General features: G+C 68.4%; 221 protein-coding genes, 2 pseudogenes and 1 riboswitch. Of the genes and pseudogenes, 97 read left to right on the forward strand and 126 right to left on the reverse strand.

Annotated elements, in window-relative coordinates; genetic code table 11:
* From PVT71_RS14260 to PVT71_RS14285, 6 genes are all read left to right on the forward strand, one after another.
* Positions 1-978, forward strand: coding sequence for a TRAP transporter substrate-binding protein (locus PVT71_RS14260; RefSeq protein WP_353474729.1), 978 nt, complete (start codon positions 1-3; stop codon positions 976-978).
* An 82-nt stretch (positions 979-1,060) separates the two neighbouring features.
* Positions 1,061-1,573 (forward strand): TRAP transporter small permease, encoded by a 513-nt coding sequence (locus tag PVT71_RS14265; protein ID WP_353474730.1) that lies wholly within the window; start codon positions 1,061-1,063, stop codon positions 1,571-1,573.
* Positions 1,574-2,860: a TRAP transporter large permease gene (locus tag PVT71_RS14270; protein WP_353474731.1), complete on the forward strand. Its 1,287-nt coding sequence runs from the start codon at positions 1,574-1,576 to the stop codon at positions 2,858-2,860.
* Positions 2,861-2,882: 22 nt separating this feature from the next.
* Positions 2,883-3,296 carry a DUF3830 family protein gene (locus tag PVT71_RS14275; RefSeq protein WP_353474732.1) on the forward strand — a complete coding sequence of 138 codons (414 nt, stop codon included), beginning with the start codon at positions 2,883-2,885 and terminating at the stop codon, positions 3,294-3,296.
* A gap of 25 nt (positions 3,297-3,321) precedes the next feature.
* Entirely contained in the window at positions 3,322-4,812 is a 1,491-nt protein-coding gene (locus PVT71_RS14280) for an AMP-binding protein (RefSeq protein ID WP_353474733.1), read from the forward strand.
* 122 nt (positions 4,813-4,934) lie between these two features.
* Entirely contained in the window at positions 4,935-5,837 is a 903-nt protein-coding gene (locus PVT71_RS14285; RefSeq protein ID WP_353474734.1) for a nucleoside hydrolase, read from the forward strand.
* A 58-nt stretch (positions 5,838-5,895) separates the two neighbouring features.
* Here PVT71_RS14285 and PVT71_RS14290 read toward each other — a convergent pair whose 3' ends face one another.
* From PVT71_RS14290 to PVT71_RS14315, 6 genes and pseudogenes are all read right to left on the reverse strand, one after another.
* Positions 5,896-6,591, reverse strand: a complete 696-nt coding sequence (locus PVT71_RS14290; protein ID WP_353474735.1) for an aspartate/glutamate racemase family protein — start codon at positions 6,589-6,591, stop codon at positions 5,896-5,898.
* A gap of 50 nt (positions 6,592-6,641) precedes the next feature.
* Positions 6,642-7,967, reverse strand: coding sequence for a TRAP transporter large permease subunit (locus PVT71_RS14295; protein WP_353475572.1), 1,326 nt, complete (start codon positions 7,965-7,967; stop codon positions 6,642-6,644).
* Between the two features lie 138 nt (positions 7,968-8,105).
* Positions 8,106-8,600: pseudogene (locus PVT71_RS14300) on the reverse strand (TRAP transporter small permease); the annotation flags it as partial.
* Between the two features lie 96 nt (positions 8,601-8,696).
* Complete coding sequence (locus PVT71_RS14305; protein WP_353474736.1) at positions 8,697-9,665, reverse strand: TRAP transporter substrate-binding protein; 969 nt, start codon at positions 9,663-9,665, stop codon at positions 8,697-8,699.
* Positions 9,666-9,891: 226 nt separating this feature from the next.
* Positions 9,892-10,995: an LLM class flavin-dependent oxidoreductase gene (locus PVT71_RS14310; protein WP_353474737.1), complete on the reverse strand. Its 1,104-nt coding sequence runs from the start codon at positions 10,993-10,995 to the stop codon at positions 9,892-9,894.
* Positions 10,996-11,061: 66 nt separating this feature from the next.
* Positions 11,062-12,597, reverse strand: coding sequence for an MFS transporter (locus PVT71_RS14315; protein WP_353474738.1), 1,536 nt, complete (start codon positions 12,595-12,597; stop codon positions 11,062-11,064).
* A gap of 184 nt (positions 12,598-12,781) precedes the next feature.
* Between PVT71_RS14315 and PVT71_RS14320 the strand changes: the two genes are divergently transcribed.
* The 3 genes from PVT71_RS14320 (at position 12,782) to PVT71_RS14330 (ending at position 15,602) form a co-directional block, all read left to right on the forward strand.
* The gene (locus PVT71_RS14320; protein WP_353474739.1) at positions 12,782-13,471 is read left to right on the forward strand and encodes an isochorismatase family protein; all 690 of its coding nucleotides are present in this window, start codon (positions 12,782-12,784) and stop codon (positions 13,469-13,471) included.
* Between the two features lie 8 nt (positions 13,472-13,479).
* The gene (locus PVT71_RS14325) at positions 13,480-14,379 is read left to right on the forward strand and encodes a nitrilase-related carbon-nitrogen hydrolase (protein ID WP_353474740.1); all 900 of its coding nucleotides are present in this window, start codon (positions 13,480-13,482) and stop codon (positions 14,377-14,379) included.
* A gap of 299 nt (positions 14,380-14,678) precedes the next feature.
* The gene (locus PVT71_RS14330) at positions 14,679-15,602 is read left to right on the forward strand and encodes a LysR substrate-binding domain-containing protein (RefSeq protein WP_353474741.1); all 924 of its coding nucleotides are present in this window, start codon (positions 14,679-14,681) and stop codon (positions 15,600-15,602) included.
* 45 nt (positions 15,603-15,647) lie between these two features.
* Here the strand turns inward: PVT71_RS14330 and PVT71_RS14335 are convergent, their stop codons facing one another.
* From PVT71_RS14335 to PVT71_RS14350, 4 genes are all read right to left on the reverse strand, one after another.
* Positions 15,648-16,703 carry an ABC transporter ATP-binding protein gene (locus tag PVT71_RS14335; protein ID WP_353474742.1) on the reverse strand — a complete coding sequence of 352 codons (1,056 nt, stop codon included), beginning with the start codon at positions 16,701-16,703 and terminating at the stop codon, positions 15,648-15,650.
* On the reverse strand, positions 16,700-17,548 hold the full coding sequence (locus tag PVT71_RS14340; RefSeq protein ID WP_353474743.1) for an ABC transporter permease: 849 nt from the start codon (positions 17,546-17,548) through the stop codon (positions 16,700-16,702). Before PVT71_RS14340 ends, PVT71_RS14335 begins: the two co-directional genes overlap by 4 nt.
* Before the next feature lie 5 nt (positions 17,549-17,553).
* Positions 17,554-18,444: an ABC transporter permease gene (locus tag PVT71_RS14345; RefSeq protein ID WP_353474744.1), complete on the reverse strand. Its 891-nt coding sequence runs from the start codon at positions 18,442-18,444 to the stop codon at positions 17,554-17,556.
* 80 nt (positions 18,445-18,524) lie between these two features.
* A complete protein-coding gene (locus tag PVT71_RS14350) occupies positions 18,525-19,835 on the reverse strand; it encodes an extracellular solute-binding protein (RefSeq protein ID WP_353474745.1) in 1,311 nt (436 codons plus the stop codon).
* A gap of 237 nt (positions 19,836-20,072) precedes the next feature.
* Between PVT71_RS14350 and PVT71_RS14355 the strand changes: the two genes are divergently transcribed.
* Positions 20,073-21,365: an amidase gene (locus PVT71_RS14355; protein ID WP_353474746.1), complete on the forward strand. Its 1,293-nt coding sequence runs from the start codon at positions 20,073-20,075 to the stop codon at positions 21,363-21,365.
* Positions 21,366-21,578: 213 nt separating this feature from the next.
* A complete protein-coding gene (locus PVT71_RS14360; protein ID WP_353474747.1) occupies positions 21,579-23,831 on the forward strand; it encodes a FepA family TonB-dependent siderophore receptor in 2,253 nt (750 codons plus the stop codon).
* A 148-nt stretch (positions 23,832-23,979) separates the two neighbouring features.
* On the opposite strand, the gene nrdF is transcribed toward PVT71_RS14360, so the two are convergent.
* The 4 genes from nrdF to nrdH form a co-directional block, all read right to left on the reverse strand.
* A complete protein-coding gene (nrdF, locus tag PVT71_RS14365; RefSeq protein WP_353474748.1) occupies positions 23,980-24,954 on the reverse strand; it encodes a class 1b ribonucleoside-diphosphate reductase subunit beta in 975 nt (324 codons plus the stop codon).
* 120 nt (positions 24,955-25,074) lie between these two features.
* A complete protein-coding gene (gene nrdE / locus PVT71_RS14370) occupies positions 25,075-27,198 on the reverse strand; it encodes a class 1b ribonucleoside-diphosphate reductase subunit alpha (RefSeq protein ID WP_353474749.1) in 2,124 nt (707 codons plus the stop codon).
* The gene (nrdI, locus tag PVT71_RS14375; RefSeq protein WP_353474750.1) at positions 27,183-27,596 is read right to left on the reverse strand and encodes a class Ib ribonucleoside-diphosphate reductase assembly flavoprotein NrdI; all 414 of its coding nucleotides are present in this window, start codon (positions 27,594-27,596) and stop codon (positions 27,183-27,185) included. The genes nrdE and nrdI overlap by 16 nt, the downstream gene beginning before the upstream one ends.
* Positions 27,597-27,613: 17 nt before the next feature.
* Positions 27,614-27,835 carry a glutaredoxin-like protein NrdH gene (nrdH, locus tag PVT71_RS14380; RefSeq protein ID WP_353474751.1) on the reverse strand — a complete coding sequence of 74 codons (222 nt, stop codon included), beginning with the start codon at positions 27,833-27,835 and terminating at the stop codon, positions 27,614-27,616.
* Positions 27,836-27,927: 92 nt separating this feature from the next.
* Positions 27,928-28,129: riboswitch (cobalamin riboswitch) on the reverse strand.
* A 471-nt stretch (positions 28,130-28,600) separates the two neighbouring features.
* On the opposite strand from nrdH, the gene PVT71_RS14385 reads away from it, so the two are divergent.
* From PVT71_RS14385 to katG (PVT71_RS14395), 3 genes are all read left to right on the forward strand, one after another.
* Positions 28,601-29,593: an asparaginase gene (locus PVT71_RS14385; protein WP_353474752.1), complete on the forward strand. Its 993-nt coding sequence runs from the start codon at positions 28,601-28,603 to the stop codon at positions 29,591-29,593.
* A gap of 91 nt (positions 29,594-29,684) precedes the next feature.
* Entirely contained in the window at positions 29,685-31,091 is a 1,407-nt protein-coding gene (locus tag PVT71_RS14390; RefSeq protein ID WP_353474753.1) for an alkaline phosphatase D family protein, read from the forward strand.
* 225 nt (positions 31,092-31,316) lie between these two features.
* A complete protein-coding gene (katG, locus tag PVT71_RS14395) occupies positions 31,317-33,491 on the forward strand; it encodes a catalase/peroxidase HPI (protein WP_353474754.1) in 2,175 nt (724 codons plus the stop codon).
* Between the two features lie 142 nt (positions 33,492-33,633).
* Here katG (PVT71_RS14395) and PVT71_RS14400 read toward each other — a convergent pair whose 3' ends face one another.
* The 3 genes from PVT71_RS14400 to PVT71_RS14410 form a co-directional block, all read right to left on the reverse strand.
* Positions 33,634-34,416, reverse strand: coding sequence for a FadR/GntR family transcriptional regulator (locus tag PVT71_RS14400; RefSeq protein WP_353474755.1), 783 nt, complete (start codon positions 34,414-34,416; stop codon positions 33,634-33,636).
* Between the two features lie 8 nt (positions 34,417-34,424).
* Positions 34,425-35,402: a D-erythronate dehydrogenase gene (gene denD, locus PVT71_RS14405; RefSeq protein ID WP_353474756.1), complete on the reverse strand. Its 978-nt coding sequence runs from the start codon at positions 35,400-35,402 to the stop codon at positions 34,425-34,427.
* Positions 35,403-35,501: 99 nt separating this feature from the next.
* The gene (locus PVT71_RS14410) at positions 35,502-36,515 is read right to left on the reverse strand and encodes a TRAP transporter substrate-binding protein (protein WP_353474757.1); all 1,014 of its coding nucleotides are present in this window, start codon (positions 36,513-36,515) and stop codon (positions 35,502-35,504) included.
* A gap of 289 nt (positions 36,516-36,804) precedes the next feature.
* Here PVT71_RS14410 and PVT71_RS14415 point away from each other — a divergent pair, with 289 nt between their 5' ends.
* The gene (locus tag PVT71_RS14415; RefSeq protein WP_353474758.1) at positions 36,805-38,184 is read left to right on the forward strand and encodes a YncE family protein; all 1,380 of its coding nucleotides are present in this window, start codon (positions 36,805-36,807) and stop codon (positions 38,182-38,184) included.
* Between the two features lie 111 nt (positions 38,185-38,295).
* Here the strand turns inward: PVT71_RS14415 and PVT71_RS14420 are convergent, their stop codons facing one another.
* Positions 38,296-38,766 carry a hypothetical protein gene (locus tag PVT71_RS14420; RefSeq protein WP_353474759.1) on the reverse strand — a complete coding sequence of 157 codons (471 nt, stop codon included), beginning with the start codon at positions 38,764-38,766 and terminating at the stop codon, positions 38,296-38,298.
* A 311-nt stretch (positions 38,767-39,077) separates the two neighbouring features.
* Here PVT71_RS14420 and PVT71_RS14425 point away from each other — a divergent pair, with 311 nt between their 5' ends.
* The 10 genes from PVT71_RS14425 (at position 39,078) to PVT71_RS14470 (ending at position 49,701) form a co-directional block, all read left to right on the forward strand.
* Complete coding sequence (locus PVT71_RS14425) at positions 39,078-39,857, forward strand: META domain-containing protein (protein WP_353474760.1); 780 nt, start codon at positions 39,078-39,080, stop codon at positions 39,855-39,857.
* Positions 39,858-40,017: 160 nt separating this feature from the next.
* The gene (locus PVT71_RS14430; RefSeq protein WP_353474761.1) at positions 40,018-41,232 is read left to right on the forward strand and encodes a glutathionylspermidine synthase family protein; all 1,215 of its coding nucleotides are present in this window, start codon (positions 40,018-40,020) and stop codon (positions 41,230-41,232) included.
* A 23-nt stretch (positions 41,233-41,255) separates the two neighbouring features.
* A complete protein-coding gene (locus PVT71_RS14435; protein ID WP_353474762.1) occupies positions 41,256-41,837 on the forward strand; it encodes a DUF1190 domain-containing protein in 582 nt (193 codons plus the stop codon).
* A 241-nt stretch (positions 41,838-42,078) separates the two neighbouring features.
* Positions 42,079-42,369 carry a hypothetical protein gene (locus PVT71_RS14440; protein ID WP_353474763.1) on the forward strand — a complete coding sequence of 97 codons (291 nt, stop codon included), beginning with the start codon at positions 42,079-42,081 and terminating at the stop codon, positions 42,367-42,369.
* A gap of 742 nt (positions 42,370-43,111) precedes the next feature.
* On the forward strand, positions 43,112-43,534 hold the full coding sequence (locus tag PVT71_RS14445; RefSeq protein ID WP_353474764.1) for a YbaN family protein: 423 nt from the start codon (positions 43,112-43,114) through the stop codon (positions 43,532-43,534).
* Between the two features lie 202 nt (positions 43,535-43,736).
* Entirely contained in the window at positions 43,737-44,498 is a 762-nt protein-coding gene (locus PVT71_RS14450; protein ID WP_353474765.1) for a TetR family transcriptional regulator, read from the forward strand.
* Complete coding sequence (locus PVT71_RS14455; RefSeq protein ID WP_353474766.1) at positions 44,491-45,723, forward strand: FAD-dependent oxidoreductase; 1,233 nt, start codon at positions 44,491-44,493, stop codon at positions 45,721-45,723. Before PVT71_RS14450 ends, PVT71_RS14455 begins: the two co-directional genes overlap by 8 nt.
* Before the next feature lie 63 nt (positions 45,724-45,786).
* Positions 45,787-46,410, forward strand: coding sequence for a YitT family protein (locus PVT71_RS14460; RefSeq protein ID WP_353474767.1), 624 nt, complete (start codon positions 45,787-45,789; stop codon positions 46,408-46,410).
* A gap of 221 nt (positions 46,411-46,631) precedes the next feature.
* On the forward strand, positions 46,632-48,806 hold the full coding sequence (katG, locus tag PVT71_RS14465) for a catalase/peroxidase HPI (RefSeq protein WP_353474768.1): 2,175 nt from the start codon (positions 46,632-46,634) through the stop codon (positions 48,804-48,806).
* A gap of 373 nt (positions 48,807-49,179) precedes the next feature.
* Positions 49,180-49,701, forward strand: a complete 522-nt coding sequence (locus PVT71_RS14470) for a sulfatase-like hydrolase/transferase (protein ID WP_353474769.1) — start codon at positions 49,180-49,182, stop codon at positions 49,699-49,701.
* 677 nt (positions 49,702-50,378) lie between these two features.
* On the opposite strand, the gene PVT71_RS14475 is transcribed toward PVT71_RS14470, so the two are convergent.
* A complete protein-coding gene (locus PVT71_RS14475) occupies positions 50,379-51,320 on the reverse strand; it encodes a hypothetical protein (RefSeq protein ID WP_353474770.1) in 942 nt (313 codons plus the stop codon).
* 337 nt (positions 51,321-51,657) lie between these two features.
* Between PVT71_RS14475 and PVT71_RS14480 the strand changes: the two genes are divergently transcribed.
* Positions 51,658-52,029, forward strand: coding sequence for a hypothetical protein (locus tag PVT71_RS14480; protein WP_353474771.1), 372 nt, complete (start codon positions 51,658-51,660; stop codon positions 52,027-52,029).
* A gap of 56 nt (positions 52,030-52,085) precedes the next feature.
* Here PVT71_RS14480 and PVT71_RS14485 read toward each other — a convergent pair whose 3' ends face one another.
* The 33 genes from PVT71_RS14485 to PVT71_RS14645 all read right to left on the reverse strand — a co-directional run bounded on the left by PVT71_RS14485 (position 52,086) and on the right by PVT71_RS14645 (position 78,111).
* Positions 52,086-52,283, reverse strand: a complete 198-nt coding sequence (locus PVT71_RS14485; protein WP_353474772.1) for a hypothetical protein — start codon at positions 52,281-52,283, stop codon at positions 52,086-52,088.
* 133 nt (positions 52,284-52,416) lie between these two features.
* A complete protein-coding gene (locus PVT71_RS14490; RefSeq protein ID WP_353474773.1) occupies positions 52,417-52,647 on the reverse strand; it encodes a hypothetical protein in 231 nt (76 codons plus the stop codon).
* 23 nt (positions 52,648-52,670) lie between these two features.
* Positions 52,671-53,036, reverse strand: a complete 366-nt coding sequence (locus PVT71_RS14495; protein WP_353474774.1) for a DUF6527 family protein — start codon at positions 53,034-53,036, stop codon at positions 52,671-52,673.
* Positions 53,033-53,710, reverse strand: a complete 678-nt coding sequence (locus PVT71_RS14500; RefSeq protein WP_353474775.1) for a glycoside hydrolase family 108 protein — start codon at positions 53,708-53,710, stop codon at positions 53,033-53,035. Before PVT71_RS14500 ends, PVT71_RS14495 begins: the two co-directional genes overlap by 4 nt.
* Before the next feature lie 814 nt (positions 53,711-54,524).
* The gene (locus PVT71_RS14505; protein ID WP_353474776.1) at positions 54,525-54,809 is read right to left on the reverse strand and encodes a hypothetical protein; all 285 of its coding nucleotides are present in this window, start codon (positions 54,807-54,809) and stop codon (positions 54,525-54,527) included.
* A 61-nt stretch (positions 54,810-54,870) separates the two neighbouring features.
* On the reverse strand, positions 54,871-55,224 hold the full coding sequence (locus PVT71_RS14510) for a DUF1353 domain-containing protein (RefSeq protein WP_353474777.1): 354 nt from the start codon (positions 55,222-55,224) through the stop codon (positions 54,871-54,873).
* Positions 55,221-55,634: a DUF4376 domain-containing protein gene (locus PVT71_RS14515; protein ID WP_353474778.1), complete on the reverse strand. Its 414-nt coding sequence runs from the start codon at positions 55,632-55,634 to the stop codon at positions 55,221-55,223. Before PVT71_RS14515 ends, PVT71_RS14510 begins: the two co-directional genes overlap by 4 nt.
* Positions 55,634-55,942: a hypothetical protein gene (locus PVT71_RS14520; RefSeq protein WP_353474779.1), complete on the reverse strand. Its 309-nt coding sequence runs from the start codon at positions 55,940-55,942 to the stop codon at positions 55,634-55,636. The genes PVT71_RS14515 and PVT71_RS14520 overlap by 1 nt, the downstream gene beginning before the upstream one ends.
* Positions 55,943-55,954: 12 nt before the next feature.
* On the reverse strand, positions 55,955-56,473 hold the full coding sequence (locus PVT71_RS14525) for a hypothetical protein (RefSeq protein ID WP_353474780.1): 519 nt from the start codon (positions 56,471-56,473) through the stop codon (positions 55,955-55,957).
* A complete protein-coding gene (locus PVT71_RS14530; RefSeq protein ID WP_353474781.1) occupies positions 56,473-57,381 on the reverse strand; it encodes a hypothetical protein in 909 nt (302 codons plus the stop codon). Before PVT71_RS14530 ends, PVT71_RS14525 begins: the two co-directional genes overlap by 1 nt.
* The gene (locus PVT71_RS14535; RefSeq protein WP_353474782.1) at positions 57,378-63,101 is read right to left on the reverse strand and encodes a hypothetical protein; all 5,724 of its coding nucleotides are present in this window, start codon (positions 63,099-63,101) and stop codon (positions 57,378-57,380) included. Before PVT71_RS14535 ends, PVT71_RS14530 begins: the two co-directional genes overlap by 4 nt.
* Positions 63,102-63,155: 54 nt before the next feature.
* Positions 63,156-63,329: a hypothetical protein gene (locus PVT71_RS14540; protein WP_353474783.1), complete on the reverse strand. Its 174-nt coding sequence runs from the start codon at positions 63,327-63,329 to the stop codon at positions 63,156-63,158.
* A 158-nt stretch (positions 63,330-63,487) separates the two neighbouring features.
* Positions 63,488-63,880 carry a hypothetical protein gene (locus PVT71_RS14545; RefSeq protein ID WP_353474784.1) on the reverse strand — a complete coding sequence of 131 codons (393 nt, stop codon included), beginning with the start codon at positions 63,878-63,880 and terminating at the stop codon, positions 63,488-63,490.
* A gap of 81 nt (positions 63,881-63,961) precedes the next feature.
* Positions 63,962-64,405 (reverse strand): phage tail tube protein, encoded by a 444-nt coding sequence (locus tag PVT71_RS14550; protein WP_353474785.1) that lies wholly within the window; start codon positions 64,403-64,405, stop codon positions 63,962-63,964.
* Positions 64,406-64,416: 11 nt separating this feature from the next.
* On the reverse strand, positions 64,417-64,806 hold the full coding sequence (locus PVT71_RS14555; RefSeq protein WP_353474786.1) for a DUF3168 domain-containing protein: 390 nt from the start codon (positions 64,804-64,806) through the stop codon (positions 64,417-64,419).
* The gene (locus PVT71_RS14560; RefSeq protein ID WP_353474787.1) at positions 64,806-65,342 is read right to left on the reverse strand and encodes an HK97 gp10 family phage protein; all 537 of its coding nucleotides are present in this window, start codon (positions 65,340-65,342) and stop codon (positions 64,806-64,808) included. The genes PVT71_RS14555 and PVT71_RS14560 overlap by 1 nt, the downstream gene beginning before the upstream one ends.
* Entirely contained in the window at positions 65,339-65,659 is a 321-nt protein-coding gene (locus tag PVT71_RS14565) for a head-tail adaptor protein (protein ID WP_353474788.1), read from the reverse strand. Before PVT71_RS14565 ends, PVT71_RS14560 begins: the two co-directional genes overlap by 4 nt.
* Positions 65,660-65,670: 11 nt before the next feature.
* Complete coding sequence (locus PVT71_RS14570; protein WP_353474789.1) at positions 65,671-66,225, reverse strand: class I SAM-dependent methyltransferase; 555 nt, start codon at positions 66,223-66,225, stop codon at positions 65,671-65,673.
* On the reverse strand, positions 66,219-66,812 hold the full coding sequence (locus PVT71_RS14575) for a hypothetical protein (protein WP_353474790.1): 594 nt from the start codon (positions 66,810-66,812) through the stop codon (positions 66,219-66,221). The genes PVT71_RS14570 and PVT71_RS14575 overlap by 7 nt, the downstream gene beginning before the upstream one ends.
* Complete coding sequence (locus tag PVT71_RS14580) at positions 66,809-67,378, reverse strand: phage head-tail connector protein (protein ID WP_353474791.1); 570 nt, start codon at positions 67,376-67,378, stop codon at positions 66,809-66,811. The genes PVT71_RS14575 and PVT71_RS14580 overlap by 4 nt, the downstream gene beginning before the upstream one ends.
* Entirely contained in the window at positions 67,372-67,728 is a 357-nt protein-coding gene (locus PVT71_RS14585) for a hypothetical protein (protein WP_353474792.1), read from the reverse strand. The genes PVT71_RS14580 and PVT71_RS14585 overlap by 7 nt, the downstream gene beginning before the upstream one ends.
* 512 nt (positions 67,729-68,240) lie before the next feature.
* Positions 68,241-69,563, reverse strand: coding sequence for a phage major capsid protein (locus PVT71_RS14590; RefSeq protein ID WP_353474793.1), 1,323 nt, complete (start codon positions 69,561-69,563; stop codon positions 68,241-68,243).
* A gap of 11 nt (positions 69,564-69,574) precedes the next feature.
* On the reverse strand, positions 69,575-70,414 hold the full coding sequence (locus PVT71_RS14595) for a head maturation protease, ClpP-related (RefSeq protein WP_353474794.1): 840 nt from the start codon (positions 70,412-70,414) through the stop codon (positions 69,575-69,577).
* Complete coding sequence (locus tag PVT71_RS14600; RefSeq protein WP_353474795.1) at positions 70,401-71,723, reverse strand: phage portal protein; 1,323 nt, start codon at positions 71,721-71,723, stop codon at positions 70,401-70,403. Before PVT71_RS14600 ends, PVT71_RS14595 begins: the two co-directional genes overlap by 14 nt.
* A 1-nt stretch (position 71,724) precedes the next feature.
* Positions 71,725-73,422 (reverse strand): terminase large subunit, encoded by a 1,698-nt coding sequence (locus PVT71_RS14605; protein ID WP_353474796.1) that lies wholly within the window; start codon positions 73,420-73,422, stop codon positions 71,725-71,727.
* Between the two features lie 2 nt (positions 73,423-73,424).
* The gene (locus tag PVT71_RS14610) at positions 73,425-73,907 is read right to left on the reverse strand and encodes a hypothetical protein (RefSeq protein WP_353474797.1); all 483 of its coding nucleotides are present in this window, start codon (positions 73,905-73,907) and stop codon (positions 73,425-73,427) included.
* Positions 73,908-74,009: 102 nt separating this feature from the next.
* Positions 74,010-74,390 carry an HNH endonuclease gene (locus tag PVT71_RS14615; RefSeq protein ID WP_353474798.1) on the reverse strand — a complete coding sequence of 127 codons (381 nt, stop codon included), beginning with the start codon at positions 74,388-74,390 and terminating at the stop codon, positions 74,010-74,012.
* 236 nt (positions 74,391-74,626) lie between these two features.
* Positions 74,627-75,292 carry a transcription termination/antitermination NusG family protein gene (locus PVT71_RS14620; protein WP_353474799.1) on the reverse strand — a complete coding sequence of 222 codons (666 nt, stop codon included), beginning with the start codon at positions 75,290-75,292 and terminating at the stop codon, positions 74,627-74,629.
* Entirely contained in the window at positions 75,289-75,882 is a 594-nt protein-coding gene (locus tag PVT71_RS14625) for a hypothetical protein (protein WP_353474800.1), read from the reverse strand. Before PVT71_RS14625 ends, PVT71_RS14620 begins: the two co-directional genes overlap by 4 nt.
* A gap of 252 nt (positions 75,883-76,134) precedes the next feature.
* Positions 76,135-76,752, reverse strand: coding sequence for a hypothetical protein (locus PVT71_RS14630; RefSeq protein ID WP_353474801.1), 618 nt, complete (start codon positions 76,750-76,752; stop codon positions 76,135-76,137).
* Complete coding sequence (locus tag PVT71_RS14635; RefSeq protein ID WP_353474802.1) at positions 76,749-77,048, reverse strand: hypothetical protein; 300 nt, start codon at positions 77,046-77,048, stop codon at positions 76,749-76,751. Before PVT71_RS14635 ends, PVT71_RS14630 begins: the two co-directional genes overlap by 4 nt.
* Positions 77,045-77,302 (reverse strand): hypothetical protein, encoded by a 258-nt coding sequence (locus PVT71_RS14640; protein ID WP_353474803.1) that lies wholly within the window; start codon positions 77,300-77,302, stop codon positions 77,045-77,047. The genes PVT71_RS14635 and PVT71_RS14640 overlap by 4 nt, the downstream gene beginning before the upstream one ends.
* Complete coding sequence (locus tag PVT71_RS14645) at positions 77,299-78,111, reverse strand: hypothetical protein (RefSeq protein WP_353474804.1); 813 nt, start codon at positions 78,109-78,111, stop codon at positions 77,299-77,301. The genes PVT71_RS14640 and PVT71_RS14645 overlap by 4 nt, the downstream gene beginning before the upstream one ends.
* 238 nt (positions 78,112-78,349) lie before the next feature.
* Here PVT71_RS14645 and PVT71_RS14650 point away from each other — a divergent pair, with 238 nt between their 5' ends.
* Complete coding sequence (locus PVT71_RS14650) at positions 78,350-79,192, forward strand: hypothetical protein (protein ID WP_353474805.1); 843 nt, start codon at positions 78,350-78,352, stop codon at positions 79,190-79,192.
* Positions 79,193-79,230: 38 nt separating this feature from the next.
* On the opposite strand, the gene PVT71_RS14655 is transcribed toward PVT71_RS14650, so the two are convergent.
* The 3 genes from PVT71_RS14655 to PVT71_RS14665 form a co-directional block, all read right to left on the reverse strand.
* Positions 79,231-79,692 (reverse strand): hypothetical protein, encoded by a 462-nt coding sequence (locus tag PVT71_RS14655; protein WP_353474806.1) that lies wholly within the window; start codon positions 79,690-79,692, stop codon positions 79,231-79,233.
* 78 nt (positions 79,693-79,770) lie between these two features.
* A complete protein-coding gene (locus PVT71_RS14660; protein WP_353474807.1) occupies positions 79,771-80,001 on the reverse strand; it encodes a hypothetical protein in 231 nt (76 codons plus the stop codon).
* The gene (locus PVT71_RS14665; RefSeq protein WP_353474808.1) at positions 79,998-80,207 is read right to left on the reverse strand and encodes a hypothetical protein; all 210 of its coding nucleotides are present in this window, start codon (positions 80,205-80,207) and stop codon (positions 79,998-80,000) included. Before PVT71_RS14665 ends, PVT71_RS14660 begins: the two co-directional genes overlap by 4 nt.
* On the opposite strand from PVT71_RS14665, the gene PVT71_RS14670 reads away from it, so the two are divergent.
* From PVT71_RS14670 to PVT71_RS14730, 13 genes are all read left to right on the forward strand, one after another.
* Positions 80,196-80,609: a helix-turn-helix transcriptional regulator gene (locus tag PVT71_RS14670; protein WP_353474809.1), complete on the forward strand. Its 414-nt coding sequence runs from the start codon at positions 80,196-80,198 to the stop codon at positions 80,607-80,609. The genes PVT71_RS14665 and PVT71_RS14670 overlap by 12 nt on opposite strands.
* Before the next feature lie 282 nt (positions 80,610-80,891).
* Entirely contained in the window at positions 80,892-81,080 is a 189-nt protein-coding gene (locus tag PVT71_RS14675; protein ID WP_353474810.1) for a hypothetical protein, read from the forward strand.
* 324 nt (positions 81,081-81,404) lie between these two features.
* On the forward strand, positions 81,405-81,752 hold the full coding sequence (locus PVT71_RS14680; RefSeq protein WP_353474811.1) for a hypothetical protein: 348 nt from the start codon (positions 81,405-81,407) through the stop codon (positions 81,750-81,752).
* Positions 81,753-82,022: 270 nt separating this feature from the next.
* Positions 82,023-83,225 carry a hypothetical protein gene (locus PVT71_RS14685; protein ID WP_353474812.1) on the forward strand — a complete coding sequence of 401 codons (1,203 nt, stop codon included), beginning with the start codon at positions 82,023-82,025 and terminating at the stop codon, positions 83,223-83,225.
* A gap of 38 nt (positions 83,226-83,263) precedes the next feature.
* Entirely contained in the window at positions 83,264-83,539 is a 276-nt protein-coding gene (locus PVT71_RS14690) for a DUF2312 domain-containing protein (RefSeq protein WP_353475544.1), read from the forward strand.
* Positions 83,539-83,784 carry a hypothetical protein gene (locus tag PVT71_RS14695; RefSeq protein ID WP_353474813.1) on the forward strand — a complete coding sequence of 82 codons (246 nt, stop codon included), beginning with the start codon at positions 83,539-83,541 and terminating at the stop codon, positions 83,782-83,784. Before PVT71_RS14690 ends, PVT71_RS14695 begins: the two co-directional genes overlap by 1 nt.
* On the forward strand, positions 83,784-85,766 hold the full coding sequence (locus PVT71_RS14700; RefSeq protein WP_353474814.1) for a DNA cytosine methyltransferase: 1,983 nt from the start codon (positions 83,784-83,786) through the stop codon (positions 85,764-85,766). Before PVT71_RS14695 ends, PVT71_RS14700 begins: the two co-directional genes overlap by 1 nt.
* Positions 85,763-86,092: a hypothetical protein gene (locus PVT71_RS14705; RefSeq protein WP_353474815.1), complete on the forward strand. Its 330-nt coding sequence runs from the start codon at positions 85,763-85,765 to the stop codon at positions 86,090-86,092. The genes PVT71_RS14700 and PVT71_RS14705 overlap by 4 nt, the downstream gene beginning before the upstream one ends.
* Positions 86,089-86,304, forward strand: coding sequence for a hypothetical protein (locus PVT71_RS14710; protein ID WP_353474816.1), 216 nt, complete (start codon positions 86,089-86,091; stop codon positions 86,302-86,304). Before PVT71_RS14705 ends, PVT71_RS14710 begins: the two co-directional genes overlap by 4 nt.
* 279 nt (positions 86,305-86,583) lie before the next feature.
* Positions 86,584-86,766: a hypothetical protein gene (locus PVT71_RS14715; RefSeq protein ID WP_353474817.1), complete on the forward strand. Its 183-nt coding sequence runs from the start codon at positions 86,584-86,586 to the stop codon at positions 86,764-86,766.
* Between the two features lie 13 nt (positions 86,767-86,779).
* Complete coding sequence (locus PVT71_RS14720; RefSeq protein ID WP_353474818.1) at positions 86,780-87,127, forward strand: hypothetical protein; 348 nt, start codon at positions 86,780-86,782, stop codon at positions 87,125-87,127.
* 192 nt (positions 87,128-87,319) lie between these two features.
* On the forward strand, positions 87,320-88,414 hold the full coding sequence (locus PVT71_RS14725; protein WP_353474819.1) for a tyrosine-type recombinase/integrase: 1,095 nt from the start codon (positions 87,320-87,322) through the stop codon (positions 88,412-88,414).
* 9 nt (positions 88,415-88,423) lie between these two features.
* Complete coding sequence (locus tag PVT71_RS14730) at positions 88,424-90,349, forward strand: sulfatase-like hydrolase/transferase (protein ID WP_353474820.1); 1,926 nt, start codon at positions 88,424-88,426, stop codon at positions 90,347-90,349.
* Between the two features lie 70 nt (positions 90,350-90,419).
* Here PVT71_RS14730 and PVT71_RS14735 read toward each other — a convergent pair whose 3' ends face one another.
* From PVT71_RS14735 to PVT71_RS14770, 8 genes are all read right to left on the reverse strand, one after another.
* Positions 90,420-91,814: a tannase/feruloyl esterase family alpha/beta hydrolase gene (locus tag PVT71_RS14735; RefSeq protein ID WP_353474821.1), complete on the reverse strand. Its 1,395-nt coding sequence runs from the start codon at positions 91,812-91,814 to the stop codon at positions 90,420-90,422.
* A 106-nt stretch (positions 91,815-91,920) separates the two neighbouring features.
* Entirely contained in the window at positions 91,921-93,699 is a 1,779-nt protein-coding gene (locus PVT71_RS14740) for an adenine deaminase C-terminal domain-containing protein (RefSeq protein WP_353474822.1), read from the reverse strand.
* Positions 93,683-94,585, reverse strand: a complete 903-nt coding sequence (locus tag PVT71_RS14745; protein ID WP_353474823.1) for a nucleoside hydrolase — start codon at positions 94,583-94,585, stop codon at positions 93,683-93,685. The genes PVT71_RS14740 and PVT71_RS14745 overlap by 17 nt, the downstream gene beginning before the upstream one ends.
* A complete protein-coding gene (locus PVT71_RS14750) occupies positions 94,582-95,595 on the reverse strand; it encodes an ABC transporter ATP-binding protein (protein ID WP_353474824.1) in 1,014 nt (337 codons plus the stop codon). The genes PVT71_RS14745 and PVT71_RS14750 overlap by 4 nt, the downstream gene beginning before the upstream one ends.
* The gene (locus PVT71_RS14755; RefSeq protein WP_353474825.1) at positions 95,588-96,364 is read right to left on the reverse strand and encodes an ABC transporter permease; all 777 of its coding nucleotides are present in this window, start codon (positions 96,362-96,364) and stop codon (positions 95,588-95,590) included. The genes PVT71_RS14750 and PVT71_RS14755 overlap by 8 nt, the downstream gene beginning before the upstream one ends.
* Positions 96,365-96,368: 4 nt before the next feature.
* Positions 96,369-97,190 carry an ABC transporter permease gene (locus PVT71_RS14760; protein WP_353474826.1) on the reverse strand — a complete coding sequence of 274 codons (822 nt, stop codon included), beginning with the start codon at positions 97,188-97,190 and terminating at the stop codon, positions 96,369-96,371.
* 116 nt (positions 97,191-97,306) lie between these two features.
* Positions 97,307-98,323, reverse strand: a complete 1,017-nt coding sequence (locus tag PVT71_RS14765; RefSeq protein WP_353474827.1) for an ABC transporter substrate-binding protein — start codon at positions 98,321-98,323, stop codon at positions 97,307-97,309.
* Positions 98,320-99,315, reverse strand: a complete 996-nt coding sequence (locus PVT71_RS14770) for a LacI family DNA-binding transcriptional regulator (protein WP_353474828.1) — start codon at positions 99,313-99,315, stop codon at positions 98,320-98,322. The genes PVT71_RS14765 and PVT71_RS14770 overlap by 4 nt, the downstream gene beginning before the upstream one ends.
* Before the next feature lie 294 nt (positions 99,316-99,609).
* Here PVT71_RS14770 and PVT71_RS14775 point away from each other — a divergent pair, with 294 nt between their 5' ends.
* From PVT71_RS14775 to PVT71_RS14795, 5 genes are all read left to right on the forward strand, one after another.
* Positions 99,610-100,731: an MlaE family lipid ABC transporter permease subunit gene (locus PVT71_RS14775; RefSeq protein WP_353474829.1), complete on the forward strand. Its 1,122-nt coding sequence runs from the start codon at positions 99,610-99,612 to the stop codon at positions 100,729-100,731.
* On the forward strand, positions 100,728-101,528 hold the full coding sequence (locus tag PVT71_RS14780) for an ABC transporter ATP-binding protein (RefSeq protein ID WP_353474830.1): 801 nt from the start codon (positions 100,728-100,730) through the stop codon (positions 101,526-101,528). The genes PVT71_RS14775 and PVT71_RS14780 overlap by 4 nt, the downstream gene beginning before the upstream one ends.
* A gap of 2 nt (positions 101,529-101,530) precedes the next feature.
* The gene (locus tag PVT71_RS14785) at positions 101,531-103,246 is read left to right on the forward strand and encodes an MlaD family protein (RefSeq protein WP_353474831.1); all 1,716 of its coding nucleotides are present in this window, start codon (positions 101,531-101,533) and stop codon (positions 103,244-103,246) included.
* Between the two features lie 4 nt (positions 103,247-103,250).
* A complete protein-coding gene (locus PVT71_RS14790; protein WP_353474832.1) occupies positions 103,251-103,865 on the forward strand; it encodes an ABC-type transport auxiliary lipoprotein family protein in 615 nt (204 codons plus the stop codon).
* A gap of 138 nt (positions 103,866-104,003) precedes the next feature.
* Positions 104,004-104,264: a hypothetical protein gene (locus PVT71_RS14795; RefSeq protein WP_353474833.1), complete on the forward strand. Its 261-nt coding sequence runs from the start codon at positions 104,004-104,006 to the stop codon at positions 104,262-104,264.
* Between the two features lie 43 nt (positions 104,265-104,307).
* Here the strand turns inward: PVT71_RS14795 and choV are convergent, their stop codons facing one another.
* From choV to PVT71_RS14810, 3 genes are all read right to left on the reverse strand, one after another.
* Positions 104,308-105,327 carry a choline ABC transporter ATP-binding protein gene (choV, locus tag PVT71_RS14800; RefSeq protein WP_353474834.1) on the reverse strand — a complete coding sequence of 340 codons (1,020 nt, stop codon included), beginning with the start codon at positions 105,325-105,327 and terminating at the stop codon, positions 104,308-104,310.
* Positions 105,324-106,163 carry a choline ABC transporter permease subunit gene (choW, locus tag PVT71_RS14805; RefSeq protein ID WP_353474835.1) on the reverse strand — a complete coding sequence of 280 codons (840 nt, stop codon included), beginning with the start codon at positions 106,161-106,163 and terminating at the stop codon, positions 105,324-105,326. The genes choV and choW overlap by 4 nt, the downstream gene beginning before the upstream one ends.
* An 86-nt stretch (positions 106,164-106,249) precedes the next feature.
* Positions 106,250-107,170, reverse strand: coding sequence for a choline ABC transporter substrate-binding protein (locus tag PVT71_RS14810; RefSeq protein ID WP_353474836.1), 921 nt, complete (start codon positions 107,168-107,170; stop codon positions 106,250-106,252).
* Positions 107,171-107,278: 108 nt separating this feature from the next.
* Here PVT71_RS14810 and betI point away from each other — a divergent pair, with 108 nt between their 5' ends.
* The 7 genes from betI to PVT71_RS14845 all read left to right on the forward strand — a co-directional run bounded on the left by betI (position 107,279) and on the right by PVT71_RS14845 (position 114,884).
* Positions 107,279-107,956: a transcriptional regulator BetI gene (betI, locus tag PVT71_RS14815; RefSeq protein ID WP_353474837.1), complete on the forward strand. Its 678-nt coding sequence runs from the start codon at positions 107,279-107,281 to the stop codon at positions 107,954-107,956.
* 2 nt (positions 107,957-107,958) lie between these two features.
* A complete protein-coding gene (gene betB / locus PVT71_RS14820) occupies positions 107,959-109,419 on the forward strand; it encodes a betaine-aldehyde dehydrogenase (protein WP_353474838.1) in 1,461 nt (486 codons plus the stop codon).
* A gap of 11 nt (positions 109,420-109,430) precedes the next feature.
* Positions 109,431-111,089 carry a choline dehydrogenase gene (gene betA / locus PVT71_RS14825; RefSeq protein WP_353474839.1) on the forward strand — a complete coding sequence of 553 codons (1,659 nt, stop codon included), beginning with the start codon at positions 109,431-109,433 and terminating at the stop codon, positions 111,087-111,089.
* Positions 111,090-111,219: 130 nt separating this feature from the next.
* On the forward strand, positions 111,220-112,071 hold the full coding sequence (locus PVT71_RS14830; RefSeq protein WP_353474840.1) for a GH25 family lysozyme: 852 nt from the start codon (positions 111,220-111,222) through the stop codon (positions 112,069-112,071).
* Between the two features lie 274 nt (positions 112,072-112,345).
* Complete coding sequence (locus PVT71_RS14835; protein WP_353474841.1) at positions 112,346-113,407, forward strand: ATP-binding cassette domain-containing protein; 1,062 nt, start codon at positions 112,346-112,348, stop codon at positions 113,405-113,407.
* Positions 113,397-114,071: a methionine ABC transporter permease gene (locus PVT71_RS14840; RefSeq protein WP_353474842.1), complete on the forward strand. Its 675-nt coding sequence runs from the start codon at positions 113,397-113,399 to the stop codon at positions 114,069-114,071. Before PVT71_RS14835 ends, PVT71_RS14840 begins: the two co-directional genes overlap by 11 nt.
* Before the next feature lie 36 nt (positions 114,072-114,107).
* Complete coding sequence (locus PVT71_RS14845; protein ID WP_353474843.1) at positions 114,108-114,884, forward strand: MetQ/NlpA family ABC transporter substrate-binding protein; 777 nt, start codon at positions 114,108-114,110, stop codon at positions 114,882-114,884.
* A 97-nt stretch (positions 114,885-114,981) separates the two neighbouring features.
* Here PVT71_RS14845 and purU read toward each other — a convergent pair whose 3' ends face one another.
* From purU to PVT71_RS14870, 5 genes are read right to left on the reverse strand one after another with little or no spacing between them, the layout of a single operon-like run.
* On the reverse strand, positions 114,982-115,926 hold the full coding sequence (gene purU, locus PVT71_RS14850; protein WP_353474844.1) for a formyltetrahydrofolate deformylase: 945 nt from the start codon (positions 115,924-115,926) through the stop codon (positions 114,982-114,984).
* Positions 115,927-115,929: 3 nt separating this feature from the next.
* Positions 115,930-116,475: a sarcosine oxidase subunit gamma gene (locus PVT71_RS14855; RefSeq protein WP_353474845.1), complete on the reverse strand. Its 546-nt coding sequence runs from the start codon at positions 116,473-116,475 to the stop codon at positions 115,930-115,932.
* A 10-nt stretch (positions 116,476-116,485) separates the two neighbouring features.
* Positions 116,486-119,476, reverse strand: coding sequence for a sarcosine oxidase subunit alpha (locus tag PVT71_RS14860; RefSeq protein WP_353474846.1), 2,991 nt, complete (start codon positions 119,474-119,476; stop codon positions 116,486-116,488).
* Positions 119,473-119,775, reverse strand: a complete 303-nt coding sequence (locus tag PVT71_RS14865) for a sarcosine oxidase subunit delta (RefSeq protein WP_353474847.1) — start codon at positions 119,773-119,775, stop codon at positions 119,473-119,475. The genes PVT71_RS14860 and PVT71_RS14865 overlap by 4 nt, the downstream gene beginning before the upstream one ends.
* Positions 119,776-119,814: 39 nt before the next feature.
* Complete coding sequence (locus PVT71_RS14870) at positions 119,815-121,068, reverse strand: sarcosine oxidase subunit beta family protein (RefSeq protein WP_353474848.1); 1,254 nt, start codon at positions 121,066-121,068, stop codon at positions 119,815-119,817.
* 174 nt (positions 121,069-121,242) lie between these two features.
* Between PVT71_RS14870 and PVT71_RS14875 the strand changes: the two genes are divergently transcribed.
* Positions 121,243-122,283, forward strand: a complete 1,041-nt coding sequence (locus PVT71_RS14875; protein WP_353474849.1) for a GlxA family transcriptional regulator — start codon at positions 121,243-121,245, stop codon at positions 122,281-122,283.
* A gap of 105 nt (positions 122,284-122,388) precedes the next feature.
* Here PVT71_RS14875 and prpE read toward each other — a convergent pair whose 3' ends face one another.
* Positions 122,389-124,287 carry a propionate-CoA ligase PrpE gene (gene prpE, locus PVT71_RS14880; protein ID WP_353474850.1) on the reverse strand — a complete coding sequence of 633 codons (1,899 nt, stop codon included), beginning with the start codon at positions 124,285-124,287 and terminating at the stop codon, positions 122,389-122,391.
* A 485-nt stretch (positions 124,288-124,772) separates the two neighbouring features.
* Here prpE and PVT71_RS14885 point away from each other — a divergent pair, with 485 nt between their 5' ends.
* Entirely contained in the window at positions 124,773-125,741 is a 969-nt protein-coding gene (locus PVT71_RS14885; RefSeq protein WP_353474851.1) for a Hint domain-containing protein, read from the forward strand.
* A 44-nt stretch (positions 125,742-125,785) separates the two neighbouring features.
* Here the strand turns inward: PVT71_RS14885 and PVT71_RS14890 are convergent, their stop codons facing one another.
* Both PVT71_RS14890 and PVT71_RS14895 read right to left on the reverse strand, forming a co-directional pair.
* Positions 125,786-128,065, reverse strand: a complete 2,280-nt coding sequence (locus PVT71_RS14890) for an NADP-dependent malic enzyme (RefSeq protein WP_353474852.1) — start codon at positions 128,063-128,065, stop codon at positions 125,786-125,788.
* 167 nt (positions 128,066-128,232) lie between these two features.
* The gene (locus PVT71_RS14895; protein WP_353474853.1) at positions 128,233-128,439 is read right to left on the reverse strand and encodes a DUF3072 domain-containing protein; all 207 of its coding nucleotides are present in this window, start codon (positions 128,437-128,439) and stop codon (positions 128,233-128,235) included.
* Between the two features lie 200 nt (positions 128,440-128,639).
* Here PVT71_RS14895 and PVT71_RS14900 point away from each other — a divergent pair, with 200 nt between their 5' ends.
* The 5 genes from PVT71_RS14900 to PVT71_RS14920 all read left to right on the forward strand — a co-directional run bounded on the left by PVT71_RS14900 (position 128,640) and on the right by PVT71_RS14920 (position 132,661).
* Positions 128,640-129,560, forward strand: a complete 921-nt coding sequence (locus tag PVT71_RS14900; protein WP_353474854.1) for a manganese-dependent inorganic pyrophosphatase — start codon at positions 128,640-128,642, stop codon at positions 129,558-129,560.
* Between the two features lie 89 nt (positions 129,561-129,649).
* Positions 129,650-130,516 (forward strand): aldose 1-epimerase family protein, encoded by an 867-nt coding sequence (locus tag PVT71_RS14905; protein ID WP_353474855.1) that lies wholly within the window; start codon positions 129,650-129,652, stop codon positions 130,514-130,516.
* 81 nt (positions 130,517-130,597) lie between these two features.
* Positions 130,598-131,470 (forward strand): TIGR01459 family HAD-type hydrolase, encoded by an 873-nt coding sequence (locus PVT71_RS14910; protein ID WP_353474856.1) that lies wholly within the window; start codon positions 130,598-130,600, stop codon positions 131,468-131,470.
* A gap of 110 nt (positions 131,471-131,580) precedes the next feature.
* Positions 131,581-132,024 (forward strand): MaoC family dehydratase, encoded by a 444-nt coding sequence (locus tag PVT71_RS14915; RefSeq protein ID WP_353475545.1) that lies wholly within the window; start codon positions 131,581-131,583, stop codon positions 132,022-132,024.
* Between the two features lie 94 nt (positions 132,025-132,118).
* Entirely contained in the window at positions 132,119-132,661 is a 543-nt protein-coding gene (locus PVT71_RS14920) for an NADPH-dependent FMN reductase (RefSeq protein WP_353474857.1), read from the forward strand.
* Positions 132,662-132,664: 3 nt separating this feature from the next.
* Here the strand turns inward: PVT71_RS14920 and PVT71_RS14925 are convergent, their stop codons facing one another.
* Positions 132,665-133,243, reverse strand: a complete 579-nt coding sequence (locus PVT71_RS14925) for a GNAT family N-acetyltransferase (protein ID WP_353474858.1) — start codon at positions 133,241-133,243, stop codon at positions 132,665-132,667.
* Between the two features lie 134 nt (positions 133,244-133,377).
* Between PVT71_RS14925 and PVT71_RS14930 the strand changes: the two genes are divergently transcribed.
* Together PVT71_RS14930 and PVT71_RS14935 are read left to right on the forward strand one after the other, a co-directional pair.
* On the forward strand, positions 133,378-133,977 hold the full coding sequence (locus PVT71_RS14930; protein ID WP_353474859.1) for a TetR/AcrR family transcriptional regulator: 600 nt from the start codon (positions 133,378-133,380) through the stop codon (positions 133,975-133,977).
* Positions 133,978-133,994: 17 nt separating this feature from the next.
* Entirely contained in the window at positions 133,995-134,975 is a 981-nt protein-coding gene (locus PVT71_RS14935) for a zinc-binding dehydrogenase (RefSeq protein ID WP_353474860.1), read from the forward strand.
* Between the two features lie 93 nt (positions 134,976-135,068).
* Here the strand turns inward: PVT71_RS14935 and PVT71_RS14940 are convergent, their stop codons facing one another.
* The 8 genes from PVT71_RS14940 to PVT71_RS14975 form a co-directional block, all read right to left on the reverse strand.
* Complete coding sequence (locus tag PVT71_RS14940) at positions 135,069-135,548, reverse strand: hypothetical protein (RefSeq protein ID WP_353474861.1); 480 nt, start codon at positions 135,546-135,548, stop codon at positions 135,069-135,071.
* Positions 135,549-135,551: 3 nt separating this feature from the next.
* Positions 135,552-136,367 carry a DUF3100 domain-containing protein gene (locus PVT71_RS14945; protein WP_353474862.1) on the reverse strand — a complete coding sequence of 272 codons (816 nt, stop codon included), beginning with the start codon at positions 136,365-136,367 and terminating at the stop codon, positions 135,552-135,554.
* 104 nt (positions 136,368-136,471) lie between these two features.
* On the reverse strand, positions 136,472-138,007 hold the full coding sequence (locus tag PVT71_RS14950) for an aldehyde dehydrogenase family protein (RefSeq protein ID WP_353474863.1): 1,536 nt from the start codon (positions 138,005-138,007) through the stop codon (positions 136,472-136,474).
* Positions 138,007-138,918, reverse strand: a complete 912-nt coding sequence (locus PVT71_RS14955; protein ID WP_353474864.1) for an NAD(P)-dependent oxidoreductase — start codon at positions 138,916-138,918, stop codon at positions 138,007-138,009. Before PVT71_RS14955 ends, PVT71_RS14950 begins: the two co-directional genes overlap by 1 nt.
* Positions 138,919-139,045: 127 nt before the next feature.
* Positions 139,046-139,954, reverse strand: a complete 909-nt coding sequence (locus PVT71_RS14960) for a LysR family transcriptional regulator (protein WP_353474865.1) — start codon at positions 139,952-139,954, stop codon at positions 139,046-139,048.
* On the reverse strand, positions 139,954-141,093 hold the full coding sequence (locus PVT71_RS14965) for a M20 aminoacylase family protein (RefSeq protein WP_353474866.1): 1,140 nt from the start codon (positions 141,091-141,093) through the stop codon (positions 139,954-139,956). The genes PVT71_RS14960 and PVT71_RS14965 overlap by 1 nt, the downstream gene beginning before the upstream one ends.
* 31 nt (positions 141,094-141,124) lie before the next feature.
* The gene (locus tag PVT71_RS14970; protein WP_353474867.1) at positions 141,125-142,021 is read right to left on the reverse strand and encodes a VOC family protein; all 897 of its coding nucleotides are present in this window, start codon (positions 142,019-142,021) and stop codon (positions 141,125-141,127) included.
* Positions 142,018-142,797 carry a serine O-acetyltransferase gene (locus PVT71_RS14975; protein WP_353474868.1) on the reverse strand — a complete coding sequence of 260 codons (780 nt, stop codon included), beginning with the start codon at positions 142,795-142,797 and terminating at the stop codon, positions 142,018-142,020. Before PVT71_RS14975 ends, PVT71_RS14970 begins: the two co-directional genes overlap by 4 nt.
* 355 nt (positions 142,798-143,152) lie before the next feature.
* Between PVT71_RS14975 and PVT71_RS14980 the strand changes: the two genes are divergently transcribed.
* Positions 143,153-143,965 (forward strand): sulfite exporter TauE/SafE family protein, encoded by an 813-nt coding sequence (locus tag PVT71_RS14980; RefSeq protein WP_353474869.1) that lies wholly within the window; start codon positions 143,153-143,155, stop codon positions 143,963-143,965.
* Between the two features lie 31 nt (positions 143,966-143,996).
* Here the strand turns inward: PVT71_RS14980 and PVT71_RS14985 are convergent, their stop codons facing one another.
* Positions 143,997-144,842 carry a LysR family transcriptional regulator gene (locus tag PVT71_RS14985; RefSeq protein ID WP_353474870.1) on the reverse strand — a complete coding sequence of 282 codons (846 nt, stop codon included), beginning with the start codon at positions 144,840-144,842 and terminating at the stop codon, positions 143,997-143,999.
* Between the two features lie 104 nt (positions 144,843-144,946).
* Here PVT71_RS14985 and PVT71_RS14990 point away from each other — a divergent pair, with 104 nt between their 5' ends.
* Genes PVT71_RS14990 through PVT71_RS15005 form a run of 4 tightly spaced genes read left to right on the forward strand, consistent with a single transcriptional unit; the run spans position 144,947 to position 148,847 of the window.
* Positions 144,947-145,546 (forward strand): amino acid synthesis family protein, encoded by a 600-nt coding sequence (locus PVT71_RS14990; RefSeq protein ID WP_353474871.1) that lies wholly within the window; start codon positions 144,947-144,949, stop codon positions 145,544-145,546.
* Complete coding sequence (locus PVT71_RS14995; RefSeq protein ID WP_353474872.1) at positions 145,518-146,321, forward strand: alpha/beta hydrolase; 804 nt, start codon at positions 145,518-145,520, stop codon at positions 146,319-146,321. Before PVT71_RS14990 ends, PVT71_RS14995 begins: the two co-directional genes overlap by 29 nt.
* A gap of 3 nt (positions 146,322-146,324) precedes the next feature.
* Positions 146,325-147,359: an LLM class flavin-dependent oxidoreductase gene (locus PVT71_RS15000; protein WP_353474873.1), complete on the forward strand. Its 1,035-nt coding sequence runs from the start codon at positions 146,325-146,327 to the stop codon at positions 147,357-147,359.
* A 9-nt stretch (positions 147,360-147,368) separates the two neighbouring features.
* Positions 147,369-148,847, forward strand: coding sequence for an aldehyde dehydrogenase (locus PVT71_RS15005; RefSeq protein ID WP_353474874.1), 1,479 nt, complete (start codon positions 147,369-147,371; stop codon positions 148,845-148,847).
* A 33-nt stretch (positions 148,848-148,880) separates the two neighbouring features.
* Here PVT71_RS15005 and map read toward each other — a convergent pair whose 3' ends face one another.
* Positions 148,881-149,708 (reverse strand): type I methionyl aminopeptidase, encoded by an 828-nt coding sequence (gene map / locus PVT71_RS15010; protein WP_353474875.1) that lies wholly within the window; start codon positions 149,706-149,708, stop codon positions 148,881-148,883.
* 278 nt (positions 149,709-149,986) lie between these two features.
* Between map and PVT71_RS15015 the strand changes: the two genes are divergently transcribed.
* Positions 149,987-150,886, forward strand: coding sequence for a mechanosensitive ion channel family protein (locus tag PVT71_RS15015; RefSeq protein ID WP_353474876.1), 900 nt, complete (start codon positions 149,987-149,989; stop codon positions 150,884-150,886).
* Between the two features lie 87 nt (positions 150,887-150,973).
* Here PVT71_RS15015 and sfsA read toward each other — a convergent pair whose 3' ends face one another.
* Positions 150,974-151,681 (reverse strand): DNA/RNA nuclease SfsA, encoded by a 708-nt coding sequence (gene sfsA / locus PVT71_RS15020; protein ID WP_353474877.1) that lies wholly within the window; start codon positions 151,679-151,681, stop codon positions 150,974-150,976.
* Between the two features lie 37 nt (positions 151,682-151,718).
* Entirely contained in the window at positions 151,719-152,486 is a 768-nt protein-coding gene (locus PVT71_RS15025) for a DeoR/GlpR family DNA-binding transcription regulator (RefSeq protein WP_353474878.1), read from the reverse strand.
* 235 nt (positions 152,487-152,721) lie between these two features.
* On the opposite strand from PVT71_RS15025, the gene glpD reads away from it, so the two are divergent.
* From glpD to glpK, 8 genes are all read left to right on the forward strand, one after another.
* Entirely contained in the window at positions 152,722-154,314 is a 1,593-nt protein-coding gene (gene glpD, locus PVT71_RS15030; RefSeq protein ID WP_353474879.1) for a glycerol-3-phosphate dehydrogenase, read from the forward strand.
* Between the two features lie 36 nt (positions 154,315-154,350).
* Entirely contained in the window at positions 154,351-155,439 is a 1,089-nt protein-coding gene (locus PVT71_RS15035) for an ABC transporter ATP-binding protein (RefSeq protein ID WP_353474880.1), read from the forward strand.
* A gap of 12 nt (positions 155,440-155,451) precedes the next feature.
* Positions 155,452-156,534 (forward strand): ABC transporter ATP-binding protein, encoded by a 1,083-nt coding sequence (locus PVT71_RS15040; RefSeq protein WP_353474881.1) that lies wholly within the window; start codon positions 155,452-155,454, stop codon positions 156,532-156,534.
* The gene (locus PVT71_RS15045; protein WP_353474882.1) at positions 156,534-157,403 is read left to right on the forward strand and encodes a sugar ABC transporter permease; all 870 of its coding nucleotides are present in this window, start codon (positions 156,534-156,536) and stop codon (positions 157,401-157,403) included. The genes PVT71_RS15040 and PVT71_RS15045 overlap by 1 nt, the downstream gene beginning before the upstream one ends.
* 1 nt (position 157,404) lies before the next feature.
* Complete coding sequence (locus PVT71_RS15050; protein ID WP_353474883.1) at positions 157,405-158,262, forward strand: carbohydrate ABC transporter permease; 858 nt, start codon at positions 157,405-157,407, stop codon at positions 158,260-158,262.
* A 13-nt stretch (positions 158,263-158,275) separates the two neighbouring features.
* On the forward strand, positions 158,276-158,548 hold the full coding sequence (locus tag PVT71_RS15055) for a DUF2160 domain-containing protein (RefSeq protein ID WP_353474884.1): 273 nt from the start codon (positions 158,276-158,278) through the stop codon (positions 158,546-158,548).
* 78 nt (positions 158,549-158,626) lie between these two features.
* Complete coding sequence (locus PVT71_RS15060) at positions 158,627-160,330, forward strand: ABC transporter substrate-binding protein (RefSeq protein WP_353474885.1); 1,704 nt, start codon at positions 158,627-158,629, stop codon at positions 160,328-160,330.
* 192 nt (positions 160,331-160,522) lie between these two features.
* Positions 160,523-162,034, forward strand: coding sequence for a glycerol kinase GlpK (glpK, locus tag PVT71_RS15065; RefSeq protein WP_353474886.1), 1,512 nt, complete (start codon positions 160,523-160,525; stop codon positions 162,032-162,034).
* A gap of 16 nt (positions 162,035-162,050) precedes the next feature.
* On the opposite strand, the gene PVT71_RS15070 is transcribed toward glpK, so the two are convergent.
* The 5 genes from PVT71_RS15070 to PVT71_RS15090 are packed head-to-tail and all read right to left on the reverse strand — an operon-like array spanning position 162,051 to position 166,874.
* Positions 162,051-162,806, reverse strand: a complete 756-nt coding sequence (locus tag PVT71_RS15070) for an SDR family NAD(P)-dependent oxidoreductase (RefSeq protein ID WP_353474887.1) — start codon at positions 162,804-162,806, stop codon at positions 162,051-162,053.
* A gap of 35 nt (positions 162,807-162,841) precedes the next feature.
* Positions 162,842-163,648 carry an ABC transporter permease gene (locus PVT71_RS15075; RefSeq protein ID WP_353474888.1) on the reverse strand — a complete coding sequence of 269 codons (807 nt, stop codon included), beginning with the start codon at positions 163,646-163,648 and terminating at the stop codon, positions 162,842-162,844.
* 16 nt (positions 163,649-163,664) lie between these two features.
* A complete protein-coding gene (locus tag PVT71_RS15080; RefSeq protein WP_353475546.1) occupies positions 163,665-164,516 on the reverse strand; it encodes an ABC transporter permease in 852 nt (283 codons plus the stop codon).
* Positions 164,517-164,543: 27 nt separating this feature from the next.
* Positions 164,544-165,698 carry a spermidine/putrescine ABC transporter substrate-binding protein gene (locus PVT71_RS15085; RefSeq protein WP_353474889.1) on the reverse strand — a complete coding sequence of 385 codons (1,155 nt, stop codon included), beginning with the start codon at positions 165,696-165,698 and terminating at the stop codon, positions 164,544-164,546.
* A 42-nt stretch (positions 165,699-165,740) separates the two neighbouring features.
* Positions 165,741-166,874 carry an ABC transporter ATP-binding protein gene (locus tag PVT71_RS15090; protein WP_353474890.1) on the reverse strand — a complete coding sequence of 378 codons (1,134 nt, stop codon included), beginning with the start codon at positions 166,872-166,874 and terminating at the stop codon, positions 165,741-165,743.
* A gap of 149 nt (positions 166,875-167,023) precedes the next feature.
* Between PVT71_RS15090 and PVT71_RS15095 the strand changes: the two genes are divergently transcribed.
* Positions 167,024-167,824, forward strand: a complete 801-nt coding sequence (locus tag PVT71_RS15095; protein WP_353474891.1) for a LuxR C-terminal-related transcriptional regulator — start codon at positions 167,024-167,026, stop codon at positions 167,822-167,824.
* Between the two features lie 7 nt (positions 167,825-167,831).
* On the opposite strand, the gene PVT71_RS15100 is transcribed toward PVT71_RS15095, so the two are convergent.
* Genes PVT71_RS15100 through PVT71_RS15110 form a run of 3 tightly spaced genes read right to left on the reverse strand, consistent with a single transcriptional unit; the run spans position 167,832 to position 172,109 of the window.
* Positions 167,832-170,495, reverse strand: a complete 2,664-nt coding sequence (locus PVT71_RS15100; RefSeq protein ID WP_353474892.1) for a family 78 glycoside hydrolase catalytic domain — start codon at positions 170,493-170,495, stop codon at positions 167,832-167,834.
* Between the two features lies 1 nt (position 170,496).
* Positions 170,497-171,177, reverse strand: a complete 681-nt coding sequence (locus PVT71_RS15105) for a GntR family transcriptional regulator (RefSeq protein ID WP_353474893.1) — start codon at positions 171,175-171,177, stop codon at positions 170,497-170,499.
* 35 nt (positions 171,178-171,212) lie between these two features.
* On the reverse strand, positions 171,213-172,109 hold the full coding sequence (locus PVT71_RS15110) for a dihydrodipicolinate synthase family protein (RefSeq protein WP_353474894.1): 897 nt from the start codon (positions 172,107-172,109) through the stop codon (positions 171,213-171,215).
* A gap of 189 nt (positions 172,110-172,298) precedes the next feature.
* Between PVT71_RS15110 and PVT71_RS15115 the strand changes: the two genes are divergently transcribed.
* The 3 genes from PVT71_RS15115 to PVT71_RS15125 are packed head-to-tail and all read left to right on the forward strand — an operon-like array spanning position 172,299 to position 175,156.
* Positions 172,299-173,288 carry a sialic acid TRAP transporter substrate-binding protein SiaP gene (locus tag PVT71_RS15115; protein ID WP_353474895.1) on the forward strand — a complete coding sequence of 330 codons (990 nt, stop codon included), beginning with the start codon at positions 172,299-172,301 and terminating at the stop codon, positions 173,286-173,288.
* Between the two features lie 48 nt (positions 173,289-173,336).
* Entirely contained in the window at positions 173,337-173,834 is a 498-nt protein-coding gene (locus PVT71_RS15120; protein WP_353474896.1) for a TRAP transporter small permease, read from the forward strand.
* 14 nt (positions 173,835-173,848) lie between these two features.
* Positions 173,849-175,156 carry a TRAP transporter large permease gene (locus tag PVT71_RS15125; RefSeq protein ID WP_353474897.1) on the forward strand — a complete coding sequence of 436 codons (1,308 nt, stop codon included), beginning with the start codon at positions 173,849-173,851 and terminating at the stop codon, positions 175,154-175,156.
* Positions 175,157-175,166: 10 nt separating this feature from the next.
* Here PVT71_RS15125 and PVT71_RS15130 read toward each other — a convergent pair whose 3' ends face one another.
* The 6 genes from PVT71_RS15130 to PVT71_RS15155 all read right to left on the reverse strand — a co-directional run bounded on the left by PVT71_RS15130 (position 175,167) and on the right by PVT71_RS15155 (position 180,676).
* Positions 175,167-175,886, reverse strand: a complete 720-nt coding sequence (locus PVT71_RS15130; RefSeq protein ID WP_353474898.1) for a hypothetical protein — start codon at positions 175,884-175,886, stop codon at positions 175,167-175,169.
* Positions 175,877-176,929: an alcohol dehydrogenase catalytic domain-containing protein gene (locus PVT71_RS15135; protein WP_353474899.1), complete on the reverse strand. Its 1,053-nt coding sequence runs from the start codon at positions 176,927-176,929 to the stop codon at positions 175,877-175,879. Before PVT71_RS15135 ends, PVT71_RS15130 begins: the two co-directional genes overlap by 10 nt.
* A 5-nt stretch (positions 176,930-176,934) precedes the next feature.
* The gene (locus PVT71_RS15140; RefSeq protein WP_353474900.1) at positions 176,935-177,780 is read right to left on the reverse strand and encodes an ABC transporter permease; all 846 of its coding nucleotides are present in this window, start codon (positions 177,778-177,780) and stop codon (positions 176,935-176,937) included.
* Positions 177,773-178,540: an ABC transporter ATP-binding protein gene (locus PVT71_RS15145; protein ID WP_353474901.1), complete on the reverse strand. Its 768-nt coding sequence runs from the start codon at positions 178,538-178,540 to the stop codon at positions 177,773-177,775. The genes PVT71_RS15140 and PVT71_RS15145 overlap by 8 nt, the downstream gene beginning before the upstream one ends.
* A 58-nt stretch (positions 178,541-178,598) precedes the next feature.
* On the reverse strand, positions 178,599-179,624 hold the full coding sequence (locus PVT71_RS15150; RefSeq protein WP_353474902.1) for an ABC transporter substrate-binding protein: 1,026 nt from the start codon (positions 179,622-179,624) through the stop codon (positions 178,599-178,601).
* 65 nt (positions 179,625-179,689) lie between these two features.
* Positions 179,690-180,676 carry a LysR family transcriptional regulator gene (locus PVT71_RS15155; protein ID WP_353474903.1) on the reverse strand — a complete coding sequence of 329 codons (987 nt, stop codon included), beginning with the start codon at positions 180,674-180,676 and terminating at the stop codon, positions 179,690-179,692.
* A 215-nt stretch (positions 180,677-180,891) separates the two neighbouring features.
* On the opposite strand from PVT71_RS15155, the gene PVT71_RS15160 reads away from it, so the two are divergent.
* Complete coding sequence (locus PVT71_RS15160; RefSeq protein ID WP_353474904.1) at positions 180,892-181,224, forward strand: hypothetical protein; 333 nt, start codon at positions 180,892-180,894, stop codon at positions 181,222-181,224.
* A gap of 70 nt (positions 181,225-181,294) precedes the next feature.
* Here the strand turns inward: PVT71_RS15160 and PVT71_RS15165 are convergent, their stop codons facing one another.
* The 9 genes and pseudogenes from PVT71_RS15165 to PVT71_RS15205 all read right to left on the reverse strand — a co-directional run bounded on the left by PVT71_RS15165 (position 181,295) and on the right by PVT71_RS15205 (position 188,769).
* Entirely contained in the window at positions 181,295-182,539 is a 1,245-nt protein-coding gene (locus tag PVT71_RS15165; RefSeq protein ID WP_353474905.1) for an MFS transporter, read from the reverse strand.
* 12 nt (positions 182,540-182,551) lie between these two features.
* Complete coding sequence (locus PVT71_RS15170) at positions 182,552-182,908, reverse strand: glutaredoxin domain-containing protein (RefSeq protein WP_353475547.1); 357 nt, start codon at positions 182,906-182,908, stop codon at positions 182,552-182,554.
* A 111-nt stretch (positions 182,909-183,019) separates the two neighbouring features.
* Positions 183,020-184,057 (reverse strand): annotated as a pseudogene (gene cysK / locus PVT71_RS15175) (cysteine synthase A); the annotation flags it as partial.
* A gap of 25 nt (positions 184,058-184,082) precedes the next feature.
* A complete protein-coding gene (locus tag PVT71_RS15180) occupies positions 184,083-184,214 on the reverse strand; it encodes a hypothetical protein (RefSeq protein WP_353474906.1) in 132 nt (43 codons plus the stop codon).
* 10 nt (positions 184,215-184,224) lie between these two features.
* Positions 184,225-184,662 carry a globin domain-containing protein gene (locus PVT71_RS15185; protein WP_353474907.1) on the reverse strand — a complete coding sequence of 146 codons (438 nt, stop codon included), beginning with the start codon at positions 184,660-184,662 and terminating at the stop codon, positions 184,225-184,227.
* A gap of 92 nt (positions 184,663-184,754) precedes the next feature.
* On the reverse strand, positions 184,755-185,453 hold the full coding sequence (locus PVT71_RS15190; protein ID WP_353474908.1) for a response regulator transcription factor: 699 nt from the start codon (positions 185,451-185,453) through the stop codon (positions 184,755-184,757).
* Positions 185,450-187,357: an ATP-binding protein gene (locus PVT71_RS15195; RefSeq protein WP_353474909.1), complete on the reverse strand. Its 1,908-nt coding sequence runs from the start codon at positions 187,355-187,357 to the stop codon at positions 185,450-185,452. The genes PVT71_RS15190 and PVT71_RS15195 overlap by 4 nt, the downstream gene beginning before the upstream one ends.
* Position 187,358: 1 nt before the next feature.
* Entirely contained in the window at positions 187,359-188,408 is a 1,050-nt protein-coding gene (locus PVT71_RS15200; protein ID WP_353474910.1) for an adenylate/guanylate cyclase domain-containing protein, read from the reverse strand.
* A gap of 4 nt (positions 188,409-188,412) precedes the next feature.
* Positions 188,413-188,769: a group 1 truncated hemoglobin gene (locus tag PVT71_RS15205; RefSeq protein WP_353474911.1), complete on the reverse strand. Its 357-nt coding sequence runs from the start codon at positions 188,767-188,769 to the stop codon at positions 188,413-188,415.
* A gap of 296 nt (positions 188,770-189,065) precedes the next feature.
* Here PVT71_RS15205 and PVT71_RS15210 point away from each other — a divergent pair, with 296 nt between their 5' ends.
* On the forward strand, positions 189,066-189,215 hold the full coding sequence (locus tag PVT71_RS15210; protein ID WP_353474912.1) for a hypothetical protein: 150 nt from the start codon (positions 189,066-189,068) through the stop codon (positions 189,213-189,215).
* A gap of 109 nt (positions 189,216-189,324) precedes the next feature.
* Here the strand turns inward: PVT71_RS15210 and PVT71_RS15215 are convergent, their stop codons facing one another.
* From PVT71_RS15215 to PVT71_RS15230, 4 genes are all read right to left on the reverse strand, one after another.
* A complete protein-coding gene (locus PVT71_RS15215) occupies positions 189,325-190,458 on the reverse strand; it encodes an NAD(P)/FAD-dependent oxidoreductase (protein ID WP_353474913.1) in 1,134 nt (377 codons plus the stop codon).
* Positions 190,459-190,474: 16 nt separating this feature from the next.
* On the reverse strand, positions 190,475-191,722 hold the full coding sequence (locus PVT71_RS15220) for an NAD(P)/FAD-dependent oxidoreductase (RefSeq protein WP_353474914.1): 1,248 nt from the start codon (positions 191,720-191,722) through the stop codon (positions 190,475-190,477).
* Between the two features lie 186 nt (positions 191,723-191,908).
* Complete coding sequence (locus PVT71_RS15225) at positions 191,909-192,079, reverse strand: hypothetical protein (RefSeq protein ID WP_353474915.1); 171 nt, start codon at positions 192,077-192,079, stop codon at positions 191,909-191,911.
* Between the two features lie 88 nt (positions 192,080-192,167).
* Complete coding sequence (locus PVT71_RS15230) at positions 192,168-192,746, reverse strand: OsmC family protein (RefSeq protein ID WP_353474916.1); 579 nt, start codon at positions 192,744-192,746, stop codon at positions 192,168-192,170.
* 227 nt (positions 192,747-192,973) lie between these two features.
* Here PVT71_RS15230 and PVT71_RS15235 point away from each other — a divergent pair, with 227 nt between their 5' ends.
* The 3 genes from PVT71_RS15235 to PVT71_RS15245 all read left to right on the forward strand — a co-directional run bounded on the left by PVT71_RS15235 (position 192,974) and on the right by PVT71_RS15245 (position 195,704).
* The gene (locus PVT71_RS15235) at positions 192,974-193,267 is read left to right on the forward strand and encodes a DUF1330 domain-containing protein (RefSeq protein WP_353474917.1); all 294 of its coding nucleotides are present in this window, start codon (positions 192,974-192,976) and stop codon (positions 193,265-193,267) included.
* A 143-nt stretch (positions 193,268-193,410) separates the two neighbouring features.
* A complete protein-coding gene (locus PVT71_RS15240; protein WP_353474918.1) occupies positions 193,411-194,604 on the forward strand; it encodes a CaiB/BaiF CoA-transferase family protein in 1,194 nt (397 codons plus the stop codon).
* Positions 194,601-195,704 carry an extracellular solute-binding protein gene (locus PVT71_RS15245; protein WP_353474919.1) on the forward strand — a complete coding sequence of 368 codons (1,104 nt, stop codon included), beginning with the start codon at positions 194,601-194,603 and terminating at the stop codon, positions 195,702-195,704. The genes PVT71_RS15240 and PVT71_RS15245 overlap by 4 nt, the downstream gene beginning before the upstream one ends.
* Before the next feature lie 24 nt (positions 195,705-195,728).
* Here PVT71_RS15245 and PVT71_RS15250 read toward each other — a convergent pair whose 3' ends face one another.
* Positions 195,729-196,574 carry an amidohydrolase gene (locus tag PVT71_RS15250; protein ID WP_353474920.1) on the reverse strand — a complete coding sequence of 282 codons (846 nt, stop codon included), beginning with the start codon at positions 196,572-196,574 and terminating at the stop codon, positions 195,729-195,731.
* A 38-nt stretch (positions 196,575-196,612) separates the two neighbouring features.
* A complete protein-coding gene (locus PVT71_RS15255; protein ID WP_353474921.1) occupies positions 196,613-197,410 on the reverse strand; it encodes an IclR family transcriptional regulator in 798 nt (265 codons plus the stop codon).
* Between the two features lie 151 nt (positions 197,411-197,561).
* On the opposite strand from PVT71_RS15255, the gene PVT71_RS15260 reads away from it, so the two are divergent.
* The 7 genes from PVT71_RS15260 to PVT71_RS15290 are packed head-to-tail and all read left to right on the forward strand — an operon-like array spanning position 197,562 to position 204,558.
* Positions 197,562-198,866 carry a sugar ABC transporter substrate-binding protein gene (locus PVT71_RS15260; protein WP_353474922.1) on the forward strand — a complete coding sequence of 435 codons (1,305 nt, stop codon included), beginning with the start codon at positions 197,562-197,564 and terminating at the stop codon, positions 198,864-198,866.
* 58 nt (positions 198,867-198,924) lie between these two features.
* A complete protein-coding gene (locus tag PVT71_RS15265; RefSeq protein WP_353474923.1) occupies positions 198,925-199,821 on the forward strand; it encodes a sugar ABC transporter permease in 897 nt (298 codons plus the stop codon).
* Positions 199,821-200,687, forward strand: a complete 867-nt coding sequence (locus PVT71_RS15270) for a carbohydrate ABC transporter permease (RefSeq protein ID WP_353474924.1) — start codon at positions 199,821-199,823, stop codon at positions 200,685-200,687. Before PVT71_RS15265 ends, PVT71_RS15270 begins: the two co-directional genes overlap by 1 nt.
* Positions 200,688-200,690: 3 nt before the next feature.
* A complete protein-coding gene (gene ugpC / locus PVT71_RS15275) occupies positions 200,691-201,782 on the forward strand; it encodes a sn-glycerol-3-phosphate ABC transporter ATP-binding protein UgpC (RefSeq protein ID WP_353474925.1) in 1,092 nt (363 codons plus the stop codon).
* Positions 201,783-201,791: 9 nt separating this feature from the next.
* On the forward strand, positions 201,792-202,835 hold the full coding sequence (locus PVT71_RS15280) for a Gfo/Idh/MocA family oxidoreductase (protein WP_353474926.1): 1,044 nt from the start codon (positions 201,792-201,794) through the stop codon (positions 202,833-202,835).
* Positions 202,835-203,290 (forward strand): MaoC/PaaZ C-terminal domain-containing protein, encoded by a 456-nt coding sequence (locus PVT71_RS15285; protein WP_353474927.1) that lies wholly within the window; start codon positions 202,835-202,837, stop codon positions 203,288-203,290. The genes PVT71_RS15280 and PVT71_RS15285 overlap by 1 nt, the downstream gene beginning before the upstream one ends.
* On the forward strand, positions 203,287-204,558 hold the full coding sequence (locus tag PVT71_RS15290; RefSeq protein WP_353474928.1) for an L-fuconate dehydratase: 1,272 nt from the start codon (positions 203,287-203,289) through the stop codon (positions 204,556-204,558). The genes PVT71_RS15285 and PVT71_RS15290 overlap by 4 nt, the downstream gene beginning before the upstream one ends.
* A 7-nt stretch (positions 204,559-204,565) precedes the next feature.
* Here PVT71_RS15290 and PVT71_RS15295 read toward each other — a convergent pair whose 3' ends face one another.
* Positions 204,566-205,711 carry a ShlB/FhaC/HecB family hemolysin secretion/activation protein gene (locus tag PVT71_RS15295; protein ID WP_353474929.1) on the reverse strand — a complete coding sequence of 382 codons (1,146 nt, stop codon included), beginning with the start codon at positions 205,709-205,711 and terminating at the stop codon, positions 204,566-204,568.
* 306 nt (positions 205,712-206,017) lie between these two features.
* Between PVT71_RS15295 and PVT71_RS15300 the strand changes: the two genes are divergently transcribed.
* Complete coding sequence (locus PVT71_RS15300) at positions 206,018-207,622, forward strand: winged helix-turn-helix domain-containing protein (protein WP_353474930.1); 1,605 nt, start codon at positions 206,018-206,020, stop codon at positions 207,620-207,622.
* 226 nt (positions 207,623-207,848) lie between these two features.
* Here PVT71_RS15300 and PVT71_RS15305 read toward each other — a convergent pair whose 3' ends face one another.
* Entirely contained in the window at positions 207,849-208,646 is a 798-nt protein-coding gene (locus tag PVT71_RS15305) for an N-acyl homoserine lactonase family protein (protein ID WP_353474931.1), read from the reverse strand.
* A gap of 276 nt (positions 208,647-208,922) precedes the next feature.
* On the opposite strand from PVT71_RS15305, the gene PVT71_RS15310 reads away from it, so the two are divergent.
* The 3 genes from PVT71_RS15310 to PVT71_RS15320 are packed head-to-tail and all read left to right on the forward strand — an operon-like array spanning position 208,923 to position 211,698.
* Positions 208,923-210,011, forward strand: coding sequence for an isocitrate/isopropylmalate family dehydrogenase (locus tag PVT71_RS15310; RefSeq protein WP_353474932.1), 1,089 nt, complete (start codon positions 208,923-208,925; stop codon positions 210,009-210,011).
* Entirely contained in the window at positions 210,008-211,024 is a 1,017-nt protein-coding gene (locus PVT71_RS15315; protein ID WP_353474933.1) for a Gfo/Idh/MocA family oxidoreductase, read from the forward strand. The genes PVT71_RS15310 and PVT71_RS15315 overlap by 4 nt, the downstream gene beginning before the upstream one ends.
* Positions 211,021-211,698, forward strand: a complete 678-nt coding sequence (locus PVT71_RS15320; protein ID WP_353474934.1) for a GntR family transcriptional regulator — start codon at positions 211,021-211,023, stop codon at positions 211,696-211,698. The genes PVT71_RS15315 and PVT71_RS15320 overlap by 4 nt, the downstream gene beginning before the upstream one ends.
* 48 nt (positions 211,699-211,746) lie before the next feature.
* Here PVT71_RS15320 and PVT71_RS15325 read toward each other — a convergent pair whose 3' ends face one another.
* The 3 genes from PVT71_RS15325 to PVT71_RS15335 form a co-directional block, all read right to left on the reverse strand.
* On the reverse strand, positions 211,747-212,871 hold the full coding sequence (locus PVT71_RS15325; RefSeq protein WP_353474935.1) for an aminotransferase class V-fold PLP-dependent enzyme: 1,125 nt from the start codon (positions 212,869-212,871) through the stop codon (positions 211,747-211,749).
* 75 nt (positions 212,872-212,946) lie between these two features.
* Positions 212,947-213,402: an Lrp/AsnC family transcriptional regulator gene (locus PVT71_RS15330; RefSeq protein WP_353474936.1), complete on the reverse strand. Its 456-nt coding sequence runs from the start codon at positions 213,400-213,402 to the stop codon at positions 212,947-212,949.
* Positions 213,399-213,854 carry an Lrp/AsnC family transcriptional regulator gene (locus tag PVT71_RS15335; RefSeq protein WP_353474937.1) on the reverse strand — a complete coding sequence of 152 codons (456 nt, stop codon included), beginning with the start codon at positions 213,852-213,854 and terminating at the stop codon, positions 213,399-213,401. The genes PVT71_RS15330 and PVT71_RS15335 overlap by 4 nt, the downstream gene beginning before the upstream one ends.
* Positions 213,855-214,031: 177 nt before the next feature.
* Here PVT71_RS15335 and ilvC point away from each other — a divergent pair, with 177 nt between their 5' ends.
* Positions 214,032-215,054, forward strand: coding sequence for a ketol-acid reductoisomerase (gene ilvC, locus PVT71_RS15340; RefSeq protein ID WP_353474938.1), 1,023 nt, complete (start codon positions 214,032-214,034; stop codon positions 215,052-215,054).
* 98 nt (positions 215,055-215,152) lie between these two features.
* Here ilvC and PVT71_RS15345 read toward each other — a convergent pair whose 3' ends face one another.
* From PVT71_RS15345 to PVT71_RS15360, 4 genes are all read right to left on the reverse strand, one after another.
* On the reverse strand, positions 215,153-215,320 hold the full coding sequence (locus tag PVT71_RS15345) for a hypothetical protein (protein WP_353474939.1): 168 nt from the start codon (positions 215,318-215,320) through the stop codon (positions 215,153-215,155).
* Positions 215,321-215,406: 86 nt separating this feature from the next.
* Positions 215,407-215,781: an OsmC family protein gene (locus PVT71_RS15350; RefSeq protein ID WP_353474940.1), complete on the reverse strand. Its 375-nt coding sequence runs from the start codon at positions 215,779-215,781 to the stop codon at positions 215,407-215,409.
* A gap of 16 nt (positions 215,782-215,797) precedes the next feature.
* Positions 215,798-216,250, reverse strand: coding sequence for a TRAP transporter large permease subunit (locus tag PVT71_RS15355; protein WP_353474941.1), 453 nt, complete (start codon positions 216,248-216,250; stop codon positions 215,798-215,800).
* Complete coding sequence (locus PVT71_RS15360) at positions 216,244-216,543, reverse strand: hypothetical protein (protein WP_353474942.1); 300 nt, start codon at positions 216,541-216,543, stop codon at positions 216,244-216,246. The genes PVT71_RS15355 and PVT71_RS15360 overlap by 7 nt, the downstream gene beginning before the upstream one ends.
* 144 nt (positions 216,544-216,687) lie before the next feature.
* On the opposite strand from PVT71_RS15360, the gene PVT71_RS15365 reads away from it, so the two are divergent.
* The gene (locus PVT71_RS15365; protein ID WP_353474943.1) at positions 216,688-217,977 is read left to right on the forward strand and encodes a sorbosone dehydrogenase family protein; all 1,290 of its coding nucleotides are present in this window, start codon (positions 216,688-216,690) and stop codon (positions 217,975-217,977) included.
* Between the two features lie 105 nt (positions 217,978-218,082).
* On the opposite strand, the gene PVT71_RS15370 is transcribed toward PVT71_RS15365, so the two are convergent.
* A complete protein-coding gene (locus PVT71_RS15370; protein ID WP_353474944.1) occupies positions 218,083-220,011 on the reverse strand; it encodes a trypsin-like peptidase domain-containing protein in 1,929 nt (642 codons plus the stop codon).
* Positions 220,012-220,202 lie beyond the last annotated feature (191 nt).

Here is a 220,202-nt window from a genome sequence, read left to right on the forward strand (position 1 = left end):
ATGAAACTCACCAACCTCGCCCTCTGCGCCGCGCTCGGCGCGACCCTCGTCTCGGCGCCCGCCTTCGCGCAGGAGATCACCTTCAAGGCCAGCCACAACGCCAATGCCGACGAGCCCTACGGCGTCGGCATGCGCAAGATGGCCGAGATCCTCGCCGAGAAGTCCGGCGGCAAGGCCACCATCGAGGTCTATGACAACGCCACGCTCGGCGACGAGATGGAAAGCATCCAGGGCACCCAGATCGGCACCGTCGACATCGCCGTGACCGCCAACTCGACGCTGGCCAACTTCGTGCCGGACCTCTCGGTCTTCTCGCTGCCCTTCCTCTTCGACAACGCCGAGCAGATGGACCGCGCGCTGAGCGATCCGGCCGTCCTCGCCGAGATCGACGCCGCGCTCGACGCGCAGGGCTTCCACCTGCTGTCGGTCTTCTCGGCCGGCACCCGCCACATCATGACAAAGAAGCCGATCGAGAAGCTCGAGGACATGGCGGGGCTGAAGATCCGCACCATGCAGAACCCCGCCCACGTCGACACGTTCAACGCCTTCGGCGCCAATGCCACCCCGATCGCCTACACCGAGCTCTACGGCGCGATCGAGACCGGCGTGGTGGACGGGGCAGAGGCCGCCAACACCAACTTCTACTCGCAGAAGTTCTACGAGGTCGCGCCGGACTGGGCCGTGGTCGGCTGGCTGGAACTGGTTGCCCCGGTGATCATGGGCAAGGCCGCCTACGAGGCGCTGCCCGAGGACGTGCAGGCGGCGCTTGACGAGGCGGGCCTCGAGGCCGGCAAGGCCGAGCGCGCCAACTACCTCGCCTCGGACAACGCCCGCTTCGCCGATCTCGAGGCGGCCGGCGTGAACATCACCCACCCCGACGTCGAGGCCTTCCGCACCGCCGCCGCGCCGGTGCAGCAGAAATACCTCGAGACCGACGCGCAGAAGAAGCTCTTCGAGATGCTGAAATCGGTCGAGTAAACCCCGTTACCCGACCCAACTGCCCGGCCGCGCCCACTCCGCGGCCGGGCCTCTGACCTGACTGCCGCAAGAAGGCCCGTTCATGTTCGCACTTCTCGAACGCCTCTGCCTTGCCCTGCGCCGCGTCGTCTCGGGCGTGGTGATCCTGCTCTTCACCGCGATGATGATCTCGGTGCTGGTGCAGGTCGGCGGGCGCTACGTCTTCAACTACTCGATCGCGCAGGCCACCGAGATCGCCACCTTCAGCCAGATCTGGCTGGTGCTGATGGGCGCGGGCGTCGCCGTCGCCAAGGGCCAGCACGTCGCCATCGACATGCTGCCGGCGCAGCTTCCGCTGGCCTATGCCCGCGTCGCGCTGATCGCCATCGCGCTGGTCATCGTGGCCTTCCTCGCGGTGCTCGCCTGGGGCAGCCTGCCGCTGCTGAAGATGGGCACGTTCCAGAGCTCGCCGGCGCTGCGCATGCCGATGAAATACGTCTACCTCTGCCTGCCGGTGGGCGCTGGCTACATGGCGCTGGAGCTGCTGCTCTCGGTGCTCCAGCGCTGGGACAACCCGTTCCCGCCGCCCGAACCCGACGCCGAGGAGGCGCTCTGAATGCTGGTCATCGCCTCTGCCTTCCTCTTCCTGCTGGCGCTCGGCGTGCCGGTGGTCTTCGTGCTGGGCGCCTCGGCGGTGCTGGCGCTGGTCACCACCACCGACGTGCCCGTCGCCATCGTCAGCCAGCGCGTCTTCGCGGGGCTCAACTCCTTCACCCTGATGGCCATTCCGTTCTTCGTCTTCGCCGGGGTCATCATGGACGCGGGCGGCATCTCGCGCCGCATCGTCGATTTCGCCTCGGCGCTGATCGGCTGGGTGGTCGGCAGCCTCTACCAGGTGAGCTGCGTGGCCGCTGCCGGGCTTGCGGCGATCTCGGGCTCGGGCTCGGCCGACACCGCCGCGATCTCGGCGATCATGCAGCCGCAGCTGCGCCGGCGCGGCTATGACGTCGACTTCGGCGCGGCGCTGATCGCCTGCGCCGGGTCCATCGCGCAGGTCATCCCGCCGAGCTTGACGATGGTGATCCTCGCCGTGGTCTCCAACGTCTCGATTGGCGCGCTCTTCGTGTCGGGCGTGCTGCCGGGGCTCATGTGCATCGTGATCCTGATGGTCATCGCCTATTTCCAGGCGAAGAAGGGCGGCGAGGTCTACCGCGACGCCGAGCCCTTCACCATGGCGCGGCTCGGCCGCACCGGCTGGGCGGCGCTGCCCGCCGCGGGCATGCCGGTGCTGATCCTCGGCGGCATCCTCGGCGGCATCTTCACCCCGACCGAGGCGGCGGCGGTCTCGGGCTTCTACGGGCTGCTGGTCGGCGCCTTCGTCTACCGCGACCTGAAGCTCTCGGCGCTGCCGGGGCTGATCCTGCGCACCGCCTCGCTCTCGGCCGCGGTCATGCTGATCATCGGCACCGCCAGCGTCTTTTCCTGGCTCATCGCCAATGCCAACGTGCCGAAGCTGCTGGGCGAATGGATCGCCGGGGTCTCGTCGAGCCAGGTGATGTTCCTGATCATCGCCAACCTGCTCTTCCTCTTCGTCGGCATGTTCCTCGAGACCATCGCGGCGATCCTGATCATCGTGCCGGTGCTGGCGCCGATCGCGGCGCAGATGGGGGTGGACCCGATCCACTTCTCGCTGCTCGTCATCCTCAACTGCGCCATCGGCACCGTGACGCCGCCCTACGGCGTGTCGCTGTTCGTGTCGTCGAGTGTCGCGGGCCGCACCGTGCTGCAGGTGTCGCGCCGCCTCGGCTGGCCGCTCGCCGGGCTCTTCGCCATGCTGATCGCGGTGACCTTCATTCCCGACCTGTCGCTGTTCCTGCCGCGGCTCTTCGGGCTCATCAACTGACCTCACCTTAGGACCAAGACCAATGACCAAGCTCAAAGTCACCATCGCGGGCATCGAGTTCGACGCGCGCTTCGAGGAGGCCGCCGCGCCCAAGACCGTCGCCGCCTTCCGCGCGCAGATGCCCTACAAGAGCCAGGTAGTGCACGTGCGCTGGTCCGGCGAGGGCGTGTGGATCCCGCTCGGAGAGACCGATTTCGGCGTCGATTACGAGAACCACACCAGCTTCCCCGCGCCGGGCCAGTTCATCCTTTATCCGGGCGGCATCTCCGAGACCGAGATCCTGCTGGCCTATGGCGGGGTGCATTTCGCCTCGAAGATGGGGCAGCTTGCCGGCAACCACTTCATCACGCTGACCTCGAACCTCGACAAGCTGGCCGAGATCGGCCCCAAGGTGCTGTGGGAAGGCGCGCAGGAGATCCTCTTCGAGGAAGTCTGAGACCGAAACGACCAAGGACACGGCCATGACGACGACCCCGATCAGCTACGGCGCGCGCCTGCGCCAGCTTGCCGCCGCGCGCGGCGATGCCGAGGCGGTGCGCTTCCTGCCCGCCGAGGGCGAGGAGCAGAGCCTGAGCTGGGCGGGGCTCGACGCCATGGCCGACCGTTACGCCCACGCGCTTCTGGCGCGCGGCGTGGCGCAGGGCGACGTGGTCGCCTTCGCGCTCGGCAACATCCCCGCGCATCTGGCGCTCGCGCTCGCGGTCTGGCGCATCGGCGCGACGACCCTTGTGCTCGACCCGGGCATCAAGCCCGAGACCGCCGCCGCGATGAAGGCGCGCAGCGGCGCGGCGCTGCTCGTGGGGCAGGGCGCAGGGCTGGGGGACATCTCCCTGACGGAGTTCGAGGCGCTGGCGGCAAGCCTGCCCGCGACCCCGGTCGAGGACCGCGTCCCGGCCCCCGGCAAGATCGTGCTCTCGGGCGGCTCCACCGGCCTGCCCAAGATGATGTGCGACGACCGCCCCTTCATCCGCGTGCCCGGCGCAAGCTGGGGCCGCGTGGCGCCGCGGCTCGGCTTCCAGTGCGACCAGACCCAGCTCGTCTGCGGGGCCATGTCGCACAACGCGCCCTTCACCTGGGCGCAGAACGGGCTCTTCGAGGGCAACCGGCTGGTGCTGATGGAACGCTTCGACGCGCTGCGCGCGCTGCGGGCCATCGACCGGCACGGGGTGGGCTTCGCCATGCTGGTGCCGACGATGATGGTGCGGATGATCGACCGGCTGGCCGAAAGCGGCGCGACACTCGAAAGCCTGCACGCGCTCTACCACACCGGCGCGCCCTGCGCCGCCTGGCTCAAGCAGAGCTGGATCGACGTGCTTGGCGCCGCGCGGGTGACCGAGATGTACGGCTCGGGCGAGAACACCGGCCAGACCACGATCACCGGCGCCGAATGGCTGGACCACCAGGGCTCGGTCGGGCGCGGCTTCGAGACCGAGATCCGCATCTATGGCCCGGGCGGCAGGCTCCAGCCCACTGGCGCGCCGGGCGAGATCTTCATGCGGCCCGACGACCTCTCGGGGCGCAGCCATTACACCGGCCCGGACGCGCCGGCGCCCGAGCGCGACGCCGACGGGTTCCAGAGCATCGGCGATGTCGGCTGGCTGGATGCCGAGGGCTATCTCTACCTTGGCGGACGGCGCGACGACGTGATCAACACCGGCGGCGTGAAGATCCACCCCGAGACCGTCGAGGCGGTGCTGCTGCGCGCGCCGGGCGTCGGCGACGCGGTGGTCTTCGGCGCCGAGGACCGCGAATGGGGCCAGAAGGTCATCGCCTGCCTCGTGCCGAAAGAGGGGGCCGCGCTCGACGAGGCGGCGCTGCGCGCCTTCTGCCTCGAAAGGCTAGGGCCGCAGGAGGTGCCGAAGTCCTTCCGCATCTGCGAGACCCTGCCGCGTGACGGCTTCGGCAAGATCCGCCGCAAGGCGCTGCGCGCCGAATTCGCCGAGGCGGGCTAGGCGGGCTGGCGCGGGCGCCGGAACCCTGCGTCATCCTCGTGGTTTCCTTGTCTGCCGGAGAAGGGTAAAGCGGGCCGGTATTCCGCCGGGCCGCAGCCCCGGCCCCCATGACGGACGCAGACATGAAACTCATCATCGATACCGACCCCGGGGTCGACGACGCGCTGGCCATCCTCTACGCCGCCGCGCATCCGCAGATCGACCTTCTCGGGCTCACCACCGTCTTCGGCAATGTCACCGTCGCGCAGGCGACGCGCAACGCGCTCTACCTCGTCGAGCGCGCCGGGCTCGACATCCCGGTGGCCGAGGGCGCGGCCAAGCCGCTGCACCTGCCGCCCTTCACCCCGAGCCACCACGTGCACGGGCCCGAGGGCTTCGGCGACCTGCCCGAGATGACCCCCAAGGGCGCAAAGATCGCCGAGAGCGCCGCGGAGTTCCTCGTGCGCATGGCGCGCGAGCACAAGGGCGAGCTGGTGCTCTGCCCGATCGGCCCGATCACCAACGTCGCCGACGCCATCGCGCTCGACCCCGATTTCGCGGGCAACCTGCGCGAGATCGTCTTCATGGGCGGGGCGCTCGACGCGCGCGGCAACATCACGCCCTATGCCGAGGCCAACACCTACCATGACCCGCACGCGCTCGACATCGTGCTGCGGAGCGGCGCGAAGATCCGCATGATCGGCCTCGACGTGACGATGGAGGTGCTGCTCACCGCCGAGGACTTCGAGGAGCTCGAGCGGCGCGACCCCGCGCACGGCGCCTTCCTGCGCGAGATGAGCCACTTCTACCTCGAGTTCTACCGCACCGTCGGCGCCGAGGGCTGCGGCCTGCACGACCCGCTGGCGGTCATGGCCTGCGTCATGCCCGAGCTCGTCGGCGTCGAGTACACGCCGGTCGACGTGGTGCTGGAGGGCCCCGAGATCGGCCGCACCCGCCGCGCCACCGGACGGCCCGAGATCGAGGTCGCGCTGACCTGCAGCGGCGCGGACATCAAGCGCCTGTTCCTCGAGAGCTTCGGCGGCTGACACGCGCCGGGGCGCCGGTTGCGCGCCCCGGCCACGGTCCTGGCCAATGGATGCGCCCTCAGCGCGGGGCGGGAACGCCGCTCACCAGCCGGGCGGCGTCGAGGATCGAGAAGACCGGCCGTCCGGTGACACGTCGGATCGCCTCGGCATAGGGCGGCAGGTTGCCGCATTCGAGCACCAGCGCGGCGATCTCGGGGCTGCGCGCCACCAGCGCCTCGGCGGCGGCGCAGACCTCGCGCTGCATCTCCCCGGGATCGAAAGCGGCGCGCTGCTCGGTCTTTGCGGCAAGGAAGGTCTCAACGAAGAGCGCGCTCTGCTGCATGCCGCCGATCCGCACGTCCCCGGAGGCGACACCGGCGGCGCGTATCGCGTCCGGCCCCAGCGCCGAGGCCGAGGCGGTCAGCACGCCGATCGGCCGCTCTCCCATCATCGGGCGCAGCATCGGCAGCAGGCAGAGCCCGGACAGCAGCACAGGCACCGGCAGGCCGCTCGCGATGTCGCGCTGCACCGAGATCAGGAAGCCGCAGGTCGAGGTGATGAGGCAGGCGCCCTCCGCCACGAGTTCGGCCGCGGCAGCGCGGAAGGCGGCCACCAGCTCGGGCGCGGGCCGGCCGTCGCGCACGATGTCGGGGCTGCCGGCGCCGGGCACCACGCGGACCCGCGCGGGCAGGTGGTAGCTCTCGGGATTGCCGGCGTCACCGGGGATGCGCGGGAAGCGCGTGTCGAGGCTGAGGATGCCGATGAAAGGCGTCATGGCTCACCGCTGTCTGCGGCGGGGAAGCGCCGGGACGCTCCCCCGCGGGATCACTGCTTGGCCTGCACGAGATCCGGCAGCCATGTGGCAAGGCCGGGGAAGAGCACCAGCACGCCAACCATCAGCACCATGATCAGGAACATCGGCAGCGCGGTGCGGGCGATGTAGCTCATGTCGTGCCGGGTCATTCCCTGCAGCACGAAGAGGTTGAAGCCCACCGGCGGGGTGATCTGCGCCATCTCGACGACGACCACGATGAAGATGCCGAACCAGATGAGGTCGATGCCCGCCGCGCGGATCATCGGCTCGATGATCGCCATGGTCAGCACCACCGCCGAGATCCCGTCGAGGAACATGCCGATGATGATGTAGAACACCGTCAGCGCCGCGATCAGCGCCACCGGCGAGAGATCCCACGCGGCGATCACCCCGGCCAGCGCGCGCGGCACGCCGGTGAAGCCCATGGCCAGCGTCAGGAAGCTTGCCCCCATGAGGATCAGCGCGATCATCGCAGAGGTGCGGGTGGCGCCCATCAGGCTGTCGCGGAAGGCGGGCCAGTCGAGCGAGCCCTGCAGCCCCGCCAGCACAAGGGCGCCGATGACGCCGAAGGCCGCCGCCTCGGTCGCCGTGGCGATGCCGAGATACATCGAGCCGATCACCACGAGGATGAGCGCGATCACCGGGATCAGCAGGGTCGAGGCGCGCAGCTTCTCGGCAAGGCTCATCGCCGGCTCGGGCTCGGGGGTCTGGTCGCGGCGCACCACCGACCAGATCGCGATATAGGCCATGAACATCGCCGCGAGCACGATGCCGGGGATCACGCCCGCCATGAAGAGGCTCGTGATGCTCTGCTGCACCGTCACGCCGTAGACGATGAGCGTCAGCGAGGGCGGGATCATCAGGCCGAGCGTCGCCGCCCCGGCGAGCGTGCCGATGATCATGAACTCGGGATAGCCGCGCTTCCGCAGCTCGGGGATTGACATCTTGCCGACCGTGGTCAGCGTCGCCGCCGACGAGCCCGAGACCGCCGCGAAGACCGTGCAGCCCACCACGTTGGAATGCAGAAGGCCGCCGGGGAAGCGCGAGAGCCAGGGCGCGAGCCCCTTGAACATGTCCTCGGAAAGCCGTGTCCGGTAGAGGATTTCCCCCATCCAGATGAAGAGCGGCAGCGAGGTCAGCGTCCAGCTCGAGGACGAGGTCCAGACGGTGATGCTCATCGAGCTGCCGGGGTTGCGCGGGGTGAAGCCGATCATCCCCATGTAGGCGACGCCCATCAGCGCGAGCCCGACCCAGAGCCCGGAGCCGAGCAGGAAGAAGAGCACGAAGAGGAAGACGCCGATCTTCAGCCCCACCGCATCGCGGTCGAAACCGGTCATCAGGTGGACGGCGGCGTAGAGCACCAGCGCGCTGCCGAGGCACATCGCCAGCCGCAGCTTGCGCGATGCGAGCGCGTCGCGCAGCATCGGCTTGCGCGGCGTGTCGACGCCCATCTCCTCGGTGAAGAGCAGGCCGAGCAGGCTGTCGACCACGGCGATCGCCAGCAGCACCGCGCCCACCGCCATCGACAGCTGCGGGATCCAGAGCGGCGTTCCGTCCTGGCCTTGGCTGATGTCGTTGATCTTGTGGCTGAGGAAGGGGGTCTTCACCGCGTACCAGGCGAAGAACAGCGCCACCGCGGCGCCCGCCGTGTAGCACCAGATCTCGATGCCCCGCCGCCAGGCGCCGCCGCGCTCGACCAGCATGCCGACGCGGATGTGCTCGTTGCGGCGGAACGTGTCGGCGAGCGCGAGAAACGACGCGGTTGCCATGGCATAGCCGGCATAGTTCGCGCCTCCGGGGAACAGGATGCCGAGCCAGCGCGTGACCATCTGGGCGACCACGAGGCAGAGGATCGACACCAGCGCCAGCGCCGCGCCGTATCCGGAGAGTGCGTAGAGCCCGTCGGCAAGGCGGCGAAGGGGGGTGGCTGCTGTCATCGCGGCGCGGCCTTCCATGTCAGTATCTGTCATCGCGTTCACGGCAAGCGGCGGTCGCGGCCTTCCGTCACGGAAGACAGGTCGGCGCCCCGGTCCTGCCGGGGCGCCGCGCGTCCGCGATGCCGGCCCTTAGTTGGCGTTGTAGGCGTCGACGATGGCCTTGCCGTTCTCGCCCGCGGTCTCGAGCCACTCGGCGGTCATGGTCTTGCCGATCTCGTGCAGCTTGGCGGTGATCGCCTCGTTCGGCGGGTTCACGTCCATGCCGTTGTCGGCGAGGGTCTTGAGGAACCCGCCGGCCAGCTCGGCAGCCTTCTCGGCGCCGCGGGTCTGGGCCGCTGCGGCCTCGTCGAGCACGCAGGTGCGGGCGGCGTCGGAGAGCCCGTCAAGCGCGTCCTTGTTGACGAAGACGGTGTTGCGCGGCAGCCAGGCCTTCACGTCGTAGAAGTTGGTCATGTCTTCCCAGACGCTCTCGTCGACGCCGGTGGCGCCCGAGGAGATCATCGCCGAGACGACGCCGGTCGCCAGCGCCTGCTTCAGGTCCGCGGCCTCGACCTGCGTCGGCACCATGCCGGCCAGCTCGGCGACGCGCGCGGTGATCGAGTTGTAGGCGCGGAACTTGGTGCCGGCCATCGCCTCGGGGGTCTCGACGGGCTTGGAGAAATAGAGGCCCTGCGGCGGCCACGGCACCGAGTAGAGCGGCACGATGTTCTGCTCGGCCAGCACCTTGGCCAGCACCGGCTCGGCTGCGGCGCGCAGCTTCTCGGAGGCCTCGAAGGAGGTGGCCAGGAAGGGGATCGAATCGTAGGCGAAGACCGCGTTCTCGTTGGCATGGGCCGAGAGCAGCCGCTCGCCGATCTGTGCCTCGCCGAGCTGCACGGCGCGCTTGATCTCGTCGCCCTTGAACAGCGAGCCGCCGGCGTGGATGACGATCTCGAGCTCGCCGCCGGTGCATTCCTTGACCGCGTCGGCGAAGGCCTGGGCATTCTCGGTGTGGTAGTTGGACGCGGGATAGGCCATCGGCATGTCCCAGGTCTCGGCCGAGGCGGCGCCGGCCAGCGCGGTGGTCAGCGTCAGGAACGCGGCTGCGGTGAGTTTCATGGTGTACCTCTCTGTGGTTGCTCGGGTTTTGTTTTTCTGTCCCGTCCGCCATGTGTGTGACCCTACGGCGGGTTTTGCAATCACGTTTGCAGAAGTTGCGCGGCAAGGGAACGGCTTATTGCGTGGCGGTGACGCCGGGCAGGCATCGGGAAGAGGCAGGCGGCAACGAAAATCCCCGGACAGGCGGGCTGTCCGGGGCGCTGTCGCGGGGGCGGAAGATCTGGCCTCAGGCGGCGAAGGAGGTCTTGCGGCCCGCGCCGTTGCGGCTCTTCATCAGCGGCTGGATGTACTGGCCGAACTGCTCCATGCCGATGATGAAATCGTCGAATGTCAGCATGATGCCCTTGAGCCCCGGCACCCCGGCGATCTCGTCGAGCATGGCGGCGACCTGCTCGTAGCTGCCGATCAGCTTGAGCATCCCCGTCGGCTGCGGGTTCTGGATGCCGCGCACCAGCGCCGCGGCGGTCGAGCCTTCCTTGGCGACCTTGTCCTGCCCGGCCTGCGCGGCCTGCCATTCCAGCGCCTCGATGTCGGTGCCCTGCTTGTAGAGCTCCCACTTCTGGAAGGCGAGCTCCTCGGTGCGGTCGGCGATGACCATGAGCAGCAGGAAGGCGCCGGTGTCGCGGCCGTGCTTCTGCGCGGCGGCATTCACCCGGGCCACGGTCTCGCGCGAGGCGGTGGTGTTGTTCAGATCGCCCCCCGAGCCGACGAAGTTGTAATCGCCGTACTTGGCGACGAACTCCATGCCCTTCTCGGACTGGCCCGCGCCGACGATCGGGATGCGCCCATTGGTGGGTCGCGGCTCGAGCACGCAGTCGTCCATCTGGAAGAAGTCGCCCTTGAAGTTCGAGCGGCCCTCGGCCCAGAGTTCCTTCATGATGGTGGCGTATTCGGCGGCGTAGTCGTAGCGGCGGGCGAAGTGCTCGGGCGTGAGCTCGATGCCCATCTGCTGGTATTCCTTGGGCTGCCAGCCGGTCACCATGTTCACGCCGACGCGGCCCGGCGCGATCGAGTCGAGCGTCACCGCCATGCGCGCGGTCAGCGCCGGCGGCAGGGTCAGCATGGCGCAGGAGGCAAAAAGCTTGATCCGGCTGGTCACCGCCGCGAGCCCCGACATCATGGTGAAGCTCTCGAGGTTCTGCACCCAGTATTCCGACGGGCCGTTGTAGCCGCGCAGCTTGATCATCGAGAGCGCGAAATCGAGCCCGAAATGCTCGGCCCGCTGCACCACCGCCTTGTTCAGATCGAAGCTCGGGTAGGTGTCGGGCGCGGTGGTCGAGATCAGCCAGCCGCGGCGGCCGATGGGAAGGAAGACGCCGATCTGGGTCATGGGAGGTCCTTTCTCTCTCTGTTGGGGCGGTCCGATCTGGGTCGGGTCCGGGGATGCGGGCCGGGGTCAGGCGGGCGTGTCGCCGCGCCGCCCGGCAAGCTTGGGGTCAGTGTCGGCAAGGGCGCGCGCGCCGCCAATCGACTTGTTCTCGGCAGGCGGCGTAGTTTTTCTCAGGGGTGCGGAGGCGCGTGCGGGCCCGGGCACGAGCCGCGCCAGCGACGGCAGCGCGAAGAGCGGGACCAGCGCCATCAGCAGGTAGGCGGCGTGGAAATGCTCCGGCTCGAGCGCGGCGGCCTCGCCCTGCAGGAGGTGCAGCAGCATCGCGGCGACCGAGATGCCGAGCCCCATGGTCAGCTGCTGGAACACCCCCGCCGTGGCCACCGCGCGCGACAGCTGCCGCGGCTGAAGGTGGTCGTAGGTCAGCGTGTTCACGGCGTTGAAGAACAGCGTGCGGATCGCCCCCGAGACCACCACCAGCGCGACGATCACCCAGACCGGCCAGCCCGGCGTGACCGGGGCGAAGGCCGCGAGGGTCAGGCTGCCAGTGAGGGTCAGCGCGATCAGCACCGGGCGGTAGCCATGGCGGGTGATCAGCCGTTTCAGCAGCGGCTTCGAGACCAGCGAGCCAAGCGCGCCGATCGCCGAGAGCAGCCCAGCGTGCAGCGGCCGGAACCCCATGGCGAGTTGCAGGAAGAGCGGCAGCAGGAAGACCGTCGAGTTGAGCCCGACCCGGCCGATGCCCCCGGCGATCACCCCCACGCGGAAGCTCTGCCCCGAGAAGAGCGACAGCACCAGCGCCGGGTGCGCCACCCGCTGCGCGTGCCGGCGGTAGAGCGCGAAGACCAGCACCGAGAGCGGCAGCAGCGCCAGCCCCACCGCGCCCCAGAGGCTGATCGCCTCGAGCCCGAGCTGGAAGAGCACCAGCGCCAGCCCCGCCAGCGCAAAGCCCGCGAGGTCGAAGCGCTCGACCTCGGCCTTCGGCAGGGCGGGCAGCGGCGGCACCAGCCAGAGCGTGCCCGCCACCGCGCCGAGGCAGATCGGCAGGTTGACGAAGAAGAGCAGCCGCCAGTGGTAGAACTCGATGAGGGCCGCGCCCACCAGCGGGCCGATCAGCGGACCGATCAGCACCGGCACGGTCAGCCACGTCATCCCGTCGAGCGTGCGGTCCGGCCCGAAGGCGCGCAGCACGATCATCCGTCCCACCGGCGTCATCAGCGCGCCGCCGAAGCCCTGCAGCACGCGGCAGGGCACCATCGCCTCGGGGGTCGGCATGAAGGCGGCCAGCACCGAGCCCAGCGTGAAGAGCCCCACTGCGCCGCAGAACACCCGCCGCGCCCCGAAGCGGTCGGCGAACCAGCCCGAGACCGGCATGAACACCGCCAGCGACAGCAGGTAGGCGGTGACCAGCAGGTGCAGCGACAAGGGCGAGCGTTGCAGGTCCCCGGCGATGCGCGGAATGGCGATGGTCAGCAGCGTGGTGTCCACCCCCTGCATCAGGAAGGCCAGCGCCACGGTGAAGGCGATGGCGATGCGGTGCGCCTCCGAGCGGGTCGGCACGGCATGCGGGTCGTCGAGGGGGGCGTGGGTCAGCGTGTCTTTCATGCCTCCTGCATCCGCCGCCGCCCGCGCCCCGGTCAAAGGAGATTTCCTCCGAGCCCGGCGCAGGAAATCTCAGGGGGGCGCGGGCTGAAAAAGCCTCAGCCCCTTGGCCAGTTTTCCGCAGTAGCCCGGCGCCGCGCCCGCGCCCTAGGCTGCCGCGACCGCCACAGAAGAACCGGAGAGCATCATGGCCCACGCCTGGGAAGACTTCCTGACCGAGAACGACCGCAAGCTTCTCGCCGCGCGCAAAAACCTGCGCGAGCCGCACGGGCCGGGCCGGGTGAACGCGCTGCTGGTCATCGACATGCAGGTGACCGCGGTGGGCGAGGACCGTCCGATCCACGAGCAGGTCGACCGCTTCCCCGGCGCCTGCGGCCCGCATGCCTGGAAGGCGATCCCGCCGCAGCAGCGCCTGCTCGCCGCCGCCCGCGCAGCGGCGATGCCGGTGATCTACTCCAAGCATGTCTTCCACGGCTACACCGGGCTTGCCCGTGCCTCGGGCGGGGTCTTTGCCGCCACCGATCCGCGCTCGGAGATCCCCGCAGAGGTGGCCATGGCCGAGGGCGAGATCCTCGTCGAGAAGCAGACCCCCTCCTGTTTCGCCTATACGAACCTTCACCTCATCGCGAAGGAGAAGGGCATCGACGGCTTCCTCGTCGTCGGCAACTCCACCTCGGGCTGCGTGCGCGCCACCTGCGTCGACGGTGAGGCGCTCGGCTACAGGATGCAGGTGGTCGAGGAGGGCGTCTTCGACCGGATCGAGATGAGCCACGCCGCCGCGCTCTTCGACATGCAGTTCAAGATCTGCGACGTCATCGACGAGGCCCGCGCGATGGAGATCATCGGTGCGCCGGGCGCGCTGAAGAAATCCGCCTGAGGCCCGCGATGACCAAGTTCCTCGCCGCCGCCCTGCAGCTCGGCCCCGCCTCGGAGACCATGGCCGAAACCACGGACCGGATCCTCGAGTTGATGGCGCAGGCGGCCGGGCAGGGCGCGCGGCTCGCCGTGCTGCCCGAGCTGGCGCTGCAGCCCTATTTCGCCGCCCACGTCCACGCGGACCTCTCGCGCTGGACCGACCCCGGCGAGACCGAGACCGCGCTCGGGCGCATCGCCGCCGCGTGCGAAAGGCTCGGCCTCGGGCTCTCGGTTTCGCATGCCGAGCCGCGGGAGGCGGGGCTCTACAACTCGATGACCTTCATCGGGCCCGACGGGCGCACCTGCGGCATGTTCCGCAAGGTGCACATCCCCGGCACGCTCGAGCCCGATCCTGCGCGCGAGGTGAACATCCTCGAGAAGCGCTACTTCGCGCCCGGCAATCTCGGCTTTCCGGTCTACGAGATGGCGGGGGTCACCGGCGGCGGGCTGAACACAGGCGGGCTCATCTGCTACGACCGCCGCTTCCCCGAGAGCTGGCGCAGCCTGATGCTGAACGGGGCCGAGCTTTTCTGCGTGTGCTACAACACGCCGGTAATGAACGGCGCCACGCTGGAACAGGCCCGCCACGCCTCGGAGCTGGCGATCTGCGGCGGCGCCTATTCCAACGCGACATGGACCATCGCCGCAGGCAAGGGCGGGGTCGAGAACGGCATCAGCTTCATCGGCGGCAGCTTCATCTGCGGGCCGGACGGGGTGATCGTCGCGCGCGCCGGGACCATGGGCGACGAGGTGGTGCTTGCCGAGCTCGACATGGCGCGGCAGCAGGCACTGAGGGCGCGGTGGAACTTCGGCCAGACCCGGGCGGAACACGCCTATGCGGGCTCACTGCCGCGCGCGGCCGCCGAGTAGGCGCGGCGCGGGGCATACATCATTCATTGAAAGTGCGGACAAAGGGTGCGGCAGACATGCCGTGCCCTTCTTCATGTCCGGGTATGATTGCGTTTAGGCGCGACATCATCCGCTGCCGGAACCATAGAAGCGCTTTCATCTCCGCCGAAAGTACGGACAAATGCTGAGTCTTCTGGCCGGTTTTTCAGCGCCGCCCCGCAGCCGCATCCATTTCGCTCCGCGCCGCCCGCTTCGCCCTTGATCGGAATCGCGGGCGCGCGCTCCGATCGTGACAGGGAGGTGACAGAGAGGTGAACCACATGAGAAAACGCGTCCCGCTGAACGCCATCCGCGCCTTCGAGGCCACGGCCCGCAACCAGTCGGTCGCCAAGGCGGCGGACGAGCTCTGCGTCACGCCGACGGCGGTGAGCCACCAGATCCGCCAGCTCGAGGAATTTCTCCAGGTCCGCCTCTTCATCCGCAAGAACTCGCGGATCGAGCTGACCCCCGAGGCGCGCAACAATGTCCATCAGATCGGCCGCGCGCTCGACCTCATCAACGAGGCGATGGCCGCGCTCGAGGGCTCGGACTACGACGAGCGGCGGCGGCTGAACGTCGCGGCCTCCACCTCGGTCGCCTCGTTCTTCCTGATGCCGCGGCTCTACGATTTCACCCTGCGCGCGCCAGACATCGACCTCAACATCCGCACCTTCCTGTCGCGCCGCGAGGCGGAGGAGCAGGAGATGGATATCCGCATCCTCAACTGGCAGAGCCAGATGGAGTGCCAGGTCGAGCCGTTAGTCGAGGAGGAGGTGGTGCCGGTCTGTGCGCCCTCGGTGGCGGCGCGCTTCGGCCATGACCCGCGCGAGATCCTGAAACACGCGCCGCTGCTGCACGTCGACCGTGCCAACGACGGGCTCGACAGCACCTATCCCGACTGGGCGCGCTACCTCAGCGAGTACGGCATCGGCCGGGGTGACCTCAGCCACGGCGCGCGGTTCAACCAGGCCGGCACCTCAATCGAGGCGGCCTGCGCGGGGGTCGGGGTGATCCTCGGCCGGTCGCTGCTGATCGAGGACGCGCTGCAGAAGGGGCGGCTGGTGCGGGTGAGCGAGCCCTATCCGATCCGCTCGCCCTATTTCCTGCAATCGCCGTGGAAATCGGCCAACAAGGAAAGCATCCAGCGCTTCAAGGACTGGATCCTCGAGAAGGTGCGCCCGAACGGGCTGGTGCACGCGATCTGACAGCGCAGGCCCGGGCGGCTCGCCGCCCGGACCGCGCACGGCGGTCTAGCCCAGCGGATGCTCGTCCGAGGGGTTCCACGACAGTTTCACCGTCTGCCCGAGCTCCAGCTCATCGCTGAAGAAGGCGGCGGTGGGCATCAGCGAGGTCAACTCTTCCTTGTCCTCGCCGGTGACGCTCACCCGCACGGCGGTGCCCTGGTACTCGATCATCGACACGGTGCCCGAAAGGCTGCGCAGCCCGGGGGCGGAGCCGATCACGCACTGGTCGGCGCGCACCGAGGCCTCGCCGCCTCCCGCCCGCTGCACCACGTTGTGCCCGCCGAGGAAACGCGCCACGAAGGCGTTGCTCGGGGTCTCGTAGACCTCGCGGGCGGGGCCCGCCTGCATGATCACCGCGTTGTTCATCACCACCACCAGATCGGCCAGCGCCAGCGCCTCGTCCTGGCTGTGGGTGACGTGGATGAAGGAAATCCCCAGCTCCTTCTGGATGCGCTTCAGCTCGGCCCGCATGCGGATGCGCAGGAACGGGTCGAGCGCCGAGAGCGGCTCGTCGAGCAGCAGCACCTTGGGCCGGGTGATGAGCGAGCGCGCCAGCGCCACGCGCTGCTGCTGCCCGCCGGACATCTGGCTCGGCAGGCGTTCGGCGAGGTGGTCCATCTGCACGAGCTCGAGGTATTCCTTCGCCCGCACCCGCCGCTCGCCGCGCCCCATGCCCTGCACCTTGAGGGAAAAGGCGACGTTGTCGAGCGCGCTCAGGTGCGGAAAGAGCGCGTAGTCCTGGAACATCATCGAGGTGCCGCGCGCGACGGGCGCGGCATGGGTGATCTCCTGGTCGTGGATGAGGATCGCGCCCTCGCTGACCTCCTCGTGCCCCGCGAGCATCCGCAGGGTGGTGGACTTGCCGCAGCCCGAGGGCCCGAGCAGGCAGCAGTAGGAGGCGCGCGGGATACGCAGCGAGATCGTGTCGACCGCCGGGGCGCCGGGGCCGTAGCGCTTGGTCACCGCGACCAGCTCGGCGTCGAAGCGGTGGCTCTGGGTGACCTGGCGGGGCCGTGCGGGCGCGGCGGGGGGCGGCGTGTCGGACTTGAGGGCGAGGGTCATGCATTGGTCCTCATGCTGCGGCGCCTGGCGAGATGGGTCATGACGACAAGCGACAGGATGATCAGGGAAAAGGAGATGAGCGTGGTCAGCGTGCCGATCGCGAAGAGCACCGGCGTCGAGGCGGCGTTGAGCAGGCCCATCACCTCCATCGGCATGGTGTTGCCCGTGCCGACGTTGAGCGAGGTGCGCGCGGTTTCCTCGTAGGACGAGGTGAGCCCCGCCATGGCGATGCCGATGACGCCCGGCAGGATGATCGGCAGGATCACCCAGCGGAAGCGCTGGCTGGCCGAGGCGCCGAGGTCGATGGCGGCCTCCTCGTAGGAGCTGCGGAAGCGGCCGAGCACGATGAACATGATCAGGAGGCCGAAGGGCAGCGTCCATGTGAGCTGCGCGCCGATGCCGGAGGTGAACCAGCTGACCTGCCAGCCGAGCAGGTTGAACATGAGCGCGATGCCGAAGCCGACGAAGATGCCGGGCAGCACCATCGAGGCGATCGCGGCGTAGAACACCAGCCCCGAGCCGGGGAACCTGCGGCGGTAGGCAAGCCCCGCGGTGACCGAGATCACCAGCGTCAGCACCGCGGTGCAGGCGGCGAGCCGGATCGAGCGCTGGAAGGCGTTCGGCACGTCGCCGAGCCCCTGTCCCTCGCCCGAGAAGAGCGTCCGGAACCAGTGGGTGGACCAGCCGACCATCGGGAAGGACATGCCGCCCTCGGGTCCCTGGAAGCTGAGGATGTAGAGGCAGACCATCGGCGCGTAGACGTAGACGAGGAAGAGCGCCGTCAGCCCGCCGAGAAGGTAGAACGAGAGGGGGCGCTTGCGGGAGGTCCTGGTGTAGGAAGACATGGGGCTCAGCTCCTCAGTTCCTTGCGGATGTCGGCAAAGCGCAGCAGCGAGATGACGATGCTGAGGACGACGACCAGCAGCAGGATCGATTTCGCCGCGGCGGGCGGGTACATGAAGGCGTTGAGGTCGGTGATGATCGACATGCCCACGGTGTTGACCTGGCTGCCGCCCATGAACTTCACCATGACCACGTCGCCCATGATCGCCGTGGTCACGATGATCGTGCCGATGGCAAGTCCGGGGCGCACCAGCGGGAAGATGAGGTCGCGCACGATCTGCCATTCCGAGGCGCCCGCGTCCTGCGCCGCCTGGATCACCGAGGGCGGGATCTTGGCCATCGAATTGAGCGCCGTGGCGATCATCGGCATGGTCAGCATCTGCACATAGGCGACGAGCACGGCAAACTCGGAATACATCAGCCAGCCGAGCGGCTCGTCGGTGATCCCCATGCCCATCAGCGCCTGGTTGACCACGCCCTCGCGGCCCAGAAGCGGCACCCAGCTGACCATGCGGATCGGGCCCGAGGTCCAGAACGGGATGGCGATGGCGGTGACCAGCAGCGTGCGCAGCCATGTGCTGCGCAGGTGGAACGCGAGGAAATAGGCGATGGCAAAGCCGAGCGGCGCGGTGATGACCCAGACGATGACGAGGAACTTGAAGGTCTTGAGATAGAGCGCGAGCGTCAGATCCGAGGTCAGCACGTCCACCCATGTCTCGAGGTAGAGCTCGGGGAAGACCTGCGCGAAATTGTAGTCGAGGAAGCTGACCACGAAGATCAGCCCCAGCGGCACGATGACCAGCAGCAGGAAGACAAGCGCCATCGGCGTGACCTGCAGCACCGAGGCGAGCTTGGGCGGGATCGCGGCGCGCGAAGGAGAGGTTTGGCTGGAAAGCATGGGCTCTTCGTTTCGTCCGGGAAGGGCGTGGGAGGAGGGGTGCCCCGGCCGGAAGCTGCGGCCGGGGCGGGGATCGCGGATCAGGCGGCGATGAAGTCCTGCCAGCGGCGCACGAGGTAGCGGTCCTCGTCCATCACCGTGTTCCAGATGCCGATATTGCCCATGCGCTCCCAGATCGAGCCGCCGTCGCGGCTGACGCCGGCCTTCTCCATGACCTTGCCATAGGGGTTGAGGATGTCCTCGCTGGCGGGCTTGCCGTCGTACCAGTAGCCCCACTCGTTCTCGCTCATGAAGGGCATCACGTTCTCGGGCACCGAGTTGTAGAAGCCCTGGCGCGAGATGAAGGCGCCGGCCCAGCCCGAGTTCATCCAGTTCATGTACTCGATGGCGCAGTCACGCTGCAGCCCCTCGAGGTGGTTCATCGCCGACATCATGATGTACCAGCCGCGGTAGCCTTCCTTCATGCCGTTGTACTTGCAGTCGATGCCGCGGGTGCGGACCTCGGTCACGGCGGGCGACCACATGGACTGCAGCAGCACCTCGCCCGAGGCCATCAGCTGCACCGACTGGTCGAAGTTGGTCCAGAAGCTGCGGAAGTGCCCCTCGCGCTTCAGCGCGGTCAGCACCTCGATGGTCTTGTCGATCTCCTCGCGGGTCATGTTGCCCTTGTCGCCGTAGGTGATCTCGCCCGTCGCCTCGAGCGCCATGGCGGCATCGGCGACGCCGATCGACACGCCGTCCTGCAGCGCCACCCGGCCCGAGAACTCGGGGTTCAGCAGCTCGGCCCAGCTTTCGATCGGACGGCCGATGAGGTCGGGGCGGATGCCCAGCGTGTCGGCGTTGAAATAGAGCGGCACGCCCACGAGGTGGTCGGTCGGGGTGGGCGAATAGTCCTGCGCGGTCTCGTCGGTCCAGTACTGCGCCTTGATCGGCGCCATGCCCTGTTTCGAGGCCTCGGTGCCGTCGGGATAGGTGCCGTTGACGAAGAGCGACAGCGTCTTGTCCCAGTACTTGTAGTCCGACACGTTGACCGGCATCAGCACGCCGCGGCCGGTGAAATACTTGAGGTTGGTGTTCGGCATGTCGGTGACGTCGATCGTCTTGGGCTGGGTCAGCAGACGGTTGACGTGGGTGGTGGGGTCGGGCGCGGTCTGCATGTCGACCTTGAAGCCCAGCTCCTCGTTCGCCTTGGCCTCGATCTCGGGGATGGTCGAATAGGACTGCCCGAGGTGGGTGATGGTGATGTCCTTGATGTTCTGCGCCCAGAGCATGGGCGCCGGGAAGGCGCTGGCCGCGGCCGCGGCGGCGCCGGACTTCAGAAGCCCGCGGCGCGAGATGCCGCGCGCATCGCGGCGCGGGGCCTTGGCGGCGGGGAGGTCGGATTTGGTCATGGGTCTCTCCTGCGGACGATGGGTGCGGCCCGCTTTTTCCGTGCGGGCTCCTTGGCCGGGATCGTCCCTCGCGGGCCTGCTCCGGTGGCCTCAGGATCGAGGCGAGCGGGCCGAAATACCTAGTGAGAAAATTTGGCGGCGGGACTGAAGAAACCTCGCCTGCCAGCGCGCGCGGTTTCTGCTTTGGTGCTCGGTGCCGGGGCGCGCGCCCCGGCGCGGGACAGGAAAGGAGCCGCCATGACCGTGACCAGCAAGCCCGAACCCCTTGATCCGATGACCGCGACCGCGATCGCGGGCGATCTCGCCGCCGGACGCCGAAGCGCCGCCGAGGTGGCCGAGCGGACGCTGCGGCGGGTGGCGCATTGGGAGCCGAAGGTCGAGGCATTTTCGCACTTCGATCCCGACCTGCTGCGTGCGCAGGCAGAAGCGCTCGACGCGCGGGCCGGGAAGGGGCCTTTGGCCGGTGTCACGGTGGCGGTGAAGGATGTGATCGCGACGAAGGACATGCCGACCGAGCACAACACCGCCCGCTACGCCGGCAGCCGCCCCGGCGTGGATGCCGCCTGTATCGACACGCTGCGCGCGGCAGGGGCGCTGATCATGGGCAAGACGGTGACCACCGAGTTCGCCTCGACCAACCGTGGCGGCAAGACCCGCAACCCGCTCGATCCGACGCGCACGCCGGGCGGGTCCTCGTCGGGCTCGGCGGCGGCGGTGGCCTGCGGCATGGCGGCGGTGGGGCTCGGCACGCAGACAGGCGGCTCTACCATCCGCCCGGCCTCGTTCAATGGCGTCTGGGGGATGAAGCCCACATGGGGCGTGATCAGCCGCGAGGGGCTGAAACAGTATTCCGTGACCTGCGACACGCTCGGGCTCTACGCGCGCAGCGCCGAGGATCTGGGGCTGCTCTGCGACGTCTTCGAGCTTGACCCCGCGCCCGAGCCGCAGACCCTTGCAGGCACCCGCATCGGCCTTTGCCGCACGCCAATGTGGGACCGCACCGAGCCGCCGATGCGCCGCGCGCTGGACGAGGCCGCCGACGCGCTGCGGCTGGCCGGGGCCGAGGTGATCGAGCTCGAACTGCCGCCGCTCTTTGCCGGGATCGCCGAGGCGCATTCGGTGATCCTTGCCCGCGAGGGCCGCGCCTCCTTCCTCAATGAGGTGTGCAACACGCCCGGCATCCACGAGGAATACCTCGGCATCGTCGGCAACGCGCGCGGCATCACCCCGGAGGACGCGCGCCACGCCTATGCGCTCGCCGACCGCTGCCGCGCCGCCTTCGACGAGATCATGGGCGGGTTCGACGCGATCATGACGCCCTCGGCCTGCGGCGAGGCACCGGTGGGGCTCGATCGCACGGGCGACGCGGCGATGAACTCGATGTGGACGCTGCTGCAGGTGCCGGTGGTCTCGGCGCCGGGGCTGACCGGGCCCAACGGCATGCCGCTCGGCATCTCCTTCGTCGCGCGGCGCTACGCCGACCGCACCGCGCTCGCGGTGGCGCGGCTGGCGGGAGAGGTGCTGGCCTGACCGCTTCCCGGCGATGGTGGCGGCAGGGGGCCAGCCCCTGCCGCCGACCTTTCAGGGCGCACAAGCCCCTGTTGCGATAATGCGACAAATATCCGACTAAATTTATCTGATTAATTGCCAGCGTCCGCGCAAGGTGGTTCACCGGCCCGGGCCAGCCCATGCCAGCGAACCTCACCCCATCGTGAAACCCCTTACGCGCAGAGAGGATCGCTCATGGCATCCGCACGTGCACGGCTGGCCTCTGGCACGGCCGTCCTTATCCTGTCCGCAGTCCCGCTGACCCCGGCGCTGGCACAGGACACCCTGATCGACGACACAGACGGCTACGAGCTCGGCACCATCGTCCTCACCGCCGAGGAGCAGATCAAGCAGGCGCTCGGCGCCTCGACCATCACCTCGGGCGACATCGCCCGGCAGCCGGTGGTCAACGACATCGCCGAGATCATCCGCAAGATGCCCGGCGTCAACCTCAGCGGCACCTCGCCCTCGGGCCAGCGCGGCAACCAGCGGCAGGTCGACATCCGCGGCATGGGCCCCGAGAACGTGCTGATCCTCGTCGACGGCAAGCCGGTGCTGTCGCGCATGTCGGTCAAGCAGGGCCGGTCGGGCGAGCGCGACACGCGCGGCGACACCAACTGGGTGCCCGCCGAGCTGGTCGAGCGCATCGAGGTGATCCGCGGCCCGGCGGCGGCGCGCTACGGCTCGGGCGCGGCGGGCGGGGTGGTCAACATCATCACCAAGGCCCCCGACGAGAACCTGCTGCAGCTCGGCACCTTCTTCGACGTGCCCGAAAGCAGCCTCGAGGGCGCGACGCAGCGCTACAACCTGCTCTGGGCCCGGAAGCTGAACGAGGACTGGTCGCTGCGCTTCTCGGGCAGCTACAACAAGACGGATGCCGACGATCCCGAGATCAACGCCGAGGCCGTGACCTGCGAGGACGAGGCCGACTGCACCTATCCCGCCGGCAGCGAGGGCGTGGTCAACAAGGACGCCTCGCTACTGCTGCGCTGGACACCGAGCGACCGCAACAGCGTCGATCTCGAACTCGGCTGGTCGCGTCAGGGCAACCTCTACGCCGGGGATTCCCTGCTGTCGAACGCGCTCGGCTCGGGCGGCACCGACCTCATCAACGAGCTGGCCTCGGACGCGGAAGAGACCAACGTCATGGAACGCGGCACGCTCGCGCTCACCCACAACGGCAGCTACGGCTGGGGCGAGACGATGAGCTACCTGCAATACGAGCACACCGACAACCGCCGCCTCGGCGAGGCCGGCGCGGGCGGCAGCGAGGGGCGGATCAACGGCGAGGACTGGGACAGCGCGCTGCTGCAGGCGATCTCCGGCAAGTCCGAGGCCTATGTCGGCCACACGCTGCTGGGCCGTCCCTCGGCGCTGACGCTGGGCGCCGAGCTGCGCCACGAGAAGCTGGACCTCGGCGACTACAGCTCCTTCGCGACGGTCGAGTCCGACGAGTTCGACCCCGCCGGCGGCGCCGAGGTCACCGAGCAGACCACGATCGGCCTCTATCTCGAGGACAATATCGAGTGGACCGACCGGCTGACGCTCACGCCCTCGGTCCGGCTCGATCACGCCGACACCTTCGGCTACAACTGGTCCGGCGGGCTCAACGCCTCCTACGCGATCAATTCCTCCTGGACGCTGAAGGGCGGCGTCGCCCGGGCCTTCAAGTCGCCGACGCTCTACCAGCTGTCGGAGAACTACGTCTACGTCACCTCGGGGAACGGCTGCCCCTATCCCTACCAGGGCAACGGCCCGTGCTACGTGCTCTCGAACCCCGACCTCGACCCCGAGACCTCGATCAACAAGGAAATCGGCGTCCAGTACAGCGGCGAGACGGGCATCAACGCGACGCTGACCTACTTCCACAACGACTACCACGACAAGATCCAGGCCGGCACCGAGCAGGTCGGCTCCGCCCTCGTCTACCAGCGCGGCGCCTGGCGCGAGGGCCGGCTCTACCAGTGGGAGAACATCCCGAACTCCCGCGTGCAGGGGCTCGAGGGCAGCTTCGCCGCGCCGCTCGGCGAGCGCCTGTCACTGGCGATCAACGGCACCTACATGATCGAATCCGTGCAGGATCTCGAACTCGAGGGCGCCGGGTCGGTCGAGGTTCCGCTGTCGCTGGTGCCGGACTACACGATCAACGCCTCGCTCACCTGGCAGGTCAGCGACAGGTTCGCGCTGCTGCCCTCGCTGACCCATTACGGCCCGACCGAGGCGACCGAGTACAGCGGCTCGACCGGCTACGCGGTGGAGGACACCGAGGACCGCGATCCCTACACGCTGGTCAACCTCGGCATGACCTACGCCTTCGACAACGGCTTTGACCTCAAGGCCGGGGTGACCAACCTCTTCGACAAAGAAATCCTGCGCTCGGGCGACGGGGCCAACACCTACAACGAGCCCGGCCGCGCCTATTACTTCGGCCTGACCAAGACCTTCTGATCCGAAGACCATCAGGGAGAGAAAACAAAGCGCCGCCTGCAACTTGCGGGCGGCGCTTCATGTTGATCGACGCGGCATTTCGCGCGACCCGAACATGAAAAAGCGGCGCCCGGGTCTCCGGCCGCGGCTCTGGAAGGTCAGCCCGGGATCAGAAGTCCCAGTCCTCGTCCTCGGTCGCGACCGCCTTGCCGATCACGTAGGACGAGCCAGAGCCCGAGAAGAAGTCGTGGTTCTCGCTGTCGGGGCTCAGCGCCGCCAGGATCGCCGGGTTCACCTCTGCGGCCTCTGGCGGGAAAAGCGCCTCGAAACCAAGATTCTGCAGCGCCTTGTTCGCGTTATAGTGGAGGAAGGCCTTCACCTCCTCGCTCAGACCGATGCCGTCGTAGAGCTCCTCGGTGTAGCGCGCCTCGATGTCGTAGAGCTCGAACAGCAGCGAGAAGGCGTAATCCTTCAGCTCGGCCTTGCGCTCGGCGCTCTCGCGCTCCAGCGCGCGCTGGAACTTGTAGCCGATGTAATAGCCGTGCACCGCCTCGTCGCGGATGATCAGGCGGATCAGGTCGGCGGTGTTGGTCAGCTTGGCGCGGCTCGACCAGTACATCGGCAGGTAGAAGCCCGAGTAGAACAGGAAGCTCTCGAGGAAGACCGAGGCGATCTTGCGCTTCAGCGGGTCGGCCCCGGCGGCATAGGTCTCGAGCACGGCGCGGGCCTTGGCCTGCAGGTGCGGGTTCTCGTCCGACCAGCGGAAGGCCTCGTCGACCTCGCGCGTCGAGCAGAGCGTCGAGAAGATCGAGCTGTAGCTGCGCGCGTGCACCGCTTCCATGAAGGCGATGTTGGTCAGCACCGCCTCTTCGTGGGGGGTCTGCGCATCGGGCATCATCGCCGGCGCGCCGACCGAGTTCTGGATCGTGTCGAGCAGCGTCAGGCCGGTGAAGACGCGGATGGTCAGCTGCTTCTCGGCGTCGGTCAGCGTCGCCCAGCTCTGCACGTCGTTCGACAGCGGCACCTTCTCGGGCAGCCAGAAATTGACGGTCAGGCGGTTCCAGACCTCGAGGTCCTTGTCATCCTGCAGCCGGTTCCAGTTGATCGCCCGCGGCACGGCGGGGGAAGTGACGGTGTCCTTCATGGCGGATCATCCCATTCGCGGGCCTTCGGCCCTCAGTCAGACGGAGCGCGCGCCCGCGCCCCTTTTCATCTTTCGAAAAATACTCCGGGGGTGCGGGGGCAGCGCCCCCGCGTCATCCCCTCAGAGCGTGCAGGACACGCAGCCCTGCACCTCGGTGCCCTCGAGCGCGGTCTGGCGCAGGCGCACGTAGTAGATCGTCTTGATCCCCTTCTTCCACGCGTAGATCTGCGCGCGGTTGATGTCCCGCGTCGTCGCCTCGGCGGGGAAGAACAGCGTCAGCGACAGGCCCTGGTCGACGTGCTCGGTGGCCGCGGCATAGGTGTCGATGAGCTTTTCCGGGCCGATCTCGTAGGCGTCGCGGTAATACTCGAGGTTGTCGTTGTTCATGAAGGCGGCCGGGTAGTAGACGCGGCCGATCTTGCCTTCCTTGCGGATCTCGATCTTCGACACGATCGGGTGGATCGAGGAGGTCGAGTTGTTGATGTAGCTGATCGAGCCGGTCGGCGGCACCGCCTGCAGGTTGCGGTTGTAGAGCCCGTGCGCCATCACGTCGGCCTTCAGCGCCTCCCAGTCGGCGCGGGTGGGCAAGGCGATACCGTCGAAGAGCGCGGTGACGGTCTCGCTCTCGGGCAGCCAGTCGCGGGTGACGTACTTGTCGAAGAAGCTGCCGTCGGCGTACTTGGACGCCTCGAAGCCCTTGAAGGTCATGCCCCGTTCCTGCGCCATCGCGCAGGAGGCGCGCAGCGCGTGATAGGCCACGGCGGCGAAGTAGACCGAGGTGAACTCGACGCCTTCGTCGGAGCCGTAGTGGACGTGCTCGCGGGCGAGGTAGCCGTGCAGGTTCATCTGCCCGAGGCCGATCGCGCGGCTCTCGTCGTTGCCGCGGCGGATCGAGGGCACGCTGTCGATCGCCGACATTTCCGACACCGCGGTCAGCGCGCGGATCGCGGTCTCGATCGAGGCGCCGAAATCGGGGCCATCCATGGTCTTGGCGATGTTCATCGAGCCGAGGTTGCACGAGATGTCGGTGCCGAGCCTGGAATAGCTCAGGTCGTCGTTGAACTCCGACGCCTCGGCCACCTGCAGGATCTCCGAGCAGAGGTTCGACATGGTGATCCGGCCCGCCACCGGGTTCGCCGCGTTCACCGTGTCCTCGAACATGATGTAGGGATAGCCGCTCTCGAACTGGATCTCGGCCAGCGTCTGGAAGAAGGCGCGGGCGTTGATCTTGGTCTTGCGGATGCGCTTGTCCTCGACCATCTCCTCGTATTTCTCGCTGACCGAGATCTCGGAGAAGGGCACGCCGTAGACCTTCTGCACGTCATGCGGCGAGAAGAGGTACATCGGCTCGTTGCGCTTGGCGAGTTCGAAGGTCACGTCGGGGATGACCACGCCAAGGCTGAGGGTCTTGATGCGGATCTTCTCGTCGGCGTTCTCGCGCTTGGTGTCGAGGAACTTCAGGATGTCGGGATGGTGCGCGTTGAGATAGACCGCGCCCGCGCCCTGGCGGGCACCGAGCTGGTTGGCGTAGGAGAAGCTGTCCTCGAGCAGCTTCATCACCGGGATCACGCCCGAGGACTGGTTCTCGATGCCCTTGATCGGCGCGCCGGCCTCGCGGATGTTGGTCAGCATCAGGGCGACGCCGCCGCCGCGCTTCGAGAGCTGCAGCGACGAGTTGATCGCCCGCCCGATGCTTTCCATGTTGTCCTCGATGCGCAGCAGGAAGCAGGAGATCAGCTCGCCCCGGCTCTTCTTGCCTGCGTTGAGGAAGGTCGGCGTGGCGGGCTGGAACCGGCCCGAGAGCATCTCTTCCATGAAGGACATGGCCAGCGCCTCGTCGCCGCGCGCCAGCGCGAGCGCGACCATCACCACGCGGTCCTCGTAGCGCTCGAGGAAGCGTTTCCCGTCGCGGGTCTTCAGCGTGTAGGAGGTGTAGTACTTGAACGCGCCGAGGAAGGTCGGGAAGCGGAACTTCTTGGCAAAGGCCGCGTCCCAGATCTTCTGCAGGAAGGCGGGCGCGTACTGCTCGAGCACCTCCGCCTCGTAATAGCCTTCCTCGACGAGGTAGCCGAGCTTTTCCGTCAGCGAGTGGAAGAACACGGTGTTCTGGTTCACGTGCTGCAGGAAGTACTGCCGTGCCGCCATGCGGTCGGCCTCGAAGCGGATGTTGCCGTCCGCGTCGTAGAGGTTCAGCATGGCGTTGAGCGCGTGGTAGTCCAGCGTCTCGTTCAGGCGGTCAAGCATGGGGTCCCCCAGAAAGCGTCGAGCCCGTCGTTGACGCGGGCGAAATCCTTGGTCGTTCCCGCCAGCTCGAAGGAATAGAGCAGGGGGACGTTGCATTTTTGCGCAATGACACGGCCGGCGAGCGCGAAGGTCTCGCCGAAATTGCGGTTGCCGCCGGCAATCACGCCGCGCAGCAGCGCGCGGCGGGCCGGGTCGTTGAGAAAGCGGATCACCTGTTTCGGCACCGCGCCGCGCCCCTCGCCATCGGCGTAGGTCGGGCAGATCAGCACGAAGGGATCGAGCGTCTCGGGCGTCATCTCCTTGGGCGACACCGGGATGCGCGCCCCCGCCCGGCCGAGGCTGGCGACGAAGCGCGCGGTGTTGCCGCTGGCAGAGGAGAAGTAGACGAGCCCCGACATGCCCGGTCCCGCCGTGCTCAGTTCGCGAGGCGCGCGATCAGATCCGGGCGGAAGCCCGACCAGTGATCGTCGCCGAAGGTCACGACGGGCGCCTGGCGGTAGCCGAGTTCGGTGACCAGCGACATCGCCGCGTCGTCCTCGGTGAGGTCGATCACGTTGTAGTCCAGCCCCTTGGCGTCGAGCGCGCGGGTGGTGGCGGTGCACTGCACGCAGGCGGGTTTCGAGTAGACGGTGATCATGCTCTTGCGTCCTCAGCTTGGAAGGCGGCGACGCGTCACCGGGCGGGGCCTGCCCGCCGCGTTTTCGCACGCCCCGAACCCTCCGTTCGTGGTCATTCAGTCGGGCCTTCGGCAGGTCTCCTGGCTTGGCGGGTCGTGGTTCCGGCCGCGCCTTCCCGGGGTGTCCCAGTGGCTCTCGGGGCCTTCACTCGCCGCTTACAGTTGCGGGGGCAGCACCGGGTTTCCACCGGTTTCCCTCTTAGCGCCGCGCCGGGCCGTCGCCCGACTCGATGAACCGAAAAGCAACTATATCTAGAACACCGCAGCCCAATTGCGTCAATATGCTGTTGTGCGAGGGCGGGCTCAAATAAATCGAGCTGCCCGCAACTGCAGCATGTGTGCCACGGTGGAGCCCGCCCGGAGCCCGTGTGGAAAGGGCCTTCCGCCCGGCCATGCAATGAGGACAAGACGGCTCTGCAGGATTGTGCGTTGTCCGGGGCGGGGGCGGCGCGTAGATATCCCCCTGTCGACGCGGCAACGCGTCAAACGATTTCCCGGGGTCTTTCTCCTCCTCCCTCAACCCCGGAAATCTGCGGCGACCCTTCTCCTCCTCCCTTGGGGTCGCCGCACCTCCCCCTCCTGCGACGACTTTTCCGGCGACGAATTTTTCGGCATCCGTCGATCCGGCCGCCTCTGTGCGCGGTTTTCGCGCCCGCCATCTGGCCTTCGCCCGCCGCGCTGCCTATGCAGGCGCAAAAGGCTCCGCCGTTCCAGCAGGATATCCCCATGCCGCATATCGTCCTCGTCGCCACCGGCGGCACCATCGCTTCCTTCGCCGCCACCGAGGGCGGGCCGGTCAGCGCCGGGCTGAGCGGCGACGCGCTGCTGCAGAGCCTGCACGCGCCGCTGCCGGGGATCACCGTCGAGGTCGACAATTTCACCGTCGCAGGCAGCAACGCGCTGACGCTGGAGGCGGTGCACGGCGTCTGCCGCCACATCGACGCGCGGCTGTCCGAGCCGGGGGTGGACGGGGTGGTCGTCACCCATGGTACCGATACCATGGAGGAGAGCGCCTTCCTCGCCCGGCTGCTGGTCCGCTCGGACAAGCCCGTGGTCTTCACCGGCGCGCAGCGCCACGCCGGCCAGCCCGACACCGACGGGCCGCGCAACATGCGCGACGCGATCCTCGCCGCCGCGATCCCGGACCTGACCGGCGTCGGCGCGGTGATCCTCTTCGAGGGCGAGATCCACGGCGCGCGCCATGTCAGCAAGGTCCACGCCTCGCGCGTCGACACCTTCCGCTCGAACGGCCACGGCAAGCTCGGCGAGGTCGACGAGGACGAGGTGCATCTCTACACCCGCCCGGCGCGCCCGCGCCTCGTGCTCGACGCGCCGTTGCTCGACCCCGAGGTGGAGCTCGTGGCGGCGGGGCTCGGCAGCACGCCGCGCTACCTCGAGTGGTGCGCGTCGAGCGGCGTCTCGGGCGTGGTGATCGAGGCTTTCGGCCGGGGCAACGCGCCCAAGGGCTACGCCGAGGCGATCCGCAAGCTGGTCGCGGCGGGCATCCCGGTGATCCTCGCCACCCGCTGCACCGAGGGGCGGACCCGCGCCATCTACGGCTCGGACGGCGGCGCCGTCACCCTGGTCGAGGCAGGCGCCATCCTTGCCGGGGATCTGAGCGCGGCCAAGGCGCGGTTGCTGCTGGCGGCGCTGCTGCCGACGCTGCCCGCTGGGCCGGAGCGGCTGGCGCTGATCGCCGAGGCGGTCACGAAGGTCTGATCGCGCGCCCCGGGGTTTCTTCCGGGGCGGCACGGGCATTTCCGCCGCGCCTGCCTATCTTGACCGGAACGCAGGCAGAGCAGGACAGCCCATGACCCCCATCCCCGATCGCATCGGTCCGATCCTCTATTTCCGCGCCGCCGGGGAAGGGGCCCTGCGGGTCGCCGCGCTGGTTGCCCGGCCCGAGGGCGAGACGCCGGGCGAGATGGAGGTCGCAGGCACGCCGGTCGCCCCGCGCCTGCTGGCGGGCTGCGCCGGGCGGCAGGTCTGGCGCTACGATCTGACCCTGCCGCAAGCCGCGCCGGTCTACAGCTTCGAGGGCACCCTGCACCGGGTGGTCGCCGATCTTTCGGGCGACATGCGTATCGCCTTCGTCTCCTGCAACGGCGAGGAACATGGAGATCTCGGCCGCGACGCCGCCGAGCGCAACGCCATGTGGCAGCGCCTGCTTGGCCAGCACCGCAGCTGGCCCTTTGCCCTGATGCTGATGGGCGGCGACCAGATCTACGCCGACGAGGCGACGGACGGCCACCCGCTCACCGAGGACTGGCCCGTGAGCCTGCCCGAGGCGACGCCCGCGCAGCTCGCCGATCTGGAAACCCACCTGCGCGCCCGCTTCTTCGAGCGCTACCTGCGCACCTTCGCCGCGCCCGGCTTTGCCGAGATCTCGGCCGAGGTGCCCGCGCTCTGCGTCTGGGACGATCACGACATCTGCGACGGCTGGGGCTCGCTGCGCCGCGAGGCCACCGCCTCGGCGATCGGCCAGCTGCTCTTCCGCGTCGCGCGCGAGACCTACCTGCTGTTCCAGCACGGGGCCACCGAGGCGGACGTGCCGGAGCTCTTCCTCGACCCCGCGGGGCGCAGCCTTTCCTGGCGGCACGAGCTGCCGGGGCTCACGCTCTTCGGCCCCGACCTGCGCTCGGAGCGCGGGCGGCGGCAGGTGATGGGCCCGGCGGGCTGGCGGGCCGTCGAGACCACGAGGGGCGGCGCGCATACCTTCCTCGTCTCCTCGGTGCCGCTGCTCGGCCCGCGCCTGTCGCTGGTCGAGAGCCTGATGATGGCGATCCCGAGGATGCAGAAATACGAGGATGACCTGCGCGACCAGTGGCAGAGCCACGCCCACCGCGAGGAATGGCGCCGGATGCTCGCCGAGGTGCTGCGGATGCGCGGGGCAGGGCCGGTGACGGTCCTGTCGGGCGAGATCCACCTTGCCACCCGGGCCGAGATGGGCGGCGGCGCGGAAGCTATCCACCAGCTCGTCGCCTCGGGCATCTCGCACCGCGCCCCGCCCAAGGGTTACGCGCGCTGCCTCGGCGCGCTGGCCGGGCTGGGCGAGGCGCCGCTGCCGGGCCACCCGATCCGGATCCGGCCGCTGCCGGGGCATGGGCCGCGCTACGTGGCCGAGCGCAACTACCTGCGGCTCGAGCGCCGTGCCGGGCAATGGCGCGCGGTCTGGGAACTTGAGGAAAGCGGCGCGACGCCGCCCATGGCGCTGTGACGCATCCGTGACAAATATGCTGCATTTCCAACATATATTCAGAAAGGCGACAGACCGCCGCATGCGCAACGTCAGCGGGTACGAATCACCTGACCCGCCCCTCCCGTCTGGCTAGACTGTCCGCGCAGGAGGGACCACGGCGTCGGGCTGGACCGCCCCCGAGGGGGCCATGCCGGCGCCTGCCTTCGTCCCGCGCAAGGATGACCATCCTATGGGAGAATTGAAATGGACGGAAACGACGTCAATCCCGGCGGCAAGTGCCCGGTGATGCACGGCGGCCTGACCGAGAGCGGCCATTCGGTAACCAGCTGGTGGCCGAAGAGCCTGAACCTCGACATCCTGAGCCAGCACGATCTCAAGACCAACCCGATGGGGCCGGACTTCGATTACCGCGAGGAGCTGAAGACGCTGGATGTCGAAGCGCTGAAGGATGACCTGCGCGCACTGATGAAGGACAGCCAGGACTGGTGGCCGGCCGATTGGGGCAGCTACGTCGGCATGTTCGCCCGCGTCGCATGGCACGCCGCCGGATCCTACCGCCTCGCCGATGGCCGCGGCGGCGGCGGCACCGGCAACCAGCGTTTCGCGCCGCTGAACTCCTGGCCGGACAACGTCAACACCGACAAGGGCCGCCGCCTGCTGTGGCCGATCAAGAAGAAATACGGCAACAAGATCAGCTGGGCCGACCTGATGATCCTCTCCGGGACGATCGCCTACGAGGTCGCCGGGCTCAAGACTTTCGGCTTCGGTTTCGGCCGCGAGGACATCTGGCACCCCGAGAAGGACGTCTACTGGGGCGCCGAGAAGGAATGGCTCGCCCCCTCCGACGGGCGCTACGGCGATCTCGGTGACGCCGCCTCGCTCGAGAACCCGCTCTCGGCCGTGCAGATGGGCCTCATCTACGTGAACCCCGAGGGGGTGAACGGCCAGCCGGACCCGATGAAGACCGCCGCCATGGTGCGCGAGACCTTCAAGCGAATGGCGATGAACGACGAGGAGACCGCGGCGCTGACCGCGGGCGGGCACACCATCGGCAAGAGCCACGGCAACGGCAACCCCGCCGACCTCAGCCCCGATCCCGAGGACGCCGGGCCCGAGTACCAGGGCATCGGCTGGATGAACACCAAGGGCCGCGGCATCGGCCGCGACACGGTGGTCTCGGGCATCGAGGGCGCCTGGACCACCCATCCCACGCAGTGGGACATGGGCTGGTTCGACATGCTCTTCGGCCACGAGTGGGAGCTGAAGAAATCCCCCGCCGGCGCCTGGCAATGGATGCCGGTGGACATCAAGGAAGAGGACATGCCCGCCGACGTCGAGGATCCCTCGATCAAGTGCATGCCGATGATGACCGACGCCGACATGGCGATGAAGGTGGACCCGGTCTACAACGCGATCTGCCAGAAGTTCATGGCCGATCCGGCCTATTTCGCCGACACCTTCGCCCGCGCCTGGTTCAAGCTCACCCACCGCGACCTCGGGCCGAAGTCGCGCTACCTCGGCCCGGACGTGCCCGCCGAGGATCTGATCTGGCAGGATCCCGTCCCCGCGGGGACAACCACCTACGACGTCGCCGCGGTGAAGAAGAAGATCGCGGAGTCGGGCCTGAGCGTGCCCGACCTCGTCTCGACCGCCTGGGACAGCGCCCGCACCTTCCGCGGCTCGGACATGCGCGGCGGTGCCAATGGCGCGCGCATCCGCCTCTCGCCGCAGAAGGACTGGGAGGGCAACGAGCCCGCCCGCCTGCACGAGGTACTCGAGGTGCTGACCCCGATCGCCGAGGAAAGCGGTGCCTCGATCGCCGACGTGATCGTGCTCGCCGGCAATGTCGGGGTCGAGATGGCGGCAAAGGCCGCGGGCCACGATCTCGCGCTGCCCTTCGCGCCGGGCCGCGGTGACGCCACCGACGCGATGACCGACGCCGAGAGCTTCGAGCCGCTCGAGCCGCTGGCCGACGGCTTCCGTAACTGGCTCAAGCAGGACTACGTGGTCTCGGCCGAGGAGCTGATGCTCGACCGGGCGCAGCTGATGGGGCTGACCGCCCCCGAGATGGTGGTGCTCTTCGGCGGCATGCGCGCCATGGGCACCAACCACGGCGGCAGCAAGCATGGCGTCTTCACCGATCGCGAGGGGGCGCTGACCAACGACGTCTTCGTCAACCTCGTGGACATGGCCTACAGCTGGGTGCCGGTGGGCAGCGGTCTTTACGAGATCCGCGACCGCAGGACCGGCGCGGTGAAATGGACCGCGACCCGGATGGACCTCGTCTTCGGTTCGAACTCGGTGCTGCGCGCCTACGCCGAGGTCTATGCGCAGGACGACATGGGCGACAAGTTCGTCGCCGACTTCGCCAAGGCCTGGACCAAGGTGATGAACGCCGACCGCTTCGACCTGAAGTGATCCCGCGAAAAATATGAGGAAAGGCCCGCATGTCCCTGACATACGGGCCTTTTTCTGTCTGACCAAAAGCCGATTCTTCTCTTTCCAAATACGCCGGGGGTGAGCCGCGCAGCGGCGAGGGGGCGGAGCCCCCACCTTCACTTCAGCCCTCCCGGCCCGCGCGTGCCTTCAGCCGGTGCAGCACCTCCTCGCCGCCGGCCTCGCCCTCGAAGAGCTGCCAGCGTTCGAGCAGCGGCTGGCCGGAGTTGCGGCAGTGCAGCGCCATGGCGGCGCGGGCGCCCTCGGCATCCCCGGCGGCCAGCGCGTCGACGATGGCGACATGCTCGTCGCGCGAGAAGCGGGCGATGTCCTCGGGGCTCTGGCGGTTGTTGAGGCGCGTCCATTCCGGGTAGCGCTGCCGTGCGCGCCAGAATTCGTCCACCACCGAGACGAAGACCGAATTGCCGGTGGAGCGCGCGACGACGAGGTGGAACTCGCGGTCATGCGCCTCGATCCGGTCGAAGGGCAGGCTGGCGTCGCACATGCCCTCGATGCAGCGATTGAGCTGGGCGATCTGGCCGGGGGTGACGGTGCTCGCGGCGATGGCGGCGATCTCGGGCTCGATGACGAAACGCGCCTCGACGAGCTCGAAGAAGCCGGGGAGCCCCTGCGTCTCGGCATGGGGCTCGCCCTGCGCCGCCGCTTTCGCCTGCGGCAGCGGATCGGCGACGAAGGCGCCGGCGCCGTAGCGCGTGACCACGTAGCCCATCAGCTCGAGCGCGATCATCGCCTCGCGCACCGTGGTGCGGCTGACCCCGAGCTGGGCGACCAGGTCCTTGTCCGCCGGCATCTTGGAGCCGGGGGCGTAGTCGCCGGCGCGGAGGCGCGCGGCGATCTCCTCGGCCACCAGCCGGTAGCGCGGGGTCTGGACGATCGGGGTCAGCATGATGTGCCTCAGGCGGGTGTGACGGCGTGCGGAAGGTCGTCTTCGATGTAATAGCGCACGTTTTCCTCGAAGCTGGCATCCGCTTCAAGCCCCAGCGCCAGCGCCTTGTCGAAGCGGTAGTCGAAGCGCCAGCCGCGCACGATGGCGGCGACCTCGGGCTGCTCCTCCCACTTGATGAGCTTGGCGGGTTCCGCCCCGGCGACGGCGGTCAGCGCGTCGATCATCTGGCGGATCGACAGGCGCTGGCCGGGCATGGTCATGCAGCGCTGCATGCCGAGATCCTCGGCGTCAAGTTCGGCGCCCTTGATCAGGTTCTCCACGCAACGCCTTGGCGACAGGTAGAAATGTTCCTGACCCTCATCCACCGGGCAGATCGCCGGCTCGCCGTTCAGCGGCTCGCGGATGATCGAGGACATGAAGGACGACGCGGCGCGGTTGGGCTTGCCGGGGCGCACCGAGATGGTCGGCAGCCGGAAGCCGCGGCCGTCGACGTAGCCCTTGCGCGAGTAGTCGTTGAGCAGCAGCTCACCGATCGCCTTCTGCATGCCGTAGGAGGTCTGCGGGTTGGGAATGGTGAAATCGGTGATCGGATCGGGCACCTCGCCGCCGAAGACCGCGAGCGAGGAGGTGAAGACCACCACCGGGCAGGTCCCCAGCGCGCGGCAGCGCTCGAGCACGTTCAGCGTGCCGTCGAGGTTGACCTTCATGCCGGCCTCGAAATCCGCCTCGGCATGGGACGAGACCACGGCGGCGAAGTGGAAGATCACGTCGGTGTCGGCGTCGATCAGTGCGTCGACCGAAGCGCGCTCGGTGATGTCGCAGGCGCGGGTCTCGACGGGGAAGGGGGCGTCGATCGAGGCGGGTGCGACGATGTCGGCCAGCGTCAGCTTGTCGATGGGCAGATCGCGCAGGTTGCCGCGCGCGGCGAGGCTTTGGGCGACCTTGCGGCCGATGAAGCCGCCGCCGCCGATGATCAGAACGTTCATCCTGTAAGTCTTTCCAAGTGGATGCCCCGGATCGGGGCCGTGGATGCGGGAGGGGTCGGGTGGCCCCGGAGGGCCACCCTCAAAGGGCGTGCAGCAGGATCACTCGTCCTTGCCGAGGCCGATGCGGTTGATGAAGGCCTTGTGGCTCTCGACCATGGCCTTGGCCTCGGGGGTCTTCTCGGCCCAGACGTCCCAGCGGCTGATCGCGGCCTTGCGGAAGGCGGCGCGGTCCTCGGCGGACCAGTTGTAGATGGTCACGCCCTTCTCGGGCAGCGCGGTAAGCGCCTCGCCGTTCTGCACGATGGTGCGCATCATCAGGTTCATCGCGAGGCTGTCCATCGCCGAGTGCAGGATCGCCTGCTGCGCCGGGTCGAGCCCGTCCCAGACGGTCTTGTTGCAGGCGAGGTGGTCCGAGCTCATCGAGTGGAAGCCGGGGAAGGTGGTGTGCTTGGCGATGTCGTAGATGCCGAGCCCGACGTTGTTGGCGAGCGTCGAGGCATCGGCGCCGTCGATGATGCCGGTCTCGAGCGCGGTGAAGATCTCGGTGAAGTCCATGACGACCGGGGTCGCGCCGAGCTCGGCGAAGATCTCCGACTCCATCCCCGGCGGCGAGCGGAACTTCCAGCCCTTCAGATCCGCGATGCCGGCGAGCGGCGCGGTTGAGTTCATCGACTCCTGCCCGCCGAGATAGGCGCCGACGAATTCCATGCCATTGGCGTTGTAGAGCTCGTTGATCGCCTCGCGACCGCCGCCGTAGGAGATCCAGCTGAGGTATTCCAGCGGCGTGTCGTAGCCGCCCATGGTGTCGGCGACGAACTGGAAGGCCGGGTTGAGGCCGGTCTGGTAGCTCGGGTTGGTCATGTCGCAATCGAGGATGCCGGTCGCGGCGGCACCGAAGGTCTCGGCCGAGGCGACGACGGCGGAGCTGTAGAACATCTCGATCGCGAGCGAGCCGCCCGACATGGTCTGCACCTGATCGACGAAGTCGCGCACCAGCTGGCCCGAGACCGACTCCGGCGACTGGTGGGTCTGGATGCGCAGCGTGGTCTGCGCGCCCGCGGCGCCGGCCAGCAGCGTGGCGCCGGCGAGAATGGCGGTAAAGGTCCTGGACATGTGGTTCCTCCCTGTGAATCGTCCTCCACGTCAATCGGTAGCAGCCTGATCGCCAGATTGCCAGACAATCCGACAATTGGTTGGCGCAACCCGCGATCCGCCGCCGAAAGGGTAGGGTTCACGGGCGCGTCAGGGTGGGCGGAGGATTACTTGACTGGAAAAGTCAGTTATCTTAGGCAGGTGCCGACTGCGCGTTTTCCGGCGCAGAGCCACGGTGACCACGGTCCCGAGCCAGCCCTTCGACATCCCGCGCGCGCCGATCCGGCGCCGCATCCAAAGGAGGACTTCCATGTCCCTTGCAACGGCACTCCGCTCCGGCGTCTGCGGCCTTGCGCTTTCCGCCCTGATGGCTGGCGCGGCGCTCTGTGATCCCTTCACCGGTCTCGCCAAGGGCTTCGACGGCCAGTTGATGGCGGCCGGCCAGAACCGTGCGCCGATCACCGCCGGGAGCACCGCCGAGGTGCGCGGCAAGGGCTTCGTGCCCGGCCAGAGCGTGGTGCTGCGCCAGAACGGCGTCGCGCTCAACGACGGGGCCGCCGTGACCGTGGACGAGAAGGGCGAGTTCAGCACCGAGGTCAGCATCCCCGAGGGCGCCGAGCCCGGGCTCTACCCGGTGGTCGCCGAGATCTCGAACCCCGACTTCGCCACCACGCTCGAGCTGAAGGTCTCGCCGGTGCTGGCCGACACGGGCACACTTTCCATCACCTCGCAGAAGCTGGCGCCGGGCCTCTACCAGGTCGCCGAGACGCCGGACGCGCTCTACGTGACCTCGGCCGTCGGCCGCCCGCCGGTCACCGAGAGCAAGCTGATGAAGCTCGACCCGCAGACGTTTGAAATCCTTGCGGAAGTCACGCCGGAAGAGGCGCCGGACAGTGCCGATGGCCGCGACGGCGGGGTCTTTGCGGTCTACGGCGTCGGGGTGGACGAGGCGCAGGGGCAGGTCTGGGTCACCAACACCCGGCAGAACTCGGTCGCGGTCTACTCGGCCGAGGATCTCTCGCTCATCAAGCAGTTCGCCCCCGACTCCGTGCCGCATCCGCGCGACGCGCTGGCGCATGACGGCAAGGTCTACGTGACCGCCACCTTCGAGCCGACGATCCACGTCTTCGACGCCGCGACGCTCGAGGAACTGGCGCCGATCGAGCTGAGTTCGGGCAAGCGCGGCGAGCGCTTCGGCACCGCCAGCATGCACATCGACGCGGCGAGCGGCACGCTCTACGTGGTCAGCCTCGACACCGACGAGGTGGCCAAGGTCGATCTCGCCTCGGGCGAGGAGACCGCCGTCTACGCGCTGCCGCTGTCGAAGCGCACCATCGGCGTCGGCTACGACGCCAAGACGGACCGCATCTTCACCGCCGGTGTCGACACCGACAACGTGCTGATCCTCGACGCCAAGACCGGCGAGACGCTGCATGACGTGGCGGTGGGCTCGGGCCCGCTCAACATCGCTTTCGACCCGGCGACTGACCTTGCCTGGGTGGCGGTGCGCGGCTCGGATTCGCTGGTCGCCGTCTCGCCCGAGGGCGAGGTCGTGGCCAAGGCGCAGATCGGCAGCTTCCCCAACCACCTGATCGCCGCGGCGGGCGGCGGCGTCTACGTGGTGAACAAGAGCAAGGGGCAGGACGATGCCACCGGCGATCACATCAGCCGCGTGACGCTCGGACAGTAAGCGCGGGGCAGGGTGGCGGGCCGTCCGGTCCGCCGCGGCAGGGGCCTGCCGGGCGCAGGCCCGGGATGGAGACGGCAGCGCAGGCGATGCGCTGCCGTCTTTCGCATCGGCTCAGCCCGCGCGGATGCCGCGGGCCCAGAGATGGGTGAGCAGCATCAGCGCCATCCAGCCGGCGAAGAGCAGCGGCTGTCCGGCGAAGGCCAGCGGCAGCGCCGCGAGCCCGTAGAGGATCGGGATCAGGTCGGAACTCGACCAGCCGTCGCGCAGCAGGTCCGGCAGCAGCCCCGCGGCGCTGCCGAAGAGCCCGGCGACGAGCGTGGCGATCACCGCTCCGGCGAAGCCGAGGACGAAGCCGCCGAGCCCGCGGCGCCCGAACATGCCCGAGAGGAGCCAGCCCGACAGCGCGCCGCCCACCGCCATCGCCAGCATGTAGCGCAGCATCAGGCCCTTGGGCAGGTCGGCCCATGCGACGTCGCCCTTGGCGGCCGCGTCCTCGGCCATGAAGGCCGAGATCAGCAGCACGCCGATCAGGGCCATCATCAGCGCGGTGATGTATCTCGGGGAACGTCGGTGCCGTGGCATGGCAAAAATCCTTACCTTGTCAAAATCGGGTCTTGGTCAAAATTCGCCCGGGATTCCGCGGGGCATCGCGCCCGCGCGACCCGGCGGCGGCCCGGGAAGCGTCCGGCGCGAGCCTAGCACAGCAATTTCCGCCCGTCGCCCCCGCCACGCGCCTCATCGCATTGGCAGCCCTTGGCAATTCCGCGCCGAGGCCGGGCAGGGCCGGCTTGCCGGGTGCGGGGGCTTGGGCCATGATGCCAAGGCGGGCCGGCCGCGCTCGGCCCGTGTTGAGCGCGGCACGCGGCGTGGCACAGCGCGGAAGGAGACCCCAGATGCGCACCCTACGATCCCTGTCCCGCACGCTGAGCCGGGGCCTCGGCCTCGCGGCGCTGCTTGCCTGTCTCGGAGGAGCCCCCGCCATGGCCGGAACCGTGGACCTGCCCGTCGTCGTGCGGCTTGCCGAGGGCGCGACGCTGCCGCCCGATGCGCTGCTCGAGGTCGAACTGCTCGACGGGTCGCGCGCCGACGCGCCCTCGATCGTGATCTCGGCGGGGCGCTACAGGATCGAGGTGCTCCCGGCCATCATCAAGCTGCCCTATGACGACGCCAGGATCGACCCGCGCATGAGCTACATCGTCTCGGCCAAGGTGGCGCAGGAGGGCACGGTGCTGCTGCGTACGACGACCGCCTTTCCCGCCATCACCCGCGACGCGCCGGCGCGGCCCGAGATCGTGCTCGAGCAGACCGGCACCATGCCCGCCGCCGAGGCACCGCGCATCACCGGCGTCGAATGGGCGGCGTTCGAGATCGGCGGGCGGATGCTGGTGACCGAGGATCCGCCCAGCATGGCCTTCAACGACGACGGCGGTTTCTCGATGTACGGCGGCTGCAACCGGTTCACCGGCCGGGCCGAGATCGGCGCGGGCACGCTCGCCATCGTCCAGCCGCTTGCCGGGACGCGCCGGGCCTGCCCCGAGCCGCGCATGAAGCTCGACCAGGACATGATCGCGGCGCTGGCGCAGACCACCGGCTACGTGCGGACCGGCAAGAACCTGAGCCTCACCAACGCGGCGGGCGTGACGGTCCTGCGGCTGACCGAACGCCCGGACTAGGGCCCCCGGCACCCCGCGATGTGATATTTGGCTGCGTCACTTTGCGCCGGGGTCTCAAACCCCCGGCGCGGGCTTCCTATATGATCGGGACCCGGCGGATCCGCGCTTTTCTTCCCTGACCACTCCTGTCGGGGAGGCGCGGACCCGCCCCGAGGAGGCCATGGAAAAACTCACCCTGACCGAGCGCCCGGGCTGGCGCGCGAAAGCCGAGGACCTCGGCTTCACCTTCGCCGACATGCATGGCGAGCCCTACTGGGACGAAAGCTCGGCCTACCGTTTCACCCTGCGCGAGATCGAGGAGGATATCGAGGCCCCGGCCACCGAGTTGCACGGCATGTGCCGCGAGGCCGCCGCCGAGATCGTGCAGAGCGAGGAGCTGCTCACGCGCCTCGGCATCCCGCAGGCGCATTGGGACCTCGTGGCGGAAAGCTGGCAGCGCGGCGATCCCGAGATCTACGGCCGTTTCGATTTCGCCTATGACGGGCAGGGGCCCGCGAAGCTGCTGGAATACAACGCCGACACGCCGACCTCGCTCTACGAGAGCGCCTCGTTCCAGTGGCTCTGGCTGGAAGATCAGGTCGAGGCGGGCGTGCTGCGCGAGGATGACGACCAGTTCAACGGCATCCACGAGGCGCTGGTCGAGCGGTTCCGCGCGCTCTTCGCGCCGGGCACCGACCTGCATTTCGCCGCCGCCGCCGGCAATGCCGAGGATTACGGCACGGTCGAGACCATGGCCTGGGCGGCGCGCGAGGCCGATCTCGGCGCGCATTACAGCGACCTCGAGAAGCTCGGGATCAGCACCGACGGCCAGTTCATCGACGCCGAGGACCGGGTGATCGGCACGCTCTTCAAGCTCTACCCGTGGGAAGACCTGCTGCGCGACGACTACGCCGACCACCTGCGCAGCGCGGGCTGCCTGATGCTCGAACCCGCGTGGAAGGCGCTGCTGTCGAACAAGGGCCTCTTGCCGGTGCTCTGGCGCATGTTCGAGGGCCATCCGAACCTGCTTCCGGCCTTCTTCGAGGACGAGGTGGCCGAGGCGCTGGCAGGGCGCGGCACCGGTCCCGACGCCTTTGCGCGCGCCGCGGATGCCTTTGCCCGCGGCCATGTCAGCAAGCCGATCTTCTCGCGCGAGGGCGCCTCGGTGCGCATCTACGAAGGCGGAAACCTGCTGGAAGCCGCGCCCGATGCGGGCTACGAGGAACATCCGCGCGTGGTTCAGGCCTACCAGCCGCTGCCGGTCTGGGACGGCTTCCGCCCGGTCGTCGGCGCCTGGATCGTCGGCGAGAGCTGCGCCGGGATCGGGATGCGCGAGGATCGCGCCCGGATCACGCAGGACCTGTCGCGGTTCAAGCCGCATTTCATTCGTGACTGACCGTCGCGGCCATGGAGAGATTGATGCGTAAACGTTCCAGAACCGTCGCGCTGGCGATTGTCGGCGCCGCGTCCTTCACCCTCGCGGGCTGCCGCGAGGAGCAGGTCGATGCCCAGGCCTTCCCGGATCTCGAGAGCTGCCGCAGCGCGGCGCTGTCGGGCGGGATGTTCTCGGCGCAGGATTGCGAGACGGCCTTTGCCGAGGCCGAGACGCTGCACGTGGAATCCGCGCCGCGCTACGACAGCCTGCAGGTCTGCGAGGAGCAGCACGGGCCCGGCGCCTGCGGCAGCGAGGCGCAGCAGGTCCAGGGCGGCTCGGGCGGCATCTTCATGCCCATGCTGGCCGGATACCTGATCGGCAACATGCTGGGCGGACGCTCGGGCCTTGCCGCGGCGCAGCCGCTCTACCGCACGCCGGACGGGCGCTTCACCAACGCGACCGGCGCCAGCACCTATTCGAGCAACTCGGGCCGGGCCAAGCTCGGCACCAGCATGTTCTCGAAACCGCCGGCCACGGTGGGCAAGCCGCCGATGTCGCGCGCCACCGCCGCCTCGCGCGGCGGCTTCGGCCGGACCGGCGCGTCGCGCGGCGTGTTCGGCGGATGAGCGCCGCGGGCGGTGACGGTCCGGGCCATGACATGCCCCGGCCCGGTGCCTGCGCCTTGGGCCAAAAGACGGCAACACAGCGTCACCCGGGCTTTCGAAAATCTCGAAATGGCCTTTTTTGGCGGATTTGGTATCCTTGGGCGCGTCCATCTGTGGTACAAAACAATTCCGTGCAATTTTCGCCCGGGATTTCCTGCTGTTAATCGTTTTTCTGAAATCGTGATTCGAAGAAGGGGGGAATATGAACGACCAATATGAAACATCCCGTTCAGGTCGCGTTCTGGTTGCAGGCGGCGGCTTCGTCATTGCCTGCCTTATCGGAACGATCGGCATAATTGCCGGCCTCATTCTTTGGCACGCCGGTGCGCATCCATTGGCGATCTTCGCGGTTTATCTCGCGACACCCGCCGTCATGATCATGGCGCTCTACCTGCAGTCGCGGCACCAGAGCATGTCGAAGCCCAAGTCTCCCGGTGCCGATCCCAAGGAGAAGGTGTCCGTCCCGGCGGAAGGCGAAGGCGGTCCGGTCTGAGAAAGGCGCGCTCGCGCGGCAGGTCCGGGCATTCCTGCGCGTCTCGTCGGCATGGGTGTTGCTAAGGCTTTCAGACAGCCGGAAGCGATCACTCACTTTACATAATCATCCTTATAAGATTTCTGTGAAGCGTTAAGGCACCCCCCGTCCAGGGCTGCGTGAGACGTTCCGGAAAGCCGAGCTTCGCGCCTTTGAGCCCGACGAACCGCGCCTGTTCCTCAACCCGCAGCCAACGCTCCCCCTTGGTCGATAAATCCCGATCTTCCAGAGAGTTCCGCAGCGCGGTGCAAGCGGATGCCCCACCGCGACCGTGACATCGGGCGTCACGCGCCCGTGCGCTTCGGTCGACGCCGCGAGGTCCCCGGGACCGCCCAGGCGCGTCCACTTCCGGGACCTCGCGTGCGCCGGAGGCGCGATCCTCGCAACGCTTCCGCATCGCTCTGCGATCGCCATCGGTAGAGCTGCGGTGAAAGCGATCTATCGGAGCGATGAATTGCCTGACGTCGAGAATTGCAAATTGGCTCCAATATCCCACACGTTCGATCCGGAATTCAGGAAGCCTCTGCATATCCGCGGCGATTCATGAAAATCCCATCAGGCACGCCCATATGCCTTTAGGTATATTATTACCGCGTTGACTATCGTTAAGGAGGAGCAGACCCTCGGCGGAAGGCACCCGCTCGCCACGCGCCGCTCCGGTGCTATGATCACCGAAGCCACCTTTCCGCCTCACGAGGACCGCATGACGACCCAGCCACCGAAGCCCACGGAGCCGCCGCGTGCCGCCGGGATGCGGCTCGCCTGGCTCGTCCTCGGTGGTCTCGCGATTCTGGCCGGGCTCATCGGGATCGTGCTGCCGCTGCTGCCGACGACGCCCTTCGTGATCCTCGCGGCCTTTGCCTTTTCGCGCAGCTCGCCGCGGCTGCACGGCTACTTGACCGCGCATCCGCGTTTCGGGCCGATGATCGCGGACTGGCGCCTGCACGGCGCGATCGCGCCGCGTCACAAGGCCATGGCGGTGGGCATGATGACGGCGACGCTGGGCCTTGGCGTGGCGTTTGGCCTGCCGGGCCGCGTCCTGCTGATCCAGCTCATCTGCATGGGGGCCGCCGCGGCTTTCGTGCTGAGCCGTCCCGGCGGGCCGCGGAACCGGCGAGGCGACTGATTTCACGGAAAAATCCCCGGCCTTACGCCACGCAAGCCGGGCATCGGCGAAAATCGGCAATTGAACAATGTTCAATTGATGCGCTATTTCCGGGACAACCCACCCTGACGACCCACGCAGATCGCCGAGCCCGTGCCCGCATGACCCTCACCACGCCCTGCCCGTCCCGGACGGCCTCCTGCCGCGGCTCGGAGCCATGCCGATGACGCGCGCGCCGCAAGCAGATGGCGCGCGGCCGCTGCGGGGCCGGGCCGCGTCGGTCGGGCTGACCCGCGACCAGGTCGTCGACGCCGCCATCGCGCAGATCGACGCGACCGGGCTCTCGGCCTTTTCCCTGCGCGAGCTGGCGCGCAGCCTTGGCGTGTCGCCGGCGGTGATCTACTGGCACGTGGGCGGCACGAAGGAAGACCTCTTTGCCGCCATCGCCGCCTCGCTCACCAGCGGCCTCTCCAGCGTCTACGCGCCGGACGCGCCCTGGACCGAGCGGCTGCGGCAGATCTTCCTCGGCTACCGCGCCGCGGTGCACCGCCACCCGAAGCTCGCGCCGCTGCTCGGGGCGCAGATGAAGTCCAACGGCGTTGCCGGGATCGACTGGGTCGAGGCGGTGCTCGCCGCGCTGGACGAGGGCGGGTTCAAGGGCACTGCGCTGCGCGACGCCTTCAACGCGCTGATCGGCGGGCTCTGCGGCTTTGTCACCATGGAGCTCGCGCCCGGACCGGCCTCGGAGGACGGCGCCTGGGAGGCGCGGGTCGCGCAGCGCATGGACGAGGTCGACCCCGCCGCCTACCCGCTGACCCATGCCGCGCTGCCGCACCTTGCCAACCGCATCTTCGTGCTGCGCTGGCAGAACGGCGCAACCGTGTCCTACGATGACAGCTTCGCGGCGCTGCTCGACCTCGTGGTCGACGGGCTCGCCGCGCGCGCCCCTCACCCTCAAGCCCGCCAGGAGCCCCCGCATGGCTGAGATCCTCGTTCTTGGAGCCGGCATGGTCGGCGTCTCCACCGCGCTCGCGCTGCAGGCCCGCGGCCACACGGTCAGCCTCGTCGACCGCACCGCGCCGGGGCGCGAGACCTCCTTCGGCAATGCCGGGATCATCCAGGCTGAGGCCGCCGAGCCCTACGGGCTGCCGCGCGATCTCGGCCGGCTGCTCGCGATGGCCATGGGGCGCGGCAACGACGTCACCTGGTCGCTGCAGGGCGTGATGCAGATGGCACCGGCGCTCTGGTCTTATTTCCGAAATTCCGCGCCGCGCCGCCATGCCGAGATTTCCCGCACCTACGCGCGGCTGACCGCGCGCTCGACCGCGGACCACGCGCCGCTGATCGCCGCGTCGGGTGCCGGCAACCTGATCGCGCGCGAGGGGCTGGTGCAGCTCTACCGCGACCGCGCCGCCTTCGAGGCCGATGCCGCCGACGCGGCGCGGCTGGCGCGGGATTACGGCGTGCGCCACCGGGCGCTTTCGGGCGCGGACTACCGGCGCGAGGATGCCGCGCTTCTCGGCGATCCCGCCGGGGTCATCCACTGGACCGACAGCTGGAGCTGCAGCGCGCCCGGCTGCCTCGTGCATTCCTACGCGAAGCTCTTCGCCAGCCGGGGCGGCCGGCTGCTCGAGGGCGATGCCGCGAGCCTCGGCCAGTCGGGCACCGGCTGGCAGGTCAGCACCGTCGCCGAGCGGGCCGAGGCCGAGCATGCCGTGGTGGCGCTCGGTCCCTGGTCGCCGACGCTGCTGCGCCGTTTCGGCTACCGAATCCCGATGATCTACAAGCGCGGCTACCACGGCCATTTCAGCACCAGCCGGCCGCCGCTGCGGCCGATCGTCGACATGGACAACGGGGTCGTCGCGGGGCAGATGCAGGCCGGGCTGCGCATTGCCACCGGCGCGGCGCTGGTGACCCGCCGCGCGCCCGCCGACCTGCGCCAGCTCGACCGCGGCCGCGCGGCGCTGTCGGACATGCTGGAGATCGGCGCGCGCGTCGACGAGGCGCAATGGTCCGGCACGCGCCCCTGCCTGCCCGACATGCTGCCGCTGGTGGGGGCGGCGCCGCGCCACAAGGGGCTGTGGTTCCATTTCGGCCATGGCCACCAGGGCTTCACCCTCGGGCCGACGACGTCGGAGCTGCTCGCCGATGCCCTTGACGGACAGGCGGGCGAGCTTGCCGCCGCCCTCGCCCCCGCGGGCAGGGTCTGAGCACCCTGCCCCGACGCCATTGCCAAAAGACCAGACCAGACGACACGCCGGAGACCTCGCCCGATGAAAGTCAAATCCCCGATCTCGCTCTATGACACCCAGGGCCTCGCCTTCGGCATCCTCATGGCCAGCCTCAGCGTGGTCTTTCTCAAGGCCGCGGGGCTGATCACCGGCCAGACCGCGGGCCTGTCGGTGCTGCTGTCCTACGTGCTGCCGTTCGATTTCGGGGTGATCTTCCTTGCCGTCAGCCTGCCGTTCTTCTGGCTCTCGTGGAAGCGCCGCGGCAGGACCTTCACCCTGCGCACCATCGCCGCCGTCGTGGGCATCTCGGTCACCGCGCCGCTGCTGCAGCGCTGGGTCTCCTTCGACCACCTGCCGCCGCTCATCGCCGCCATCCTCGCCGGGGCGAGCGCGGGATCGGGCCTCATCGCGCTCTTCCGCCACAACGCCTCGGCCGGCGGGCTCGGCGTGCTGGCGCTGATCGTCGAGGAGCGCACCGGGTTCAAGACCGGCTGGTTCCAGATGGGCTTCGACGCTCTGGTCTTCCTCGTCTCGCTCTTCGTGCTGCCGCTCGAGCTGGTGTTCTATTCCTTCGTCGGCGCGGCGGTGCTGAACGCGGTCATCGCCTGGAACTTCCGCATCCAGCAGGCCGGCGGCCCCGCGCGCCAGCCCGCCCCCGCGCGCTAGGACCCGGGAGCCGGGGCGCGGATCGGGACAAGGCCGCCGTTGCCCCTGCCCCAAAGCCATAACCTATCCCTATCGGATTTGTAAAAAAATCCGATTTCCGTTTATCGCCCGCAGCCGCTAGACCGGTGCCACGCGGTGCCTGATCACCCCAGCCGGGTCCTACCGGCCGGCGGCGCGGCACCATATGGAACAACCCAACGCAGCGAATGCCGGAGCCAACGATGGACGGAAATGATGTGAAACCCACGGGCGGTTGCCCGGTGATGCACGGCGGTCAGACCTCGACCGCCCACTCGGTGACCAGCTGGTGGCCGAACGCGCTGAACCTCGACATCCTGCACCAGCACGACACCAAGACGAAGCCCTTCGCCCCGGCCTTCAACTACCGTGAAGAGCTGAAGTCGCTCGACATCGAGGCGCTGAAGGACGACCTGCGCGCCCTGATGAAGGACAGCCAGGAGTGGTGGCCCGCGGACTGGGGCTCCTACGTCGGCATGTTCGCCCGCGTCGCGTGGCACGCGGCAGGCTCCTACCGCCTTGCCGATGGCCGCGGTGGTGGCGGCACCGGCAACCAGCGTTTCGCGCCGCTGAACAGCTGGCCGGACAACGTCAACACCGACAAGGGCCGCCGCCTGCTCTGGCCGATCAAGAAGAAATACGGCAACAAGATCAGCTGGGCCGACCTGATGATCCTCTCGGGCACCATCGCCTACGAAGTCGCGGGCCTGAAGACCTTTGGCTTCGCCTTCGGCCGTGAAGACATCTGGCACCCGGAAAAGGACGTCTACTGGGGCGCCGAGAAGGAATGGCTCGCGCCGTCCGACACGCGCTACGGCGACGTGACCGACCCCGCCTCGCTCGAGAACCCGCTCTCGGCCGTGCAGATGGGCCTCATCTACGTGAACCCCGAGGGGGTGAACGGCCAGCCCGACCCGATGCGCACCGCCGCGATGGTCCGCGAGACCTTTGCCCGCATGGCGATGAACGACGAGGAAACCGCGGCGCTGACCGCCGGTGGCCACACCATCGGCAAGGCGCATGGCAACGGCTCCGCCGCCGATCTCTCGGCCGACCCGGAAGCCGCCGACGTGACCGCGCAGGGCATGGGCTGGATGAACACCAAGGGCCGCGGCATCGGCCGCGACACCGTGGTGTCCGGCATCGAGGGCGCCTGGACCAAGAACCCCACGCAGTGGGACATGGGCTGGTTCGAGCTGCTCTTCGGCTATGACTGGGAACTGAAGAAGTCCCCGGCCGGTGCCTGGCAGTGGATGCCCATCGACATCCGCGAGGAAGACATGCCCGCCGACGTCGAGGACCCCTCGATCAAGTGCATGCCGATCATGACCGATGCGGACATGGCGATGAAGGTCGACCCGATCTACAACGCGATCTGCCAGAAGTTCATGGCCGACCCGGAGTATTTCTCGGACGTCTTCGCCCGCGCCTGGTTCAAGCTGACCCACCGCGACATGGGCCCCAAGGTGCGTTACGTCGGCCCCGACGTTCCCGCCGAGGATCTCATCTGGCAGGACCCGATCCCCGCAGGCGCGACCGGCTACGACGTCGGCGGCCTCAAGGCGAAGATCGCGGCCTCGGGCCTCAGCGTGGCTGACCTCGTGTCGACCGCCTGGGACAGCGCCCGCACCTTCCGCGGCTCCGACATGCGCGGCGGTGCCAACGGCGCGCGCATCCGTCTCGCCCCGCAGAAGGACTGGGAGGGCAACGAGCCCGAGCGTCTCGCCCGCGTGCTGAACGTGCTCGAGCCGCTGGCGAACGCCGCCGGTGCGAGCCTTGCGGATACCATCGTGCTCGCCGGCAACGTCGGCGTGGAACTGGCGGCCAAGGCCGCGGGTCACGACATCTCGGTGCCCTTCGCGCCGGGCCGCGGTGACGCGAGCGACGAGATGACCGATGCCGCGAGCTTCGATCCGCTCGAGCCGCTCGCCGACGGCTTCCGCAACTGGAAGAAGACGCACTACGCGGTCTCCTCGGAAGAGATGCTGCTCGACCGGGCACAGCTGCTGGGCCTGACGGCGAACGAGATGACCGTTCTGCTGGGCGGCATGCGCGCCATGGGCACCAACCACGGCGGCACCAGGCACGGCGTCTTCACCGATCGCGCCGGCGCGCTGACCACGGACTTCTTCGTCAACCTGACGGACATGGCCTACACCTGGGTTCCCGCGGGCCGCGACCTCTACGAGATCCGCGACCGCAAGACCGGCGAAGTGAAATGGACCGCGACCCGCGTCGACCTGGTGTTCGGCTCGAACTCGGTCCTGCGCGCCTATGCCGAAATCTACGCCCAGGACGACGGCACCGAGACCTTCCTCGCGGCCTTCGTGGACGCCTGGACCAAGGTGATGAACGCCGACCGCTTCGACCTGAAGTGATCCGCGTCCCGGCCTGAACACCGGCCCGCGCCTCGCAAGGGGGCGCGGGCCTTTTCACGTTCCGCGCCCTTCCTTGCTCCGGGCGGGACATGGCGGAGGCCCCGATCCGGCGGCGCGCCGACCCCGCGCAACCCCTGGGACCCATGGCGGCTCGGCACGTTCCTGCCCCGTCGCCGCGTGATCCGCCCCGAATTTTCTTGCGGCACGCGCATGGGTTGTGAAGAATGATGGGCATCGGCACGGCGCCGGAACCATGCCCGAGACCCCTCCGACCGCCGCCCGACCGATCCGATTTTCATGACTGCGCCCTTTCGAGCGCCCTGTTTTTTCGTCCGCGCCCGACACTTGATTTTTAACAACGAGGATTGTCCCGATGCTCCGGTATCTGATCCTGCTCTCTGCGCTTGCGGCGCCGGTCCCCGGCCTTGCCCAGGACTGGCCCGACCGAAACAAGCTCCCGGTTCCGCTCGCGCCCTTCGAGGGCACCATCGGCGAAACCTACGAGGACTCGACCCCCGACTGGCAGGAGCCCGTCGCCGCGCCCGAGGGGGCGCCCAACGTCATCGTCATCCTGCTCGACGACGTGGGCTTCGGCCAGACCTCGACCTTCGGCGGGCTGATCCCCACGCCGGCGCTCGACCAGCTGGCGGCCGAAGGCCTTCGCTACACGCGCTTCCACACCACCGCCATCTGCGGCCCCTCGCGCGCCGCGCTGCTCACCGGGCGCAACCACCACAGCTCGGGCAACGGTTTCCTGATGGAATGGGCGACGGGCTTCCCCAGCTACTCGACCATGCTGCCGAAGGAGACCGCCACCATCGGCGAGATCCTGAAGGACAACGGCTATGCCACCTGGTGGTTCGGCAAGGGGCCCGAGAACGTCGAAATTTCATAATAAAATCAATGGCGAAGTGTCCCATTGATTGTGCGACGTGACGCCTGAAGAATCAACAGGTTGAAGGGAATGTGTCCCACGTTTCCGAACCTTGTAGACGCTCCCCGATACCGTGAATGAGCGTCATCGCCGATCCCTGGCACGACGCCGATCAAGCCCTATGACACCTTGGTTTAAGATGGTGCGGTCGTGAAGTTCGTACGCGTTTTCCGCGACCTGCGCGGCTTGACCCAAGCTCAGCCTGCGGCTACTTCCGGCGTGAACCGAGTTCAGCTCTCGCAGATTGAACCCGGCCACCGGTCAGGATTGGCTAGCCACTTTGGCGAAGATCGCAGATGCGCTCGGGGTCTCCCTAGACGACTTGGCGCCCTGATCTAGGAAATTCACCCGATGAAACCTGAAGCGAGCACAAACTTATGACTGGTAGCAAGGATAAGCACACAGAGGACTTGCAGCACGAGGCTGGTGACCGCGCGTTCGTTGCTAGCCAACACTTCTCTGATTTTGTCCGGGACCACCCGTTTGTCGTCGGAAGCGCCGCCCTATCGGAAAAGGCCGTAGAAATCGAAGAGCGGATGGCGGACCTTTACCAGGCGATCTGGAGGGAACCCATCAAAGAGCGAAGCTAACGTCTCTCGCTCTGCAGAGCAGTTCGCCCGCCAGCGCGCCTCAGTATCTTACAGCAGATTAAGCTGACGAGCGCCCGGACGGTGATCAAGGACCTCTTCCACAAACGTGGCCTTCATAAGACTGGCCGCCGAGATTGATTGCTCTTCGCGCAAACGGCAACGAATTGTGTCATTTGCATTTAGCGTCACGCGCCCTTCTTGGACTCTCCGCTGAAAGTCGAGATCTTCCATCTCGGCCGTAAAGGGCCGATCACCTCCGTCAGTGAACCGCCACTTGTAGCCATCCTTGAACTGAGCGGAAACGGGCTTAAGCCATGCTTCACGATGGCTGATGTCGACCTCAGGTTCCTTCGGTTCTGGCGGCACGTTCAGGGATGGGAGGTCTGAGCGGGAAAGAGTGACAGTCCTGCTATCATCGCGTCCGTCGCCAATCTTCAGAGCCTTCAGTCCCTCGACGCTCGAAGCTTTATTGCCAAAAGATTCAATGGCCTCGCGCGTTCCTAGGTCTTGCAGCAGATCGACGCACCGGTCCGCAACAACAAAAACCGTCTGCTCTACTGTAATTTGGGTAGTGCCATCCCCCAGTGGGACAACCTTACTGGGCCGCCTGCCTCTCAGCAGCTTGATGGCCTGGAACACACCCACTGTAGCTGCTGTCGCCGTCCCCGCGGCTACGCCCACGACCTTCCCGGCATTCATGAGGAGACCCAGCAACTGATCGGCCGCAAGCACCCGGTCCGGGTTAGCCGCGACCGCATCAAGCATGTCGATGAGCCAACTTACATCCATGGTAAGGGCGGCCACGAACGAGCCTTCCTTCGTGGCAGTGACCTTCAGTCGAGCCTCGGAACGATCTCCGTTGAGGGCTTTGTTCGCAGCTTGCACGACATTGCCTAGCGCCAGGAGCGTAGGTGCCAGGTCCCGCACATCAATCTCACCGCCGTCGAAAGGCTTGCCTTCAAAGGCGATCTCAAACCTTGCTTTGCTCATAGAATGTGCCTGCCACTACGCCAGCTTGGATTGCTGATCGAACTTGCTTGCTGCGGACTATATGCCGAAATTCCCCTAAGCAACCTTAAGTTTAAAATATATTCTTACTGTGGCCCATCACGTCACGTGACTGGGAAAAGCAGCCATACTGCCGCGCGGGCGTCAAACATTGAACCTGACCTACCGATCGCTCGAAGGGTAGCAACAATCCACAAATCGCAGAATGGTCAAAATCACACACGTGCCAGCTGAATGTGCCGCACCGCATATCTCCGCAATTGCTGGAACGTGGGAATCACAAGACTGTGAGGCTTCAGTCTTTACGAATGGAAAAAGAATGAAGTCTTCTGCTTTTGCAATTCTCGCGACGATCACCATGGTATCTGGTTGTGCCACCTTGACCAATGACGCCAATGTTCCCGTCGCGCTGTCTTTCAGCACGGGCGACAGCGGCACGTGCAAGCTCAACAATAAGCGGCAAGCGCAAGAGGTCAGCGTCCCATCCGTCGCGAGCATTCGTCGTTCAGACGACTCGCTCCGCTATGATTGCACGACCTCTCGCGGGAAAAACGCCGTCGGCGCAATCCCCAGCAGCATGGGCAGCGAGATCGTAGCAAGCGCCGTTTTCCTCGACTTCGGCATCACTGACTCGATCACGGACATGCATCGCAACTATCCGCCGAGCTACGTTATTCCCGTCGCAAAATAATATGTCTGAGTTGGATGCCGAATACCCATTATTCGGCATCCAACCTCGATCTGATCTTAGCAAAAACGCCGCCGCACCTCATCCAGCGCAGCGCCCATGCTCTCCGCATAACCCTGCTCCGGTTCGCCGGCCTGCGTGAACCACATCCAGCTGCGTTCTGGGTCCGGAAGCATGGTCGCGTAGATGCGACCGACCTGGTGCCCGTCCCTGAGCACCTCCCAGTCGTTGTCGCCGTCGTCCCGGCCCGCCACCATCGTTCGTCTGCGTGTCCACATGGGGGCAGAGATAAGCGCCACGTGGAAAAAGAAAAAGCCCGGCGCGGTGGCCGGGCAGTCTGGGAAGCAAGGGACCTTCATCGCCGACTTGCAGGCGCTCAGGGTAGCCCGATCAAGTCTTCCCGCCAAGCGCCTTGACCCAGCGCGACCAGGCGAAGGTTCCACCAGAGACCAGCCCCCAGATCACCACCGCCGCCGCGATCGACGCCGCGTTGAGATCAATGCTGAGGATCCCGCTGGCCTTGTCGAAGTCGACGAAGGGCAGCGTGGCGGCGAGGCCGGCCAGCGGCAGGAGGATGAAGACGCGCAGCAGCAGCGCGATCTGTCCGGTCAGGTTCAACATGGTCATGTCCTTTCGGGTCGCGCTCACGGCGCGGAGGGAAGCGGCACGCGGCCGCGGAAAGCACTAGCGCCAAGCGCTAGTCGGTGATCGGGAGAAGGATCAGCAAGGCGCCAGACGCCCGCCTGCAGCCAGCCGTGCCAGTGGCCTTGCCAGTTGACCGAGGGCGCTAGTTCTGGCGCTTCGGTCGAGCCGTTCCAGGACCAGCTCGGCCCATGCTTCGGCTTGAAGCCGTTGCCAATCGTCAGCAGGGACTTGTCGCCGCAGCCGCAGGGGCAGAAGAAGAGGAAGGTCTGCTCGCCATCCTCCTCCGGGCAGCTGATCCAGAACGAGCCCGGCAACCGATCCGCGAGGAACAGGTTGCGGTCCCGGTAGTGGACGGCCCGGGTCATGCTGGAACCGCCTTGCCGAAGATCGAGGCGAAGAAACCCAGGAGCGCCGCGATGAGATCAGTCTCTCCGACAGCTTTCGCGCCCGCGCCGTCCTCGAGCGCCATAGGCGCGGGGATGCTTGCCGAGCGGCGCGACAGCGCCACCGCACGATCGACCACACCGAAGTCCTGATCCTGCACGCCGTCGTGCGCCCCCATGACGCGGCGGGTCCAGCCGGTGCCGAAGGTGGAAAAGGTCGAGAGCGTGCTCATCCAGCGCATCCGCTTGGAACAGAGCGCCACGACGAGCTGCGCCGGGTCGCGATCCATGATGGCCGCGAGCGTGCGCACCCCCATGACCCCATCGACCTGGGTGCCGACGAGTTCCTGCACGAACCGCACAGCCCGCGCCGGACCCGAGTTCACCGCGAAGTCGTAGAGCGCGTAGTCGACACCGGCCGGGAGCTTGTCGCCCCAGACCTTCTCCCAATACTGCTCGCGGTAAATCGCGTCGCGCTCACCGGCCTCGAGCAAGCGCACGTCGCGCGAGGGCAGGCCCACGACCTTGCGCCAGGCATCATAGGTCCGCTGAGTGATGCCCTGGTTGGTGGCACCGCCCGGGTCTTTCGGGTGGTTCACGAAGCCGCCCTCGTGGGTCAGGAGCCACGGCTGGCAGGTTTCGAAAGTCGCGCGCATGTCGTTCTCCCATGCGAAAGGCCCCGCGCAAAAGCGGAGCGAAATGTCGGGTGAATTGTGGTAGGGTCTCGCTGAGCTCGGCGGGCCGTTCTCAGCTCTGGTGGATAGGAGGCACCAAGGTTGCACGGTCACTCAACGTGAACCGAAAACTCCTTGCACGAAGATCGCCGCGCTTATCTTGTCCTTAGGGATCGGCTTGAAGAATGGAATGCGGGCCGCACCTTTGGCTCGGGCGTGGCGGGAAGACAGTCTCGGCCTGTGGCGTCAACCAGCCGTGGCGTGCGCCACGCCCACCCCCGGCAAGCGGAAGTACGCCTTTCCACACCTCAGCCCTAGTGGATCAGAAGCCACGGCTGGCAGGTTTTGAAGGTCGTGCGCATGTCGTTCTCCCAGGCGAATGGCCCCGCGCCATGGCGGGCATGAAGAATCCGGAGATTTGTGGTAGAGAGGCATTGAGCGCGGCGGGTAAGCATGGCCGCCACGATGGCGCGCGACCCAGGCGGCCACGCATCTATCCTTCCCGGTGTTCCGCCGCGCTCACCTTGTCCTCAGGTAACGGCTTGAAAATGCGGACTGTCCGCTGCACTTAGAGCTCGGGCGTGGCAAACTATTCGCCTCGGCTTCGCGTCATCCTGACGAGGTGCACGCCACGCCCACACACGACAAGCGGATGTGCGCCTACCCTTTCTTTCGCCTCTTGTTTCCCGTTTCGCGCCTCGCATTTCTCTATTTGAGCGCGACCTGAACTCTGCCAGCAGGTCCCTTCACCCCCCTAGGGCACTCCCTGTTCCTGGAAAGCGAAGGCGGGCCGCGCTCACCTCCCCTCCTGCAGAGATAGCCGGTCGAGCTTCCCGTCGATCTTCTGCAAGGTCGCCTGGATGCTGCGGAGATCGGAGGCCTGCCCGGCCTGCGTCAGCTCGGCCGCCCGGAGGCGTCCGTCCATCCCCCGCCAGCCCTCCTCGAGCCGGGCGATCGACAGCGCCTGGGTCTCCTGCGTGTTCGTGAGCGTCACATAGCCCGCCGTCACGGTGACCATCATCGCGAGGATGGAGAGGATATTGCCGGTGCTCACCGTGCTGTCGAACTTGATCTGCGGCATATTGTAGACCTCAAAGAAAATCCGCCAGCGGCGGGACGTTACTCTTCTTTGCTTCGCCCGATCAGGCGAAACGGTAGAGCGAGACGGCCAGCCACATAGCAAGCCGTTCCCAAAGCGGCACGCCATCGGCCGCGAGCGCATCGTGGAAGACCGCGCCTGCGGCCACCCGACCCCATCCCTTCACCGACAGAAGCCAGTCGTGCAGGCAGGACGCCTTGCGGTAGCGCGGGTCGAGCGGGTCGAAAGCCCACCGCAGGAACAGTGGCACGGAACAGTCGAAGCGCGTGCCGCTCGGGACGATGATCCAGAGCCCCGAGCCGATGGCCCCAAGTTCCCACGGCACCGGAGTCGAGACCTCGAAGCCGATGCCGCCGACCGGGACATGCCACCCGGTCAGCCGCGTGTAGGCACTCACGGCCAGAGCGCGTCGGCGGTGATGTCGGCGGGGATCTCCGCCAGGTCCTTCAGCGCGCGCGCCGCGAAGATGTGTGCCTGCTTGTGCGCCATGGCTGCCTGACCGAAAGAGAACATCGTCTGCGCATCCATCGGGTGCAGCGTGTTGTCCTCGGCAATCCAGGCGAAGTCGCTCTCCCCGCCATGCCAGCGCAGGTCGCCCGCCTCGGCCCCGGAGGTCATGGCGGCAAGCGCCGAGGTCGCCGCACCGCTCATGTTCTCGCGGTCCTCGGGCCGGGTCTGGAAGATCACACCGCCGAAGGTGAAGCCGCCGTTGATCCGGCGGTCGCGCTCGGCGGTGATGGCGGACAGCTTGGTGGCGCGTGCTTCGGCCGCAATCACCGCTGGGCTGCGGTATGCAGTAAGGTCCATCATGCGAGCTCCTCGAATTGATATGCAGGCAGCGGCACATCGCCCGAGACAACCTCTTCAGGCTCGGGGTGCCACAGGCTTTCTGGGAGCTGCCCCGGCGCGTGCGGAGCGATCAGAGGCACCACGATCGCGCCATCGACCCGCGTGACCGGGCCGTTGATGAGCGGCTCGCCGATCGCCGCAGACGGCATCTCCCCGCCTTCCTCGACGAAGGAGAAATCATAGGGGACGCCGTTCAAGGTGAGGACGTCACCGGCAACCGACGCCGTCGCGGCCTTGCCCTGAGCGCGCGTGAAGATGAATTTCATGAAGGTTGCTCCTTAGAACCAGCGGCCCACTGCGAGCCAGTAGAACGACTGCGTTCCGGACGTGGACGAGGCGGCGAAGAATACCGGGGTGAAGGTCGAACTTGTCACCGCCGAGACGGTCGCCCAGTTGTTCGAGCCGCGAAGATTGACCTGAAGCGACGGAGCAGTCGTGAACGTTGCAGGGAACGTGATCGCCGGCTGCGCCGCGTCCTGGTAGATGCCACCCAAAACGGTCGTCGCGGCGAAAGCGAGACTGGAGATGTTTCCCCAGCAGAACATCGTCCCGTCGGCGAGCTTGGTGTAGGAGCCGTTGGCGTTGCTGCCGCGCTCGATGATTGCCCCGGTCGGTTGCCCGCCGGACTGCGAGACGGCGCCGACGATCGTTGCATAGAGGTCCGAGCCGGTGATCCCTTCGAGCTCGTCGATGTGCGTCCCGGTAAGCCAGGAGAACAAGGCCAGCGCGCGGGCATTGAAGGTGCTCGGGTCATTGAGCGACGGCAGCGTCGGCGCCGGCGTGAGAGAGATGGCCATCAGGTCAGTCCTTCGATTTCAAGCTGCACGATGGAGACCCCGGCCTTCTTCAGCGGAATCTCGTAGTCCTGGAAGAAGCCGTAGGTCATCGCGCCATGGGTCGAGACGAGGCTCTCGCCAGCGAAGTAGACCGCCGGCGTGTCGCGGAGGCTGTTGAGGATCCGCTTCACCCGCCCCGCGCCGGAGGCCGGCATGGCGAAGTCGAAATTCACCGGGTCGGACTTCGCGCGCGGCACGATCGTCCAGGAGCCGAAGTCGTCCACCTCCTTGGTCGAATAGGAGGTCAGTCCGATCGTCGTTCCCTCGAGCGCGTCACCGAGCTTCAGCACCTTGCCGATCACGATCTGCCCGACCTTGGCCGTGCCGGTTCCGTCGCCGATGGTGATGTCGATCGTGTATTCGGGATATGCCGCCAGATCGACGAAGAGCGCCTCCTGGACGTAGTTGTCCAGCGCGGTGGTGAAGAAGCTGAACCAGTCGACGATATCGCTGTCGTCGACCAGCTCGACGGTCTTGTCGTAGGTCTCCACTGCGGCGTTGCTGGTAACCTGGATACGCACCGAGGCCGCGTCGAGATTGAAGAAGGCAATGCCGGTGACCAGTTCGCCCGCGTCGAGACGGTAGGTGATCGTCCCGCTGTTCTCGACCTGGTCGGCGAGCCTCCGGTCGAAGGCCTTCCACAGGTTCGTGGCGCTGACCTCGAACCACCAGGTCCCGTCATCGGTGGTGGGATCATGGGCCGAATTGGCCGCCTGGACGCTCTCGTAAACCTTGTGGGTGGCCAGCACGATGACGCTGTCGCCGGCGCCGTAGGCCGTGCCGGAATCCCATTCCGCGTGGTCGTCCTCCGCGATGTTGGACGCCACGAGGATTGCGTCGGTGATCGCGATCGGCGCGATGATCTTCATGCGCTTGCCCTTTCCGGCGGCAGCCCGATAGTGTCATCCTTCTCGGCGAGCCTGCGCAGCTTGGCGATGTCCCTGCCCTGCTTCAGGCCGAGCTGGGTCATGCTGTCCTTCATGTCGGCGATCTCGGCGCGCAGGCGGCGAAGCTCTGCCACCTCCGCATCCCGGGCCAGGAGCCGATCGGTCATCGGCGACGGGTAGACCTTCGAGCCGCGCGGCAAGTCGACCAGCTCGGCGCCCTGCTCGCCGACCATGGCGAGGCCGCCCGGGTGGAAGTTCGTCCCCGAGGCATAGCCGGGGATCGAGATGCCGATGCTCGACCAGTCGAACAGCGCTGGCCGGAACCAGCTCGGATCGCGCTGAATCTCCGCGCGACCGTAGTCCTCCCAGTGCTGCTGCGGGTCATTGCCATAAACCGAGCTGCGCGCGACGTCGGGACGCGAGGCCAGGTATGCCTCGTCGTTCACCTGCAGCGCGGTGTTGCCGAGGTAGGACTTGAGGTAGTTCCAGAGGGCCGTGTCGTTGGGCGCGATGGCCCGCACGGCGTCGGTCGCCGAGAAGCCGGAGATTTTCGCCGCGACATCGTAGACGCTGCCCGCCTTCGAGACCCCGAGGATGTCGGCCATCTCCATCAGCTGGGTCGCGTTCGCGGTGAAGGTTCCCTGCCCGTCACCCGGAAGTTTCGCGACGTAGCTTTCCAGCGCGGAGACCTTCTCCTGCTTATCGGCTGCCGCCGTCTGCGCCGCGAGAGCGGCGGTCTGCGCGGCCAGCTCGGCCTGATGTTCGATCAGCGCCGCCCGGAGATTGTTCAGCGCCGCGCCGAGCGTTGCCATGGGCGAGGCGATCTCGCTGCGCGTAGTGCCCGCGTACCAGTTCGCGAAGGCCGCGGAGGGATCGAAGGTGAAGCTGCCGCCGAGCCGCAGCGTCCCGACGCTCCCGCCCCGCACCGCCTCGAGCAGCGAGAGCTGCGCTGCGTTCAGACCGGAGAGGTCGACCTCGCCGTCGAGGATCCGCGTGATGCTGCCCGCCCCGGCGTTCAACTGGCGAAGATACTGCTGGCCCAGAGTGCCGACCTGCCCGAGGCCGACGCCAGCGGCAATCGTCCGCCAGGTGTTGCCCGCCCCGATCCTGAGCTGGTCGAGGTAGGCCGCGGCCAAGCCGTTGACCCGGCCCATCTCGACATCGGCGACGATCTCTCGCAACGTCGAGGCGTCCCCTTCGCCGAGGCGCTGAAGGAAGCTCTGGCCGAGGCCCGAGATGCCGCGGGTTTCGATCCAGCCGGTGATGCCCAGGGCCCGGTCGCCACCGTTGGCCAGCTGATCGAGGAAGAGCTGGTCGAAGGTGGTGATCCCGTAAGGGTTCACCATCGCTGTGATCGTGCGCTGGATATTGGCGCTCTGCGTGAGCAGCAGCTGCCGCTCGGCATCGGTGACGGTCGAGGCGAAGGCCATGGCCACGGTCACCGCGCGCACCGCCTGCGTCGAGGCCCGCAGCAGCAGCGTGCGCATGGCGTCCCCGGTATTCGCGGCGAGGACCGCCGAGACGGTGACGGCATAGGTGCCCTGCTTCTGCAGCAGGATGCGGCGCTGGTCCTCGGTCATCGAGGGCGAGAAGGCGGCCTCGATCATCGCCGCATAGGAGCCGGCATTCCCGAAGACGATCTCGCGCACCTCGGCCGAGGCGGTGAGCGCCGCGCGAACCGCGACCGAGTAGCTGCCGGCGTTGGCAAGCGCGAGGCGGATCGCCTGCTGATCGGCGCCGGAGGACAGCGAAACGTTGACCACTCGCGCGAGCTCGGAGTTCCCCGCCAGCGCCACGGCCATCTCGTCATGCTCGAGGCCCGAACCCATCACCAGGTTGACCGTGCGGGTCAGCGTCGCGATGTCGTCGAGGGCGAGCCGCCGCGTACGGTTGTCGAGGTCTTCCCCGACCACGAAGTCGATCGTCTTCAGGTGCTCGCTCGTCTGGGTGATCGCGAGCCAGCGCAGGTCAGGCGTGAGGTCCGCTGCGCGCACGGCGAACTCGATCGTGCTGTCGATACCGCTGGCCGCTGCCGCGATCAGCGCCTTCACGTCCGGCGGGATGTCGGCGTTCGGGAGCAAGTCCACGGACACCTGCAGGCGCTCCTTCAGGTAATCGTAGGAGAACATCTCTGCGGCCTCGATCGCCGCCTGCAGGTCGCTAAGCCGGGTCTCGAAGCTCGCGAGGTCCTCGGGCGTCAGGCTGTCCGACGATTGCAGGTAGGTATTGAGCTCGTTGAGCACGTCGACCTGCTCCTGCGCGAGGCTCTCGATCGCGGTCTGCGATGCACCTTCGAGTTCGGAGATGCCCGCAAGCAGATTGGCCTGCGCCTTCACACTGCTTTCGATCCGGCGGTATTCAAGAGCACTCGACGCCTGCGCCCGTGCTGCGCCGAGATAGTCCCCCGCCAGCGCGCCGAAGCCGCGCGCGGCCTCGAGGTCGCCTCCCTTCGCGGCGTCGAAGGCAGCGGTCAGGTCGCGGGTCAACGCCGCGAGTTGCTGCTGCGGGGTCAGCGCCGAGTTGGTCGCACCATTCAGATCGCGGATGAAGTCGCGCAGCGTCTCGGACGCGCCGAGCCAGTCGCTCGCCGCTTGAGCCGCAGACTGGGCCATGCTCGAGGCATCGGCGATCATGGCGCCGACCGCGCTCGAGGTGGTGCCCACGAGGCCCGAGACCACCGACGCGAAGTCCGCGATCGCCGGCAGGATTTGGTCGAGCGCCCCCGACAGGCCGACCAGGGCGGCGTAGGCCTCGCGACCCGTCTCGGTCGTGAGGTCGAGCCCTTCGACCATCGACCGGAACTGCTCGCGCGTCTCGGGCAGCGCATACCCCAGCGCACCGAGCGCCTCGGTGGTCTGGCGCGTCAGGATGTCGAGCCGCTCGGCCTCACCGTAGAACGCGGTGAAGTAGATGCTGGTCGCCTCGGTGAAGGCGTCGAGCGATCCGAAGATCTGCACCAGCTGCGAGGCCATGTCGGCGCCCGCGATGCCGACCGCGTACATCTCGTGCCCGAGCGTGTCGAAGGTGGCGTTGACCGTGCCGAGGTGCGTGCTCAGGCGGGTCAGCGTCTCGAGCGCGCTCTCGCCGGTCACCTGCAGGTCGGCCAGCGCAACGCCCGCGCCTTCGAAGATTGCCTCGGCCGCCTTGTCACCGAGCTTGCCCAGGTGCTTCTCGAGCTTCGCGGCGATCTCGTCTCCGGAGAGGCCATCGGTGCTGATCTTGAACTGGTAGCTCACATCGGCAAGCGCGTCGGCAGAGAGATTGAGGCTGGCCGCCGTGGCCGCCACGCCCTGCCCGACGCTGGTGACCGCCGCAAGGATCGGGTCCGAGATCGAGGCGGAGGCCTCCTTGTAGGTCTTGTCGATCGAGGACGAGAGGCCCCAGAACCGCGTGGTCTTGGTCTTGGTGAAGCTCTCCACCAGCGCGTCCATACCGCTGGTCGTGACGCGGATACCCTTGTCGAGCTCGGTCGTCTTTTTCGAGAAGAAGGACACGGCGGCCGCCACGATGGCCAGCGGCGCGGCCACGGCGCCAAGCGTCGCGGCAAAGGCGCTGGCCCCGGTCAGAGCCGAGGCCGCGGCAGCATTGGCGGTCACGTTGAAGAGGCCCGCCGAGGCATAGCTGCCGAGGCCGAGCGCAGCGGACGCGCCGGAGCCGACGCCGGAAAGGAAGCCGCCGAGGCCCGCGCCGATCCCGCCGAGCATTCCGGCACCGGCGGCGCTGGCCGTGCCGGAGCTCGCGATGGTGCCAGCGGTCGCCGCGCCCGCGGTCCCGGTCGCGCCGAGCCCCATGGAGAGCACGATCTTGTTGCGCGCGGCGGTGGTGATCATGTCCGACAGGAGGCCGGTGAATCCGCCCCAGATGCCTTCGGCGAAGCTCTCGAAGTCGGTGAGCCCACGCTTCAGGAAGTCCGAGAAGCCCGACGTCAGATCGTCCACCAGCGGGATGCTATTTGCGAGCTCATCGTTGAGCGCGGCAACGCCCTTGTCATAGGCGGCCCGCGTGAGCCCGTGATCGAGCAGCTTGTCGAGTTTGGCGATCCCGGCGCTGTATTTCTTGACCGGGTCGGCGTCGAGGTTCAGGTCCTTGACCTCGTCCTTGATCTTCTGGATCGCCGTCGCGGCCTTGCCCGCAGCGCCCGCGACCCCGCCAAGGGCGCCCTGATATTTCTTCCCTGCATCAGTGCCGTCTTCGGTGGCTTCTTCAGAGGCGCTCACCGCGTCCGCCAGGCGGCCGAGCGCGGTCTTGATCGTCTCGAGACCCTGCGCGCCGATCGCTGACGCCTCGGCGCTGGCGCTCTCCGCCGCGGCCTCGAAGGCCTGTACCTTTTCCATGGTCTGGTCGAGCCCGACCCCCACGTCTTCCGCGAAGCGCGACACAGCCGAGGAGGCCCCGTCCGCGCCGATCGACGCAAGCCCGTTCGAGAGCGACACCAGGAACTGCAGCCATCCGCGCTGCAGCCCTTCGACCATGGAATAGAAGCCCGCGCTGACCGTGTTCCACACGGACCTGAGGCCGGCCGGAATCGCGCCGGCGCTGGTCACGATCCCGGTCCAGACCTCCTTCGAGACGTCCCAGAGGAGGCCGAGCGCCTCCCCGATGCCGCCCGTTGCCGAGACCAGGCGGGAGAACCAGTAGACCGCCTCGCCCGCACCGACCACGATCGCGCCGATCCCGGTGCTGATCAGTGCCCCCTTGAGGACGCGGAGCCCGACCGACAGGCCCTTGATGCTGACGCTCGCCAACGCCGCGCCGCGCGACGTCGCCCCGAGGGCCATCTCGAGCGCAATGGTCTGGCGGATCGCAGTAATGGCCGCACCAACGTAGGTGCTGCCGATCGAGACGGCGAGCCGCGCACCAAAGAGCACCGCCGCCGTACCCGCCACCGTGATCACCTGGTCGAGGTGCTGGACCATCGGCTGAAGGGCAGCGGCGACGTTCGCGCTCGCCCGCGCCGCGGCCTCGAAGGCCGGGGCCGCCTCGGCACCGAGGTTCCGCGTCAGCCCGGACCAGGCGGCAGCCGCCTCTCCCGCAGCCGTGCGCGCATCGCTGAGCGCGTCCATCGCCGGGCCGCTCAGCACCGCGCCAAGTTCCTCCGCCCGCTCGCCGAGCCGCACCATCTCGGAGCCGCCGTTGCGCAGCAGCGGCAACAGCGAGGTCGCCTCGGAAGAGAGGGCCTCGAGATAGAAGGTCATGTCCTGCTGGTTCGCGCCGGCCTTCTCGAGGCTGCTGACATAGAGCTGCAGCGCCTCGGGACCCGAGAGGTTGCGGAATTGCTCGGCGGTCACGCCGACCTTCGGCGCGATCTGCTCGAAGAAGTCGACCATCGGCCCGCCGCCGGTGGCGACAAAATCCCCGATCCGGTCGTTCACATCCTTGAGGATTCCGGCGAGCTGTTCCTGCTCGACACCGACCGACCGGGCGCCGAAGGCCCACTTCTGGAACATCTCCGCCGAGGTGTTCGAGGATCTCGAGAAGTTCTCGATCTCGCGCGCGACGGCGGCCGCCGAGCTGGTGATCGCGCCGATCCCAGCGACGGCGGCACCGAGCCCTGCGGCCATGGCCGTGATGTTCCGGGCCAGCCCGGCAAAGCGGGCCTGCATGCCATCCGTCGTCGAGAGGGCCCGGCGGGCGCCCTGCTCAAACTGTGCGCTGTCGAGGCCGAGGTTAACCCTCAGCGACCCGATGACCGATTGCGGCATCGACCGACTCCAATGTCTGTCAGGGGAAAGTCGGGCGCGCCCACACGGGCGCGCCTAGTTGCGGCTCATCGGACCGCGACGCTTCGCAAGACCGATGAAGTATCCACGGACCCGGGCCAGCTGCAGCTCCTGCAAAGCGGGTTTCTCTTCCGCGCGCTTGCGCTGCTCTCGCTCCTCGTAAGGCTCGTAGCGCGGCATCTTCTTCGGATCGTGGAATGCGAAGGACACGAGGTTGGCAAGCTCGTGGTTGAGCTGGCGCTGCTCCTCGTGCCGGAGCCTCCGGGCATGTCGCAGCCCCTTGAGGATCCGGTGTATCTCCGCCGGCGTCAGGCGCCAGAAGAGTCCATAGGCCTGCCCTGCGGCAAGCCAGTTGTCGAGCAGGAGCGTCAGTTCGTCTCGGCCGGCTCGCCGGGCTGCCGCGCCTTCTTCGCGTTTCCCGCCGGCTTCCCCACGGTCTCGGCGGCGTCGGTCGCCTCATCCATCGGGAAGGCCGCCTGCACCGCCTTGCCGACCAGCTCGGAGGCTTTCTTCAGGCCGATGTCGTCGATCATGTCGCCGGCCTCCTCCATGGTCATCGAGCCGTCGCGATCGACACCGACGTAGAAGATGCGCACCACGCGGCGCACGTCGCCTGCCGCGGTGTTGAGCTCCTGCACGCCCTGGATCAGGGTCTCGCCGAAAAGGTCCTGGTAGCGCACCAGCGCGTTGATGCTGAGGTGCAGGTGGTGCGTCGCGCCGAGGGCGGTGAAGGCGATCGCGCCGCGTTTCGAATTCGTCATGCTCTTGTCTCCGCAAAGGGGCGTAGGACGAAAGGCGATGCCCTGTCAGGCGCCGCCTTTCGTGGTGAAGTGATTTCCAGCTCAGCTGCTGGCGTTGTCGCCGCGGGTCCAGTCGAGGCCGCCGGTGGTGCGGATCGAGATGGTCATGCCGACGATGGCGCCCACGTCGTTGCCTTCGACCTGCGGCGTCGGGAAGCCACGGAACTCGAAGATGTCGCCGGTCGACTGGCTCGGCGCCGGCGGCAGCGTGGTACGGTAATAGATCGGCCCGACCTCCGCCTGGTCGGAGAGCTGCTGCTCGTAGCCGTCGGGGGTGTAGCCGCAGGACACGGAGATCACGCCGGCGTCCTTCAGACCCTTGACGTATTCCTTGAAACCGTCCGCGCTGTCGAGCGAGGTGGCTTCCTGGTAGTCGGTCTCGACGGTCGGCACCGCGATCCCCTTGCAGGCGGGAATGGATTCCCAGGTCGTGCCATCGAGCGAGCGCTCGACCGTGGCACCGTAGACAATGAACTGGTCGTTCATCGGAGTCTCCTTCAGGTGGTGATTGTGTAATGGACAAGGACGTCCAGGGATGTGCGGAAGGGCCGGTCCGCGTCATTCGTGCCGCCCTCTCGTCCATCTCGCGCGCCGGCGAAAAAGACGGCCTTAAGGGGCCCGCCGCGATATCCGTCGAGGACGGACCGGATCGCGTGGGCAAGTCGCTTGGCATTTCCGTAGCCGGTGCCGAGGCAGTCGACCTGCACGCGCGCCACGCTCACACCGGAAGGGCCGTCGAGCGTGTGATCGCCCGTCTCGGAAATCAGGGTCAGCACGGCGGCCGGATAGCCTGCGCCCTGCGGGTGCGCCCCCCAGTTGACTCGGTCACCGGCCAGCGCAGAGACCGAGGCGTTTCCGAGTAGCAGGCTGCGAAGATATTCCTCCATCAGCGCGCCCCTTCCGCCCGGGCCATCGCGCTCGAGACCTCGAACCACAGTTCCCGCTTCAAGCGCGCCAGCAGCTGCTGATGGTCCTGATCCCAGGCCGGACGCATGTAGGGCGTCGCAGCGACATGGGCCGAGCCGAACTCCTGCACAAAGGCTTTGATTGCCTCATTCTTCGATCTGGCCTTCTCCGGGCCCATGAAGAGCTCGACGTGGGAATAGCCGCCGGCGATCTTCGCTGCCCGGCGCGCGCCGCGCATCGCCGTCAGCGCCTCGACGCGAGTCCCGCCGCCCTTCATCACCTGGTGGAACTCGGCGCGCCCGATCTCGGCGCCAGCGCCCTTGGCCTTGGCCGAGACCTCGATGCTCTCTATGAGCTCGCCGGTTTCTTCCGGCGCGAGACTGCGCGCGATCCGCGCCATCGGCTCGAGCGCGCTGATCCCGGCCCGGCGCAGCGCGGCGCGCCCCGCCGACTTGCCCAGCTTCTCGAGCTGCTTCTCCAGATCGGAGAAGCACTTCAGGCTGACAAGTCCCGTCATTGATCGGTCCTCGCGCTACCGGTGATCTCGATCCAGTGACGCCGCTTGACCTCCTTCAGCCCGACGATGTCGAACTCGAGCCCGTCGCAGGTCAGACGGTCTTTCGGCGTGATCCCCGCCGTGAAAGGTGACCAGCGCACCAGGAAGCGCGACATGATGCTCGCCGCCACCTCGCCCGCCCTCCAGCGCTCGCCGTCCGAGACGTCCGTGCGTTTTGCCCGCACGGGCGCGCCGAGCGCAGCAAAGTCTCCGAGCTCCGAGGTGAAACCGTCGTCGCCAGTCACACGCCGAAGGACCTGCACTTCGCGATCGAGCACGTGCGCCCCGTTCAAAGGCGCACCCACCAGGTGAAATTCTGGTCAACCTCGAAGGTGCCGAAGCGCGCCTCGACCGCGCGGCGAACTCCCGAGAAATCATATCGCGGATCGTCGTTGTCGATGTCATGGCCGCCGATCCAGCCCCCGGCACGCACCTTCGGCAGCCAGGCCTCGATGTCGCTGAGCACACCGAGTTCCGAGTGGTCCCCGTCGAGAAAGACCAGGTCGAGAGAGGCGTCCTCGACCTGCGTGGCCGCCTCGATCGACGACATGGCGAAGATGGTGGTGCGCTTGCGGAACGGGCGCACGCGCCGCTCGGCCTCACTGCGATGCCGCTGGACGCGGGCTGTGTCATGCCGGGCATGCTCGTCCCCCGTCGCAATGTACGCCGCCGGCTGCCGATCCATCGGGGCCCAGCTGTCCACCATCGTCAGGTTGAGACCCGGCCGCGCGCGCAACACGGCTTCGGACAACCGACCGACAAGCACACCGATCTCGGCCATCCGGGCGACCTCGGGCAGGCGCCGCAGGATCGCCTGCGCCCGTTGCTCCACTGCACTTACCATCCGACATCCCATGGTCTGGGGCGCCCGTGGAATGCCACGAAGCGCGCATCCTGCGGCAGCTGCTCAGCGCAGCGGTCCGCCTTGAAGCTGACCACCTGCCCCGGCAGAACGTCCTGCCAGCGCGCGGCCCGGTCGAGCCAGAGTGTTTCGAGAAATGCCTGGTCACCGCCGCGGCGGAACCTGCGCATCCAGGCGCCGGGGTTGGAGATCCACTTGCCCCAGACTTCGCCGCGTGCAGCCTTCGGCAGAAACATCACCGAGGACTGAAGCCCGGCAGGCCGGTAGACATCGCGCATGATGGCCAGTCGGCCGATGCCTGCCATGTCGCCGAGGTCGCCGACGATGGCGCTGTCGAGGTCCATCATCAGAAGATCGCCCGAGACGTCCGGCGAGAAGATTTCCATCTTCGACCACCAACCGGGCCAGCCGCAGCGAAGCGGCAAGACACCCGACCCGCTGACAGGCATGTCGGTCAGGCACCGGAACTCGGCGCCGGGCAAGTGCGCCGCGACCTGCATGCGCAGGCGGTCCACGTGCTCCGGCCGGAAATCGCCGCCCGATCGCAGCACGCATGCGACAATCGTCATCCGATCACCCGGCGACTTCCGAAGACCTTGCGCATCGCGTCAAAGTCGAGCGGTGCACCCTGATCATAGGTGACACCGACCATATGGATGATCGCGTCCTGGTCGTCGGCGCGCTGTGCGAGTGCCGGAACGTCACCGGCCCCGCTCGCTTCCGGATCGTCATGCCCCGCGTCGAAGTCGATCCGCACCGGCCACGGGCGATCCGACAGCGCAGGAAGAGATGCCTGCGTGTCGAGGTCTACCGACCAGAGCGGAGCCGCCTCGACGGCGTACCATGCAGACGCCGATAGCGTCTGCTCCGCGTGATCCGGATCGAGATAGGTGACCGAGCTCACCGTGCGCACTGGAAGGACAGGCAGGCAGGCCGGAAAGCTCCAACCTGCCAAGGACAATCTGAACCCGGTCGGCAGCAGCACGCGCCCGGTGAAGGCCTCGTATCGCGCCGTTTCCGCCCGGATCAGCTGGGTCAGCCTGTCGTCGTCTGCATCGGCCCCAATTCGCAAGGCAAGCTTCAGGACATCCAGGTCAACCGCGAGACCGGTTGGATTGCTGCGGGTCATCAGCATTCGAGCGCCTCCTCGAGGTCAGCAAAGCGGTAGTTGCGCAGCGCCGAGATCGGACTGCAGTTGACGACCTCGACTCCCATCGCCGCGATCGGTTCAGCGACGGCATCGGTGCAGCGGCGCCACCGATCGGTGTTCGCCGCCGTCGGATTGCTCAGCCCCTCGGGATGGCTTCCGTGCCAGTGCAGGCCGTGGTCGACGCGCATGTCGAAGCCGACCAGCGCGACCCGGCGCGGCTGCATCTGCACCGCGAGGTTCAGCATGTGGAATCCGCTGTTGCCCGCCCAGCCCACCGAGCCCCGCTCGATCAGGCCGAGGCGATCACCTTCGCGGTTGGTGCGCAGGTGCTGCACGCCCCAGCCTTGCCGCGCGGCCTTGCGGTCCGCGCAGAGCTTCAGTCCCCGGAAGTCGGAGACGCCGCCGTATCGCTGCCACCAGGCGAGGTCGCAGCCGTAGAGGACTTCCGCCCAGGGCGCGAGTTGCCAGGCGTTGTTGATGGCGATGACTCGGGCGCGGCCGCGGGCTCGCTCGAGACAGACGCTTCCGGCGCTTGGCCCGCCTCCGACGACGACGATGCAGTCTCCTCGCCAGTCTGGCCACCAGTCTGGACGACCGGGTCGGAGGAAGGGTCCGACTTGCCCGCGGGGCCCGCCTCCTTCTCCACGTGGGGCACGGCACGCCCGCGCTTGATCAGGTCCTTGGCGATGCGATCATCGACATCCTTGGGGACGTTTCGCTTCAGATTTCCGTAGCTGCCAATCATGCTGCGCAGCGGCTTGATCCACATGGCACTCACCCATTCGTTTCAAGAGAAAGGCGGACGGCCCGAGGGCCGTCCGCGATCGGTCACCGTGACCGCTCAGCGTCAGCCCGAGACATTGCCGAAGTCGCCGGTGATCAGCGCGGCAGAGCGCTTGATCGCAAGCGCGAGCCGCTCCTCGGCGCGCACGGTGATCATGTTCTTGATGAAGTTGTCGCGATCCTCGGAGGAAGCGATGACCTCGGGGTCCATGCGGTCATAGATCGTGGCCGCCATCTTGAAGGCGCCGACGAGGAATTCGTCGGCATCCATCGAGGGCGTCGCAACCACCGGCTGTCCCCAGAGCTGGGGACCGGACATCTGCATGACGTTGGCAAAGATGTAGCGCTGCTCGCCGTCCTTGGTCAGCTCGATGCGCGCCCAGTCGGTCGGGTGCAGCACGATGCCGTCTGCCGGATAGTCCGACAGCGAAGCCTGCAGAAGCGCGAGGCGGAGCTGGTCGATCATCGTCTCGCCGGCCACCATGAAGGCAGCCGCGTAGTCGGTCGCTTCGGTCTTCAGGCCCGAGAGGTTCTGGCCGGTGCCATCGCCGCTCAGGAGCTGCAGCTCTTCCTTCAGCAGAAGGCCGTAGCGCAGCTCGCCGTCGATCTCGGTCTCGAGCTGGGCGGCGTCTTCCATCGCTTGACGCGAGACCGGAACCCAGTGGGCGATGGTCCGCACGTTGGCATCCGCCGACGCCCACTCGTAGACCGACTCGGGTTTCTGCGCGCCTTCGCTGACCATGCCGGCGTTGTTGGTGCGGGTGATCTGCTTGGCGTACTCGATCGAGTTCGACGTGGTGCGGCCCTGCGTCAGCAGTTGGCGCACGGTCATCTGCCGGCGCGGCAGGCCGACGATCTCGGCTTCGCGGTCCGACCAGATCAGCGCGCCGGCCGAGCCGGTGATCGAAGTGATCGCCTGGCGCACGTTCAGCGACATGCGCGCGGTGCCCTTGCAGCCCGCACTGGTGAAGGCCTTGACCTCGTCACTGGTCGCGAAGCGCTGGCCGACGCTCTGCTGCGCGTCTCCGCCACGACCGCCGCGTTCCGCGAGCTGCTGCTCGACCTCGGTGTTGCGGGTCTCGAGCTGCTCGAGGCGGCCGATCAGCTTCTGCTGCGCATCGTTCAGCGCCTTCTGCGACGTGAGCAACTCGTCGGCCTTGGCCTTGAGTTCGTCGGTGGTGCGGCCCTGGTCCCGGGTCTGCTTCAGCGCATCCTCGGCAGTTTGCTTCACGCCACCCTCGATCCGCTCCATCTGCTGCTGCACATCCTTCAGCAGACGTTCCAGATCGCCCGGGGCACCATCGGCGCGGGGGTTGCCCATCACGCCAACAGGGCGCACGGCAGCGAGGGCCGACAGCGAAACCGCCGGCATCATCAATCGTTTCATGATCATATCCTTCAGATGGATTTCAGCCTGTTGAGGAGGTTCTCGACCCCCTGGATGACGGCAGCGTCATGCATGCCGGTCGAGGCAGCGCCGGGCGTGCCCCCCTTCAGGTCCGCGCGCAATTGGCGGGCCTCCTTCCTGTGCATGCCGCTCTGGGCGGCGAGCAGATCGAGCTTTCGCTCGGCGCGCAGCGCCTTGCCCTCGGCGCTCTGCGAGACGCTGGCGAGCTCGTCCGAAGAAAGCAGCGTGTCCGCCCAGCCATCCTCGACCGCCTGCGCACCACCGATCCACGTTTCGCGGTCGAGCATCTGCCCGATCTCCGCGGCGGCGATCCCGGTGCGGGCAGCGTAGATGTCCACCGCCGCGGCATCGAATGGCTCGAGCCAGTTCGCAACATCGCGGAACGCGTGCCGGTCACCGGCGGCGAGCACCCAGGTGTTGTGGATCATCAGGAAGCCGGCACGGGCAATCTTCATCTCGTCGCCCGCCATGGCGATCACCGAGGCCGCCGAGGCGGCAATGCCCAGCACCTTCACCGTGACGCGGGCCGGATGCTCGCGCAGGGCGTTGTAGATCGCGAGGCCTTCGAAGTAGTCGCCGCCGGGACTGTTGATCACCACGGTCACGTCGCGCTGGCCAATGCGGCGGAGCTGCGTCGTGACCTGCTTGGCGGTCACTCCTTCACCCCAGAAGTCCTGCCCGATCACGTCGAGCATGGAAATCGTGGCATCCTCGTCCTCGAGCGCCGCGCGCACATCCGGGCTCCACCGATCGAGAACTTTCTGCGACAGCCCGCTGCGCAGGCCGGACCGGGACGAGATGTCCGCGCGCGGCAGATTACGAATGGTCATGATCGTGTTCCTCTTCTCCGAGAAGCCAGTGCCGCAGAGCGTTGCGCACCTCGGTGCCGGCCCCGGTCGCGCCGAGCCGATCGAGGGGCGCCAGATTGGTCTGCGCGGTCAGCTGGTCACCGCCGTCACGGCGCGGCAGGTTGAGTTTCGCGCGGCCCTCGTTCCGATCCATCAGGCCGTTCTGCACCATCGACGACAGGAAGGAGGCCTTGGCCTGAGCGTCCATCTGCAGCAGCGCTTCGCGATTGAACTCAGCGTAGACTCGGCGCCGGCCGGTCGGGCGGATGAGCTGCTTCTTGATCCTCGCCTCGATGCGGTCGCAGATCGGGTCGATCCCGAGTGTCAGCCAAGAGAGCAGGATCTGCTCCACCCCGCTGCCCCACATGGTCTGCCCATCCGCCGCATGGCCGATGATGATCGGAGGAACGCCGAACCACCGACAGATTTCCTCGATGTCGAAGCGCCTCGTCTCGAGCATCTGGGCGTCCTCGGGATTGAGCGAGATGCTCTGCCACGTGGTGCCCGCCTCGAGCAGACCGATCCCCCCGGCCTTGCCGCTTCCGCGCAGCGGCTCGATCAGGTTCTTTCGCGCCATCTCGCGCTGTTCCGGCGTCAGCTGCTGGTCGAACTGGAAGAAGCCGGAGCCCCGCATCCCATTCGAGAAGGTCACCGCGGCGGCCTCCTGCGCGGCCATCGCCGCACCGATCGAGTTGGTCCCCGCCGCGATCGGCGACAGGCCGAGGTCGATGTCCTGAAGACCCTGACCGAATCCCTTGATGTGGAAGACCTTGTCGCGCGGAAGCTCTTCCGTCTTGCCGCGGTCTGTCACCAGGTAGACCAGTGTGCCGTCGGCTTTCCGCTTCGGCCGGCAGGACCCGCCCAGCGGAGCGAGGCTTGTCAGCCGGGTGCCGATCATCGTCTGCTCGGCATAGGCGTTGCCTCCCGCCAGCAGCCAAGCCACCTGCCCTTCCCAAAACTCGAGCGGCGTCTGATCCCGGTTGGGGCTGTCGGTGAGCACCTCGGCCAGCGTGTCGTCGATCTTCACCCGGCTGTCGTTGCCCTGCTTCTCGTACATCGCGAGAGGCAGGGACGAGACAGCCTGCGCGGTGATCTTGATGCAGGCCCAGACCGCCGCGACCTGCAGCGCGCTGTCCTGCGAAACCACCTTCCCGGCGGTGCTGCTCCGCCCGGCGAAACGAGCCCAGCCGGCGCCGTTCTGCGTGGTCAGGCGGCGCTCCTTCGCGACCTCGTCCCGCACGGCGTTCATGAGCTTGAAGGGGGCGGCGAGCGCCCGTGTCACGAGTCCCATATCACTCCATCGCCATCACGGCCTGCGCCAGAAAATCATCGATCCGCGCGGGCGCGGCAGGGTTGAGGCTCATCAGCCAGACGGCATTGAAGAGCGCCATCAGCGGGTCGATCTTGCCCGAGCCGCTGACCGCCTTGGTCACCACCACCGCGTTGCCGCGCGTCTCGGTCTTCGCGTTGCCGACGCACCAGGTCATCAGCCCTTGCTCGGCGTGCTTCATCGAGCCGTCGTAGAGCTTCCGCTCGGTGCCCTTGATCGCGCCGTTGAGGCGGTAGCCCTGGCTCACCGGCACCAGCATCTCGGTCGGGATGCCGTCGAGCTCGAGCGCGTCGACGATCGCCGCCACACCCTCAGGGTCGAGGCCGACGCCGGCCTTTTGCGGCAGGACGCCGGCGCGGTAGAGATTGCCCACCTCGGCGACCAGTTCCTCGACGTCCTGCGTCGGGTGCTGGCAGATCACCAGTTCTCCAGCCTTCTCGAAGTCCTGCAGCACCGGCACCATCTTCTTTCGGCGCTTGAGCGCGATCGGGTGCACCCAGGCGCGCGACCAGGACAGCCAGCGCCGTGTGTGCCGTTCGCGACCGACCACGCTCAGCCCGAGCAGGTCATCCATGCCGCCGCCGTCGATCCCGGCGACGCAGACCTCGGAGCGCCGAATGAGCTCCTCGAGCGTCAGACCGGGCTCGCTCGCGTCCTCCCAGTAGTCCGTCCCGATCCAGCGGTCATTGTGCAGGCCCATGCCCACCTGGATGTTGAGGTGCTGCGAGGCCCAGATGATCTCGGCCTCGAGCCCCTCCTGCCGCCGGGCCGCGTACTGATCCTTGAGGATCTGCAGGTTGACCGAGAGCCCGAGGTTCGGCGTCACCATCGGCCAGAGCGTGGGATCGCGCCACGGCTTGTCCTTGGCGACCTGGACACGCTCGGGAAACTCGTAGAGCACCGGCAGCATCCGCACGCCCTCGGTGATCTTCCCGTCCCGCACCCCGCGCGCGAACTCGAGCTTGGTCTTGAACACGCCCATCGGCGGCACGTCCGACTGGGTGGTGATGTAGACCAGCAGCGCGTGCGGGTTCGTCACCATGCCGCCGGTGATCTGCGCGATCACCCGCTCCGCGAAAGACCGGGACGCGATCACGTGCAGCTCGTCGATGATCGTCAGCGCCGGAATCTCGCCGGTCACCACGCCCATCTCGAAGGTCTTCACCGACAGGGTCGCGCCGGTCTTGATCCGCGTGATCGTCTTCAGATGCTCTTGCACGTGGAAGATCGCGGCGAGCTTGGGGTTCGCCTTGATCATGTCGTGCGCCTGGTCGAAGCAGCGCTGCGCGATGTTCTGCGTCGGGCCGAGGATAAGCATCTGCGCGTTCGGCCGGTCCCAGAGCAGCAGCGCGGTCAGCCCCAGAGCCGCGGAATAGGTGGTCTTCGAGTTCTTCTTCGGCACCAGCGCGAAGACCTCGTTGATCAGCGGCAGGCCGGTTTCCGGGTCCTCGGAGCCGAAGGCTGCCCGGACGATGTCGCGGAACCAGTCGCCGGCCGCCTCGGCCAGGCGCGGCTGCCCGGGCACGTCCGGCAGCTGCAACCCGTTGAAGAAGTTCACCGCCCGTGTGGCCCGGTCCTTGTTCACCGGCAGCGCTGGGATCGGCGTCTCACCGCGCCGGAGCTTTTCCTCCCAGTCCGGACACGCGAAGTCGAAGGCCATGGCTAGTGACGGGTCTCATTGTCGAAGAGCGCGTCGAGCTCTTCCTCGGCCTGCAGTGCCGCCGCCCGGGTGATCTCCTTCTTGCCCTTCGGCGCGGCGCGGCCCGCCGCCGCCGCCTCCCGGCGATAGCGCGCATCGAGTTCGGCCTGGTGCTCGCGATCGAGGATCTGCCGCATCTCCTTCATCGCAGAGACGTTGCCGCCGTCGGCCGCCTTCTGGAGCTGCAGCAGGTTCTTCGCCCGCGCCTCGGCCAGCGCCATCTCACGGGCGAGCGACCGGTTGATCTTGCCGTTTTGAAAATAATGCTTCCGCAGCGTCGGCGCCGAGATGCCCATCTCGTCCGCGATCCGCGCAAGGCTCAGACCAGACAGAAGCAACGTCCTGACTTTGTTTGCATTTTCCGCCGTCGGCAGATGTTCGTTGCGTCCCGGCTCGCCCCGCTTGGGGTTGATCGGATCGCCGAGGAGGTCAAATTCCAGAGCCACGAGAAAAAATCTCCGAGTGAAGGGGGCGCGGGAGTTCAGCTGCGAAAGGCCGAAAGTTTCGACCCTCCCCCCTCCGAGGGCGGGATTTTTCGGTGCCGGAGGTCACCGGCCTGAGGCCAGCCACTCCGCCTTCTCCTGCCGCTGCTTCTCGCCGTCGTGCCACGCCTTGCTGACCGCCTGCAGGTTCTCCGGGTCGAAGAAGAGCGCGGGGTCACCGCGGTGCGGCGTCTTGTGGTCGACCACCGGGCTGTTCGGCGCCGGGCTCTTGCCGGTCAGGCGTACGCCCGTCTGCTGGCAGATGAAGCCATCGCGCTTGAGCACCTCGAGCCGAAGCCGCTTCCAACGCGCCGTGTTGTAGAGGGCGCGGCCCGGCATAATGTCGGCACGCTGCTTTGCCCGCTCGGCCTCATTGGCCGGCACCGCCAAGCGCGATGGCTGACGCCCGAGCCTCCCACCGACGCCCCGCCCGCTCAGTCGTCCCATGATCGTCCCGATGATTGGCTGTGACGCGCAACGCACTCATTGCGCCGCGCTTTCCCATAGCCTGAAAACGACAAAGCCCCGCACATTGGCGGGGCTCGGGACACAGTGCAGGCGTGTCAGATGTGGCGTTCAACCCATCCTCGCCGCCCACCCGCTCCGGTATCTGTCCCTCTTCGGGAGAGCACTCGGAGCATGAGGCCTGTGGCGGCGACGTTAGGAAGCATCACGCCAAGCTGTCAACTTTCTTTCTCGGCCAAGCTCACCAGACTGTCCGGTGAAGTCACCACCGAGTTCTCGCGACCGAAAAGCTCGAAGCGCACCTTGAGCCCGCCCACAGCGTCGATCTCGACCACCTCGCAATGGAAGCCCTCGAAGGGTCCGGCCCGGAACATCGCCCTGTCGCCCACCAGCACGCGCCGCGCTGCCGCCGCCTTCCGCTTTGCCGCGCGCAGTTCATCCTCCTGCCGCAGGTCCCGCGCGCGCATCTCATGCAGCGCGGCCAGGCGCTTCGGCCCGAGCACGCCCCACCGGCCGTCAGACCGGCAGAGCGCGCCCGTGAGAAAGGGCGAGGTCAGCACGCGGTGCGGCAGTGGCACGCCGTTGAAGCGGGCGAAGATGTAGCCCGGCAGATACCGGCGCTCGTACTCGCGGACCCGGCCGCGCACCCGCGTCTGCCGCGACGTGACAGGATGGAAGGCGTAGACGTCCCGTGCCGCCAGCCAGCTCTCGGCCTGCCGCTCCTGCTGCGGGCGGCAGAGCAGCGCATACCAAGCGCTTTCGCCCGGCTCGAAGATCGGGGCCGAGCTGCTCTCGATCGGGACGGCGTCGCCCACTCGAAGGCTGAGATAGGGGCTGACCATCGCGTGTGCACTCCACTGCTGTTCCGACATAAAGATGCTCATGCGCCGCCCTCCTGCGCCGCCTCGACATAGCCGCGCACTTTCGCCTCGGTCTCGTCGTACCAGGCGAGCCATTCCCCATCGCCGTCGAAGGGCATGAGCCCACGCGCAATGCGATCCCGCACTCGCTCAACCTTCGACGCATGCTCGGCAGCGCGCCGCGCCACCGCCTCCTTCTCACGGAAGCCGGTCGGCGGGCGCTTCTTGTCGGTCCAGAACTGGTACTCGGCCACGAGCCGGTTCCCCTCGAGCGCCTGCTGCCCGGCGACAGAGCGGAACCACCGCAGCACGGCCGGCAGCTCGCCGAGCGGGCGCGGCTCGCGCGCCTCGGCATAGCCCTCGAAACTGGCGAGCTCGGGCCAGAAGCACCGGGCCGACCCCTGCCCCTTTGCGCGCATGCACTGCTCGAGCACGCGTAGGCTTTCGTCACTGAGGTAGCCCATGCTGTCCGCGATCGCGTCGAGGCGCTTCACCTGGTCCGCCTCCTCGGTGCCCTTGGGAAAGCGGAAGCCGCGCTGCCTGAGCGGCGCGATAAGCAATCTGCGCACCCGGTCACGGTTGGTCTCGATGGTGGTGGTCTGCTCTACGGTCATCGCCAGCCTCCTTTTCTCGGCAGGTCCGGGGTTATCCACAGCCGTCGCCGTTGGTTTGGCGCGCCGCAGTCTTTTCGTTTCTTTCTCGTTTCCTCTCCTTTCAGCGGGAACGGAAACGGTCCAAAAAAGGGGAGCGCTCGTCACCGAACGCGGAGAAACACGGAATATTCCGTGTTCTTTCCGTTCCGTTCTGTGATCTTTCCGGAATATTCTGTGACGGTAACAGAATGTCACGGAACGGCAGCGCCCCTTTCATCGCGACATTTCCATCTGGAATTCATCCAGGGCCTGCCGCACCAGTGGCTCCCGGCGCTGCGCGTCGGGGTAGTGTTCCTCGAGCCAGTCGTTGAAGCGCTCGAGGAATCCCGGCGTGCGCGGCAGCTGCGGCGCGCTGATCCGCTTCTCGATCATCTCGCGCAGGTCTTTCAGACGCTTCGCCAGCCGCCGTTGATCGGCCTCGACCATGTTCTTCTTCCGGGACTTTAGCGCCTCGAGCGCGACTTCCTGGACGATCGGGTGCGCATACCTGATCTCGCCGTTGTCGCAGCGCACCAGGTGCCAATTGTGCAGCGGGTTGATCTCCCGCTCGCATAGCTGGCGCCACCGATCGAGGCTGACGCCGACGGTGTCCGCAAGCAGACGCTCATCCGTCGGCAAGGTCCCTACCGGGGTTTCGTCATGCGCCTCGCAGATCAGCAGGAAGCCGAACCAGCCGACTTCCGGCTCGGCGAGGCGCCGGAAGTTGCTCTTGCGCCAGCGCTTGAGGTTCCACTGGATGAAGAAGTGAGAGTCGAGCCGATCCTCGGCCGAGATCGGATACAGCGGCAGGTCTTCCCCGCCGTGCACCAACGTAAGCGCGTGCCTGGTCATGCCTCACCACCTTTCGAAAACGCCCCGGCCCAACGCGCCCAATGCGCGGCCATCTCCAGACGGAGCGCGTAGTGCGCCTCGCTGTAGCCCACCTCATCGCCATATCGACGCGCCGACATCATGGCTCGCGCGTGCCCGTGCGCCGCGCCGATCTCGTCGTCGGGCTGGGCACGCGGGAAGGCGTCGAGCGCGGCACTCAGCGCCCTCAGGTCACCGATGCAGGCAGCGATACCGCCGCTGCGCAGGGCGAGCGCAGTGGCGGCAATGATGAAGGCAGAACGTACCCGACTGCTCATGCCGCACCCGCCCACCAGCGCGCCGCCATGCCGGCGTCCTGGTTCTCCGGCTTGACGCATTGGCAGACGGGAACCCCGCGCTGCTCGCACGCCGCCTCATGCTGCCGCTCGCCCTCACGGACGCGGTGGAAGATACCGAGCACCGATGCCCTGGACCGGCCAAGCCGGTGCCCGATCTCGGCGGCGGACAAGCCGCACTCGTCGCGCAATCGCAGCATTTCGAGATCCCGCAGATCGGCCTCACGGTCCATCATGCCGCGGCCCTCCGCATCTCTTCGGCCACCAGAGGCTCGAGCATGGGAAGCAAACGCGGGTCCTGTGGGGCCAGGGCGAAGGCGCAGCGCGCGGCCCGGCGCAGCATGGCGCGTTGCGCAGTCTCGGCCGCCACCTCGGCCACAACGGGCGCGTCTTCTACCTCGGCCACCTCGACGACCGGAGCGGCGCTGTTCAGAGGCAACCCGAACTCGCTCCGCCATCTCTTGGTGGTCGAGACGTCTACCTTGAACCGCGCTGCGAGTTCGTGGTCGGTGAGCCCCTCGGCGTGCGCCTCGCGGAGCTCCGCTTCGGTGAAGGCCTGCGGCCCGGGCCGGCGCTTGCCATCGGCGGGGCGGTTTCTTACAAGCCCCAGCGCCGCCCGCCGCGCCTTGAATGTCTTGGGCATCACGCCGAAGAGCGCGGCCATTTGAGCGTCGGTCTTACCCTCCGCGTGCAGCTTCCTCAGCTCCGCATCATCGACCTTGCTCTTGCGCCCTAGGATGCGCGCGAGGCCGAGCTTGTTGCGGACCCTGACGACCGTCGAAGTCGAACAGCCGAGCCGAGCCGCGATCTTCCCGTCAGCGAGCCCCTCTCCCCAAAATTCCGCCACGCGCCGTTCACGGAGCCGCTGGGCCTCGTCGTCGGCGCAAGTGCGGAACGTGTTCGCCGCCAGCTCGAGTCGACGACGTGCCACGCCGACAAACCCGCGCGTACATCCGACCTTGCCGGCGATCTCGGCGTCGGTCATGCCCTCGCGCCAGAAGGCGACGATCGCCTTCTCGCGCGCTGTCAGGTTCGCTTTACCCATAGGTCACCTCGTGAAAAGCCCCGCGCAGCGATGTGCCGCGCGGGGGAGTTTGACAGGGAGGTGCGCCTGTGACCCCGGCGCTAGGGATGGAATTGAACATGCCTGAGGTCGCGCTAACCGTAGAACGGCGCGCGCTCGCTCCCGCATCAGCGATTTTCAGCAAACGAAGGGTTGCCCGAATCGGCGTATGCCCCGCACCTTTCCCACGTTTGTAGCGAGTGGCACTGGGGGAATTCACATGGCGCTCTTGTCTTGGCTTAATCAACGCACGCCCGACATCTATACGCCCGCACCTCCGCCACCGCGCGTAACGCAGCGCCCGTCCATTCCCGAGCCGCAGGCTGCAGCTCCCGACGATCCGGAGATGGAGGCGATCGATGAGAGCGGCGAACTGGCCCTGGAACCAATCTATGGCATGATCGACTACTGCGACTCCCGCGGGCAGGAGACCCGCCGACGCATCACTCTGCAGAAGCTTAAGACTGGCAGGAATGGGCACCTCCTTCAGGCCATCTGCCACGAACGCAAGGCCCTGCGCAGCTTCCGCTGCGATCGGATCGAATGCTTCATCACCGACGATGGAGAGGTAATTGAAACCGCGGAGTTCTTCCGTGAGCACCTGTTCATCGAACTCGGCGAGCTTGCCGCCCCGAACCGCAACGCGGTCCGTAAACCCGAAGTCATGGCGCCAAGGGCGATCCGGGACGAGTTGAACGCCGCACTCTTCGTTCTGGTCGCCGCAGCGAAGACCGACGGCGAGTTTCACCCGGAAGAAATCGACGCGATCTGCATCTACATCGAGGACGAGCTGAACTCCGAGCCAATGTTCAGCCGGTTCCGCGACGCAATCACCATCGAGCTCCTCGACGGCCTGACCGACATGGTTCGCCGAATTCGCCCCCAGCGGCGCACCCTTGCGGAACACATTGCGACAATTTCGCGCTTCGACGAAGTGCGGCTCGCCCGCTTTCGAAAGGCCCTGGAAAAGGTCGTGATGGCAGACGGAAAATTCGTCGCTCCCGAGCTCTCCTTTGTGTTCGACTTCGAAGAGCTCTGCGCCGGCTACCCGGCCGCCGAGTAAGCCGGAGACGCGACCACCCTCGTGGGGCGAGCCCGCCATCACGCCGCTCCCGCCCGGGCGGCGATGACCGCGCGCACGCGCAGCATGGCCTCAACGGCGTCGTCGATCTCCTTCAGCGCCTCCGCGTCGGTCTTCACCGAGGCCTTCACCTCGGCCAGCAGGATCGCCGCCTGCGCCTCGCCGCACTCGCGGGCGACATCGCCGCACTGGACGAAGAGCGAGGTCACGTTCGCGCCGAGGTCGACCGGGCGATACACGCCGCCGGCCAGCGCCGAGAAATGCTGCGCGACCGGAGCCGCCGCCGCCGGGCAGTCGAGGCCCAGCCGGTGCAGGTAGTTCACCCCGAGTCCGCCCGGGCGGTCTTCGTTGTCTTCCATGCCGTAGGACAGGGTCGAGCCGCGGATGCCGAGGAGGCCGGCCACGTCCTGATGCGATCTTCCGGTGGCATCCACCGCGTCGCGGACCACATTCTGGATCGTGCCGTAGCGCTGGGGTCTCATGTGAAGGTCCTCGTCAACGTTTCGCTGGATGCGGTAGGCTGACCGCCCCATGGTCGGCACCATGAGACAGGTCAGTGTTCAGTGAATGGTGGTGATCGGGTGCAGCGCGGGCGGGACCAGGGAGGAAGAGCCCCTGCCCGCGCTGTGGCCCGGCGTGAGGGGCGCCGGGATTCGAATTGTTGCGGCAAAGCCCTTGAAAGGGCAGCGAGCCGCGCCGACCTGTTTCGACAGGATAAAAATCTCCGGAACATTCCGCGGAGAAGATGCATGCATTTCAAACGCGCCGATTTCATAATCTCTGGGGGTCATGCTTCGCCCCTTTCGCCGAGATTTCGCCGCTTCGTGAGTTCCGCACGGATCAACTCGACCTGCTCGCGTGTTTGCTCAAACCGCTCGCGCAGCCGCTTGTACAGCCGAGGGTTGCCGGTCGCCGACCGGCATACGGTCGCCGGGGAGACCCCGGTCTCCCGCTCGAACTCTTCCAACTCTCGAAGTATGTCGTGATGCTGTTCCATGATCAGCAATGTGCCAATTGGCACTCTGCTTTGCAAGTGCCAAATGACACGTTGCCGAATGTGCCACTTGGCTCTTTAAGCAGGCTTATGGCTGATGATTTTCGCAGCGCCCTTATGTGGCACATGGAGAACCAGGGAACGACGATAGCGGAGCTGGTCTCGGCTACCGGCGTGTCTCGTGATGTCATAAACAAGCTGCGGGCGCGCGATGGCTCATCGACCACGGTCGAGAACGGGATGCTGTTAGCGGCCTATTACGGCAAAACTTTGAACGAATTCATTAAGCGCCAAGAAGCGACATCTACTAGCCGCCTCGCCGCGCTCTTCTCTCTGCTTGAGCCAGAAGAGCAGCGAGTTGTGGAAGCACAGATTCGTGGGATCCTTTCGTCGCACGAAGACTGACTGCCGACACGACAGCATCCACGATCTCAGCGCGCTGATCATCATCCAAGCGCTGACACGCTTCTGCCATGTGCTCCGCAGACCCCATTCCCATCCCCTCAAACTCCTTCGCGAATGCCTTAAGGCATAAACGTTCGCGTTTCGTGCTTCAACGCAAGACTACATTATGTGCCGAATGGCACATTGCTGATTGACTAAGTGCCAATCGGCACATTATTGTCCCCCTACCGCCCGCCGAAGAAGCAGCGCCGATCGCGGGTCATTCGCAGGGAGACATCATAGATGGATCACATTCAGCACCACCTCCGCCTGCTGCGGCGCGCGATCCGCGAGGGCAACCGCCCCGCCTCCTCCGCGCTCGCAGGCGACCTTGCCGACATTTTCGCGGCCCTCTCCGACGACGAAGGCAATTCGCCATCCACCGCCATTCCGCGTTTCCATGCCAACCTCCTTGAAGAGGGCAGGCAATGACACTCTTCGCCCCATATGAGCCGCCTCTCCTGAGAGTTGTGCCGAATCCCCGAAAGACAGTTACTCGCCACCACCGAAATCGGAAAGACCCGCAAGGGGTTACGGCGGGTAATTACAAGCATTTTCATTCACAGGTTGCAAAGCCGTGAGGGTCGCCTTTCGCCCGATCCAAGCCCGGCAGTTCCGCGACTTCATCGTGCTGCGGGACCGCCTGAGGCGAACTGCCCTGGTGCTCATGCCGAACCCCGCCGCGGCGCGGTTCTGTGCATTCGCTCTCGACCTCGAATTCCGCCGCGCAAGGCGGCGCCCCAACAGGAGGATCAAATGACCCAGCTTCACCACGGCATCCCGCCGCTCAGCATGCTCGCGCCCGTTCTGACGGACCCAGAGCTTGCCTTCCGGGCCCCCGCCACCTGCCAGCAGGGCTGGCTCGACGCGAAGGAGCTGCGCGGCGCGCCGATCACTGCCGGGCGCCTGGCACGGCTCGAGGCGATGACCTCGCACTATCCGGCCCCGCCGGCGGTGACCGCTTCCGAGGATGATCTCGCCGCCGCGCTCGAGCGGGCCCGCCCCGCCATCACCGCCGCATGCGAGCGGGTGAAGGGCGAGCGGGCCGCCAGGCGGGCGCGCCTCATCCAGCGGCTGCTCGGCCAGCCCGAGGGCGCGGCCTGACCCACCCCGTCGGCCCCATGGCCGGCGGCATCCAGGTACGGGCGCTGCCAGCCGCCCGGCGCGGAGAGACGACGGCCAAGAAGAAGCCACCACTCACGGGGTCGCCGAATTCTCTACAGGACCGCGCCCACCGGATGCCGCCCGCCATGGGACCGATCACAGCGAATGCCGGGCACGAGGCCCGCATCCCCTCGCCGCGCTGCATATGGACTGCCCACTGCCCCACGGACGAACGCAGCGAGGGGCTCATCATCGCAAAGGAGGAGCACCATGCTTCACCAAGCCCCGAAAGACATGGCCGCCGTGAAGGCGTGCGCAACGATCCCCCGCGAGCCCCTCAAGCGCGCCAGCGCCCTTATGCGCAAGGTCATCGAGCGCCGGAACACCATTCCCGTGCTGTCTTATCTCAAGGTCGAGATCGCCCCCGGCCACGTGACCCTGTCTGGCACCGATCTCGATATCGAGCTGACCGTCGAGATCGAAGCCGAAACCGAAGGCGCGGCGACGTTCATGGTGGCCGAGCGCGTCTTCGCGGGATTTGCGCCCGGCGCAGCGGGGCCTGTGGTGATGCAACTCATGCCGGGCAAGGTCGCCCGGGATCAGGAGTGCATGGACCGGATCAGCCTGAGTGATGGCGAGACCTCGCTTACCCTCAACGCCCACATGCCTGCGGAAGAATTTCCGCACCTCAAGCCCAACGGTGGCGCCAAGGTGCAGCCCACCTTCACCCTCAGCCAGACCGAGGTCGTGCGGCTATTCAAGCTCGGGCGGCACTGCGTCAGCACTGAGCTGACCCGCTACTATCTAAACGGCACCTTCCTGACCACAAACCCGGACACCGGCACGCTGCGCGCCGTGACCACCAATGGTCACAAGCTGGCGCGCATCGACACGGAGGAGCCCGCTGACTTCGGCGCCTTGAAAGGGGATGATCGGAAAGGGCTGATCGTCGCAGCCAAGGCCGTCGACCTCCTGCTCAACATCGCCGGAAAGGGCGGGAACGAGCCGGTCGCGTTCAGCTGCGCCGAGTACTTCCTCTGCGCGGAGGTGGCCGGGACCACGTTGCGGGCAAAGACCATCGACGGCACCTATCCCGACTACACCCGCGTGATCCCGTCGCCGAGCGACAACCTGGTGGCACACTTGAGCGGGGCCGCGCTGTCCCGCATGGCCCGCGCCGCCAAGGTGATCGTGCCGCAGCTGGTCAATCCGGTGAAGCTGGACTTCGAGACGGGCCGTATCGGTTTCGACAACTCCCATTCCGACGATGGTGCGAGCTTCGTGATGCCGCTGCAGTGCCGCCTCGCGGAAGGCTGCAGCTCCAAATCGATCGGCTTCAACCTCGCTTACCTGCGCCAGCAGGGAGACATCACCCCGACTTTCAAGCTCAGCACCGCCGGCGAGGGCGAGCCTGCGCTGATCCATTCCGACGACCCCAACGCCCTGTGGGTCGTCATGCCCATGCGCCTGTGACCGGAGGGACCGATATGTTCGACGACAGCAAGATTCCGATGAAAGAGACAGATGCCGACCGCGAGGTGCGCGATGCCGCCTTCAGTGCGACGGGCGCCGAACTGAAGCAATTCATCGAGCAATTCGAACAGCTAGCGCTCGAGAAGAAGGAGATCGCCGACCAGCAGAAGGAGGTCATGGCCATGGCCAAGGGTCGTGGCTACGACACCAAGGTGATGCGCAAGATCATCGCCCTGCGCAAGCGCGACAAGAACGACATCGCCGAGGAAGAGGCGGTGCTCGAAATGTACAAAGCCACGCTGGGGATGGACTGATGCAGGACGTCCTTTCCGCACCCATCGCACCGCCGCCCTCCATGGGCGAGCACGCTCACCGCAAGTCGGCCGAACTGCCCCCGCTCAAGCCGCAAGGCACCGAGCGCCGCGAGCCGTTGCTGCCCGAGGGATGGTGGGTCGGCGTCCTGGTCTTCGCGATCATCGTCATCGGCGGCGTCTCTCTGCTCAGCTTTGTCCTTTCACTGCTCGCATCGGCGATCCGCTCCTTTTCGGAGGTCTACTGATGCGCGACACCTTCGACTTCCCCGAGCTGCCCGACCGCGCCCTCAACGGCCTGCCGCTGATCGTCGACAGCTTCGCCGGCGGCGGCGGGGCGAGCACCGGCATCGAGCAGGCGCTCGGCCGCGGGCCCGACATCGCGATCAACCACAACCCGGCGGCGCTGGCGCTGCACGCGGCGAACCACCCCGAGACACTGCACCTGTCCGAGAACGTCTACCGCGTCGATCCGCTCGACCATCTCGCGGCCAAGCACATCGGCCTCATGTGGTTCAGCCCGGACTGCAAGCACTTCAGCAAGGCCAAGGGCGGCAAGCCCGTGGCGCGCAACATCCGCGACCTCGCGTGGATCATCCCCGGCTGGATCGAGCGCATCCAGAAGAGCGGCGGGCGCGTCGACGTCGTGCTGATGGAGAACGTCGAGGAGTTCGCCGGTTGGGGCCCGCTGATCGAGACCGAGCGCGGCCTGATGCCCTGCCCCGACCGCAAGGGCGAGACCTTCGCCACCTGGTGCAAGGCTATCCGCAAGCTCAGCGGCAAGATCGAGCGCCGCGAGCTGCGCGCCTGCGACTACGGCGCGCCGACGATCCGCAAGCGGCTCTTCGTCGCCATCCGCTTCGACGGCCAGCGCATCGTCTGGCCAGCGCCGACCCATGGCGCGCCGGACTCGCCAGAGGTGATGGCGGGCAAGTTGCTGCCGTGGCGCACCGCGGCGGAATGCATCGACTGGTCGCTGCCCTGCCCGAGCATCTTCGCCACCAAGGCCGAGGTCATGGAAAAGCACGGCCTCCGCGCCGTTCGGCCGCTGGCCGACAACACCCTCGCCCGGGTGGCCAAAGGGCTTCGCCGCTACGTGCTCGACGCCGAGCGCCCCTTCCTGGTCAACCTGACCCACGGCGCACGCACCGAGGACCTCGACGATCCGCTGCGCACCGTGACCGGCGCGAACCGCGGCGAGAAGGCGCTGGTCACGCCCTCGCTGGTGAGCATCGCCCACGGCGACAGCGGCGGGCGCCGGGAATACCCGCTCACCGAGCCGCATGGCGTGATCACTGCGGGTGGCATCTCGCACGCCGTGGTCGCGCCCGTGCTGGCAAGCCTGAAGGGCACCACACGCCGCATGGGCCCCGTGGCGCAGCCTCACCCCACCGTCTGCGCCGAAGGCAACCACAGCGCCGTCGTGTCGCCGGTGCTGACCTACGCGCAGCAGGGCGGCCGCTGCCGGTCGATCAAGGATCCGCACCACACCATCTGCGCGAGCAAGAAAGACCAGAACAGCATGATCGCCGCGACCATGGTGCATGTCGGGAACGGCGAGCGGAAAGGCCAGGCGCCCCGCGCGCTCGACATCACCGCGCCGCTCAACACCGTCGTGGCGGGCGGCGTGAAGCAGTACCCGGTCGCGGCTTTCCTCGCCCAACAGAACAATGACGGGCGCGGCGTTCACCCGGGCCGCCCCGCTGGTGAGCCGATCTCGACCGTCACCAACTCGGGCAGCCACCAGACGCCCGTCGCGGCATGGCTGGCGAAATACTACGGCACCGGCGATGGCGCCCCCGCCACCGAACCCATGCACACGATTACCACCAAGGACCGGATCGTGCCCATGCAGGCCGAGCTCGCAGCTCCGCCCTTCGACGACACCCACGCGCCCCGCGCCCGCCAGGTGGCCGAGCTGCTGCGCCAGCACGGTCTCTGGGATGACCGCGAGTTCGTCACCCTCGAGATCGGCGGCACGTCCTTCATCATCGTCGATGTGGGTATGCGGATGCTCACCCCGCGCGAGCTCTTCAACGCGCAGGGCTTCCCGTCCGACTACGTGATCGAGGGCGTCTGGCACGAGCGTGGTGACGACTGGGACTTCGAGGCCTTCCCGAAGGACGTGCAGGTCTCCTGCGTCGGGAACAGCGTCTGCCCGCCGTTGGCCGAGGCGCTGGTGCGGTCGAACTGCGCGCACTTGGTCGAAGCTCAGGAGGTTGCGGCATGAGTATCTGTGGCAAACCAAAAACCCCGGAATGGGGCAAGATGTCCAAACCGGGGCGATTGGTGATGAAAAGGTACTGTCTTCAAGAAAGCGCCCTACCCCTTGGCTCCGGGAAAATTCCGGTATTTTGGCTCAGAGGGTCTTCGGACTCGTTAGTCCACTCACGGACTGACGTGACGCTGCATCGCGTCAGCCCGCATGTCGAGACCATTCAACCGAAAGTTGTTGAAAAAATTCGGCTCCTCAAGTGTAAAAAAACGGGGCCACAACATATTGAGGCGGCGGCTGTTTGGGCAACTAAAGGAATGCCCGCGATTGAAGCAGCATGACCTTGCTCTTCCACAAGGCTGACCTAGCCCGCAGCCCGACCGTGAAGCGCATGCACGTCGCCGACGCGGGGCATCTGCCCGGCGGCGCGCCCGGAATCCGTTTCGAATGCGGACAATGCGGCCATGACACCGGCTGGATCGTCGATCACTGGACGGTCGCCGAGAACCGACGCGGGCAACCGTGCCCGACCTGCAACCCCCACTCCACCTAACCTCGGAGGCACCATGGGATACATCCCGAGAATAGGCGTCGCACCCTGCCCGGGATGCCACAGCATCTGCGGAGGCCCGAAACTCCGCCATCGGTTCCGCTGGCGTACTGGGTTCTGGGTCAGGCTCGAATGCGCTTGTGGCATCGCCGGTGCATGGCAGCGGGACGAGACCGGCAACGTGCCGTGGAACATCGCCGCCAGAGGCTGGAGCCTCATTGCCGGAGACTGGCCGATGACCCCGCCACCACCGAAACCTTCCAGATAACTCCGGAGGCCGACATGGCCAGAACTCTTCTAACAAAGCGCCGCCTTCGGGCTATCGTCGAGGCACTCGACGCGCGTCTAGCCGGTGAAATTGACATCATAGACGAGCCGGACAGCCCGGAAATTCACGACTACGAAGCCGCCCGTGATTGGGCGGAAGACGAACTTTGCAGGCGCGAAAGCGCGCAGTCCAGCTAACCCCGGAGGCACTATGAAAGATCAACCGCACAAGCTGCCCCCGGCCGAGCTCGAAGTGATGGACTTCGCGCATCAGCTCACACCAGCCGAGTTCGACATCCTCGCCGAGCGCCGCCGGCAAATCATGCAAGAGGGCTGGACCGAGGAGCACGACAATCAGCACGATGGCGGCGAACTCGCCGAGGCGGCCGGCTGCTACGTCTGCTGCGCGCATCACGATTGGAGCTCCGCCGAGGTGCCGGCGGAATGGCCGTGGGCGCCGGAATGGTGGAAGCCCACTACGGCGCGGCGCGATCTGGTCAAGGCAGCCGCGCTGCTCATCGCCGAGATCGAGCGCCTCGACCGCGCGGAGGGATGCTGACATGGCACGCGCGCGCCCCTCCAGCGCCGCTGTCAAAAACGTCCTCGAGGCGCTGATGGCCTGCGGCATGGCACCTGGTACCGTCCGAGTTGGCTCTGACGGCAGCTTCACAGTGGAAGCCAAGGACAAGGGCGTAGAAGAATCTCGCACTTCGGGCCAAGCTGAACCCAAGCGCTGGGGGCACACGAAGGGATGAGCGACGTGCAGGTCAGGTTCAAGGGCTACGTGCCTGAGCGGTTGCCGAGTGGAGCAATCCGCCATCGGGTGCGCGTCGAGGGTAACCCGAAGCGCCGCATCGTGATCCCCGTTGGGCCCGAAGATCCCACCTTCAGCGAGCACTATTGGGCTGCGCGAGCGGGCCACACGATCGAGGTCGTGGAGAAGAAATCCTGTGCGCCGGCGACGTCTCTGGATGCGCTGATCGACGATTACCTGATTGCGCTCGAGGCGAAGGTCGAGGGCGGGGCCGCGTCAATTGCCACGCTGCGCCAGCGAAAGAGCCTCATGCTTCGCGCCCGGGAGGTCATCACCCCAGAGGGGGACCGTATCGGATCGCTGCACTGTGACCTGCCCCGCGAGGCCATGGTACACGTGCGCGATCACTGGGGCGCCCGCACCGCGCAGGCCGACAACTGCATCAAGGCCCTGCGCTCGGCCTATGAATGGGCACTGGAGAAGGGCCGCGTGCAGTCGAACCCGACGGCCGGCATCCGGCGTGTGCACCGAGGCAGGGGCGGGGCGGTACCGTGGACGACTCAAGACGTGAAGAAGTTCCTGGCGCACCACCCAGAGGGCTCGATGCCCCGGCTCTGGCTTATCCTCGCCCTCTTTACCGGGGCGCGCCGCGGCGACCTGACCATTCTCGGCCGCGGGCATGAGGTTCAGCGCGAAGGTATGACCTGGCTGGACTGGCAACCTGGCAAGAAGGGCAGCGCGCCGGCCAGCTTGCCCATGGCGCCGCAGCTGCTCGCCGCCACGCGCGGAATGACCGTGCAGGGCAAGACCTACCTTCTCGGCAAGCAAGGACGTCCCCTAGGCAGCCCGGATGTCTTGGGGAACAGCGTGTCTTGCTGGACCGCCGAGGCAGGCCTGTCCGATCGATCTTCGCATGGCCTGCGCAAGGCGCTGGGAGGACTTCTAGGGGAGTTGGGCTGCTCGGAGCTGCAGATCATGTCGATCCTCACGCACACGGAACCGACAACGTCCTCGATCTACACGAAGAGCGCCGAGCGGCGCCGGATGGCGCATGAGGCGATGAAGATGGTGGGCGGCCTAAAGCTCTGGTGATGCCCCAAAGTGTCCCACGCCAAATCAACGTGGGACAAAACGGAAAAAATTCGCAATAAAATCAATACTGATGCCCTGACTTGGTGGTTCGGCAAGAACCACAACACCCCCGACTGGGAGCAGACCGTCACCGGACCGTTCGACCGCTGGCCGACCGGCATGGGGTTCGACTATTTCTACGGCTTCAACTCGGGCGAGACGCACCAGTACTACCCGGTGCTCTTCGAGAACACCGTCCCGGTCGAGCCCGACAAGACGCCCGAAGAGGGCTATCACCTGATGACCGACATGACCGACCGCGCCATCGCGCGGATGAAGTTCGCCAAGTCGGTCGCGCCGGGCAAGCCCTTCTTCATGTATTTCGCCCCCGGCGCCATGCACGCGCCGCACCACGTCACCGCCGAGTGGCGGCAGCAGTTCGACGGTGCCTTCGACATGGGCTGGGAGGAGTACCGCAACCAGGTCTTCGCCAAACAGCTCGAGATGGGCATCCTTCCCGAGGGCACCGAGCTGACCCCGCGCCCCGACTGGGTGCCGGCCTGGGACACGCTCAGCGACGTGCAGAAGGAGGTCTATGACGACCTCATGGAGAACTTCGCCGGCTACTTCGCCTTCACCGACCACGAGGTCGGACGGCTGCTCTCGGCGGTGAAGGAACTGCCCGACGCCGACAACACCATGGTGATCTACATCGTCGGCGACAACGGCGCCTCGTCCGAGGGCGGGCCCGACGGCACGCTCAACGAGATCATGAACCTCAACGGCATTCCCTCGAACCTCGAGGATATCAAGGCCAACATCGACAAGCTGGGCGGGCCGGAATCCGAGCCGCATTACCCGGTCGGCTGGGCCTGGGCGGGCAACACGCCCTTCCAGTGGGTCAAGCAGGTGGCCTCGCACCTCGGCGGCACGCGCAACCCGATGGTGATCAGCTGGCCGGCGAAGATCCAGCACGACGACGCGCCGCGCACCGCCTTCCTGCACCTCGTCGACGTGGTGCCGACCATCCTCGAGGCGGCGCATATCCCGATGCCGCAAAGCGTCAACGGCGTCGAGCAGAAGCCGCTCGAGGGCGAGAGCTTCCTGTCGAGCTTCACCGACCCCGAGTTCAAGGGCCGCACCCAGCAGTATTTCGAGGTCTTCTCGAACCGCTCGATGTATGCCGACGGCTGGAAGGCCAATGCCCAGCACACCTTCCCCTGGCGGCAGGACTACGCGCCGGGCAATTGGGACAAGGACAAGTGGGAGCTCTACAACCTCGACGAGGATTTCTCCGAGGCCAACGACCTTGCCGCCGAGAACCCCGAGAAGCTGGAAGAGCTGAAGGCGATGCTTGACGAGGCCTTCGAGAAATACGGCGTGCTGCCGCTCGATGACCGCGGCTCGGCCCGGCTTGCCATCGCCAAGCCGCCGGTGCCGGGCGCGGTCGAGGGCAACAAGACCTTCACCTACTACGCGGGCGCGATCCGCATCGCCGAGCCCGCCGCGCCGCCGATGAAGAACCGATCCTGGACGCTGACCGCCAAGGTCGACACCGAGGGCGCCGGGACCGAGGGCGTGATCATGGGCTTCGGCGGCGTCGCCGCGGGCATGTCGCTCTATCTCGATGCCGGGGTGCCGATCTTCGACTACAACCTCTTCGAGAAGCACACCGAGGTGAAGGGCAGCGAGCCGCTGCCCGAGGGCGAGGCCGAGATCACCCTCGACTTCGCCTACCAGGGCGCCGAGGGCGAGGCCGGCAAGGGCGCCGAGATCACCCTGTCGGTCAATGGCACCGAGGTGGCGACGGGCTCGATGGAGTCGACAGTCGCGGGCCGCTTCGGCATCGACACCTTCGGCATCGGCGAGGACAGCGGCCAGCCCGTCACCTCGGCCTACCAGCCGCCGTTCAAGTTCACCGGCGGGATCGAGAGCGTGGTTGTCGAGGTGCAGTGACGGCGCCCGTCCCGGAACCTTGCCCGTAAAATTGCCGCCCGCCGTACACCACGGCGGGCGGCATTCATTTTCACTGCGCCAGGATCGAGCTCGGCGCCGTGCCCTCGTTCAGCCAGGCCTCGAGCGGGGTCATCGGGTCGAGCGAGGACCAGTTCACCCCGCCGGCGCCCGGCAGGATGCCGCAATGGTCGAGCCCGGGCACCATGAAGAGCTTCACGTTCTCCGCCAGCGCCTCCTCACCCCCGGCCAGCTCGGAAGCCTGCTCGTACCACTCGATGGTCTTGTAGGGCGTGACGATGGAATCTGCCCAGCCGTGGTAGACGATCATCTTGCCGCCCGCCGCGCGGAAGGCCGCAAGATCCGGGCTGTCGCCGTTGTAGACCGAAGCCGCCGTCGCCATGCGCGCCGGGTCCGTCTCGAAGTCGAAGGAAAGCGGCGAGTAGTCCGTGCCGGGATCCTCGGCAAAGGCCATGTGGCGGGTGAAACCGGCGTTGAAGGCGGCAACAAGGTTGCCCGCGCCCTGCCCGTTCCCGGTCAGCCAGAGCCACCAGAAGGGCTCGGACCCCTCGGGGATGCCGCCCGGATAAAGCTGCTTGCCCGACGCATCGCGCGGGCCCTGCCGCCACTTGGCCAGCGTGCCGAGCTGCGCCTCGCTGAGGCCGATGCCGGAGTAATCCACCTCGCAGGCGCGCGGGTCGGCGATCAGCCCGTCCTCGGTGCCGTCGGCCGCGTCGCATTGCTCGATCACCGCCGCGCCGATCTTCGCCGCCTCGTCGGGCCCGAGGATCTGGCTGCCGTCCGCCGCGGTATTGGCCTGGATCACCCAGGACATCGCGGTGCCGACGAGCCCGGTGTAATCCATCGCCGGCGCGCCCGAGATGATGCCGTCGAACATCTCGGGGTAGCGCTGCGCCGCGACATGCGCCATGCGCCCGCCGGTGGAGCAGCCCTGGAAGATCGCCTGGCTCGCGGAGGCGCCGTAGAAGGCGTCGATCATCACCTGCGCGACGCGGTTGGTCTCGCCGATCGAGCGCCAGCCCCAGTCGCGCTCGGCGTCGGGGTTGCCCTGCGCCCAGCTCGCCTCGGTGACCGCGAGCGCGTGGTGGCCGCTGTCCGAGGTTGCCGTGGCATAGCCGCGCTGGAGCCCGGGACGCATGGCATTGACCCAGGACTCGCCGGTGTCGGCCCGGCCGAGGATGCCGCAGAACCCGCCGCAGCCCGACTGGTAGAACTTGCCGTTCCAGCCCGACATCGGCAGCCGCACCTCGATCGAGATCGCCGGCAGCGCCGTGGCGCGCACCTCGCAATATTGCGGCAGCCCCTCGGGGCTCATCACCCGCGCCGAGGTGACGAAGCCGCCGGAAAACACCGTGTCGCGCAGCGCGCTGCAGGCCTCGGGCGTCGGGTCGGCGTAGCAATAGGACGCGCTGGCCAATAGCGCCAGCGTCGCGGCTCTGATCTTCATGGAAGTCCTCCCTCTTCTCTCCCATAAGGAGATTTGCGGGTAAGGACTTCCATCTCAAGTATTTACTGCCCGCGCCGCCCGGAGATGCCGCAAGGTCACGCGTCGCTCAGGCCAGCCCGTCCTCCAGCACGCAGCTTTCCAGCACCCTGCCCTCGAAGGGATCGACCAGCCCGACGTCGCTGAGCCGCGGGCCCGGGTTGCAGACCAGCGAGGCGCCGAAGAGCGCCTTGAACACGAGGTAGGGCGGTTGCCAGCCGACCAGCCCGTCGAGCGTGGCGCGCAGCGCGGCAAAGCTCTCGGCGACCTCGGCCAGCGGCGCGTCGCTGATCAGCCCCGCGATCGGCAGCGGCAGGCAGTGCAGCGCCTTGCCGCAGGCGGCGACGGCGACACCGCCCCCCGCCTTGCGCACCGCGTTGGCGGCGGCGGCCATGTCCTCGGGGCGGCGGCCAAAGACCGTGAGGTTGTGGCTGTCATGCGAGACCGTGGTGGCAAAGGCACCGCGCCAGTCGCCCCAGCTCTCGAGGAAGGCGACGCGCATCGGCGTGTCCGCGCCGTGGCGGTTGACGATGCCCATGCGGATCATGTCCTCCGGCAGCACCAGCCCGCCATCCTCGACCGCCACGCGCCGCTCGCCCCAGACCGGGAAGCGCGGCTTGCTGAGCGTCGCGATCCGCGCGAAGGGCCCCCGCGCCGGGACCTCGAAATCCTCGGGGCGCACCGCATCCAGCCGCATCGTCGCGCGCAGCGCGGCGGGGACATGGGCGGGCTTGGGCTCCTCGGTGAGCCTGCCGTCCCGCGCGACCAACGCGCCATCGGCGATCACCGCCGCGGCGCGCACCTCCGCGACGTCCGCGAGCAGCACGAGGTCGGCGCGGCGCCCCGGCGCGACGAGGCCGAGGTCGGGCCGCCCGATCCGGCTCGCGGCATTAAGCGTCGCGGCGCGGTAGGCCCAGAGCGGCGGCAGGCCGCAGGCGATCAGCATGCGGATCACCCCGTCGAGCCCGCCCTTGCGGAGAAGGTCATCGGGGAAGATGTCGTCGGTGCAGAGCGTCACCGTCTGCGGCATCTCTCCAAGGCCCAGTAGCGCCTCGGCGAACCCGGGCAGCAGGTGCTCGTGCGAGCCGCGCAGCTCGATGGTGAACCCGGCCTCGAGCTTGGCGAGCAGGTCGTCCGCGCCAGTCAGTTCGTGGTCCGTCTCGACCCCGGCGGCGGCAAATCCCGCGAGGTCGCCATCCGTCAGCCCGCGCGCATGGCCGCAGACCCGCTTGCCCGCGTCGAGCCCCGCCTGCACGATCCCGGCGACGCGCGCGTCCCCCTCGAGCAGCGGGCGCATGGTCATCAGTTCGGCCGCGCCATGGGTGTCTTCGCGCGCCAGCCAGCGCGCCACGGTCTCGGGGGTGAAGTCGCCGCCGCTGGTCTCGTAGCCGGGGGCCGAGGGCACGCAGGTCGGCACCAGCGGCAGCAGGCGCAGCGGCAGGCCCCGGGTCGCGTCGCAGGCATAGCCGAGCCCGTCCTCGCCCGAAACGTTGGCCAGCTCGTGCGGATCCCAGAGCGCGGTGGTCACCCCGCGCGGCACCACGGCGGTCGCGTATTCGGCGGCGGTGATCATCGAGCTTTCCACGTGCATGTGGCTGTCGATGAAGCCCGGCACGACGGTCATGCCGCGCGCGCTGATCCGCTGCGTGGCGGGGCGCGCGGGATCCGGCGCGTGGACGCTGGCGATGAGCGGGCCGGTGACGCCGATGTCGGCCTTGCGGCTGCGGCCGGTCACCATGTCGAGCACGGTGCCACCCTCGATCAGCAGATCGAACGGCGCCTCGCCGCGCGCGGCCTTCACCGCCCGCGCGCGCAGCGCGGGGTCGTTGAGATCACTCGGAAAGGCCATGCGGCGCCTCCTGTCGCAGCGCGTCGAGGCAGAGACGCGCGATGTCTTCCAGCGGGGTGAGCGGCAGGCGGGTGAGCCCCTGCGGATCCGCGGCGAAGCGCGTCGCCCCGTAGCTCTCGTCCCGCGCGGTGGAGACGGTCAAATTCTGGCGCTCGAAGGCGAATGCTTCGGGGCGCACCATGGCGAGCGCGGCGACCGGATCGTAGATCGCCATGCCCGGGCGGCCGCGCTTCAGACCGATGTCGAGATAGCCGCCCAGCAGGTCGGCGGTGAGAGGATCGGTGTCCGGCATGTCCTCGGGGCCGAAGGTCGCCTGCCGGCAGATCATCAGGTCGATCACCTCGAGCGGCAGCCCCGCGTCGGCGACGATGGCCGCGGCCTCGGGATCGCAGAGCGCGTTGAACTCGGCCAGCGGCGAATGGTTGCCCGGCCCGTTGCTGCCGCCCATCCAGACCAGCCGGGTGATGCGCGCGGCGGCCTCGGGGAAGCGCTGCACCAGCAGCGCGATATTGGTCAGGGGTCCCAGCGCGAGCACCGGGCGCGGGCCGTCCTGCATCAGCCACTCGGCCAGCGCCTCGACCCCATCGGCGGGCGGCTGCGGGCCGTCCACGTCGGGAAGGAAGCGGCCACGGCTGTCCATGCCCTTCTCGCCGAGGATCGCCTGCGCGGTCTCGACCTCGCGCACCAGTGCCCGCTCGGCCCCGGCGTGCAGCGGGGCATCGAGCCCGTAGGCCTTCGCCGCGCCGAGCGCATTGGCGATGACCTGCGGCAGCGGCGCATTGCCGGCGACCAGCGAGATGCCCTCGACCACCGCGCCGTGGCGGCGCAGCAGCAGCAGCGCCCAGAGGTCGTCGAAGCCGTAGTCGGTGTCGACCCAGAGCCTCATGCCGCAAGGCCCCGCGCGGTCGAAAGCGGCAGGTCGAAGCGGATGGTCTGGCCCAGCGGCACCTCGGGCAGCGCGATGGCGGCGTCGGCCTTGATCGGGCCGAGCGCGGAGTCGATGACATATTCGCGGTGTGCCCCGGCGAAGCTGCAGGCGGCGACGCGGCCCTCGTGCGGGCCGCTGCCCACGGTCACCGCGTCCGGGCGCCATGCAAGGATCGGGCTTTCCGGGCGGGCCTCCAGCGGCAGGCGGCCCTTCGGCGTGACCACCTCGCTGCCCTCCACCTTGAAGATGTTCTCGAAGCCCATGAATTCGGCGGCAAAAGCCGTCTCGGGCCGGGCGTAGAGATCGGCGGGCGTGCCGAGCTGCTCGATCCTGCCATCCTTCATCAGCACGATGCGGTCGGCGAGCGCCAGCGCCTCGGCCTGGTCATGGGTGACGAAGACCATGGTGATCCCGGTCTCCTTCTGCACCCGCTGCAACTCGGTGCGCATCTCGAGCCGCAGCCGCGCGTCGAGGTTCGAGAGCGGCTCGTCGAGCAGCAGCACCTTGGGCCGCATCACCAGAGAGCGCGCCAGCGCCACGCGCTGTTGCTGGCCACCCGACATCTCGGCGGGCTTGCGCTTCTCGAAACCGGTCAGGCCGACGGTCGCCAGCCCTTCCTCGGTGCGCGACCTGATCTCGGCCTCGGGCAGTTTCTGCAGGCGCAGGCCGAAGGCGACGTTCTCGAAGGCGGTGAGATGCGGGAAGAGCGCGTAGCTCTGGAACACCAGCCCGATGCCGCGCTTGTTGGCGGGCACGCGGGTCACGTCGCGCCCGTCGATGGTGATGGTGCCGCCGGTGGGCGCAAGCAGCCCGGCGATCGAGCGCATGGTGGTGGTCTTGCCGCAGCCGGACGGGCCAAGGAGCGCGATCAGCTCGCCCTCGCGGATCGACAGGTTCAGGGTCGGGACGGCGACCGACTTGCCGTAGCTGAGGGTGAGGTCGGTGAGTTGGACGAAGGCGTCAGACATAGCGAGAGAATCCCAGCAGGCGTTCGGCGGTGAAGACGATGGCGAGCGACATGAAGGCGAGGAGCGCAGAAAGCGCGGCGACGGAGGGATCGAAGGTGATCTCCATGTAGGCGAGCATGTCGATGGGCAGGGTGCGGACGCCGGGACCGGAGAGGAACAGCGAGACCGGCACCTGGTTGAAGGAGGTGACGAAGCCGAGGATGAAGGCGGCGAGCACCCCGCCCCGGATGTTCGGCAGCACCACCTTGGTGAAGGCCTGAAGCCGCGAGCAGCCGAGCAGCACGGCGGCCTCTTCCATGTCGGCGCGCAGGTTGGTCATCGACGAGGAGACGACGCGCACGGCATAGGGCAGCACCAGTGCGGTGTGGGCCATGAAGAGCGCCACGGTCACGGTGATCCCCGTCGGCACCACGATGTAGCGCAAGAGCGCAAGGCCGACGATGATGCCGGGGACGATGATCGGGGCTGCGACGATGGTGCGCAGCGTCTCGGCCCCCGGCAGGTCGTAGCGGTTGAGCGCATAGGCCGCGGGCACCCCGAGCAGCAGCGCCGCGAAGGTGCCGAAGACCGCCAGCGCCATGGAAAGCGCAAACGAGGCACGGAAGCTCTCGACGGTGAAGACCTTGAGGTACCACTTGAGGGTCAGCCCCTCGGGCGGGAAGGCGAGGTAGTCGGTGGCCGAGGCCCCGGCCAGAATGATGATCAGGAATGGCCCGATCAGGAAGGTGAGCGTCAGGCCCAGGATGGACCAGTTGGCGAGATGGCGCATGTGGTCAGCTCCGGGCGGTGGCGATGCGCTTCAGCAGCAGGTTCGCCGAGAAGGACATGACGATGAGGATCATGGCGATGACGCTGGCCGAGACGAAATCGTTGGACACGTTGACCCGCTGGTAGAGCAGCGTCTCGAGCATCAGCACCTTCGAGCCGCCGAGGATCGCCGGGGTGATGTAGGCGGTGAGCGCGCCGGTGAAGACCAGCGTGCCGCCGATGACGAGACCTTCCTTGGTGAGCGGCAGGATCACCTTGAAGAAGACCGCGAACCAGCTTGCCCCCAGCACCCGGGCGGCGGGGATCACGTCGCGCGGGATGTTCTCCATCGCCGAGACGAGGGAGATGATCATCAGCGGCAGGAAGAGCTGCAGCAGGCCAAGGAAGACGGCGGTCTCGGTGAAGAGCAGCCGCAGAGGCGTGTCCGAGAGGCCGAGCCCGGTGATCGCCTCGTTGACGATGCCGGTACGGCCGAGGATGACGATCCAGGCGTAGGTCCGGGCGACGGGCGAGATCATCAGCGGCAGCACCACCATGCCGAACACCTTGCCGCGCGACTTCGGGCCGAGGTTCACGATGCAGAAGGCCGCGGCATAGCCGATCACCGCCGCCGTGCCCGCGACCAGCACGCCGAGCTTCAGCGTGCGCAGGAAGACCGTGCGGTTGAGCGGCGTGGAGAAGAAGTCGATGTAGCCCTGAAGCGACCAGCTGCCGCCCGCCCGGAACGCTTCGGAGAGCAGGATGCACACCGGCACGAGGAAGAGCAGCGTCGAGAAGATGGCGGCCGGAAGGGCCAGTGCCAGCCCTTCGCGCGTGTTGCGAAACATGGTGAGAGATCCCGTCTGTCTGGAGCCGCGTCAGAGGCCGTGAGGGGAGCCATGGGCACCGAGGAGGATTCGGCGCCCATGGCAGGAGGCGCTGGGGCGAGACCGCCCCGGCGCGATTACTGGATCACCTCGGTGTTCCACTGCTCGACCCAGCCCTCGCGCTTGTCGAGAACTTCGGCGGCCGGAAGGATGTTCAGGTTTTCAATGACATCCGCGCCGTAGGTGAGGTTGTCGGCGGCCTCGGGGCTCAGCTCGACTTCCTTGTTGGCAGGGCTGTCCACCAACATCTCGCCGATCTTGGTCTGCACCTCGGTCGAGAGCCAGTAGTCCATGAACTGGTAGGCCAGATCCTCGTTGCCGTTGCCCTTGGTCATGACCATCACGTTCATGCCGCCGGCCTGGCCTTCCTGGGGCTCGGCCCAGGCGAAGGGCAGGCCCGCGTCCTTGAAGCTGGCCCAGGCAAAGCGGCCCACCGGCGCGGCGATGACTTCCTGCTGGTTCATCAGCTGCACGAGCTCGGACGAGCGCGAGTAGAAGGTCACGATGTCCGACGCGTGCGCGCCGATCTCCGAGATGACCGGGCCGAAATCATCCTCGTGCCCCAGCGCCTTGCCGAGCATCATCAGGGTGAGCGGGCCCTGCGTCGTGGTCACGTTGGGCAGCGCCACCTGGCCGGCCAGTTCCTCGCCCAGCAGGTCGCTCCAGCTGGAGATGTCGACGAGGTCCGAGCGGTAGACGATCGAGGTCGCGTAATAGGTGTAGCCGACCGCCATGTTGTCGCCGACCGGGTCCTTGGCGCTGGCGTAGAGCTTGTCGAAGTTGCTCAGCCTGGCGCTGTCGAGCGGCTGGATCAGGTCCTTGCGGGCCAGCGCCAGCGCGTCCTGGGTCGAGATCACCGCCATGTCGATCACCGGGTCGGCGGCATTGGCCTCGATCTTCGCCATGCGCTCGACGCTGTTGCCGGTCTCGACGACCAGCTTGCAGCCGCAGATCGCCTCGAAGGGATCGTAGAGCGCTTCCTTGTACTCGTCCTGCGCGAAGGAATAGACCGAGATGGTCAGGGTCTTGTCTTCCGCATGGGCGGCGGTGCCGAGCGCGCTGGCAAGCGCGAGGATCGAAAGTTGGGTCTTCATGGCAGTCTCTCCGTGTTGGTCGGGATCTTGGGTCTCGTGTCGGTGCGCGGCGCGGCGGTGGAGGCGCGCGGCACCAGCCGCATCGGCACCGCGTGGCCGGTTTCGGGACGCTCGGCCCCGGCGATGAGGCCGGTCAGCACCTCGAGCGCGTAGTCGGCGATGGCGCTCACGTCCTGCGCCGTGGTGGTCAGCGCCGGGTGCATGGCGGTGGCGAAGGGCAGGTCGTCGAAGCCGGTGAGGCTGACGTCACGTGGCACGCCGAGTCCGGCCCGCGCGAGGTGCGAGAGCGCGGCCAGCGCCAGCAGGTCCGAGGTGGCAAGGATCGCCGTGGCGCCCTGCCCGACCCGCTCCGGCAGCGCGGCAAGGCCCGCGTCACCCCATTCAGTCTCGACGCCCGCATCCGCGCCCAGCCCCTCGCGCATGCCGCGCATGCGGTCCTGCTGCACGTCCGACACGCGGTCGCCGCCCAGCAGCACGACGTTGCGGTGGCCGAGCGCGCGGACATGCGCGCCGATGAGGGCGCCGCCGCCGACGTGGTCGGCCGAGACGGTGTTGCGCGGATCGCGGGCGGTGTTGATCGTCACCATGGGCAGGCCCGGCGCCTCGGGCGAGGTGCCCTTCTGCGGCACGATCACCACCCCGTCGACGCCGCGCCCGACAAGCTGGTGCAGCGCCTCGTTCTGGCGTGCCTCGCTGCCGCGCGAGTCGGCGATGAGGATGCCCAGCCCGCGCGCCTCGGCGGCGATCGAGAGGTTCTGCGCGATGCGCGGGAACAGCGGGTTGGTGAGGTCGGGCATGACAAGGCCGAGGATGCCGCTCTGCCCGGTCTTCAGCGCGCGGGCGGCGTTGCTCGGCCGGTAGCCCAGTTCCTCGGCGCGGGTGCGGATGCGTTCGGCCAGCTCCTTCGAGACCCGCCCCTTGCCGGTGAGCGCGTTCGAGACCGTGGCGGCCGAAACCCCGATGTCCTGTGCGATCTGCTTGATGCTGGCCATGCCGTTCCCTCTTTGATGAAACGATTAATCAGCGCGATTTCCCGCGGTCAACTTTTAATTAATCGTTTAATCACCGTCAAAGCGCTTCGGCCGGGCAGTTGCACAAAAATCAAGCATCGGCGCACCGGCGGCGGCGCGAGCGCTGGACCCTTGCTGCACGGAGCGGTTGAGGGACGCAAAGCGCTCCTGACGCGGGCCCGCGTCAAACCGCCCTGCCCCGAGACGCGGATTGCGCTGGCGAAACTGGCCAAAAGCTTTCAAAATGAGACGGATAGGCGCGGAGTGCGGCGGCACATGACGACAGGGCAAATGCAGGTCGGGCACGGAGAATCATCGGCGGAGGGCGTGATCACGCTGTCCGGCCCGCTGACCGTGCACGAGGTCGCGGATCTGCACGCCGAGCTGTCCCGGGCGCAACGCGCCTCCACCGTCGACCTCTCGGGGGTCTCGCGCATCGACACCGCCGGGGCCTGGGCGCTGGCCGAATTCGAGCAGCGCGTCGGCGCCTCGGGCGGCGCGCTGAGCTTCCGCGGCGCCAGCGACGGGGCGATGCTGCTCCTCGACACCGTGCGCCGCGCCATGCCCGTCCCGGAGACGCCTGCGCCTGCGCCGCGCGGCATCCGGGCTCTGCTCGAGGCCACCGGGCGGCGCGTCATGGGCGGCGCGCTCTTCCTGCGCGGCCTGCTGGAATATCTCGGCATGTTCATCGCGGGGCTCGCCCGCGTGCTGATCCACCCGCGCGAGTTCCGCTTCACCGCGCTCGTCGCGCATTGCGACGACGTCGGGCTGCGCGCCGTGCCGATCGTGTCGCTCATGGCTTTCCTGATCGGCGTGGTGCTGGCCTTCCAGGGCGCGACGCAGCTGCGACAGTTCGGGGCCGAGGTCTTCGTCGTCGATCTCATCGCCATTTCGGTGCTGCGCGAGCTCGGCATCCTGCTCACCGCGATCATCGTGGCGGGCCGCACCGCCTCGGCCTTCACCGCCGCCATCGGCTCGATGAAGATGCGGCAGGAGATCGACGCGATGCGCACCCTCGGGCTCGACCCGGTGACCGTGCTCTTCGTGCCGCGCATCCTCGCGCTGCTCTTGATGCTGCCGATCCTCGGGCTGATCGCCGACATCATGGGGCTTTTCGGCGGCGCGCTCATGTCGTGGATCGAGCTCGGCATCTCGCCCTCGATGTTCCGCACCCGGCTGATCGCCGACACCGACATCAGCAACGTCATCGTCGGTCTGGTGAAGGCGCCGGTCTTCGCGGTGATCATCGGCGTCGTCGGCTGCCATGCAGGGATGCAGGTGAAGGGCGACGCGGAATCGCTCGGGCGGATGACCTCGAGCGCCGTGGTCACCGCGATCTTTGCGGTGATCGTGGCCGACGCGCTCTTCTCGATCTTCTTCGCCGAGGTGGGGCTGTGAGCGCCCCCGCCCCGCGCGAGGTGCTGATCCGCGTGCGCGGGCTGCGCACCCAGTTCGGCAGCCACGTGGTGCATGACGGGCTCGACCTCGACGTCTACCGCGGCGAGGTGCTGGGCGTCGTCGGCGGCTCGGGCACCGGCAAGTCGGTGCTGCTGCGCGCCATCACCGGGCTCGAGCGGCCGGCAGCGGGGCAGATCGAGGCCTTCGGCACCGAGGTGCTGACCGCCTCGCCCGAGGAGCGCAGGCGCCTCGACGAGCGCTGGGGGGTGATGTTCCAGGACGGCGCGCTCTTCTCGTCGCTCACCGTGCGCGAGAATGTCGAGGTGCCGCTCGGCAAGGTGCCGGGCCTGCCCCCCGCGCTGCGCCGGGCGCTGGCTGATCTGAAGATCTCGCTCGTCGGGCTGCCCTACCGCGCCGGTGATGCCGCGCCCTCGGACCTCTCGGGCGGGATGCGCAAGCGGGCCGGGCTGGCGCGGGCTCTGGCGCTCGATCCCGAGATCGTCTTTCTCGACGAGCCCACCGCCGGGCTCGACCCGATCGGCGCCTCGGCCTTCGATGACCTGATCAACACGCTCAGCACCTCGCTGGGCCTGACCGTCTTTCTTGTGACCCACGACCTCGATACGCTTTACGCAACCTGCGATCGGATCGCGGTCCTGGCCGAGAAGCGGGTTCTGGTCACCGGCACGCTTGCCGACATGCTGACGGTCGATCACCCCTGGGTGCAGGACTATTTCACCGGACCGCGGGCGCGCGTGGCGCGCGATGCGGTCGAGACCCGCGAAAAGGCTGACTGACCATGGAAACCCGCGCAAACTACGTGCTTGTCGGAGCCTTCGCCATCGCGGGCTTCCTCGGGCTGCTCGGCTTCCTGCTGTGGTTCGCCAATGTCGAGCTCGACCGGCAGTTCGACTATTACGACATCGACTTCCCGTCGGTGTCGGGCCTGTCGGTCTCGTCCGAGGTGCGCTTTGCCGGCCTACCCGTCGGGCAGGTGGTGGGGCTCGGCCTCTCGCCCGCGCATGACGGCACCGTGCGCGTGCGCGTCGAGGTCGCCGCCGGCACGCCGGTGCGCAGCAACTCCGTCGCGACGATCGAGGCGCAGGGCGTGACCGGCGTCGGCTATGTCGGGATCAGCGCGGGCAGCCCCGGCGCGCGGCCGCTGTCGCAGCAGGACGGCGGCGGCGTGCCGATGATCGAGGCCGGGCAGTCGGCGCTGCAGTCGCTCACCGAGTCCGCCCCCGAGATCCTCGACGAGACCCTCGCCATGGTCCGCGAGCTGCGCCAGATGCTCGGCGGCGACAACAGCCAGCGGGTGCAGAACATCCTGCAGAACGTCGAGCAGGCCTCGGCCGACTTCTCGCTCGCGCTCGAAGATTTCGCCAACGTGACCGGCGCCGTGTCCGGCTTCGCCTCCGAGATCGACCGGTTCAACACCAGCATCGACGGGCTCAGCAAGGACGTGAGCGGCGTGCTGACCGAGGCGCAGGACACGCTGCGCTCGATCACCGCGCTGTCCGAGGAGGCGCGCGGCTTCGTCGCGCAGGGCACCGGCACGGCCAAGGTAGCCGAGGCCTACATCACCGAAAGGCTCGGCCCCGCCACCGAGCAGCTGCAGGGATCCGTGGCCGAGATCGAGACCCGTTTCGCCGCGCTGAGCGACCAGGCCGGGACGCTGGCGAGCACCTTCACCGAGACCGGCAGCGCCGCCACGGCGCGGCTGACCGAGGCGCAGCAGACGCTCGCCCGGGTCGATGCGCTCATCGAGGAGTTGTCCCAGACCTCGCGCAGCGTCGATGGCGCGGCGCAGCGGCTCGACGGGCTGCTCGCCGGGGACACCGCCGCGCTGGTGGCCGAGCTGCGCAGCGCGACGACCGAGGCGACGGCGCTGATCCGCGGCTTCGGCGACAGCCCCGCCCAGCTTTCCGCCATCTTCGAGGACATCCGCACCGCCACGCGCTCCGCCGCGCAGACCATCGAGACCGTCGGCACCGATCTCAGCTCGGCCTCGGGGCAGCTGGACGGGCTCGCCGGTCAGGCCTCCGACACGCTCGAGGCCGCCCGCACGACCTTTGCCGCCGCCAACGAGACGCTCGCGGCGATCAACGGCACGCTTGCGACCGGCGACCGCGCGCTCTCGGCCGCCGAGCGCGCCTTCGACGGGGCCGACAAGGTGATCAACGAGGACGCGCGGCAGATCACCGAGCAGCTGCGCCAGACGCTGGCCGGGCTCGAGACCGCGATCGGCGAGGTCTCTGACGAAATCCCTGGCATCACCCGCGAACTGCGCGACGCCAGCCGTTCCGCCGCGGCCGCCTTCGCGGGGCTCGAGGGCGCGGTCGGCGACGCACGCCCGGCGCTGCGCGACTTCACCGCCTCGGCCCTGCCCCAGTTCGCCCGGCTCGCCGCCGAGGCGCGGGCGCTGATCGACAACCTCGACGCGCTGACCACGCAGCTGCGCCGCGATCCCGGCCGCTTCTTCCTCGACGACCGTGCCCCCGAATACCGAAGGTAACGCCATGCTCCCGCGATCCCTCCTGCCCGCCCTCCTGCTTGCCCTCGGCACCTCCGGCTGCGCCGCGATCTCGGCGCTCGACAGCGCCTCGCAGCCGCTCGACATCTACGAGCTGCGCACCCCGGCGATCGCGGGCGCGGCGGGGCGCGGGCGCGCCGAGCTGGTGGTCGAGACGCCGATCGCCAGCGGCGCACTGACCACCGACCGGATCATGGTACGCCCCTCGCCGCTGCAGGCGCAGTACCTGCCCGGCGCGCGCTGGTCGGACGAGGCCCCCGCGATGGTCCAGACCCTGCTGGTGCGCAGCCTTGCCGAGACCGGCGCCTTCGCCTCGGTCGGGCGCGCGCCGCTCGGCGGACAGGGCGACTACGCGCTGCTGGGCGAGCTGACGGATTTCCAGGCCGAGAGCTACGGCGCGGGGGCGCCGGTCTCGGTCCACCTGCGGCTGATGCTACGCCTGGTGCGCGAGCGCGACGCGACGGTCGTGGCGAGCCGCACCTTCGAACTGCGCGAGCCCGCCGCGGATGACGAGACCGCGACCATCGTCGCCGCCTTCGACCGCGCCGCCGGGCGCATGGTCGCCGAGATCCTGCCCTGGGTCGCGGGCACCGGCGGCTGAGCGCCCCGGGACTTCACATCCTCGCCTGCGACATCGGGCGATACTGACAGGCGCGGCGCGAACGCCTATACTCGGGATCTGTCGAGAGAGAGGCTCATCCTGGGGAGGAGACGCATGGCTTCCGCATCACGACGACTCTTGCTGAAAACCTATCGGGCCTGGCTCGACGCGGACGAGGCCTTCCGCCTCGCGCAGCGCAACGTGGCCGGGTTCTTCCCCGGCACCGGGACGCACCTGTCGGTGCAGATCGGCAACCGCGGCTCGCGCGTCCGCGAGCTCTACAACGCCCGACAAAGGGCGCTGGAGAAGCTTCAGCTTGCCCGCAGGCAGGCGCTGCTCGAGCGCGAGGCGCGTCGCAGCCAGGCGCGGATCAACCTGCTGCTGGTCTACGCGGGCTGAGGCCGGACGGCCCGCCCGGCGGGGAACCCACCGGGCAGCCGGATCACTTCGCCACCAGCCGCTGCAAGAGCGTGGCCGGGGTCACCGCGCCGACCCGCACGCCGTTCCGCGTCACCGCGACGGGCAGGTTGCTGCCGGTCATCGCGGCGGCGAAATCGAGCACCGGGGTCTCCTCGTCCACCTCGACCTCGGCCGGGGCGTCGGAGGGCTGCATCACATCCTTGGCGCGCAGGAAGCTGAGCGGGTTTGAATGCGCCACGAACTCCGCCACGTAGTCATTCGCCGGGTCGCTGGCGATCTGGTTCGGCGTGCCGCATTGCACGATCCGCCCGCCCTCCATGATGGCGATCCGGTTGCCGATCTTGAACGCCTCGTCGAGGTCGTGGCTGACGAAGATGATGGTGCGCTTCAGCTTCGCCTGCAGCTCCAGCAGCTCGTCCTGCAGCTTGGTGCGGATCAGCGGGTCGAGCGCCGAGAAGGGCTCGTCCATCAGCAGGATCGGCGCCTCGGTGGCAAAGGCGCGGGCAAGGCCGACCCGCTGCTGCATGCCGCCCGACAGCTCGCCCACCTTGTTGTCGGCCCAGTTCGACAGGCCGACCAACTCGAGCTGCTTCATCACCCGCTCGCGCCGTGCCGCCTTGGCCATGCCGCCAAGCTCCAGCCCCAGCCCGACGTTCTCGGCCACCGAGCGCCAGGGCAGCAGGCCGAACTGCTGGAACACCATGGCCACGCGCTCGCGCCGGATCCGGCGCAGGTCTGCGGGGGCCGCGCTGGTGACGTTGACCATGCGCTCGCCCTCGCGGATGTGCACGCCGCCGCGCACCACCGGGTTGAGCCCGTTGATCCCGCGCAGCAGCGTCGACTTGCCCGAGCCCGAGAGGCCCATGAGCACGAGGATCTCGCCCTCCTCGACCTCGAGGTTGCAGTCGTGCACGCCCAGCACCTGGTCGGTGCGCTTCTGGATCGTCGCGCGGTCCAGCCCCTCGTCCATCAGCGGCAGCGCCGCGTCCGGCTCGGCGCCGAAGACGATGGAGACGTTGTCGATCTTCACGGCTACGGTCATTTGCGGTTGCCTCCCCAGTTCAGCAGCCGGTCGAGAAGGATGGCGACCACCACGATCACCAGCCCGCTCTCGAAGCCGAGCGAGGTGTTCACCTGGTTGAGCGCGCGCACCACCGGCACGCCGAGCCCGTCGGCGCCGACCAGCGCCGCGATCACCACCATCGAGAGCGCCAGCATGATGGTCTGGTTGAGCCCGGCCATGATCTGCGGCAGCGCGTAGGGCAGCTCGGCCTTGAAGAGCACGTCGCGGTCGGTACCGCCGAAGGCCCTCACCGCCTCGGTCAGCTGCTGCGGCGTCGAGGAGATGCCGAGCTGGGTCAGCCGGATCGGCGCGGGCAGCACGAAGATCACCGTCGCGATGAGCCCCGGCACCATGCCGATGCCGAAGAAGACGATCGCCGGGATCAGGTAGACGAAGGTGGGCAGCGTCTGCATCAGGTCGAGCACCGGGCGCAGCACCGCGTAGAGCCGCGGGTGATGCGCCGCCGCGATCCCCACCGGCACGCCGATCGCCATGCACACCACGCAGGCCGACAGCACCAGCGTCAGGCTTTCCGTCGTCTCCTCCCAGTAGCCCTGGTTGAGGATGAACAGGAACCCGAGCGCGATCAGCGCGCAGATCTTCCAGCTGCGCTGCAGCAGCCATGCGATCAGCATGAAGACGGCGATGATGATGAACGGGTGCGGTTCCTGCAGGATCCAGAGGATCCCTTCGATCATCGTCTCCAGCACGACCGAGAGCAGGTCGAGAAGCCCCTCGGCGTGATCGCGGATGCCCTCGAAGATGGCGGCCGCGAAATCGCCGACGGGGATCTTGTATGAAGTGAGCCAATCCAAGGCTTCGCTCCTTTCGGTGAGCATTCAATAGCAGGATGCCGACCGGCCCCGCGCCGCGGCGCGAAGCCGGAATGCACCGGGCCTGGTCAGAGGCCGAGCGCCGCTTTCACCGCGGGAAGCGCCGGCGCGCCGTCGAGCGTGGTCACGCCGTCGAGCCAGCCGTCGAGCACCTCGGGGTTGGCGGTGAGCCAGGCCTTGGCCGCGGCATCCGCCTTTTCGCCGTCATTGAGGATGGACCCCATGATCTCGTTCTCCATTTGCAACGAGAAGACGAGGTTTTCCAGCAACTTTCCGACATTCGGGCATTCCTCGACGTAGCCCGCGCGGGTGTTGGTGTAGACCGTCGCGCCGCCGAAGTCCGGGCCGAACCACTCGTCGCCCCCCGAAAGGTAGGTCAGGTCGAAATTGGCGTTCATCGGATGCGGCTCCCAGCCGAGAAAGACGATGGGATCGTCCTTCTTGCTGAGCCGAGAGACCTGGCTCAGCATCCCCTGCTCGGAGCTTTCCTTGACGTCGAAGTCCTTGAGGCCGAAGGCATCCGCCTCGATCATGTCCATGATCAGCCGGTTGCCGTCATTGCCGGGCTCGATGCCGTAGATGGTCTCGTCGAGCTCATCGGCATGGGCGGCGATGTCGGCGAAGTCCTTGATCCCCAGCGCGGCCCCGGCGGCATTGGTCGCCAGCGTGTACTTCGCCCCCTCGAGGTTGGCGCGCAGGGTCTCGACGGTGCCCGCGTCGCGGTAGGGCGCGATGTCCGCCTCCATCGTGGGCATCCAGTTGCCGAGGAACACGTCCATGTCGCCTTCCTTCAGCGACACGTAGGTCACCGGCACCGACAGCACGCTGATCTCGGTCTCGTAGCCCATCGCCTGCAGCACGGTCGTGGTCGCGGCCGTGGTGGCGGTGATGTCCGTCCATCCCACGTCCGAGAACCTGACTTTCGAGCAATCCGCAGCGGCGGCGCTTGCGCAAATGGCGAGGGCGGAGGTGGTCAGTACGAATTTCATGGGGTCCCCTTTTGAGGTTAGCGTGATGCCGTTCTGAGTTATTGATTGACGAGTCAATTAATGGCGGGCTATTCCAGAAAAGCAACCAAAAATCCGTGGACCCCCCGCATGGCACGCAAATCCGAGGAAGAAAGACGCAGGGATCTGATCGCTGCGACGATCCGCGAGATCGGCGAGTCCGGCACGCTCAACGTGACCACCAGCCAGATCGCCCGCCGCGCCGGGGTGTCTCCGGGGCTGGCGTTCCACTACTTCACCGACAAGGATACGCTTTTCCTTGCGGCAATGCGCTCGATCCTGTCCGAGTACCGGGCCGATGTGACCGAGGCGCTGGCCGGTACGACCACGCCCGAAGAGCGCCTGCACGCCATCGCGCGGGCCAGTTTCGGCATGACCAGCTTCCGCCGCGAGGCGATCTCGGCATGGGTGAATTTTTACGCACTCGCCCTCCGCTCCGAGGAGGCGCGGCGCCTCCTGTCGCTCTATCACCGCCGTCTGCACAGCAACCTGGTGCACGCGCTGCGCCCGAAGATTCGCGAACGCGCCCCCGACGTGGCGCGGCGGGTCGGCGGCCTCATCGACGGGCTCTACCTGCGCTACGCGCTCGACACCCGCACCCTGCTCGCCCCCGCGGACCGGCTGGGCGAGGTCGACGGCTCGGAGGGGGCGCAGCACGTGCTGCGCGCCATCGCCGCCGAGTGCACCGAAATCCGCGAAAACGACGATATCTGCATGGCCGCGGCCGACCCTTCCCCCATGGCGCCGCTCGCCGGACCCCAGGAGTGATCATGACCACTGTCTACCAACCCGCCGGCAGCCACTTCATCAACGGCGCCTATGCCGAGGACACCGCGGGCGCGCCGATCGAGGTGATCTACCCCCACACCGGCGAGGTGATCGCCACCCTGCACGCCGCCACCCCGGCCATCCTCGAGGCCGCGCTCGCCTCGGCGAAGGCGGCGCAGAAGCATTGGGCGCAGCTGTCCGGGACCGAGCGCGGCCGTGTCCTGCGCCGCGCCGCTGACATCATGCGCGCTCGCAACCGCGAGCTTTCCGAGATCGAGACCCATGACACCGGCAAGCCGCTCTCCGAGACGCTGATCGCCGACGCTGCCTCGGGCGCCGACGCGCTGGAGTATTTCGGCGGCCTCGCCGGTACGCTGACCGGCGAGCACATCCCCGTCGCGGGCGGCGATTTCGTCTACACCCGGCGCGAGCCGCTCGGCGTCTGCGTCGGAATCGGCGCCTGGAACTACCCGATCCAGATCGCCAGCTGGAAGGCCGCCCCGGCGCTCGCCTGCGGCAATGCCATGGTCTTCAAGCCCTCCGAGATGACGCCGCTCACCGCACTCAAGCTCGCCGAGATCCTGATCGAGGCCGGGGCGCCCGCCGGGCTCTTCAACGTCGTGCAGGGCTTTAGTGCCGTCGGCGGCGCGCTGGTGAGCGATCCGCGCGTCGACAAGGTCTCGCTTACCGGCTCGGTGCCGACCGGACGCAAGGTCTATGCCGCCGCCGCCGAGGGGATGCGCCATGTCACCATGGAGCTCGGCGGCAAGTCCCCGATCGTGATCTTCGACGACGCCGACCTCGAAAGCGCCGTCTCGGCGGCGATCAACGGCAACTTCTACTCCACCGGCCAGATCTGCTCGAACGGCACCCGCGTCTTCGTGCAGGAAGGCATCTACGACCGCTTCGTCGCCCGCGTCGCCGAGCGCATGGGCAATGCCGTGATCGGCGATCCGATGGACGAGGCGACCACCATCGGACCGATGGTCTCGGCCCGCCAGCGCGGCATCGTCGAGGGCTTCATCGCCAAGGGCATCGCGGAAGGCGCGCGCCTCGTGAAGGGCGGCAAGCTGCTGGACGGCCAGGGCTTCTACATCGAGCCCACGCTCTTTGCCGATGTCACCGACGAGATGACCATCGCCCGCGAGGAGATCTTCGGCCCGGTCATGTCGGTGCTGAAATTCGCCACCGAGGACGAGGCGCTCGCCCGCGCCAATGCCACCGAATTCGGCCTTGCCGCCGGGGTCTTCACCGCCGACCTCACCCGCGCGCACCGCATGGCGGCGGGTTTCGAGGCGGGCACCTGCTACATCAACGCCTACAACCTGACCCCGGTCGAGGCCCCCTTCGGCGGCTCCAAGATGTCGGGCGTCGGCCGCGAAAACTCCAAGGCCGCCATCGCCCATTACAGCCAGGTGAAATCTGTCTACGTCGGCATGAACCCGACCGAAGCGCCGTTCTGAGGGAGGGCGCGATGCAGGCAGACTACGTCATCGTCGGCGCGGGCTCCGCAGGCTGCGCCATCGCCTACCGGCTGGCCGAGGCCGGGCGGAAGGTGATCGTCGTGGAATACGGCGGCAGCGACGCCGGGCCGTTCATCCAGATGCCCGGCGCGCTCTCCTACCCGATGAACATGAAGCGCTACGACTGGGGCTTCGAGTCCGAGCCCGAGCCGCACCTGGGCGGGCGCCGCCTCGCCACGCCGCGCGGCAAGGTGCTGGGCGGGTCCTCGTCGATCAACGGCATGGTCTACGTGCGCGGCCACGCGCGCGACTTCGACACCTGGGACGAGATGGGCGCGCGGGGCTGGGCCTATGCCGACGTGCTGCCCTACTACAAGCGCATGGAAAGCTGGAAGGACGGCGGCCATGGCGGCGATCCGGACTGGCGCGGCAGGTCTGGCCCGCTGCACGTCTCGCGCGGCAAGCGCGACAACCCGCTGACCCGCGCCTTCGTCGAGGCGGGGGTGCAGGCGGGCTACGAGGCCACCCACGACTACAACGGTGAGAAGCAGGAAGGCTTCGGCCCGTTCGATGCCACCATCCACAAGGGCGAGCGCTGGTCGGCCTACAAGGCCTACCTCAAGCCCGCCCTCGCCACCGGCCACGTCACGCTGGTGCGCGGGCTGGCCCGGAGGGTGGTCATCGAGAACGGCCGCGCCACCGGGCTCGAGATCGAACGCAAGGGCAAGGTCGAGGTGATCGGCGCCACGCGCGAGGTGATCCTCGCCGCCTCCTCGATCAACTCGCCGAAACTGCTGCTGCACTCGGGCATCGGCCCCGCCGCGCAGCTCCGCGAGCACGGGATAGAGGTCGTCGCCGACCGGCCGGGCGTCGGGCAGAACCTGCAGGACCACCTCGAGCTCTACATCCAGCAGGCGGCAACGCAGCCGGTCTCGCTCTTCAAGTACTGGAACCTTGTCGGCAAGGCCTATGTCGGCGCGCAATGGCTGCTCAGCCGCAGCGGGCCGGGCGCCTCGAACCAGTTCGAGAGCTGCGCCTTCATCCGCTCGAAACCCGGCGTCGAGTATCCCGACATCCAGTATCACTTCCTGCCCATCGCCGTGCGCTACGACGGCAAGGCGGCTGCGGAAGGCCACGGCTTCCAGGCCCATGTCGGCCCGATGCGCTCGAAGTCGCGCGGCGCGGTGACGCTGAAATCGCCCGACCCCCGGGACGCACCCCGCATCTTCTTCAACTACATGTCGCACGAGGACGACTGGACCGACTTCCGCACCTGCATCCGCCTCACCCGCGAGATCTTCGGGCAGGAGGCCTTCGCCCCCTACCGCGGCCACGAGATCCAGCCCGGCGCCTCGGTGCAGAGCGACGCCGAGCTCGACGCCTTCATCCGCGCCCATGCCGAGAGCGCCTACCATCCCTGCGGCTCGTGCCGGATGGGCGCGGCCTCCGATCCGATGGCGGTGGTCGATCCCGAGTGCCGGGTGATCGGCGTCGAGGGGCTGCGCGTCGCCGACAGCTCGATCTTCCCGCAGATCACCAACGGCAACCTCAATGCGCCCTCGATCATGACCGGGGAAAAGGCCGCCGACCACATCCTCGGCAAGCAGCCCCTGCCCCGCGACAACGCCGAGCCCTGGATCCACCCCGACTGGCGCACGGCGCAGCGCTGAGCCCTTCCGCGTGCCACCGCGCCCCGGCGGCTCGCGCCCTGCGTGCGGACCAGGCGGCGTTGCACAACTACATCATGCGTGGAATCGCGTTTCGCGTTAGGCTCGTGGCAGGCAACGAGCAGGACAGACCATGAGCACGAAACGCCCCGGATCAACCGTGAGGGCGGGTGCGCTGATCGCCGCGCTGGCCGCAACGCTGAGCGGTTGCGGCAGCCCGGCACCGCGGACCTCCGCCGCTTCCGGCACCGACACGCAGGCCCTCTACATCCGCGAGAACCGCGCGGCGGGCATCCCGCACCGCTTCGGCGACAGCAAGCCGCACGACTGGACCGGGTTCGGCCCGGCGCATTACCCGGTGCACGGGATCGACGCGGCGCGCTACCAGGGCCAGATCGACTGGCACACGGCGCGGAACGCCGGCATCCGCTTCGGCTACCTCAAGGCGACCGAGGGCGGCGACGTGCTCGACCCGGCCTTCGCCGGCAACTTCGCCGGCGCGCGCGCCGCGGGCGTGCCGGTGGGGGCGTACCACTTCTACTATTTCTGCCGTCCGGCCCGCGAGCAGGCGGCGTGGTTCATCGCCAACGTGCCGCGGCGCAGCGGCGATCTGCCCCCGATCCTCGACATGGAATGGAACCACCTGTCGCCCACCTGCCGGATCCGCCCGCCAGCCGACGAGGTGCGCGCCAGCATCCGCGAGTTCACCGCGATCGTCACCCGCCACTACGGCACCGCTCCGGTGATCTACACCACCCCCGACTTCTACGCCCGCAATGACCTCGGATCGCTCGGCGGGCACGAGTTCTGGCTGCGCTCGGTCACCGCGCACCCCTCCGAGCGCTACCCCGACGAGCGCTGGAGCTTCTGGCAATACACCGGCACCGGGCTGGTGCCCGGGGTGCGCGGCCATGTCGACCTCAACGCCTTCGCCGGCAGCGAAGAAAGCTGGCGCGACTGGCTGGCGGTGCGCAGCCAGGGCTAGCCCGGCGCGGCCCCGGGGCCCGCAGCCCCGGGGTGCAAGCGGGCCAACCCACCTTTTCCGCGACAAAAGAACATCCTCCGGCCCTCCGCGCGCCCCGGCGAACAGGCCGCGCGCCTTCCGGCACAAGCCGGAACGCCCTCCTGCGCATCCGGCGTGATACACTCCGCCGCAGGGAATTGCCGCGCTTTCGCCGCCCCGGCAGGGCTTGCGTCCCCGGCCCATATCCGGTCTATCGCGCCGCAAGGGGGAGGCCGGACGAAAACGAGAGACTCGTATGGCCGAAATGCAGACATCAGGTGCCGCGATCACCTTCGACAAGCTGGGAAAGTCCTTCGCCAAGAAGGGCTCCGGCATGGTCATGGCGCTCGAGGACATCAGCCTCGAGGTCGCCCCCGGCACGATCACCGGGATCATCGGCCGTTCCGGCGCGGGCAAGTCCACGCTCTTGCGCATGGTCAACGGGCTGGAGCAGCCCACAACCGGCACGGTCACCGTCGCCGGGCATGACGTCGGCCGCGCCGGCGGCGCCGCGCTGCGCCGCATCCGGCGCGAGGTCGGGATGATCTTCCAGCACTTCAACCTGCTGAGCTCGCGCACGGTCTACGGCAACGTCGCCCTGCCGCTCGAGATCGCGGGCGTGCCCGGTGCCGAGATCAAGTGCCGCGTCGACGACCTGATCGCCCGCGTCGGGCTCGAACAACTGAGCACCCGCTACCCGGCCGAGCTTTCCGGCGGGCAGAAGCAGCGCGTCGGCATCGCCCGGGCGCTCGCCACCCAGCCCAAGGTGCTGCTCTCGGACGAAGCCACCTCGGCGCTCGACCCCGAGACCACGCAGACCGTGCTGAAGCTGCTCGGCGACATCAACCGCGACCTCGGCCTCACCATCCTGCTGATCACCCACGAGATGGCCGTCGTCCGCGACATCGCCAGCCATGTCGCGGTGATCGACGGCGGGCGCATCGTCGAGGCGGGCGCGACCTACGACGTCTTCGCCGCCCCGCAGCACCCGACCACGCGCTCGTTCCTGTCGGGCATCACCGGCATCACCCTGCCGAGCTTCATCGCCGGGCGGCTGGTCGCCGAACGCCCGCAGGGCCCGAGCCAGGAGGTGATCCGCATCACCTTCGCCGGGAAACACGCCACCGACCCGATGCTGGCCATGCTCACCTCGGAACTCGGCATCCCGGTCAACATCCTTGCCGGTGCCATCGAGGAGATCGGCCCGCATCCCTTCGGCAACCTGCTGGTCTCGGTCGAGGCCGAGCGCGGTGCCGAGGCCCGCGCCTATCTTGAACGTCACGAGCTGCTCACGGAGGTGCTGGGCTATGTCGGCTAACCTCATCAACCTGCTGATCGAAGCCACGCTTCAGACCCTCTACATGGTCGCCATCTCGGGCGCGCTCGGCACGCTCTTCGGCCTGCCCATCGGCGTCTACCTCGCCGTCTCGCAACGCGGCGAGCTGCTGTCGAGCCCTTGGGTCAACAAGGTGCTGGGCCTCGTCGTCAACGCGGCGCGCTCGGTGCCCTTCATCATCCTCGTGGTGGCGATCATCCCCTTCACGCGCATGATCGCGGGCACCTCGATCGGCACCACCGCCGCCATCGTGCCGCTGACCATCGCCGCCGTGCCCTTCATCGCGCGACTGGTGGAAAATGCCATCCGCGAGGTCGACAGCGGCCTCATCGAGGCGGCCCGGGCGATGGGCGCGACGCCGCTGCAGATCATCCGCAAGGTGCTGATCCCCGAGGCCCTGCCCGGCATCACGCTCGGTCTCACGCTCGCCGTGGTCAGCCTCATCGGCTACTCGGCCATGGTCGGCGCGGTCGGCGGCGAGGGCCTCGGCGATCTCGGCATCCGCTACGGCTACCAGCGCTTCATGCCCGAGGTGATGCTGGCGGTGGTCGTCATCCTCATCGTGCTGGTCCAGCTCGTGCAGTCCCTCGGCGAGGGTCTGGCCCGGCTGGTCGACAAGCGCGCGCCGCGCAACCGCGGCCGCTGAACCAAGAACAAGAACGCAATTGGAAGGAGAATTCCCATGAAGCGTATGATCCCCCTCGTCTCCGCCCTGGCCCTGATGGCCGGCACCGCGATGGCCGACGACATCAAGGTCGGCGTCTCGCCGGGCGAGCACGCCGAGATCATGGAAGAAGTGGCCAAGATCGCCGCGCCCATGGGTCTCAACATCGACGTGGTCGAGTTCTCCGACTACGTGGTGCCGAACCAGGCGCTGGCCGACGGCGACATCGAGGCCAACTCGTTCCAGCACGAGCCCTACCTCGACAACCAGATGAAGGACCGCGGCTTCGAGCTCAGCCCGATCGCGACCACCATCACCACCCCGATGGGCGTCTACTCGGACAAGATCACCTCGATGGACGACTTCCCCGAGGGCGGCTCCATGGGCATCCCGAACGATCCGACCAACGGCGGCCGCGCCCTGCTGGTGCTGCAGCAGCTCGGCCTGATCAAGCTCGCCGAGGGCACCGGCCTCGTGCCGACCGTGCTCGACGTGGTCGAGAACCCCAAGGACATGCGCTTCCAGGAGCTCGACGCGGCGCAGCTGCCGCGCTCGCTGGCCGACCTCGACGCCGCGCTGATCAACACCAACTACGCGATCGCCTCGGGCCTGAACCCGAAGGAAGACTCGATCGCCATGGAAAGCGCCGACAACCCCTACGTGAACATCATCGTCGTGCGTAAGGGCGACGAGGAGCAGCCCTGGGTGAAGCCGCTGATCGACGCCTACCACAGCCCCGAGGTGAAGGCCTTCATCGAAGAGAAGTACCACGGCACCGTGCTGACCTCCTGGTAAGCGACGGCGGCGGGCCCCGTGCCCGCCTTGCCCGAAACGCGAAGGCCTGCCGCGATCCCCGCGGCAGGCCTTTCCCGTTCCGGCAGGGGCTGCGCTCTCAGCCCATCCGCTCGGACGCATGTTCCCCGGGGCTCGCCGGGAAGACCACGGTCTTGTTGCCATTGAGAAAGACCCGGCGGTGGATATGCGCATGGATCGCCCGCGCCAGCACCTGGCTTTCCACGTCGCGGCCCAGCGAGACGTAATCCGCCGCGCTCTGCGCATGGGTCACGCGGATCACGTCCTGCTCGATGATCGGCCCCTCGTCGAGGTCGGCGGTCACGTAATGCGCCGTCGCGCCGATCAGCATCACGCCGCGCTCATAGGCCTGCTTGTAGGGGTTCGCCCCCTTGAAGCTGGGCAGGAAGGAATGGTGGATGTTGATGATCCGCCCCGACATCTCGGTGCACATCTCGTCGCTCAGCACCTGCATGTAGCGCGCCAGCACCACCAGTTCCGCGCCGCTCTCGCGCAGGATGCGCATCTGCTCGGCCTCGGCCCCCGCCTTGGTCTCTTTCGTGACCTTGACGCAGTAATAGGGGATGTCGTGGTTCACCACGACCTTCTGGTAGTCGAGGTGGTTGGAGATCACCGCGACGATCTCGATCGGCAGCGCGCCGATGCGCGAGCGGTAGAGCAGGTCGTTGAGGCAATGCCCGAACCGGCCCACCATGATCGCGACCTTCATCTTGCGGCCCGGATCGTGGAAGGCGAAGTCCATGCCGAGATCCCGCGCGAGCCCGGCAAAGCCCTCGGCCAGCGCCTCACGGTCGCGGCCCTGCTCGGAGCTGAAGCTCAGCCGCATGAAGAAACGGTCATTCGCGAGGTCCGAGAACTGCGCGCTGTCGTGGATGTTGCAGCCCTGCTCGGCAAGATAGGTCGAGATCGCCGCCACGATGCCCGAGCGCACCGGGCAGGACACGGTCAGGACGATGTTCCGCTCACGGGTCCCCTTGGTCTGAACCCGGTCGGCGGCAGCTTGGACTTCCTGGATGATACCCATCTTTCAATGACTTTCAGCGGCAAGTTCACGTGCCCCGATCTGCAGGAGATGCAGCAGGTGGGGGGCGAAGCTGTTCCAGGCGTCGAGGCGGAAGCGGTCTTCGGCGTCGCGCCAGAGGGTCACCGTGGCGCCGTCGAAGAGCGTGCGGCGGGCGGTGCCGGGGGCGATGGTATCGATGTCACGGGCGCAGCCGATGGTGATCAGCTCGGCGGCGCGCGGGCCCTCGATGACGAAGGTCACCTCGCGGGCCGAGATGTCGACGAGGCTGTGCGGCAGCGTGCCGTAGACCCCGGCGCAGGCCTCCGCGATGGGCGCGGCCTCCGAGGCCAGCAGGACCCATTCGTCGGGGCCGAGGCAGGCGGCCTCGATGGGGCCCTTGACGGTCTGCCCGATGCGGCGCGGCAGGGTCACCCCCAGCGCCTGCTCGAGCGGCGCGAGATCCCCCCGCGCGCGCAGCGAGAAGCGGGTCCTGGGCAGGGCCGAGCTCACCTTGGCGGCCGGGGTCTCGGCCAGGGTGGCGGGCGGGAAGGCGGAAAGCGGGGCGTTCATCATGGCCTCCTCAGATCTTCAGCCGGGTGTTCTCGGGATCGACGAAGACCGTTCCGGTGATCTTCGCCGCGATGGTGCGGTCGGGCATCGGGATGTGGACGGTCTCGCCCATCCGCCCGTGCCCGCCCGCGACCAGCGCCAGCGCGATGGGACGGCCCGCGGCATCCGAGTGGTAGGACGAGGTCACGTGGCCGACCATGGTCATCGGGATCGCTTGGCTGGGGTCGAAGACGATCTGCGCCCCCTCCTCGAGCTTGCTGCCATCCTCGGTCAGCAGCCCGACCAGCTGCTTGCGGCCCTCGGCCACGAGGTCGGGCCGCGCCATGCCGCGCTTGCCGACGAAGTCGGGCTTCGACTTGCCGACGGCCCAGCCCATGCCCGCGTCGATCGGCGTGACCGTGCCGTCGGTGTCCTGGCCGACGATGATGTAGCCCTTCTCGGCGCGCAGGACGTGCATGGTTTCCGTGCCATAGGCGCAGATGTTGAACCTCTGCCCGGCCTCCCAGAGCAGCTCCCAGAGCCTGCGGCCCATCGGCGCGGGCACGTTGACCTCGAAGCCGATCTCGCCGGTGAAGCTGACGCGGAAGAGCCGCGCGGGGATGCCCGCGACGCTGCACTCGGTGCAGGACATGTGCGGGAAGGCCTCCTCGGTCAGCTCGACGCCCTCGACGAAGGGCGCCAGCAGCTTCGCGGCATCGGGGCCGTTGAGCGCGATGGTGGACCATTGCTCGGTGGTCGAGGTGAGCCAGACGTTCAGGTCCGGCCACTCGGTCTGCAGGTAGTCCTCCATCATGTTCAGCACCCGCGCGGCGCCCCCGGTGGTGGTGGTGACGTGGAACTTGTCCTGCGCCATGCGGCCGATGACGCCGTCGTCGCGGATGAAGCCGTCGTCGCCGCAAAGCAGGCCATAGCGGCAGCGGCCCGGCGCCAGCTTGCTCCAGGGATTGGTGTACATGCGGTTCATGAACTCGACGGCGTCGGGGCCGACGACCTCGATCTTGCCCAGCGTCGAGGCGTCGAAGATGCCGACGCCGGCGCGGGTGGCGCGGCACTCGCGGCTGACCGCCGCCTCCATGTCCTCGCCCGGCCGCGGGAAGTACCAGGCCCGGCGCCACTGGCCGACCGGCTCGAAGACCGCGCCCTGTTCCTCGGCCCAGAGATCGATCTGGGTCTTGCGCGTCACCTCGAAGTGCCCGCCGCGGTGATAGCCCGCGAAGGCGCCGAAGCTGGTCGGGGTATAGGGCGGGCGGAAGGTGGTCAGGCCGACCGAAGGCTGTTTCTTTCCAAGCGCATCCGCGGCGATGTTGAGACCGTTGATATTGGACATCTTGCCCTGGTCGGTGGCCATGCCGTTGGTGGTGTAGCGCTTGACGTGCTCGATCGAGCGCATGCCCTCGCGCACCGCGAGGCGCAGGTCCTTGGCGGTCACGTCGTTCTGGTAGTCGACGAAGGCCTTGGCCTTGCCGGGGCTGAGGTCGGTCGGCAGTTCCCTGTGCGACACGCCCGAGCCGGCGCGGTCGTCCGAGACGGTGTAGGCCCGCGCGTCCCCGGTCTTGCCGAGCGCCTCGACCACCGCGCGGCCCTTCTCGGCGCCGTCGTTCAGCACCGCCTCGAGGCCCCAGAGGCCGCGGCTGGCGCCGGCGATGACGCAATCCTCCGGCGTGCGCTCGGGCAGGAAGGTGGTGCGGTCGTCGTCCCAGGCGAGCGTGCCCCTGGTGTGCGAGAAGAGGTGCAGCGAGGGGGTCCAGCCGCCCGACATCAGCACCGCATCGCAGGCGATCTCCTCGCCCGCGCCGACCCTGCCGCCGGAGACCGGGTTGATCCGGATCGAACTCACCCGCAGCCGGCCCTTGGTCGCCGTGGCGGTGCGGCCGAGCTTGACGGGGATGCCGCGCAGCCGCGCCTCGGCCATCAGCTCCTCGCTGACGCTCTGGCGCGTGTCGGCGATGGCCTGCACCCTGGCGCCCGCGTCCGAGAGATCAAACGCCGCGTGCCAGGCGCTGTCATGCGAGGTCAGCACCACGGGGCGCTGCCCGACCAGCACGCCGTAGCGGTTGAGGTAGGTCTGCGCCGCGCCCGCCAGCATGACGCCGGGACGGTCGTTGCCGTGGAAGACCAGCGGCTTTTCCAGCGCGCCCTGCGCCAGCACCACCTGCTTCGCCCGCACCCGCCAGAGCCGCTCGCGCGGGGTGTCGGCGGGCAGCTGCGCGAGGTGGTCGGTCAGCCGCTCGCAGAGGCCGATGAGGTTCTGGTGGTAGTAACCGATGGCGGTGGTGCGGGTCATCACCTTGACGCCCGCCGCCTTCAGCGCGGCCAGCTCGGAGGCCAGCCAGTCCCAGGCCGGGATGCCGTCGATCTGCGCCTGCGGCTCCGAGAGCAGCGTGCCCCCCGCCTCGGCGTTCTCGTCCACCAGCACGACCTTGAGGCCCGCCTCGGCAGCGACCTTCGCCGCGGCGAGGCCCGAGGGCCCGGCGCCGACGATCAGCACGTCGCAATGCAGGTTGCGCGAGGCGTAGCTGTCGGGGTCTTCCTCGGTGGGGCTCACCCCGAGCCCGGCGGCGGCGCGGATGAAGGGCTCGTAGACCTTGTCCCAGAAGCTGCGCGGCCACATGAAGGTCTTGTAGTAGAAACCGGCCGAGAAGAGCATGTAGGCGGCGTCGTTGACCGCGCCGACGTCGAAGCTGAGGCTCGGGTACTTGTTCTGCGAGGTCGTCTCGAGCCCGCCCCAGATCTCCTGCACCGTGGCGCGGGTGTTGGGCTCGAACCGGCCCGGGCCGCGGCGGGTGCCGATCAGCGCGTTGGGCTCCTCGGAGCCCGCCGCCACCGGCCCGCGCGGGCGGTGGTACTTGAACGAGCGGCCCATCAGGTGCACGCCATTCGCGAGCAGCGCCGAGGCGACCGTATCGCCCTCGTAGCCCTGGAAGGTCCTGCCGTCGAAGGTGAAGTTCACCGGGCGGCTGCGGTTGACGCGGCCCTTGCCGGATACGCGATGGCTGCTCATTTCTGGCCCTCCTTCAGCGCGGCGAGGTCGGGGCGCGGCGCGCCCGCCTTGTAGGTGGTCAGGAACTTGTCGGTGACGGTGTTGCGCACGGCGTTGAAGAAGCGCCCGCAGCCGTGCAGGTGGCGCCAGCGCTCGAAGTGGTCACCCTTCACGTTGTCACGCATGAAGAGGAACTGCTGCCAGGCATCGTCGCTCATCTCCGAGGGGTTCTCCGGCCGGGCGATATGCGCCTCGCCGGCATAGGTGAACTCGACCTCGGGCAGCGTCTCGTCGCAATAGGGGCAATTTATCAGGAGCATGGGCGTCGTCCTTAATGCACAGTCATCATCGCGCGCAGGTCAGTGCGCGACGGCGGCGGCCGCCGCTTCGTCGATCAGCCGGCCGGTGCGGAAGCGGTCGAGCGTGAAGGGGGCGTTGATCGGGTGCGGCTCGTCCTTGGCGATGGTCCAGGCGAAGACATGCGCCGAGCCCGGCGTGGCCTTGAAGCCGCCCGTCCCCCAGCCGCAGTTGACGTAGAGGTTCTTGACCGGCGTCTTGCCGATGATCGGCGAACGGTCCGGCGTGTTGTCGGTGATCCCCGCCCATTTGCGCAGCATCCGCATGCGGTTGAAGATCGGGAAGACCTCGGAGATCGCGGCAATGGTATGCTCGATCAGCGGCAGCCCGCCGCGCTGGCTGTAGCTGACGTACTGGTCGGTGCCGCTGCCGATCACCAGCTCACCCTTGTCGGACTGGCTGCAATAGGCGTGCACGGCGTTCGACATGACCACGCAGGGGAAGACCGGCTTCACCGGCTCGCTCACAAGCGCCTGCAGCGGCATGCTCTCGAGCGGCAGGCGGACATCGGCGGTCGCCATCACCTGCGTGTTGTGACCCGAGGCCGAGACCGCGACCTTTTTCGCCTTGATGAAGCCCTTCTCGGTGTCGACCCCGGCGACCGAGCCGTCGGGGTTGCGGCGGATCGCGGTCACCGCGCAGTTCTGGATGATGTCGACGCCGCGTGCCGCCGCGCCCCGGGCATAGCCCCAGGCCACCGCGTCATGCCGCGCCGTGCCCGCCCGCTCCTGCAGCGCGCCGCCCATCACCGGGTAGCGCGAGGTCTTGGAGATGTTGATCGGCGGGCAGTACTCCTTGCACTCCTCCGGCGTCAGCCAGCGGTTGTCGACGCCGTTGAGCCGGTTGGCATGCACGTGGCGCTTGAAGCTCTGCACGTCATGCACGGTATGCGCGAGCATGAGGCAGCCGCGGTTCGAGTACATGACGTTGTAGTTCAGCTCCTGGCTGAGGGTCTGCCAGAGGTCGACCGAGTGGTCGAAGAGCCGCGCGCTCTCGTCGTAGAGGTAGTTCGAGCGGATGATCGTGGTGTTGCGCCCGGTGTTGCCGCCGCCGAGCCAGCCCTTGTCGATCACCGCCACGTTGGTGATGCCGTGCTGCGTCGCGAGGTAGTAGGCCGCCCCGAGCCCGTGCCCGCCGGCGCCGACGATGACCACGTCATACTCGGCCTTCGGCTGGCTGTCCGGCCACTGCTCGGTCCAGTTCCTGTGACCGGTGACGGCGTTCTTGAGAAGGGAAAAGGCGTTGAACCGCGTCATGGGCAGGCCCCCGGCTGTGGTGAGTTCTGGGGATCCTTGGTAGGTCATCCGGTGCGCAGGTATATGAAGATTTGCGCCACCCCGGCTGAACCGAAGCGTCACGGGACGGATTTCCGACGCCGCGCGGCAGCCTCTTTTCAGCCGCGCGCAGTTCTTGTAGAATTCCGCCAGATCATGAAGAATTCCGCCATGCCGCCCAGCCCGTCCCAGAAACGCCTGCGTGTCGCCTTCCTGCTTGCGGGGCGCTTCACCCTGTCGGCCTTTGCCAATTTCGTCGACGTGCTGCGCCTTGCCGCCGACGAGGCCGACAAGTCGCGCCCGATCCTCTGCGACTGGACCGTGCTGTCGGACACACTGGGCCCGGTGCGCTCGAGCTGCGGCGTGCGGGTGCAGCCCGACACACGGCTGCGCAACGCCGGGAGCTACGACTACCTCGTGGTGGTGGGCGGGCTGATCAGCGACGAGGTGGCGCTGAGCCCGGCCGAGCTTGCCTTCCTCAAGCGGCAGGCGGCGGCGGGGGTGCCGGTGGTGGGGCTCTGCACCGGGGTGTTCATCCTGCAGGAACTGGGGCTGCTCAAGGGCTACCGCTGCTGCGTGAGCTGGTTCCACCACCAGGATTTCATCGACCGGTTCGAGGCGGAAACCCCGGTCTCGGACCAGATCTTCGTCGTCGACCGCGACCGGCTGACCTGCTCGGGCGGGCATGGCGCGGCGCATCTCGCGGCCTTCCTCGTGCAGCGCCACATCGGCCAGTCGGCGGCGATCAAGAGCCTCAACATCATGATGATCGACGAGGCGATGAGCGGCGAGAAGGCGCAGCCCGGGCAGGCGCTCACCCGGCGCGCCAGCGACGAGCTGGTAAAGCGCGCGGTGCTGCGGATGCAGCAGCACATCGAGGTGCCGAAACCGATCGACGAGCTGGCGCGCGAGCTGGGCGTGGGGCGGCGCACGCTGGAACGGCGCTTCCTTGCGGACCTGCGGCAGACCCCGCTCAAGGCCTACATGGAGCTGCGGCTCGAGCGCGCGCTGATCCGGCTGCGCAGCACCGAGGCCTCGGTCACCGAGGTGGCGCTGGCCTGCGGCTTCTGCGACGGGCCGCACCTGTCGCGCACGCTGAAGGCCGAGCGCGGCGTGACCCCGGTCGAGTACCGCAAGGCGCAGGCCGGGGCCGATCCGGAGCTGGCCGTGGGCGTGCTGCTGCCGCGGGCGGACTGAGGCGCGGATGGCCTGTCCCCGCGGGGACAGGTGCGCGGCCCGAGGTGAAAGGCGCGCCCTGCCCCTCCCAAGACAGGGCGCGCGACGCCGGAAGGGCCTGCCGTGTCAGGCGGGCTCCTTGGCGTATCCCAGCGGCATCACCGCCTCGCGGATCTCGCCGAGCACGGCGGGATCGTCGATCGTCGCGGGGGTCTTGAACTCGGCGCCGTCGGCGATCTTGACCATGGTGGCGCGCAGGATCTTGCCCGAGCGGGTCTTTGGCAGGCGGTCCACCACGGTGCAGAGCTTGAACGCCGCGACCGGGCCGATCTGGTCGCGCACGAGGTTCACCGCCTCGCGGACCACCTCGTCATGCGGGCGGTCGCAGCCGGCGTTGAGGCAGAGGAACCCCATGGGCAGCTGGCCCTTGAGCGCGTCGCTGACCCCGATCACCGCGCATTCGGCGACGTCGGGATGGTTCGACAGAACCTCCTCCATCGCGCCGGTCGAGAGGCGGTGGCCCGCGACGTTGATCACGTCATCGGTGCGCGACATGATGTAGAGATAGCCGTCCGCATCCTTCATCCCCGCGTCGCCGGTCTCGTAATAGCCGGGGAAATGCGTGAGGTAGGCCTTGCGGAAACGGTCCTCGGCGTTCCACAGCGTCGGCAGCGTGCCCGGCGGCAGCGGCAGCTTGATCGCGATGGCGCCAAGCTCGCCGTCCTTCACCTCGTGCCCTCCCTCGTCGAGGATGCGCACGTCGTAGCCCGGCATCGGCACCGAGGGCGAGCCGAGCTTGACCGGCAGTTCCTCGATCCCCAGCGGGTTGGCGGCGATGGCAAAGCCGGTCTCGGTCTGCCACCAGTGGTCGATCACCGGCACGCCCAGCTGTTTCTGCGCCCACTGGATGGTGTCGGGGTCGGCGCGCTCGCCGGCGAGGTAGACGGCGTTGAGGCAGGAAAGGTCGTATTTCGTGACGAACTCGCCCTTCGGATCCTCGCGCTTCACCGCGCGGAAGGCGGTGGGCGCGGTGAAGAAGCTCTTCACCTTGTGCTCGGAGATCACCCGCCAGAAGGTGCCCGCGTCGGGCGTGCCGATCGGCTTGCCCTCGAAGACGATCGTGGTGTTGCCGTGGATCAGCGGCGCGTAGCAGATGTAGCTGTGACCGACGACCCAGCCCACGTCCGAGGCGGCCCAGAAGCGGTCGCCGGGCTCGACGTTGTAGATGTTCTTCATCGTCCAGTCGAGCGCCACGAGGTGCCCGCCGGTGTGGCGGACGACGCCCTTGGGCTGGCCGGTGGTGCCCGAGGTGTAGAGGATGTAGGCCGGGTGGTTGCCCTCGACCGGCACGCAATCCGCCGGGGCGACGCCGTACTGGAAGCCGTGCCAGTTCACGTCGCGCCCGGGGGTCAGCTCGGCCACCTCCTGCTCGCGCTGGAAGATGACGCAGAAGTCGGGCTTGTGGGTCGCGAGGTCGATCGCCCCGTCGAGCAGCGGCTTGTAATGCACCACCCGGTTCGGCTCGAGCCCGCAGGAGGCGGCGATGATGCACTTGGGCTTGGCGTCGTCGATGCGCACGGCGAGCTCGTTCGCGGCAAAGCCGCCGAAGACCACCGAGTGGATCGCGCCGAGCCGGGCGCAGGCGAGCATCGCCTCCAGCGCCTCGGGGATCATCGGCATGTAGATGATGACGCGGTCCCCCTTCTCCACCCCCTTCGCCCGCAGCGCGCCCGCCAGCGTGGCGACGCGGTTGCGCAGCTCGACATAGGTGATCTCGCGCTTGGTGTGGGTGATCGGGCTGTCCCAGATGATCGCCACCTGCTCGCCCCGGCCATTCTCGACATGGCGGTCGACGGCGTTCCAGCAGGTGTTGGTCATCCCGTCGGAGAACCACTCGAACATGCCATCGCCCTTGTCGAAGAGCGCCCTGGAGGGGGCCTTGTCCCAGTCGATCGCCTCGGCGGCCTGCATCCAGAACCCCTCGGGGTCGGTTGCCCAGCTGTCGTAGATGTCCTTGTAGCCCATGGTGCCTCCTCCTTGCGCCGTCTCTCCACAGCGGTGCGCAATTTGATACGGCTCCGGACCCGCCCCGGGCAAGTCCGTTACCGCGCACAGGGACAGAAGGACGCAGGAGTTTGCTGTTTTTTGCGAAACCTCGGCGAAGAAATTTTGCAAAGCCCGCGGAACTGCAAATTCTTCTGCAAATCTGAAGATTTTTTGCAAAATTCCCGAGAATCGGCGGCGCATTTCGGGACGAGAAACCCGTCATGATTCCTGACCAATTCCGACCCATTCCATCTCTATTGATTTCAAATCTGTAACAAACTGTCCGTTATCTAAAATGGTTATTTCAGAATCACGATTGCGGGTGCACGATTTTTAAAAAAGGAGGAAATCCGTTTTAAGTCTCGGCATTTGCCACCTCGGTGAATATTTGCTCCGTCGAGCAATTTCCCCAACTAAGAGCATTTGCTCAAAATAAAAAATAATATGAGGGTCGGGCAACACACATGGCACAGGAAGATATTCAGGTCACCCCCTACAACGGCTCGGTCGCGGCAGCCGACCTCTTGGGGTCAGAACGGAATCTGCTGATTTCGAACTTCGGCAGCCCGACGACAGGAACATTGGAGGACGGCGATGGCATCCTCGGCTCCGGCGATGACGGAGCGACGACTTTCAACGGCTCGCCAGTTACTTACATCGGGAGCGGCACGGTAACCCCGGGCATCGACCTTGGCATTCTCGGCGTCTCTCTCGGCACACCGGTGGATGTCGTCGTCTTCAAGGCCGGTGGCGACACCTATTTCCACTACCCCGCGGGCGAGCCGAACCTTCTTGGAAACGTATTTCTTGTCGTAGATATCGACGCGACCCCCTATACGATCTTCACCCCGCTGTGCTTCACGCATGGCACGGAAATACGTACGCCGACAGGCCACCGGCCGATCGAGTCGTTGAGCGCCGGGGATTGGGTCATGGATATCCACGGCGACCGGCAGGTGATCGAGTGGATCGGGAAGACAACGCTGCGCATTCCCGACCGTCCCGAGTATCGCAAGTGGCATCCGGTGAGGGTTGCGGCGAATGTCTTTGGCCGCGGTGTCCCCTATCGTCCGACCTGGCTGTCGCAGCAGCACCGCGTGCTGGTGCGCTCGGCGCTGAATGAGCTCTACTTCGATGAAGCGGACTGCCTTGCGCCCATTGTCCGGCTGGCGGACGGCAAGAACATCCGCATCGACCGCACGGTCACCGAGGTGACATATTTCCACATCCTCTGCGCAGAGCACAAAGTGCTGAGCGCCAACGGCATGCCCGCAGAGAGCCTGCACCTCGGACAAGTTGCGCGCTGCGGCGTGGAGCGGGCGGCCTTCGGGGAATTCGAGATCGAGGAGGAGATCGCCAGCGTACCAGCCGCTGCGCCGATCCTGCGCGGCTTCGAGGCGCGTCTCCTCGCCGGGCAGTACGAGCAGGTCTGAAAGAAAGGTCGCGGCAGGCAGGGCCCGCCGCGACTCGGCAGATGTCAGCCGTAATGCGCGACCGGGGTGCCCGCGACGGCGGCCATGTTGAGCAGCCCGCGCGCGGTGATCGAGGGGGTCACGATATGGGCCCGGTTGCCCATTCCCATGAGGATCGGCCCGACCTCGAGCCCGCCCGCCTTGACCTTGAGGATGTTGCGCACGCCCGAGGCGGCGTCGGCCTCGGCGAAGACCAGCACGTTCGCCGCACCCTGCATCCGGCCGTTCGGCAGCAGGCGCTCGCGCAGCTCGGGGTCAAGGGCGCTGTCGACATGCATCTCGCCCTCGTAGACGAAATCGCGCGGCGCGCCGTCGAGGATCTCGAGCGCGTTGCGGATGCGCGGGCCCGAGCCGTCGGCCTGGTTGCCGAACTGCGAGCGCGAGCAGAGCGCGACCTTGGGCTCGATGCCGAAGCGCCGCACGTGGCGCGCCGCGCCGATGGCGGTCAGCGCGATCTGCTCGGGGGTGGGCTCGATCCAGATCTGCGTGTCGGTGATGAAGAGCGGGCCGTCCTCGAGGATCATCATCGAGAGCGCGCCATGCGGCTGCAGCCGCTCGCTGCCCAGAACCTGCGTGACGTAGTTGAGGTGCCAGCGGTACTCGCCGAAGGTGCCGCAGATCAGCGCGTCGGCCTCGCCGCGATGCACCATGACCGCGCCGATGGCGGTGGTGTTGGTGCGCATCACCGCGCGGGCCAGATCCGGCGTCACGCCGCGGCGTGCCATGATGCCGTGGTAGGTTTCCCAGTAATCGCGGTAGCGCGGGTCGTTCTCGGGGTTCACCACGTGGAAGTCGCGGCCCGGCCGCACGGTGAGGCCGAGACGCTCGCAGCGCATCTCCAGCACCTCGGGACGGCCGATGAGGATCGGCGTCTCGGTGGTTTCCTCGAGGATGGCCTGCGCGGCGCGCAGCACGCGCTCGTCCTCGCCCTCGGCAAAGACGATCTTGCGCGCGGCGGTGGCGGCGGCCTCGAAGACCGGGCGCATCAGCAGCGCCGACTTGAAGACCGAGGCGTTGAGCTTGTCCTTGTAGGCCTTGAGATCGGCCAGCGGGCGCTGCGCCACGCCGGTTTCCATCGCCGCCTTGGCCACGGCCGAGGAGACCACCGCCGAGAGGCGCGGATCGAAGGGCTTGGGGATCAGGTAGTCGGCGCCGAAGGTCAGCTGCTCGCCGTGGTAGGCGGCGGCGGCCTCGGCCGAGGTGGTGGCGCGGGCCAGCGCCGCGATCCCCTCGACGCAGGCCAGCTGCATCGCGTCGTTGATCTCGGTCGCGCCGACGTCGAGCGCGCCGCGGAAGATGAAGGGGAAGCACAGGACGTTGTTGACCTGGTTCGGGAAGTCGCTGCGGCCGGTGGCGATGATCGCGTCCGGCGCCACGCTGCGCGCGAGGTCGGGCATGATCTCGGGCGTCGGGTTGGCGAGCGCGAAGATGATCGGGCGCGCGGCCATCTTGGCCACCTGCTCGGGCTTCAGCACCCCGGGGCCGGAGAGGCCGAGGAAGAGATCGGCGCCGTCCATCACCTCGTCGAGCGTGCGCTTGTCGGAGGGCTGGGCAAAGGCGGCCTTCTGCGGGTTCATGTCCTCGGTCCGGCCCTCGTAGACGAGGCCGTGGATGTCGCAGAGCCAGATGTTCTCGCGCTTGACGCCGAGCTTGACCAGCATGTTGAGGCAGGCGATGCCCGCCGCGCCGCCGCCGGTCGAGACGATCTTGATGTCCTCGAAGGACTTGCCGGCCACGTGCAGCGCGTTGGTCGCCGCCGCGCCCACCACGATGGCGGTGCCGTGCTGGTCGTCATGGAAGACGGGGATGTTCATCCGCTCGCGGCAGATCTTCTCGACGATGAAGCAGTCGGGAGCCTTGATGTCCTCGAGGTTGATCGCGCCGAAAGTCGGCTCGAGCGCGCAGACGATCTCGGCCAGCTTCACCGGGTCGGGCTCATTGAGCTCGAGGTCGAAGCAGTCGATGTTGGCGAATTTCTTGAAGAGGACCGCCTTGCCCTCCATCACGGGCTTCGAGGCGAGCGGACCGATGTTGCCGAGACCGAGCACCGCCGTGCCGTTCGAGACCACCGCGACGAGGTTCCCGCGCGAGGTGTAGCGCGCGGCGTTGGCGGGGTCGGCCTTGATCTCGAGGCAGGCCTCGGCAACGCCGGGGGAATAGGCGCGGCTGAGGTCGCGGCCGTTGGCCAGCGGCTTGGTCGCGCGGATCTCGAGTTTCCCGGGCTTGGGGTTTTCGTGGTAGAAGAGTGCCGCCTGGCGCAGGCTCTCCTGAGCGGTATCGGTCATGTCGTAGGCCTCCCAACGAAGATGGTTCAACGTTGAACAATCTGCCCCGAAGGGCTTGGGAGGCCGGGTATCAGGATTTGCCGAGCCGGTAAACGAAAAACACGGGACAGGGGATCACGGCTCTGTAGGGGCGCTGACGCAAGGGCGGAAACCCGCGCGTCGCAGGCTCAGGTCGGCCGGCTTCCGGCCGGGTCGTCGAGCGCGGCGATCCGCCGCTCGGCCTGCCAGAGGCTCAGCCCCGGCTCGAACTCGGTCCCGGCGCGGCGGCAGAGCTCCCGCAGGCGCCGGGCCTGGTCGTCGGTCATTGGCTGGCGCAGGTCGGGCGGCACGTCCATGGCGGCGTCGATCCGGCGCGGGCTGGTCATAAAGGTCATCGGGTTGCCTCCTTCTGACGGTCTCAACGCGGAGGGAAAGGCGCGGTTCCATGCCCCGCGGAGGTCGCGCGGGCGGTGTTGCGCCTGCAGCATTTGGCCGCGTGACAAGCCCCGGCCGCGTGCCTATAACCCGTCGCGAAAGCCGCAGGGCACCCAGACGCATCGCATATGCACCCTATGAACCCGAGGAGTTTTTCCGCATGACCACCCTGGTTTTTGGCCACAAGTCCCCCGACACCGACTCCACCGGCAGCCCGATCATCTGGGCCTGGTACCTCAACGAGGTGAAGGGCGTCGCGGCCAAGCCCGTGCTGCTCGGCGAGCCGAACACCGAGGCCGCCTTCATGCTCGAGCACTGGGGCCTCGAGAAGCCCGAGATCATCTCCGACGTCGCGGCTGACGCCCCGGTCGTCATCGTCGACACCAACAACCCGGCCGAACTGCCCGCCGGGATCAACGGCGCCGACATCCGCGCGATCATCGACCACCACAAGCTGGTCGGCGGGCTCGAGACCAAGGGGCCGATCGACATCACCGTGCGCCCGCTGGCCTGCACCGCGACCATCATGATCGACCTGATGGGCAAGGACATGGTGAAGATGCCCGAGCCGATCATGGGCGCGGCGCTGACCTGTATCCTGTCGGACACGCTGGAATTCCGCTCGCCCACCACCACCCCGCATGACCGCGCCGTCGCCGAGACACTGGCCGACACGCTCGGCGTGAGCATCCCCGAGTTCGCCGCGCAGATGTTCGCCGCCAAGTCCGACGTGTCGGACTTCTCCGACGCCGAGCTGATCCGCATGGACAGCAAGGAATACGAGGTCGGTGGCACCAAGTTCCGCGTCTCGGTGCTGGAGACCACCGCGCCCGAGATCCCGCTCGGCCGCAAGGACAGCCTGATGGAGAGCTTCAAGACCGTCGCCGCCGAGGATGGCGTCGACCAGGTGCTGCTCTTCGTCGTCGACATCCTCAAGGAAGAGGCGACGCTGCTGGTGCCGAACGATCTGGTGAAGACCGTGGCCGAGAAGAGCTTCGGCGCGAGCGTCGAGGGCGATACCGTGGTGCTTCCGGGCATCATGTCGCGCAAGAAGCAGATCATCCCGAACCTGAAGCTCTGAGCCTTCGCGCGTCGCACAGCATCAAGGGCACCCCGGCGGGTGCCCTTTTTCATGCCTTCCTCCCTGCCCCAGCTGACCGGAGCCCTGCCATGACCGACCTCGTGACCCTCGCGGACGCCGACCTCACCCTCACCGTGGCGCCGCTCGGCGCCGAGATGCAGAGCTTTCGCAAGGCCGGGCGCGAACTGCTCTGGCAGGGCGATGCCGCCTGGTGGTCCGGTCGCGCGCCGATCCTCTTTCCCATCGTCGGCCCCGCGCCCGAGGGGCGGATCCGCATCGGCGAATTCGAGGCCGAGATGGGCCAGCACGGCTTTGCACGGCGCAGCACCTTCGCGCTGGAGGAGGTCACCGCGACCTCCTGCCGCCACGTGCTCACCGACACCGACACGACCCGCGCCCAGTACCCCTTCGCCTTCCGCCTGACCGTGACCCACGCGCTCGAGGGCGGCACGCTGTGCGTCTCCGCCGAGGTCGCGAACACCGGCGACACGCCGATGCCCTTCTGCCTCGGCTATCACCCTGCCTTCGCCTGGCCGCTGCCCGGCGCCGAGGGGCTGGCACACGAAGTCACGCTGGCAAACGGCGGCGAGCCCGCGCTCGCCCGCATCGACGGCGGGCGCCTTCCCGAAACCCGCCTGCCCTCGCCCTTCACCAAGGGCCGCCTCACCCTCGCCCATGACCAGTTCGAGGCCGACGCAATGATCTTCCCCGAGGGTGCGGGCGCGGCGCTCGGCTACGGCACCGAAGGCGGGCCGCGCCTCGACTTCACCTTCGAGAACCTGCCCTTCCTCGCGCTCTGGCAGAAGCCGGGCGCGCCCTTCCTCTGCGTCGAGCCCTGGCACGGGATGCACGCGCCGCTCGGCGGCTCGGCGCAGCTTGCCGACCGCCCCGGCGCGCTGACCCTCGCCCCCGATGCCGCCGCCCGCTTCGGCTACACGGTGACCCCGCATCTCTGAGCACCCGGCTCTGGCCTCGCTGCCACCGCTGCCCTATCAAGGGCGTGAACCTCTCACCCCAAGGTCCGACAAAGGCTTTCCATGACCCGCATCATCCAGTCGCTTTCCGAGATCTCGCAGAATTACGAGGCCGCCTTCGTCGACCTCTGGGGCTGCGTGCATGACGGCGTGAAGGCCTTCCCCGCGGCCATCGAGGCGCTCCGCGGCTTCCGCGCGCAGGGCGGCACCGTGGTGCTGCTGACCAATGCCCCGCGCTCGCGTCACGAGGTGGTCAAGCAGCTCGAGGTCTTCGGCGTGCCCGAGGACGCCTGGGACAATATCGCCACCTCGGGCGACAGCGCCCGCGTCGCCATGTTCCGCGGCGAGGTCGGCCAGAAGGTCTATTTCATGGGCACGCCCTTCGACGAGCCCTTCTTCGAGCCGATCAAGCTGCTGGAGCACCCGCTGCCGATCGAGCGCGTCGCGCTGGAAGAGGCCGATGGCATCGTCTGCTGCGGCCCCTTCGATCCCCATGCCGACCCGTCCGAGCTGCGCCCGCAGCTGCTCTACGCCAAGCAGAAGGGCATGAAGCTGCTCTGCGCCAACCCCGACATCGTGGTCGACCGCGGCGAGACCCGAGAATGGTGCGCCGGGGCCGTGGCGCAGCTCTACACCGAGATGGGCGGCGAGAGCCTCTACTTCGGCAAGCCGCACCCGCCGGTCTATGACCTCGCGCGCCGCCGCCTTGCCGAGATCGACCGGATGGTACCCGACAGCGCCATCCTCTGCATCGGCGACGGCATCCGCACCGACATCCTCGGCGCGGTGGGCGAGGACCTCGATTCCCTCTTCATCACCGGCGGGCTCGCGGCGAAGGAGACGAAGACCGCCGAGCAGCCCGAGGCCGGGGCGCTTGCGGACTACCTCGCCGGGCAGCAGATGGAACCCACCTATTCGATCGGTTTCCTGCGCTGACCGGGCACAATTTTCCCCCTTGATTTTCTGCGGCCGCGAAGTAATAAAATTACTCATGGATGCCGGTTTGGCGTCAATTTATTACCGGGCCGCAGATCATGGAGGACAAGATGCTCGACAACCTGCCCCGCGGGACGATCTGCATCGAGGACATCGAGATGGGCATGACGCGGTATCTGCGCAAGCAGGTGACCGACCGCGACATCGCCCTCTTTGCCGAGGTGTCTACCGACCACAACCCGGTGCATCTCGACGACGCCTACGCGCAGGACACGATCTTCGAGGGGCGGATCGCCCACGGGATGCTCACCGCCGGGCTGATCTCGGCGGTGATCGGCGAGCAGCTTCCGGGCCATGGCACCGTCTACCTCGGCCAGACGCTGAAATTCATCGCCCCCGTGCGCCCCGGCGACACGGTGCTGGCCGAGGTCACGGTGACCGACATCGACTTTTCCAAGCGCCGGGTGATGCTCGACTGCAAGTGCTCTGTCGAGGGCAAGCCGGTGCTCGTCGGCGAGGCGAAGGTGCTTGCCCCCTCGCGCAAGTTCGACTGACAGAGCCGTCCGCCTTTCTTGCGCGCAGACAATGTCTTGCCGGATGGAGTTGCAAAGGCCATCCTGCGCCCTGACCCTGCGGAAGGACTGACCCATGCCCCGGATTCTCGGCCTCAGCGGCAGCCTGCGCGCTGCCTCGTTCAACGCCGGCCTGCTGCGCGCGGCCATGGAGCTCGCCCCCGAGGACTGCCCGGTGCTGCCGGGCTCGATCCGCGAGGTGCCGCTCTACAATGCCGACGACGAGGCCGCCGGGGGGCTGCCCGTCGCGGTGAAGACGCTGCAGGCGCAACTCGCCGAGGCGGACGGGCTGCTGCTGGTCACGCCGGAGTACAACAACGGCATTCCGGGCGTCTTCAAGAACGCCATCGACTGGATGTCGCGCGGCGACGGGCTCAAGATCTTCAGGGACAAGCCGGTGGCGATCATCGGCGCCTCGCCCGGCGGCTTCGGCACGATCCTGTCACAGGCGCATTGGCTGCCGGTGATGCGGGCGCTCGGCGCGCAGCCCTGGTTCGGCGCGAAGCTCATGGTGCCGCAGGCGCGGCAGGCCTTCGACGCCGAGGGCAACCTGACCGACGAGACGGTGCGCACCCGCCTGCAGGCGCTGCTGGCCAGCTTTGCCGCCAGCCTCGGATGAGCCTCAGAGCGGCTTGACCAGCAGCACCCACTCCTCGAGATCGCTCTCCCAGCTGCCGTGGATGCAGGGCCGGCGCGCCGCTTCGGCGTAGCCCTGCCGCTCGTAGAGCCGCCGCGCATCCTCGTTGCCGCCGGCGACGATGATGCTCATGCGATCCAGCCCCTCGTCGCGGGCGATCTCCTCGGCGAGTTGCAGCAGGCCCGAGCCGAGCCCCATGCCGCGGTGGTTCGGGTAGCAGGCAAGCACGTTGACGTACCAGCTGCCCGGCGCGGCGTTCTCGAGCTCCTGCAGCGGGCGGAACACCTCGGGAAGGTCATCGGGCACCGGCTCGGGCTCGGCGTCGATCGGGTAGCCGGTCAGCCCGGCCACCGCGCCGGCGCCGAAATCCACCACCACCACCTGCCCCTCGCGGGCCTTCTCGGCCTGCCGCTGGCGGCCCACCTCCCAGGGGTCCTGCCCCTCGGCGGCGAGCCCCGTCCAGAAGTGCAGCGGCAGCCCCTCCCCGGCGAAATTCACAAGCTCCGCAAGCTCCTGCGCATCTTCCGGCGTGGCAAGCCGATATGGCGGTGAAAGGTCGATCATCTTGCCGGTCCTCCCCTGACGGCTGGCAGTCCACCCTATCACGCCGGCGCCCTCCTGTCCTTGCCTGCCGCTATCGCCACGTCACGATGCCGCAGGGACTAGACGACCGGTCTATTTTAACTATGTAGCCCTGCATGACCGAGCCGAGCAAATCCGAAGCCACCCGCAAGAAGATCCTGACCACCGGGCGCGAGCTTGTCCTTCGGGGCGGGTTCACCGGCGTGGGCCTGTCGCAGATCCTGAAGGAGAGCGGCGTGCCGAAGGGGTCGTTCTACTACTACTTCCCCTCCAAGGAGGCCTTCGGCTGCGCCCTGCTCGAGGATTACGTGGCCGAGTACCTCGCGCAGGTCGACGCGCTCGCCGAGTCCCCCGGCAGCGCCGCCGACCGGCTCGGCGCCTACTGGGACGGCTGGCTTGGCGAGGCTGCCTCCGACGGCATGGCCGGCCGCTGCCTCGTGGTGAAGCTCGCGGCCGAGATCGCCGACCTTTCCGAGGACATGCGCCGCGTGCTCGACGAGGGGGTCCAGGACCTGATCGCCCGCATTGCCGCGCTGCTCACCGAGGGCGGCGAGGACGGCTCGCTGCGGCCGCTGCCCGACCCCGAAGGCACGGCCTCCGGTCTTTACGCCCAATGGCTCGGGGCGGCGATCCTGTCGAAGCTCTCGCAGGACGACGCCCCGCTCAGGCAGGCGCGCGCGGACACCGCCCGCCGCCTCTTCCCCGACATTCCCTGACACGAAGGATACCCAACATGCGCGCAGCCTATCACGACGTCTTCGGCGACCCGGCCGAGGTGATGCTCTTCGGCGAGATCGACATCCCCAAGCCCGCCGCGGGCGAGGTGCTGGTCAAGATGATCCTGTCGCCGATCCACAACCATGACCTCTGGACCATCCGCGGCCAGTACGGCTACGTCCCCGAGCTGCCCGGCGAGATCGGCGGCTCCGAGGCGGTGGGCACCGTGGCCGCCGTCGGCGAGGGTGTCGATGCAGCGCTGCTCGGCCAGCGCATCTCGGTCGGCGGCGTGCACGGCAGCTGGGCCGAGTTCTTCATCGCCAAGGCCGCGACCCTCGTGCCGCTGCCCGAGGCGATCAGGGACGAGGACGCGGCGCAGCTCATCGCCATGCCGTTCAGCGCCATCGCCCTGCTCGACTCGCTGAAGGTCGGCGAATGCGAGTGGCTGGTGCAGACCGCCGCGAACGGCGCGGTCGGCAAGATCATGGTGAGCCTCGCAAAGGCGCGCGGCATCAAGCTCTTGAACCTCGTGCGCCGCGCCGAGGCGGTGGACGAGTTGAAGGCGCTCGGCGCCGAGCACGTGCTCTGCACCTCGGACGAGGGCTGGCTGGACGCCGCGAAGGCGCTGATCGGCGAGGCGGGCGCGGTCTCGGCCATCGACTCCGTCGGGGCGGAGCTCGGCATGGCGCTGGCCGCGCTCCTGGGCCGCGACGGTGAATACGTGGTCTTCGGCACCGCCACCGGCGCGCCGCTGCAGCTGCCGAGCGGCGAGATGATCACCAAGCACCTCGCGGTGCGCGGCTTCTGGGCCTCGCGCGTCTTCGGCGAGATGGACAACGCGACGCAGGTGCGCCTGCTGACCGAGCTCGTGACGCTGGCCGCGCAGGGCAAGCTCGCGCTCGACGTGGGCGGGGTCTTCCCGCTCGAGGAGGTCGCCGCCGCGATGACCGCCGCGCAGACCCCGGCGCGCAGCGGCAAGATCATGCTGCGGGCCTGAGGCCGGACAAGACAAAGCCCCCGCGCCGTGACGGTGCGGGGGCAGTTCCCACGGGCCGGGGAGTGCGGCCCATGGTGGGGGATCAGAAGGCGCTCAGAGGAAGATCTGCGCCACGATGGCCGAGCCGACATAGGTGCCGGTCATCACCAGCACGGCGACCACGGCGATCTTCCAGCCCGAGGTCTTGGCGATCTCGATCTCGCGCCGGGCGATCGCGATGCCCGCGTAGGCGAGGCAGGGCGTGGCCAGCGTCAGGAAGTTGACGTGGCTGACCTGCTCGAGCACCCACGCGCTGCCCGGGGTCCAGGGCATGGTGGCGAGGATGCCCACGAGTGAGATCCAGGCCACCGAGGGCAGCTTGAAGGGCACGACCTTGGTCAGCACCATGCCGACCATGCACATCACCCACAGGATGATCAGCCCCACCAGCCCCTGCGGCACGGTGTTCTCGGTCGCCACGGTGTTGCCGACAAGGGCGATCACGCAGACCACCGCCAGCGCCGCGGCATGGGCGCCGAGGCCGAGCTTGGGCTCTTCGGAAAGGTCGAGCTCTTGGGTTTGGATGTCGCTCATGGCTCAGGCTCCGGCTTTCGAGGGCTCTTTGCGGCCCAGCAGGTCGTAGAGTTTCTCGGTCACCGGCAGCGCCACGAAGACGCAGAGGTAGAGGCCGGTGGCGTAGGTCAGCACGTTCGAGGCGCCCGCGAGCGCGAGGATCTGCTCCTCCATGTCGGGCACCGCGTGCACCAGCGCGCCGGAGCAGGCCGCCATCATGCTGCCCGAGCCGATGCCGCAGGCCATGGCGAGCGCCTCGATCGAGAAGGCCCCGGTGGTGGCGAGGATCGAGGCGAGGATGGCGAAGATGAAGGTGCCGAAGAGCGTGCCGATCACGTAGACACCCATGACGCCCGCGCCTTCCTGGCTCTTGAGCCCGTACTTGTCGGCGATGATCGCGATGTTGGGCTCGCGCGCCACCGAGAAGCAGGCACCGATCGACTCGCGGCCCATGCGCAGCACCAGCACGGCCACGGGGAAGGCCAGCACGATGGTGCCGAGGTTGCCCAGCTCCTGCAGGATGAGCGCGGGACCGGCGGCGACGATCTTGTCCATCGACGGGCCGATGATCGTGCCGAACTTGGCGATGAAGGGCATGATCGCGATGACGATCAGCGGCGAGGCGGCGTGCACCTCGCGGTCGCGGATCAGCGCGCGGGCGCCGGCGATCACGTTGGGGTTGATCAGCAGCCCCATGACGAAGGCGTAGAGCAGCGGCAGCAGCAGGATCGAGCCGATGCCGATCGGGATGGCGATGACGCCGATCATCTCGGCGATCACGGTGATGACCAGCACGCTCAGATGCAGCCGCCAGTCCAGAAGGATGTCTTTTATGGGCATGAAGGGGACCTCTCTGTTGTCGCCCGCGATTTTTCGGGCGCATTGGCCGGGACCGGGGGGCTACCCGGTCCGCGGCAGAAGGTGAAGGGCGAAACGACCTTGCGTCAGCCCGGCGCGTAGCCGAAGCCCTGCGCGGGGCTCGCCGCGGTCTCGACCCAGACCGATTTCGTCTGGGTGTAGGCGGCCAGCGCCTCTCGGCCCGAGGAGCGTCCGTAGCCCGAGCGGCCGAAACCGCCAAAGGGCGACATGACGTTGATCGTCTTGTAGCTGTTGACCCAGAAGGTGCCCGCCCGAACCTGCGCCGCCATGCGGTGCGCCCGGCCGACGTCCTGCGTCCAGACCGCGCCGGCAAGGCCGTAGGGCGTTGCATTCGCGAGCGCGATCGCCTCTTCCTCGCTGTCGAAGGGCAGCACCGAGACGACGGGGCCGAAGACTTCCTCGTTGGCGATGGTCATCTGCGGCGTCACGCGGTCGACGACGGTCGGGGCGAAGAAGTAGCCACCGCTCGCCGCCAGTGCCTCGGGCTTGGCGCCGCCGCTGGCGATCTCGGCGCCTTGGCCGACAGCTTCCTTCACCATCGCGTCGATCTTCGACCATTGCCGCAGGTTGTTGACCGGGCCGATCTGGGTCGCCGGATCCATCGGCGCACCGACCGGGATGCGGCCCGCGGCGAGGCTCAGCTTCTCGACCATCTCGGCATGGACCGAGCGGTGCACCAGCAGGCGCGAGCCCGCGACGCAGCTCTGCCCGCAGGAGGCAAAGATCGCCGCCTGCGCGCCGATCACCGCGCGGTCGAGGTCGGCGTCGCCGAAAACGATGTTGGCCGACTTGCCGCCGAGCTCCAGCACCGAGGGCACCAGCCGCTTCGCCGCCGCGCCCGCGATCTTGGCTCCCGCCTCGGCCGAGCCCACGAAGACCACCAGCGCCGTCGCCGGGTTCTCGATCATCGCCTGGCCCGAGCCCGGACCGTCGCCCGCGATGACGTTGACGAGGCCCTTGGGCGCGCCCGCCTTCTCGCAGAGGATGCCGACCACGATGGACGAGAGCGGCGTCAGCTCCGAGGGTTTGATCATCACGCCGTTGCCCGCGCAGATCGCCGGGGCGACCTGCCAGCAGCAGGTGAAGAGCGGCGCGTTCCAGGGGGTGATCTGGCTGACCACGCCGAGCGGCTCGTGCCGGGTGTAGTTGAGGTGCGTCGAGGGCACGGGGATCACGTCGCCGGTGATCTTGTCGCACCAGCCGGCGTAATACTCGAACATCTCGGCCATGCGCGCGGGCTCGCCGGTGGTGTCGCGGATCGGGCGGCCCGAGGAAAGGGCTTCCAGCTCCGACAGCGCGGCGGCATTGGCGCGCAGCTGGCGGCCGATCTCGAACATGATGCGCCCGCGCTCGGAGGCGGTCTTGGCGAACCATTCCTTCTGCGCGCGGGTCGCGGCCTCGGCGGCCTGCGCGACCACCTCGGCGCCGGCGTCCCTGTAGCGGGCAAAGACCTCGCCCGTCGCCGGGTCGGTCAGCTCGAGCGCGTGCCCGGTGCCCGGCACCAGCGCGCCGCCGACGTAGGACTGCACCTCGGAGGAGCCGGTCAGGTCCTTCAGCAGCTCGGCCACGCGGGCGGCGGTATCGACCATGTCCTTGGCCATCACATCTTTTCCTTCTGGCTGAGGCGGTCCACCGCGGGATCGCCCATGTGCATGAAATCGTCAGCGTCGGTCAGGCCCGAGTTCTCCTCGGCCCAGAGACCCGCCACGAGGTCGGCCACCGGCATCGCGCAGCCGACGCTTTGCGCCAGCTCGCGGGCGAGCCGCACGTCCTTGCGCATCAGCCCGGTGCTGAAGCCCGAGTTGAAGCTGCGCGGCAGCACCCAGTTGGGGAAATGGATCTCGGACAGCGCGCTGCGCCCGGTGGCCGAGTTGATCACCCGCAGCGCATCCTCCGCGCCGACACCGGCGGCTTCGGCCAGCCGCAGCGCCTCGAGCGTGGTGACCATGTGGCTTGCCACCAGCATGTTGTTGACCAGCTTGGCGACGTTGCCCGCGCCGCTGGGGCCGACGTGGAGGATCTTCGCCGCCATCGCCTCGAGCGCGGGCATCGCCGCGCCGACCCATTTCTCGTCGCCGCCGAGCATCACCGAGAGCTGCCCCGATGCGGCGCCCGAGGGGCCGCCGCTGACCGGCGCGTCGAGGAAGCCGTGGCCGGCCGTAGCCAGCCGGGTTGCGAGCTTGCGGCTGACCTCGGCCTCGGAGGTCGAGGTGTCGATGATGACCTTCGCGGCGGTGCCCGGCTCGAGCAGCCCCGCGCCTTCCGCCGCCGCGACGACCGCCTCGACGTGCGCCGCCGTGGGCAGCGAGAGCACGATCACCTCGGCCGAGGCAAAGACCTCCTCGGGGCTGGCCTTGGGCGCGATGCCCGCCTCGCGCGCCCGGTCCTGCGCGGCCGGGGCCGGGTCGTAGCCCGCCACCTCGAAGCCCGCGCGGGCAAGGCTCGAGGCCATGCCGAAGCCCATCGCCCCAAGCCCGATCACCCCGGCCCGTCTGCCTGTCTCTGCTGCCATGTGATCTCCTGTTCTTTTCCGTTTGGGCCCCGGGGGGCCGGTGTTCGGAAAACTATCCGGAGGAGGCGTGTTCACAGGAAGCGCTGCAATCGAGCACATCGCGTTGCCCTGCAGGCAACACGGAATGTCAGGCGCGGAAGGCCACCATGCGGTCGGAGAGGAAGCTGGCGACCAGTTCCACCGACTTCGGAAGGCGGCGGCGGGCGCGCACCATGAGGTGGGTGCTCACCCGGTGCAGCGCGGGCTCGTCCAGCTCGACCACCGCGAGATCGCCGCGATCCGCCTGAATGGACGCGGAAAACCGCGGCAGGAAGGTCACGCCCATGCCCGCGCTCACGTAGCGGATCAGCAGCGCGATCGAGGCGGTTTCGACATGCACCCGCAGCGCCAGCCCGCGGTCCGCGGCGACCTGCCCGACGAGGTGGCGGATGGCGTGGCGGGCGTCGAGCATGGCGACGGGATGCTCCAGCACCTCGGCCAGCGCCACGCTCTCGCGCCCCGCCAGCGCTGAATTTGCGGGCACCACGGCGCAGAGCGGCTGGCGTCCGACCGCGAGCGAGCGCGTCGCCTCGGTGACCAGCGGGTTGTAGGCGATTCCGATGTCGGCCTCGCCCTCGATCACCCGGCGCTGCAGCTCGCCGGTGCCCGCGTGGTCGATGGCAAAGCGCAGGTCAGGCTGAAGGCGGCTCAGCTCCGAGAGGCCGTTCTCCAGCAGGTCGGCGGTGAACCCCTCGCCGAGCGCGATGCGCACGGTCTGGCTGCGCCCGTCGCGGTAGCGGCCGATCTGGTCGAGCAGGAAGGTCTGCTCGTCCTGCAGGTGCAGCGCGTGCTCGCGCAGCAGCTCGCCTGCCTCGGTCACCGTCACCCCCTTCGAGCTGCGCTCGAACAGCGTGACCCCGAGCCGCGCCTCGGCCTCGGCGATCTTGCGCGAGATCGCCGAGGGCACCACGTTCAGCCGCTCCGCCGCGCGGCGGATCGAGCCCTCCTGCGCGACCGCGAGGAACTCGCGCAGGAAGCGGCTGTCGAGCGCGTCCATTATCCAGCCGTCGCGCGGCGCGCGAGCCGCACCCAGAACTCCGCCCCGGACGGCAGTACCGCGTCGTTGAAGTCGAACTTCGCCGAGTGCAGTCCGGGGTTCTCGCCCTCGCGCGCCGCGCCGAGCCAGAGGTAGGCGCCGGGCACCTCGTTCAGCATGAAGGCGAAATCCTCCGAGGCCATGCTCGGCCCGACCATCGCGGTATCAAGGCCCATCTCGCCCGCCACGTCGCGCGCCAGCGCGGCCTCGGGGGCGGTGTTGATCGTCGCGGGGTAGCGGCGCTGGTAGTCGATGTGGGCGGTGCAGCCCTGCGCCGCGGCCTCGGCGGTGGCGATCCGGCGCACGCGCTCCTCGATGATGTCCCCGGCCTCGGGGGCGAACCAGCGGCAGGTGCCGCTCAGCACCGCGCGGTCGGGGCAGACGTTGTAGGCCGAGCCGCTGTGGATCTGCGTGACCGAGACCACCCCGGGCTCGAGCGGCGAGAGGGCGCGGGCCGGGATCTCCTGCAGCGCCGCGGCGGCGCGGGCGGCCGCAGCGATCACCCCGTCCGACTGCTCGGGCATGGCGCCATGGCCGCCCTTGCCGCGGATCTCGATGTCGAAGACCGAGAAGGCCGCCATCATCTTGTCGTCCCGCGCCACGAAGCGCCCCGGCGCGAGGCCGGGCCAGTTGTGGATGCCGAAGACCCTGTCCATCGGGAACTGCGTGAAGAGCCCCTGCTCGACCATGACCCGCGCGCCGCCCTCGCTTTCCTCGGCGGGCTGGAAGATCAGCGTGACGGTGCCCTGCTCGACGCCCTCCGCCGCGATCTGCCTTGCGGCGAGCAGCAGCATCGCCGTGTGCCCGTCATGGCCGCAGGCGTGCATCTTGCCGGGGATGGTCGAGGCATGGGCCGCCCCCGTCGCCTCGAGGATCGGCAGCGCGTCGATGTCGGCGCGCAGGCCGATGACCGGCGCACCCTGCCCCATCTGCGCCACGACGCCGGTGCCGGCGAGCCCGCGGTGCACCCGCCAGCCCCAGCCGGTCAGCAGCCCCGCGATCATCTCCGAGGTCCGGTGCTCTTCGAACCCCAGTTCGGGATGTCGGTGCAGGTCGTGGCGCCAGGCGATGGCTTCGGCGATGTGGTCATGGTCGAACATGGGGTCTCCTTTGCGCGCGGCGCAGTGCGGGTCAGGCGGCGCGGGGCGCTTCCCGGAAGGTGAGAAGGATGCCGCCCAGACGGGCCGGCTCCAGCAGAACCAGCGCGCCGCCGGTTTCGCGATATGCAATACCCGAGCGCGCGACGAAAGGCCGGACCTGATCCAGCGAGGTGCAGGCGACGTCGAGCGAGACGACCGAGGGCGCGCCGTCCGGGGCGAGATCGGCGGGCAGCGGGCCGAAGAGCAGCCGCGCGGCATCGCGGCTGACCACGCGCCAGTGACCCTTTGCGGTCGCCACGGTGAAGCCCCAGCCGGTTTCGGTCACCGACCCCGGCCCGTGCAGCGTGGCGAGCCAGTCCTTCACCGCCGGCTGGTCCTGCGGCTCGGCAAGGATCGTGGCCGAGACGAAGCCATGCGCGCCGTTCGGGTGATCCATCCACATCGGGAATTCGATGAGGTCGCGCCGGTGCTGCTGGCAGGCGAACATCGTCAGCCGCGGCAGACCCTCCCGGGTGAAGATCTTGAGCGTCGTGGCGGTGCGGTCGGGCGTGCCGTCGTCGCGCGTCACGTCGCGGCCGAACTCGATGGTGCCGGCGCAATGCCCGCCCCGCGCGACCACCTCGGCCTCGTCCGCCGCCGCGTCCGCGGAGTTGAGCGCCGAGAGCGGCACGCCCTCGCGCTCGCCGAGCCAATGCTGCACGTGGCGGCCGAAGCGGAACCCGCCCGCCGGGTAGCCGTCCAGCAGGCTCTCGTCGCCGATGCCCACCAGTTCGAGCAGCTGGTTCCGGAAGATCACCAGCGCGGTCGAGGTCCCCCAGGGGTGCATCCCCGGCGGTTTCATCAGGAAGCCGAGCGACAGGTACGTCTCGCGCGCCGCCGCCAGGTTGCGCACGCAGACCAGCGGGTGATCGAGCCCGAGCGAGCTCATGCGCCCTCTCCCTTCAGCGCGGCAAGCGGCACGAAACCGGCGAAGCGCCTCGCCCCGCGGTCGCTGGCGCGCGGGCCGGTGACCACGTGGCCGGGCGGCACGTCCTTCGTCACGATCGCCCCCGCCGCCACGGTCGCGCCCTCGCCGACCTCGACCGGGCCGAGGATCACCGCCCCGGCGCCGACCACCGCGCCCTTGCGCAGCCGCGGATGCCGCCCCTCGCCCATGTCGACGAAGTTCGAGCCGAGCGTGACCCCGTGCCAGAGGCTCACGTCATCCTCGATCACCACCGTCTGGCCGATGACCAGCCCGAGCCCATGGTCGACCCACACGCCGCGGCCGATCTGCGCCTGCGGCCAGATCTCGACCGAAAGCGCGCGGGTGAACTGTCCCTTCACCGCCAGCGCGAGGGTCTCGCGCCCGGCCAGCCAGAGCGCCCGGCTGAGCCGGTAGGACAGCAGCGCATGGTAGCCGTTGGCGAAATGCAGCACCGCCGCAGCGCCGCCCGGATGGGCATCGCGCACCGTGGTGGCGAGCAGGTCGTCGAGCGCGATCTCGAGCAGCTCCGGGTCCGCGCCGAAGACCTCGCCGGCAAGGCCGCGCAGCCAGGCTCGGGCGAGCCCCTCGGGCAGGCAGGCCGACAGCGCCGCGGCCAGCAGCTCGGCAGGGTTGTCGAGCCCGGCCGGATCGTAGCCGAAGAGAACCGCGAGCCCGGGCTCGGCGGCGAACATCTCCTGCACCGAGGGGAGCAGGCTCTGCGACAGGGGGTTGGGCATGCGGTCCCTTTTCTGAGGCGGACGGGCGTTGCAGCGAAGCTGCACCGGGAGGGGTGATGCGGACAAGTGCCGATATGTGGCGGGTGCGTTGCCCTGCGAAGAACACACCCGGCGCGGCAAACAGGGCGCACCGGCGGCTTATCCCGGCCCGCCGGGGCAAGACCCCTTGACCTCGCGGCCTGCGCGGCGATTGTCCCGCACGCGGCGCGGGCCGCCTCCGCCGTGCCGAGGGCACCCGACCTCCGCGCCGCGACGATCCGCAGCAGAAGAAAGACTGCCCATGCCCGCCGCAAGCCGCCCGCGCTCCGCCGTTCCGACCCGCGCCCGCCGCTCCGCCCCCGAAGAGGTCTGAGCCATGGAATACCTCACGCTTTTCGCCATCATCGCCGCCTCGGGCGCGGTGGCCGGGATCATCTCGGGCCTGCTCGGGGTCGGCGGCGGGATCATCCTCGTCCCGGCCTTCTACTACGTCTTCACCGGGCTCGGCTATCACCCCGAGCAGCTCATGCAGATCTGCGTCGCCACCTCGACCGGCACCATCATCGTCACCTCGCTGCGTTCGGTGACCTCGCACCACAAGCGCGGCGCGGTCAGCCTCGAGCTGATCAAGGGCTGGGGTCCGTTCATCGCCATGGGCTCGGTGCTGGGCGTGCTCGCCGCCACGGTGCTGCACAGCGACCAGCTGCTGCTGGTCTTCGGCATCATCGGCGTCTGCCTCGGGCTCTACATGCTGCTCGGCAAGAAGAGTTGGCGGATCTCCGACACCCTGCCCGGCCGCGCGCTCAGCGGCGTCTACGGCGGGATCATCGGCTTCTTCTCGGCACTGATGGGCATCGGCGGCGGCAGCTTCACCGTGCCGCTCTTGACCGCCTACAACGTGCCGCCGCACCGCGCCGTGGGCACCTCGCCCGGTTTCGGCCTGCTGATCTCGATCCCCGGTTTCATCGCCTTCCTGCTGACTGGCTGGGGCATCACCGGCAAGCCGCCGGGAACCGTGGGCTACGTCAACCTGCCCGCCGTGCTGCTGATCATGGTGACCTCGCTCATGACCGTGCCGATCGGGGTCAAGCTGGCGCACAGCCTGAGCCCGGCGCGGCTGCGGCTGATCTTCGCGCTGACCGTGCTGGTGCTGGCCGGGAACATGCTGCGCAAGGCGCTGATGGGATGACCCCCGCGAGGCGGCGCGGACCCGCGCCGCCTCACCGCTTCAGCCGCGCGTCCAGCCAGTCGGCGAAGGCGCGCGCCGCGGGCAGGTTTTCCCGCACCGCGATGTAGTAGCCCTCGCGCGGGGCGATGGCGCCGGGATGCGCCGGGACCAGCAGGCCCGAGGCCAGCGCGTCCCGCCCCAAGAGCGCCGAGACCAGCGCCACGCCGCTGCCCCCCGCCGCCAGCTGCAGCGCCATGCCGTAGGAATCGACGTAGAGCCGCGGGTGCAGCGGGCCGAGCCCATGCGCCGCGCCGAAGGCATCCCAGCCGACCGAGGTGCCGACGGATTCGATCAGCGGCAGCGCCTCGATCGGCCCCTCGAGCGCGGGCGATTTCAGCGCCACCAGCTCGCTCGGCTCGAGCGGCAGGGCGCTCTGCCCCACCTGCCGCTGCGAGCCGAAGCGGATCTCGACATCGGCCATGGCGCTCTGGAAATCGTCCGGCCAGATCGCGCTGACGAAGCGGATGCGCACATCCGGGTGGCTCTCGTGGAAGTCGGGCAGGTGCGGCGCGATCACCCAATGCGCGATGCTGACCGAGCTCGCGACGGTCAGGAACTCCGCCTCGGGCGGGCCGTCGAAGGCCAGCGTCGCCGCCTGCAGGAGCTCCAGCGCCGAGCCCACCTGCGGCATCAGCTTGCGCCCGGCGTCGGTCAGCGCCAGCCCCCGCGGCTTGCGGGTGAAGAGCGCCGAGCCGAAGCGCGTCTCGAGCGCCTTGATCTGCTGGCTGACCGCCGATTGCGTCATGCCGATCTCTTCCGCCGCGGCGGTGAAGCTGAGGTGCCGGGCCGAGGCCTCGAAGGCGCGGAACCAGGCGACGGGCGGCAGGGATCGGGACATCGGCGGGCTCCATTAGCAGGACTAATGGATAAGACCGCGATTTCCCCGTTTGTCAAACCACCCTTCCCCGGCAACACACTGTGATAGCGAACAGGAGATGGTGCATGTTGCCGGAAATTCGGAAGATCGTGACTTATGACGAAGAGGTGCTGATCGAGGGGTTCCGCCCCGCGGACACGCCCTGGCGCATGTTCGCCGTGGCCGCGGTGGTGCGCAATCCCTGGGCCGGGCGCTTTGTCGAGGACCTCGGGCCCGAGATCCGCGCCTATGGCCCGGTGCTCGGCGAGATGATGACCAAGCGGATGATCGCCCTTGCCGGCAGTGGCGACGCGATCGAGGCCTATGGCAAGGCGGCGGTGGTCGGCCTCGACGGCGAGATCGAGCATGCCTCGGGGCTCATCCACACGCTGCGCTTCGGCAACCACTACCGGCAGGCGGTCGAGGCCAAGAGCTACCTTGCCTTCACCAACACCCGCGGCGGGGCGAACGCGCCGATCATGGTGCCGCTGATGGACAAGAACGACGCCGGGCGGCGGTCGCATTACCTGACCATCCAGTTCTCGATCCCCGACGCGCCGCGCGACGACGAGATCGTCGTGGTGCTGGGTGCAGCCACCGGCGGGCGCCCACATCACCGCATCGGCGACCGCTACCAGGATCTCAAGGACCTCGGCCATGACCTGGACAACCCGGCCGCGGTCTGACCTCGGGTCCGGCCTTGCGGGGATCGTCGCGGGACCGCGCGGCCCGCGGGTCCTGCTGATCCACGGCGTCGGCCTGCGGGCCGAGGCCTGGGGGGCGCAGATCGACGCCTTGGCACGGAGCTGCCGGGTCGTCGCGGTGGACATGCCCGGCCATGGCGACAGCGGACATCGGGCCGAGGCTTCGCTTGCCGACTATGCCGCGCGCATCGCCGAAGTGCTGGACGGGCCATCGCTGGTCGCCGGGCATTCCATGGGCGCGATGATCGCCGCCGAGTTGGCGCGGATTGTCCCCGGCAAGGTCGCCGCGCTCGCCTGCCTCAACGCCATCCACCGCCGCAGCCCCGAGGCGCGGCAGGCGGTGGCGGCGCGGGCGGCGCAGCTCGATGGCAGGACCACCGGCGATCCCGAGCCGACGCTGCGGCGCTGGTTCGGCGAGGAGGAAACCCCCGCCCGCGCCGCCTGCCGGGATTGGCTCACCCATGCCGACCCCGAGGGCTACCGCGCCGCCTACCGCGTCTTCGCCGCCGAGGACGGGCCAGAGGACGAAACCCTGCGCGGCCTTGCCTGCCCCGCGCTCTTTATCACCGGCGGGCGCGAGCCCAACTCGACCCCCGCCATGTCGCGCGCCATGGCCGCGCTTGCCCCGCAGGGCCGCGCCGTGGTCCTGCCCGAGGCCGCGCACATGATGCCGATGACCCACGCCGAGGCGGTGACGGCGGAGCTTGCCCGCCTCGTCGACGCCGCCTTCCCCGAAACCCTCGCCGACAGGAGCTGAGCGATGGAGTTCTCCCTCTTTGCCCACATGGAACGCCTCACGCCCGAGCAGCCCCACGCGGTGCTGCACGAGGAATTCATCGCGCTCTGCAAGATGGCCGACGAAGGCGGCATGCGCGCGATCTGGACCGGCGAGCATCACGGCATGGAATTCACCATCGCCCCCAACCCCTTCCTGTCGATCGTCGATCTGGCGCATCATACGAAGAACGTGCGGCTCGGCACCGGCACGGTAATTGCCCCCTTCTGGCACCCGATCCGGCTGGCCGGAGAGGCCGCGGCCACCGATCTCATCACCGGCGGGCGGCTCGAGCTCGGCATCGCGCGGGGCGCCTACAGCTACGAGTACGAGCGCATGATGCCCGGGCTCGACGCGGCGCAGGCGGGCGCGCGGATGCGCGAGACCGCGCCGCTGCTGCCGCAGCTTTGGGCCGGGGACTGCACGCACGAAGGGCAGTTCTACAGCTTCCCCGCCACCACCGCCGTGCCGAAGGCGGTACAAGAGGGCGGCCCGCCGATCTGGATCGCCGCGCGCGAGGAGGCCAGCCACCAGTTCGGCGTGGCCAGCGGCTTCAACATCCAGGTGACCCCGCTCTGGCAGGGCATGGAGGAGATCATCGCGCTCAAGTCCCGCTTCGACGCCGCCCGCGCCGAGAGCCCCGGCAAGTCGCCGAAGATCATGCTGCTGCACCACACCTATGTCGGGAAGGACGACGAGGACGTGGCGCAGGCCGCCCGGGAAATCTCGCGCTATTACTGCTATTTCGGTGCGTGGTTCCAGAACAAGCGCCCGGTGCGCAACGGGCTGATCGAGGAACTGACCGAGGAAGAGATCGCCGGCAACAACCTCATGGCCCCCGAGAAGCTCGCGCGCGATCTGACCATCGGAACCAAGCAGGAGGTGATCGACCGGATCCGCCGCTACGAGGACCTCGGCTACGACGAGTTCTCGTTCTGGATCGACACCGGCATGAGCCACCAGCGCAAGCGCGACTCGCTGGCGCGCTTCCTCGACGACGTCCTGCCCGCCTTTGCCTGAGGAGCCCCGATGACCGACCTGCCGCATTACCAGCTCTACATCGACGGCGCCTTCTGCGACGGGGCGACGGGCCAGACGCTGCGGACGGAGAACCCCGCCACCGGCACGCCTTGGGCCAGCTTCGCCTGCGCCGCGCCCGCCGACGTGGACCGCGCCGTGACCGCCGCGCGCCGCGCGCTCGACGACCCGGACTGGCGCGACCTCAGCCAGACCAAGCGCGGCAAGCTGCTCTACCGGCTCGCCGATCTCGTCGAGCAGCACGCGCCGGAGCTGGGGCGGCTCGAGACCACCGACAGCGGCAAGCTGCTGGCCGAGACCGCCAGCCAGACCGCCTATGTCGCCGACTATTACCGCTACTACGCCGGGCTCGCCGACAAGATCGAGGGCGCGGTGCTGCCGATCGACAAGCCGGACATGCACGTTTTCACCAAGCCCCTGCCGATCGGCGTGGTCGCCGCCGTGGTGCCGTGGAACGCGCAGATGTTCCTCACTGCCACCAAGCTCGGCCCGGCGCTGGCGGCGGGCTGCACGGTGGTGCTGAAGGCCTCCGAAGTGGCCCCGGTGCCGATGCTGGAGTTCGCCCGGCTGATCCACGAGGCCGGCTTCCCGCCCGGCGTCGTCTCGGTGATCACCGGCGACGCGAAGGGCTGTGCCATTCCGCTCACCAGCCATCCCGAGGTGGACCGCATCGCCTTCACCGGCGGGCCCGAGACGGCGCGCTACGTGATCCGCAACTCGGCCGAGAACTTCGCGGTGACCACGCTGGAGCTCGGCGGCAAGTCCCCGATCCTCGTCTTCGACGACGCCGACCTCGATGGCGCGGCCAATGCGCTGATCGCGGGCAACTTCGGCGCCTCGGGGCAGAGCTGCGTCGCCGGATCGCGCGGGCTCGTGCAGCGCGGCATCCTTGATGCGCTGGTCGCGAAGATCACCGAGAAGGCGGCAGGCATCGTGGTGGGCGACCCGCTCGATCCGGCAAGCCACATGGGGCCGCTCTGCACCCGCGCGCAGGTCGAACTGATCGGGCGAACGCTGGCGCAGGCGCAGGCGCAGGGCGCGACGCTGCGCTTCGGCGGGGCGCCGCTGGACCGGCCGGGCAACTACATGGCGCCGACGCTGGTCGAGTGCGCCTCGCCCGAGATCGCCACGCTGCACACCGAGATGTTCGGCCCGGTCATGTCGCTGCTGGCCTTCGACACCGAGGAGGAGGCGATCGCGCTCGCCAATGACAGCCTCTACGGGCTGGGCTCGGGGGTCTTCACCCAGAACCTCGCCCGCGCCCACCGGGTCTCGGGGCGGCTGCGCGCAGGGATCTGCTGGGTGAACACCTACCGCGCGATCTCGCCCATCGCGCCCTTCGGCGGCTTCGGCGACTCAGGGTACGGGCGCGAGGCGGGGATGGAGGCGATCAAGGACTACACCCGCACACGGACGACATGGATCAGCACCTCGGCAGAGCCGATGTCCAATCCCTTCGTGATGCGGTGAGAGCGGAGCCGGGCGTGCCCGGCTCCAGACACGTCAGCCCCAGGTCGGGTGGAACTTTCCGCCCGGCGAGAGGGTGAAGATCTCGGCCCCGTCCGCGGTCACGCCGACGGAATGCTCGAACTGCGCCGAGAGCGACTTGTCGCGGGTCACCGCGGTCCAGTCGTCGGCGAGCACCTTGGTCTCGGGGCGGCCGAGGTTCACCATCGGCTCGATGGTGAAGAACATGCCCTCTTCCAGCACCGGCCCGGTGCCCGGGCGGCCGTAGTGCAGCACGTTGGGCGCGGCGTGGAACACCCGGCCCAGCCCGTGGCCGCAGAAGTCGCGCACCACCGACATGCGCTGCGCCTCGACATAGGTCTGGATGGCGTGGCCGATGTCGCCGAAGGTGTTGCCCGGCTTCACCGCCTCGATGCCCAGCATGAGCGAATCGTGGGTCACCTCGATCAGCCGCTCGGCCTTGCGCGAGAGCTTGCCGGCCACGTACATCCGCGAGGTGTCGCCGTACCAGCCGTCGACGATCACCGTGACGTCGACGTTGAGGATGTCGCCGTCCTTCAGCTTCTTGTCGCCGGGGATGCCGTGGCAGACCACGTGGTTGATCGAGATGCAGCTGGCGTGCTGGTAGCCCTTGTAACCAATGGTCGCCGAGACCGCGCCCGCGTCCTCGACCGCGCCGCGGATGAAATCGTCGATCTCCGCCGTGGTCCGGCCCGGCTCGACCAGCGGCGCGATCTGGTCGAGGATGCGCGCGGCCAGTTCGCCGGCCTTCTGCATGCCGGCAAAGTCGGCGGATTCGTGGATGCGGATGCCGTCGCGGGTGAGACGGCCGCTCGTGTCGTTTCGCAAGACGGGGCGCTCCATGGGTCTCTTCCCTTCAATACTTAATGCGTGTTGCGTCCCATTGCCAGAGGATGGCAGGGGAACGCAATGGCATGTCCCTGCGTTAAGACCCGCGGTGCGGGTCCGCCTGCGGGACCTGCCTGCCCCGGCACCGGCGGGAAAACCGCCGGAAGCAACCGCCGAACAACACTGCCCGAAGGGGATCGGGCCACCATGAAACGAAGTCGCGCCGGTCGCAGCGGCGCGCGGATGAGGCACAGTTCACGACACGGGCCGCAAGAAAGGAACATCGAGGGACAATGGACAGTATCAACGAGGTCATGAACACCGAGATCTACAACGGCACGTCGCTTTCGGACGTGTTCACGCTGGATTTCCTTGCAAGCATGCTCGGCAACGTGGTGGCGGCGATCCTGCTGCTGCTGGTCGGGCTCTTCATCGGGCGCTGGGTCAAGGGGCGCATCACCGCCATGTCGGCGCGCAGCGCCCGGCTCGACGACACGCTCTTCAACTTCCTCGGCAACATCGCCCGCTACACGGTGATGATCTTCACCATCCTCGTGGTGCTCAACACCTTCGGCGTGCAGACGACCTCGGTCATCGCGGCGCTCGGCGCCGCCGGTCTCGCCGTCGGCCTCGCGCTGCAGGGCACGCTGTCGAACGTCGCGGCGGGGGTGATGATCATCGTCTTCCGCCCGATCAAGCTGGGCGATTTCGTCTCGGTCGCGGGCCAGTCGGGCACGGTGAAGGACATCACGCTCAACACCACCGAGCTTGCCAGCCTCAGCAACACGCAGGTCATCATCCCGAACTCCGAGGTCTGGGGCAACGTGATCGAGAACTACTCGGTCTACCGGACGCGCCGGGCGGAGTGGAGCTTCGGCGTCGGCTACGGCGCGAACCTCGCCACCGCCGAGCGGGTGATCCGCGACACGATCATGGCCGACCCGCGCGCGCTGAACGAGCCCGCGCCCTTCATCCAGGTGAACGGGCTGAACGAGAGCTCGGTCGACTTCCTCGTCCGGGTCTGGGTGGCGAGCGCCGATTTCTTCCAGTTCCAGGCCGACATGAAGCGCAAGGTGAAGGAGGCGCTGGACGCGAACGGCGTCGACATCCCCTTCCCGACGCGCACGCTGCACCTCGCGCGCGACGAGGAGCCCGCCACCGAGGCGCGGCCGGCGGCATCGCGGCTGGCCTGAGCCGGCGCGGGATGCTCCGGAGGATGGGGGCCCGGCCCCCGTCCGATGGCGCGCAGTGGCCGGGATCTCTCCGCCCGGCGGAAGGCGTCAGGAGGCCCGGAACGGCAGCGGCGCGCCGAGGCTGATCTCTTCGGGGGTGATGTCGCAGCCGAGCGCCAGCACCTCGACCCCCGCCGCAGCGGCCGATGCGAAGGCCGTCGCATAGGACGGGTCGATGTCGGCGGCGAGCGTCACCTCGACCGCGTCGGTGCGCTGCACGAGATAGAGCATCACCGCACGGTGGCCCTGCGCCACCATCGCCGCGAGTTCGCCCAGATGCTTGGTACCGCGCGCGGTGACGCTGTCGGGGAACTCGGCGAGGCCGGGCCGGCGCGAGAGCGTCACCGATTTCACCTCGACGTAGCAGTCGCGCCGGCCCTCGCCACTCAGCAGGAAGTCGATGCGGCTCTTCTCGCCGTAGCGCACCTCGGGACGGACCGCCGCGTAACCCTCGAGCCCCGCCACCTGCCCCGCCTCGAGCGCCGCGCGCAGCACGCGGTTCGGCACGCCGGTGTCGACCCCGGTAAAGGCGCCGCTCTCGTGCTCGAGCAGCCGCCAGGCGTAGTTCAGCTTTCGCTTCGGATCATCGTTCGGCTCGAGCCAGATCTTCGACCCGGGCTCCGCCATGCCCAGCATGCTGCCGGGGTTGGCGACATGGGCGGTGATCTCGCTGCCGTCTGCAAGCTGGCAATCCGCGAGGAAACGCTTGTAGCGGCGCAGCAGGCGGGCGGGGATGAGCGGGGTGTCGAAACGCATGCGCCGAGCTATAGCGGCCGCCACGATGGGCGCAAGCTCAGCCCCGCCCGGCGACGATCACCTCGCAGCCCCAGTCGGCGCAGGCCGCGGCCAGCCCGGGCTCGAGCGGCGCATCCGTGAGGAACTTGTCGATCTCGGCCAGCGAGGCGATGCGCGCCGGCGCGCTGCGGCGGAACTTGGTGTGGTCGGCGACAAGGAAGGTGCGGCGCGACTGGCGCAGGATGGCGCGGCTGACCCCCACCTCCTGGATGTCGAAATCGAGAATGTCGCCCTCGGCATCGAGCGCCGAGCAGCCGATCACCGCGAGGTCGAACTTGAACTGCCGGATGCTCTCGGTCGCCAGCGCGCCGATGAGCCCGCCGTCGGTGCGGCGCAGGCTGCCGCCGCTCACCAGCACCTCGCAATCGGGGTTGGCGACGAGGATGTTGGCGACGTTCATGTTGTTGGTCACCACCATCAGCCCCTTGTGGTGCAGAAGCTCGCGCGCCACCGCCTCGGTGCTGGTGCCGATGTTGAGAAAGAGCGAGATGCCGTGCGGGATGCGCGCCGCGCAGGCGCGGGCAATGGCGCCCTTTGCCTCCATGTTGAGGTGCCGCCGCTCCTCGTAGCCTATGTTCATCGTCCCCGAGGGCAGCACCGCCCCGCCATGCACCCGCTCGAGACGGCCGCTGTCGGCAAGCTCGCTGAGATCACGCCGGATGGTCTGCAGCGTGACGCCGAAATGCTGCGCGAGCCCCTCGACGGTCACCTTGCCGTCGCGGCGGGCGATCTCGAGAATCTCCGGGTGGCGAAAGGACTGGGACATGCGTGTTCGGTTTCTTTCGTTTTGCGCGCGGGTAGCGGCAGAAAAGCCGCAAACACGCGGACGATCCAGCGAAATCGTTGCTGCACCTGCGAAGATGCGGCGAGCGATTGCAGTAAAACCACAGGAATTCAAAGAGGAATTTCCACCGCGCTCCACTTCGAACAAAAACGAAAACAAATCTCTTGCGTGGATGCGCGGCGCAGGGGTAGCTTCATCCCAAGTCTGGAGAACCCGCGTGTCCGAAACCACCCCTCAGAGCCCAGTCGACCTCTTCGTCATCGGTGGCGGAATCAACGGCTGCGGCATCGCGCGCGACGCGGCGGGGCGCGGTCTTTCGGTCACCCTGGCCGAGATGGGCGATCTCGCCTCGGCGACCTCCTCGGCCTCGACCAAGCTCTTCCACGGCGGGCTGCGCTACCTCGAATATCTCGAGGTGCGGCTGGTGCACGAGGCGCTGGTCGAACGCGAGGTGCTGCTGCGCGCCATGCCGCACATCAGCTGGCCGATGCGCTTCGTGCTGCCCTACCACCCCGACATGCGCTTCGAGAGCGAGACGCCGATCTCGAAGATGCTGGGCCTTGCCATGCCCTGGATGAAGGGCCGCCGCCCGGCCTGGCTGATCCGGCTCGGGCTCTTCATGTACGACAATCTCGGCGGGCGGAAGATCCTGCCCGGCACCGCGACCCTGTCGCTGAAGGGCACGCCGGAAGGCGCGCCGCTGCAGCCGCGCTTCACCCGCGCCTACGAATATTCCGACTGCTGGGTCGAGGATTCCCGGCTCGTGGTGCTCAACGCCCGCGACGCCGAGACGCGCGGCGCGCGCATCCTGACCCGCACCAAGGTCATCCATGCCCGGCGCGAGGGCGCGCTCTGGCGGATCGACACCGAGGATGCCGAGACCGGCGCCCCCGCGACCCATCACGCGCGGATGCTGGTCAACGCCGGCGGGCCCTGGGTCGGCGAGATCATCCACGACACCATCGACCTGCCCTCGCGGGCGGGCGTGCGGCTGGTGCGCGGCAGCCATATCGTGACGCGCCGGCTCTACGATCATGACAAGTGCTACTTCTTCCAGGGCCGCGACGGGCGGATCATCTTCGCCATCCCCTACGAGCGCGATTTCACCCTGATCGGCACCACCGACGCCGAGCATGACGATCCCGATCGCCGCCCGGTCTGCACGCCCGAGGAACAGGCCTACCTGATCCGCTTCGCCAACCAGTATTTCGCCATGCCGATCGCGGATGCGGACGTGGTCTGGACCTATTCCGGCGTGCGCCCGCTCTACGACGACGGCGCCTCGAGCGCCACGGCCGCGACGCGCGACTACACGCTGAAGGTCGACGCGGCGGGCGCGCCCCTGCTCAACGTCTTCGGCGGCAAGATCACCACCTACCGGCGGCTCGCGGAAAGCGCGCTCGAGAAGATCGGCGCGCACCTGGCGCTGAAGTCCGGCCCCTGGACGGCCGGCGTGCCGATGCCCGGCGGCGATTTCCCGGTCGACGGCTTCGACGCCCTCGTGCACAGTCTGGAGGGGAAATATCCCTTCCTTGGAGAGGTTTGGGCGCGCCGGCTTGCGCGCGCCTACGGCACCGAGGCCGAGATGCTGCTCGGCGAGGCAAGGCGCGTGGAGGACCTGGGGAGGGACTTCGGCGCCACGCTCACCGAGGCGGAAGTGACCTGGCTGATGCGGCGCGAGTTCGCCCGCACGGCCGAGGACGTGGTGTGGCGACGCACCAAGCTCGGGCTGCGCCTGGGCGAGGAGGAGATTTCGGCGCTGGACGGCTGGATGGCATCCCGCCGGGAAAGGGCCGACGCCGCCGAATAGCACGGCGGTCAGGTACGGCGCGGGGAGGAGGACCTTATGACGCTGGAATTGAAGGGCGTTTCGAAGATGGTCGAGGGGCAGATGCACATCGCCCCGACCGATCTCACGCTCGCGAACGGCACGATGAACGTGCTGCTGGGCCCGACCCTGTCGGGCAAGACCTCGCTGATGCGGCTGATGGCGGGGCTCGATGCGCCCTCGGCCGGGAAGATCTACTGGGAGGGCAAGGACGTCACCGGGATGCGGGTGCAGGACCGCAAGGTGGCGATGGTCTACCAGCAGTTCATCAACTACCCCTCGATGACCGTCTACGACAACATCGCCTCGCCGATGAAGCTGATGGGCGCGGACAAGGCCGAGATCGACCGCCGCGTGCGCGAGAGCGCCGAGCTGATGAAGCTGACCCCCTTCCTTGCCCGCAAGCCGCTGGAGCTGTCGGGCGGCCAGCAGCAGCGCTGCGCGCTGGCGCGGGCGCTGGTGAAGAACGCGGGGCTGGTGCTGCTCGACGAGCCGTTGGCCAACCTCGACTACAAGCTGCGCGAAGAGCTGAGGGTTGAAATTCCAAAGATATTCGAGGCTTCTGGCTCGATCTTCGTCTACGCCACGACCGAGCCCGAGGAGGCGCTGCTGCTGGGCGGCAACACCGCGACGCTCTGGGAGGGCCGCGTCACGCAGTTCGGCCCGACGCCCGAGGTCTACCGCCAGCCGCTCGACGCGACCACCGCGCGCGTCTTCAGCGACCCGCCGATGAACTTCCTGCAGATCTCCAAGACCGGCGAGCGGCTGATGTTCGGCGAGGGCCAGAGCGCGCCCGCCTCCGGCAAGCTCAAGAACCTGCCCGACGGGCGCTACATGGCGGGCTTCCGGCCCAACCACCTCGAGATCCGGCAGCACGAGCCCGACGCGCTGCGCTTCCGCACCGAGCTGCAGGTGACCGAGCTGACCGGCTCCGAGACCTTCGTGCACCTCGGCCACCACGGCGAGCGCTGGGTGGGGCTCATCAGCGGCGTGCATGACCTGCCGATAGGCCAGCCGCTCGATGTCTGGCTCTCGCCCCGGCACGTCTATGTCTTCGGCGAGAACGGCGCGCTGGTCGCCCCCGCCGCCTATGCGCAAGCCGCCTGAGGAGGAGGCGACATGGCCAAGATAACGCTCGACAATCTCGCCCACTCCTACATGGCGCACCCGCGCGGCGAGGAGGATTTCGCGCTCAAGCGCATGACCCATGACTGGGAGGACGGCGGCGCCTATGCGCTGCTCGGCTCCTCGGGCTGCGGCAAGTCCACGCTGCTCAACATCATTTCGGGGCTGCTGATCCCCTCGCAGGGGCGCGTACTCTTCGGCGGCAAGGACGTCACCCACGCCCCCACCGCCGAGCGCAACATCGCGCAGGTCTTCCAGTTCCCTGTCGTCTACGACACGATGACGGTGCACGACAATCTTGCCTTCCCTCTGCGCAACCGCGGTCGCGACGAGGCCTATGTCGCCGCCCGCGTGCAGGAGATCGCGCGGATGATCGGCATGGAGGACATGCTGAGGCGCAAGGCCAGCGGGCTCACCGCCGATGCCAAGCAGAAGATCAGCCTCGGCCGCGGCATGGTGCGCAAGGACGTGAACGCGCTGCTCTTCGACGAGCCGCTGACGGTGATCGACCCGCACATGAAGTGGGAGCTGCGCACCCAGCTCAAGAAGCTGCACCACGATTTCGGCCACACGATGATCTACGTGACCCACGACCAGACCGAGGCGCTGACCTTCGCCGACAAGGTGGTGGTGATGTACGACGGGCGCGTGGTGCAGATCGGCACGCCCGAGGAGCTCTTCGAGCGGCCCGAGCACACCTTCGTCGGCTACTTCATCGGCTCGCCGGGGATGAACGTGATCCCGGCCAAGGTCGAGGGCACGAAGGCCTACATCAACGGCTCGTCCTTCGAGCTCGGCGCGGGCTACCGCGCCATGGACGGCAAGGTCGAGATCGGCGTGCGCCCCGAGTTCGCGCAGCTGAGCACGAACGAGGGCCTGCCGGTCAAGGTCCGCCGCGTCGAGGATGCCGGCCGGCACAAGATCATCCGCGCCGAGTTCTTCGGCCATGACATCAACATCGTCGCCGGCGAGGACGACCGCATCGGCGCCGACATGACCCGCGTCCGCTTCGATCCGGCGCATGTGAACGTCTACCGCGACGACTGGCGCGTCGCGCCCGAGGGGGAGGCCGCGTGATGAACAAGACCGTCAACCACAAGGCATGGTTCCTCGTGCTTCCGGTGCTGGTGCTGGTCGCCTTCTCGGCCGTCATCCCGCTGATGACCGTGGTCAACTACTCGGTGCAGGACACGTTCGGGAACAACCAGTTCTTCTGGGCCGGGCTCGAATGGTTCGACGAGATGCTGCACTCCGACCGCATGTGGAACGCGCTCGGCCGGCAGCTGCTCTTCTCCGGCATCATCCTCGCCATCGAGGTGCCGCTGGGGATCTTCGTCGCGCTCAACATGCCCAAGCGGGGCTTCTGGGCCTCGTTCTGCCTCGTGCTCATGTCGCTGCCGCTGCTGATCCCGTGGAACGTCGTGGGCACCATCTGGCAGGTCTTCGGCCGGGTCGACATCGGCCTCCTCGGCCGCGTGCTCGAGAACCTCGGCATCGACTATAACTACACGCAGAGCCCGCTGGCGGCCTGGGTCACCATCGTGGTCATGGACGTCTGGCACTGGACCTCGCTGGTGGCGCTGCTGGCCTATGCCGGGCTCAAGTCGATCCCCGACGCCTACTACCAGGCCGCCAAGATCGACCAGGCCAGCCGCTGGAAGGTGTTCCGCTACATCGAGCTGCCGAAGATGGCGGGGGTGCTGATGATCGCCATCCTGCTGCGCTTCATGGACAGCTTCATGATCTACACCGAGCCTTTCGTGGTCACCGGCGGCGGGCCGGGCAATGCCACCACGCTGCTGTCGATCGACCTCGTGAAGATGGCGCTCGGGCAGTTCGACCTCGGCCCCGCCGCCGCCTTCTCGATCATGTACTTCCTGGTGATCCTGCTGATCTCGTGGGTGTTCTACACCGTGATGACCAACCTCGACAAAAAGGGGATGTGAGATGACCGACGCCACCCTCGCCCCCGTCCCCGCCGCGAGCCGGTCGCGCAGCCTGCCGCGCGTGAGCGGACGGCTTATCGTGATGACGCTCTACCTGCTGTTCCTGCTGGTGCCGATCTACTGGCTGCTGAACATGAGCCTGAAGACCAACACCGAGATCCTCGGCGACTTCACGCTCTGGCCGCGCAACCTGACGCTGCACAACTACCGGGTGATCCTGACCGACCCGAGCTGGTACATGGGCTATGTCAACTCGCTGATCTACGTGGTGATGAACACGGTGATCTCGCTCACCGTGGCTCTGCCGGCGGCCTATGCCTTCTCGCGCTACCACTTCATGGGCGACAAGCACCTGTTCTTCTGGCTGCTGACCAACCGCATGGCACCCCCGGCGGTCTTCGCGCTGCCGTTCTTCCAGCTCTACAGCTCGATCGGACTCTTCGACACGCATATCGCCGTGGCGCTGGCGCATTGCCTCTTCAACGTGCCGCTGGCGGTCTGGATCCTCGAAGGCTTCATGCGCGGCGTGCCGAAGGAGATCGACGAGACCGCCTATATCGACGGCTACAGCTTCGCGGGCTTCTTTGTGAAGATCTTCATGCCGCTGATCTCGTCGGGCATCGGCGTCGCCGCCTTCTTCTGCTTCATGTTCTCCTGGGTCGAGCTGCTGCTGTCGCGCACGCTGACCACGGTGGACGCGAAACCCATCGCCGCCACGATGACCCGCACCGTCTCGGCCTCGGGGCTCGACTGGGGCGTGCTGGCGGCGGCGGGGGTGCTGACGATCATCCCGGGCGCCTTGGTGATCTGGTTCGTGCGCAACTACATCGCCAAGGGCTTTGCCCTCGGCCGGGTCTGAGAGGAGAAAGACCATGGACTGGATGGCATGGACCTGGCCCACGGCCGCCTTCTTCGGAACCATCGCCCTTCTGCTGGTGATCTTCACCGTGCTGGCGATCCGCTTCCCCGAGACCCCGCGCCACGGGATCCTCGGCATCGAGACCACCCGCGGAGACCGGCTCTTCATCACGCTCCTGGGCTCGGCCTTCATCAATCTCGCCTGGCTCGGCCTTGTCGGCCAGGCGCAGCCGGCGGCGCTCGTCGTCTGCCTGATCTACGCGGTGGCGGTGTTCCGCTGGGTCTGAGACCCGGCAGAGCCCCGGCCGGGCAGGAGGAGCCCGGACCACCGCACCTGTCAAAACGGTTCAATAAGGGAGGAAACCATGAACCTGAAGACATCCACAGCCATAGCGCTCGCGCTAGGCCTGCTGAGCGGGCCGGCCTTTGCCGACATGGAGGCGGCCAAGGCCTTCCTCGACAGCGAGATCGGCGATCTGTCGACGCTCTCGCGTGCCGACCAGGAAGCCGAGATGCAGTGGTTCGTCGACGCAGCCCAGCCGTTCCAGGGCATGGAGATCAAGGTGGTCTCCGAGACGATCACCACGCATGAGTACGAAAGCCAGGTGCTCGCCCCGGCCTTCGAGAAGATCACCGGCATCAAGATCACCCATGACCTCATCGGCGAGGGCGACGTGGTCGAGAAGCTACAGACCCAGATGCAGTCGGGCGAGAACATCTACGACGGCTACGTCAACGACTCCGACCTCATCGGCACGCACTGGCGCTACCAGCAGGTGCGCAACCTGACCGACTGGATGGCGAACGAGGGCAAGGACGTCACCAGCCCGACGCTGGATCTGGCCGATTTCATCGGCACCCAGTTCACCACGGCACCGGACGGCAAGCTCTACCAGCTGCCCGACCAGCAGTTCGCCAACCTCTACTGGTTCCGCTACGACTGGTTCACCGATCCCGAGATCATGGCCGAGTTCAAGGACAAGTACGGCTACGAGCTGGGCGTGCCGGTCAACTGGTCGGCCTACGAGGACATCGCCGAGTTCTTCACCGGACGCGAGATCGACGGCAAGAAGGTCTTCGGCTCGATGGACTACGGCAAGAAGGATCCCTCGCTCGGCTGGCGCTACACCGACGCGTGGATGTCGATGGCCGGCATGGGCGACAAGGGCGAGCCGAACGGCCTGCCGGTCGACGAGTGGGGCATCCGGGTGAACGAGAAGTCGCAGCCCGTGGGCGCCTGCATGGCGCGCGGCGGCGCGGCCAACAGCCCGGCGGCGGTCTATGCCGTCGACAAGGCGATCGAGTGGCTCAACAAGTACTCGCCGCCCTCGGCCATGGGCATGACCTTCTCCGAGGCCGGCCCGGTCCCGGCGCAGGGTGACATCGCCCAGCAGATGTTCATGTACACCACCTTCGTCGCCTCGCTGGTCGAGCCCGGCCTGCCGGTGATGAACGAGGACGGCACGCCGAAATGGCGCCTCGCGCCCTCGCCGCACGGCGTCTACTGGGAAGACGGGATGAAGGTCGGCTACCAGGACGTGGGCTCCTGGACGCTGATGAAGTCCACCCCGGAAGATCGCGCCAAGGCCGCCTGGCTCTACGCGCAGTTCGTCACCTCCAAGACCGTGGACGTGAAGAAGAGCCACGTCGGCCTCACCTTCATCCGCGAGAGCACCATCCAGGACCAGAGCTTCACCGACCGCGCGCCGAAACTCGGCGGTCTGGTGGAATTCTACCGCTCGCCGGACCGCGTGCGCTGGTCGCCGACCGGCACCAACGTGCCTGACTATCCCAAGCTGGCGCAGCTGTGGTGGCAGAACATCGGCGACGCCATGTCCGGCGCCAAGTCGGTGCAGGACGCGCTCGACAGCCTCTGCTCCGACATGGAGAAGGTCATGGAGCGCATCGAGCGTGCCGGCATCCAGGGCGACCTGGGCCCGGTGATGAACGAGGAGAAGGATCCCCAGGAATGGCTCGACGCCGAAGGCGCGCCGAAGCCGAAGATCGAGAACGAGCGCGAGGAGCCGAAGACCGTCTCCTACGACGAGCTCGTCGCCTCCTGGAACTGAGCTGACTTCGCGGGGGCAGGCCATGGCCTGCCCCCGTTTTCTCGTCTTCGCCATGGCCAGACGCGGCCATCGCCGATACGAGTCGGGCAAGAGACTGATCCGGGACGCAAAACCCCGGGGTCAGGGATCGCGCAGGGATCGCCCCGCGCATCCGACAGGACAGACGACACCACAGAAGGCCGGAAGACACCCATGACCCTCATCCTCGCCATCGACCAGGGCACCACCTCCTCGCGCGCGATCCTCTTCGATTCCAGGCTGCAGGTCGTCGCCTCGGCGCAGGAGGAGTTCCCGCAGCACTTCCCGCAGAGCGGCTGGGTCGAGCACGACCCGCTCGACCTCTGGTCGACCACCGCCGCCACCTGCCGCGCCGTGGTCGAGAAGGCGGGCGTCGGCCCGGACGAGATCGCCGCCATCGGCATCACCAACCAGCGCGAGACCACCGTGGTCTGGGAGAAATCCACCGGCCGGCCGATCCACAACGCCATCGTCTGGCAGGACCGGCGCACCTCCGAGCTTTGCCGCACGCTGCGCGACGAGGGCTTCGAGGCGACGGTGACGGAAAAGACCGGGCTGCTGCTCGACCCCTATTTCTCGGCCACCAAGCTGGCGTGGATCCTCGACAATGTCGACGGCGCGCGGGCCAAGGCCGAGGCGGGAGAGCTGCTCTTCGGCACCGTCGACAGCTGGCTCGTCTGGAAGCTGACCGGCGGCGCGGTCCATGCCACCGACGCCACCAACGCCGCGCGCACCATGCTCTACAACATCCGCGAGGGGCGCTGGTCCGAGGCGATCTGCAAGCGGCTCGACATCCCCACGAACATGCTGCCCGAGGTGCGCGACTGCGACGCCAATTTCGGCGACTGCCGCGCCGATCTCTTCGGCCGCCCGATCCCGATCCTCGGCATCGCGGGTGACCAGCAGGCCGCCACCATCGGGCAGGCCTGCTTCACCCCCGGCATGGTGAAATCCACCTACGGCACCGGCTGCTTTGCCCTGCTGAACACCGGCGAGACGCCGGTCGTGTCGCAGAACCGGCTGCTGACCACCATCGCCTACCGCATCGGCGGGCGGACCACCTACGCGCTCGAGGGCTCGATCTTCGTCGCCGGCGCGGTGATCCAGTGGCTGCGTGACGGTCTCAAGGTGATCCGCGAGGCGGCCGAGAGCCAGCCGCTCGCCGAAGCCGCCGACCCGGCGCAGGAACTGGTGCTGGTGCCCGCCTTCACCGGGCTCGGCGCGCCCTACTGGAACGCCGACTGCCGGGGCGCGATCTTCGGTCTCACCCGCAACTCCGGCCCCGCCGAGTTCGCCCGCGCCGCGCTGGAAAGCGTCGGCTACCAGACCCGCGACCTCATCGAGGCGATGAAGGCCGACTGGGGCGCCGAGCATGGCGACGTCGAGATGGCGGCGCTGCGGGTGGACGGCGGGCTCAGCGCCTCGGACTGGGGGATGCAGTACCTGTCGGACATCCTAGACGCGCCGGTCGAGCGGCCGACGGTGCTCGAGACCACCGCCATGGGCGCCGCCTGGCTCGCCGGTCAGAACGCCGGGATCATGCCGGGGATGGAGGAGTTCGCCGCCGCCTGGGCCCGCGACGCGCGGTTCGAGCCGAAGATGGACCCGGCCCTGCGCAGCCGCAAATACGCCGCCTGGAAGCGCGCGGTCGAGGCGACCATCGGTTTCGGCTCCCCGAACGGCTGAGCGCTTCGGGGCGGGATCAGAGGATCTCGCCCCCGTCGATCACCAGCGCCAGCCCGGTGACGAAGGCCGAACGGTCCGAGGCGAGGTAGAGGATGCCCTCGGCGATCTCTTCCACGCTGGCCCAGCGGCCCATCGGGATGGTGCCCGCGACATAGCTCTCCAGTGCCGCGCGCCCGCCCATCTGCTTTTCGAAACCGAGGTTGAAAGGCGTGTCGACAAACCCCGGGCAGAGCGCGTTGAAGCGGATCCTCTCGCGCGCGTAGTCCACCGCCATCTGCTTCACCATCGCCACGGCGGCGTGCTTGGTGGTGGCATAGGAGACCATGCCCCGGTCGTACTGGCATCCCGAGTTCGACGCGGTGATGATCACCGACCCGCCGCCCTGCGCCCGCATGTGCGGGATCACCGCGCGCGAGGCGACGAAATGCGCCCGCACGTTCAGCGCCCAGGAGGCATCCATCTGCGCGGGGGTGACGTCCTCGGCCCTGCCCTCGATCTGGATCCCCGCGTGCGAATGCAGCACGTCGAGCCGCCCGTGGTCCTTCGCCACCCGGTCGATCAGCCCCTCGACCGCCGCGTCGTCGCGCATGTCGAGCCCCTGCGCCATGCCGCGCCCGCCCGCAGCCTCGATCTCGGCCAGCGTCTCGGCGGCAAGCTCCTCGCGCAGGTCGGTCACCACCACGAAGGCGCCCTCGCGGGCCATGGCCACGGCACCGGCACGGCCGATCCCCGATCCGGCGGCGGTCACCAGCGCGACACGGTGTTTCAGCATGGGTCTCTCCTGCAGTCTTGTTCTGGGGATCGGGATTACCGGCGCGCCTGCGCCTGCGAGCGCCGCAGCAAGAGCTGCGCGACGATCAGCATGAGAAGCGAGGCGGCCATGACCATCGTGCCGATCGCGTTGATCTCGGGGGTCACGCCGCGGCGGATCGACGAGAAGACGTAGATCGGCAGCGTGGTCTCGGCCCCGGCGACGAAGAAGGCGATGATGAAGTCGTCGAAGCTGAAGGTGAAGGCGAGCAGGAAGCCCGCGAGGATCGCCGGCAGGATCTGCGGCAGGGTCACCTGCCGAAATGTGCCCATCGGCGTCGCGCCAAGATCGCCCGAGGCCTCGATCAGCGCAGGATCCAGCGTCTCCATCCGGCCGCGCACCAGCAGCACGACGAGCGACATGGTGAAAAGCCCGTGCGCCCCGATCAGCGAGCCGATGCCGAGTTGCAGCTTCCAGCCGGTCGCCACCTCGAGCCAGGGGTTCACCAGGTCGAAGACCGACACGAGCGCGATAAGCGTCGCGATGCCGATCACGATGCCGGGGATCATCACGGCGATCTGCACCAGCAGATCGAACACCCGGCGCATCCGCCCGCGCATCCCGGTCAGCGCCAGCGCCGCCATGGTGCCCACGATCGTGGCCAGCACCGCCGACAGGAAGGCCACGCGCACCGAGGTCCAGAGCGCCTCCATCACGAAGGGGTTGTTCAGTGCCCGCCCGTACCATTGCAGCGAGAAGCCCTGCATCTGCGAGGCCGAGCGCCCCGCCGAGAAGGAGAACAGCGCGATGATGGCGATCGGCAGGTAGAGGAAGGCGTAGACCGCCAGGGCATAGAGTCTCATGCGTGTCTCTTCAGGTTCACATCAGGCCGACGTCGTCGCGGCTCGCGCCGAAGCGCTTCACGAGGCGGGTGTAGATGCCCACGGTGATCAGCATGATCACCACCAGCGCCACCGCCACCGCCGAGCCGAAGGCCCAGTTGCGCGACTGCAGGAACAAATCGACCAGCGCGTTGCCGACGAAGAAGACCTTGCCGCCGCCAAGGATCGCGGGGATCAGGAACTCGCCCATCAGCAGGATGAACACCAGCATCGAGCCGGTCAGAACGCCGGGCATCGACAGCGGCAGGGTGATCTGCAGGAAGGCGCGCCAGGGCGGCGTGCCGAGATCGGCGGCGGCCTCGAGCAGCCGCTTGTCGAGCTTTTCCAGCGCCACGTAGATCGGGAAGACCATCAGCGGCAGGTAGCCGTAGACGATGCCCACCAGCACCGCGAAGGGGGTGTTCAGCAGCCGCACGTCCGCGAGCCCGATCACGTCAAGAAGCGCCGGGATGCCCTTGCCGCCAAGCAGGAAAATCCACGCGTAGGAGCGGATGAGGATCGAGGTCCAGAACGGCACGATCACCAGCACCAGCAGCATGGTCTTCCACTTGGGCGAGACCTTCACCGCGAGGAAATAGGCCAGCGGATAGGCGATCAGCAGCGAGGCCAGCGTGCCCACCGGCGCCAGCGTCAGCGTGTTGCGGAAGGCCGCGAACCGCGCCGGCAGGTTGGCGTATTGCTCGAGGGTAAAGCCGGGCGCGTAACCGCCGATGGCGCTGCGCTCGCCGAAGGAGAAGATCAGGACGACGGCCAGCGGCAGCAGCAGAAGCGCCGCGTACCACAGCCCTGCCGGTGTCAGCAGCAGGGCGCGCGCCCGGGTTTGGGTCATGGCCATCGTCCGGTCTCCGTCGTCTTCTTATGCCGACTTGAAGCGCGCCATCAGCTCGGCACGGTTCGGGTCGGTCAGGGTCACCGCCGCGCCGAACTCCAGCGGGCTCAGCGCCTCGGCGGCCGGGTAGATGATCGGATCGTTCAGCAGTTCCTCGGGCAGCAGCGCGTTGGTGCGGCTGTCGGCCACCGGGTAGCCGTGGGCGAGCGCTTCCCTTGCGTTCACTTCCGGCGTCAGCAGGTAGTTGATCAGCGCGTAGGCGGCCTCCTTGTGGGGCGCGTCCTTGGGGATGGCGTAGTAATCGGACCAGATCTCGCCGCCCTCCTTGCCGAGCGCGAAGCCGATCTCGGGCATGTCGGTGTTCATCTGCTTGCCGTCGCCGGTCCAGCACATGGTGAGCCACGCATCGCCGTTGCGCATCGCCGGCTGGTAGTCGGACGAGATCGCGTAGAGGTGCGGCTTGACGTCGATCAGCAGCTTCTCGGCCTGCGCAAGCTCGCTCGGGTCCACCGAGTTGAACGAGAAACCGTGGTAGACCAAGGCGTTGCCGATGGTGGTGAGCTGGTAGTCATGCACCATCACCCGGCCGTCCCACTGGTCTCGGGCGCCGTCGAAGAAGGCCTTCCAGCTGTCCACCACGCCGCCGGTCTTGTCCGAGTTGAACGCGATGCCGGTGGTGCCCCAGTTCTTCGGCACGCCGTAGACCACGCCGTCGATCGTGCCCGCGTCCGAGAAGCGCTTCTCGAAAGCCGCCGCGTCGAAGTTCGGGATCTTGCTCAGGTCGAGCGGCTCGATGAGCCCCGCCTCGACATAGGTCGGGATGGCGTAGTTGGTCGGCACGAAGACGTCCCAGCCCGAGCCGCCGGCCTGGATCTTCGCCAGCATCTCCTCGTTCGAGCCGAAGACGTTGACCTGCGTGTAGGCGCCGGTCGCGTCGGTGAAGGCGTCGAAGTTGGCGGGGTCGTGGTAGTTCGGCCAGGTCGCCAGCACCACGCGGTCGCCGATGTCCTGCGCGCGGGCGCGGCTCGGCAGGAAGCCCGGGATCGCGCCGCCCATGACCGCCGCAGCGGTGCCGAGGCCGGTCACCCCGAGGAAGTGGCGACGGGTCACCGACCCCTTCTGGTAGCGCCGCAGCTCTTCCATGAACGCCTTGCGCGAAATCGGCGTATTGTCGTCTTTCATTTCGATTTTCCCTTGTTGGACCATGGACTTCTGGAAGTTTCCTCAGTCGTCTGCGGCGAGAACGAGCCCCGTTCCCTCCGGCCAGAGCACGTGGACCTGTGCGCCCACGTCGTGCCCGCCCAAAGCTCTTTCGGCCTGTCGCGGAGCGTTGACCTGCAGCATGCCGATGCCCTCGGCGGCGAGCAGGTATTCGGTGTGATCGCCCAGGAAGGTGCGATGCGTGACGCGGGCGGGAACGGCGGCCGTCCCCGCGGGGACAGCAGTTTCGCGCGGCGCGATCGAAAGCGCCTCGGGGCGCACGGCGATCTCGGCGGCGGATCGGGCGTCTCCGGGCTCGTCGCGCAGGACGACCTTCACGCCGTTGCGCAGCACCGCCTGCGCCAGCCCGCCCTGGCGGCCGGTGATCTGGCCCGGGACGATGTTGGCCTTGCCGACGAAATCCGCGACGTAACGGCTACGCGGGCGGTCGTAGAGCTCCTGCGGGGTGCCGACCTGCGCGATGCGGCCCTTGCCCATGATGCAGATGCGGTCGGACATGGCGAGCGCCTCTTCCTGGTCGTGGGTGACCAGCACGAAGGTGATCCCGAGGCTGCGCTGCAGCTCCAGCAGCTCGCGCTGCATCTCGCCGCGCAGCTTGGCGTCGAGCGCCGCCATGGGCTCGTCGAGCAGCAGGATCTTCGGCTCGTTGACGATGGCGCGGGCGAGCGCCACGCGCTGCTGCTGGCCGCCCGACATCTCCCAGATCCGGCGCGGTCCGAAATCCGCCAGCCGCACCGTCGCCAACGCCTTGGCCACCTTCAGCTCTATCTCGCGCCTGTGCAGCCGCGGGCGGCGCTGGCGCAGCCCGTAGCCGACGTTCTGCGCCACGGTCATGTGCGGGAAAAGCGCGTAGTGCTGGAACACCATGTTCACCGGGCGGCGGTGCGCAGGCACGGCGCTCATGTCCTGGCCGTCGATCATCACCTTGCCCTCGGTCGGGCTCTCGAAGCCCGCCAGCATGCGCAGCGCCGTGGTCTTGCCGCAGCCCGAGGGGCCGAGGAACGACAGGAACTCGCCGCGCCGGATCCGCAGGTCGATGCGGTCCGCTGCAAGGACGTCGCCGAAGCGCTTGGTCGCGCCGACAAATTCCGCCACGGCCTCCGGCGCGCGGACGTGAGTGGTGGAGGCGTCGGTCATGTGCGGTTCCTGAATCATCGTACTCCCCGGTCCGGCTTATCCCCTGTTGCCCGACGTGGCTGTTTACCCTTGCGTCAGGCGGCATATGCCGTAATTTTCAAAAACGGTACGAAAACTCCTTGGGCCTGTATATACCACAAAGGGCATAGATGGCGACGAAACTTCAGATGGAGCATTGGATTTCCGCCAGCGCGGAGGTTCTCTCGTCGCTCGGCACGGAGCGTTTCCCGAAGGCGCTGACCGACGCGATGCGGGTCGTGGTGCCCTTCGAGTTCACCGTGACCTTCGCCTATTACCGCGACAGCAGGCCCATTGATTTATATGATGATTTTCCGCCGAAGAAGCGCCGGGTCATGGTCGACGACTACCAGGAGGGGCCGTATCTTCTGGACCCGTTCTACCGCCACTCCGCCGCCCCCACGAGCTCGCGCCTTGTGCGCCTGCGCGAGCTGGCGCCGGACCGCTTCTACCAGGCCGAATATTTCCGCAATTACTACGTGCAGACCGGACTTGCCGAAGAAATAGGCTTCATCGTCGATGTCGGCAGCGAGGTGAGCGTGGTGATCTCGGCGATGCGCGAGCACAAGGCCTTCTCGGCGCGCGAATTCCGCGAGATGCAGGTGATCTTCCCCTTCGTCGAGGCGGCGGCGCGGCAGCACTGGTCGGGGCTGATCGAGCAGTTCTCCGAACGCCCGACCTCGGCGACGCCGCGCCTGCCGCAGCTGATCGACGACGCCTTCCAGAGCTTCGGGCGCAACCTGCTGACCCCGCGCGAGGCCGAGATCGTCGAATACACGCTCAAGGGCCATTCGGCCGAGGCGACGGGCCACGCGCTCGGCATCGCCCCCGGCACGGTGCGCATCCACCGCCGCAACATCTACGGCAAGCTGGGGGTGAGCTCGCAGGGCGAGCTCTTCTCGCAGTTCATGTCCTCGCTCGAGGATCTCTGAGCGGGGCTCAGACCGCAACCCGCTGCAAGGTCATCCGGTGCGCCCCGGCGGGCAGCGTGAAGGCGCCCTGCCCGTCAAGGCTCCAGCCGACCGGCAGCGTGGCCAGCGCGCGCGTGCCCGGCGGCAGCGACACGTCCCATCTCACCGCCTCGCCCGCGTAGGCCCAGGCGCTTTCCACCGGGCCGCTGGGGGCGTCGTAGCGCGCGGTGACATGGCCGATGCGGCGGTCGAAGACCGGGCGCATGGTGATCTCGCGGAAGCCCGGCCCCGTGGCGCTCCAGTCGATGCCGGCGAGCCGCGCCCAGATCCATTCCCCGACCGCGCCGTAGGCGTAGTGGTTGAAGGAGTTCATCGCGGTGGACTGGAAGCCCCTTTCCGGGGTCCAGCCGTCCCAGCGTTCCCAGATCGTCGTCGCGCCGTGGCGGATCGAGAAGCCCCACGAGGGGTAGGTTTCCTTGAGCAGCAGGTCGACCGCGCGCTCGGGCCCGAGCCAGTCGCAGACCACCGGCGCAAGGTGGCGCACGCCCAGAAAGCCGGTCTGCAGGTGCCCGTCCGCCACCTCGAGCAGCGCGCCGAGACGCGCCGCCGCAAGCGGGCGCAGCTCCTCGGGCAGCAGCGCGAAGTCGAGCGCCAGCAGGTAGGCGGTCTGGGTGTCGCCGCTGAGCCGCCCGTCGAGCCAGAACCGGTCGAGGAAGGCCCCGCGCAGGCGCGCGGCAAGGTCGGTCCAGCGCGCCACCGGCTCGCCCAGCACCCCGGCCAGCAGGCCCATGATGTCGGCGAGGTGGATCCAGTAGGCAGTGGCGATCAGCGCGCGGTCGGTGGCGGGGCCGATCGACAGCCAGTCGCCGTAGTTGTTGTGCACCGCCCGCTCGCGGATGCCGCCGGGGTTCTCGCGTTCGATGTAATCCATCCACGCGACCAGCGGGCCCCACATGCGGCGCGGCAGGTCGGCATCGCCGTAGCGCAGCCAGTGGTCGCGGCAGAGGATCACCGGCGCGTCGCCCCAGGCGGGCGCGCCGGGCTGCGGCGTCAGGCGGTAGGGGTTGAGCGGCTTCGTCGGGGCGACATCGGGGAAGACGCCCTCGGCGGACTGGCCATCGACCATGTCCTGCAGCCATTTCCCGGTGAAGGCGCCGACGTCCATGAAATAGCCTGCGGTGCGCCAGAAGACCTGCGCATCGGCGGACCAGCCATAGCGCTCGTCGCGCTGCGGGCAGTCGGTCGGCACCGACAGGAAATTGCCGCGCTGGCTCCAGAAGATGTTCGAGATCAGCTGGTTGACCATCGGATGGCCGGTCTCGATCCGGCCGGTGAGCGGCAGGTCCGACTGGATCGCGACGGCGCGCAGGTCCAGCGACGCAACCGGCGCGCTGGCGCGCAGGCCGACGTACTGGAAGCCGTGGAAGGTGAAGCGCGGGGTGAAGCGCTCGCGACCGCCGCCCTTGCAGACGTAGACGTCCTCGCTCACGGCAAAGCGCAAGTTGGCGGTGTAGAGCGCGCCGGTCCCGTCGAGCCGCTCGGCGTGGCGCAGGCGGATCTCGGTGCCCGCCGGGGCCTCGAGCTCGAGCGTCACGTATCCCGCGAGATTCTGGCCGAAATCATAGATGTGCTCGCCGTCCGGCCCGGTGGTCTCGGAGCGCGGCTCGAGCGTTTCGACCTCGCGCGCGAGCGGCGCGCGGGCGGCGTCGAGCTGCGGCGCCTTCGGGTCGGGGGTGAAGACCTCGACCGGCTGCCAGTTCACCTCGTCAAAGCTGGCGGTGTCCCAGCCGGGCATCTCGAGCCGCGCGTCGTACATCTCGCCGGCGAGGAAGTCCGAGTAGCAGACCGGCCCCTGCCGGGTGCGCCAGCTTGCGTCGGTGACAAGGCGCTGGGTGCGCCCGTCGGCGTATTCGAGATGCAGCTGGCACAGGAAGGCCGGGCGGCCGCCATAATGGTTGCCGGCGCGGCGCTGGTTGTGCCCGACCCGGCCCGAGTACCAGCCCTCGCCCATGATTGCGCCGATGGCATTCGGCCCCGCCGCGAGATGCGCGGTGACGTCGTGCACGGTGTACTCGGTGCGGGTGTGGTAGTCGGTCCAGCCGGGCGCCATCACGTCCTGACCGATGCGCGCGCCGTTGAGGTACAGCTCGTAGAGGCCGAGCGCGGTGACGTAGGCAAAGGCGCGGACGGGGGCCTCGGGCAGGTCGAAGCTGCGGCGCAGGTAATCGGCGGGGCGCGCCTGGAAACGGTTGTCGTAGCTGCTGTCCTGCGGCACCTCGCGCCCGACGGGCAGGACGAAGTAGCGGGCGATCCACTCGGCCTCCCAGTCGGCGGGATCGAGGCCGGTGAAGAGCTCCGCCGGTTCGGACCATGTCTCCGCCCCCTCGGCATCGCGCAGGCCGACGGCCCACCAGAGCCGCGCGTCGCGCGGCAGCGGCGCGCCGGGATGGCGCAGCGGCGAGGGGTTGCCCGCCAGCCAGCCGCTGTCCCAGAGCGCGCCCTGCCCCGAGGCCACCGCGCCCCGGTCCCGGCCCAGCACCACCCGGCTTGCGGCAAGCTCCGCCCTGCCCGCGCAGCCCCAGGCGAAGCTCGGGTTCAGGTCGTTGAGGCCCCTCGGCGCGACCTGCTGCGCGCAGCGCATGCCCACGGGACGCAGGACGTCGCCCGCGGGTCTTTCGCCATATCCGGCCATGTCAGATCTCCAGCGCCCGTTCGCGGGCATTCGCGATGTGGCGGTCCATCGCGGCGGTGGCGGCCACCGGATCGCGCGCCAGCAGCGCCTCGATCACCGCGATATGGTCGGCAAAGGCGGCGGGCAGCGTCACCGGGCTGAGGCGGATCCGGTCGAGCTTGATCAGCCGGATGCGGATCGAGTTGATGTCGTAGGCCGACATGATCAGCTCGTTCTTCGTCGCCTCGATCAGCAGCACGTGGAAGCCCGTGTCGATCTCCTGCCCGCGCTCGAGCAGCGCCTCGCTGGGATCGAGCTTGACCGCCTCGAGCACCTCGCGGTGCAGGTCGAGCTGCTCGCGGATCACCTCGTCGGGCATGGTGCGCACCGCGTGCAGCACCGCCTCGCGCTCGAGCGCCGCGCGCATCTGGAAGGCGTCGCGGATCATCGGCAGGTCGATCGCCGGGATCTGGATGCCCCGCTGCGGCAGCACGTTGATCAGCCCCTCGGACGAGAGGCGCGGCAGGAGTTCGCGCAGCGCCCCGATCGACAGGCCCAGCATGGCGACGAGATCGCGCTGGCTGACCAGCTGGCCCGGCCGCAGCCGGCCGTCGAGCAGCGCCTTCTGGAACTGCTCGTAGCCCGATTGCCGGACCCGCCCGTCGTGGCGCCTCTGGGTTTCCTCAGCGCGATTGCCCGCCATGTGGCCGCCTCCCGTGTTCCTAGTCCTGCCGCGCCTCAGATCGGCGTGGCGGTGAAGCCCAGCTCCTCCGCCAGGCGCGCGCTCAGCCCGGCCTCGAGCGCGGCCAGCGGCGGCACGGTGCGGCGATAGCCGTCGTCGCCGTAGCGGGCCGCCACGAGCGCCTTCAGAACCACGAGCCCGCCATGACCGTCAACCGCCTCGATCCGCATCGCGGCGCGTTTCTCGAAGGCCGCGTCCACCTTGCCACCGAAAAGCGTGACGCTGTCCGCCGGGAAGAGGTTGACCAGACCGCCGATCATCCCCGCGCCGCCGGCCGCGACCATGCGCGTCAGGATGCGGTCGTCGCCGGTGAAGATCGACAGCTCGGGGAAGGTGCGGATGAGCTCGAGCCCGCCCTCGAGGTTGCCGGTCGAATCCTTGATGCCGATCACCAGCTCGCCGAGCCGCGCCTGCACCGCGCGCACCAGCGACGGGGTGAAGGTCACGCCCGAGAAATGCGGGAAGTTGTAAAGCACGATGTCGAGGCCGGGATTGCCCGCCTTGGCCGCCACCGCCGCGTAGAACTCCGCGATCGCCGCCTCCGAGGAGGCGGTGTAGTAGAAGGGCGGGATGATCAGCGCCGCGCGGCAGCCAAGATCGGCGGCGGCGCGGTAGAGCCGGGCCGCGTCCTCGAGCGCCGAGGTGATGATGCCCGGCACCTGCCGGGACATGTCGCAGCCCGCGGCCTTCATCGCCTTCAGCGCCGCGATCTTCTGGTCGGTCGAGAAGGAGGCGCCCTCGCCGGTCGTGCCGAAGGCCGAAGTCATCGCGCAGCCCGCCGCCAGCATCGCGTCGCAATGCGCGACGAGGCGCGGCACGTCGATCTCGAATTCCGGTGTCACCGGCGTCACCGCGGCCCCGACCACTCCCTTGAAATCCGTCCCTGCGCGCATCCCATCTGCCTCCGATTCATGGGCAACCAGCCGTAACGGCTTGATTGTGTTATTAATCCAATAACTGATACAATCAGTGTTTACATAAGCCGTTCCGCTTTGTAAAGTCTCGCTCAATCGCCGCCGGAGGAGGATCCGGCCATTGGCAACGCGGCGAAAATCCTTAAACGGAATACAGGGAGGACCATCATGAACGTCACACGCATTCTCACCGCGCTTGCCCTCGGCACGGCGCTGGTGACCCCGGCCTTCGCCGCCGACCAGATCGAGATCAAGTACACCACCCCCTCGGTGCCGAGCGACCTGCACACCAAGGCGATGCAGGTGTTCAAGGACGAGCTCGAGAAGCGCGCCCCCGGCCGTTTCGACGTGCAGCTCTACGATTCGGGCTCGCTCTTCGCGCAGGGTGCCGACCTCGACGCGCTGCAGCGCGGCAACGCCGAGATGACCTACCTGTCCTACCAGCTGATTGCCGACGCAATTCCGGCCTATGGCCTGATGACCGCGGGCTACCTGTTCCAGAGCCCCGAGCATTACCGCGCCTTCCTCGCCTCGGACATCGGCGCCGAATTCAAGCAGACCGTCTCGGACGAGATGGACGTGCAGATCCTCGACACCTGCTATCTCGGCACGCGCCAGCTCAACCTGCGCAAGGCGCGCGACGTGAAGACCCCGGCCGATCTCGCGGGGCTGAAACTGCGCATGCCGGGCTCGGACGCCTGGCTGTTCCTCGGCAGCGCGCTTGGCGCCGCGCCGACGCCGCTGCCCTTCGGCGAGGTCTACCTCGGCCTGCAGACCGGCACGATCGACGCGCAGGACAACCCCCTGCCCACCGTCGAGGCCGCCAAGTTCTACGAGGTGACCGAGCAGATCGTGCTGACCAGCCACCTCGTCGACGGCATCAACGTCGTGGTCAACAACGAGACCTGGGACAAGCTCTCGGACGAGGAAAAGACCGCGATGACCGAGGCCGCCGTCGCCTCCTGCGACTGGAACAACGCCGAGCGCCTCGCCAACGAGGAGCGCCTGGTGGACTTCTTCAAGGAGCAGGGCCTGCAGGTGACCGAGCCCGACGTGGCGGCGTTCCGCAGCCACGTGCAGGAGGTCTACGCCACCTCCGACCGCTCGGCCGACTGGCCCGAGGGCTGGGCCGAGAAGATCAACGCCCTGGCGGAGTGATCCGCCGTGACCGCCCGCAGTCATTCCGCGTCCGGGACCGGGTCGGACATGACCCGGCCCGGCACGCTCGAAACCCTTGGCCGCCTGCTCTCGCGGGCGGCCGACATCGTCGGCATCGGCCTGTTCCTTGCGGCCTTCGCCGGGTTCATCGTGCAGATCTTCTTCCGCTACGTGATGGGCACGCCGCTCGTCTGGTCGGAGGAGTTCGTGATGATCGCCTTCATCTGGACGGTGTTCTGGGCCGCCGCCTTCCTCGTGCCGATCCGCGAGCACGTCACCTTCGACGTGGTCTATGACGTGGTCTCGCCGAAGACGCAGCGGATCCTGGCGATCTTCACCATGGTCGTGGCGATCACCGCCTTCGGCCTGCTGATCCTGCCCACCATCGACTACCTCGACTTCCTCACCCGCAAGAAGAGCCCGGTGCTGCGCATCCCGATGCACTGGGTCTACGGCTGCTACCTGTTCTTCGTCGTCGGCCTGACGCTGAAGATGCTCGGCCGCCTGCTGCGCCTCTTCGGGCCGAACTGGCGCGACGCGCTCTGAACCAAGGGAAACCAATGGAATTCTTCGCGGACAATGCGCTGCTGCTGATGATCGGCCTGCTGGTGGCGATCACGGTGGCCGGACTTCCCATGGGGCTCGCGATGATCGTCTCGAGCGTGTTCTACCTGCTGATGGCGGGGCGCGACATCGGCCTTGCCGCCGAGAACGTGCTCAACGGCGTCTTCGGCAACTTCGTCGCGCTGGCGGTGCCGCTCTTCATCTTTGCCGCCAACATCATGAACGCGGGCAAGGTCTCGGACCGGCTGCTCGACTTCGCGCTGGCGCTGGTCGGCCGGGTGCCGGGCGGGCTCGCGCAGGTCAACATCCTGACCTCGCTCATCTTCTCGGGCATGTCGGGCTCGGCGATCTCGGACGCGGCGGGGGTCGGCAAGGTGATCACCGACATGATGACCAAGGACGGGCGCTACCCGCGCGGCTTTGCCGGGGCGATCACCGCGACCTCGGCCGTGGTCGGGCCGATCTTCCCGCCCTCGATCCCGATGGTGTTCTACGCGCTGATCTCCTCGACCTCGGTGGGCGCGCTCTTCCTCGGCGGCGTCATTCCCGCGCTTCTGCTGGTGCTGGTGCTCGGCATCGCGGTGATGATCATGGCCAAGCTGCGCGGCTTCCCGGTCGAGGCGGCGGTGCCGTGGCGCACCTTCCCCGTCGTCTTCCTGCGCGCCGCCCCGGCGCTGATGATGCCCGCGATCCTGCTTGGCGGCATCTACACCGGCATCTTCACCCCGACCGAGGCCGCCGCCGTCTCGGCCTTCTACGCGCTGCTGCTCTCGGTCTTTGCCTACCGGGTCATGGGCCTGCGCGACTTCCTCGAGGTGGTCCGCGCCACGGTGCGCACCACGGCGGTGGTCACCATCGTGCTTTGCGGCGCCTTCATCTTCAACTACGTGGTGACCGTCGAGCGCGTGCCGGCGAGCGTCTTCGCCTTCTTCGACAGCATGGACCTCAACGCCATCCAGTTGCTCATCCTGCTGAACCTGCTCTATCTCGCGATGGGCTGCTTCCTCGACGTGTCGACCATCATGCTGGTGGTGACCCCGCTCTTCCTGCCCTCGGCGGCGGCGCTGGGGATCGACCTGACGCACCTTGGCGTGGTGCTGGTCTTCAACATGATGATCGGGCTGATCACCCCGCCCTACGGGATATTGCTCTTCATCATCAAGGCGTTGAACGGCATCCCGGTGAGCGAGATGATCCGCGAGGTCTGGATTTTCCTCGCGATCCTGATCGCCCTGCTGGCGGTGCTGACCTTCGTGCCCGAGCTGGTGCTCTGGCTGCCGCGCGCGGCGGGGATGCTGGGGTAAGAGGAAAGTCTCAGGCCTGCTGCGCGGATGCGGCGGGCCTGCGCTGCCAGCGCGGCACGACCTCGTCCCGCGCCACCGAGAAGAGCAGGCTCGAGCATTCGCGGCGCAGCACCCGCACGCCCGCGTCGAGCGCGGTGATCCGCGCCAGCAGATCCGCCACCGCGCGCTGCGCGCCCGCCTCGGTCGTGGCTTCCTGCAAGACGACGAGGTGATGGCGCCCGGGCTCGGAAAGCTCGGGGCTGGCGAAGACGCCATAGGCCGGGATGCGGTCGGCACGGCCAAGGTGGAAGGCCGAGGTGCGCTGCTCGGCGAGGCCCTCGCGAAGCAAGTCGAGGATCACCCCGTCCGACGCCGCCGAGCCATTGCCGAGGCTCAGCGCCAGCGTGCCCACCTGCCCGGCGCAGCCGGTGCCCTCGGAGGCCAGCGTCGCGCAGGGCAGGCGCAGGAAGTTGCGGAAATGCGGTCGCATCTTCGCCGACCAGGGCGTCGGCTCGCGCTGCAACTCGGCGTAGTCGGGCGTGTCGAGCGCCGCCAGCGACTGCAGGTCGTAAAGCGTCATGTAGCGGCTCTCGCTCCGCGCGAAATCACCGTAGCGGCGGCCCGACAGGAAGCCCGGCGCGGCGACCCGCTCGGGCACGTGCTCGAGGCTGTGCCAGCGCTCGTATTCCTCGGCGCGGCTCTCGTCGAAGTCGTTCCAGAGGCAGAGGAACCCCGATCCGGTCAGGGGCATGCGCCCGCCTCCTGCAGCACCATCACCTTCGAGGCCTGCTTGGCCCCGGCGATCTTCACCGCCTCGGGCGCGTCCGTCAGCGGCAGGCGATGGCTGATCATGCCGCGCAGCCGCTCGGGGTTCGCGGAAAGGAAGGCCAGCACCTCGGGCCATGTTTCCACCGGCGCGCGGTAGGAGCCGAGGATCTGCTGGTGGTTGCGCACGAGCGCGGTGAGATCCACCTGCGCCGGGGCCGGATGGATGCCGACGATCACCAGCTTGCCGCGCTTGGCCAAGACGCTCAGCGCCTCGGGGACCACGGCGGGCACGCCGGTCGCCTCGAAGATCACGTCGAACCGGCCATGCTCGAGCCACGGCGCAAGCGCCCCGGCCAGCGTGGTGCCAAGGCTGTCGGCAACGTTCGGAAAGCCGAGCGCGCGCACGCGCTCCAGCCGCGCCGCGTCGTCGCGGCCGACCACCACCACCTCGCCCGCGCCCGCCGCCTCGGCGAAGAGCGCGATGCCCTGCCCGATGGTGCCGGGGCCGAGTACCAACACCCGCGCGCCGGGCCTCAGGCCCGCCGTGTCCACCGCCTCGCGGCAGACGGTCATCGGCTCGGTCAGCGCGGCGATCTCGGCCTCCATGCCCTCGGGCACCGGCACGCAGTTCTCGGCCGGGACCAGCAGTTGCGGGGCAAAGGCGCCGCTGCGCCCGATGCCGACGCCGAGCCGGCCGGTGCAATTGTCGGGATCGCCGTTCAGGCAGGGCGCGCAGCGGTGGCAGAGCACCGAGGGGCGGATGGTCACGCGCTGGCCGATGAGCGCCGGGTCGACGCCCTCGCCCGCCGCGCAGATGCGCCCGCAGGTCTCGTGGCCGATGGTGACGGGCATGGCGCGCTGCATCGACTCGTAGCCGGGGGTCCAGTGGGCGATGTGCACGTCGGTGCCGCAGACACCCGTCGCCTCGATGCCGATCAGCACCTCGCCCGGGCCCGGCGCGGGGGGCGGTGCCACCTCGCGCAGCTCCACGCCGGGGGCGGCCTCGGTCTTCTGCAGGGCCAGCATGGGGCTCACGACCTCCAGCCGAGGAAGCGGCGCTCGATGAGGCCGATGACCCAGCCGACGACCAGACCCATCAGCGACAGGACGGTGACCCCGGCGAAGAGCCGTTCGAGATCGTAGAGCGAGCCCGCCTCGAGGATGTAGGCGCCGATGCCGTGCTCGGCGCCCAGCATCTCGGCGGCGACGAGCAGGATGATGGCGATGGCGATCGAGACGCGCAGCCCCGACAGGATCCCCGGGAAGGCGCCCGGCAGCACGATCTTGCGCACCACCGACCACCACGACAGGCCGAAGCTCTGGCCCATGCGGATCAGCGTGCGGTCGACGCTGTCCACCGCGCCGAAGGTGGCGACCACGGTGGGGGTGAAGGTGCCGAAGGCGATGAGCGCGTATTTCGAGCTTTCACCGATGCCGAACCAGATGACGAAGAGCGGCAGCAGCGCGATCTTGGGGATCGGGAAGAGCGCCGAGACCAGCGGCACGAGGCCGGCACGGGCAAGGCTGAAGAGGCCGATCATCGTGCCCACGGCGACACCCGCCGCCGCGCCGATGCCGCCGCCGATCAGCAGCCGCATGAGCGAGGGCGCGAGGTGCTGCCACAGGAGGCCCGACGCGGCGAGGTTCCAGAGCGTCTCCAGCACCGCCGAGGGGCGCGGCATGGTGAGGTTCGAGATGACCCCGCTGCGCGTGCCCGCCTCGAGCGCGGCGATCAGGATGACGAAGACCGCGATGGCGGCGCCGCGCACCGGCTCGGGCTGGAAGCCGCCGCCGCGGAAGCGGACCGGGCGGCCGGTCTCGGGCTTGGCCGCCGTGGTGTCGAAGGGGGCCGCGTTGGCCGGAAGGGTCTTATCCATCGATCAGCTCCATGTCTGCGGCTTCCGCCTCGGCGCGCATCAGCTCCCAGAGCTCGGCCTGCCGCGCCTCGAGTTCGGGCGAGCCGAGGTGCCGGTCCTGCAGCGGCGTGTCGATGTCGACGACCTTGTGGATCCGCCCCGGGCGGCGCGAGAGCACGACGATGCGGTGACCGAGCCGCACCGCCTCGTTGAGGTTGTGGGTGACGTAGATCGCGGTGAAGGGCTCGCGCGTCCAGAGCGAGATGAGGTCCTCCATCAGCAGCTCGCGCGTCTGGCTGTCGAGCGCCGAGAGCGGCTCGTCCATCAGCATGCAGGCGGGCCTGACCGCCAGCGCCCGGGCGATGGCGACGCGCTGCTTCATGCCGCCCGAAAGCTGCTTCGGCAGGGCATCGGCGAAATCCGAGAGCCGGGTGCGGGCCAGCACGTCGGCGATGACCGCGTCTTCCTGCGCTCGCCCGAGCTTGTGGTCCTCGAGCACCAGCCGGACGTTGTCGGCGACGCTGCGCCAGGGCAGCAGCGCGAAGTGCTGGAAGACGAAGGTCAGCGGGTTGAGCGAGTCCGTCGGCGGCTCGCCGACGGTGCGCACCTCGCCCAGCATCGGGCGCTCGAGCCCGCCGATCATCCGCAGCAGGGTCGACTTGCCGCAGCCCGAGGGGCCGACGAGGCAGACGATCTGCCCCTGCGGGATGACCAGCGAAATATCCTTGAGCACGACCATGTTGCCATAGCTGTGGCCCAGCTCGTCGACGATGAGCTTCATCGCTCTCCTCCCGCGTCAGATGGGAGGGACCGGCCCGCGCGGGGCCGGCCCCGCGTGGTCACTTGGTCTCGACGTAGGAGTCGTCGACGAACATGTCGAGCGTGATGTCGCTGCCGACGAGGCCCTCGGCCTGCATCCAGCCGAGCTGCGCCTGCAGCGAGGTGGTGGACAGCGCCAGCCCCTCGTTGATCCGCATCGAGCCCTCGGTCATGTCCTTTGCGAACTTGTCGTCGGGCACGTCGACGCTGACGTACTTGTGCACGATCGCGGTCAGCTCGGTGACCTCGTCGTCGCTCGCGGTCTTGTCGACGAAGGCGGCGTTGTAGTCGGCGACGCCGTGCGACAGGGCGCGCAGGAAGGCCTCGGTCTGGTCGCGCTCGCCCTCGGCGATGGCGGTCGAGGTGAAGATCGCGGTCACCTGGTAGTCGGGGTCATAGGCCGAGAAATCGGCGATCTTGCGGGCCGCGCCCTCGGCGACGAGGCGCTTGCCGATGCTGGGCTGGATCACCCAGGCGTCTACCTGCCCGGTGCTGAGCGCGCCGACGATCGCGCCGACCTTCTGCAGCGGCTTCATCGACACGTCGGAGACGGCGAAGCCTTCCTTCTCGGCGATGCGGCTCAGCATGTAGTGGAAGGACGAACCGGCGGTGGTGATGCCGAAGCTCTTGCCCGCCAGCTTCGACGGCTCGGTCAGACCCGCGTCATAGGCCGCGTTCGAGGCCAGCACGACCGCGCCATCGACATTCGCATCCTCGGCCAGCGCACCTGCGATGACCTTCACCGCACCCTTCTGGCCAAGGTTGATCAGCCCGCCGGTGATCGAGGTCACGCCGTAGTCGAGATCGCCGCCGGCGACGCCCACGGCCATCGCGGCGGAACTCTCGAAGAAGGCCAGCTCGACCTCGAGCCCCTCGTCGGCGAAATAGCCGCGCTCGAGCGCGATGTAGGTCGGCGAATGGCTGGTCAGGCGCAGCGCGCCGAGCGTGATCCCCTCGGCGGCGGCAAACCCGGTGGTGGCGCCGAGCGTGGTGCCGGCAAGCAGCAGCGCCAGCGCGCCACGGCGCGTGGTGGTGAGATAGGTCATCATGTCCTCCCTGAAACTCGTGCGCCGGAGCATCGGGGTTTCGGGGCATAGGCACAATGCAGAAATTATCGGTCGGCCATGCCTTCAGGACATGGGGCAGAAAAATGAGCCTCGCCCGGATTGTCCCGCAATTCCCGGATGATGACCTCGCGCAGCTGCGGCACATGCGCCGAGGTGGGCCGGTTGGGATTCCACTGCAGGTAGAGGGTGAAGACCGGGCTCTTGCGCAGCGGGCGCAGCACCACGCCCGCGCCGACCGGCCCCAGCGCGGTGAAACTGTCGACCAGCGCGATGCCCATGCCCTCGGCCGCCATGGCGACCGCGGTGTCGGCAAAGCGAACCACGGTGCTCGACTGCGGCGCGGGCCGCTCGCGGCCGAAGAACTGCCGGATGGCGCGCTGGTGCGGCCCGTCGATCTGGAACGAGATCACGTCCGCCCCGTCGAAGTCGCCGGGCGACAGCAGATCCCGCGCGGCCAGCGGGTGATCGGCGGGCACCGCCGCGACCAGCCGCCCCTGCCCGAGCGGCTCGGCGCTCAGCATCGGGTGATCGACCGGCGCGAGGGTGACGACGCATTGCCCCGTCCCGTCGAGCAGGTACTGCGCGATCTGGTCGACCGAGAGCACGTCGAAGAAGAGGTCCGGCCGCGCCGCCCGCGCGCTCAGCGCCCGCAGCGCCCGCGGCACCAGCCCGCGCGCCACGCTCGCCGTCGCGCCGAGGCGGAACGACACCGACCCGCCCGAGGCGATCTCCTCGATCCGCGCGCCGAGCCCGCTCAGCCGGCCCATGACCCCGTCCACCTCGGCGAAGATCAGCTCTGCCTCCATGGTCGGCATCAGCCCCGACGAGCCGCGCTGGAAGAGCGAGACCTTCAGCACGTCCTCGAGCCGCTTGACCATCCGGCTGACCACCGGCTGCGAGATCGACAGCAGGCGCGAGGCGGCCGAGATCGAGCGGGTGGAATAGACCGCGTGGAACACCTCGATCTGGCGCAGGCTCAGCCCCTGGATGGGCCCCGGCGTGCGCGCGGCGGGAGTGGGTTGGTCTGGCATGTCTGGGGCGGGCCGCCTTGGCTGGGTGCATCTGCGGCAAGCATATCCGAGCGCGTGCCGCGAATACAGGCGTCCCTCCGCCGGTCGCGGCGCCGCGGGCGGGCTCTGCCGGTTTCAAACAGTCCTGCAACAATCGCGGCCGAGCCTCGTGCCGTCCGGTCGCGGGCCGCGCATCCCGCGACCTCGCGCCAAGCGTGATCAACGGGGTAAGTGCCATGTCCAACCTGCTCGAAGCCGTGATGCTGGTCGCCTTCTCGACCGGCTGGTATTGTTCCATCTTCAAGATGTTGCGGACCTGCGAAGCGCGCGGCAAGAGCCTGCCCTTCGTGCTGGTGATCGGCTTCGGCTACCTCTGCGGGGTGGCCTCGAAGCTGCTGATCTGGAGAGAGACCGGGCTGCTGCCGCCCATCGTCTGGCTCTACGCGCTGAATTCCTGCGTCATCGGTGTCGATGCGTTGCTGGTGGTGCGCTACACGCGCAACCCCGGCCGGGAGCGGACGCTGCCCCTCGAGATGCCCCTGCCCGCCGCGGCGGTGACAAAGCCCTGAGCGCGGGGTCCGGGCACGTTGAAGGCCCGGGTGCGGGCCTGCCCCCGGGCCTTGTCCAGGATCGCCGCGCTCAGGCGAGGGCCGGTTTTTCCGGCCGCGTCGGGTGCGACCTGCCGCGCAGCACCAGCGCCCAGAGCGTTAGGATCAGCGCGAGGTTCATCACCCCCGCCAGCGCCGCCACGCCGAAGGTCAGGTCGTAGCTGCCGGTCCTGTCGAAGAAGGTGCCGCCGAGCCAGCCGCCCAGCCCGTGACCGCCCCAGGCGAAGGCGATGATGATGCCGCTCGCCCCGGCCCGGCACCAGGCCGGGATCAGCGCGCGGATCGAGGTCAGCACCCCGGTCATCACCCCGGCGTAGCCGAAGCCGTAGATCGGCGCGAAGAGGTAGAACATGCCGATGTCGTCGATCTGGATGAAGACGTAGACCAGCGCGGTCTGCCAGGCGCTGGCCGCAAGGTAGGCCGGCAGCGCGCCGATCACGTCCGCCAGCTTGCCGAAGGCGACGCGCCCGGCGATGGCGGTCAGCATCATCACGAAGAGCACGCCCCCCGCCTCGGGCCCGGTCGCTCCGCAAAGTTCGACCAGCGGCGCGAGGTGCATCAGCGGCACCGACATGAGCCCGCAGCAGAAGATCACGCCAAGGCTCATCAGCACGACCACCACGGCGGGGCGCACGGCGGGCGCCTCCTCGACCGCCTGCGCGGCGGTGCCGACGGCCCCGGCCTTCGGCGCGCGGGCCAGCAGCGCCAGCGGCAGCATGATCACCAGCGAGGCGAGGCCGATGGCGACGAAGGCGCCGCGCCAGCCGAGCGCGTCGATGAGCATGGCATTGGCCAGCGGAATGCCGCCCTGCCCCATGGCCTGCCCCGCCGAGACGATGCCGATCGCCAGCCCCGCGCCGGTGCGGAACCAGCTGCCGACAAGGGCAAAGAGCGGCGCGAAGAGCGCCCCGCCGCCAAGCGCGCCGGCCACGAAGAAGAGCGCGTAGAGCTGCGGCAGCGAGGTTACGAAGCCCGCCGCGGTGACGCAGAGCCCGGTGACGATCGCTCCGGCCAGCACCACCTTGCGCGTCTCCACCCGGTCGGCGAGCCAGCCCATGGCGATGCCGCCGAGCGCGAGGCCGATCAGCCCGGCCGAGTTGATCAGGGCGATGTCGCCGCGGCTCCAGCCCTCGCTGTCCTCGAGCGGGGTGAAGAAGGCCGAGAGCCCGTTGACCAGCTGCCCCATGGCCACCGCCAGCACGATCGAGGCGGTGACGACGATGACCCAGCGGTAGCGGTCGGGCCGCGCCTCGGGCGTGTCGTGAAGCTGTTCCATGTCCCCTCCTCCTCAGGCCGTGGCCGGCTTGCGCGGGTGCAGCCACGCCGGCAAGAAGCCGTAGGCATTCCCGATGCCCTCGGTATGGACCTCGCGCCCGGCAGCCGCCAGCAGTTCCTGCAGCGCGCCGCTGTTGAAGGCGTCGAAGGTCTCGGTCGCGCCGCCGACATGGCGACCGCCGACGAAGATCTGCGGGATGGTCACCGCGCCGGTCTTCTCGGCCAGCGCCCGGCGCAGCGCGCCGCCGCGGTCGTCCTCGCGGTAGAGCGCGCCGTCGAGATCGACCGAGCGGTACTCGATCCCCGCCGCGGCGAAGAGCTTGCGCACCGACCAGCAGAACTCGCACCATTCGAGCGCGAAGAAGACCACCGGCTGCGCGGGATCCGCGAGCAGCGCCTCGAGCTCGGCCTTGGCCTCGTCGCTGGCGGCAAGCTGCGCGGTCTGCGGCGTCGGCGCGGGGGCGCTGGCGGCGGCGTCAAAGCGGAAGCGCGGGGTCGAGGCGGCGATGTCCAGCTCCTCGGCGTTCATCACCTCCTCGATCTCGGCAAAGAGCGGCGTCGAGAGGTACCGCTCGCCGGTGTCGGGCAGCATGGCGAGGATGCGCGCGCCCTTCGGCGCGCGGCGCGCCACCTCCAGCGCGGCGGCAAAGGTCGCGCCGCCCGAGGTGCCGCAGAGGATGCCCTCGTAGCGCGCCAGATCCTGCGCGCAGGTCATCGCGTCGGCCCCGGCGACGGGCTGCAACTCGTCGATCCAATGCTCCTTCAGCACGTCGTCCACCAGCTTCGGCACGAAGTCCGGCGACCAGCCCTGCATCAGGTGCGGGCGGAAGGCCGGGTGGCTGGCGGCGGGCGAGCCGTCGGCGTTGTAGGGCTGGCACCAGCCCGAGGCGAGCAGCGCGGAATTGTCCGGCTCGGCGGCGATGATCTTCGTGCCCGGGCTCTCGGCCTTCAGCCGGCGGGCGACACCCTTCAGTGTGCCGCCGGTGCCGAAGCCGCTGACCCAGAAGTCGAGCGGGGCATCCGCGAACGTGTCGAGGATCTCCTGCGCCGTGGTGCGCGAGTGCATGTCCGGCCCGGCCTCGTTCTCGAACTGCCGGGCGAGGAACCAGCCATGCTTGTCGGCCAGCTCGCGCGCCTTGGCGATCATGCCAGAGCCCTTCTCGGAGGCCGGGGTGAGGATCACCTTGGCGCCGAGGAAGCGCATCAGCTTGCGGCGCTCGATCGAGAAGCTCTCGGCCATGGTCACCACCAGCGGGTAGCCCTTGGCGGCACAGACCATGGCAAGGCCGATGCCGGTGTTGCCCGAGGTCGCCTCGACCACGGTCTGGCCGGGCTGAAGCGAGCCGTCGGCCTCGGCGGCCTCGATGATCCCCAGCGCGAGCCGGTCCTTGACCGAGCCCATGGGGTTGAAGGCCTCGAGCTTGACGAAGAGTTCCACGCCCTCGGGCGCGAGCTTGTTGATCCGGACGATCGGCGTGTTGCCGACGGTCTCGAGGATGTTCTGAAAGGCTTTGGTCATCGGACGGGTCCTTGGGAAAATGCGGTCAGGGAAGCGGCAAAATGCAATGCGCGAAGACCCCCGCGGCCGAGGCGAGCGCCCCGGCGGCGAGCAGCCTGCGCGCCCCCGCCGCCTTCAGCGCGGCGGGAGGGATCGAGGGGGCGGGAGCGGGACGCATGGCCATCGCCTCAGGCGCTCTTGCGCGGTGCGGCGGCATCCGCGCCGGCCATCATCGTGGCCGCGACCGCGCCGTAGGCGGCGGCCCAGGCGTCGCGGATCCCGGGGGTGAAGGCCTCGCGCAGGCAGGCCGCGATGGCCTCGATCAGCGCGCCGCCGACGGTGGCGTAGTCGGCCTCCTTCACGCCGTAACCAGCATGGCGGGCACCGAGCTCGGCAAGCGGGCCAAGCACCGGGGCAAGATCGCCCGCGTGGCGCACCACGAGCCCGATCGCCGCGACCAGCTTCCTGCGCTGCGCGGGCAGGTCTGTGGCGGAAAAGAGCGGCCGCAGGGCCGGGTCGCGGCGGAACAGACGGTCGTAGAAATCGGCGGCGAAGGCGTCAGCATCGGCGGCCAGCACCTGCCAGCTGAGGCGGATGTCGGTGATGTGCTGCGGGGTCAGGGTCATGGCGCTATCCTCTGTGTCGGATGATGCGGCCAGTCTGTCCGTCTGGTGTTTCGCGCGCGTGTCCGCGAGGCGGGGCGCGTGTTTCAATTCTATCAGCCGGGATCGTAGATGTAACCTACTCCGCGCACCGTGCGGATGACCTCGGGCTTGGCGGGGTTCACCTCGATCTTCTTGCGGATGCGCGAGATGCGGATGTCGATCGAGCGGTCGAAGGGATCCCAGGAGCGGTCATGCGCCCCCTCGAGGATCTGGTCGCGGTTCAGCACCCGGCCCCGGTTGCGGGCAAAGAGCTTCAGCAGGTTGAACTCCATCGCGGTGAGCGGCAGCTCGATGCCCTCCTCGTCGAAGAGCTTGGCCGCGTCGAGGTCGAGCCAGGTCTTGCCGAAGCGGAAGCGCGTGCGCTCGCGCGGCGCCTCCTCGGGGGTCGAGGTCTGGCGGCGCAGCACCGCCTTGATCCGCGAGGCAAGCTCGCGCAGGTCCACGGGCTTCGCAAGGTAGTCGTCGGCGCCCATCTCGAGGCCGACCACCCGGTCGATCACCTCTCCGGCGGCGGTCAGCATGATGACCATCGGCGCCTCGGGCCCCTGCAGGCTGCGCAGCACCGAAAGCCCGTCCTCTCCCGGCATGTTGATGTCGAGCAGGATGAGATCGGGCCGGTCCTGCGCCATCCTCTCGCGCAGCTCCTCGGCGCCGGAGGCCAGCGTGGTGCGGTAGCCGCGCTTGCCGAGGTACTCGGCCAGCATCTCGCGCAGGTCCTTCTCGTCGTCGCAGATGAGGACGTGATCGCTCATGCGCTTCCCTCCAGCATGGCGCGGGCGAGACGGCGCAGCTCGTCGGGGGCGATGGGCTTCTCGAGGAAGGGCCGCCCGGCCCCGTCGAGGAAGCCGCGCGCCTGCGGGCTCATCGTGTCGCCGGTGACGAAGCCCATGCGCCGCGCCAGTTGCGGGCGGTCGCGCAGCAGCCGCTCGTAGAAGCCGCGCCCGCCGAGCCCCGGCATGTTGAGATCGGTGAGGATGAGCGCGAAGTCCCGCCCCGCCAGAAGATCCAGCGCCGCCTCGGCAGAGCCCGCGACAGTCACCTCGAACCCGTCACGCACGAGGATCTCGCGGATGAGGTCCGAGACGTCCTCCTCGTCGTCCACCACCAGCACTGCGCCGCGCCCGGCAGGTTTCCCGGCCGGGAGCGCGTCCGCCGTCGCACCTGCCCCGGCCTCGGTCGTCGGCAGGTGCACGACCAGCGTCGCCCCCGGCCCGTCCCCGGCCAGCGCGATGTCGCCGGAATGGGCGGTGACGATGCGGTGGCAGAGCGCCAGCCCGATGCCGGTGCCCGCGCCGACGGGCTTGGTGGTGAAGAGCGGGTCGAAGATGCGGCCGCGGATGTCCTTCGGCACGCCCGGACCGTCGTCCGAGACACGCAGCTCGACCCTCTGCGCGGCGGGATCATGGCTCAGCGCGATGTCGATGCGCCCGCCCGTGCCGCTTTCGCGGATCGCCTGATCGGCGTTGGTGACAAGGTTGATGACCACCTGCGCGATCTGGTGGGCGTCGCCGCGCACCGGCGGCAAGTCCGGCGCGACGGCGACATGCACCTCGGCCCCCAGCCCCTCGGCGCTCTGCTGGAGCGCGCCCACCGCGGTCTCGACCGTCTCGGCAATGTCCATGGGCACCAGCCGCGCGGGCTGCTGCCGGGCCATGGCGAGGAAGGATTTCACGATCCGGGCGCAGCGCTCGGCGGCATCCGAGATCTTCTCGACCCGGCGCAGCACGTCATCCGAGATCTCCTCGTCGCGCAGCATCAGCGCGTGACCGACGACCACCGACAGCGGGTTGTTGAGCTCATGCGCCACCCCCGCCAAGAGCTCGCCAAGCGCCGACATCTTCTCGGCCTGGAAGATCTGCTCGCGCTGCGCGGCGAGGCGGCGGCGCAGGTCGACTTCCTTGGACACGTCCACCGTCGACGAGACCAGCACGTCCTCGCCCCGGTACTGGATCAGCCGCGCCGAGACGAGGCTGGGAAAGCGCGCGCCATCCGCCCGCACGCCGGTCACCGGCATGTCGTCGACCCGCCCGTCGGGCAGCACGGCGGTGATGAAATCCGCCCGCTCGGCGCGCGAGGCGAAATGCGCGTGGGTGTGGGCGGCGGTGCCCAGAAGCTCGGTGGCGGCGGGCGAGCGGTAGATCACCTCGCCGTCGCCGACGCGCGACATGATGATGTTGGCCGGGCAGCTTTCCAGCACCTTGCGCACCAGCTGGTCGGCGGCGCGCTCGGTCTCCTCGAGCGCGCGGCGCTCGGTGACGTCGGTCTGCACCAGCACGAAGCCGCCCGCCGCGGTGCTGCGCAGCAGGAACTCGCTGTCGCGGTCACTGCTTGCGACCTCGAGCGGCGTCACCATCCAGTCACCGCCCGCCAGCCGCGCCTCCATGAAGGAGAGCCGCTCGGCATCCTCGGCGCGCAGCCCGCCGCGCAGCACCCATTCGCGCAGCAGCAGCGACCAGTCGAGCCCCTCGGACAGCAGGTCGGCGACGGCGGGGTTCATCTCGGCAAAGCCCGCGTTGAAGCGCAGCAGCACGGCGTTCTCGTCGAAGATCGCCAGCCCCTCGGACAGCGCGTCGATCACCTCCTCGAGCATGTCGGCGGGGCGGCGGCGCGATCCGTCCCCCGCTTCCGGCACCGAGGGATCGAAGCGCACCGCCATCTCAGCGCTCCTGCGCCGCGCGCATCTCGGCGGCGATGCGGAACACCGTCTCCTCGCGCCCGTCGGACAGGGTGATGCTGCCCGTCTCGGTGGCCGAGAACTGGTCGTCGAGCCGCTCGACCACCTCGCGGTTGCCGCAGATGGTCATCGGCTCGGCCTTGTAGCGCAGCTGGCTGGCGGTGATCACCGCCGGGCCGAAGACGTCGTAGATGTACTTCTGCACGCCGACGACCGAGCCCACCACCGCGCCCGAGGCGATGCCGACCCGGCAGCGCCACTGGATCGGGTGGCTGGTGTTGCGCTGGTTGAGATAGCGCATGAATCGGATCGCGGCATTGGCCGCCGCCTGCGCATGGTCCTCGGTGGGATCTGGCAGGCCCGCGACGCCGATGTAGAGATCGCCCACCGCGCGGATCCGCGCGCAGCCGAACTGCTCGCCGATGCGGTCGAAGGCGGTGTAGATGTCGTTGAGCTCCGAGACGATCACCGCGGGCTCGTGCGCGCTGACCATCTCGGAAAAGCCGATGAAGTCGATGCAGACCACCGAGACCGGGTCGTAGAGCCGGGGGGTGACGATGCCGAAGGTCTTGTATTCCTCGTAGACCGAGCGCGGCATCATGTTGAGCAGCAGCTTCTCGACCTGCTCCTTCTCGCGCTTGATCTCGCGGGTGTTGCGCTCGACCATCATGGAATAGCTGTCGATCATCGACTCCAGCTCCTTGATGCGCGAGATGTTCTGGCACACCAGCACCGCGATCGGCTCGTCCTCGTCGAGCGCCCGGTTGAAATCCATCGCCACGGTCATCGTGCGGCGGCGCAGGCGGAAGGTGGTTTCCGTGGTGTAGCGCCCCTCGGACGCGAGCGCGGCACGCAGCGCCTCGGTGTCGAAGTCCCGGAACTGGTCGAGCAGCTTCGAGCCCACCTCGATCTCGCCGAACCAGCCGCGGAACGTGTCGTTGCAGAAGCGCAGGCGCAGGCTCTGCAGGTCCAGAAGCGCAACCCCGACCCCGATCGCCCTCAGCAGCTGCTCGTTGATCGCGGCGATGGTCATGGCGCTACTCCGTCACCAGCCTGCGCCGCGCCTCGAAGGCGGCTAGGATCGCCTCCTGGTCCTCGGGCGAGACGCCGTGATCGGCGAGCGTCGCGCGCAGGAGGGACTGGAGCTTGTCGAAATGCAGCTGATGGATCTCGAGATGCGCGTGCATCTTGCGGATCTGCTCGTCGGTGTAGGAGGCCGGGCCGCCCATCAGCGACGAAACGAACTTGGTCTGGTGATCGACGATGCGCGCCATGTCGATCTCGTCGAAGAACGGGCCGACATCGTCGTCGTCGAGCAGCCGGTCATATAGGTCGAGGACGATCTTGCTGACGACGGAGAAGCCGCCGTACTTGTCGAAAAGGGATTTCTCCATCGCCACCTCCCCCGGGGCACGGCGCCCCTCGGCACAAAAATTCGTTGTCTGGTAATCTGATGCAAACATGCGGGATCTTGCACCTCTGTGGCAAGGATTTCGTCCGGCGGCGGATCCCCAGCCTTTGCGCTTGCCGTTTCAGGCGCGTGTCGCTTTGGGGGCGCGCGTGTTTCGATTGTTTCAGCGCGGGCGCGAGGCGCCGATACCGTGGATACATTTCGACCCCCCGCGCGACATCGGGTTGAAACCGCGGCGGGCGAAGGTGGCGCATCCCCCCTTGATGAAGGACACCCCGGATGAAGGCCCTGAACGAACTCCACGATGCCCTGCAACAGCGCCGCGCCGAGCGCCGCCTCCGCCGCGCCCTGCGCAGCCTGCCCGGCGGCAGCGACGCAGAGATCGAGGCGGAGATGCGCCGCATCTACCGGCGGCTGAGCGGCTGCTGATCCCGACCCCGAAGCGACGAAGGGCCCGCCACCATGGCGGGCCCTTCCGCTTTCCGACTGCCTTCCGCCGAAAGGGCGCGCGCCCGGCGGACCGGGCGCGGCGCGTGTCTCAGGCCAGTTCGAGGGCCGCCTCGCGCTCCCCGGCGATCCAGCCCTGGTTCGCCTTCATCGCGCGGTTGAGTTGCTTGTGCAGCCCGGCGAGCTCGTCCATCGACCACTCGAAGCTGGCGATCCGGTTCGAAAGCTCGAAGATCGGGGCCGAGAGCCGGTCGCGCCGCGCCTCGTAGCCGCCGAGCGTGCCCTCGATCACAGCCTCGGCCAGCAGCGCGGAGTCGCGGAAGGCGTCGGTGATGCCATGCGCGGTGATCGGATCGCGGAACCAGCTGGCATCGCCGACCAGCGCCCAGCCCGGCCCGGCGCAGCGGCGCATGTAACCCGGCAGGCCGGCGAAGATCACCCGCGCTTCCGAGGGTTCAGATCCTTCCATCTCCTCGGCCATGCGCGGCATGTGACGCGCGGCCAGCTCCTGCACCGACGCGCTGCGCAGCTCCGCCGCGGCGCCCTGCGGCAGGGCGACGAAGACGCAGCTGCCGCCACCGTTGGTCGGGATGATCCCGCCCGCCGCGCCGGGCGCGAAATGCCAGCGGAAGCCGGTGTTGGGCAGGCCCGAGACGTACTGATAGGCGCAGGTGACCGTGTGCCGCGCTTGCCGCGTCACCTCGGCCCCGACGAGCCGCGCGACGCGCGAGCGCTTGCCGTCGGCGCCGATGACCAGCCCGGCCGAGACCTCGCGCTCGGTCCCGTCCGGCAGCGAAAGCCGCGCGCCGCGCACCCGGCCACCGCCGTGGACCAGCCCGGTGCAGCTCGTCCTGAAGCGGACATCCGCACCGGCCGCGGCGGCGGCCTCGGCGAGCATCCGGTCGAGCAGGAAGCGGCGCGGGGCCATCAGCGCCTCGACGCCATGCTCGGGGCGGATCGCGATGTCGATCGCCTCGTCGCCGTAGATGAAGCCGGTGCGGCGCACCTGCGGCGTGCCGGCGGCGCGCAGCGGCGCGGCCAGCCCCCAGCGCTCGAGCAGCATGACCGCGCCGCGCATCAGCGCGTGGGTGGACATGGTATCGCTGCCAGGGGCGGCGCTGTCGATCAGCAGCACCTTCGCGCCCTGCCGGGCAAGTTGCAGCGCCGTGGCGGCACCGGCGCAGCGGGCGCCCACGATGATCGCGTCGTAAGTCTCGATGGTCATGGGAAAACTCCTTCTGTCAGGCGGCAAGGGAAAGGCCCCGGCGCAGGCCGGCGGCGATGAGCGAGGCGAGGTCTTCGGCATCGCGCCCGACCCCGTGGATGAAGGCCGAGGCGCGGTGGCGCAGGAACGGCAGGCCGATGGCGTAGAGACCGGGCACGGCGGTGAGCCCGCCCTGCGTCTCGATCTCTCCGGCGGCGTTCAGCACCGGCAACTGCAGCCAGGGATAGGCGCGGCGGAAGCCGGTGGCCCAGACGATGGTCTCGATACCCTGCCCCACGAGATCGAGCCGTTCGGGCCCGCTGCGCGGCAGGTCGGGCGCGTGCCAGGCGTCGGGGTCGGCGGGCAAGGTGCTGCGCGTCTCGGCAAGGTGGGTCTCGAGATGGGTGAGGATCTTGCGCCGCCGCCGCTCGCCCGCGTCGATCTCTGCCCCAAGCCCCGGATCGAGGCGCAGCACGCCGCGCTCGACCCCGAGCGCCCGGCCGACCAGCCGCACGCCCATGGCCCGCAGCCGGTCGAGCCCCAGCGCCCCGCCGCCGTTCGAGCCGGTGAGCTGCAGCGAGGGCAGCGCCATCAGCTGCGCCGGACCGGCATCGGCGGGACGCGGCGCATCGAGGAAGCCGCTCCGCGACAGCAGCTCGAAGATCTCGCGCCCGCGGTAGTGGCGCGGCGTGCGGACATGGCGCCCGACGGCGAGCGTGACCTCCCGGCCCGAGGCGCGGATCTCGGCGGCAAGCTGCACGCCGGTGGCCGAGGCCCCGACGACCAGCACACCTCCCTCGGGCAGGTCCGCGGCGCCGCGGTAGCGCGTCGGCACGACCTGGGTGATCCGCTCCGGCAGTGCGGCGGCCCAGCCCGGCACCGCGGGCAGATCACAGGCGCCGGTGGCGATGACCACCGCGCGGGCGAACCACTGCCGCCCGCCCGCGACGACGCGGAAGCGGCCGTTCTCGTGTTCGACGGACTGCACTGCGCAGCCGGTCACCACCGGCGCGGCGATGGCGCTGGCGTAACCTTCCAGCCGCGCCGCGAAACCGGCGGCGGACATGAAGCCCTCGGGGTCGCTCTCGGACCACGGCCCCGGCAGGCGGTTCATCCAGTTCGGCGTCAGGAGGTGCAGGCCGGGCCAGCGCTCGGTGGTCCAGCGCGCGCCGACCTGCCCCCGTTCGAGCAGGACGTGGTCGATGCCGCGGCGCGACAGCGACCAGCTGAGCGCGAGCCCGGCCTGGCCGGCTCCGAGGATGATGACGCTGGTTGCAGTGCTCATGGGTCTTCTCCGTTGCGGGTTTCCGGCAGACTGCCGGGCCGGGGTTTCGCGGATGCATCGCGGAAGCGGCTTTCGCGTTTCGACTGTTTCAGCCGCCCGCCCGGTGGCCCCCGGCAACGCAGACGGCCCGCAGCGCAAAGGCGGCGGGCCGTCCGGGAGGAGCGGAGGAAGGGAGGAAGCGCCGGGTCAGGCGGCCATCGGCAGGGAGGCGGGTTTCACCTCCGCTGCCGGGGTTTCGGCGAGCAGGCAGGAGCGGTCCCACCAGGCGCGGAAGTCGGCGAAGGTGTCGCGCATCGCGACGCGATCGAAGCCGGAGCCGTAGCTGGGCCGGGCGGCGGGGGCGGAGAAACGGGGCATGGGTCTGTCCTTTCGGCAAAAGGGGTGTGGGGGGATTGGGGGGATTGGCCCGCGCCCCGGTCGGCGCGGGCGGTGCGTGTCGGAGGGATCAGGCGGCCATCTCGACCGAGACCGGCACGCCGTTGCTGAGCACGTCGAAGACGGCGGAGCGGGCGACCGACTGTTCGACGATCTCGCGCAGCTTCTCCTGCGGGGCGTCGCCGCGGATCTTCACCGCCATGCGGATGCCGGCGAAGCCGTTGCGCACGGTCTTGTCGAGGCCGAGGATGCCGTTGAGGTTGATGTCGCCCTCGACCGCGGTCTCGACCGCGTGCAGCTTGACCTGGCGGATCGAGGCGATGTTGCCGATCCCGGCGGTGATGCAGGCGGCGAGGCCCGCCAGCAGCAGCTCGACCGGGGTCACCCCGTTGTCGGCGCCGCAGAGCACCTGCGGGTGGTCACATTCGACGGCGTAGTCGCGGCGGTGCTGCATCTCCTGCATGGCGCCGTGGAAGCCGGTGAAGGCGGTGCGGCTGTGCGTGCCCGAAAGCCATTCGCCATTGGCGCGGAAGGTGAACTTGGCGATGTCGGGGGTGTCGCCGACCACGCCGAGCGTGGCGAGGAAGGTCGGGACGTCGACGCCGTTCATGGCGGTCTTGGCGGGCTTGTCGAGGGTCTGGGTGGTCATCTGAAACTCCTGTCCATTCTGTGCTGTTGAAGCTCGTCGGGCGCTGTGCCCTTCCGATGGAGAGAAGTTCTGACGCCCGCGCGTTTCAGGCCGATTGCGCGTGCTGTTTCATTCGTTTCATGCGCGGGACCGGTGCCGCAGGGGCGGCGGCGGCGCAGGTCTTCCCGACCGCGCCCCGGCGCGCTAGACCTCCTCCCGAGACGATCCGAACAGGGAAGGACGACCCCATGAAGGGCTACTGGCTGGTGCTCGGCACCAATGTGACCGACGTCGAGGCGCAGGCGGAATACGGGCGGCTCTGGGCCCCCGTCGCCGCGAAATACGGGGCGCGGGTGCTGCGCGGCGACGACGCGCCGAAGATGCTCGAGGCCGGGGACAAGTCGCGGATCCTGCTGGTGGAGTTCGAGAGCCTCGCCGTCGCGCAGGCCTGCTACGACGATCCCGACTACCAGGCCGCCCGCGCCTTCGCGATGAAGGCGGCCCGGCGCGAGCTGGTGATCTTCGCGGCCGAGCTCGGCTGAACCGCTCCCGGCGAGCCTTGCGCGCGGGTCCCGGCAACGGGGCCCGCGCTTTTGTTTGCGCCCCGTGCCATCGGGCTTGACGCGCCTTGGGTGAAGCGTTCATTCATATGTGAGTAATCCCTTCACGGAAGAATGAGCGCAAGATGACCGCGATCCCCCCGACGACCACATCCCGCAGCCCGGCGGCGACCCTGCCCGAGCGCCCGCTCGAGGGGCTGCTGGTGGTCGATCTCAGCCAGTTCCTGTCCGGCCCCTACTGCTCGCTGCGGCTGGCCGACCTCGGCGCGCGGGTGATCAAGATCGAGCGCGCGGGGGCCGGCGACCTGTCGCGGCAGCTGTACCTCTCGGACACCGAGATCGGCGGCGACTCGACGATCTTCCACGCCATCAACCGCGGCAAGGAGAGCCTCGCGCTCGACCTCAAGGACGAGCGCGATCTGGCGGCGCTGAAGAGCCTCGTGGCGCAGGCCGACGTGATGATCCAGAACTTCCGCCCCGGCGTCGCGGCGCGCATCGGCGTCGGCTGGGAGGAGATGCACGCGCTCAACCCCCGGCTCGTCTACGGCTCGATCTCGGGTTACGGCGACGACGGCCCCTGGGTGAAGTTCCCCGGGCAGGACCTGCTGGCGCAGGCGCGCTCGGGGCTGATGTGGCTGACCGGCGACGCGGCGCAGGGGCCGGTGCCGATGGGGCTCGCGGTGGGCGACATGTTCGCCGGCGTCGCGCTGTCGCAGGGCATCCTCGCGGCGCTGGTGAGGCGCGGCATCGACGGCATCGGGCGGCACATCGAGACGAGCCTGCTCGAGGCGCTGGTCGACCTTCAGTTCGAGGTGCTGACCACCTGGCTCAACGACGGCCGCCGCCTGCCCACCCGCTCGCAGACCAACGGCGCCCATGCCTATCTCGGCGCGCCCTACGGCGTCTACGCGGCCAAGGACGGGCATTTGGCGCTGGCAATGACGCCGCTCGACAAGCTGGCCGCGCTGATGGACCTGCCGGATCTGGCGGGACGCCCCGCCAGCGACGCCTTCAGCGCCCGCGACGCGATCAAGGCGCGGCTCGCCGGGCGCGTGGCCGAGAAGACCGTCGCCGAGTGGCTCGCCATCCTGCAGCCCGCCGACATCTGGTGCTCGGACGTGCTGAACTGGTCGGACCTGATGGAGGCCGAGGCCTTCAGGCGGCTTGACCTCTTGCAGACCGTGACCCGCGACGACGGCGTCAGCATCGACACCACCCGCGCGCCGCTGACCATCGACGGCCGCCGCCCGGCGGGCCGCCGCGCCGCGCCGCGCGTCGGCGAGCACTCGGCCGCGATCCGCAAGGAGTTCGGACTATGATCTCCCTCAAGGGCATGACCTGGGACCACCCGCGCGGTTACGACCCGCTCGCCGCGCTCTCGCGCGAGTGGCAGGCGCGGCACGGTGTGGCGATCAGCTGGGACCGCCGCTCGCTGCAGGATTTCGAGAGCTTCCCGGTGCTCGAGCTGGCCAAGGCCTACGACCTTGTCATCATCGACCACCCGCATGTCGGGCAGATCACCGGCGAGGCCTGCCTGCTGCCGCTGCCGGATGCGCCGGAGATCGCCGGCGGATCGCTCGGACGCTCCTACGAGAGCTATACCTGGGAAGGCAGCCAGTGGGCCTGGCCGGTGGATGCCGCCGCGCAGGTGCAGGCGGTGCGGCCGGACCTCACCGCGCCGGTGACGGGTTGGGACGGCGTGATGCGCCTTGCCGCCGAGGGGCGCGTGATGATCCCGCTGCGCCCGCCGCACGTGCTGATGAGCTTCTACACGCTTTCCGCCAACCTCGGGCACCCGTGCAGGGTGGGAGCAGACGAGGCCTTCGTCGACCGCGCGGGCGGGATGCGTGCGCTGGAGCTGCTGCAGGCGCTGGCGGAGAAGGTCGACCCGGCCTGCTTCGGCATGGACCCGATCGCCGTGCTGGGCGAGATGGCGTCCGGGAACCGCATCGCCTGCGCGCCGCTCATCTACGGCTACATCAGCTATTCCCTGCCGGACGCCGCGCCGCACCGCGTGACCTTCCACGACATCCCCGAGGCCGCGCCCGGCGCGGGCCCGCGCGGCAGCGCGCTCGGCGGGACGGGGCTTGCCGTCTCGGCCTTCTGCCAGCACCCCGAGGAGGCGATCGCCTTTGCCCGCCACGCGGCGGGACCGGAGGCGCAGGCCGGGCTCTGGGCCTCGGCCGGCGGACAGGCGGGGCACCGCGATGCGTGGACCTCGCCGATCTGCGACGCGGGCGCCGGAGGCTTCTACTCGGGCACGCTGGCGACGCTCGACCGGGCGTGGATGCGGCCGCGACACGACGGCTACATGCCCTTCCAGGAGGACGCCTCGGAACGGATCAACGCCGCGCTGAAGGACGGGAAGTTCGAGGCCGCCATGGACGACCTCGACAGGATGTTCGCGGCTACCTTCTGAGACCGTCCGACACCTTCCGGGGTCTCAGAGCTTCCAGATGCGCGCCGCGTTCCCGGCATAGAGCCCGGCGCGTTCCTCGGCGCTCCACCCGGCAAAGATCGCGCGGGTGGCGGCAACCCACGTGGAAAGCCCGCCGCCCAGCGTGTTGACCGGCCAGTCGCCGCCCCAGCAGATGCGCCCGGGGCCGAAGGTCTCGGCGGTGTAGCTCACCCAGCGGCTCAGCTCGTCCAGCGTCCAGCCGGCGCCGCCATAGGCGACGACGCCCGAGATCTTGGCGCAGACGTTGGGGCGCTTGGCGAGTTCCGCGAGGTCCCGCGCCCAGTCGTCCCACTGCCCGCCCGCGATGTCCGGCACGCCGCAATGGTCGAGCACGAAGCGCGTGTTGGGGGCCGAGTCGATGAGCTCGATCGCCAGCGGCAGCTGCCGGGCGAGCATGCAGATGTCAAAGGGCAGGTCCGGGCCCGAGAGCAGGCGGATGTTCTGCCGGAAGAGGTCGCTTTGCGAGACGCCATCGGGCACCACGTGCAGCACGCGGCGGAAGCCGACGACCATCTGCCGCGCGGCCGAGCGTTCGAGGAAGGCGGGAAACTCCGGGTCCTCGGGGCGGCAGGCGGCAATCGCGCCGAGGATGGGGAAGCTGCCGCTCGCGGCCAGCTCCTCGATCCAGCCGGTCTCGTCCTCGATCCGCGCGTCGGCGACGTCGACCTCCATGTGGATCGCCCCGCCGATGCCGACCCGGCGCGCCTCGGTAGCGTAGCTCTCCAGCGACCAGTCCCGGTCCAGCGCGGGCGCGCCGGACAGCCACGGGTAGTCGAGCCGCGTGCGGTCGACGAGATGCAGGTGGCTGTCCAGAATCGCAGGCTCTTGCATGTGCTCCTCCCTGAGCAAATCATTCACCCAAGAATGGATCATTCAGATGCGAATGTCTCCCCCTCCGCACCATATCCGGCAAAGCGCGACAGGGCGGCGGTCGTCTCGACCAGCGCCGCGCAGGCCTCTTCGGGGCTGGGGGCGGATTCGCTGTCGACCAGCGGCAGGTAGGGGATGGTGACGGCGGCGATGGCCTCGCCGCTCGGCGCCAGCACCGGGGCCGAGAGGTTGGTGACGCCGACGGTCTGCGCCGAGGGCTTCACCTCGTAGCCGCGCGCGCGGACCATCTCGAACCGCGCCTCGAGCTCGGCCGGGATGACGCGCGCCGGGGCGCCGGTGTCGCTGTTCTCGGCCACCATGGCAAGGCGCCGCTCAGGGCTGGAGAAGGCCAGCAGCACGTTGCCCGAGCCGGTGTCGAAGAGGTTGATGTGGCTGCCGACGCGGATCGAGATGCCCCAGTAGCCGGGCGCCTCCTGCTGGGCGATGACCACGGCGCTGCCCCGGTCGAAGACCACCAGCTGGTTTGCCTGCCGGGTGCGCGCCGCGAGGTCGCGCAGCAGCGGCGTCGCCAGCGAGGCCAGCCGCCGGGTCGGCGCGTGGAACTGCGCCATGCCGAACATCTTCAGCGTCAGCGCGTAGCGGTCGCCGTCGATGCGCGCGACATAGCCGCGCCGGGCGAGTCGCTCGAGCATGCGGTAGAACTCGTTGGGAGAGCGGCCGAGCGCCTTGGCGATCTCGGCCTGGGTGAGCCCGCCCTCGATCCCGGCCAGCAGTTCGAGGATGTCGAGCCCCTTGTCGAGGGCGGGCGCCCGGTAGCGGTCAGAAGTGTCGGTCATGCTGCCCTCTGTGAATTTCATCATTCATATAAGAATACACTCTGCGCATCCAGCGGAATTCCTTGACAGGTGCCGCGTCAACGTCTTTGTATATGAATAGATTATCCATAAGTGAGGGGATAGCCCTCACGGATCTTCAGGGAGGAGACCCATGAAACTTATGACGACCGCTTCGGCGGCGGTGCTCGCCTTGGCCACCGCCGCATCGGCGCAGGACCTGCCCGGCAAGTTCGAGGGCGTGACCATCCAGGCCAAGCTCATCGGCGGGCAGCAGTACGAGCCGCTCTACGCGCGCATCGCCGAATGGGAGGCCGCAACCGGCGCCAAGGTCGAGGTGATCTCGAAGAAGAACCACTTCGAGCTCGACCGCGAGATCAAGTCCGACATCGCGACCGGCCAACTCAGCTGGTGCGTCGGCTCGAACCACTCGTCCTTCGCGCCGCAGTACCCGGGCATCTACGTCGACCTGCACCAGTACCTGCCGGACGAGGCGCTGGCCGATTTCGTGCCGGGCAACATCCAGTCGGCGACGCTTGACGGCAAGCTGGTGATGCTGCCGCGCGCGCAGTTCGACGTCTCGGCGCTCTACTACCAGAAGGACATCTACGAGAAGGCCGACGCCGCCGCCTTCGAGAAGGAATACGGCTACCCGCTGGCCGTGCCCGAGACCTGGGCGCAGGTCGCCGACCAGGCCAAGTTCTTCGCCGACGCGCCGAACTTCTACGGCACGCAATACGCCGGCAAGGAAGAGGCCATCGCCGGCCGCTTCTACGAGATCCTCGTGGCCAACGGCGGGCAGTTCCTCGACGGCGACGGCCGCCCGGCCTTCAACTCCGAGGCCGGCGTCGAGGCGCTGAACTGGTTCGTCGATCTCTACCAGGCCAAGGCCGTGCCGGCGGGCGTGCCGAACTATCTCTGGGACGACCTCGGTCAGGGCTTCGCCTCGGGCACCGTGGCGCTGAACCTCGACTGGCCGGGCTGGGCCGGCTTCTTCAACGACCCCTCCGCCTCCAAGGTCGCGGGCAACGTCGGCGTCGCGCCGCCGCCGAAGGGCTCCGCGGGCATCCGCTCGGGCTGGTCGGGCTTCCACGGCTTCTCGGTCACCGAGGACTGCGCCAACCCGGAGGCCGCCGCCTCGCTGGTCTGGTTCCTGACCAACGAGGACAGCCAGATCCTCGAGAGCTCGGCCGGCCCGCTGCCCTCGCGCCAGTCGGTGTGGGAGCACGTGATCACCGCCGCGGAGGGTGACGCCTACCGCACCGAGGTGCTGAAGGCCTTCCAGACCGCCGCCGAGACCGCCTTCCCGGTGCCGCAGACGCCGAGCTGGATCGAGATCACCAACGTGCTCTACCCGGAACTGCAGGCCGCCATCCTTGGCGACAAGTCCGCGCAGGAGGCTCTCGACACGGCCGCCGACGAGGCGACCGCCATCCTCGAGGACGCCGGCGAGCTCTGACCCGCGCCCTCCGACGGGCCGCGTTCGCGCGGCCCGTCTCCCCTGATTGGAGAAGACGATGAAGGCCCTGCGCCTCCCCCCTCACGTCCTGCTGCTGCTGCCCGCGGTGATCGTGCTTGCCGCCGTGGTGGTGGTGCCGCTGCTGCTGTCGCTGTGGTCGAGCTTCACCCCCTTCCGCCTGACCAAGCCCGAGACGGTCTACCAGTTCACCGGCATCCGCAATTACCAGCGCATCTTCACCGACCTCGACTTCTGGATCGCCTTCGGCCGCACCGTGGTGCTGCTCACCGTGGCGCTGAACCTCGAGATGCTGATCGGGCTCGGCCTTGCGCTGCTGGTCGACCGGCAGACCCGCGGCCAGCGGCTGCTGCGCACCCTCCTGATGTTCCCGATGATGTTCTCCCCCATCCTCGTCGGCTTCCAGTTCAAGTTCATGTTCAACGACAATGTCGGGCTCGTGAACAACGCCCTGCAGTCGCTGGGGCTCACCGACAAGGCGATCCCCTGGCTGATCGACGGCAAGCTTGCCTTCCTCGCCATCGCCGCCGCCGAGATCTGGTCCTCGACCGCCGTCTTCGCGATCTTCATCCTTGCCGGGCTCATGGCCATGCCGCGCGAGCCGCAGGAGGCCGCGCGGGTCGACGGCTGCACGCCGTGGCAGACCTTCCGCTATGTCACCTGGCCCTTCCTGATGCCCTTCGCCTTCATCGCGATGACCATCCGCAGCCTCGACGTGGCGCGGGCCTATGACATCATCAAGATCATGACCGACGGCGGCCCGGCGGGCCGGACCGAGGTGCTCTGGACGTTGATCGCGCGCACCGCCTATTCGGACGCGCGCATGGGGATGGCCAATGCCATGGCCTATGTCGCGATCCTGCTCTCGGTCGCCTTCACCGCCTATTTCTTCTCAAAGCTCGGCAAGGCCCGGGCGCAGGTCGCGGGGGACTGGTGATGGACGCGAATGCCTCCGCACGGCTGAAGAAGCGCGGCTCCGCCTGGGCGCTGAACGTCGCGCTCTTCCTCGCGATGCTGATCATCTGCCTGCCCGGGCTCTGGATCGTGCTCAACTCGCTGCGGCCCACGGTCGAGATCATGGCCAAGCCGCCGGTCTGGATCCCGCGCGAGCTGTCCTTCGACGCCTATGTCGACATGTTCTCGGGCGTGGGACAGGGCGGCATCCCGGTGATCGAGTATTTCCGCAACTCGGTGATCATCGCGGTGACCTCGACGGTCATCTCTCTGGCGATCGGCATGTCCGGCGGCTACGCCTTCGCGCGCTATCGCTTCAAGGGCAAGTCGGCGTGGTTCCTCGGGCTCATGCTGACCCGCACGGTGCCCGGCATCGCGCTGTCGCTGCCGCTGTTCTTCCTCTACGCCAAGACCGGGCTCATCGACACCCACGCGGGCATGATCATCGCCTATACCGCGCTCAACGTGCCCTTCACCATCTGGCTGATCGACGGCTTCTTCCGGCAGGTCCCGCGCGATCTGGCCGAGGCCGCCCAGATCGACGGCTGCACCCGCTGGCAGGCCTTCTGGCAGGTCGAGTTCCCGCTCGCCCGCCCCGGCATCGCCAGCGCCGGGATCTTCGCCTTCCTCACCTCGTGGAACGAGTTCGCGCTGGCGAGCCAGCTGACCCGCTCCACCGCCAGCAAGACCCTTCCGGTGGGTCTGCTCGATTACACCGCCGAGTTCACCATCGACTGGCGCGGCATGTGCGCGCTGGCCGTGGTGATGATCATCCCGGCGCTTCTTCTGACTTACGCGGTGCAGAAGCACCTCGTCTCGGGCCTGACCTCGGGCGCGATCAAGGGATAAGACATGGCCACGCTCACCCTCTCCACTCTCGACAAGAAATACGGCGGCTTCCACGCGGTGAAGGGGATCGACCTCGACGTCGCCGACGGCGAGTTCGTCGCCCTCGTGGGCCCCTCCGGCTGCGGCAAGTCCACCACGCTGCGGATGATCGCCGGGCTCGAGGACATCTCGGGCGGCGAGCTGCGCATCGGCGACCGGGTGGTCAACGACCTGCCGCCGCGCGACCGCAACATCTCGATGGTGTTCCAGTCCTATGCGCTCTACCCGCACATGACCGTGGCCGAGAACATGGGCTTCTCGCTCAAGATCGCCGGGCGCGACGCCGGGACGATCGACACGGCCGTCAAGGAAGCCGCGCGCATCCTCGACATCGAGCCGCTGCTGGAGCGCCGCCCGGCGCAGCTGTCGGGCGGGCAGCGCCAGCGCGTCGCCATGGGCCGCGCCATCGTGCGCGACCCGGACGTCTTCCTCTTCGACGAGCCGCTCTCGAACCTCGACGCCAAGCTGCGCGGCCAGATGCGCACCGAGATCAAGCAGCTGCACGCGCGGCTGGGGTCCACGGTGGTCTACGTCACCCATGACCAGATCGAGGCGATGACCCTCGCCGACCGCATCGTCATCATGAAGGACGGGCGGATCGAGCAGGTCGGCACCCCCGACGAGGTGTTCAACCGCCCCGCCTCGCGCTTCGTCGCGAGCTTCATCGGCTCGCCGCCGATGAACATGGCCGAGGCGGTGGTCACGAACGGCGCGCTGCGGCTCGCGGATGGCACCACGGTGCCCGTCCCGCCCGCCTTCGCCGTTGCAGAAGGGCGGCGCGTCGTGCTCGGGCTGCGCCCCGACGACATCTACCCCGAAGGCCACGGCATCCACAGCGAGAGCGGCCACGCGGTGGAAAGCCGCGAGCTGCCGGTGATGCTGTCGGAACCCTTGGGCAACGAGACGCTGCTCTTCACCGAGTTTGGCGGGCAGAGCTGGACGGCGCGGATGCTGAACCCGCGGGCCGTGAAGCGCGGCGAGGTGCTGCGCTTCCACCTCGATCTCTCGCGCCCGCATCTCTTCGACGCCGAGACCGGCCTCACCCTGCGCGGCTGAGGGGGGATCATGGAGACGCTGAAACAGGACTGGACCCCGCCGACCACCCGCCGACCCATCGTCATCTTCGGCGCGGGCTCGATCGTGCGCGACGCGCACCTGCCCGCATGGGCGGCGGGCGGCTACGAGGTGGCCGGGATCACCGACCCCGACCACGCCAAGGCCGCGGCGCTGGCCGCCGAACACGGCACGCGGGCGCTGACCGCGGCCGAGGCGCTGGCGGTGCCGGATGCGGTCTTCGACCTCGCCACCCCGCCCGACGCCCATGCCGGGATCCTCGAGCGGCTGCCCGAGGGCGCACCGGTGCTGATCCAGAAGCCGATGGGCAGCACGCTGGAAGGCGCGGGCGAGATCCTGCGGATCTGTCGCGAGCGCAAGCTGCTCGCCGCGATGAACTTCCAGCTGCGCTTCGCCCCCATGGCCGTCGCGCTGAAGGATGCCATCGACCGGGGCCTGCTGGGACAGGTGGTCGATATCGAGATGCACGGGGTGCTCGCCACGCCATGGGGCCTCTGGACCTTTCTCGAGGGGCTGCCGCGGATCGAGATCGCCATGCATTCGATCCACTACCTCGACCTCATCCGCCACCTCGTCGGCGACCCCAAGGGCGTCTCGGCCCGCACGCTCGGCCACCCGAGCCACGCGGTCGCCCAGACCCGCACCGCCGCGATCCTCGACTATGGCCCCGACCTGCGCTGCCTGCTCTCGGTCAACCACGACTGGGACTTCGGCCGCCCGCACCAGGCCTGCGAGCTGCGCGTCGCGGGCACCAAGGGCGCGGCCTTCATGAAGCTCGGCGTGAACCTCGACTACCCCAAGGGCGAGCCCGACGTGCTCGAGATCAACGACGGTTCTGGCTGGCGCGCCGTACCGCTCACCGGCTCGTGGTTCACCGAGAGCTTCACCGCCCGCATGCACAACCTGCAGCGCGCCGCTGCGGGCGAGGAGGCGTTGATCGCCCCCGTCTCGGACGGCTGGCGCACCATGGCGCTGGTCGAGGCCTGCTATGCCGCCTCCGCCGCGCCGCTGACCCCCATTCAGGAGACCCCGTGATGGAACGCCCCCGCTACCTTGAAGAGATCGAGATCGGCGAAGTCCGCGAGACCTACGGCCGCACGATCACCGAGACCGATTTCGTCGTCCATGCCGGGCACACCGGCGATTTCTTCCCGCACCACATGGACGCCGAGTTCATGGCGAAATCCGAATTCGGCGGCCGCATCGCGCATGGCACGATGATCTTCGCCATCGGCGTCGGGCTCACCGCGACCGAGATCAACCCGCTGGCCTTCTCCTACGGCTACGACCGGCTGCGCTTCGTGAAGCCGGTGTTCATAGGCGACACCATCCGCACCCGCGTCACCGCCGCGCGCAAGGAGGACGATCCCAAGCGCCCGCAGTCCGGCAAGCTCTTCGAGACGGTGCAGGTGCTCAACCAGCGTGACGAGGTCGTGCTGGCGTGCGAGCATATCTACGTGGTGCAGAAACGGGAGGTCGCCGCGGCATGACCCGGATCACCGGACTTCGGACCTGGGACCTGCGCTTTCCCTCGGAGGGCGGGCTCGACGGGTCGGACGCGATGAACCCCGATCCGGTCTACTCGGCCGCCTACGTGACGCTCGAGACGGACGGCGCGCATGAGGGCCACGGGCTGACCTTCACCATCGGGCGCGGCAACGAGCTCTGCGTCGCCGCGATCGAGGCGCTGAAGGGACAGGTGATCGGCCGCGACACCGACGACATCCGCGCCAACCCCGGCCGGTTCTGGCGCGAGATCACCGGCGACAGCCAGCTGCGCTGGGTGGGGCCGGAAAAGGGCGTCATCCACCTTGCCACCGGCGCGCTGGTCAACGCGGTCTGGGACCTCATGGCGCGCGAGGCCGGGCTGCCGGTCTGGCGCTTCGTCGCCGAGATGAGCCCCGAGGAGCTCGCCCGCATCCCCGACTACCGCTACATGAGCGATTTCCTCGACCGGGGTCAGGCGCTGGAGCTGCTGCAGGAGGCCGCGCGCGGCAAGCCCGCCCGCATCGCCACGCTGCTCGATGAGGGCTACCCCTGCTACACCACCTCTGCGGGCTGGCTCGGCTATCCCGACGACAAGCTGCGGCGGCTCTGCCGCGAGGCCGGGGCGCAGGGCTTCACCCATGTCAAGATGAAGGTGGGGCGCGACCTCGAGGACGACATCCGCCGCCTGACCATCTTCCGCGAGGAGCTGGGCCCCGAGGTCACGCTGATGATCGACGCCAACCAGGTCTGGGAGGTGGGCCGGGCCATCGACTGGGTGAAGCGCCTGGCCTTTGCGAGGCCCTGGTTCATCGAGGAGCCGACGAGCCCCGACGACATCCTCGGCCACAAGGCGATCCGCGAGGCCATCGCCCCGGTCAGGGTCGCGACCGGCGAGATGTGCCAGAACCGGGTGATGTTCAAGCAGTTCATCGCCGCGGGCGCGATCGACGTGGTGCAGATCGACGCCTGCCGGCTCGGCGGGCTCAACGAGGTCTTCGCGGTGCAGCTGATGGCCGCCAAGGCCGGGCTGCCGGTCTGGCCGCACGCGGGCGGCGTCGGGCTCTGCGAATACGTGCAGCACCTGAGCATGATCGACTACGTCGCCGTCTGCGGCGAGAAGGACGACCGCCGCACCGAGTACGTCGATCACCTGCACGAGCATTTCACCGCTCCCTGCGTGGTGCGCGGCGGCGCCTACATGGCCCCCTCCGCCCCGGGCTTCTCGATCGAGATCAAGGAGGCCACGCGCCGGGACTTCGCGCTGTCCTGACCCCGGATCAGAACTGGTAGGCGGCCTGCACCCAGAGCCGCGTCTTGTCCTGCGGCGTGCTGCCGCCGGGTTTGTCGAGGATGTGCGACAGGGCGATCTCGCCGAGGAAGTTGCCCTGCAGCGTCCGCACGCCCCAGCTGGCGCTCGACCAGCTGTCCTCCTCTCCGGCGAAGAGCGGGTTGCCCATGTTGCGCAGCCTGCCGCCGTCGAGCCCGACGAAGCCCTGCGTGCGGCGCAGCACGCCGGTGCTCATGTCCGGGGGCTGGAAGTCATGGGCGAGTTCGACCCGCCCGCCGAAGCAGCGGTCGGCCAGCACGTAGCTGCGGTCGAAGCCGCGCGAGTAGCCGTTGGTACCGTAGCCGCAGCGCTGCGAGACCGGCAGGCTGTCGCCGGTGACCTGCCCGATCACCCCGGCGTTGACGTATGTCGCGGCCTCGAGCGGGATCGAGACCTCGGCGCTGAACGACACGCGCAGGAAATCCGGCGTCACCCCGCGCGCGCTCGGCAGCGGGTTTTCCGCAAGCGAGGCCCCGAGGCCCGAAAGCCCCTTGGTCACCGCCAGCGCCAGCCTGCGCCGGAAGCCGAAGAGCTTTCCCGTCTCGTGCGTCAGCCCGAGCCGGATCAGCCGCAGGTCCTCGTCGGTCACGTCGAAGCCCAGCACCTCGTCGGTGCGCTGCTTCGCCGCCAGCTCGACCGAGCCGGTGAGCCTGTCCTCGCCCAGCTGCCAGACATGGCGCAGGCCCACCGCCAGCGTCTTGTGCACCCCCTTCACCTCGAGCGGCATCAGCCGCTCGGTGCCGAGCCGGTAATCGCCGTAGTCGTAGTTGAGGTAGGCCGTCGTTCCCTCGGCAAGGCCGAGCCGGTAGCCGAATCCGGAGGCGCGCAGCTCGGGCCCGCCGTCGACGTCGGGCCCGCCCAGCACGCCCAGCAGGTCCAGCTGGCTGCCATGCTCCGTCCCGAAGGGCAGCGACAGCCCCAGCGAGCCCACGTAGCGGCCGATCGGCTCCGAGCCGGTGGAGGAGAGCGTGGCCACGGCGGTGAGTTCCTCGACCTTGCGGATCTGCGATGTCGAGCCGCGATCGACCCCGGTGACCGGGTCCACCACGAAATCCGCGAAGAATGCCTGTGCATGCAACCCGCTTGCCGACGACATCAGCGCCATGCAGAGGAAGACAGATCGCAATAGGGTCCAAGGCACAAAACAATTCGGCATGCGCCTCAATATACCAATAAATCGGGATGGAATATCAATTTCTGCCCATCCATATCGAGTTTTGGTCTTACCGGTGATTTCGGTGGAAGGGTGCCAAGGCAAAAAACCTGTGTTACCCTCTGGGCCATCACGAATGAGCATTTGACCACCGGCGGAGCTGCCAAGGAATTATTTTCTGAATCAAGGAGTTCTGCCATCACACATGCCGAGCAATTCACCCCGCTCACCTTTGCCGAAGATTTCAGCATGGCGCAGACCGGTGACGGGCGGACCCTGCGATTCACCCGTTCCGAAGCGCGCACCCTCGCGCTTCTCACCCGGTCCCCGGACCGGATCGCCACCCGAGAAATGCTGCTCGACGCGCTCACCGAAATCGGATCGGACCGCGGCGAGCGAAACATTGATTTCGTCATAAACCGGCTGCGCCGGAAACTGTCCGACGATGCGCGCAATCCGCGCTATATCGCCACGCGCTACGGCGAGGGCTATCTCTGGGTCGGCGGACCACCGGCGATGCGGCGCGATCCGGCCGGGGCGGACCTGCTGGTCGGCCCGCTGAACGGGCTCGATCTGCTCGGCCCGCTGCGCCCGCGCGCCGAGCAGTTCGCGCGGCGCCTGCGCGACGTGGTCAAGGAAGACATGCCGGCGGGGCAGAACGTCATCCTGATGCCCGACGCCCAGCCCCGCGCCGGCACCGCGGGCAACGGGCCGAGCAAGATGATCGAACTCACCTTCTTTGCCGAGGCCGGAGCGGTGAACTGCGTCGCGGCGGTGAAGCTCTTCGACACGGGTCGAATCCTGTCGATGAGCCGGATCACGCTCGACGAGACGCCGGACGACGGGCACGCCGATCCTGCGGCGCTGCGCGATTTCGTGCGCCGCCTGCTCAACGACGCCTGGCGCGCCAAGGCCGGGGCGACGGAATCCGACGGCCCGCTGCCCGTCGCGATGTACACCGCCGGGTTCTGGAAGATGAACACCGCCGCCTCCGCCACCGACAGCCTTGCGAAGCTGAACGCCAAGGCCGAGGCCAACGACCGCAGCTACATGCAGGAATGGCGGCAATCCGAGCGCCGCATCCTCGAGCTGCAGGAGGCCTCGCCCGATGATGCCAGCCTCAGGATCATGCACGCCGCGCACCTGCACACGAAATACATCATGCTCGGCCACAAGCTCTTTGCCGACGGCGTCGACGACCGCGCGGCGGACGAGGACCGGATCGAGGCGCTGGTGCTCTCGGCCCTGCCGCAGGTGCACGCCGAGCCCGACCTTGCGATCATGGCCGCGAAGCTCCTGCATTTCCTCGACCGGGGCTATGGCGAGCTTGCCCTCGAGATCGCCGAGGAGGCCTACGGCGCGAGCCTTTCCGTCGCCGCGTCTTTGCCGCTGATCGGCCAGCTGCGGGCCTATTCGGGCCGGATCGACGAGGCGCTTCCCTGCATCGAGCAGGCGCTGCACCTCGTGGAGCCGGGATCGAAGTCGCATCTCTACGCGCTGACCATCAAGTGCCAGATCCTCGTCGCCTCGGGCAACCGCGAGGGGCTGGGCGAGGCCAAGCGCCTGCTCTACGCCGTCTCGGTGCTTGCGCCGCTCTTCTTCGAGCCGATGTTCGGCGATCCGGACAGCCCGTCGTTGCGCGGCCGCATCGCGGCCATGGCGATGTCCCGCCGCATGGCCCTGGCCTGCCTGCTGCACACCCATTACGTCTCGGCCCGGCTCTTCTCCGAGCAGGAGCACCGCGACAACGTGATCCGCAACCAGCTTGCGCTGGTGTGCCGCCGCTTCGGACAGGACGCGGTCCCGCAGGAGATCGCCGGGAACTATCCCGGGCTGGTGGCGCATTTTGGCTAAGGCGCGGGTGCGCCGCGGGTGCCAAAACGCAAACTGCAACAATTCGTCGACAATCTCGGTGCAGCCTGACCGCGGAGCATAGGGTAGCTTCCGTCCCGCAAAGCTCCAATGGCGATCCGAAGCGCGGCCTCCTTGGTCCAGCTGCGCCTCCGGCTCATCGGTCTGCCCGGTGCGAGCGGCTTCCCGTCAGCTTGCACCCGGGCAGACCAACACACCGAAAGCGCGCCTAGTCGGGTATCGCGCCCCGCGGCCCACCGTCGAGCCGGAACACATGCGGCGCCAGCGTGCTCGGGAAGAGCCGCGTCACCAGCGGGTCGTGCCCCGGCACGATCAGCCGCCGCTCGCTGGCCAGCGCCTCGAGCCTGCCGAAGCCGTCGAGCATGTCCTGCAGGTCGACGACGATCGGGAAGGGTTTGCGGCGCAGGAAGTTCTCGTAGTAGTGCGACGCGTCCGAGGCGAGCACCATCCAGCCCGCGCCGGTGCGCACGCGCACGCATTGCAGCCCGCGCGAATGGCCGCCGATCCGGTGCACGGTGACGCCCTCGGCGATCTCGGCGTCGCCGTCGTGGAACACCACCTGCCCCGAGAAGAGCCGCTTCACCGCCTCGCAGACATGATCGCCGGTGAAGGGCATGCGCAGCGTGCCGTGGCACATGCAGGGCCCCGTCGCATAGGCCATCTCGGCGGCCTGCATGTGCAGCTTTGCATTGGGAAAGAGGTGCAGCCCCCCGGCGTGGTCGTAATGCAGGTGCGTGACGATCACGCGGGTCACGTCCTCGGCCGCAAGGCCAAGCGGCTTCAAGGCCTCGCGCGGGTCGAGCAGGATCGGCCGGTCGCGGCGCCTGCCCTCGCCCTCGTCGTAGCCGGTGTCGACGAGGATCACCTCCTCGCCCCGCCGCAGCACCCAGAGGAAATAGTCCATCGGGCTTGGCGCCGCGTGGTTGTCGTCGAAGATGAAGCTGTCGGCGCGGCTGCGCGCCGCGCGCTCCGCATAGCGCAGCGCGTAGACCTCCCACGCGCTCATCTGCCGGTCTCCGCCCGATGCCGCGCCGCGTGGCGCGGCGTGCCGCTTGCTGTCGTCATAATCCCCCGTCTCCTCCCAGAGGTCCCGGTGCCGTTTCCGCCGGGTTGCCCCGCAGGCTACACGGCGCGGTTGCCAGCGCAACCCGGCCCCGCGCGCCTCGGCACCCCACTCACGGCACTATTGCATAATTTAATGTATGCATTAATCATGGGCCCGTCAACGAACCAGCCGCCGGGGTCCGCACCGGCCAGACCAGTGCCGAAGGACGCGCCAGAAATGACCAGACGCTTCGAGATCGCCGTGTTCGAGGGTGACGGGATCGGCCCCGAGATCACCGCCCCGACGGTTTCCCTGCTGCGCGAACTCGCCGCGCGCTCGGGGGACTACGCGCTCGACTTCACCGACGCCCCGGCCGGGGCCACCCATTACGCCAAGACCGGCGAATCCCTGCCCGAGACCTCGCTGGAGGTCGCCCGCCGCGCCGACGCGATCCTGCTTTCGGCCATGGGACTGCCGGGGGTGCGCTACCCGGACGGCACCGAGATCTCGCCGCAGATCGAGCTGCGCAAGCGGCTGACGCTCTTTGCCGGGGTACGCCCGGTGCGGGTGCGGCCGGGCCAGCCGGGCCCGCTCACCCTGCCCGAGGGGCGCGAGATCGACTTCGTGCTGGTGCGCGAAAGCACCGAGGGGCTGTTCTACTCGCAGGGCACGGGCGAGGTCACCGAGACCGAAGCGCGCGAGACGCTGAGGATCACCCGCGACATCTCGGAAAAGCTCTTCCGCTTCAGCTTCGGCCTCGCGCGGCGGCGCAAGGCCGCGGGGCGCGGGCCGGGCATCGTCACCTGCGTCGACAAGGCAAACGTCTTCCGCGCCTTCGCCTTCTTCCGCGCGATCTTCGACGCCGAGGCGCGCGCCTTCCCCGAGCTGCAGACCCGCCACGCCTATGTCGATGCCACCGCGCTCTGGATGGTGCAGAAGCCCTGGGACTTCGACGTGCTGGTGACCGAGAACATGTTCGGCGACATCCTGTCGGACCTTGGCGCGGGGCTGATGGGCGGGCTGGGGCTGGCGCCCTCGGCCGACATCGGGCTCGATCACGCGGTGTTCCAGCCCTGCCACGGCTCGGCCCCCGACATCGCCGGGCAAGGGATCGCGAACCCGCTGGCGATGATCCTCTCGGCGGCGATGATGCTCGAATGGCTGGGAGAGACGCAGGAGGTTCCCGCGATGATCCGCGATGGCGAGCGGCTGCGCCTTGCCGCCGAGCGCGTGGTGGCCGAGGGGCGCGTGCTGACCCGCGACCTTGGCGGCAACGCCGGCACGGCCGAGGCGGCCGAAGCCGTGCGCGCGGCGCTCTTCGCATGAGCGGCGCGCTGCGCGTCGCCTGCCTTGGCGCGGGTTATTTCAGCCGCTTCCACGCCGAGAGCTGGCGACGAATCGAGGGCGTGGACTTGGTCGGCCACTGCGACATCGACGCCGCCCGCGCCGCCAGCCTCGGCGCACCACCCTTCACCGGTCTTGGGCGGATGCTCGGGGAGGCCCGCCCGGATCTGCTCGACATCATCACGCCGCCGCCCACCCATGCCGGGGCGATCCGCACCGCGCTCGCCCACGGCATCCGCCACATCATCTGCCAGAAGCCCTTCTGCCGCGACCTTGCCGAGGCGCGGGAAATCACCGCCGAGGCGCAGGCGGCGGGCGCGGTGCTGGTGATCCACGAGAACTTCCGCTTCCAGCCCTGGTACCGCGCGATCCGCGCGGCGCTGACCGAGGGGCGGATCGGCGCGCCGCTGCAGGCGAGCTTCCGGCTGCGCCCCGGCGACGGACAGGGCCCCGACGCCTACCTCGGCCGCCAGCCCTACTTCCGCCAGATGCCGCGCTTCCTGGTGCACGAGACGGCGGTGCACTGGGTCGACACCTTCCGCTTTCTCTTCGGCACGCCCACCGCGGTCTATGCCGACCTGCGCCGGGTGAACCCGGCGATCGCGGGCGAGGATGCGGGCTTCCTGCTCTTCGACCACCCGGGCGGGATGCGCAGCCTCTTCGACGGCAACCGCGCGCTCGACCACGCCGCGGACAACCTGCGCCGGACCATGGGCGAGGCATGGATCGAGGGCACCGAGGGCACGCTCACCCTCACCGGCGACGGCGCCGTGCACCTGCGCCGCTTCGGCCACCTCGACCGGAAGACCCTGCTCGTCCCCGACGGCTGGGAAGGCTTCGGCGGCGACTGCGTGCACCACCTGCAGCGCCACGTGGTCGCGGGGATCACCGGGGGCACACCGATCGAGAACACGGCCCCCGACTACCTGTCTGTCCTCGAGATTGAAGAGGCGATATACCGCTCGGCAGCCTCCGGCCGGAAGATCGCCCTATGACCGAGATGACATCCCCCTCCCCGTCGAACGCGCAGCGTGCGCTGACCCTGCTGCGCGAGATGATCGTCACCGGCGAGCTTCCCGCGGGAACCGACCACCTCGAGGGCGAGCTCGCGGACCGGCTCGGCATGTCGCGCACCCCGGTGCGCGAGGCTTGTGTCATGCTCGAACAGCGCGGGCTGCTCGAGGTGCGGCCGCGCAAGGGCGTGCGGATCCTGCCCGTCTCGCCCGCCGACATGGCAGAGATCTACGACATCCTGACCGAGATCGAGACCCTTGCCGCGCGCCGCGCCGCCGAGACCGCCCCCGGCAACGACGCGCTCGCCGGGCTCTCGGCCGCCATCGACGCCATGGATGCGGCTTTGAGCGCCGATGACCGCGAGGCCTGGGCCCGCGCCGACCACGACTTTCATCGCGAGCTTGTCCGGCTCGGCGGCAACCGGCGGGCGATGACCATATTCGAGACGATGAGCGACCAGGTGGCGCGCGCGCGCAACACCACGCTCTACATGCGCCCGAGCCCCGAGAAATCGAACGCCGACCACCGCGCCGTGCTCGAGGCGATCCGCGGCGGCGATGCCGAGGGCGCGGCGGCGCGCCACCGGGCGCACCGGCACCATGCGCGCGACATGCTCGTCGCCCTGCTGCGCAGTCACCGGCTCAACGGGCTCTGAGCCGGGGCGCGGGACGCGCCACGTGGCGCGCCCCTCTTGGCTTAGGGGTCAGAGGACCTCGCCCAGCACCTTCTCGAGCCGTGCGACGGTGCCGTCCACGTCCTTCAGCTTGTCGAGGCCGAAGAGACCCAGACGGAAGGTCGAGAAGCCCGCGGGCTCGTCCACCTGCAGCGGCACGCCGGCGGCGATCTGCGTGCCCTTGGCGGCAAAGGCGCGGCCCGACTGCACCTCGGGATCGCTGGTGTAGCTCACCACCACGCCCGGCGCGCCGAAGCCCTCGGCCGCAACCGAGACCACGCCCTTCGACGCCAGCAGCGCCCGCACCTTGGCGCCGAGCTCGAACTGCGCCGCCTTGGCCTTGTCGAAGCCGAACTCGCGGGTCTCGTTCATCGCCTCGCGGAACATGCGCAGGCCATCCGTGGGCATGGTCGCGTGGTAGGCGTGCCCGCCCGCCTCGTAGGCCGCGGTGATCTGGCGCCACTTCTTGAGGTCGAGCGCGAAGCTGTCCGAGGTGGTCTCTTCCAGACGCGCCAGCGCGCGCTCCGACATCATCACGAGGCCGGCGCAGGGGGTCGAGCTCCAGCCCTTCTGCGGCGCCGAGAGCAGAACGTCGACGCCGGTCGCCTTCATGTCGACCCAGGCGCAGCCCGAGGCGATGCAGTCGAGCACCATCAGCGCGCCGACCTCATGCGCGGCGGCGGCGAGCGCGGTCACGTAGTCGTCCGGCAGGATGATCCCGGCAGCGGTCTCGACATGCGGGGCAAAGACGATATCGGGCTGCTCTTCGCGGATCCTGGCGGTCACTTCCTCGATCGGCGCCGGGGCGAAGGGCGCCTGCGCGCCGTTGCCGGTGGCGCGGGCCTTCATCACGGTGACCTCGCCGCCGAAGCCGCCGGCCTCGAAAATCTGGCTCCAGCGGAACGAGAACCAGCCGTTGCGCACCACCAGCGCCTTGGCGCCGCGGCCGAACTGGCGGGCCACCGCCTCCATCCCGTAGGTGCCGCCGCCCGGAACCACGGCGATTCCCGCTGCGCCGTAGACCTCGCGCAGCCCCGCCGAGATGTCGCGCATCACCTGCTGGAAGGTTCCCGACATGTGGTTGAGCGAGCGATCCGTGAAGACCACCGAGAATTCGTCGAGACCCGTCGGGTCCACATCCTTGCGCAGCGCCATGGCTACCTCCTTTGTTGTTGCGAAGGGGTTAGCGCGGATCGCGGGGATTGGCAAAACCTCCGATGGTCGCGGGGCTCAGAGCGGGCCGGGCCTGCGCTCCTCGGTCAGCACAACGTTGGCCTCGACCCGGCCCACGCCCGGCAGGGTCATGATCCGCCGCCGCAGCACCCGCTCGAAATCGGGAATGTCGCGCGCCACCACCCGCAGGCGGTAGTCGAAGGCGCCAAGCACGTGCTCGACGATCTGCACTTCGGGAATTGCCGAAACGGCCCGCTCGAAGTCCTCGAGGCTGACCCGTCCCTTGGTCGCGAGCTTCACGCCGAGGAAGACCGTCACGCCGAATCCCAGCGCCTCGAGGTCGAGGTCGAGCCGCGGCTTGCGGAACACGCCCGCCTCGCGCAGGCGCTGGATGCGCCGCCAGCAGGCGGGCTGCGAGAGGCCGAGCGCGCGCCCCAGCGCGCCCGCGCTCGCGCCCGCGTCCTGCGCCAGCGCCAGCACCAGCGCGCGGTCGGTGTCGTCCAGGTCGATCACAACGGCACCGTCTCGTCGGATTTCACCAGCGCCACGTGCATCAGCGCCTCGATGTCCGAGATATGCGGCAGCGTCAGGATCCGGCCCCGGTAGAGCTGCTGGTAATGCGTCAGATCCCGCGCGATCACCGCGAGGCGCACGTCGATCGAGCCGAGGAAGGTCTGGATCTCGATCACCTCGGGCACCTGCCGCGCCGCCGCGATGAACTCGTCGAAGGCCTGCGGCACGGTCTTGTCGAGCGCGACGCGCAGCGACACCTCGAGCTCGTAGCCGAGCGCCGGCCAGTGGATCACCCCGCGCGTGCCGCGCAGCACGCCCTTCTCGCGCATGACGGCGAGCCGCCGCGCCAGGGTCGAGGGCGTGACCCCTGCCCGCTCGGCCAGTTCGGCCCCGGGCAGATCGGGTGCCGCCTGGAACTGGCGCAGGATGCGCCGGTCGGTGTCGTCGAGCATGATTTCGCCGTTAATTGATCATTCCGAGAATGATCTTTCATCTTTCCCTGAAATACTCAAGAAAAACGCAAGCCGTATCACCAGAGGGTACGTAAATTGCGCCTCATAACCAAGCGGCGCAACAAACCGCCCGCACCAAGACCTGCAGCGCGGCTGCACCAAGGAAGGAAGAGACCCATGCGCGTTTATTATGATCGTGATTGCGACATCAACCTGATCAAGGACAAGAAAGTTGCCATCCTCGGCTACGGCTCCCAGGGCCACGCCCACGCGCTGAACCTGCGCGACTCGGGTGCGAAGAACGTCGTCGTCGCCCTGCGCGAAGGCTCGCCCTCGGCCAAGAAGGCCGAAGCCGAAGGCCTGAAGGTCATGGGCATCGCGGAAGCCGCGGCCTGGTGCGACCTGATCATGTTCACCATGCCCGACGAACTGCAGGCAGAGACCTACAAGAAATACGTGCATGACAACCTGAAGGAAGGCTCCGCCATCGCCTTCGCCCACGGCCTGAACGTGCACTTCGGCCTGATCGAGCCGAAGGCCGGCGTCGACGTCATCATGATGGCGCCGAAGGGCCCGGGCCACACGGTGCGCGGCGAATACACCAAGGGCGGCGGCGTGCCCTGCCTCGTGGCGGTTCACAACGACGCATCGGGCAAGGCGCTGGAAATCGGCCTGTCCTACTGCTCGGCCATCGGTGGCGGCCGGTCGGGCATCATCGAGACCAACTTCCGCGAAGAGTGCGAGACCGACCTCTTCGGCGAGCAGGCCGTGCTCTGCGGCGGCCTCGTCGAGCTGATCCGCTGCGGCTTCGAGACGCTGGTGGAAGCCGGCTACGCGCCCGAAATGGCCTATTTCGAGTGCCTGCACGAAGTGAAGCTGATCGTCGACCTGATCTATGAAGGCGGCATCGCCAACATGGACTACTCGATCTCGAACACCGCCGAGTACGGCCAGTACGTCACCGGCCCGCGCATCCTGCCCTACGAGCAGACCAAGGCGGCGATGAAGGCGGTCCTGACCGACATCCAGCAGGGCAAGTTCGTCCGCGACTTCATGCTCGAGAACGCCGTCGGCCAGCCGACCATCAAGGCCTCGCGCCGTGCCAACGACGAGCACATGATCGAAGCCACCGGCGCCAAGCTGCGCGGCATGATGCCGTGGATCTCGGCCGGCAAGATGGTCGACAAGACCAAGAACTGATCAGGTCTTCCCGAAATGGCGAAAGGCGCGGGATTTCCCGCGCCTTTTTCTTTTGCGACCGACGATGCGACGCGACGAAAACCGGACGGGCCTGCGCCTCAGTCCTCCTTCTTCTTCGCGTCGGATTGCGCCTTCATGCGCGCCAGAAGCTCTTCCTTGCTGGCCTTGCCGCCGGTGCCGGCCTTGCCGTCGCGCTTGAGGTCTTCCGGCTTGAAGCGCGGCTTGTTCGACCCGGCGCGACCGCCGCCCATCTTGCTGTAGTCCATGACACGATCCTTTCCGCTGCCACGAGGATGACGTCACATGCCCGATCCCGCGCCGCTTCACAAGCGGCGCGCGGGACATGGGGGCCCTACTCGAGGGTGAACTTGCAGTTGAGGGTGTTGCTGACGGTGCAGATGGACTTGGCCTCGCGCACCATCTCCCCGGGCAGATCGCCCTCGACCTTGCAGACCATCGACTCGAGCCGTCCGGGCTCGTCGATCGCCTTTTCGGCGGTCACGGTGATCGCGTAGGCGGGCAGCGCCACCCCGTCGCGCTTGGCGAGGATGCGCAGCGATTCCACGAGGCAATGCGCCACCGAGGCCATCAGCGTCAGCACCGGCTTGTCGTAGGCCGGATGGGGCAGCGGCGCGCCGCCCTCGTCCGAGACGAAGCGGACCGCGCCCTCGGGGTCGAAGAGCACCGAGACCGGGCCGAAGCGCTTGGGGCGGAGTTTCAGGGCCATGTGGGAAAACCTTTCCTCAGAACAACAGGTTGGGCAGCCAGGGCGCGATGACCGGGAAGATCGTCAGCACCACCGGCGCAAGAGGTTGGATGAGCCGGCAGGGCACCGTCGCCGTCGCCACCCGGCCGAGGCTGATCTCGTTCCTTGTCAGGCTCGACAGCACCGACAAGTTCAGCCCCACGGGCGGCGTCACCTGCCCGATCTCGATGACGATGGTGATGCGCACGCCCACCCGGATCGGATCATATACGAGCCCGGCCAGCGGCGGAAAGACCACCGGCGGCGTCCCGATCCTCAGCCCGATCATCAGCCCCGGCAGGACACCCGCCATGAAGAGCCTCCCGATCGAGGTCGCGGCCAGCGCGACGGGGATGAGGGTCTTCTGCGCATCGGCGTCGATCGAGATGCGCAGGTGCTCGGCCCACAGCGTCACCGGCGGCAGGGCAAGAAAGAGCATCGCGCTCAGCATAAGCCCGACCGCGCCCGCACGAAGACCGGGCGCAGCGCCGGCGCGGCGCGGCCGTGGTCGTTCGACCACAGCAGGCTCATCTCGACCGTACCGCGCGGCAGCGCGCGCAGCAGGGCGGTGTTCCTCAGCCCCAGCGAGCCGCCGCTATGGACCTCGGGCTTGAGGTCCTTGCCGTCGCGCGCCGTCTGCACCTCGTCTGCGACCTGCGCGGTCTCGGGCCCTGTCTCGGGCAGGACGATGTTGAGACGCCATTCCCCGGAGATCCCCGGGCTCGCGGCGGCGCCGCTCGGCAACCGAATTTCCGGCGTGATCGATGCCGGCAAGGGCTTGACCTCAGGGCGCAATCCCGGGTGCGGGTGCGTGCAACCGTCGCGGAGCCCCTTTGCCCTGCGCCCCGTCTGCACTAGGGTTCGCGCAAACTCGATATGGGGGCAGACATGGATTTCCTTGCACGCGTGACCGCGATCGTCGGCGGCACAATGGTTCTACTGCGGCGCATGAACGCGCCGGGCACACAGGCGTTCGGGGCAAATCCCAGCATCCCCGAAGCCAAGAAACAGGGGATCATGACCCTGAAGATGCCGACCGCCAAGGGCTGGGAAAAGGGCCACGTGCCGACCGCCGCGCCGGGGCTCAAGGTCAATGCCTTCGCCTCGGAGCTGCAGCACCCGCGCTGGATCGAGGTGCTGCCCAACGGTGACGTGCTGGTCGCCGAGGCGATGCAGCAGGGCCGCCCGCCGAAGACGCTCTACGACCGGGCCATGCACGCGACCATGCGCCGGGCCCGCGCGCTCGGGATCAGCGCCAACCGCATCACGCTCTGGCGCGACGAGGATGGCGACGGCGTGGCCGAGCGCCGCGAGGTGTTCCTCGAGAACCAGAACCAGCCCTTCGGCATGGCACTGGTGGACGGCACCTTCTACGTCGGCAACACCGACGGCATCGTCGCCTTCCCCTACGAAGAGGGCGCCACCAAGCTCACCGGCGAGGGACGCCGGCTGGTCGAGTTCAAGCCGCACGGCCACTGGACGCGCAGCCTGATCGTCTCGCCCGACCGCACGAAGATCTACGCCGGCGTCGGCTCGCTCAGCAACATCGGCGACGAGGGGCTCGAGGTCGAGGAAGGCCGCGCGGCGATCTGGGAGCTCGATCTCGCCACCGGCGCGTCGCGCGTCTTCGCCTCGGGCCTGCGCAACCCGGTCGGCATGGCCTGGGAGCCCACGACGGGCGCGCTCTGGACCGTGGTCAACGAGCGCGACGGCTTGGGCGACGAGACGCCGCCGGACTACCTCACCTCGGTGCAGGACGGCGGCTTCTACGGCTGGCCCTTCTGCTACTGGGGGCAGATCGTCGACGACCGCGTGCCGCAGGACGCCGCGCTGGTCTCGCGCGCGATCCAGCCCGACTACGCGCTTGGCGGGCACACCGCCTCGCTGGGCCTCTGCTGGATGCCCGCGGGCACCCTGCCCGGCTTCCCGGACGGCATGGTGATCGGCCAGCACGGCTCGTGGAACCGCTCGACGCTGAGCGGCTACAAGCTGGTCTTCGTGCCCTTCGAGAACGGCAAGCCCTCGGGCCCCGCGCGCGACATCCTCTCGGGCTTCCTCGCCGAGGACGAGAGCGTCTCCTACGGGCGGCCCGTGGGGGTCTGCATCGGCCCGGACGGCAAGTCGCTGCTGATGGCCGACGACGTCGGCGACATCATCTGGCGGGTGACCGCAGCCTGAGGCTGCGGCAACTTTCGAAACGAAAAGGAGGGGGGCGCTGCCCCCCTCCTTGCATTCCGGCACTGATTTGCCCGAGCCGCGTTCCCGACAGGACGCCCCCGCGGGTCACTCCCAGCAGTTGACCGCCACGGTCATGTCACGTGCGGCGGCGGTGAGATCCTCGGGCGCCATGACAGCCTCGCCCTGCGAGGCGGTGCCCGAGATGCCCGCGCCGCGCAGGAAGGCCAGCAGCGCCGAGGCGTCGGTGGCGAAGGCCACACCCTCGGGCAGCTGCTTGCCGCCCGCGTCGCGCGGCATCAGCACGCCGAGCACCGCGCCGCCCGCGTCGAGCACCGGGCCGCCCGCGTCGCCGGGGGTCGCCTCGACGGCCAGCCGCGCCAGCGTCTCCTCGCCGGCGAGCCCCTTGCTGTCCTCGAGCGCGCCGAAGGTCAGCGTCGGCGCGCTCAGCACGCCGCCATAGGGGAAGCCCGCGACCGCCACCTCGGAGCCGAGCCGCGGCAGGTCGGTGCGCAGCCGCGCCACGCCGCGCGGGGCAAGCGCGGAGGTCGGGCGCAGCAGCGCAACGCCAAGCCCGGCGTCGCTCTGCAGGAGCTGCGCGTCGTAGCTGCCGTCGAGCGTGAGCCGGCTACAGCCCGCGACCGCCGCAGCCGAGGTCAGCACCGTGCCGCGCCCATCGACGAAGACCCCCGCGACGGTCTCGCGCGGCTTGCGGATCGGCAGGCCGGAGACGAGGTCGAGCGACTGGCCGTCATCGCTCACCGAGGCCGCGTCGAGCAGCCCGGCGGTCGGGCGGAAGCTGGTCTTCATCGTGTTCACCACGCGCTCGAACCGCGCCTCGTCGCCCGCCGGCCAGACCAGCGTCCAGCCCTTGATCTGCCCGCCCTGCAGCGTGACCTCGGTGTGGCTGGTGATGCTGGCGTTGCTGCCGGTGAGGGTGAAGCCGTCGCGGCGCAGGCTGCGTTCGCCGCTCACCGGCACGATCGCCAGCGTCTGCAGGATCTCGTAGAGCCCGCTCAGCGCCTTGCGGTCGCCCGGCTGGCTGATCAGCAGCGCCTGCGCGCCCTCGAGCGTGCCGTTGCCCTTGTAGATCGAGAAGGGCGGCTCGACCCGGTCGAAGGTCAGCGCGCCCATCGGCATCTCGATCGAGATGCCGGCGCGGTCGTCCTCGACCCGGGTCATGCCGGTGCCCTCGAGCACGGCGTTGTAGCGGCCGAGCAGGTCGGCGCGCTGGCGGGTCGAGAGGATGCCGGTCACCTCGTAGCCATTGTCGCGCTGCCACGATCCCATGGCCATGCGCGTGCCGTTGCCGAAGGCGCCGTCGATGGCGCTGTCGTAATGGCCAGACCAGCGCAGCGCCACCTGCAGCTGCTGGCGTTCGGCGAGCGACAGCGCCTGTTCGCTGCGCCGCGCCTCGGAGACGGACTCCTCGGGGATCGTGGTGAAGACCGGCTGCGGCACCGGCTGGGCGGCGGCGAGCTGCTCCGGCGCGGGCTGCTCGGGGGCGGCCTCCACCGGCGCGTCCGGCTCCAGTTCGGGCCCCTCGGTGCCGGGCTGCGGCGGCTCGCCAAGCTCCTCGGCCAGCGCCTCCGCCAGCGCCGCGGTCTGCTCGGAGGTCTGTTCGGGTGTCCGCTCGAGGGTCTGCTCGGGCGCGGGGTCGAGCGGCGCGGCGCTCACCGGCGGCTGCGCGGCGCTGCCCGCGATCCCTGCCCCGACCGGCCAGAACTGCCGCCCGTATTCCCCCGCCGCGGCGAGGTAGGAATCGCGCGGGATGCGCCCCGAGGCGCGCAGGTTGCGCAACTGCTCGGCGGCGACATCGGGCGCGAAGGGGCCGAGCGCGATGCCGTACCAGCCGCCGCCCAGCGAGAATCCGTTCACGTCGGTCAGCCCGCGCGCGTAGTCGCGCAGCCGCGCCTCGGCCTCGTTCAGGCTGGGCTGGGCCTCGATCTGGATGTAGACCACGTCGCCCTGCTGCGCAGCCGCGCCCTGCGCGAGCATCACTGCCGTTGCGCCTGCGAAAAGAATGGATCTGAACATGGCTGTACTCGCTCCTCGGGCCTCGGTCTTCCGGTGGTCTCTTGTTTTCTGCAAGACTCTGTAACAGACGTCCCGCGCGCGTCATCTCAAAAGATGGTCAGGCTGGCGCATTGACCCTTGACCGTTGCACGCATAATCAGGCAGCCGACCAATGGACGACGGGCGCCCGCAAGAGCGGCGCGCAAGGGGAA

The sequence above is a fragment of the Salipiger sp. H15 genome (assembly GCF_040409955.1).
GTDB lineage: Bacteria > Pseudomonadota > Alphaproteobacteria > Rhodobacterales > Rhodobacteraceae > Salipiger.

Excerpts from the sequence above, each read along its gene's own strand:
- PVT71_RS14260 (WP_353474729.1), top strand. The coding sequence starts at position 1 with ATGAAACTCACCAACCTCGCCCTCTGCGCCGCGCTCGGCGCGACCCTC.
- PVT71_RS14265 (WP_353474730.1), top strand. The coding sequence starts at position 1,061 with ATGTTCGCACTTCTCGAACGCCTCTGCCTTGCCCTGCGCCGCGTCGTC.
- PVT71_RS14270 (WP_353474731.1), top strand. The coding sequence starts at position 1,574 with ATGCTGGTCATCGCCTCTGCCTTCCTCTTCCTGCTGGCGCTCGGCGTG.
- PVT71_RS14275 (WP_353474732.1), top strand. The coding sequence starts at position 2,883 with ATGACCAAGCTCAAAGTCACCATCGCGGGCATCGAGTTCGACGCGCGC.
- PVT71_RS14280 (WP_353474733.1), top strand. The coding sequence starts at position 3,322 with ATGACGACGACCCCGATCAGCTACGGCGCGCGCCTGCGCCAGCTTGCC.
- PVT71_RS14285 (WP_353474734.1), top strand. The coding sequence starts at position 4,935 with ATGAAACTCATCATCGATACCGACCCCGGGGTCGACGACGCGCTGGCC.
- PVT71_RS14290 (WP_353474735.1), bottom strand. The coding sequence starts at position 6,591 with ATGACGCCTTTCATCGGCATCCTCAGCCTCGACACGCGCTTCCCGCGC.
- PVT71_RS14295 (WP_353475572.1), bottom strand. The coding sequence starts at position 7,967 with ATGACCGGTTTCGACCGCGATGCGGTGGGGCTGAAGATCGGCGTCTTC.
- PVT71_RS14305 (WP_353474736.1), bottom strand. The coding sequence starts at position 9,665 with ATGAAACTCACCGCAGCCGCGTTCCTGACGCTGACCACCGCGCTGGCC.
- PVT71_RS14310 (WP_353474737.1), bottom strand. The coding sequence starts at position 10,995 with ATGACCCAGATCGGCGTCTTCCTTCCCATCGGCCGCCGCGGCTGGCTG.
- PVT71_RS14315 (WP_353474738.1), bottom strand. The coding sequence starts at position 12,597 with ATGAAAGACACGCTGACCCACGCCCCCCTCGACGACCCGCATGCCGTG.
- PVT71_RS14320 (WP_353474739.1), top strand. The coding sequence starts at position 12,782 with ATGGCCCACGCCTGGGAAGACTTCCTGACCGAGAACGACCGCAAGCTT.
- PVT71_RS14325 (WP_353474740.1), top strand. The coding sequence starts at position 13,480 with ATGACCAAGTTCCTCGCCGCCGCCCTGCAGCTCGGCCCCGCCTCGGAG.
- PVT71_RS14330 (WP_353474741.1), top strand. The coding sequence starts at position 14,679 with ATGAGAAAACGCGTCCCGCTGAACGCCATCCGCGCCTTCGAGGCCACG.
- PVT71_RS14335 (WP_353474742.1), bottom strand. The coding sequence starts at position 16,703 with ATGACCCTCGCCCTCAAGTCCGACACGCCGCCCCCCGCCGCGCCCGCA.
- PVT71_RS14340 (WP_353474743.1), bottom strand. The coding sequence starts at position 17,548 with ATGTCTTCCTACACCAGGACCTCCCGCAAGCGCCCCCTCTCGTTCTAC.
- PVT71_RS14345 (WP_353474744.1), bottom strand. The coding sequence starts at position 18,444 with ATGCTTTCCAGCCAAACCTCTCCTTCGCGCGCCGCGATCCCGCCCAAG.
- PVT71_RS14350 (WP_353474745.1), bottom strand. The coding sequence starts at position 19,835 with ATGACCAAATCCGACCTCCCCGCCGCCAAGGCCCCGCGCCGCGATGCG.
- PVT71_RS14355 (WP_353474746.1), top strand. The coding sequence starts at position 20,073 with ATGACCGTGACCAGCAAGCCCGAACCCCTTGATCCGATGACCGCGACC.
- PVT71_RS14360 (WP_353474747.1), top strand. The coding sequence starts at position 21,579 with ATGGCATCCGCACGTGCACGGCTGGCCTCTGGCACGGCCGTCCTTATC.
- nrdF (WP_353474748.1), bottom strand. The coding sequence starts at position 24,954 with ATGAAGGACACCGTCACTTCCCCCGCCGTGCCGCGGGCGATCAACTGG.
- nrdE (WP_353474749.1), bottom strand. The coding sequence starts at position 27,198 with ATGCTTGACCGCCTGAACGAGACGCTGGACTACCACGCGCTCAACGCC.
- nrdI (WP_353474750.1), bottom strand. The coding sequence starts at position 27,596 with ATGTCGGGGCTCGTCTACTTCTCCTCTGCCAGCGGCAACACCGCGCGC.
- nrdH (WP_353474751.1), bottom strand. The coding sequence starts at position 27,835 with ATGATCACCGTCTACTCGAAACCCGCCTGCGTGCAGTGCACCGCCACC.
- PVT71_RS14385 (WP_353474752.1), top strand. The coding sequence starts at position 28,601 with ATGCCGCATATCGTCCTCGTCGCCACCGGCGGCACCATCGCTTCCTTC.
- PVT71_RS14390 (WP_353474753.1), top strand. The coding sequence starts at position 29,685 with ATGACCCCCATCCCCGATCGCATCGGTCCGATCCTCTATTTCCGCGCC.
- katG (WP_353474754.1), top strand. The coding sequence starts at position 31,317 with ATGGACGGAAACGACGTCAATCCCGGCGGCAAGTGCCCGGTGATGCAC.
- PVT71_RS14400 (WP_353474755.1), bottom strand. The coding sequence starts at position 34,416 with ATGCTGACCCCGATCGTCCAGACCCCGCGCTACCGGCTGGTGGCCGAG.
- denD (WP_353474756.1), bottom strand. The coding sequence starts at position 35,402 with ATGAACGTTCTGATCATCGGCGGCGGCGGCTTCATCGGCCGCAAGGTC.
- PVT71_RS14410 (WP_353474757.1), bottom strand. The coding sequence starts at position 36,515 with ATGTCCAGGACCTTTACCGCCATTCTCGCCGGCGCCACGCTGCTGGCC.
- PVT71_RS14415 (WP_353474758.1), top strand. The coding sequence starts at position 36,805 with ATGTCCCTTGCAACGGCACTCCGCTCCGGCGTCTGCGGCCTTGCGCTT.
- PVT71_RS14420 (WP_353474759.1), bottom strand. The coding sequence starts at position 38,766 with ATGCCACGGCACCGACGTTCCCCGAGATACATCACCGCGCTGATGATG.
- PVT71_RS14425 (WP_353474760.1), top strand. The coding sequence starts at position 39,078 with ATGCGCACCCTACGATCCCTGTCCCGCACGCTGAGCCGGGGCCTCGGC.
- PVT71_RS14430 (WP_353474761.1), top strand. The coding sequence starts at position 40,018 with ATGGAAAAACTCACCCTGACCGAGCGCCCGGGCTGGCGCGCGAAAGCC.
- PVT71_RS14435 (WP_353474762.1), top strand. The coding sequence starts at position 41,256 with ATGCGTAAACGTTCCAGAACCGTCGCGCTGGCGATTGTCGGCGCCGCG.
- PVT71_RS14440 (WP_353474763.1), top strand. The coding sequence starts at position 42,079 with ATGAACGACCAATATGAAACATCCCGTTCAGGTCGCGTTCTGGTTGCA.
- PVT71_RS14445 (WP_353474764.1), top strand. The coding sequence starts at position 43,112 with ATGACGACCCAGCCACCGAAGCCCACGGAGCCGCCGCGTGCCGCCGGG.
- PVT71_RS14450 (WP_353474765.1), top strand. The coding sequence starts at position 43,737 with ATGACGCGCGCGCCGCAAGCAGATGGCGCGCGGCCGCTGCGGGGCCGG.
- PVT71_RS14455 (WP_353474766.1), top strand. The coding sequence starts at position 44,491 with ATGGCTGAGATCCTCGTTCTTGGAGCCGGCATGGTCGGCGTCTCCACC.
- PVT71_RS14460 (WP_353474767.1), top strand. The coding sequence starts at position 45,787 with ATGAAAGTCAAATCCCCGATCTCGCTCTATGACACCCAGGGCCTCGCC.
- katG (WP_353474768.1), top strand. The coding sequence starts at position 46,632 with ATGGACGGAAATGATGTGAAACCCACGGGCGGTTGCCCGGTGATGCAC.
- PVT71_RS14470 (WP_353474769.1), top strand. The coding sequence starts at position 49,180 with ATGCTCCGGTATCTGATCCTGCTCTCTGCGCTTGCGGCGCCGGTCCCC.
- PVT71_RS14475 (WP_353474770.1), bottom strand. The coding sequence starts at position 51,320 with ATGAGCAAAGCAAGGTTTGAGATCGCCTTTGAAGGCAAGCCTTTCGAC.
- PVT71_RS14480 (WP_353474771.1), top strand. The coding sequence starts at position 51,658 with ATGAAGTCTTCTGCTTTTGCAATTCTCGCGACGATCACCATGGTATCT.
- PVT71_RS14485 (WP_353474772.1), bottom strand. The coding sequence starts at position 52,283 with ATGGTGGCGGGCCGGGACGACGGCGACAACGACTGGGAGGTGCTCAGG.
- PVT71_RS14490 (WP_353474773.1), bottom strand. The coding sequence starts at position 52,647 with ATGTTGAACCTGACCGGACAGATCGCGCTGCTGCTGCGCGTCTTCATC.
- PVT71_RS14495 (WP_353474774.1), bottom strand. The coding sequence starts at position 53,036 with ATGACCCGGGCCGTCCACTACCGGGACCGCAACCTGTTCCTCGCGGAT.
- PVT71_RS14500 (WP_353474775.1), bottom strand. The coding sequence starts at position 53,710 with ATGCGCGCGACTTTCGAAACCTGCCAGCCGTGGCTCCTGACCCACGAG.
- PVT71_RS14505 (WP_353474776.1), bottom strand. The coding sequence starts at position 54,809 with ATGCCGCAGATCAAGTTCGACAGCACGGTGAGCACCGGCAATATCCTC.
- PVT71_RS14515 (WP_353474778.1), bottom strand. The coding sequence starts at position 55,634 with ATGGACCTTACTGCATACCGCAGCCCAGCGGTGATTGCGGCCGAAGCA.
- PVT71_RS14520 (WP_353474779.1), bottom strand. The coding sequence starts at position 55,942 with ATGAAATTCATCTTCACGCGCGCTCAGGGCAAGGCCGCGACGGCGTCG.
- PVT71_RS14525 (WP_353474780.1), bottom strand. The coding sequence starts at position 56,473 with ATGGCCATCTCTCTCACGCCGGCGCCGACGCTGCCGTCGCTCAATGAC.
- PVT71_RS14530 (WP_353474781.1), bottom strand. The coding sequence starts at position 57,381 with ATGAAGATCATCGCGCCGATCGCGATCACCGACGCAATCCTCGTGGCG.
- PVT71_RS14535 (WP_353474782.1), bottom strand. The coding sequence starts at position 63,101 with ATGCCGCAATCGGTCATCGGGTCGCTGAGGGTTAACCTCGGCCTCGAC.
- PVT71_RS14545 (WP_353474784.1), bottom strand. The coding sequence starts at position 63,880 with ATGACGAATTCGAAACGCGGCGCGATCGCCTTCACCGCCCTCGGCGCG.
- PVT71_RS14550 (WP_353474785.1), bottom strand. The coding sequence starts at position 64,405 with ATGAACGACCAGTTCATTGTCTACGGTGCCACGGTCGAGCGCTCGCTC.
- PVT71_RS14555 (WP_353474786.1), bottom strand. The coding sequence starts at position 64,806 with ATGGAGGAATATCTTCGCAGCCTGCTACTCGGAAACGCCTCGGTCTCT.
- PVT71_RS14560 (WP_353474787.1), bottom strand. The coding sequence starts at position 65,342 with ATGACGGGACTTGTCAGCCTGAAGTGCTTCTCCGATCTGGAGAAGCAG.
- PVT71_RS14570 (WP_353474789.1), bottom strand. The coding sequence starts at position 66,225 with ATGGTAAGTGCAGTGGAGCAACGGGCGCAGGCGATCCTGCGGCGCCTG.
- PVT71_RS14575 (WP_353474790.1), bottom strand. The coding sequence starts at position 66,812 with ATGACGATTGTCGCATGCGTGCTGCGATCGGGCGGCGATTTCCGGCCG.
- PVT71_RS14580 (WP_353474791.1), bottom strand. The coding sequence starts at position 67,378 with ATGCTGATGACCCGCAGCAATCCAACCGGTCTCGCGGTTGACCTGGAT.
- PVT71_RS14590 (WP_353474793.1), bottom strand. The coding sequence starts at position 69,563 with ATGAAACGATTGATGATGCCGGCGGTTTCGCTGTCGGCCCTCGCTGCC.
- PVT71_RS14595 (WP_353474794.1), bottom strand. The coding sequence starts at position 70,414 with ATGACCATTCGTAATCTGCCGCGCGCGGACATCTCGTCCCGGTCCGGC.
- PVT71_RS14600 (WP_353474795.1), bottom strand. The coding sequence starts at position 71,723 with ATGGGACTCGTGACACGGGCGCTCGCCGCCCCCTTCAAGCTCATGAAC.
- PVT71_RS14605 (WP_353474796.1), bottom strand. The coding sequence starts at position 73,422 with ATGGCCTTCGACTTCGCGTGTCCGGACTGGGAGGAAAAGCTCCGGCGC.
- PVT71_RS14615 (WP_353474798.1), bottom strand. The coding sequence starts at position 74,390 with ATGGGACGACTGAGCGGGCGGGGCGTCGGTGGGAGGCTCGGGCGTCAG.
- PVT71_RS14620 (WP_353474799.1), bottom strand. The coding sequence starts at position 75,292 with ATGAGCATCTTTATGTCGGAACAGCAGTGGAGTGCACACGCGATGGTC.
- PVT71_RS14625 (WP_353474800.1), bottom strand. The coding sequence starts at position 75,882 with ATGACCGTAGAGCAGACCACCACCATCGAGACCAACCGTGACCGGGTG.
- PVT71_RS14630 (WP_353474801.1), bottom strand. The coding sequence starts at position 76,752 with ATGACCAGGCACGCGCTTACGTTGGTGCACGGCGGGGAAGACCTGCCG.
- PVT71_RS14635 (WP_353474802.1), bottom strand. The coding sequence starts at position 77,048 with ATGAGCAGTCGGGTACGTTCTGCCTTCATCATTGCCGCCACTGCGCTC.
- PVT71_RS14640 (WP_353474803.1), bottom strand. The coding sequence starts at position 77,302 with ATGATGGACCGTGAGGCCGATCTGCGGGATCTCGAAATGCTGCGATTG.
- PVT71_RS14645 (WP_353474804.1), bottom strand. The coding sequence starts at position 78,111 with ATGGGTAAAGCGAACCTGACAGCGCGCGAGAAGGCGATCGTCGCCTTC.
- PVT71_RS14650 (WP_353474805.1), top strand. The coding sequence starts at position 78,350 with ATGGCGCTCTTGTCTTGGCTTAATCAACGCACGCCCGACATCTATACG.
- PVT71_RS14655 (WP_353474806.1), bottom strand. The coding sequence starts at position 79,692 with ATGAGACCCCAGCGCTACGGCACGATCCAGAATGTGGTCCGCGACGCG.
- PVT71_RS14660 (WP_353474807.1), bottom strand. The coding sequence starts at position 80,001 with ATGACCCCCAGAGATTATGAAATCGGCGCGTTTGAAATGCATGCATCT.
- PVT71_RS14670 (WP_353474809.1), top strand. The coding sequence starts at position 80,196 with ATGCTGTTCCATGATCAGCAATGTGCCAATTGGCACTCTGCTTTGCAA.
- PVT71_RS14665 (WP_353474808.1), bottom strand. The coding sequence starts at position 80,207 with ATGGAACAGCATCACGACATACTTCGAGAGTTGGAAGAGTTCGAGCGG.
- PVT71_RS14675 (WP_353474810.1), top strand. The coding sequence starts at position 80,892 with ATGGATCACATTCAGCACCACCTCCGCCTGCTGCGGCGCGCGATCCGC.
- PVT71_RS14680 (WP_353474811.1), top strand. The coding sequence starts at position 81,405 with ATGACCCAGCTTCACCACGGCATCCCGCCGCTCAGCATGCTCGCGCCC.
- PVT71_RS14685 (WP_353474812.1), top strand. The coding sequence starts at position 82,023 with ATGCTTCACCAAGCCCCGAAAGACATGGCCGCCGTGAAGGCGTGCGCA.
- PVT71_RS14690 (WP_353475544.1), top strand. The coding sequence starts at position 83,264 with ATGAAAGAGACAGATGCCGACCGCGAGGTGCGCGATGCCGCCTTCAGT.
- PVT71_RS14695 (WP_353474813.1), top strand. The coding sequence starts at position 83,539 with ATGCAGGACGTCCTTTCCGCACCCATCGCACCGCCGCCCTCCATGGGC.
- PVT71_RS14700 (WP_353474814.1), top strand. The coding sequence starts at position 83,784 with ATGCGCGACACCTTCGACTTCCCCGAGCTGCCCGACCGCGCCCTCAAC.
- PVT71_RS14705 (WP_353474815.1), top strand. The coding sequence starts at position 85,763 with ATGAGTATCTGTGGCAAACCAAAAACCCCGGAATGGGGCAAGATGTCC.
- PVT71_RS14710 (WP_353474816.1), top strand. The coding sequence starts at position 86,089 with ATGACCTTGCTCTTCCACAAGGCTGACCTAGCCCGCAGCCCGACCGTG.
- PVT71_RS14715 (WP_353474817.1), top strand. The coding sequence starts at position 86,584 with ATGGCCAGAACTCTTCTAACAAAGCGCCGCCTTCGGGCTATCGTCGAG.
- PVT71_RS14720 (WP_353474818.1), top strand. The coding sequence starts at position 86,780 with ATGAAAGATCAACCGCACAAGCTGCCCCCGGCCGAGCTCGAAGTGATG.
- PVT71_RS14725 (WP_353474819.1), top strand. The coding sequence starts at position 87,320 with ATGAGCGACGTGCAGGTCAGGTTCAAGGGCTACGTGCCTGAGCGGTTG.
- PVT71_RS14735 (WP_353474821.1), bottom strand. The coding sequence starts at position 91,814 with ATGAAGATCAGAGCCGCGACGCTGGCGCTATTGGCCAGCGCGTCCTAT.
- PVT71_RS14740 (WP_353474822.1), bottom strand. The coding sequence starts at position 93,699 with ATGGCCTTTCCGAGTGATCTCAACGACCCCGCGCTGCGCGCGCGGGCG.
- PVT71_RS14745 (WP_353474823.1), bottom strand. The coding sequence starts at position 94,585 with ATGAGGCTCTGGGTCGACACCGACTACGGCTTCGACGACCTCTGGGCG.
- PVT71_RS14750 (WP_353474824.1), bottom strand. The coding sequence starts at position 95,595 with ATGTCTGACGCCTTCGTCCAACTCACCGACCTCACCCTCAGCTACGGC.
- PVT71_RS14755 (WP_353474825.1), bottom strand. The coding sequence starts at position 96,364 with ATGCGCCATCTCGCCAACTGGTCCATCCTGGGCCTGACGCTCACCTTC.
- PVT71_RS14760 (WP_353474826.1), bottom strand. The coding sequence starts at position 97,190 with ATGTTTCGCAACACGCGCGAAGGGCTGGCACTGGCCCTTCCGGCCGCC.
- PVT71_RS14765 (WP_353474827.1), bottom strand. The coding sequence starts at position 98,323 with ATGAAGACCCAACTTTCGATCCTCGCGCTTGCCAGCGCGCTCGGCACC.
- PVT71_RS14770 (WP_353474828.1), bottom strand. The coding sequence starts at position 99,315 with ATGGCCAGCATCAAGCAGATCGCACAGGACATCGGGGTTTCGGCCGCC.
- PVT71_RS14775 (WP_353474829.1), top strand. The coding sequence starts at position 99,610 with ATGACGACAGGGCAAATGCAGGTCGGGCACGGAGAATCATCGGCGGAG.
- PVT71_RS14785 (WP_353474831.1), top strand. The coding sequence starts at position 101,531 with ATGGAAACCCGCGCAAACTACGTGCTTGTCGGAGCCTTCGCCATCGCG.
- PVT71_RS14790 (WP_353474832.1), top strand. The coding sequence starts at position 103,251 with ATGCTCCCGCGATCCCTCCTGCCCGCCCTCCTGCTTGCCCTCGGCACC.
- choV (WP_353474834.1), bottom strand. The coding sequence starts at position 105,327 with ATGACCGTAGCCGTGAAGATCGACAACGTCTCCATCGTCTTCGGCGCC.
- PVT71_RS14810 (WP_353474836.1), bottom strand. The coding sequence starts at position 107,170 with ATGAAATTCGTACTGACCACCTCCGCCCTCGCCATTTGCGCAAGCGCC.
- betI (WP_353474837.1), top strand. The coding sequence starts at position 107,279 with ATGGCACGCAAATCCGAGGAAGAAAGACGCAGGGATCTGATCGCTGCG.
- betB (WP_353474838.1), top strand. The coding sequence starts at position 107,959 with ATGACCACTGTCTACCAACCCGCCGGCAGCCACTTCATCAACGGCGCC.
- betA (WP_353474839.1), top strand. The coding sequence starts at position 109,431 with ATGCAGGCAGACTACGTCATCGTCGGCGCGGGCTCCGCAGGCTGCGCC.
- PVT71_RS14830 (WP_353474840.1), top strand. The coding sequence starts at position 111,220 with ATGAGCACGAAACGCCCCGGATCAACCGTGAGGGCGGGTGCGCTGATC.
- PVT71_RS14835 (WP_353474841.1), top strand. The coding sequence starts at position 112,346 with ATGGCCGAAATGCAGACATCAGGTGCCGCGATCACCTTCGACAAGCTG.
- PVT71_RS14840 (WP_353474842.1), top strand. The coding sequence starts at position 113,397 with ATGTCGGCTAACCTCATCAACCTGCTGATCGAAGCCACGCTTCAGACC.
- PVT71_RS14845 (WP_353474843.1), top strand. The coding sequence starts at position 114,108 with ATGAAGCGTATGATCCCCCTCGTCTCCGCCCTGGCCCTGATGGCCGGC.
- purU (WP_353474844.1), bottom strand. The coding sequence starts at position 115,926 with ATGGGTATCATCCAGGAAGTCCAAGCTGCCGCCGACCGGGTTCAGACC.
- PVT71_RS14855 (WP_353474845.1), bottom strand. The coding sequence starts at position 116,475 with ATGAACGCCCCGCTTTCCGCCTTCCCGCCCGCCACCCTGGCCGAGACC.
- PVT71_RS14860 (WP_353474846.1), bottom strand. The coding sequence starts at position 119,476 with ATGAGCAGCCATCGCGTATCCGGCAAGGGCCGCGTCAACCGCAGCCGC.
- PVT71_RS14865 (WP_353474847.1), bottom strand. The coding sequence starts at position 119,775 with ATGCTCCTGATAAATTGCCCCTATTGCGACGAGACGCTGCCCGAGGTC.
- PVT71_RS14870 (WP_353474848.1), bottom strand. The coding sequence starts at position 121,068 with ATGACGCGGTTCAACGCCTTTTCCCTTCTCAAGAACGCCGTCACCGGT.
- PVT71_RS14875 (WP_353474849.1), top strand. The coding sequence starts at position 121,243 with ATGAAGAATTCCGCCATGCCGCCCAGCCCGTCCCAGAAACGCCTGCGT.
- prpE (WP_353474850.1), bottom strand. The coding sequence starts at position 124,287 with ATGGGCTACAAGGACATCTACGACAGCTGGGCAACCGACCCCGAGGGG.
- PVT71_RS14885 (WP_353474851.1), top strand. The coding sequence starts at position 124,773 with ATGGCACAGGAAGATATTCAGGTCACCCCCTACAACGGCTCGGTCGCG.
- PVT71_RS14890 (WP_353474852.1), bottom strand. The coding sequence starts at position 128,065 with ATGACCGATACCGCTCAGGAGAGCCTGCGCCAGGCGGCACTCTTCTAC.
- PVT71_RS14895 (WP_353474853.1), bottom strand. The coding sequence starts at position 128,439 with ATGACCTTTATGACCAGCCCGCGCCGGATCGACGCCGCCATGGACGTG.
- PVT71_RS14900 (WP_353474854.1), top strand. The coding sequence starts at position 128,640 with ATGACCACCCTGGTTTTTGGCCACAAGTCCCCCGACACCGACTCCACC.
- PVT71_RS14905 (WP_353474855.1), top strand. The coding sequence starts at position 129,650 with ATGACCGACCTCGTGACCCTCGCGGACGCCGACCTCACCCTCACCGTG.
- PVT71_RS14910 (WP_353474856.1), top strand. The coding sequence starts at position 130,598 with ATGACCCGCATCATCCAGTCGCTTTCCGAGATCTCGCAGAATTACGAG.
- PVT71_RS14915 (WP_353475545.1), top strand. The coding sequence starts at position 131,581 with ATGCTCGACAACCTGCCCCGCGGGACGATCTGCATCGAGGACATCGAG.
- PVT71_RS14920 (WP_353474857.1), top strand. The coding sequence starts at position 132,119 with ATGCCCCGGATTCTCGGCCTCAGCGGCAGCCTGCGCGCTGCCTCGTTC.
- PVT71_RS14925 (WP_353474858.1), bottom strand. The coding sequence starts at position 133,243 with ATGATCGACCTTTCACCGCCATATCGGCTTGCCACGCCGGAAGATGCG.
- PVT71_RS14930 (WP_353474859.1), top strand. The coding sequence starts at position 133,378 with ATGACCGAGCCGAGCAAATCCGAAGCCACCCGCAAGAAGATCCTGACC.
- PVT71_RS14935 (WP_353474860.1), top strand. The coding sequence starts at position 133,995 with ATGCGCGCAGCCTATCACGACGTCTTCGGCGACCCGGCCGAGGTGATG.
- PVT71_RS14940 (WP_353474861.1), bottom strand. The coding sequence starts at position 135,548 with ATGAGCGACATCCAAACCCAAGAGCTCGACCTTTCCGAAGAGCCCAAG.
- PVT71_RS14945 (WP_353474862.1), bottom strand. The coding sequence starts at position 136,367 with ATGCCCATAAAAGACATCCTTCTGGACTGGCGGCTGCATCTGAGCGTG.
- PVT71_RS14950 (WP_353474863.1), bottom strand. The coding sequence starts at position 138,007 with ATGGCCAAGGACATGGTCGATACCGCCGCCCGCGTGGCCGAGCTGCTG.
- PVT71_RS14955 (WP_353474864.1), bottom strand. The coding sequence starts at position 138,918 with ATGGCAGCAGAGACAGGCAGACGGGCCGGGGTGATCGGGCTTGGGGCG.
- PVT71_RS14960 (WP_353474865.1), bottom strand. The coding sequence starts at position 139,954 with ATGGACGCGCTCGACAGCCGCTTCCTGCGCGAGTTCCTCGCGGTCGCG.
- PVT71_RS14965 (WP_353474866.1), bottom strand. The coding sequence starts at position 141,093 with ATGTTCGACCATGACCACATCGCCGAAGCCATCGCCTGGCGCCACGAC.
- PVT71_RS14970 (WP_353474867.1), bottom strand. The coding sequence starts at position 142,021 with ATGAGCTCGCTCGGGCTCGATCACCCGCTGGTCTGCGTGCGCAACCTG.
- PVT71_RS14975 (WP_353474868.1), bottom strand. The coding sequence starts at position 142,797 with ATGCCCAACCCCCTGTCGCAGAGCCTGCTCCCCTCGGTGCAGGAGATG.
- PVT71_RS14980 (WP_353474869.1), top strand. The coding sequence starts at position 143,153 with ATGGAATACCTCACGCTTTTCGCCATCATCGCCGCCTCGGGCGCGGTG.
- PVT71_RS14985 (WP_353474870.1), bottom strand. The coding sequence starts at position 144,842 with ATGTCCCGATCCCTGCCGCCCGTCGCCTGGTTCCGCGCCTTCGAGGCC.
- PVT71_RS14990 (WP_353474871.1), top strand. The coding sequence starts at position 144,947 with ATGTTGCCGGAAATTCGGAAGATCGTGACTTATGACGAAGAGGTGCTG.
- PVT71_RS14995 (WP_353474872.1), top strand. The coding sequence starts at position 145,518 with ATGACCTGGACAACCCGGCCGCGGTCTGACCTCGGGTCCGGCCTTGCG.
- PVT71_RS15000 (WP_353474873.1), top strand. The coding sequence starts at position 146,325 with ATGGAGTTCTCCCTCTTTGCCCACATGGAACGCCTCACGCCCGAGCAG.
- PVT71_RS15005 (WP_353474874.1), top strand. The coding sequence starts at position 147,369 with ATGACCGACCTGCCGCATTACCAGCTCTACATCGACGGCGCCTTCTGC.
- map (WP_353474875.1), bottom strand. The coding sequence starts at position 149,708 with ATGGAGCGCCCCGTCTTGCGAAACGACACGAGCGGCCGTCTCACCCGC.
- PVT71_RS15015 (WP_353474876.1), top strand. The coding sequence starts at position 149,987 with ATGGACAGTATCAACGAGGTCATGAACACCGAGATCTACAACGGCACG.
- sfsA (WP_353474877.1), bottom strand. The coding sequence starts at position 151,681 with ATGCGTTTCGACACCCCGCTCATCCCCGCCCGCCTGCTGCGCCGCTAC.
- PVT71_RS15025 (WP_353474878.1), bottom strand. The coding sequence starts at position 152,486 with ATGTCCCAGTCCTTTCGCCACCCGGAGATTCTCGAGATCGCCCGCCGC.
- PVT71_RS15035 (WP_353474880.1), top strand. The coding sequence starts at position 154,351 with ATGACGCTGGAATTGAAGGGCGTTTCGAAGATGGTCGAGGGGCAGATG.
- PVT71_RS15040 (WP_353474881.1), top strand. The coding sequence starts at position 155,452 with ATGGCCAAGATAACGCTCGACAATCTCGCCCACTCCTACATGGCGCAC.
- PVT71_RS15045 (WP_353474882.1), top strand. The coding sequence starts at position 156,534 with ATGAACAAGACCGTCAACCACAAGGCATGGTTCCTCGTGCTTCCGGTG.
- PVT71_RS15050 (WP_353474883.1), top strand. The coding sequence starts at position 157,405 with ATGACCGACGCCACCCTCGCCCCCGTCCCCGCCGCGAGCCGGTCGCGC.
- PVT71_RS15055 (WP_353474884.1), top strand. The coding sequence starts at position 158,276 with ATGGACTGGATGGCATGGACCTGGCCCACGGCCGCCTTCTTCGGAACC.
- PVT71_RS15060 (WP_353474885.1), top strand. The coding sequence starts at position 158,627 with ATGAACCTGAAGACATCCACAGCCATAGCGCTCGCGCTAGGCCTGCTG.
- glpK (WP_353474886.1), top strand. The coding sequence starts at position 160,523 with ATGACCCTCATCCTCGCCATCGACCAGGGCACCACCTCCTCGCGCGCG.
- PVT71_RS15070 (WP_353474887.1), bottom strand. The coding sequence starts at position 162,806 with ATGCTGAAACACCGTGTCGCGCTGGTGACCGCCGCCGGATCGGGGATC.
- PVT71_RS15075 (WP_353474888.1), bottom strand. The coding sequence starts at position 163,648 with ATGAGACTCTATGCCCTGGCGGTCTACGCCTTCCTCTACCTGCCGATC.
- PVT71_RS15080 (WP_353475546.1), bottom strand. The coding sequence starts at position 164,516 with ATGACCCAAACCCGGGCGCGCGCCCTGCTGCTGACACCGGCAGGGCTG.
- PVT71_RS15085 (WP_353474889.1), bottom strand. The coding sequence starts at position 165,698 with ATGAAAGACGACAATACGCCGATTTCGCGCAAGGCGTTCATGGAAGAG.
- PVT71_RS15090 (WP_353474890.1), bottom strand. The coding sequence starts at position 166,874 with ATGACCGACGCCTCCACCACTCACGTCCGCGCGCCGGAGGCCGTGGCG.
- PVT71_RS15095 (WP_353474891.1), top strand. The coding sequence starts at position 167,024 with ATGGCGACGAAACTTCAGATGGAGCATTGGATTTCCGCCAGCGCGGAG.
- PVT71_RS15100 (WP_353474892.1), bottom strand. The coding sequence starts at position 170,495 with ATGGCCGGATATGGCGAAAGACCCGCGGGCGACGTCCTGCGTCCCGTG.
- PVT71_RS15105 (WP_353474893.1), bottom strand. The coding sequence starts at position 171,177 with ATGGCGGGCAATCGCGCTGAGGAAACCCAGAGGCGCCACGACGGGCGG.
- PVT71_RS15110 (WP_353474894.1), bottom strand. The coding sequence starts at position 172,109 with ATGCGCGCAGGGACGGATTTCAAGGGAGTGGTCGGGGCCGCGGTGACG.
- PVT71_RS15115 (WP_353474895.1), top strand. The coding sequence starts at position 172,299 with ATGAACGTCACACGCATTCTCACCGCGCTTGCCCTCGGCACGGCGCTG.
- PVT71_RS15120 (WP_353474896.1), top strand. The coding sequence starts at position 173,337 with ATGACCCGGCCCGGCACGCTCGAAACCCTTGGCCGCCTGCTCTCGCGG.
- PVT71_RS15125 (WP_353474897.1), top strand. The coding sequence starts at position 173,849 with ATGGAATTCTTCGCGGACAATGCGCTGCTGCTGATGATCGGCCTGCTG.
- PVT71_RS15130 (WP_353474898.1), bottom strand. The coding sequence starts at position 175,886 with ATGCCCCTGACCGGATCGGGGTTCCTCTGCCTCTGGAACGACTTCGAC.
- PVT71_RS15135 (WP_353474899.1), bottom strand. The coding sequence starts at position 176,929 with ATGCTGGCCCTGCAGAAGACCGAGGCCGCCCCCGGCGTGGAGCTGCGC.
- PVT71_RS15140 (WP_353474900.1), bottom strand. The coding sequence starts at position 177,780 with ATGGATAAGACCCTTCCGGCCAACGCGGCCCCCTTCGACACCACGGCG.
- PVT71_RS15145 (WP_353474901.1), bottom strand. The coding sequence starts at position 178,540 with ATGAAGCTCATCGTCGACGAGCTGGGCCACAGCTATGGCAACATGGTC.
- PVT71_RS15150 (WP_353474902.1), bottom strand. The coding sequence starts at position 179,624 with ATGACCTATCTCACCACCACGCGCCGTGGCGCGCTGGCGCTGCTGCTT.
- PVT71_RS15155 (WP_353474903.1), bottom strand. The coding sequence starts at position 180,676 with ATGCCAGACCAACCCACTCCCGCCGCGCGCACGCCGGGGCCCATCCAG.
- PVT71_RS15160 (WP_353474904.1), top strand. The coding sequence starts at position 180,892 with ATGTCCAACCTGCTCGAAGCCGTGATGCTGGTCGCCTTCTCGACCGGC.
- PVT71_RS15165 (WP_353474905.1), bottom strand. The coding sequence starts at position 182,539 with ATGGAACAGCTTCACGACACGCCCGAGGCGCGGCCCGACCGCTACCGC.
- PVT71_RS15180 (WP_353474906.1), bottom strand. The coding sequence starts at position 184,214 with ATGCGTCCCGCTCCCGCCCCCTCGATCCCTCCCGCCGCGCTGAAGGCG.
- PVT71_RS15185 (WP_353474907.1), bottom strand. The coding sequence starts at position 184,662 with ATGACCCTGACCCCGCAGCACATCACCGACATCCGCCTCAGCTGGCAG.
- PVT71_RS15190 (WP_353474908.1), bottom strand. The coding sequence starts at position 185,453 with ATGAGCGATCACGTCCTCATCTGCGACGACGAGAAGGACCTGCGCGAG.
- PVT71_RS15195 (WP_353474909.1), bottom strand. The coding sequence starts at position 187,357 with ATGGCGGTGCGCTTCGATCCCTCGGTGCCGGAAGCGGGGGACGGATCG.
- PVT71_RS15200 (WP_353474910.1), bottom strand. The coding sequence starts at position 188,408 with ATGACCATCGCCGCGATCAACGAGCAGCTGCTGAGGGCGATCGGGGTC.
- PVT71_RS15205 (WP_353474911.1), bottom strand. The coding sequence starts at position 188,769 with ATGGAGAAATCCCTTTTCGACAAGTACGGCGGCTTCTCCGTCGTCAGC.
- PVT71_RS15210 (WP_353474912.1), top strand. The coding sequence starts at position 189,066 with ATGAAGGCCCTGAACGAACTCCACGATGCCCTGCAACAGCGCCGCGCC.
- PVT71_RS15215 (WP_353474913.1), bottom strand. The coding sequence starts at position 190,458 with ATGACCATCGAGACTTACGACGCGATCATCGTGGGCGCCCGCTGCGCC.
- PVT71_RS15220 (WP_353474914.1), bottom strand. The coding sequence starts at position 191,722 with ATGAGCACTGCAACCAGCGTCATCATCCTCGGAGCCGGCCAGGCCGGG.
- PVT71_RS15225 (WP_353474915.1), bottom strand. The coding sequence starts at position 192,079 with ATGCCCCGTTTCTCCGCCCCCGCCGCCCGGCCCAGCTACGGCTCCGGC.
- PVT71_RS15230 (WP_353474916.1), bottom strand. The coding sequence starts at position 192,746 with ATGACCACCCAGACCCTCGACAAGCCCGCCAAGACCGCCATGAACGGC.
- PVT71_RS15235 (WP_353474917.1), top strand. The coding sequence starts at position 192,974 with ATGAAGGGCTACTGGCTGGTGCTCGGCACCAATGTGACCGACGTCGAG.
- PVT71_RS15240 (WP_353474918.1), top strand. The coding sequence starts at position 193,411 with ATGACCGCGATCCCCCCGACGACCACATCCCGCAGCCCGGCGGCGACC.
- PVT71_RS15245 (WP_353474919.1), top strand. The coding sequence starts at position 194,601 with ATGATCTCCCTCAAGGGCATGACCTGGGACCACCCGCGCGGTTACGAC.
- PVT71_RS15250 (WP_353474920.1), bottom strand. The coding sequence starts at position 196,574 with ATGCAAGAGCCTGCGATTCTGGACAGCCACCTGCATCTCGTCGACCGC.
- PVT71_RS15255 (WP_353474921.1), bottom strand. The coding sequence starts at position 197,410 with ATGACCGACACTTCTGACCGCTACCGGGCGCCCGCCCTCGACAAGGGG.
- PVT71_RS15260 (WP_353474922.1), top strand. The coding sequence starts at position 197,562 with ATGAAACTTATGACGACCGCTTCGGCGGCGGTGCTCGCCTTGGCCACC.
- PVT71_RS15265 (WP_353474923.1), top strand. The coding sequence starts at position 198,925 with ATGAAGGCCCTGCGCCTCCCCCCTCACGTCCTGCTGCTGCTGCCCGCG.
- PVT71_RS15270 (WP_353474924.1), top strand. The coding sequence starts at position 199,821 with ATGGACGCGAATGCCTCCGCACGGCTGAAGAAGCGCGGCTCCGCCTGG.
- ugpC (WP_353474925.1), top strand. The coding sequence starts at position 200,691 with ATGGCCACGCTCACCCTCTCCACTCTCGACAAGAAATACGGCGGCTTC.
- PVT71_RS15280 (WP_353474926.1), top strand. The coding sequence starts at position 201,792 with ATGGAGACGCTGAAACAGGACTGGACCCCGCCGACCACCCGCCGACCC.
- PVT71_RS15285 (WP_353474927.1), top strand. The coding sequence starts at position 202,835 with ATGGAACGCCCCCGCTACCTTGAAGAGATCGAGATCGGCGAAGTCCGC.
- PVT71_RS15290 (WP_353474928.1), top strand. The coding sequence starts at position 203,287 with ATGACCCGGATCACCGGACTTCGGACCTGGGACCTGCGCTTTCCCTCG.
- PVT71_RS15295 (WP_353474929.1), bottom strand. The coding sequence starts at position 205,711 with ATGTCGTCGGCAAGCGGGTTGCATGCACAGGCATTCTTCGCGGATTTC.
- PVT71_RS15300 (WP_353474930.1), top strand. The coding sequence starts at position 206,018 with ATGGCGCAGACCGGTGACGGGCGGACCCTGCGATTCACCCGTTCCGAA.
- PVT71_RS15305 (WP_353474931.1), bottom strand. The coding sequence starts at position 208,646 with ATGAGCGCGTGGGAGGTCTACGCGCTGCGCTATGCGGAGCGCGCGGCG.
- PVT71_RS15310 (WP_353474932.1), top strand. The coding sequence starts at position 208,923 with ATGACCAGACGCTTCGAGATCGCCGTGTTCGAGGGTGACGGGATCGGC.
- PVT71_RS15315 (WP_353474933.1), top strand. The coding sequence starts at position 210,008 with ATGAGCGGCGCGCTGCGCGTCGCCTGCCTTGGCGCGGGTTATTTCAGC.
- PVT71_RS15320 (WP_353474934.1), top strand. The coding sequence starts at position 211,021 with ATGACCGAGATGACATCCCCCTCCCCGTCGAACGCGCAGCGTGCGCTG.
- PVT71_RS15325 (WP_353474935.1), bottom strand. The coding sequence starts at position 212,871 with ATGGCGCTGCGCAAGGATGTGGACCCGACGGGTCTCGACGAATTCTCG.
- PVT71_RS15335 (WP_353474937.1), bottom strand. The coding sequence starts at position 213,854 with ATGCTCGACGACACCGACCGGCGCATCCTGCGCCAGTTCCAGGCGGCA.
- ilvC (WP_353474938.1), top strand. The coding sequence starts at position 214,032 with ATGCGCGTTTATTATGATCGTGATTGCGACATCAACCTGATCAAGGAC.
- PVT71_RS15345 (WP_353474939.1), bottom strand. The coding sequence starts at position 215,320 with ATGGACTACAGCAAGATGGGCGGCGGTCGCGCCGGGTCGAACAAGCCG.
- PVT71_RS15350 (WP_353474940.1), bottom strand. The coding sequence starts at position 215,781 with ATGGCCCTGAAACTCCGCCCCAAGCGCTTCGGCCCGGTCTCGGTGCTC.
- PVT71_RS15355 (WP_353474941.1), bottom strand. The coding sequence starts at position 216,250 with ATGCTGAGCGCGATGCTCTTTCTTGCCCTGCCGCCGGTGACGCTGTGG.
- PVT71_RS15365 (WP_353474943.1), top strand. The coding sequence starts at position 216,688 with ATGGATTTCCTTGCACGCGTGACCGCGATCGTCGGCGGCACAATGGTT.
- PVT71_RS15370 (WP_353474944.1), bottom strand. The coding sequence starts at position 220,011 with ATGTTCAGATCCATTCTTTTCGCAGGCGCAACGGCAGTGATGCTCGCG.